Below are 182926 nucleotides of genomic sequence, written 5' to 3'. Positions count from 1 at the left end.
TCCCGCGCCCCGCGGCGCAGCAGATCGGTCAACGGGTCCTCTGGTCCGTTCGGGATGTCTGTCGTATCGTGAGCCATGGTGGCGTATCTCCTCGGGCTGGTTGGTTGGTGGTACTTCCATTCCAGCCGGATACGCCGCCTTCCTCAATCCCCCCGTACACCACTTTCGACAGTAACTCGGTACGCTGCGGCTCTGACCGGACAGGAAATGTCAGCATGGCGGATCACCATGACAACAGTTACAAGCTCCTGTTTTCGCATCCCGAGATGGTGCGGGACCTGCTGACCGGTTTTGTCCGGGAGGAGTGGGTGAGGGAGCTGGATTTCTCCACCCTCGAGAAGGTGAACGGATCCTACGTGACCGACGAACTGCGCGACCGCGAAGACGACATCGTCTGGCGCGTGCGCTGGGGTGGCGGCTGGCTTTACGTGTACCTGCTGCTGGAGTTCCAGTCGAGCGTGGACCGTTTCATGGCGGTGCGGATGATGACGTATGTCGGGCTGCTGTATCAGGACCTGATCCGGCAGAAGGCCCTGACGCCCGGCGGCCGCTTGCCCCCGGTGCTGCCGGTGGTGCTCTACAATGGAGAGACGCGCTGGACGGCCGCACAAAACGTGGGCGAGCTGGTCGAACGGGTACCGGGTGGCCTGGAGCATTATCGGCCCGATCTGAGCTATCTGCTGCTGGACGAGGGCGCGATCGTGGAGGCGCCCGACTGGTCGGACGAGACGCGCAACGTGGCGGCGGCGCTGTTCCGGCTGGAGCCCAACCGCAACGAGCAGGACCTGCTGGAAGTGCTGGGCCGTCTGGTGGAATGGCTGCGGTCCCCGGAGCAGACGGGGCTGCGGCGCTCGTTCGTGGTGTGGATGCGCCGGGTGATGCTCCCGCATCGAGCACCGGGGATGGAACTGCCGCCGTTCAACGACCTTCAGGACTTGCACGAGGTACACGACATGCTGGCCGAACGGATCAAGCACTGGCCCGACCGGTGGATCGAGGAAGGGCGCCAGGAAGGGCTTCAGGAAGGGCGCCGCGAAACCGCGCGCAATCTGATCCGGTCAACCGAGATGGACGACCGCGCGATCGCCGAGATTGTCGGGCTGACAATCGAGGAGGTGACCGGGCTGCGGGAAAACCCTCCGCAGTGATCCGCCCCGGTCCGGATTGTCCCGCCTGGATCGATGCCGAACCGAGATCGGTGCCTTGATCGCCGGGATGGCAACGAAACCACGGTTGTCGTGTGGATGCACCGGGCGTTGCTACCGTATCGAGCACCGGGGACGGATCGGCGACTGGCTTCGGCCACTGACGAGCAGTTGAACGAGTGGATCGTCGGGATCCTGGACGCGGACAGCCTCGAGTCCCTGCTGGGGCCGCCGGGGGCTGACACCTGAGCATGGTCGGGGAGATCGGCCAGAGGGCGGGCCTCCACGGGGGGTACGGGAACCGTCGCCCATCTTCGGGATCGATGATACATTGGTAAAACGAATTATCGATCGATCAGGGTGCTGAAAATGGAAGCCCTCACCATCTCTCCGAAATATCAGGTCGTCATCCCCAGGACGGTACGCGAGGCGCTGCATCTTCGTGCAGGCCAGAAGGTGCAGATTATTGCGTACGACGACCGTATCGAACTGATTCCCGAGCGGCGTATGAGCGAGATGCGGGGGTTCCTCAAGGGCATTGACCCTGACGTCCCGCGCGAGGGAGATCGCGTGTGAACGTGGTCGATTCGTCCGCGTGGCTGGAATATTTTGCCGACGGCCCCAATGCCGAAGTTTTTGCAGACGCCATCGAGACCACGCCAGAACTGATCGTCCCCACGATCAGCCTCTACGAAGTCTTCAAACGGGTACTCCAGCAACGAGGCGAGGCGGCAGCCTTGCAGGCGGCCGCATTGATGCAGCAGGGCGAACTCGTCGAACTCACGGGGCCTTTGGCCCTGTCCGCCGCGAGTCTCGGCAACCAGCATGGTCTCCCGCTCGCCGACAGCATCATCTACGCCACCGCGCGCGCCCATCAGGCCGACCTCTGGACCCAGGACGCCGATTTCGACGGGCTTCCAGCTGTTCACTACATCCCGAAGCCTTCCCCGTAGGAGGCCAGCCCTCTGGCCGATCGGGGCTGTCAAACACCCAAATCGGCGAGAGGGCTCGCCTCCTACGGGCCGGGGTCGCCTTGTGGGAGCACAGCCCCCTGCGCGATGGGTGGATGTCCGGCCGGCCCGCATAGTGCATGACCGCTTCGGCTTCGGAGTCAGGATTGCGAGCAGGCCTTGTTACGCTGCAGTGCCAGCCGGAAGCCGTGTTCCGACGCATGGGCCAAGCCACCAACTACTCGAACCAGTCGGTGACGTGCAGGTCGGGAATGCGTTGAAACTCACCGATGTTGTGGGTAACAAGCGTGGCGGCGCGTACGAGGGCCGTGGTGTCCAGCGCATATTTCACAGCTCTTCCCGCGCTGTCCGGCCCGGAGACCCGCAGCTCATCCAGGCTCGGAAAATCCGCCCACTGGCCCGGCAAAGCCCGAACGTTCTCGGGCCATTCGTTCCGGGTTTTATCTTCCACCAGCCGGGCCACATATCGGCTCACCGGGAGGCCCGCAGCCCGCGCCGCCTGCTTGAGGCGCTGTTCGTGTTCCTGATCAAGATAGATGGTGACCTGGCCCATAAGTCCTCCCGGCATCGGACATATAAGTACAAGTATAGGTAACCCCCGATATCTTCACCAGGTTTCCTCTCTGCCCCGCAACCAACCGCCGGTGCGCAAGCCCCTGCGCGATCCGGCGCGGGGATACATCCAATCGGCCAGGGAGCCGCCCCAGCGCGCAGGGAAGGCCTGCCGCTATCCTTCGGGCGGGAATAGCCCCGGCATCAATTCAGGGGCCAGCGCTGCGGGCAGCGCCAGGCGCAAAGGGGCTCGGCTGCTGTCGGAGGCCAGAACTCCCTGTTTGACGAGCGCCGAGGTCACCCGGCGGGCCTGGCGCTCGCTCACATCGAGCAGCCCGGGCACGTCCGCTCTGGGCACCTCTCCCCGGTACAATACCGCCTCGAGAAGGCGCCCCGACCTGCCCGGCAATTCATCCGCCCGCACCCTGTCTTCCGCCCAGCGCAGGATCCGCTCACGGAAGCGGCCGGGGTCCATCAGACGCTCCATGAACGCCACCTGGTCGATACAGACTTCCAGGAAAAACTCCACGAAATCCGCCAGGGCCGCTTCACTGAGCTGACCACGGCCATCACGGTCACCGCGGCGGGGTTCATCACATGCGGCAAGGAGCTGCTTGTAGCGGCCCTCGCTGCGGGCCAGGCCTCGCGCCACGGACCAGACCCCGCCGCTGTTCAGGTGCTCCACCAGGATGGCATGGGACATCAACCGCGCGACGCGACCGTTACCGTCCAGAAACGGGTGAATCCATAACAGCCGGTGATGGGCACAAGCCACGCCCAGCATTCGATCGGCCTGCCCGCCCCGCGAATAAGCCGCGTGAAACCGCTGCATGAACCGTTCCACAGCACCCGGACTGACCGGCACATGCCGCCCGATCCGGACATCGTGTGTTCGGTATGCACCGGGAAACACCCGGAGATGCTGGCCCGTGTCGGGATCCTCAACCCACAGAAGATCGTCCGGGAGCCGCTCGCAGAAGCACCGATGTAACTCGCACAGCCCCTCGGGCGCCGTCTCGCGCCCCTTCAGCCCCCCAGCGTCGATCCAGCTCTGAACGTGGATATGCGCCGCCGCCTCCAGTTGCAGGTCGCGCTGACGGGAATCCGGGCTGTATTCGCCGGCAAGCGCCCGCTCGATGGCCACGGGATGCGTGTAGTGGCCTTCGATCAGGTTGCTGTAATAGCAGTTCATGGAGCGCACCAGGCCGGCCAGGGCCGATTCCACCCCCACCGGAAGGCGGGCGCGAAAGGCAGCGGCCTGCGCAACCAGATCCAGCACCCGATCGGTAAGCCGCCCCCGATGGGCGGAGCCCTCCCCCACCACCAGGGGCTCCATCAGGGCAATGCGTTCACCTCGATCAATGACTGCGCTCATGGCCGGTTGGATGCCCTTTCACGCCATTTGCATGAGTCTCATCCTATCAGCAATTTAATCTCCGAATGGCGTCCGCATCGGGCATGCCATGACCGGACCGATGGCCGGATCCGTGGCCGGTTTGTGCTCGCCCGGGTCGAGGAAGTCGCGCCCCGCCGGCCAGCATCGCGGAGCAGTCCGGAAGCACGCCCCTGCGCGATGCAGCGCCGGGGACAACCCAATCGGCGAGAGGGCTCGCCTCCTGCGGGCCGGGGTTACCTTATGGGAGCGCAGCCCTCTGCGCGATGCGGCGCGATTTTGGGCGGATGCGACGGGATCGTATACTCGCCGGACGTATACGCAACCAGCGGTGTCGCATGCCCCCGAGCAATATCGTCGAAGGCCCTCGCGTAGCCACCTGGCACTGTCCCTCCTGCCGCGAATCGGTGCCGCGACTGCTGCCCAACGGCAGCGCCAACCGCGTGACCCTGCCGCCCGAACGCACCATGCTGCCGGATGACGACATCCGCGCGGCCTGCGAACGGGTACAGGGGCTGCGCGCCCCGGAGGTGTGCTACGCCTGCGACCAGGCGTTCCAGGAACTGCTGGGCACGCTGGTGCGCCCACCAGCCGAGGAAGGAGACGCCCGGGGCGAACCCGGGCTGAACGACACCGGCGTGATCGGTGCCCTGGTCCCGCTGGCCGAACGCGGGACCCAACTGCTCATCTTCAACGTGATCGCCGGCGAACTGCGCTGCACCGAGATCGAATACCTCACCGATTTCGACCCCGACCGCCTCACCTACCCCGGATCACGCGGGGCGATCGCTCCGCGGATCTGGGCACTGTACGAGCAGCACCTCGCCGAACTACACGGCACCCCGTCAGAGGGCGAGTGAATTGGAGCCGAGGGGCAGCTCTCCGTTCCGCGATGGCGAGACATCGCCCGGACCGACGAGACAATCAGTCTCGTCGGTCTGCGGCTACCAGCACTGGGATACGCTGCCGTCCTGCGTGGTGCGGTCTCCAGTATGGTCGAGCGAAAGGTTGCCACAGCCATCATTCGCCTGGCGCCCCTGCGCATTGGCCCGGATCAAAAAGCTAGTGTCATCCGATTGCGCATCAACCCGCTCAAAGGTGTAACGGCCTTCGTCTTCGATCTCACTGCGGCAGCCACGGTTCGGGAGCGATCCCGGATAACTCATGTCGCTGGTGCGCTCGCGCTCCATCGCCTGTGCCAGCTCCGCAAGACACCCCGTCGCCTTGGCCCGCCACGAGTTATCCACGTGGTTCAAATAAGCCGGGTAACCAATCGAGACGATGATCGCCAGAATCGCGATCACGATCATCAGTTCGATCAGAGTGAAACCTTCGTTTCTGCGTAGAAGCGTCATGGATCACCCCTGCGGCGAGCTGTACACAATGACGTCACGGACAGAAGGTCTGTCGGCCCGGTCGTCATCGACAACTCGATACTCGATCCACTGTCCCACTTCTACCCGGCCCAGGCTTGTGGAACCTCCATCCTCCGTGGCAAGCCTCACGGACGTGGGGACGCGGAACCAATGGTCGTCAATCTCGATGGCATGCTCGACCACATCCACGCCCGTCACCTGCCCCATGTAGCCCCCCTCCATTTCGGCGGCCGCCGGGAAAGCCAGCATAAAGACCAGCAACAACCCGACCAGGGCACTTCTTGAGATCCAGACTAGTGTTTTCATTGTTCCACCTCTCCTATCAGCGCAGCTGATACCAACTGCGCGGTCCCAGCCCGGCCGATCCAGGCGCCTCATCGATCGTCTCGCCTTCCGTCCCACTGATCAGGCGGAAGACCTGCCCGGTCTCGGGATCGCGAACGACCGTCGGGCGCCCGGCGATGCCAACCCCCGGATCCACGGCACTCGGGGGGATCTCCTCCCCATCGTGGTCGACGAGATCCTCTTCGCCGAAGCTGCCGGAACTGCCTCCGATGTCGAAAACCGGGTCATCAGGCCGCCCCCCACTGGCCGCATCCAGGGCAAAAAGGAACGAAGTTCCACCACCGCGACACGGATCATCGAACGGGATCAGAGTAACAAATTCGACCCGACCATCGATCAGGACCGGCTGGGTAACCACCCGCTCCCCTTCGGCGTCCTCAGCATCGAGCGCCAGCTTCCAGCCTTCGTGCTCATCGGGATCGAGCGTTTTCTCCGAGGTCACGCGCCAGCGAATCCCGTCGCCGGTCATGCCGTCCTCCTTGATTTCCTGTGTCAGCAGATCATCGTCCGCATCCACCGGGGCATCCGTATCCTCGTGGATCCGGATCCCGTAAAAGGCCTCCGTTTCCCCGGACACTTCATTGTCGCCCTCGGCGAAATACTGTCCGGTTCCGAACAGCACGATGGAGCCTCCTTCAGGGAAACTGCCCAGCGCCGGTTTGGCCGTAATCGGCCGCTCCGCCTCGAACAGCGGACGCGGGGTGTTTCCCTGCTTGAAGGTCACGTCCCAGTCATCTGCCGAGGGATCCTGCTGGCCCGGGTCAACATCAAATGCCCACATGTTGCCCTTCAGATCACCCGCAAACCCCGCCTCGAGGATATTCCCGGAACCCGCGCGGAACACCACCGGCGACAGTCCATTGTCACCGTCGGACTCCGTTTCGATCTCCTTCCGCACCGTTCCGTCTTCGAGGTTCAGGATCATCAGCACCGCATCGCCACTATCGCTGTCATATCCGTTCCCGAAGAGCACGCTCCATTCACCTGGGCCGGTCTGCGCGACAGTTGGCTCACCGTCAATCGTGTAACCCAGATGCTCCGAGTCGTCGGCAGTGAACTCCCAGAGAACGTCCTCATCCGGGTTCTGACCAAAGGTTTCCGGATCCGTAACGTCCAGTGCGTACAGCCCCTTACCCCCTGCGCCGAGGGTCCCGATCAGGATGGTTTTCCATTCCCCGTCCACCTGAGCGTGGGTAATGTGCTGGCTGCCGTCCACGTAGTACCGGTGCTGATAGTCCGGGTCCGCCAGATCGGGCAGATGTTCCAGCAGCATGGACGGTGCGTAGGCGAACAGCTCGTCGCCCGTTTCGGCATCGAACGCATGCAGCATGCCGGCGTTGGAGCCGACGTAGACGACTTCCGCCCGGTCTTCGTTGTCTTCCAGGAAGCCCGAGTATCCCGTCAGGCTGCTGTACCCCATGTTCAGGTTGGGCCCCTGGTAAGTGGGATCCGAATTGACGATGTCGCCCATCACCGAACCACGATTACGATAAGGGCCACCGTTGGCGATTTCGTTCGAGTCATCCCCTGCCAGATAGTCGACCAGACCGTCTTCTTCGGGGCCGAAGATCTGCTCGGCATCGGGAATCTCTCCCCATTCGAACGGGACAGCCTCGCCCGCATCCGAATCGAAGGTGAATACGTTACGGTCCGTAAAACCATTGCTCTCAACACGATCGTCCAGCAGAGTGGCCGCAGACCAGGCCTCCTCGAACGTCAATGCCTCGAAATCGGCTTCGAGCGCCACCAGATCACCCGACCAGTCCGCCGAATTGAAATGGGCCTGAAACACCCGCGCCCCTTCATCGACACTCACCTGGGTCGACTCGGTCGCCAATGACGTACGTGATGCCCCCGCGCGATCGGATATCTCCGCCAGAACGTCCGACAGCTCCTCTGCGAATACATCGGGGTCGAGTGCGGAGAAAAAGCCCCCGCGCGAGTTCACACCCGCATGCAGGAGGTCATCGATCTTGTCCGCATCAGAAAACTGAGTCCGAGGATTTGTCGCTTCCGGCCAGTCAATCTCTTCCCCGGTATGGATCGCCTCCATGGCCTCGTCCGGATCGATCGAACCGGTCACGCCCAGACCGACACCGTACGTGACCATGTGCTGCCAGAACGCCGGATTCAGAGAATCCGTCGGAACCCTGTTCTCCAGGTCCGGTCGCAAATCGTTTTTCCAGTAATGCATGGCCACGTCGGCCAGCGTATTGGAAGTCCCATCGGCAAAAGGCGGCCCTGGCGTATACTGAAAGGTCTCGCCATCGGGAGATTCGTGGGTCGGCCCGGGCGAGTCGTCGGCATTACCCACGCCCGGACTCAGTCGGTTCCAGAAGCCATCCGTCATCAGGATGGTGTAGCTCTGCCGGCACTCCAGATGCTCGCCCCGGGGGTCACCAGGTTCACCGGGCGTCTCGCTCCAGGGGCCCTGATTGTCGGTACGCGAGAAATACTCTCCAGCGTCTCTGAGAGAGCGACGCAAGGGCGTTCCACCCCAGGGGTGGAATTCGTAGAGCATCTCAAACCAATCCTCGCGGTGCTGCCCTTCAAACGGTGAGACATCCATCAGCACCGCTCCCGCATTGATGGCACCGAACCCGACCCGGAACTCACTCCCCTGGTTGGCAAAAGCGCGACCGATCCCGGCCGCGCCGGTCAACATGCGGCTGCGGTGATAGGTAAAGAAGTTGGCGAAGTTCTGGATCTCTTCGTCGTAGGTGCACACGCCCTGCGCTGCATTCTGACAGTCGGAGCGAGCCTCGCGACCGTGCCCCTCGAACGGGCCTTCACCGGGCAGGATCTCCACGCGTTCGTAATTGCTCAGATTGGACAACGACCCGCCGGTGTGGTGGTAATACAAAGGATATTCCTCTGATGGGTTCCACCAAGGCCCCATCGTATGCTCCGTCGTCAGGTCACGGGTGCCGGCCCCGGTGTGGATCGGATGATAATACGCCGCTTCCGGATCAGCCGGCTCCATCTCCTGCCCGTTATGGTCCACCCACGGTCGATATGTCCTCGACGGATCATAGTACTGGGGGTTACCTGCCACACTGCGATATCTCGCCGCCTGCAAGCTATGATTGAAATTGGAAACAGACCAAGACGAATAGAGGCTGTTCCCGGGCCCGAACATTCCACTCGCTGGCGTAAAGTTGTAGTAGGGTAGGATCATGTTGTCCGGAATGGACTCCCACTGCATCGACCCGGAATCGTCGAGGATAAACAGGACGTTCGGGTCCACCGGGCTGGTGAGGAAAAGAGGAACCTGCGCGGGAGTCTGCGCCTGCGCCGGCCCTGCAATGCCTACAAATGCGGTTGCCAGGGCCAGCGTCAGGGCACTCTTGCGAAAGGTTCGCCGGGCACCAGGAGTCCGTTCCATCCCTGCTTCTCTGGTTTTCATCGCAGTCACCTCTTTTCCCTTTCTATCGTTCAATTCGTCACGCGAATGACGGCCTGGAGCACAACCCGAGTCTGATCCGTCCCACCAACACCCACGGATGTAATGCGATACGCGCTGACGGACTCCGCAGGCCCGAATTCTTCATCACAGACCTGCCCGGGCGGGCAGGAGTCCTCACCGACCAGAGACAGAAGTTCCACATGCGTGGCATGCGCCTCGGTATCACCGGGATCCAGGTGATCGAGCCACTCCTCCACATCGAGCGGTGAAAAGCTGATCGAGCCATCCGGAGACCCCGGGACCTGGTTCCGCTCAGCCGCACGCAAACCGGCCTCGGCCTGCTGGAAGGCAAGGTTGCGATCGTGCATGTTGCCGGCCATGCGTTCCTGCAGCACGGTGTTCTGCATGCCGGCGACGGCCAGTAGCGTGATCACGACCAGGAGGATCAGGCCGACGACCAGCGCGGCCCCCTGCTGGTGCTGCTTCCCGCGGTTGGCACGGGCCGCATGGGATGGTTGGTTTCTCATGTCGTAACCTCGAGATCAATCAAGCAGGTTTCGGGCACCGACGGTGGTACTGAACGTCTGATACAGCCGCCGGTCCTGAGCATTGAACAGGTTGCCACCGGAGCCGGAGGTCGGGAAAAAGAGGTCCTGGCGAGGTTGATCGACGACGTTATCTTCCTGTCCGTTGTACACAAGGAGATGGATGCGGACCGCCACGGCGTCCTCCCAGTCACCGGAGCCCATGTTGCTCGCCCACTCGAAGCGGTTGACATGGCCATTGTCATCGGTGTCGAGACCATACTCCACACTCATGTCGTATACACCGGCGACAACCTCGACGGTTTCATGAACGGGATTTCCATCGCCGCCCGAAGTCGTCGTCCGGCGGTAAAGGCTGTAGGTCTCGCCGTCTGGAGATTGCCCGACATAATAGGTCCTGCTGGACAGCGCGAGGATATCAATCGGGCCATTAAAATCGACATAGTCCACCTCGATGTTGCCAGGATCGACATCCTCATCCTGTCCGGGGCCACGGTTGATCACACCCTGCTGATCCGGGACGTTCTGGAATTGTTCGCACACTCCCGTGGAAGGATCGGCGATGAGAAGAATCTGTCCCTGACTAACCTGCGTGGGATCCCCTTCACTGAGTTCAAATTCTTGCTGCGTACCACCCTCCGCTTCGAACGGACCACCGCCGACCGAACCCATGGACGAGACGGTCAGGATGTCTCCCCGCTCGGGGCTCGGGTTGTCCGGCTTATCGGCATTGATAAAGCCGGCCCCGGGCTCATGCAGATCGGGGTCATAATCGGCGCTAGCGGTATTGAGGAGGTTATTGACCGATCCGGGGCACCCACCGTACCCAGCCTCGCGCGCATCGCGCGCGATGATATCGAGGGCGAAGCGGCCGGTTTCCTGCACGCTGGACATCGCCTCCTGGGTGCGATTGGTCTGCTGCGTGCCGATGAACACGTTGATCACGCCGGCCATGAGCAGCAGGCCGAGGAGGATCGCGATCATCAGCTCAACCAGCGTGAGGCCGCGCAGCGACGAGATGCCAGCCGGTACAAGGTGCCCGTTCGCGCCTTTCATATCTCGGTCCTCGTGGTAAAGACTTCGGTGTAACCATCGGCCGGAGCGTCATCGTCATCGTCATCGTCGATGCGGTCTTCCTGCCAGCGAACGGTGATAGTGAACGTATCGCCATTTCGGAAAACACTGGCCTGACCGGCGGGGAGGGTACAGGCGATCGCGTTTTTCCATTGAGCAAGGTCCTGGTCAGCGAGATCGCCGGTCAGGCTCAGGTTAGGATTGCAGGCACCACCCGTCCCCTCATTATCTGTGAAGGCGGTATCGTAATCACCCGACAGAGCGGCCTGGCGGTTAGTCCGCATGCGGTCGGCGATGTCGTAGGCCAGGTTGGTGGCCTGGGAACGCATGTACGAACTGTGATTGGCCTGCAGCGCGTTGGCCTGCAGGGCCGCAAGGCCGATCAGGCCGATCGACAGGACGAGTACGGCAACGAGTACCTCGATGAGGGTGACGCCCCTGGACTTTCGGAGCGACGGGCGTTGCTGGAATCGTGATTGGGTCATTGCGGTTTTGCCTTGCATTCTTCGGTCCTCGCGGATCAGGGGCAATCGGAGCGGACGATGCCGACCTTGCCGCCAGGTCCAATGTTCAGATCCCGTGCCCGTTCGCCGGAGCAGTTCTCGGCGTGGATGTAGAACATAGGATCGTCCTCATCATCCCGCCCGGGGCTTTCACGCCCACCCAGCGGCCCGAAGGTGAGGTGGCTCTGGTCCTCGATGTTGTCATCGATGACGACCCGACCGGAGATGTCCTCCCAGCGACGCAAGGGATCGGCCATTTCGGGCGCGGCACAATCATTCCCCAGAACCACCCGCCAGCCGTCCGCGTGCCAGTCGCCGCCGGCGTCGTCGACCGGGCAGACGGAGACCTCCTCGCCGCGGGTGACCGCTTCGCTGCGAGCGAAGCTGAAAGCCGTGCTGAGTTCGTTTGCAGCGGCGGTGGCCCGGTTGTTCTGCACCAGACTCTGGAAACCGGGGACGGCGACCGTGAGCAGGATGGCCGCCACGGCGATGGTGACCATCAGCTCGATCAGGGTGAATCCGAGAGCGTTACGAGACATGCCGCGGGTCCTTGTGGAATCGGTCGATTTCACTATGGGCGCAAGCCATGTGACGAGCAAGGGTTTCAGTGCCGAACGGTCGGCAAAGGGTACCGAATGGTTATGGATCGAACGGGCATCCCTGATGGGCGACGCGAGGGCGACCGGCGCGGTTGATGACGACGGCCCGGCCTGCCGCTTCGTTGCAAATTCTCAGCGTACCCATCTGGAGCGCGCCGGAGAGGCGCCGGGTGGCGCCGAGCGCTCCGTAGGTGACGCGATGCCGCACCGGGAGATTGCCACGGATTTCCAGGCCCCCGTCGGGGTTCCCCTGCCGCCGGCGAAGGATGTCGTTCGCGCTGGCAGGCTGGGTTGCGAGACCGGGGTTGTGGAAAACCAGCCACCCGGACTCCCAACGGGCATCGCCGGAACAGTGAACGCCGTTGGCACTGGCACAGAGAGTAACCGGCGCAGCGGTCCGCACGGCCTCGCTGCGTGCATGATGGAGAGCGGTGACGAGTTCGTTGGTGGTGGCGATCAGCCGGAACCGGTCCACGAGTTGCGCAAACGACGGGATGCCCACGGTCACCAGCAGGACGAAGACCAGCAGGGCCACGAGCAGTTCGATGAGCGTGAGCCCGCGGGTCCGCGGGCGGTATGGGGTAGGGGTCACGTCGGCTCCTCCCTGAGTCCGGACATGGTTGCGGGCGTTTGTCTCGCCCTGGGTGGCAAGCTAGCGCGCGGGCGCCGTTGCTGCAAGAGCATTGTGGCGAGGCGCGGGCCCGGCGGGTGCGCGGGAACCCGGCACCCCGAGCGCTGCCTTATTGGGTAGAGCCGTGGAGTCACCCGGAGGGATGATGGCGAAGAACGTTCAGCAGATGGATCAGGCGCAGTTGCTGGAGCTGCAGCAGCAGGCCGCGCGGGAGGCGCGCCGGGACACGGTTTTCCGCGACGAGGCCCGGTCGGGCGTGCCCACGCCGGAGCTGGTGGTGATCCCGCCAGGAGAGCTCGAAATCGGTTCCGATGCGCGGGAGTTCGGCCGCCAGGAGCACGAGGGCCCGCGGCGGCTGGTGACGCTGGAGCGGCCGTTCGCGCTGGGGCGTTTTACGGTCACGCTGGAGGAGTGGCTGGCCTTCGAGGAGGCCACCGGGCACGAGCGCTGGGACTGGCTGGTGCGCCCGAAGACGCCGCGCACGCCGATGTTCAACATCAAGCCGGCGGGAGTGCGCAAGTATCTGGAGTGGCTGAGCGAGGAGACCGGGCAGCGTTACCGCCTGCCGACCGAGGCCGAGTGGGAACATGCCTGCCGCGCGGGGACGACCACGCCGTTCGCGTTCGGCGAGGTGGTGGGCTGCCGCGACGTGCATTTCAATTCGCTGTTCCCGTACGAGGAGCGGCGCCAGCGGCGCAAGTGGTATATCCCGGCGTGCTTTCCGCTGAACCGGCCGCTGGATGTGGGCAGTTTTCAGCCGAACCTGTGGGGGCTGTACGACATGCACGGGAACGTGCAGGAGTTCACCGCGACGCCCTGGCACGACGGCCACGCGAGCCTGCCACGCGACGGGGTCTACGGGCCGGAGCCGGACAACGAGTGGCTGGTGACCAAGGGCGGCTCGTGGTTCGACCCGGCGGTGCTCACGCGCAGCGCCGCCCGCCGGCGCCGCAACGTGGACGAGATGGACACCAACCTGGGATTTCGCGTGCTGCGGGAGCTGGAGAGCTAGCGCCCGTAACCGGCTGGAGTCTCTGTCGGGGAACCGGGCGGGGCAACACAGTATCCGGATCAACGCGCAGTGGCGGATCTGTTTTCGGTGGACGAACGAGGGTGTCGAAGATGTGGAGATCGTCGACTACCACTGAGCAAAAGGCTTCGGGAGGAGCGACGGCATGAGTTCAAACGGTATGCGGCCCGTCCATCCGGGCGAGATCCTGCGCGAGGAATATCTGGCACCGCTGGGCATGAGCGTGAACGCCCTTGCCGGTGCCCTGCATGTGCCGACAACGCGCATGAATGACATCGTGCGCGAGCAACGCGGCATCTCCGCCGACACGGCCATGAGGCTGGCACGCTATTTCGGAACGTCCGAACGTTTCTGGCTGAATCTCCAGCTGGAATTCGAACTCAGGCAGGCACAGCTCGAACTTGCCGAGCGGGTGCGCCGCGAGATCGAACCGCGAGCGGCCTGAGGCGATCGTTCGGGTCAGTAGTGGTAACGGAGCTGTGCGATGAGCACAGTGTCTTCATCGATCTTGTAGACGATCCGATGTTCGGTGGAGATTCGGCGGGACCAGTAGCCTGAAAGGCCGTACCTGAGCGGTTCGGGTTTGCCAATGCCTTCGAAGGGGTCGCGCTGAATGGCGCGAATGAGCTCATTGATGCGCTTGACGGTCTTCCGCTCGTGGCGCTGCCAGTAGAGATAGTCTTCCCACGCATGCTCGGAGAAGAGCAGCTTCATTCCTCGATGTCCTTCTCCAGACCTCCCCCGCGTTCCAGTTCGACCACGGATTCAAGAAGCCGGCGGGCGTTCTCGGGGGCACGGAGCAGGTACGAGGTCTCCTGCAGGGCTTCATAGTCTTCCAGCGACATCATCACCACGGATGGAGCCTTGCTCCGGGTAATGATGACGGCCGAATGGTCCTCGCAGACCTTCTCCATCGTCCTGGCCAGCTGACTCCGGGCCGCCGTGTAGCTAATGGCATCCATGGTATACCTCGCCGTCATTGAACCTGTACATGTACGCAATACTGTACGTATTCTCCAGCAATGACAAGCATCCCTCCCGGAGAACGCCTGGTAGCCAGCTGACACCGCGCGCCGGCGTCGCAACGTGGGCGAGATGGACACCAATGAGCACCGGATCGCGCAGGGGGCTGCGCTCCTACAAGGCACCCCCGGCCGCGGGGCCCGTCCTCTGGCCGAAGACGGCATGAGTGAGACCTTATTCCGGTCGGAACAGATGGATTTCGAGGCCTTCGATGTGGCGATAGTGGCGATCGTTGGCCGTGACCAGAGGCAGGCCAAGCTGGGTGGCCGTTGCGGCAACCAGGGCATCGGCCATTTGCATGTTGTGGCTGAGCGCATACGTCTCGACCAGGAAGGTGGCACGAGTCGAAATCGCTTCGCTGACGGGATGAATCGTGGCATCCCAGTAGCCCATGGCCTGCCGAAGCATCCGGAATTCGACCTGGTTCCGCAGGCCCTGGACCAGCTCCATGTACGTCACCGCAGACACCGCGAATCCGGGCGAACTGTCGAGCCAGTCCCCCGCTTTCCGGTTCCCGCGCAGGTTCCAGATCAGGACGTCCGTGTCCACCAGCATCAGTCGAACGCCCTCGGTTGGCGCATCCGCCGAACCTGGTCGTCTACCGATCCGGTCCGGTCACCCCAGAGTCCGAACAACGGATTGCGAGCCCCCTCTTCTTGCCCGTTTTCCTCGCGGAGGGTGAAGGGGACCAGACGCGCCCGCTTGCGGCCATGATAGGTGATCACGATCTCCTCTCCGCGATCGATCGCGGCGAGGAGTTCGCGGCTGTGGAGCCGCATGTCCTTGGTGGTGGCTTCCATCTTTGCCTCCCGGAGTTACACTTTTCAGTGTAACTCTTGGGCCTGTACTGCCCAAATCCCAAGGCCCGCGCCCCATGAGCTGCGGGTGGAACAGGCCGCCCGGGGCTGCACCATCAGAGCCAGCGGGCGAGCCAGAGGCGGAAGCGCAGTTCCAGCGGCGGGGCGTAGCCCTGCTTGCGGAAGACGACGTCGCCGTCGGTGTTGATGATGAAGCTGGCGGGGACGCCCTGGACGCCGTAGCGGGCGGCGAGCTGGCCCTGCGGGTCGTTGATGGTGGCCAGTTCGCGCTCGCGTTCGTTGAGGTGCGCGATGACTTCCTCTCGTTCACCGGACTGCATGGCGACGGTCAGTACCGGATGGCTGTCCGACAGGCGTACGATCTCGCCTTCCTCCAGCCGGCAGATGGCGCACCAGCTGGCCCAGAAATGCAGCAGCACGGGTTCGTCGCCCACGTAGTCGGCGAGTGCCACGGGCGAGCCGTCGAGCAGTTCGGCCTCGAACTCGGGGGCCGGGCCTTCCACCATGTCGCGGGCCATCCATGCGCGCACCAAAAGGAAGATGGCCAGCGCGATGGCGATCTGGATGCCCCAGCCGAGCGCACGGCGGCGCGCGGTGGGTTTCGGGCGTTCGGGTTTTTCGGGCTGGGTATCGGTCAACGGATCATCTCGGCCTGGCCGGGTCGGGCGCGGGTGCCGCGCTGCTTGGGGCCCTTGCGCACGGCAATGCGTACCAGTTCGTCCTCGTCGTCCATCAGTTGTTCCCGCTGGTCTTCGCTCAGCAGCGGGTTGCGGGCCACGAAGTAGCGCAGGTTGGGGTCGCGGTCGTTCACGCAGGCGGCCACCTGCTCCGGCGTGAGGTCGGGCCGCTTGGCGCAGTTCAGGCGCACGGTCTGGTTGGGGTCCGCCAGCAGCAGGGCCACTTCGTCGGGCTGCAGATCGAGACGGCGGGAGAAATACGCCTTGACCTGGGCATGCTGGTCGCGCACCAGAAACGGGCGCCAGCACGAGTCGAGGTCGGCGGCCAGCGCCATCTCCATGCGCTGGTCGAAAGAGAGTTGTCGATACTGTTGCTCAAGCTCGGTCATGACAGGGCCGGAACGACACCGGAAAGGGGGCTGTCGTATTATAAGCAGACTGTAATGACGGCGAGGATTCCCATGAACGCACCGGTGGCCGACCAACCGCTGTTCCACGTGCCGTCCACGGCGCACGTGACCGCCGGGCTGCATCACCTCGGCGAGGCCGAGCGCGCGGAGCTGGTGGAACGCATCAAGCGCCTGCTGCGCGAGCGCGATGCGGTGCTGGTGGCGCATTACTACGTGGACGAATCGCTGCAGCGCCTGGCCGACGAAACCGGCGGCTGCGTGGCGGATTCGCTGGAGATGGCGCGCTTCGGCAAGGACCATCCGGCGAGCACGCTGGTGGTGGCCGGGGTGCGTTTCATGGGCGAGACGGCCAAGATCCTCAGCCCGGAAAAGCGCGTGCTGATGCCCACGCTGGAGGCCGAGTGCTCGCTGGACCTGGGCTGCCCGGCCGACGAGTTCGCGAAGTTCCGCGCGCAGCACCCGGACCACACCGTGGTGGTGTATTCGAACACCTCGGTGGACGTGAAGGCGCAGGCCGACTACGTGGTCACCTCCAGCATCGCGGTGCCGCTGGCGGAACACCTGCGCGATCAGGGGAAGAAGGTCCTGTGGGCGCCCGACAAGCACCTGGGGGACTACATCCGCCGCACCACCGGCGCCGACATGGTGCTGTGGGACGGCTCCTGCGTGGTGCACGACGAGTTCCGCTCGTGGGCGCTGGAAGACCTGCGCAGCCGTCATCCGGACGCCGCCGTGCTGGTGCACCCGGAGTCGCCGCGCGAGGTGATCCATCAGGCCGATGTGGTGGGCTCCACCAGCCAGCTGATCGCCGCGGTGAAGGACCGCGACGAGCCGGAGTTCATCGTGGCGACCGACAAGGGCATCTTCTACAAGATGCGCGAGGCGGCCCCGGACAAGACCTTGATCGAGGCCCCCACCGGCGGCGAGAGCGCGACCTGCACCAGCTGCGCCCACTGTCCGTGGATGGCGATGAACGATCTGGTCTCGCTGGCCAATACGCTGGAAGACACCGCCGAACCGGCCACCAACGAGATCTTCATCGACGAGGACGCCCGCCTGAAGGCCCTGACCGCAACGCAGCGCATGCTCGACTTCGCCGCCGAGCACCGCAAGGCCACCGCCGGCGACGCCTGACCGGGAATCGGGATGATGCCGCCTCATGCGACCGGTACAACGCTTGCGGGACAGCCCCTCGCATCATCGCCACTTGAACGTGACCGGGTCCTGGCGACACTCCGGGCACATCGCGCCATACTGATCCGCGAGTTTGGCGTACGAGAGCTCGCGCTGTTTGGCTCGCTCGCCCGAAACGAAGCCGCCCATGAAAGCGACATCGACATCCTCGTCGATTTCCCCGACCCAGCCTCAGCACAACAGTATTTCGGGCTGCAGTTCTACCTCGAGGACCTGCTCGGACGCCCTGTAGACCTGGTAACCGAACGAGCCCTGCGCCCCGAACTACGGCCGTATGTGGAACGCGAGGCCATTCATGTCTGAATCGTCACCCTCTCGGGCATGGCATCCCGTGATTGGGCTTGAGTAGTTCCCCGTCAGCGATCGTTGAGCCAGGCGGCCCACTGGGAGTGGGTGGAGGCGTCCACGCCGTCGGCCTTCGCTGCCTGCTGGAGGTGGGCCTGCAGGTCTTCCATCAGTTTCGAGTCCATCAGCTCCGGCTGCAGGGTCAGCTGGGCATGCAGCGTGGTATACACCAGCTTCAGCTCGCTCAGGGCATACTGCGACCAGTCGAATTCGGCCATCAGAGGTTCTCCGCGATGAATGATGATCCCGGCATCCTGCGGCCCCGCGCGGGCCGTCGCCAAATGAACCCGCAGGGGAGCGGAGATGTTTAAGCGCCGGGCGCGGCTGCTGGTGGCCGCCGCCGGGGATGACGGCCGCGCCGATCGCGTGGCCGAACTGGCCGCGCAGGACAGGGACGTGGCCGAATGGCTGGAGGTGCGCCCGCGCCCGGCCATGGGCGAACTCGCGCGCGAGGACCTGGAGTGGGCGGACCTGCTGGTGGCGGTGGACGCCGAGGCCGCGGAGGCCATGCCGGCCGGTCGCCCGCCCGGCTGCCGCCCGAAGTACTGGAACCTTCCGCCGGCCGACGTGCTGCAGGACGCCCCGACCACATTCGACGACTCTGCCCGCTCGGCACTGACCTGCATGGCCGGCGGCATGCGCATGCTCGCCCGCATGGACTCCGAAGACTAGCCCGAACCGCAATAACACCTCAACATGGCGTGAGGCCCTAGCCGGTCTGGCCGTGGGGAGTGCCGCACTGCGGCAGCATATGCGTTCGGGCGGGCAACGCCTTGTGGCTGCGCCCCGGGCGTGACTGTCGTATCGTAGGAGGACAGGAGGCTCGGGCATGCATCCATTGATCCAGCAACATCGTAAAGCGCTCAAATCGGTATGCCGCGACTTCGGTGTATCGCGGCTGGAGGTTTTCGGGTCTGCAGCCCGTGGGGATGATTTCGACCCTCAATGTTCGGACGTGGATTTCCTGGTGGAATTCGGTCCGGACCAGACCGAATGCTCTCTGGAGCAATTCCTCGCCCTGCGCAGCGAGTTGAGCGATATCCTTGGGCGGCCCGTGGACCTGGTGATGCCGGAAAGCGTGACCAATCCGTACGTCCTCGCGGATATTGAAAAATCTCGGGAAGCGGTCCATGCGGCGTGATCCGCGGGCTTACCTGTGGGATGCGCGTGAAGCCGCCCGACGCGTGGCGGAATTCGTGAAGGACGCAAATGAAGAGGACTACGTTGCCAGCGATCTGATGCGTTCCGCCGTTGAGCGACAGCTGGAGATTCTGGGCGAGGCGCTGGGCCAGCTGGAAAAAGCCAATCCCGAAGTGGCTCGACAGATCCCGCAATTGAGGGCCGCCGTGGATCTGCGAAACCTGCTGATCCACGGTTATGCGAAGATCGACGACCGTATTATCTGGAATACCGCCACCACCGACGTCCCGGTCATGGCCCGGGAACTGGACAGCTTACTGCGGCAACTGGACGGATGAGACCTTCAATGGCGGCCGTCAGGTTCAACGGACGACATCGCCAACCTTCAAGTCCACACGTCGTCCTCGGCGGGCTCGCGCCATTCATGGATCATACTGGCGGAGTGCTCGGAGAAAGCCTGTACATCGGCATCCTTCGCGCCACCGTCGTCGACCAGCACGACCACCCGGGCATGCGTATTGTTCAGACGCGCATACTCATCCGGAATCCTGACGACCCCATCCCGAATATCAGCCTCGAACTCAATCGCATACATCCTGCACCTCCGTGCCAATATCGCGTACACGTCAAGGCTCGAGGTAGCACTCCGCCCCGGCGGGCGCCGGGGCGGGGACGGGCGTCAGGCGTTGGCGGCGGCGCGCGAGGCCTTTTTGCGCTCGTGCTCCAGCAGGAGCTTCTTGCGGATGCGGATGGCGCTCGGGGTCACCTCGACGAGTTCGTCGTCATCGATGAACTCGATCGCCTGCTCCAGCGTCATGCGCACCGGCGGGGTCAGCTGGATGTTCTCGTCGGTGCCGGCGGCGCGCACGTTGGTGAGCTGTTTGGCCTTGAGGGCGTTCACGACCAGGTCGTTCTCACGCGCGTGCAGGCCGATGACCATGCCCTCGTAGACCTCCTCGCCGGGGCCGATGAACAGCTTGCCGCGGTCCTGCAGGTTGAACAGGGCGAAGCCGATGGCCTTGCCGGGACCGTTGGCGATCAACACGCCGTTCTGGCGCGAGGCCACCGAACCGGTCGTGGACAACGGCCCGTAGTGGTCGAACACGTGGTGCAGGATGCCGGTGCCCGAGGTCGCGGTCATGAACTCGGTCTGGAAGCCGATCAGCCCGCGCGAGGGAATGGTGTAGTCCAGGCGCACCCGGCCCTTGCCGTCCGGCATCATGTTGGTGAGTTCGCCGCGGCGTTCGCCCAGCTTCTCCATCACCGTGCCCTGGTGCTCTTCCTCGATGTCCACGGTCACGGTCTCGTAGGGCTCCTGCTTGACCCCGTCGACCTCGCGGATGACCACCTCGGGGCGCGAGACGCCCAGCTCGTAGCCCTCGCGGCGCATGTTCTCGATGAGGATGCCCAGGTGCAGCTCGCCACGGCCGGAGACGCGGAACTTGTCGGGGTCCTCGGTATCTTCCACGCGCAGGGCGACGTTGTGCTTGAGCTCTTCTTCGAGGCGCTCGCGAATCACGCGGGAGGTGACGTACTTGCCATCCTTGCCGGCCAGCGGGGAGGTGTTCACCTGGAAGGTCATGCTCACCGTGGGCTCGTCCACGGTCAGGGCCGGCAGGGCCTCGACATGGCTCGGGTCGCACAGGGTGTCGGAGATGAACAGCTTGTCCATGCCGGTGAAGGTGATGATGTCGCCGGCGTTGGCCTCGCTGACATCCACCCGGTCCAGCCCGTGGAAGCCCATGATCTGCAGCATGCGGCCGTTGCGCACGCCGCCTTCGCGGTCGATCACCTTGACCTGGGTGTTCGGGGTGATGCGCCCGCGCTTCACCCGGCCGACGCCGATCAGGCCCTGATAGGAGTTGTAGTCCAGCGAGGAGACCTGCATCTGGAACGGGCCGTCGGCGTCCACGTCCGGCGGCGACACGTGCTCGACGATGGTCTCCAGCAGGCAGGTCATGTCGCCGTCGGTCACGTCCGAGTCCATGCCGGCGAAGCCGTTGAGCGCCGAGGCGTAGACGATCGGGAAGTCCAGCTGCTCGTCGCTGGCCCCGAGGCGATCGAACAGGTCGAAGACCTGATCCACGGCCCAGTCCGGACGCGCCCCCGGGCGGTCGACCTTGTTGACCACCACGATCGGCTTGAAGCCCATCGCGAAGGCCTTCTGGGTCACAAAGCGGGTCTGCGGCATGGGGCCGTCCACCGCGTCCACCAGCAGCAGCACGGAGTCGACCATCGACAGCACGCGTTCGACCTCGCCACCGAAGTCGGCGTGTCCGGGGGTGTCGACGATGTTGATGCGGTAGTCCTGCCACTTGATGGCGGTGTTCTTCGACAGGATGGTGATCCCGCGTTCCTGCTCCAGGGCGTTGGAATCCATGACCCGCTCGCCGTGGTCGCCACGTTCGTCGAGGGTGCCGGACTGGCGCAGGAGCTGGTCGACCAGCGTGGTCTTGCCATGGTCGACGTGGGCGATGATGGCGATGTTGCGAAGCTTCTCGGTCATGGAATACGAACTCTGGGTACTGGCAAAAGGGCCGTCACTATACAGATTTATTCGCGCCCGCGCTGCCACTCCCGCGTTTTGCACGCAGGCTCCTTCTCTCCCAGCCCACCCTGCTCCCGGAAGAGCATCCCTGCCCCGCAGCCCCGAACCGCCGCTCCCCGTCTGCAAGGCCAGCCAGCCCGGCGCACCGAGCCGATCGCCGGCACCACGTTGAGCTCCGTTGAAGACACGTAGATTTGGTGCTACACGTATTTACGTGACCCAAGGAGACTTCAGCATGAAGCAGAACATCACCCTGTCTCTCGACAAGCAGGTATTGACCGAACTGAAGGTTATCGCCGCTCGTCGTTCGACTTCGGTCAGCCGGCTGCTGACCGAGGAACTGGAACACATCGTGGAACGGTCCGACCGTTATGAGCGCTCCAGGCGCGAGGCCCTGGCCGCTCTCGACAGGGGGTACCGCTTCGGTGGCGGTCGCCCGGATCGGGACGCCCTGCATGAGCGATAAGGTCTTCGTCGATACCAACATCCTGCTCTACGCGCATGACCTGGATGCGGGCGATCGACACGACCGCGCCGAGCAAGTCATCCGTCAGCTCTGGGATACGGGCGGGGCGATCATCAGCATCCAGGTGCTGCAGGAGTTCTACGTCAACGTGACCCGCAAGGTCGCGGATCCTCTCCCGCCCGGGGAGGCACGCCGCATGATCGAGGCCTACCGAGCGTGGCAGGTGGAGTGCCCGGATACAAAGGCCGTGCTGCGGGCCTCCGAAATCCAGGAGCGGAATCGCCTGTCCTTCTGGGACTCGATGATTGTGGCGACCGCTTGCCAGGGCGGTGCGACGGTCCTGCTGTCGGAAGACCTGAACCATTCCCAGATCATCGAGGGCATCCGCGTGGAAAATCCCTTACTGCACCCTGATTATCAATGAGACTCCGCCAGGCTCACTGAGACAGCCTCCGGACGGACGCTGGAGGTCCACATCCTGCGGAGGACGGCATCATGGCGCAGAATCGGGTCCAGTTTCAGCAGGGTCTGTCGTTACCGACGTTCATGGCGCGTTACGGCACGGAGGCTCAGTGCGAGACGGCGCTGGAGCAGGTGCGCTGGCCGGACGGCTTTCTCAAGAAGCTGATCAAACGGGCACCGTTCCATGTCATGCACGTGGTCACGGACAACGGCAAGGAGTTCACGGACCGCTTTGCGGCCACCGGGGAACGCGAGCCCACCGGGGGCCACCCGTTCGACCGGCTGTGCGCTTCGACTCGGGGGCGCATCTGCAAGACACCTTCCGGGACTACCAGCGCCTGTACAACCATCAGATCGGGCAGAAGGCGCTGGGGCACCGAACGCCGGTGGAGACCCTCAAGGCCTGGCAACAGGAACGCCCCGATTTATTTCGAAAACGTGTCTACAACCAGCCGGAACCTGACATGTATCCAACCAGCCGGGACCCGACAGCAGTCCCTGGCGTTGCGTTGTCGTGACCGCCCCCCTCGCCTAGACTAACGAGATGACCAGGTCGCACAGGTGCCTTGATGACCACCACCGTGAACGTGCATGAAGCGAAAACTCATTTATCGCGTCTGCTGAAAAGGGCACACGACGGCGAGGAGATCATCCTGTCGCGCGCCGGGCGCCCCTATGCACGGCTGGTCCCGCTGGAGGGCACACCGCAGAAACGGCAGCCCGGCAGGGTTCAGGGCCGTGTGGAGGAATCCTTCTTCGAGCCCCTGCCCGAGGAAGAACTTCGGGCATGGGAAGAGTGATGCGAGTCCTGCTGGATACGCACGCCCTCTTGTGGTGGATGACCGACGACCCGAAACTCTCCACCACTGCCAGAAATACCATCCAGGACGAAACACACACGGTGCTGGTGAGTGCGGCCAGCGCCTGGGAGATCGCGACCAAGTGCCGTCTGGGCAAGCTCGCGATCGGGGCGAGGGTGCTCCGCGACTTCGATGAGCTGATCACCGCCGACGGGTTCTCGCATCTGGCCGTGAATTACCGACAGGCCATCCATGCCGGGTCCTACCCCCAGGAACACCGGGACCCGTTCGACCGGGTCCTCGCAGCTCAGGCCGAACTGGAACAGGTCCCGCTGGTCACCGCGGACCCGGCCCTGCAGACATTCCCGATCCGCTGCCTCTGGTAAGCGTCCGCTCCGATCAGCCCGACACCCCGCCCTGCCACGGGTCGAGCTTGTCGTCCGGCGGCGGGACCTGCAGGTGGAAGCCCTGGTCCTGCAGGTTGGCGAGGACCTTCTGCGGGTCTTCCTGCGCCAGGGTGCGGTCGGGGGTCAGCTCGAACTCCAGCGCGAATTCGAGGCTGCCCAGGGCCTTCATCAGGGTGTCGGGCAGATCGGAGAAATCGTCCTTCTCCGGCAGATAGACATAGGTGTCGGCGCGCCGCGTGGCGCGATAGACGTAGCACTGCATTTCAGTCCTCCAGATAGGTGTAGCCGGTCAGGCCGTGTTCCAGTTCCGCCAGCAGCCGCCCGGCCGCCTCGCCGCGCAGGCCGGCGGCGTCGATGCGGGCGCGGAACGCGCGGCGCAGGTCGTCGGGGGCGAAGTGCACGTAGGACAGCAGTTCGTCCACGGTGTCGCCGCGTTCGGGGTCGACCAGACGGTAGCCGCCGTCGGCGGTGAGCTCGACGTTGACCGTGTCGGTGTCGCCGAACAGGTTGTGCAGATCGCCCAGGATCTCCTGATAGGCCCCCACCAGGAAGATCCCCAGATAATACGGCCGTGCGGGCTCCCACTCGTGCAGGGCCAGCGTGGTGTGGGTGCCTTCGCGCTCCACGTAGTACTCCACGTGGCCGTCGGAGTCGCAGGTCAGGTCCTGCAGCACCGCACGGCGCGTGGGCGCCTGATCCAGCCGGTGCAGCGGCATGATGGGGAAGATCTGGTCGATCGCCCAGGTGTCGGGGATGGACTGGAACACGGAGAAGTTGCAGAAGACCTTGTCCGCCAGCTTGTCGGTCAGCTCGGCATGGATCTCGGCCGGCAGGGCATCCGGGTCCACCAGCAGTCGCTGGCACAGGGCGAAGTACAGCGCCTCGGCGCGGGCGCGGTCGGCCAGCGAAAGCAGGCCGCGGGCGAACTGCGCCTGCACCTCGGCCAGATGCCAGGCGGCGTCGTGGAAGACCTCGGACGGCGGACGCACGCTGTCCTCCAGCAGCGCCCGCAGGGTCGCGATCTCGGGCGGCTCGTCGGCGGCCGGCGGCGGCACGGGGCCGTCCCCGGGGGCCGGTTCGCAGTCGATCACGTTGGTGATCAGCACCGCGTGATGCGCGGTCAGGGCACGCCCGGACTCGCTGAACACCTCGGGCATCGGCAGGTCGTGCTCGTGGCAGATGCGGCTGAGCGGGCGCAGGATGTTGAGGGCGTATTCCTCCACCGAGTAGTTGATGGAGCACTCGTTGCGCGAGCGCGAGCCCTCGTAGTCGATGCCCAGGCCGCCGCCCACGTCGACCACGCGGATGCCGGCCCCGGCCTCGTGCAGCGCGGCGAAGTAGCTGGCCGCCTCGCCCATGCCGTTCTGGATGTCGCGGATATTGGCGATCTGCGACCCCATGTGGAAATGCAGCAGCTGCAGGCGGTCGAGCCAGTCGAGCCCGCGCAGGCGCTCGAGGATCGCCAGCACGTCCGCGGCGGACAGGCCGAACTTGGCCTTCTCGCCGCCGGTATTCTGCCACTTGCCCTTGCCGATGGACGCCAGGCGCACGCGCAGCCCCAGCAGCGGCGAAACGTCCATGGCTTCGGCCTGGCGGATCACCTCCTCGAGCTCCGAGGGCTTCTCGATCACGATGTACACCCGGTGGCCAAGCTGCCGCCCGATCAGGGCCAGGCGCACGTATTCGCGGTCCTTGTAGCCGTTGCAGATGATGACCGACCCGGGGCGCGACTGCGCCAGCACCGCGATCAGCTCCGGCTTGGAGCCGGCCTCCAGACCCACCTGCGGCCGGTGGCCTTCGGCATCCGCGTGATCGCCGGCGGCGAGGATGCGCTCGACCACCGAACGCTGCTGGTTGACCTTGATCGGATAGATCGCGGTGAAGTCGCCGTGGTAATCCAGCTCCTCGGCCGCCCGGGCGAAGGCGCGTGACAGGCGCCGCACGCGACCGTCGAGCACGTCCTGAAAGCGCACCAGCACCGGCGGGCCCACGTGCTCCTCGCGCAGGCGGCAGGCCAGCGCGTGCAGATCCACGCCGGGGTGTTCCGGCCAGTCCGGACGGCGCATGCAGACATGCCCGGACGTATTGACCTCGAAGAAGTCCCCGTTCCAGTGATCGATGCCGTAGGTACGGCGCGCATCATCCAGGGTCCAGGACGTGGCTGACATGGCGGTTCCGCGGTTGGGGAAGGTCGGAGTTGCCCGCAGGATACAGGGCACTATCATGGCGGCGCATCCTACCGTTCACCCATGCACAAGGGGAGCCCGCCCGATGGCACTCGACGACCACTGGTTCAGCGAACCCGACAAGGACATCGCGATGTCCCTGCGCATCACGAAAAAGCTCCACGAGGAGCAGACGCCCTATCAGAAGATCGAGATCTTCGAGACCACCGGCTTCGGCAACCTGATGGTGATCGACGGCTTCGTGATGCTCACCGGCCGCGACAACTTCATCTACCACGAAATGATGTCGCATCCGGTCCTGTATTCGCACAACGCACCGAGGAACGTGGTGATCATCGGCGGCGGCGACTGCGGCACCCTGCGCGAGGTACTCAAGCACGACGAGGTGGAAAAGGCCACGCAGGTGGATATCGACGAACGCGTGACCCGCCTGTCCGAGCAGTACTTCCCCGAGCTGTGCGACGCCAACGACGACCCGCGCGCCGAACTCCTGTTCGATGACGGCATCCAGTTCATCAAGGACGCGGACCCCGGCTCCATCGACGTGATCATCGTCGACTCCACCGACCCGGTCGGCCCGGCCGAAGGGCTGTTCTCCGCGGATTTCTACCGCGACTGCGTGAAGGCGCTGGGCTCCGATGGCCTGCTGGTGCAGCAGAGCGAATCCCCGCTGCTGCATACCGACAGCATCCTGCGGCCGATGCACGACAGTATGCGCATGGCGGGTTTCATCGACGCCCTGACCATGCACTTCCCGCAGCCCACCTACCCCTCCGGCTGGTGGACCTGCACCATCGCCTCCAAGGACGCCCCGGTCGCCTTCCTGCGCGAGGAAGCCGCCGAGGAGATCCCGTTCGTCACGCACTACTACAACGCGGCCATCCACCGCGCCGCCGGCGCCACCCCGGAATTCTTCCGCCGCAAGCTGTTCGCCTGATCCGGCCGCGCCGGTCCGCCACCCCGGCGCCGGGCCGGCGCGGGGTGGCGGCTTCAGCCGGGAGTAACGCCTCTGCACGCCTTCCGGCATCCGCCCGGCATCAGCAGACACCGCCTCGAAACCTCCCGCGCTCGCACACTTTCAGGGCAGCCTGATCCATCTTGATGCATGCCCCCCGAAACGGGCTGCACCACGACGAAACATTAGCTCCGCAGACCGGCGCTCCCTGGCCCGGCACCACGCTCCGCAACGCTTTCGGGGCGACCATGGCATGGCTCCTGCTTACTCGGATTACTGCCGGCGCATTCCTGCGCGCCGCACCGAGATTCAAGCGAGGAGAACCATGCTGCATCGACGCTGCATCGCATTCGTTGTTCTGTTTCTTGCGCCCGTGATGGCGCTGGCCCATCCCCACCACGGGCACCACGCCCACGAACATGCGGGCTTCGCTGCGGGATTTCTGCACCCGTTCACCGGCCTCGATCACCTGCTGGTCCTGCTCGGAATCGGGTTCTGGATGGCCCGCTCACAGCGACTCCCGGGCACCCTGACCGCCGGCGCGGCGGTACTTGCCACTCTGGCGCTCGCCTTCGCCCTGGGCGTGGCGCAAGGCCCGCTGCCGACCGTCGAATTCGGCATCCTCGCCTCGCTTTTGCTGACCGGCGTACTGGTCTTTCTGGGCACGCGTCTCCCGCTGGTGGTGACCGCCGCGATCGCGGCCGGCTTCGCCGCGCTGCACGGCTTCGCCCACGGTGCCGAAATGGCGGCCGACCTGTCCGCACTGAGATTCGCCGCCGGCTTCCTGCTGGCCAGCGCCCTGCTGCTGACCGCCGGTGCACTGGCCGCCTCCCGGATACGCGATACGGATCTCGAGCGTCCGGTGGGACAGGCGGCCGGAGGGGCCATGGTTGCCACCAGCGTCTATCTGTTGCTGGTGGTCTAGCGGCGTGGACATCACCCCCGTGGAACTGGCCGGCGCCACCGAGACCGTCCCGGAGACCCGGGACGGATGGCTCGGGCGCCTGGAGCTGGGCTTCGCCTCGCGTGGCGGACGGACCCGGCTGGCCCGCCGTCGTCACGAGGGCCCTCTGCTGGTGCAGCGAAGCTTCTTCCCCGAAGGCGACGTCTGCCACTGCTACGTGATCCATCCCCCGGGGGGCGTCGCCGGCGGCGATCGCCTGCAGCTGGAAGCGGAGCTGGACGCCGGCAGCCGGGCTCTGCTCACCACCCCTGCCGCGGCCAAGTTCTACCGGACGCGGGCGGACAGCGCCCGCCAGGAACAAAGCTTCACGGTGGGGCCCGACGCGAGTCTGGAGTTCCTGCCGACGGAAACCATCCTGCACGGTCGCTCCCGCGTGACGCTGCACAACCACTTCCGTCTGGGACCCGGCGCGTGCCTGTGCACCTGGGATGTCCTGTGCCTGGGACGCCCGGCGCACGGCGACCACTACGAGGGCGGAGCGTGCACCCAGGATCTGTGGATCGAGCGCGACGGCCGACCGCTGGTACATGACCGCCTCGACCTGGTCCACGGCGATCCGCTGCTGAGCCGTCCCTGGGGCCTCGACGGCTTCCCCGTGGTGGGCCAGCTGGTGGCCACCCCGGTTCCCGAGGGACTCGAACCGGCACTGCGCGAGCATCTCGGAACGCCCGACGCCCTGCGCCTGGGCATCTCACGAATCGGGGATGTCCTGTTCCTGCGTTGTCTGGGCCATGGCGCGGAGACCGTGCGCGCGCTGCTGCAGCGGGCCTGGGCCTTCCTGCGCGAGCCGGTCATCGGGCGGCCCCCGTGCACCCCCCGTATCTGGAACACCTGACCACCGGAAGATCCATGGAACTGACCCCACGCGAGAAAGACAAGCTGCTGCTGTTCACGGCCGCCCTGCTGGCGGAACGCCGCCAGGCGCGCGGGCTGAAGCTCAACTACCCGGAGGCCATGGCGCTGATCTCGGCCGCCATCCTCGAGGGGGCCCGCGACGGCCGTTCGGTCGCGGAGCTGATGAGCCTGGGCGGCGAGGTGCTGACCCGTGACGACGTACTCGAAGGCGTCCCGGAGATGATCCCGGAGGTACAGGTCGAGGCGACCTTCCCGGACGGGGTCAAGCTGGTCACCGTTCACGAACCCATCCGTTAAGAGGAAGTGCCCGATGATCCCCGGTGAACTCCTGCCCGCGGACGGCGACATCACCCTGAACGCCGGCCGCGAGACCGTCACCCTGGAGGTGGCCAACAGCGGCGACCGGCCCGTCCAGGTCGGTTCTCACTATCACTTCTTCGAGACCAACAACGCCCTGCGCTTCGACCGCGAGCGCGCGCGAGGCTTCCGCCTGGACATACCGGCGGGAACGGCCGTGCGTTTTGAACCGGGCCAGACCCGCAGCGTGCAGCTGGTGGCCTACGCCGGGGAGCGCCGGGTGTTCGGATTCCAGGGCCGCATCGGTGGCCCGCTGGACGGAGATGCGCAATGAGCCAGACCATTCCCCGCCGCGCCTATGCCGAGATGTTCGGCCCCACCACCGGTGACCGCCTGCGCCTCGGCGACACCGCGCTGCTGATCCAGGTGGAGCGCGACTGGACCGTCTACGGCGACGAGGTCAAGTTCGGCGGCGGCAAGGTGATCCGCGACGGCATGGGCCAGAGCCAGCGGCACGACGAAGCCGTGGTGGACACCGTGATCACCAACGCGGTCATCCTCGACTACTGGGGCGTGGTCAAAGCCGATGTCGGCCTGAAGCAGGGCCGGATCCACGCGGTGGGCAAGGCCGGCAACCCGGATACCCAGCCGGGCGTCGACATCGTGATCGGTCCGGGAACCGAGGTCATCGCCGGCGAGGGCCGGATCCTGACCGCCGGTGGCATCGATGCCCATATCCACTTCATCTGTCCGCAGCAGATCGAAGAGGCCCTGACCTCCGGCATCACCACCATGGTGGGTGGCGGGACCGGACCCGCCACCGGAACCAACGCCACCACCTGCACCCCCGGACCCTGGCACATCCAGCAGATGCTGAAGGCCGCCGAGGCATTCCCGATGAACCTGGGCTTTCTGGGCAAGGGGAACGCCAGCGAACCCGGCGCCCTGCACGCGCAGGTCGAGGCGGGGGCCCTGGGCCTGAAGCTGCACGAGGACTGGGGCACCACCCCGGCCTCGATCGACTGCGCCCTGTCCGTCGCCGACGCGCACGACATCCAGATCTGCATCCATACCGACACCCTGAACGAATCCGGCTTTGTCGAAGACACCCTGGCGGCGTTCAAGGGACGCACCATCCACACCTATCACACCGAGGGCGCCGGCGGCGGCCACGCCCCGGACATCATCAGGGCCTGCGGCGAAGCCCACGTCCTGCCGTCCAGCACCAATCCCACGCGGCCGTTCACGGTGAACACCATCGACGAACACCTGGACATGCTGATGGTGTGCCACCACCTGGATCCGCAGATCGCGGAAGACGTCGCGTTCGCCGAGAGCCGGATCCGGCGCGAGACCATTGCCGCGGAGGACATCCTGCATGACCTCGGTGCGTTCTCGGTGATCGCCTCGGACTCGCAGGCGATGGGACGCGTGGGCGAGGTCATCCTGCGGACCTGGCAGACCGCCCACAAGATGAAGAGCCAGCGCGGCTCGCTGGCCGGCGACCCGGCCGAGCACGACAACTTCCGCGCACGTCGCTATGTCGCCAAATACACCATCAATCCCGCTCTGGCGCACGGCATGGCCCACGAAGTGGGCTCCGTCGAACCCGGCAAACTGGCCGACCTGGTCCTGTGGGATCCGGCCTTTTTCGGCGTCAAGCCGGCGCTGATCATCAAGGGCGGGATGATCGCCTCGGCCCCGATGGGCGACCCCAACGCCTCCATCCCCACGCCACAGCCGGTGCATTACCGGCCGATGTTCGGCAGCTACGGCCCGGCCATGACCGGCACCTCCGTCAGCTTCGTCTCGCAGGCCGCCCTGACCGCCGGGATCGGCGACCAGCTGGGTCTGGAGCGAAGGCTGGTCGCGGTCCGCGGCTGCCGCGAGATCGGCAAGCAGGACATGCGGCTGAACGACTGGCTGCCGAAGATGGAGGTGGACCCGGAGACCTACGAGGTCCGTGCCGACGGCGAGCTTCTGACCTGCGAACCCGCCACCGAGCTGCCGCTGAGCCAGCGTTACTTCCTGTTCTGAGGTCCCCATGATTCGCCTGATCGAACGCGCCGAGAGCGCCCCGACCACCGTGACCGGAACCCTGCATCTGCCGGTCGAGACCCGGATGAAGAGCCGCTTCCGGGCCACCCTCGACACCGGCGACGAGGTCGGCGTATTCCTCGAGCGGGGCGGCATGCTGCGCGACGGGTCCGCCCTGCGCGCCGAAAGCGGCGAGTGGGTCACGGTGCGTGCCGCACCGGAACCGGTCAGCACCGTGTACTGCGAAGACCCCCTGCTGCTCGCGCGGGCGGCCTACCACCTCGGCAACCGCCATATTGCCCTGCAGATTGGTCCGGGCCGGCTGCGTTACCTGCACGACCACGTGCTGGACGACATGCTGCGGGGCATCGGACTCGATCCGATGTTCGAAAACGCCCCGTTCGAGCCGGAGGCGGGTGCCTACGGGCACGGCCATGCGCACGGTGGCCACGGCCATGGCCACTCGCACTGATCTAGGCCTGACGGACCCGGGCCTGACAGACCCCGGTCTGGCCCGGCGACGGCTCTGGCAACTCCTCAGCCCCGCGCTTCCGGTCGGTGCGTACAGCTACTCCGGCGGACTGGAATGGGCCATCGAGGCCGGCTGGGTACAAGACGAGGCCGCGGTCGCCGACTGGCTGCAAGGCCAGCTCGACCACACCCTGAGTCGGGTCGACATCCCCATGCTGCAACGCCTCCACCAAGCATGGCAGACCCAGGACCTCGACGCAGTCGCCCGGCTGAGCGCCTGGCTGAGCGCCAGTCGCGAGACCCGCGAACTGCGGGACGAGGATCGCCAGCTGGGTCAGGCGCTGGCGCGCCTGCTGACCGAACTGGAGCTGCCCGAAGCCGAGCCCTGGACCCGCGATCCCGAGGCGACCTGGGCCACGCTGCTGGCGCTGGCGCTCGCGCGCTGGGATATCGCCATCGGGGAGGGCGCCGAGGCCTGCCTCTGGACCTGGTGCGAGAACCAGGTGGCGGCCGCCATCAAGCTGGTCCCGCTGGGCCAAACCGCCGGGCAGCGGCTGCTCTACCAGCTGGCCTCGACGATCGGCACGGCGGCTCGTGCCGGGCTCGCCCGCGAGGACAACGCGATCGGCGGCACCGCCCCGGGTGTCGCGATTGCCAGCGCGCTACACGAAACCCAGTATTCACGCCTGTTCCGGAGTTAGGAACCCATCATCAGGAGAACCCCATGTCACTGAATCCCCGCGTACTGCGCGTTGGCATCGGCGGACCGGTCGGCTCCGGCAAGACCGCCCTGCTGCAGGCCCTGTGCCAGCGCCTGCGCGACACCTACAGCATCGCCGTGGTCACCAACGACATCTACACCCGCGAGGACGCGGAGTTTCTGACCCGCCACGACGCCCTGGAGGCCGAGCGCATCGTCGGCGTGGAAACGGGCGGCTGCCCACACACCGCAATCCGCGAGGATGCCTCGATGAACCTGTCTGCGCTCGCCGACCTGGGGATCCGTTTTCCTGATCTGGAGGTCGTATTCGTGGAGAGCGGCGGTGACAACCTTTCCGCGACCTTCAGCCCGGAACTGTCGGACCTGACGATCTACGTAATCGACGTCTGCGCCGGCGACAAGATCCCGCGCAAGGGCGGGCCGGGCGTGACCCGCTCCGATCTGCTGGTGATCAACAAAATCGACCTGGCCGACGGCGTCGGCGCATCGCTGGAGGTGATGGACCGCGACAGCCGGCGCATGCGCGGGGATCGCCCGTTCGTGTTCACCAACCTGAAGACCGGGGAGGGTCTGGAGGCGGTCACCGATTTCATTATCGAACACGGGATGCTGGAGCGCCCGGCCCGCGCCGGCTGAGGCGCGCCCCGCAGCGCCCAAACGAGACAGCTCCGCTTCGCCTGCGAGGCAGTCTCTATGGGGGGTTAGATCACGCAGCCCCCCAAGCGGCGAGGAGTTGGCAATGCCCGATCGGCGAGAGGGCTCGCCTCCTACGCGTTGGCGGGCGCGATGCCGAGGCGACGAAAGCTGACCGTGTCGCGGCCGGGCATCGCCTCCAGGACCCGTGGCTCTGAGTCAGGATTGGGCGTGATCAGCAGATATTCCGCTAGCGGGGCCTCGACGACATGGCGCATGGCGCGACGCATGGCCCGGGCCCCGAACTTGCGGTCGTATCCGGCCTCGCGCACCTGGCGATGCACCGACTCGGTCAGCCGCAGTTCCACCCGGTGTTTCTCCAGACGTCGATTCAGGCGCGCTAACTCGAGGTCCACCAGCTCGTTCAGGGTATCGCCATCCAGCCACTGAAACACCGAGATACTGTCGATGCGGTTGACGAACTCCGGCGCGAAGCGGCCCAGCAGTTCGCGCTCGACCAGCCGGTACTGGCGCTCCCGCAGTGGGCCGCGCGACCACCAGCGCCCGAGCCAGCCCTGGCGCCGCTCCGCGTCCTTCTGCAGACGGCGGGCACCGAGGTTGCTGGTCATGAACACCAGTGTATTGCGGAAGCTGTAGGTACGTTCTCCTGACGCCGTAGTCAGAAGCCCGTTGTCGAACACGTTGAGCAACGCCCCCACGACCTCGTCGGAGGCCTTCTCCAGCTCATCGAACAGGACGATGCCGGGCTTGCGCAGGCTGCCCTCGATGCGTTCCTGATCGAGCAGCGTCGTGCCCTCCTTGCTGCCGACGTAACCCGGCGGGGCCCCGGTCAGGGCCGCCGCATAGTGCTCCTGAGAAAGGGTGTTCATGTCGACCCGGCAGAAGGCCTCGGCATCACCGTGCAGAGCCCGCGCGAGCGCGCGCACGATTTCGGTCTTGCCGACCCCGGTCGGGCCCAGGAACAACGCGGTATGCAACGGCCGGTGCGGGTCGGAGATATCGGCCCGCACGATCCGGAGCATGCGTTCGACAGCCGCGACGGCATCGTCCTGGCCCAGGATCTCCCGGCGAATCGCAGACATGATCGCGTCCACGTCGAAGCGATAGCGGCTTTCGATCCCGCCGCCCTCTCCTGTGGCCACGGAGGCGCCGCTGCGATCCCTTCCCGCATCGATCCGGCGCTCTGTCTCCATCCGTCGGCGTTCGGTATCCGCAAGACGGTCGTTAATAAATGGCATTACCTCAGCCTTTCAGGCTATACAAAAGATTACCGGTCCTCCTCGGGGAGGACCGGCATCCATCACACCGCCTGTACAAGCGGGAAATCCTGCGACTACGATCCCGTCTCTTTGGTCTTTGCGGCGTAGGGAAGATCGCGCACTGGCGCACTGGCAACCCCGACCTGGTCGCGGGTGATCTTTTCGACGTCCTCGCGGGCCTTTTCGGCGTCGTTGACCCAGGTGCGGTAGAACTCGAACGGACAATCCGCGACACCCTTGTCGCCATCGCCCGAGTCGTGCATCCCGGTGTAACCACGATGCAGCAGCTTGAACAGGTGGTTCTGCGACTGATCGTTGGCGCGCGCATCCCGGATCTCGGGGATCGACAGCTGCGCATACTGGATGCCGTTCTCCTCGGTGCCGCACTCGCCCAGGGTACGCCCATCGAACCCGACGACCGCAGAGTGACCGAAATAGCTGTAGACGCCGTCGAACCCGGTCGCGTTGGCGACCGCCACATAGGTGTTATTAGCCCAGGCCATGCACTTGGACATATTCACCTGCTGTTCCTTGGCGGGGTACATGTAGCCCTGGCAGCGCACGATCAGTTCGGCGCCTTTCATCGCGCAGTCGCGCCAGATCTCGGGATAGTTGCCGTCGTCACAGATGATCAGGCTGAGCTTCAGCCCCTTCGGGCCCTCGGAGACGTAGGTGCGATCGCCTGGATACCAGCCCTCGATCGGGCACCAAGGGATGCACTTGCGGTACTTCTGGACGATTTCACCCTTGTTGTTCATCAGGATCAGGGTGTTGTAGGGCGCCTTGTTCGGGTGCTCCTCGTGCCGCTCGCCGGTCAGCGAGAACACCCCCCAGACATTGGCCTTGCGGCAGGCCGCCGCGAAGATCTCGGTCTCGTCGCCCGGGATGGTGGCAGCGGTCTCCATCATCTCGTCATGGTCGTACATGATCCCCATGGTGCTGTACTCGGGGAAGATGACCAGATCCATGCCGGGTAGACCCTGCTTCATGCCCAGGATCATGTCGGCAATCTTCTGCGCGTTGTCGAGGACTTCGCCTTTGGTGTGAAGGCGGGGCATCTTGTAGTTCACCACCGCCACGCCCACGGTATCGGGGCTGCTGGAAATATCGCCGTGTCGCATGGATGTTTGCTCCTCTAGCTAATAGGTGTACCGGCCCACGGGGCCGGATCAGATCGACAGGTACCCGCTGATGGTCTGTTCGTCGCAACTGGCGCGATCGGTTTCGTGCACGATCTCGCCGGACTCGATCACCAGCAGGCGGTCCGCAATCGCCATCGTGAAACTCAGGATCTGCTCGGAGACCACGATGGTGATCTCGCGCGAGCGGCTGATCTCGTTCAGGGTGCTGGCGATGTCCTTGATCACCGACGGCTGGATGCCTTCCGTGGGTTCGTCCAGCAGCAGCACCTTCGGGTTGGAGACCAGCGCCCGCGCGATCGCGAGCTGCTGCTGCTGCCCGCCGGAGAGGTTCCCACCCTTCCGGTGCCGCATTTCGTGCAGCACCGGAAACAGATCAAAGATGTCGGACGGAATACGCCGGCTCTTCGTGGTCTCCAGACCGGTCGCGATATTTTCCTGCACGGTCAGGCCCGGGAAGATCATCCGTCCCTGCGGGACATAAGCCAGACCAGCCGCGACCCGTTTGTGGGTCGGCATCCTGGAGAGATCCTGCCCATCCAGATTGACCTGCCCGTCTTTCGACTGGATCAGGCCCATCAAGGTCTTGAACAGGGTGGTCTTGCCCATGCCATTGCGACCCATGACGGCCAGGGTCTCGTTGTCCCCGACCGAGATGTCGAGCCCCTTGATGACCCCGACCTCCCCATAGCCGGAACGCAATCCTGTTACTTGAAACATGTCTTTTTGTCCTCTGCAGAATCTGCGTCAGTGGCCCAGGTAGACCTCGATCACCCGGGGATCGGACTGCACCGTTTCCATGTCACCTTCGGCCAGCACCTTGCCCTGGTGCATCACGGTGACTTTCCGAGCGATCTGCTTGACGAAGTTCATGTCGTGTTCGATGACGATCACCGAACGTCCCTCGGTGATCCGGTTGAGCAGGTCGGCGGTCAGCTCGCGTTCGCGCACGCTCATACCCGCCACTGGCTCGTCCAGCAGCAGGAGCTCCGGGTCCTGGATCAGCAACATCCCGATCTCCAGCCACTGCTTCTGCCCGTGACTCAACTCCGAGGCGGGGCGCTCCAGCATGTCGGTGAGGAAGATGGCCTCGGCCGTCTCGCGAATCTTGCGGTCGACCTTCGGGGTATTCTTGAAGAACAGCGCCCCGAACACGGTCTTGCCCTCCGGATACGACACCTCAAGGTTCTCGTAGACCGTCAGCCCCTCGTAGACCGACGGCGTCTGGAACTTGCGGCCCACTCCCTTCCAGACGATCTGGTGTTCGCGCAGGCGGGTCAGCTCGGTGTCCCGGAACTTGATCGAACCCTCGGTGGGCTTGGTCTTGCCGCAGATCAGATCCAGCAGCGTGGTCTTGCCGGCGCCGTTGGGGCCGATGACCACCCGCAACTCCCCGGCGTCGACATAGAAATTGAGGCCCTCGATCGCCTTGAACCCGTCAAACGAGACGGTCAGATCCTCGACGGCGAGCAACAAGGGGGTATGGGTCTTCATTTGCGGGCCTCCTGAGCAGCCTGAGGATCAATGGCATGGGGGGTGTCGGAAGGGGGCGTGTCCGGGCGCCAGCCCATGCGCACGAGGAAGGCCTCCACACGCGGGCGAACATGGGTGTTGTACAGCCCCGCCAGACCGTAGGGCGCGAACATCACCACCGCGATAAACACGGCACCGATCAGGAACAGCCACAACTGCGGAAAGGCCTCGGCGAAGGTCACTCGGGCGTAACCCACCAGCAGCGAGCCATACACCGCGCCCAGCAGCGACAGCCGCCCACCCACCGCGGCGAAGATCACAAACTCGATCGACGGGATGATCCCGATGATGCTCGGGGACATGAAGCCGACCTGCAGGGTGAACATCGCCCCGCCAATACCGGACATGAAGCCGGCCAGGGCGAAGATAAAGATCTTGAAGTAAGCGACGCTGTACCCCGAGTAGCGGATCCGATTCTCCTGGTCACGCGTAGCCATCAGGATCCGGCCATACTTGGTGGAGAGCACCCACATCCCGAGCGCGATCACCGCGAACAGCAACACGACCGTGGCGAAGTAGAAGACAACCAGCGCCTCGTCCGTATTGATATCCCAGCCCTTCAGCGTCCGCAGGTCGGTGATGCCATTGACACCCCCGGTGTAGCCCTGCTGACCGATCACCAGGATAGTGGCAATGGTCACGATGGCCTGGGTGATGATCGCGAAGAACACCCCGCTGACCCGTCGGGTGAACAGAGCGAAACCGATAAAGGCCGCAAAAAGCGCGGGCAGAGTCAGGATCGCCAGCACCGTGAAGGTCAGACTCTGGAAGGGTTCCCAGAACCAGGGCAGCGAGGTGATCTGGTTCCAGTCCATGAAATCCGGGATCCCCGGCGTGGTCTGGATAGCGGTGGCCTCCGGCGTTGAGGCCTCCAGCTTTAGGTACATCGCCATCGCGTACCCGCCGATCCCGAAGAACAGCCCCTGGCCCAGGCTCAGCAGGCCGCCGTACCCCCAGGCCAGGACCAGCCCGACCGCGACGAAGGCAAAGGCCAGGAAGCGCCCCGTGAGATTCAAGCCATCCACATCCATGGTCAGCGGGAACACGACCAGCAGGATGAAGGCCAGAATCAGCAGACCTGGCAGGCCCTTCTTGCCCAGTAACATCTGCAATACGTTATTCATTTCTCTGAGACTCCCGGAAGAGGCCCGCCTAACGGCGGACCTTGCTCTTGAACAAACCTTCGGGTCGCATCATCAGGATCGCGATGATGACGAGCAGCGTGGTCACCTTGGCCATGGAACTGCCCATGAAGAACTCGAGAATCGACTGACCCTGGGCAATAATGAAGGCGGAAACCACGGTTCCGGAGATGCTGCCGGCCCCGCCGAACACGACCACCAGGAAGGTGTCGACGATGTAGAGCGTGCCGCTCGTGGGCCCGGTGGAGGAGATCATCGTGAACGCCGCGCCGGCGATCCCTGCCACGCCGCAGCCGAGCGCAAACGTCAGGCGATCGACCCAGCGGGTGTTGATGCCCACCGCCGCACTCATCTCGCGGCTGGCCATGGTCGAGCGCACTCGCAGGCCCCAGCGCGAGCGATACATCAGCCAGACCACGCCGAGAGTGACGATCAAGGTCAGCACCATGATCGCCATGCCGTTGATCGGGATGTCGATCATCGGCGTCGGGCGCCAGGAGCCCTCCAGCCATGAAGGGGTGGAAGGACTCACCTCGCGCGCGCCGAAGATCGAGCGGAAACCCTGCTGCATGACCAGCGCCAGCCCCCACGTCGCCAGCAGCGTATCCAGAGGCCGGTGGTAGAGATGCCGGATCATCAGCACCTCGATCAGCATTCCGAACAGGAAGGCCGAGAGAAACGCCAGCGGGATCGCCAGCAGAATGTAGTATTCGGTCGCCCAGGGGCCCAGGCCGGAGGCCAGGGTAGACACCATGTAGGTGGTGTAGGCCCCGAGCACCATGAATTCGCCATGGGCCATGTTGATGACCCGCATCTGGCCGAAGATGATCGCCAGCCCCAGGGCCATCAGAAGCAGGACCGAGAAGAAGCTCAGCCCCGCGAAGCCCTGCATGGCGGTGATCGCCATCAGATCCTGCATTGAGTAATCCATGAACGGTATTCCCTGAAGCGGGAGCCGGGTGGCTCGTTACGGGATTCAGGAGGGGGCGCCGGACCGGCCAGCGGCCGACACCCCCGCGGTACGGCTTACTGATAGCCTTCGGGGAACGGATCCGGCTCGATCAGATCGGATTCCCACACCACATCGGCCTGACCGTCGCGGCGCCACTGGCCAATTCGAGTCTTGCTCCACAGGTGGTGGTTGTCGTGGACCTTCACGTAGCCTTCCGGTGCTTGGTTGAGCTCGATCCCCGGCGAGTGGGCAGTTACCTTGTCCACATCGAAACTTCCAGCCCGTTCGACCGCTTCCTTCCACAGCCACGGGCCGAGATAGGCAGCCTGGGTGACGTCGCCGATCACGCTGTCCTCGCCCCAGCGATCCTTGAATGCGCGCACGAACTCCTGGTTGTTCTCGTTATCCAGGCTCTGGAAGTACTTCATGCTGGAGTAGAAGCCCTCGACATTCTCGCCGCCGATGCCCAGCACCTCGTCCTCGGTCGTCGCCAGGTTCAGCAGGGTCTGGTTGCTGCCGTCCAGGCCGGCGGAAACGAGCTGGCGGAAGAACGCGACGTTGGAACCGCCGACCACCGCGCCGTAGATAGCATCCGGACGCCGCAGGCGAATGCGGTTGATCATGGAGCCGAACGAGGTATGGCCCAGCGGCGCATAGTCCTCGCCCACCACCGAGGCCCCGTCGAGGTGCTGTTCGATATGGATTCGCGCGATCTTCATGGTGGTGCGCGGCCAGATGTAGTCGGAGCCCACCAGATAGAAGGAGCGAACACCCTTCTCGTTGTACAGCCAGTTCAGGCTGGCCAGGACCTGCTGGGTGGCCTCCTGGCCGGTGTAGATCACGTTCGGGGACTGCTCGAGACCTTCATAGAAGGTCGGGTAGTACAGCAGGCCGTTCTCGCGCTCGAGAACCGGCAGCACCGCCTTGCGCGATGCGGAAGTCCAGCAACCCATGATCGAGGCGACCTTGTCCTCGCGCAGCAGCTTGCGCGCACGCTGGGCGAAGGTCGGCCAGTCACTGGCGCCGTCTTCGGTGATGATCTCGAGCTTGCGGCCGAGGATGCCGCCCATCTCGTTGATCTGCTCGATGGCCAGGGTCTCGGCCTCGACCGACCCGGTCTCGGAGATCGCCATGGTGCCGGTCAGCGAGTGCAGGATGCCGACCTTGACCGTGTCATCGGTCACGGCCAAGCCGGTGGTGTTGATCTCGGAGGTGGCCGGCTTGGCAAACAGGGACTTCGAGCCCGCGATGCCCGAAGCCATGATCGGCAGGGCGACCATCGACTTCAGCAGCTTGCGGCGGCTGAAGGTTTTCTTGATATCCGTCATTGTCATCTACCTTGGTTTGGTTGGATCTGGAGCACACGTTGAACGCGGCCTTCGAAACCGCAACGGAACGTCTGCAATGCCTGTGCCAACCACTGACAATGTTCACCAAGGGCATGTATCAGTGGGATTTCCCAGCCCCCCACACCATGCTCAGTACAACGGGAGGCTTGCTCTTTATCGGTGCACGCAACCCCCGATCCGCCCCGAAATGGCTCACACCCATGACACATGCCGGTGCAAACGCAGTGCCGAACCCGTGGCGACGAAACCCGCCAGAAGCGGCGCGAATCCTGCATGCGGCCACCTCGCCCCCTTCACCGGACATGTGTACAACAGGCCCATGAACAAGACGCAACGGGTAGTCGCAGGGGAGACACTGCGTCTGCAGCTCTCTATACAGCAGGAGATCGCCAAGTTGTTGGATCGCCCGCTGGACCCACCGCACACCGTGCGAGGGATTCTGCGGTTGCTTTCGCAGATTCTCGGGCTCAACTGCGGGAGAGTCCTGGCGCCCAACCAAAAAAATGAGGTTCTGGAGGTCCGCTATTCCTACGGCCTGACCCACGCTCGTCTACGCGAAGGGGCGTTCTCGGTTGGTTATGACGAGGGCGTTACCGGCTTCGTGATGCGTACTGGGTCCACGGGGCTGGTCCCGGACATCGACCGCGAGCCCTTGTATCTGCAGCGGATCACTGAACGCCCACATAACGACACAACCCGGATCGCATTCATCGCAGTGCCGATCCTGGAATCAGGGACCCCCGTAGGGGTACTTTCTGTACAGAAAGCAGGTGGCCAGGAAACCCCGTTCGAAGCGGATATTGCGACCCTGAAGGTCGCCGCATCGGCGATCGGTCAGGTCATGCGGATTGGCGAATTCATCCGCAAGGAGACCGAACATCTGATCAGAGAGAACCAGAGTCTTCGCAACTCGGTGACGATGGAGGGGATGCTTCAAAAGAGCCTGGCCCACGGGATTGTCGGCTCCAGCGAGGCCCTCCTGGACGCGGTCAAGCAATGCATACAGGTCGCACCCAGCGATGCGGCCGTCATGCTTCTGGGGGAGTCGGGGACCGGCAAAGAAAAGTTCGCGCGCATGATCCACCAGCAGAGCGAGCGAACCGACCGACCGTTCATCTGCATCAACTGCGCGGCGATACCTCCCGACTTGCTCGAATCCGAGCTATTCGGCCACGAGAAAGGCAGCTTCACAGGGGCTTCGGGGAATAAAAAGGGCAAAATCCTGCAGGCCGACGGCGGCACCTTGTTTCTGGATGAGATCGGCGACATGCCACTGCAGCTGCAGTCCAAGCTGTTGCGGGTGCTGCAGGAGCACCAGGTCGATCCAATTGGCGCCGCCAGCCCCGTCCCTGTCAATTTCCGGCTCATCACCGCAACCCACGAAGATATGCAGGAGCACGTCAATACCGGAGGTTTCCGGCTCGATCTGTTTTACCGTATCAATGTAGTGCCAGTGTACTTGCCCCCTCTGCGCGCTCGCCGAGGCGACATACGACCTCTGGCACTGCATTTCCTAAATGAGCTCAACCACCGCTACCAGCGCAATGTCGCCTTGCACCCCGAGGCTCTCGCGGCGCTGGAACGTTATGGCTGGCCCGGAAACATTCGCCAGATGCAGAACGTCGTCGAACGCGCCATCTTGATGGCGGAGAGCGACCACATCCAAAGAACGCAAATCCAGCAGATTCTCACCGAGCAGGGCAGCGTGCGCCTCCCCGAGGCGCCGACACCCCAGTCTTCCAGCCCACCGGCGTTCGACTACGGATCCACCACGAAAAACGAGGTCGGTCGTTACCAATGGGTGCGCCAGGAAGATGCAAAACAGATCCTCGACGCCCTAAATCAGTGCAGAGGGAACCAATCTTGTGCAGCCAGACGCCTCAATCTCTCCCTTCGCCAGTTGCGTTATCGCATCGAAAAACTTGGGCTTGAAGTGAGGCGACGTTAACCACCCGACGACACCCGAAATGACAAAGCTCGCCATTGCTCGCCATTGGCACACTTTGACCCTCCCTCGAAGTTCCGCCAAACCGAACCGAACCGCCTAAACGAGCCTTCGAACGAGGCCCCCGCCGAATTGGCACGCTTCTAGCATGCAACGTTATACCGTTTCATGTCCGCTAGGAACTCCTGGAATGAAACGGCTCGAAATGAATCCAACCCGTGAACGAATCGGGACCGTCGAAAAACCTTCAAGCCCGAAATTGAGGAGTCGTAAACAATGGCAAGCACAGGCAGCGTCAGCGCATGGGACGAAGCATTACTCACAGCCATGATTCAGTACCCGGTGCCAGTCATCAAGGGACCAGAAGATATTCAGACGCAGGTGGACCAGATCTGCAATGCAGTGAAGTCTACGAAAGCCGGGTACCCGGACCTGGACCTGATCGTTTTTCCGGAATATTCAACCCAAGGTCTTAACACCGCGATCTGGACCTACGATGAAATGCTGCTCACCATCGACAGCCCGGAGATTGGCCGATTCAAGGAAGCTTGCAAGTCAAACGACGTTTGGGGCGTTTTTTCCTTGATGGAAAAAAACGAGGATCCTCAAAAACCGCCCTACAATACCGCAATCATCATCGACAACAACGGAGAGATCGCTCTCCACTACCGTAAACTGCAGCCATGGGTTCCTATCGAACCGTGGTCTCCGGGCAACTTCGGCATGCCAGTCTGCGACGGCCCAAAGGGATCAAAACTGGCCGTTTGCATCTGCCACGACGGCATGTTCCCGGAACTCGCCCGGGAGGCGGCGTACAAGGGGGCAAACGTTTACATCCGGATTTCGGGGTATTCCACCCAGGTGAACGATCAGTGGATTTGGACGAACCGCACAAATGCATGGCAAAACCTGATGTACAGCATTTCGGTCAACCTCGCGGGCTACGACGGCGTTTTCTACTATTTCGGCGAGGGAACGGTATGCAACTACGACGGCAACGTGATCCAGCAGGGCCACCGGAATCCCTGGGAGATCGTCACGGCAGAGCTGTTCCCGCGACTCGTCGACAAGGCCCGCGAGCATTGGGCTCTAGAAAACAACATCTTCAACTTGGGCTGCCGGGGTTACGTTGCCGAGCCCGGCGGCGGTTCCCAGAACTATCTGACTTGGGTAAACGATCTCGCGAACGGGACCTACAAGTTGCCGTGGGATGAAAAAGTGAAGGTCCGAGACGGCTGGAAATACTACCCGGAGGGCGTCAAGCTCGGCCCGATGCCGAAGTAGCCCCGAAAGCATGAACAAGAGGCTTCACCTTGAATAGATAATTCTCCGGTTATTCAAGCCTTCCGGGCTCGCGCGCTGAGGCGGCCGGGTTGGCTGGATAAATCATAAACGCTGAGTAAAGAGTTTCCTCATCCATTGCTGAAGCTTTGCTGTGGAGAGTGCCTTCGATAGGCCTCTCCACGGCAACGGCTCTGTGGGCGCACCAGCGCCTCCACTGTCGGGTATTTTTGATATCTCTGTTTCCGACCGCAGCCGTTTTCGGCCCTGACGAGAAGGGTCGGAACACGGCGCTTCCGGGCGATTAGGCAGCCCCCCATGAAACGAATCAAATCCGACAGGCGGCGACCTCTTTAAACGCAAATGCGTTTCGGCTCCACAGGCCCGAGAGTAATCAAACATTTCACGCCGCGTTTTTCCACGAAAAACTGATCAGCGCTCGGACATAGCGATGAACCGATTGTCGCTGAGTAGAACTCAGAAACAGGAGTTTTCGTGCAGAGCGTTTGCTCGAGCCGCGAGCTCGGATAATGGTACAGGCATAGACACTTTTCTCCAGGGCGTCTTGTTCCGTTGACGCTACTGTCTCTCCGGGTTCCCGGCGGATTCGCGGACTCGCTCCGTCGAACGCAATCTTGTCCTGACAATGTCGCCGGCGATAACCGGCGCAGCAGGTTCGACAAAGGCTTGCTGAAGGTCACCGAACCGAGAGCCCCGTTCAACGCCGGTCGCTGTCCTCGATTGCGGGTCCCCGGTCCTGTCACCCGCCAGGGTTGGCACGGTTTTCGCTAGAAATCTCCTGCGCAAGCGAGCCACCGGCCGGCTGCGTAGCTGGCACCCCCCAGCATCTCGCTCCGGGCGTAAGGCGGATCCGGAGCGCGTTGGAACCCTGACATTGGAGAGACTCATGGCGGAAACCCTGATTTCCTACGACATCGACAAGGCCCCGGAAGAACAAGACATCAAACCGCACAACCGCTGGCATCCGGATATCCCGATGGCAGTGCACGTCAAGCCGGGCGATGAATTTCGCCTGGAGTGCTGTGATTGGACGGGCGGGCAGATTGGCAATAACGACTCCGCCAACGATATTCGCGATGTAGACCTGACGAAGGTGCACTACCTGACCGGTCCTGTGTCGGTCGAAGGTGCAGAACCCGGCGATCTGCTCGTCGTCGACATCCTGGACGTGGGGCCGCGCCCGGATCAGCTTTGGGGGTTCAACGGCTTGTTCGCGCGGGAAAATGGAGGCGGATTCCTCACCGAGCACTATCCGGATGCCCGCAAGGCAATCTGGGATTTTCATGGGATCTACACCAGCTCCCGCCATATCCCGAAGGTTCGCTTCCCCGGTACGATCCATCCCGGGTTGATCGGCACACTGCCCTCCCGGGAACTACTGGAGAAGTGGAACACGCGGGAGCAAGCCCTCGTGGACACCGACCCTGATCGAGTTCCCCCGCTGGCCACTTTGCCGTATGAAGACACTGCTCTGATGGGGGGCCTTCAAGGCGACGCAGCCAAACGCGCGGCTCGCGAAGGCGCGCGCACCGTCCCACCCCGTGAGCACGGGGGTAACTGCGACATCAAGAATCTGTCGCGCGGATCCCGCGTGTATTTCCCGGTCTACGTTAAAGGAGCAGGATTGTCGGTGGGTGACCTGCATTTCTCGCAGGGTGACGGGGAGATCACTTTCTGCGGCGCGATCGAGATGGCCGGCGTTATCGACTTGAAGGTGGGTTTGGTCAAGGGCGGCATGGAGAAATACAACATCAGCAGCCCGGTGTTCCAGCCGAGCCAGGTGGACCCCCATTTCCGCGACTACCTGATTTTTGAAGGAATTTCAGTGGACGAACAGGGCAAACAGCACTACCTGGACGCCCACATTGCTTATCGACAGGCCTGTCTCAACGCGATCGAATACCTGAAGAATTTTGGCTACTCCGGCGCACAGGCCTACTCGATCCTGGGTACCGCTCCTGTCGAGGGCCACATTAGCGGCATCGTGGACATTCCCAATGTATGCGCCACTCTCTGGTTGCCGTCCGAGATCTTCGAGTTCGATATCCATATTTCTGACTCCGGACCGACCGTCGAGATCGGCGACGACGTCGACACCTGCATCGCCACCTGACTGTCAATACCCGGCCCGTCTTACGGGCCGGGTATTCCTCACGGAGACTCCAATGCCCCTATACGACTACCAGTGTCCAAACTGCGGCGACTTTTCCGATTTCGGACGCATCGCCGAGTCATCCGCGCCGTGTGTCTGCCCGACCTGCGGGACCGACGCGCCCCGCGTCATCACCGCCCCACGGCTGTCACTAATGGACCCATCGAACCGTCAGCGCTGGGAACGCAACGAGCGCAGCCAGCACGCACCAAAGAAAGTCCGACGGAGCTCATGTGGCTGTAGCGGAACCCACACCTGTGGCACCCAGAAAACCAGCGCGGAAAAAAAGGCAGGCGAAACTACTACCCACCCGCCTCTGCAAAAGCAGACCAAGAAGACCGCCCGCCCCTGGATGCTCGGGCATTAGCCATCAGTCCGGAATCAGATACTCTTCTCCCTACTGCCGCCTACCGTCATGCCGGGGGCGGCAGCTTCTGTCTCGTTGCCTGATAAGCCGGAGCCGAGCGGCCTATTCCAGCCTTGCCCAGCGGGATACACCAGGCACGGCAAACCTTAAAATCGGCCGAGTTTGAGACGGTCTAGACGCAGGCGTTCGCGGGCGTCGAACAGGCGGCGGGAGGCGAACCAGACCGCGCCCAGGGTGCCGAAGCCGGTACCGGCGGCGATCAGGAACATGATCAGGATCTGGTACTTCACGGCCTCCACCGGCGGCGCGCCGGCCAGGATCTGACCGGTCATCATGCCCGGCAGGCTGACGATGCCGGCGGCCGCCATCGCGTTAATGGTCGGCATCAGGCCGGAGCGCGCGGCCTCGCGGCGCATGGTGGTGACCGCCTCGCTCCAGGAGGCGCCCATCGCCAGTCGGCCCTCGATCGTGCGCCGCTCACGCCAGACAGTCTGCGTCAGGCGGTCCAGCCCCAGAGCAATACCGGTCATGGTGTTGCCGAGCAGCATGCCCAGTAGCGGGATCGCGTACTGCGGCTCCCACCAGGGGGTCGGGCCGACCATGGTGGTCAGCGCCAGCACCGTGACGGCGAACGCCGAGATGAACATGGTCACGGCACCGATGCCATAGCCCCACAGCCCGGCGAAGCGGCGCTGCTGGCGTGCCATCACCTCGTAGCCGGCCACGGCGAGCATGATCACCGCCATCAAGGCCACCCAACCGAGCTGCGCATGGTCGAACAGCGTCTGCAGGATCAGCCCGACCAGGAGCAGCTGGATCACGGTACGCGCCCCGGCGATCAGCAGGCTGCGCCCCAGACCCATGCGTGCCCAGACGGTCAGCACTGCCAGCGCGACGACCAGCAAGGCCGCCAGCGACAAATCCAGCGCGGAAAGCGAGATCAGTTCCACGTGGTCACCTCCAGCTTGCCGTTGGCGATGGTCAGGATGCGGCCGCCCAGGCGCTGACGCTGCAGGGTGTCGTGACTGACCCAAAGCGCTGCCGCGTCTTCCTCGGCGAGATACCCACGTACCGCGCGTTCGATGCGTTTGGTGTTTTCCAGATCCAGATTGGCGGTGGGCTCGTCCAGCAACAGGACGCGCGGCTGGTTCAGCAGCGCGCGCACCAGCCCCAGGCGCTGCTTCTCGCCGCTGGAGAGGCGCTCGATCTCCCATTCCAGCGAGGCCTCCGGCAACGCCACCTCGTCCAAAAGGTGCAAGGCCGTGTCGCGCGAGAAGTCGGTCGGCAGGTGTTCGTCCACGCGCTCGCTCCACCACGCGGTTTCGGCCGGCACGTACGCGACGCGGCGGCGCCAGTCGACAGGCAGCATCGCGTCACGCGGCTCACCGTTCAGCGTCACCGCCCCCGTGTTGGGGTCGAGGTCGGCCAGGGCCCGTAACAACAGCGACTTGCCGGAACCCGACGCGCCCGTCACCTGGACCAGTTCACCAGGCTGCAACGCCAGGTCCAGCGGGCCGAGGTGTGCGGTTTTGAGTTGGCGAACGTCCAGCAGGCGATCCATGCGAAAGGGTTCCGGTGCGGCGAAATGGCGATCGTAACTGAAGCCGGGGCAGCGGGATGAATGGCCGGACGGGCAGGCGCTGCTTGCTGCGAGAAGAACGCTCCGCCGTGACGGATTGCCTCTGTAGATGTCGATCGCACTATTCGGCGCGGGCAGGGGCTTCGCGGGCGGGCCCGCTCCCACAGTTCTGGAACCAAAAAAAGGGCGCCCGGTGAGGGGCGCCCAAAGGCCAACATCCAAGTCCTGGGAGACTGTCTTGTCGGCGTCGGAGGAGACGATGTCGGGGCCGGGCCTGTGGCCCGACCCCAGTTTAGGTTAACGAGGGTTTATTGCTTCCCGGTGAACTCCGGGTAGGCCTCGAGACCGCACTCGGCGATGTCGGCGCCCACATCCTCGTCCTCTTCGTTCAGGCGGATACCCATCACCGCCTTGAGGATGGCCCAGACAATCAGGCTGGCCACGAAGACGAAGACGAAGATGGCAAGCAGACCCGCGATCTGCGCCACGAAGGTCGCATCCGGGTTGGACAGCAGGACCGCGAGCACGCCCCAGATGCCGGCCGTGCCGTGGGCCGAGATCGCCCCCACCGGGTCGTCGATCTTCAGCTTGTCCAGCGCGACGATCGAGAACACCACGATCACGCCACCGATGGCACCGATGATCATCGCCAGGAACGGGCTGGGCATCAGCGGCTCGGCGGTGATGGACACCAGGCCCGCGACCGCGCCGTTCAGCGCCATGGTTAGATCGGCCTTGCCGAACATCAGACGGGTGGTGATCAGCGCGGCAATCACGCCCCCGGCCGCGGCCAGGTTGGTGTTGGTGAACACGGCCGCCACGGCATTCGCGGATTCAACGTCGGACACCTTGAGCTCGGAACCGCCGTTGAAGCCGAACCAGCCCAGCCAGAGGATCAGCACGCCCAGCGTCGCCAGCGGCATGCTGGAGCCCGGGATCGCGTTGATCTGGCCGTCCTTGCCGTACTTGCCCTTGCGCGCCCCCAGCAGCAGGACGCCCGCCAGCGCGGCCACGGCACCGGTGAAGTGGACGATGCCCGAACCGGCGTAGTCGAGATAGCCGATCTGGTCCAGCATGCCGCCGCCCCAGCTCCAGAAGCCCTGGATCGGGTAGATCACGCCGGTGAGGACCACGGCGAAGGCGAGGAAGGCCCACAGCTTCATGCGTTCGGCGACCGCCCCGGAAACAATCGACATCGCGGTGGCCACGAACACCACCTGGAAGAAGAAGTCCGCGCGGTCGGAGTAGTAGATGTCGCCACCGCTGCCCAGCACCTCGGACACGGCGTTGTCACCGGTAATAAAGAAGCCCAGGCCCGGGATCAACGAGGTGAGCCCGTCGCTGTACATGATGTTGTAGCCGATCAGCATGTACATGATGCTGGCGATCGAATACAGGGCGATATTCTTGGTTGCAATTTCGGCCACACTCTTGGTGCGCACCATCCCGGCCTCGAGCATGGTAAAGCCCGCGGCCATCCACATGACCAGTGCGCCGGCCATCAGGAAGTAAAAGGTGTCAAGGGCGTAAGCCACCTCGACGACTTGCTGTTCGATATCCATTGTCGGATTACCTCATTCAGTAGGACCGAGGAAGGGCGCTCAGAGCGCCTCGGTTCCGGTTTCACCCGTGCGGATTCGCAGGACCTGCTCGACCGGCGATACGAAAATCTTTCCGTCACCGATCTTGCCGGTGCTCGCGGCCTTGGATACGGCCTCGATCACCTTGTCCACCAGGCTGTCGTCCACCGCGACTTCCAGCTTAACTTTGGGCAGAAAGTCCACGACGTATTCGGCACCGCGGTACAGTTCGGTGTGGCCGCGCTGGCGACCGAAACCCTTGACTTCGGTCATGGTGATGCCCTGCACCCCGATCTCGGACATCGCCTCGCGCACATCATCAAGCTTGAACGGCTTGATCACGGCAGTAATCATCTTCATGGTTCACTCCTTGGGGCGGACCCGCTCACCGCAAGCCCGCCATTGGGGTTTTGGATCAACGACCGGCTCAGAAACCGAGCGACCAGGCGACGTAGGCGCGAACGTCCTCGCCGTCTTCATCGGCATACGCCAGATTCATGCTGAAAGTGCCCATGCTATCTGTGTGACGACTCAGACCAGCGTGATAGTGGGTGTAGCTGTCCACAGCACTATCATCAAAAGTCTGATGGCCAACCATGAATCCAGCGCTGTACACATCGGCAAACGGGACATCCAGCCCGGCGTAGTAGTAAGCGCTACCGCTCTCAAACGGAGCAGCATCAGACTCTTCGTTAACAATGACTTTTACACCACCATAGAACATGTCGTAGGAGAGTTCGCCGTAGATCTCGGCAAAGCCAATATCGAGGTCTGAATCGGGATAGAAGTAGTAGACATAACCAACGTCATAACCCAAACCGTTGGCCAGTTCGTCAGCGAATCCGGCATAGAGATCAAGCTCGTAAGTTCCGCCCGCATAGAGGTCAGGGTCCAGATTGGAAGCCCAAGTGCCAACGTAGAACCCGGAGCCATGTTCATAATCAAAGCCACCCTGGATAGCGGCCCCGTTAGTCTGAGAAAAACCGCGCAGCTCATAGTCGGAGGCGATGGTGATGTTCCCGGAGAACTCGGCGGCGGCGGTCGAGGTGGCAAGCATCGCGCCAGTGCCGCTCATGGCCAGAACGGCGGAAGCCAGGATGGAACGCTTGAATTTCTTCATTGGATGGATCTCCCTCTGGTTGATCGAGTGTCGCGTAGTCGACACCCGGTCCTTGCATGGGCTGTGCCAAGTATCGAAAGGGAGCAAAAATCGGCTTTTCGCAACACCTGTTGCGGCCCAACCACGGGCTTTTGCCTTTATTTGGTGCGCACTAAAAGTGCACACGCACCAAAAACGTGCGGAGACCGAGGACTGTGAACCAGGTCTGGGATTCCAGACGGTTCACCCATCGGCAAGCGGCAGATCGGTAAGACGAATCGGGAGGCAGACACGGTCGCGGAAAGCGCACGTGCGGTAATGCGGGACGCACGGTGAAGATCGCCTTGCCCTGCAGATCGCCCCGTCGTCCGCGATTCGCGATGATCCAACAGGGTATGGGCGGAGCGGCGCAGCCCCAGGCCCAGGAGGTTCTACGAGGAGAGACTTCCGCGTTCGATCTCGATGCCGACCTCGCGCACGCCGGGCACGGCGCCGGGCTTGCCGAGTTTGATGCACACCCAGGGCGTGCCGAACTGGGCCATCAGGGCCTCGGCGATCTCTTCGGCCAGGGATTCCAGCAAGGCATGCGGTTCGCGCGTGACGATGGCACGCACGGCGTTGGCCACCGCCTCGTAGTCGACGGTGTCGCCGATTTCGCCGGAGTAGGCGGCGATGCGGGTATCGGCCGCCAGTTCGATATCGAATCGCAGGCGGCGCTGGATGCGCTGTTCCCAGTCGTAGACGCCAACAACGGCGTCAATCTCGAGGTCGCGCAGATAGATTCGATCCATGGGTTCGGCGGGCTCCTGTGGGTCGGCGCCTATCCTACTGCCCGGGCCGCACAAGGTACACCGAGCCGCTATCATGGTGCCTCCCGGTCACATCGAGACAGGCATGAGCAAGCCCTTTCACGAACTCCCCTGGCCCGCCAATCCGGAGGGCGAGTCCCGGCGCATCGGCGTGGAGATCGAGATGGCCGGGGTGTCGCTGGAGACGATGGCCAAAACCGTGAAAGACGAGTTCGGGGGGCACATCGAGTCGGACAACGCCTTCGTCTTCCAAGTGCGCGACACGGACGTCGGCGACTTCCAGCTGGAGCTGGACGCCCGGGTACTGAAGGACCGCGGCTACCGCGAACACCTCGCGCGCCTGGGCATCGAGCTGGACGACTCCGACGAGGCCGCGCTGGAACACTGGCTCGCGGACGCCGCAGGCCGCCTGGTCCCGCACGAGATCGTGGCGCCGCCGATCGCCGTCGCCGACCTGCCCCGCCTGGACCGAGTGCGCGCCGCCCTGCAACAGGCCGGCGCACTGGGGACCGAGCGCTCATTCCTCTATGCCTTCGGGCTGCAGATCAATATCGAGGTCCACCGCACCGATGCCGAGTGGCTGCTGGCGATCCTGCGCAGCTTCCTGCTGATGGTGGAAGTGCTCACAGCGGCGGGTGCCATCGACCTGGCGCGGCGCCTTTCTCCCTACATTCGGTCTTTCCCCGGCCCGTTTGTACGCTACGTGCTGGACCCGGACTTTCGCCCCGACCGGGCCGGACTGATCGACGCCTACCTGGCGCACAACCCGACCCGCAACCGCCCTCTGGACCTGCTCCCGCTGTTCGCCCACCTGGACTCCGACAGGATCGACGCGGCACCCGTGGAGCACGAGCTGATCAAGCCGCGGCCGGCCTTCCACTACCGCCTGCCGAACTGCGAGATCGACGACCCGGACTGGAGCCTCGCGCGGCCGTTCAACGGCTGGATCGAGGTCGAGCGCCTGGCGGCGGACCCGGAACGCCTGGAACGCCTGTCGCGGGAATATCTGGAACGCCCCGGCCAGGCCCTGGGCCGCTGGGCCGACGACTGGAGCCAGCGCCTCCGTGACTGGTTCTGAGCCCGGTCGCACGGCGACCGATACCGTGGCCGATACCGCGGCGCCGCGTCCACGCCGCCCGGTGATCGCCATCACCGGACCCGACCAGGGCGGCGGCCCCGCCTGGCTGTTTACAGCGCTCGCGGTGTGGCGCGCCGGCGGCCGCCCGCTGCGGCTGCGCCCGGGAAAACCCCGCAGTCACCGGCGCTTCGATGGCCTGGTGGTGGGCGGCGGGGCGGATGTGGATCCGGAGCTCTACGGCGAGACGCTCCCCGAGGGACCGGATGCGGCCGCCATCCGGCAGGCGGAGCGCCGCCTGTCGCAGCGCCTGATCGGCTATCTCTTCTACCCGGCCCTGTGGCTGCTGCGCCGGTTGTTCCAGTCCCACGGCGGCGTGCTGGACACCGACCGCGACCGGCTGGAGAAGGCCCTGATCCATCGCGCGCTGGACGAGCACCGCCCGATCCTCGGCATCTGTCGCGGGATGCAACTGGTCAACGTGGTACGCGGCGGCACCCTGCACCGCGACCTGGCCGAGTTCTACGTGGAAACCCCGCAGGCCCGCAGCCTGCTGCCGGTCAAGCGCGTACGGCTGGATCCGCATTCACGCCTGGCCGCCATCCTGGGCGACCCGCCGCTGCACGTGAATGCCCTGCACGACCAGGCCGTCGACCGGCTCGGCCAGGGCCTGAACGTGGCCGGACGCGAGCCCTCGCGGGTAGTCCAGGCCATCGAGACCGAACAGGACTTCTGTATCGGCGTGCAATGGCACCCCGAATACCTGCCGCAGAAGACCCGCCACCAGCGCCTGTTCCGCGCGCTGGTCACAGCGGCACGCCGCCCCCGGCCTCAGGCCGACGACGGATAGGCGACGCGCAGCCCGCCCAGGCCGCAGTAGCCATCCGGAACCTTCGCCAGATACTGCTGGTGGTAGTCCTCGGCGAAGTAATACGCCTCCGGCTCGCGGATCTCGGTGGTGACCGGACCCAACCCTGCCTGCTGCAGCGCGGCATTGAAGCGCTCGCGGCTGGCGAGCGCAGCCTCGTAATGGACCGGGCCCACGGTGTAGATACCGGAACGGTACTGGGTCCCGACGTCATTGCCCTGACGCATCCCCTGGGTCGGATCGTGCCCCTCCCAGAACGTACGGAACAGGGTCTCCAGTAACACCGCGCCCGGATCGAACACCACACGCACCAGTTCAGCGTGGCCGGTCTGGCCGCTGCAGACCTCGCGGTAGGTCGGGTTGGGGGTGTAACCGCCGCCATAACCCACGCTGGTGGAATACACCCCGTCGAGCTGCCAGAACAGTCGCTCGGCGCCCCAGAAGCAGCCCATGCCGAAGTGGATGATCTCCATGCCATCGGGGTACGGCGGCGCCAGCGGGGTCCCCAGCACCGCATGGCGTTCCGGCACCGGCATCGCCTCTGCCCGGCCGGGCAGAGCGCGCTCCGGGTCCACCATCTGCGGCTGCATCCAGTCACCGAACATCATTCGCTCCCGTTGTCGCCGGCCGGGCGCAGCCGCAGCAGCTCGCCCGGGTTGTGGTCGGTCAATACCCAGATCGCGCCGTCATGCACGCGCACGTCACGTACCCGCCGGTCCAGGCCCGGCAGCACTTCGTCCTCGTTGACCAGCTCGCGGTCCTCGAAGGTGAGCCGTAGCAGGGTCCGTCCGGCCAGACCACCGGTCAGCAGGTCGCCATCCCATTCGGCAAACGCCGGATCCCGGATCACCGCCAGCCCCGAAGGCGCGATCGCCGGCGTCCAGTGGTGCAGCGGCGAGACCATCCCTTCCTTCTCGGTCAGGCCATCGCCGACCGGACCGCCGCTGTATTCCTCGCCCTGGCTGATCACCGGCCAGCCGTAGTTGTTGCCCGCTTCGATGATGTTGATCTCGTCACCGCCCCGCGGTCCGTGCTGGTTCTCCCACAGGACGCCCGTGTCGGGGTCCATCACCATGCCCTGGGAGTTGCGCACCCCGTACGCCCAGATCTCGTCGCGCCGGGCATCGTCGCCGACGAACGGATTGTCGTCCGGAACCGAACCATCGTCGTGCACGCGCACGATCGTGCCGATGTGATTGGACGGATCCTGGGCCTGGTCACGATCCCCGCGGTCGCCCACGCTGACGAACACACGCCCCGTGTCGTCGAACACAATGCGGCTGCCGAAATGGCGCCCGCCGCGCACGCCCGGCTCGGCGGTGAACAGGGTCTCGACGTCGCTCAGGGCCCCGTCCTCGAAGCGCCCGCGCGCCAGTCGCGTGGTCAGCCCGCCGTCCACGCTGGCCGCATAGGTGAAGTACAGCCAGTGGTTGTCGGCGAAATCCGGATGCAGGGCCAGATCCAGCAACCCGCCCTGATTGCGCGCGCGCAGGTCATCGGGCAGACCCGACACCAGTTCCCCGCGACCCGAGAAGTCCGGCCCGTCGTCGCCGGCCGGGAAATGCCGCAGGGTGCCCGAGCGTTCGCTGATCAGGGCCCCGCCGTCCGGCAGGAAGGCGACGGCCCAGGGATGATCGAGAGCGTCGTGCGGAACCTCCACCGACAGCCCGTCGGCCGAGGCCTCCAGGGCATCGGGGGAAGGGGCGGAGGCGCCGGAGCAGCCGGCCAGGAGAAAACTCCCGGCCAGCAATCCGGCCAGGCCGCGACGCAGAGCAGGAGCCGAGTTAGCCGAGTTCGTCATGAGACTTCTCCCTTCGGATCAGGGGGGTGGCTGACAGGCCGGACACCACCAGGTCGGACGCGCATGTTCTCCCAGCAGGGCCCGCTGCAGCGGCGCGGCGCATTGCCGGCAGGCTTCACCCTCACGTCCGTAGACGTACAGGAAGGCGTCCGGTTCCGCCTGCGCCCGCGTGATCCGCGGGCCCGGTCGCAGATTGCGCCGCAACAGCCGCACCGCATCCGCGTAAATCGCCCGCAAACGGTCGTCGCTCACCGCACCTGCCGGGGTCAGCGGATGGCAGCCATGCAGAAACAGCAATTCCGATTTGTAGACGTTGCCGATCCCCGCCGCCAGCGACTGGTCGAGCAGCACGTCCGCCAGCGGACGGTCCGCAGCCGCGTCCCGACGAACCCGCGCCACCACCGCATCGACCTCCACGCCCGGATCCAGCAGGTCCGGCCCCACCCGGGCATCCAGACGTTCGATATCCGCCGCTTCCGCTCCCACTGCGGGCATCCGGCGCCAGACCAGTTCGCGCGGATGGAAACACACCAGCATCCGGTCCTCGAGGGTCAGCACCGCATGGGCCTGGTGTGCCGGCTTCGACCATTCGGCGCCGCGCGCGTATTCGTGCCAGGTGCCCCACATCCCGAGGTGGGTGCGCAGCAGCCACGGCGTATCGTCAGGCCCGGTCAGCTCCATCAGCAGGTGCTTGCCGCGGGCGCGCAGCGCATCGGCCCGCATCGGGCCGTGCTCGCGCAGGGGCTCGCCGCGTGCGGCGCGGGTCGCCACCGCCTCCAGCGCCGCCCCTTCCAGGCGCGGGCGGAGCATGGCCGCCAGCCGGTGGATGGTGTCGCCCTCGGGCATGGGTCAGTAAAGCGGAGGCTCGCCCTCGGGACGCGTGCGGAACAGGCGCAGGGTCCACAGATACTGTGCCGGGGCCTGTTCCACGCCCCGTTCGATGGCGGCGTTCATGGCCCGGGCATCCGCGGCGTCGTCCCCCGAGGGGAAGTCCTCCATTGGAGGCCACAGGCGCATCACGTATTCGTCGCGGGCGAGGTCGTACCAGGCGAAACTCGGCAGCACCACTGCCCGCGACATGCGTGCCAGCCGCCCCAGAGCGGTCAGCGTGGCCTTGGGTACGCCGAAGAAATCCACGAACACCGCACCGTCGGCGCCCAGGTCCTCGTCCGGCAGGTAATAGAAGAACCGCCCGCGGCGCAGCTGGCGGATCGCCGGACGCAGCCCCTGCTCGCGGGCGAAGATGTCGCCGGAGTAACGGGTGCGGCTGCGGTGATTGATCCACTCCAGCACGGGGTTCTTCATCGGCTTGGCGAAGGAGACCCCGTCATACATCTGGCTCATGCGCACCCCGCCGTAATCCAGCCCCAGCGAGTGCGGGGCGAGGATGATCACCGGCGTCCCGTCGGAGCGCGCGCGCTCGTAGTGCTCCACCCCGTCCACCCGGATGCGCGAGGCATGCTCGCCGGGCTTGCCGAACCACAGCAGGCCATAGTCCAGCACGGTCTGCGCCTGGTAGCGGTAGAAGGCGGCGAGCCGAGCCTCGCGTTCGGCCGCATCCAGCTGCGGGAAGCACAGCTCGAGGTTGCGTTCGGCGATCCGGCGGCTGCGCCCCGAGCGGCGGTACAGCAGGCGGCCGATACCCCGCGCCAGCGCCTGCACCGCCGGACGCGGGATCTGCTGCAGCACCCAGGCCAGCGCCACGCCGACCCAGGTGAGCCAGTAGCGGGGTGCGAAATGCCGCGCGGTCAGCGGCGCCCGGTAGGCACCGACGTCCGCCTCCTCCCCGGGGGCATCCTCACGGCTCATGTGTCCGCATCACCCCCGGCCTCCAGCAGGCGGCGGGCGCGCTTCGCGGAGACCTCCATTTCCTTGACCGCCTGCAGGTCGCCCTTCTCCTCGGCGATGGCCATGCCCCGCTCGCAGACCTCCAGCGCACGCTGCGGGCGCTCCAGTGCCACCAGGGTCTTTGCCAGCAGTTTCCACGCCGCGGAGTAGCCCTCGTCCAGCTCCAGCGCGCGCTCCAGGTGCTCCACCGCCGCCTCCTGCTGGCCATCGGTCACCAGGGCGTTGCCCAGCGAGAAGCGCAGCATCGCGGAGTCCTCGCCTCCGTCCAGCATGTTCTGGAAACGTTCGACCATCTGCGACATGGACGACCTCCTGTCCTTGAATTCGCTCCTACCCTAGCGCTGCCAGAACGCCGGGGACAGAAGCACCAGCACGGTGAAGATTTCCAGCCGCCCCATCAGCATGGCGAGGATCAGCACCCATTTGCTGAAGTCGTTGATGGACTGGAAGTTCGGCCCCACCTCGCCCAGGCCGGGGCCAAGGTTGTTGAGGGTGGCCGCCACCGCCGAGAACGCCGTCACCTGATCCAGGCCCGAGGCCATCACCGCCAGCATCATCACCACGAACACCATCACATAGGCCGCGAGAAAGCCCCACACCGCCTGCACCACGCGGTCCGGGGCCTCCTTGCCGTTGACCTTCACGGCGATGCGCGCATGCGGATGGATCAGGCGCTTCACCTCGCGCATGCCCTGCTTCATCAGCAGCAAAACGCGCACCACCTTGATCCCGCCACCGGTGGATCCGGTGCAGCCGCCGACGAACGACAGGAAGATCAACAGTACCGGCAGGAACCCCGGCCACAGGTAGAAGTCGTCAGTGGCGTAGCCGGTGGTGGTGCCGATGGACACCACGTGGAACGCGGCGCGGCGGAAGGCGTCCGCGCCGTCCGCCGCAAAGCCGGTCACCAGCATGTAGGCCACTACCACCGCCACCGCCGAGGCCATCAGGATCAGGTAGGTGCGCAGCTCCTCGTCGCGCCGGTAGGGCACGACCGACGCACGGTGCAGGGCGAGGAAATGCACCGCGAAGTTCATCCCGGCGATCAGCATGAAGACAATCGCCACGCCCTCGATGGCGGCGGAATCGAAGTGGCCGAGGCTGGCGTCGTAGGTGGAGAATCCGCCGATCGCCACGGTGGTGAAGGAGTGCGCGATCGCGTCGAAGACCTCCATCCCGGCGACCCAGTAGGCCACCGCACAGGCCACCGTCAGGCCGAGGTAGATGTACCACAGGTTGCGCGCGGTCTCGGCGATGCGCGGGGTCAGCTTGTTGTCGCGGATGGGTCCCGGGGTCTCGGCCTTGAACAGCTGCATGCCGCCCACGCCCAGCAGCGGCAGGATGGCCACCGCCAGCACGATGATGCCCATGCCGCCCATCCACTGCAGCTGCTGGCGATACCAAAGCAGCGCCTTCGGCATGTCGTCCAGGCCGGTCAGCACGGTGGCGCCGGTGGTCGTCAGGCCGGACATCGACTCGAACGCAGCATCGGTGAAGCTGACGTTCAGATGCGGGTCGAGCACCATCGGCGTCGCCCCGGCCAGACCCAGCCCGAGCCAGAACATCACCACCAGGATGAAGCCGTCGCGCGGCTGCAGCTCACGATGCGCGCGATACAGCGGGCCCCAGAGCATCCCGCCGATCAGCAGCAGCACGATGAACGCCTGCATGAACACGTACGCGGTGGACTCGTCGTAGATAAACCCGACCAGTGCGGGCGGCAGCATGCTCAGGCTGAACAGAGTGAGGAGGATCCCCAGCAGGCGCGCGGTGGAGGCGAGATGGAGCACGGCGGACGGCTCAGAAGAACAGCGGGCTGGGCTGGAACAGGCGCTGGACCTGCTTCACCTTGCCACGGTCGGTGAGGAACAGGATGACGTGATCCCCCGAATGGATCACCGTGTCGTGGTGCGGAATGATGACCTCGTCGTCGCGTACCACGGCACCGACACTGGCCCCCTCCGGCAGGTTGATCTCGTCGATCCGGCGGTCCACCACCTGCGAGGTGCGCGAATCGCCGCTGACGACCGTCTCGATCGCCTCGGCCGCGCCGCGGCGCAGGGTATGCACGGTGGCGGTCCCGCCCTCACGTACCCGGGCCAGCAGGGCGCTCACCGTGGCCTGCTGCGGCGACAGCGCCACGTCGATGGTGCCGCTCTGCAGCAGATCCACATAGCTCGGGCGGTTGATCAGCGACATCACCTTGCGCACGCCGTAGCGCTTGGCCAGCATCCCCGCGAAGATGTTGGCCTGATCGTCGTTGGTCACCGCGCAGAAGACGTCGCTGTGCTCGACGTTGATCGCCTCGAGGAAACGGTCGTCGGCGCTGTCGCCCTGCAGTACCAGCACGTTGCCGGGCAGTTCCCGGGCGAGCTGGTCCGCCCGCTCCGCATCGCGCTCGATCACCTTCACCCGGTAGCGCTTGCTCAGCGCTTCGGCGAGCCGCCGGCCGATGTTGCCGCCGCCGGCGATCATGATCCGCTTGTAGGGCTTCTCCAGCTTGCGCAGTTCGGAGGTCACCGCGCGAATGTTCTTCTTCGCCGCGACGAAGAACACCTCGTCGTCAGCTTCCACCACCGTGTTGCCGTCCGGCTGGATGGAACGGTCCTGACGGAAGATCGCCGCGACCCGGGTATGGACCCCCGGCATGTCGTAGCGCAGGTTCTTCAGCTCGTGGCCGACCAGGGGCCCGCCGTAGTAGGCGCGCACCCCCACCAGCGACACCCGCCCCTCGGCGAACTCCAGCACCTGCAATGAGCCGGGGTGTTCGATCAGGCGCTGGATGTGGCTGGTGACGATCGCCTCCGGCGAGATCAGCATGTCCACCGGCATCGCGTCCTGGGCGAACAGCTCCGGGGTCTCGTGATAATCGCGGGCCCGCACCCGGGCGATCTTGGTCTCGATGTTGAACAGCGTGGAGCCGACCTGACAGGCCAGCATGTTGACTTCGTCGGAGTCGGTCACCGCCACCAGCATGGACGCGTCGCGCGCCCCGGCCGCATCCAGTACCGACGGATGGGCGCCGAATCCGTGGACCGTCTTGATATCGAACTGGTCTTCCAGCTCGGCCAGGCGCTCGGCGCGGTTGTCGACGACGGTGATGTCGATCCCGTCGGCACTCAGGGCCTCGGCCAGGGAATGACCGACCTGACCGGCCCCCAGGATGATGATCTGTTTCATGCGTCAGCCGTCGGATTTCACGCGGCGCGGATCGATGCCCAGCGCCTTGAACTTGCGGTAGAGATGCGTGCGCTCCAGCCCGACCCGCTCGGCCAGACGCGTCATGTTGCCCTCGGAGCGTTCCAGCTGCTGCATCAGGTATTCCCGTTCGAACTGTTCGCGCGCCTCGCGCAGGGGCAGGTCGGGGATGGTCACCACCCCCTCGGCGCTCTCCTCTTCCGCCCGCCGCGGCTGCCCCGACAGGGTGCGGTCCACCTCGTCACGGGTGATCTCGTCGCCGGAGCCCAGGATCATCAGGCGCTGGACCAGGTTGCGCAGCTCGCGCACGTTCCCCGGCCACGGATACTGCTGCAGGCACTCCAGGGCCGGGCGCTGGAACGTGCGCTGCGGCAGGCCCTCCTGCTGATGCAGCTGGCGCATATGGTAATCCAGCAGTTCGGGGATGTCCTCGGCGTGCTCGCGCAACGGCGGCACGTTCAGCGGCAGGACGTTGAGGCGGTAATAGAGATCCTCGCGGAACAGCCCCTGCTCCACGGCCTCGCCCAGATCGTGCTGGGTGGCCGCCACCACGCGCACGTTCACGCTGATCGGCTGGTCCCCGCCGATGCGCGTGATGCGACCGGTGTCCAGGGCATGCAGCAGACGCGCCTGGGTCTGCAGGTCCATCTCCGCAACCTCGTCGAGGTACAGCACCCCGCCGGAGGCCTGTTCCAGCAGGCCATAGCGCACCCGCTCGCCCTGCTCGCTGCCGAACAGCTCGGCCACCGCCTCGTCGCCCGACATCGATCCCACCGAGACCACGATGAACGGGCTTTCGCGCCGCGCGCTGCGCGCATGCAGCATGCGCGCGAAGGTCTGCTTGCCGGCTCCGGGCTCGCCGGTGATCAGCACCCAGGTATCGTGCTGGGCCATGCGCTGCACCTGGTCGCGCAGGTTCACCATCACCGCGCTGCTGCCCACCGGGTCCGCCACCGGGGCCACCTGGCGCCGCAGGCCGGTGTTTTCCCGCTGCAGGCGCGCGGCCTCCAGCGCGTTGTTCAGGGTGATCAGCAGCTTGTCGATGGTCAGCGGCTTTTCGATGAAGTCGTAGGCGCCCAGGCGGGTCGCATCCACCGCGCTTTCGACATTGCCGTGGCCGGAGATCATCACCACCGGGCACATCGCCCCCTCGTCCTCCTGCCATTCCTTGAGCAGGGAAACCCCGTCGCCGTCGGGCATCCATACGTCCAGCAGGATGGCGTCCGGCCGCCGACTGCGCCGCTGTGCCTTGGCCTCGGCCACCGAGCCCGCGAGCGCCACCTGGTAGCCCTCGTCCTCCAGCACGTCGCGCAGCAGCATGCGGATGTCGGGCTCGTCGTCGACCACGAGAATGTAGGCGTCGCTCATTGCGGCTGTTCCTCCTCGGCAGCGGACGCCCCGGACGGGCCGCCCTCGTCCACCGGGATGCGGATCACGAAGACCGCGCCGCCCGCCCCGGAATCATCATTATGGCACTCGATGATACCCCCGTGCTCCTCGACGATCTTCTGCGCCACCGCCAGTCCAAGCCCGGTTCCACGCGGCTTGTGCGTCGTGTAGGGCTCGAAGATGCGCTCCAGCAGCTCCGGCCGGATCCCGGGACCGTTATCCCGGACACGCAGTTCGATCCAGTTTCCGGAGGCGCTTTCGACATGGTCGGTGGAGACGTACACCTCCAGGTCGTCGCCGCGCTCCTGCTCCTCGGCGGCCTCCATGGCGTTACGAACCAGGTTGTGCAGCAACTGACGCAGGCGACCGCCGTCGGCACGGATCAGCGGCATTCCCTCGCCCAGATCCAGATGCACCCGCGAGCTGCCGTCCGCGGCCAGGTACAGCTCGGAGACGTCGCGCACCAGCTGGTTCACGTCGGTGTGGCCGAGTTCCAGTTTGGGCGCCTGGGCGTAGTCGCGGAAGGCGTTGACCAGGGTCTTCATCGCCTCCACCTGCTGGATGATGGTGCCGGTCGCACGTTCCAGCACCTCGTGATCGGCCCCGTCCAGCACCCGGCCCAGCCGCCGCGAGAGCCGTTCGGCCGACAGCTGGATGGGCGTCAGCGGGTTCTTGATCTCGTGGGCCAGGCGCCGCGCCACCTCGCCCCAGGCCGCATCGCGCTGGGCCTTCAGGAATTCCGTCATGTCATCGAACACGATCGCGTGCAGCCCGCGCCCGGATCCCGGGGTCGGCAGCCAGACCGCACGCGTCATCAGCACCTTGCGCCCGCTGCGGGTGAACACCACCACCTGGCGCGACCATTCCGCCTCGTGCCCGGCCAGCGGATCGCGGATGGCCTCGAAGAACTGGTGCACCAGCGGGCACTCGCGGCCGACCTCGGCGATGTCCCGGGTGCGCGCGCCCGGCAGGTCGCATTCGAGGATCTGGCCGGCGGCGTCGTTGGCAGTGCGCAGGCGCAGGCTGCCGTCCAGCGCCAGCACGCCCGAACGCAGGTGCTTGAGCACGCTCTCGAGATAGGCCCGCTCGGCATCCAGCAGCCGGCGGTTGCGCTCGGCCTCGTTGCGCGCCTCGCTGAGGGTGCGGGTCATCGCGTTGAACGACTGCACCAGGAAACCCAGTTCGTCCGCCCGCCGCACCTCCAGCCGGGTATTGTAGTCGCCGGCGGCGACCATGCGCGTGCCCTGCACCAGATCGGACACCGGCTGCACCAGCCGCCGTGCGACCACCAGCCCGGCCCACAGCGCGGCCATCAGCGAGATCGCCAGCGCCAGCGACATGGTGAAGATGAAGCCCTGGGTGATCGGCCCGCGCAGATAGGCGAACTCGCGGTAATCGGCAAACGCGTCCTGCACCCGCAGGGACAGGGCGCTCATGCGCGGATCCACGGGGTACACGGCCTGCAGAATGCGGTTGTCGGTGCCGGGCCGGCGCGAGGCCGTGGTCGCCACCACGCGGATCACCAGCTGATCATCGGGGCGTGGCTCCAGACGCGAGTAGGGCTGCCCCGGCCGCACGCGCATCAGGATGTCGGAGCTGGGCGGTGACGGCAGCTGGCGGATGGGGCTGTCGGTGCTCGACGCGATGATGCGGTTGTTGGCGCCCACCAGGGTCAGCTCCTGCGCCCCCAGACTGCGCCGGTAATCGTTGAGGGTCAGCCCCATCAGGCCCTCGGAGACGCCTTCCAGGTCTTCCATGATCTCCTGGGTCTCTTCGGCCAGCTGGCGCACGCGCAGGTCCAGCGAGGAGCGCGACAGTTCCAGCGCGTCTTCCAGCGCCGAATCCACGCGCACGTCGAACCACGAATCCACGCCTTCGCTGAGAAACTCGTAAGAGAAGTAGTACACCACCGAGACCGGCAGCACCGCGACCAGCATGAACCCGCCGACCAGGCGCAGGGTCAGGCGGCTGCCCGGAACCCCGTGGCGGTACTGCCAGAACATGCGCACCACCTGATAGATGATCAGGCCGGCCAGCACGATCAGCACCGCGGCGTGGAACACCAGCAGCCAGATGAACAGCTGTTCGAAACGCGCCTGGTGCTGGGCCGCGTCCCCCATCACCAGCAGCGAGGCCAGCAGGAGGACGAACAGCAGGATCATCCCCAGCAGCCCCCAGGGCAAACCCTTCAGTCGAGCGACCATCCGTACCACTCCTGTCGGGCCGTGAGTTCGCCGCGCAGGCCGGCGTCCAGCTGCAACGGCAGCGGCAGCGCGGTGTAGTCCAGCGACAGCCGGGCGTTCAGGCGGTGGTCACCCGGGGCCTCGCGCAGCGCCTCGGGGACGTCCTCCAGCCGGATCCGCCCCAGACGGCGGGCGCTCTGCTCCAGGGCATCCACCAGCGTGGGGCGCAGCTCCATGCGCTCGCCATCCCGCGAGGTCACCAGATAATGTCGGTTGAGGGGGTAGTAGCGCAGTTGCACGCGGTTCTCCGCGCGTACCAGCGGTCTCCCCGGCAGCATGCGGTCGGGCTCCGCCTGCGCCTCCAGCCGGAACCCCAGGGTCACGCCGTTCTCCAGCGCGTCCACCAGCACCTCGGGCAGGGCCATGTTCAGATCCAGGCGCGCCAGCAGCGTGGTGTCATCCAGCCACAGATGACTGGCCTCGCGGATCTCGAGCGCCGGGGCCACCCCCGGCGCCAGCACCAGCACCAGCAGCCAGACGAACCGCCGCATCAGCCCGCGACCTTCTCCAGCAGGGCATAATAGAACCCGTCGCCACCGGCCAGCCCCGGCGGGATGGACACCCCGGAGGTACGGGACAACGCCCAGGGAATCGGGCCTTCCGCGCCCGTCTCCACGGCACGCGCGTCGCCGGTCGCCGCGACGAACGGGGTCACGACCTCCTGGTTTTCCGCGTCCAGCAGGGAACAGGTCGCATACAGCAGGCGTCCGCCCGGACGCAGCAGGTCCCAGGCCGCGCGCAGCAGACGAGCCTGTTCGGCGGCCAGACGCGGGATGTCGTCCGCGCGGCGCAGGGTCTTGATGTCCGGATGCCGGCGAATCACGCCGGTGGCGGAACAGGGCACGTCCAGCAGGATCGCGTCGAACGGCTCCCCGTTCCACCAGGTGTCGGTGTCGCCCAGGTCCGCCGCGGTCAACGTCGCATCCAGCTGCAGCCGGTCGAGGTTCTCGCGCACCTGTTCCAGGCGCGTGGCGTCGTTGTCCAGGGCCAGCAGGTCCAGCTCGCCGTCGGCGCGTTCCAGCAGATGCCCGGTCTTGCCGCCGGGGGCGGCACAGGCATCCAGCACCCGCTCGCCCGGGCGCGGCGCCAGCAGATGCGCGGCCCACTGCGCGGAGACATCCTGAACCGACAGCCGGCCGTCACTGAACCCCGGCAACGCGGTCACGTCGGTGGCCGCCTCGAGCGTCAGCGCGCCCTCGGGGGCGTCGTGCAGCCGCGCCTCGAAGCCCGCCTCGCGCAGCGCCGCCAGCGCATCGGCCGGGCTCCAGCGACGGGTATTGACCCGCAGGGTCAGCGGGGCCTCGCGCAGCAGCTCGCCCAGCACGGCCTCCGCGCGCTCGGGCCACGCGGCCTCGATCGCCTCGATCAGCCACGCCGGGCAGGCATGCCGCAACACCGGGTCCTCGGCGATGCGGGCCTCCAGCGCATCGGTCTCGCGCAACGCGCGACGCAGGATCGCGTTGATCAGCCCCACGGCCCCGGGCCGATGGATGCGACGCGCGGTCTCGGCGGTCTCGCGCACCGCCGCGTGATCGCGGGTGGAGAAATGCAGGATCTCCGCCAGGCCCTGGGCCAGCAGCACGCCGATCACGCCGTCCTTGCGCCGCAGTGGCCGGTCCAGGCTTTCACGCACCAGCGCCTCCAGCTGCGGATACCAGCGCAGGGTGGTGTACACCAGGGCGCGGGTCCAGGCGGCCTCGCGCACCGGGAGATCCGCCACCGCGGGTTCCAGCACGCTGTTGAGCGAAGCCCCGTGCAGCACCACCTGTTCCGTGGCTTCCACGGCGCACTGGCGGGGGGCAGGCTGGCGGGCCATCAGGTATCACCTCCGAGTCGCTGACCGGTCAGATCACCGGTATTGGCCCAGTCGGCGGCACTCACCGGTCGCCGGCCGGGCAGCTGCACGCGCTCCAGCCGCAGCAGGCCGTCGCCGGTCATCACGTCCACGCCCTCGCCGCCCGCGGCGACGATGGTGCCCGGCGCAGCATCGGCGGGCGTCACGGTCGTCGCTTGCTCCGCCTCAACGGGCCGGGCGGCATGGATGCGCAGGACCGCCTCGCCGTCCGGCAGCCGGGTCCAGGCGACCGGCCACGGGTCGAAGGCGCGCACGCGGCGGTCCAGCTCGCGGGTCGGCTGAGCCCAGTCCAGTCGCGCCTCGTCCTTCTCGAGCTTGGCGGCATAGGTCGCCCGGGCATCGTCCTGCGGCTCCGGCACCGACTCGCCACGCGTGATCGCCGGCAGGCGCTCCACCAGCAGTTCCGCCCCCATCCGCGCGAGGGCGTCGTGGACCTCGCCGGTGGTTGCACGCGGGCCCAGCGGCAGGCGCCGGCAGGCGTGGACCGGGCCGGTATCCAGCCCCGGGGCCATCTGCATCAGGCACACGCCGGTCTCGTCATCGCCGGCGAGGATCGCGCGATGGATGGGTGCCGCCCCGCGCCAGCGCGGCAGCAGCGAGGCGTGGATGTTCACCCCGCCCAGAGGCGGGATCTCCAGCACCGCGCGCGGCAGAATCAGCCCGTAGGCCGCGACCACGAGCAGGTCCGGCTGCCATTCGGCCAGCCGCGCCCGCGCCTGCGGATCCCGCAGCGATTCCGGCTGCTCCACCGGGATCCCGGCGGCCGTCGCGACCTGCTTCACCGGCCCCGGACGCAGCTTGCGGCCCCGGCCCGCCGGGCGGTCCGGCTGGGTGTAGACCGCGACCGGCGGGTGACCCGCCGCGATCAGGGCCTCCAGCGCGGGAACCGCGAAGTCGGGGGTTCCCGCGTACACGATGCGCGGCGCCGGGGCGTCCCTGTCGGCAGCCGCCATCAGACCGCGGGCGCCGCGGCCTTGCCGGAACCGCCGGCGCGCGCGCCCTGCTTCTCCAGTTTCTTGCGGATGCGACCGCGCTTGAGACTGGACAGGTAGTCCACGAACAGCTTGCCGTCGAGATGATCGATCTCGTGCTGGATGCACACCGCCAGCAGCCCGTCGGCCTCGGCCTCGAACGGCTGGCCGTCGCGGCCCAGCGCGCGGAAGCGGATCCAGTCCGCGCGCCGCACCTTCTCGTAGTAACCGGGCACCGACAGGCAGCCCTCGTCCATCTCTTCCTCGCCCCGGGTCTCGAGGATCTCCGGATTGATCAGGGCCCAGGGCTGGCTCTGGTCCTCGGAGACGTCGGCCACCAGGACACGCTTGTGGACGTTCACCTGCACCGCCGCCAGGCCGATGCCCGGTGCCGCGTACATGGTCTCGAACATGTCGTCCACCAGTGTGCGGATGGAGTCGTCCACCTCGGCGACCGGTTCGGCCTTCTGCCGCAACCGGGGATCGGGAAAGTGGAGAATTTCTCGCTTCGCCATGAAAAACCTCAATCTTTGTGCTGTACAGTCCCGTCAATTCTGCTAACGTTGGACCGCATCATCCGCCGAAGCGTCACCGAATTCGGACCGGGCCACAGGATGGCCCCGGGGAGTGCGGACCTGACAGGGGAAATCATGATGTTGAAAACCAGAGCGACCACGACCTCTTTCGTGCTGCCGGGCGTACTGTTCAGTGTAACGCTGTTTCTGGGGGGCTGCGCGGCCACCGGAGACACTGACACCGGCAGCGGCGCCGAAGATCCCGAGAACCGGACTGCCGAAACCGCCACCCCGGACAACGGGGAACGCCAGGAGACCAGCGACTCCGCCACCGAGGAAACTCCGGAGATCCGGGATTCCGCGCCGGAGCGCTACGTCGTCAAGAAGGGCGACACCCTCTGGGACATCTCCGCCATGTACCTTGACGAACCCTGGTACTGGCCGGAGATCTGGGCGGTGAATCCGGAGATCGAGAACCCGCACCTGATCTATCCGGGTGATGTCCTGAGCATCCACTATGTGGACGGCGAACCGCGCATCACGGTCGACGGCGGCCCGCGCGTGCGGCCGACCAAGCGCCTCTCGCCGGAGGTCCGCGTGGAGGAGCTCGACGACGACACCCCGCCGATCTCCACGCTGCAGTCGTTCATGTTCCAGCCGCAGGTCCTCGACGAGGAGACCCTGGAACAGGCGCCCTACATCGTGGCCGCGGACGACGATCGCGTGATCTACGGCCCGGGCGACCGGGTCTATGTCCGCAATGCCGAGGACACGGAAGAATACGAGATCTACCACATCGTCCGGCGCGACGAGATGCTGCTGGATCCGGACACCGGCGAGGAACTGGGCGTCGCCACCATCCCGGTGGGTGAAGCCGAGATCGTCGAACCCGGGCACGTGGCGCGTGCGAACATCCGCCGTGGCGAACGCGAGACCATCCGCGGCGACCGCCTGGTTCCGTTCGCGGAAGAACAGGACATGCTGTTCGAGATCGGCCGTCCGCCGGAAGACATCGACGGTCAGGTCATCAAGCTGTTCGATGCGATCAGTCAGATCGGGCGCTACCAGGCCGCGGTCATCAACCGTGGCGCGCGGGAAGGGGTCGAGAACGGTCAGGTGTTCGCCGCCTACACCGCCGGCCGCACGGTGCGCGACCCGATCGCCGGGACCAACGAGTCCGTGGACCTGCCCGAAGAACGGGTCGGCGAGGTGATGGTCTTCAAGACCTTCGAGAAGGTCTCCTACGTGCTGGTGACCGAATCCGAGCGCACGCTGCGCGAGGGGTACACCGTCCGCCACCCGTAAGCCATGACCTCCCGGGCGGATTCCGCGATGGAACGCGAGTCCCGCAACGACGCAGCCACGGCCGGGGTCGACCCCGGGCCGTGGCTGCGTCTTTTGCATACCCCCGGACTGGGGCCGCGGCGCATCCAGCGCCTGCTGGAGGCCTTCGGCTCGCCGCAGGCCGCGCTGACCGCGTCCGCCCACCAGTGGAAAACCGCCGATGTCGGCGTGGCCCCGCCGGAAAACCCCGACGATGAACACCCCGGCGTGGCGGCCGACCTGGCCTGGGAACGCGCGGACCAGCGTCACCGCATCCTGTGTCGCGACGACCCCGACTATCCGCCGCTGCTGACGCAACTGCCCGACCCCCCGCCGGTGCTGTTCCTCAACGGCGACCCGGCCCTGCTGACCGCACCGCAGGTGGCCATCATCGGCAGCCGCGACGCGACTCCGCAGGGACTCAAGCTGGCCCACGAGTTCGCTCGCGAGCTGGCGAGCGCCGGGGTCACCATTACCTCGGGTCTGGCGCGCGGGATCGACGGCGCCGCCCATCAGGGCGCACTGGACGCCCCGCAGGGGCGCACCACTGCCGTGGTCGCAACGGGCCCCGACCGCATCTATCCGGCCGCGCACCGGCGGCTGGGGCACCGCATCGCCGATCACGGCCTGATCGTGTCGCTGTGGCCGACCGGCACCCAGGCCCAGGCCGGACACTTCCCGCAGCGCAACCGCGTGATCAGTGGCCTGGCACTGGCCACCCTGGTGGTGGAAGCGGGCGACAACAGCGGCTCGCTGATTACCGCGCGACTCGCCGGAGAACAGGGCCGGCAGGTCTACGCCGTCCCGGGCTCGGTGTTCAGCCCGGTCAGCCGGGGCTGCCACCGCCTGATCCGTGAAGGCGCACAGCTGGTCGAGACCGCCGGCGAGATCCTCGACGACCTGGCCGACTGGCTGGGCGTTCCGCCCGCCCCGCAAGCCCCGGGGCCGGCGCCCGCCGAGCCGGTGGATCCGGAGCACGAAAAGGTCCTGCAGGCGATGGGTTTCGACCCGGTGGACATGGAAACCCTGCGCAGCCGGACTCAATTGACCATCGACACGCTTTCATCCATTCTCGTTTTACTGGAACTCAATGGCCGCGTGGCCGCCCTCGATCACGGGCGCTATCAGCGCCTCGACGCAGGATCCCCCGAATCATGAACGAAAGCGTGCTGGACGTGCTCATGTATCTGTTCGAGCACACCCTCGACGAAGAATCCGAGGCCGAACCCGATCGCGGCGAGCTGCAGCGGCAGCTGGTCGAAGCCGGTTTTGCGTCCGGCGAGATCGAGCGCGCCCTGGGCTGGCTGGACCGGCTGATGAGCGAGGCCCCGCTGGCCAGCCGCGGCGGTGACAGCGCGGCCTGCCGCGTGTTCGCCCCCGAAGAACGCCAGCGCCTGAACATGGAAAGCCGCGGCTTCCTCCTCAATCTGGAGCAGAACGGTCTGCTCAGTGCCGGCACCCGCGAACTGGTGATGGACCGCGTCATGGAACTGGACGCCGAGGAGATCGACCTCGACCAGCTGCGCTGGGTGGTACTGATGGTGCTGTTCAACCAGCCGGACGACGCCGTCGCCTACTCCCGGCTCGACGAGGTCATGCGCGACCATATCGGCCCCACCGAGATGGATTATCTGCACTGACCCCGGCGTCACCGCCTCCCACGGAACCCGCCGCCACCGAGACGGTCCCGAGTCCCCATGAGCAAGCACCTCGTCATTGTTGAGTCCCCCGCCAAGGGGAAGACCATCGAGAAGTACCTCGGCCCCGAGTATCAGGTCATGGCCTCCTACGGCCATGTGCGCGATCTGGTGCCCAAGGAGGGGGCAGTGGACCCGGAGGACGGGTTCCGCATGCGCTACGACGTGATCGAGCGCAGCGAAAAGCAGATCGACGCGATCGCGAAGGCCCTGAAGAAGTCCGACGACCTGATCCTCGCGACCGACCCCGACCGCGAAGGCGAGGCGATCTCCTGGCATCTCTACGAGGTCCTGCGCGAACGCGGCCTGCTGGAAGGCCGCAACGTCTACCGCGTGGTGTTCCACGAGATCACGAAGAAGGCCATCCAGGAGGCGATCGAACAGCCGCGTGAACTCGCCCAGCCGCTGATCGACGCCCAGCAGGCGCGCCGCGCGCTGGACTACCTGGTCGGCTTCAACCTCTCGCCGCTGCTGTGGCGCAAGATCAAGCGCGGACTGTCCGCCGGGCGCGTGCAGAGCCCGGCGCTGCGCATGATCTGCGAGCGCGAGGACGAGATCGAGGCGTTCGTCCCGCAGGAATACTGGACGCTCGACGCGAAGGCCGAACGCGATGGCCAGCCGTTCACCGCGCGGCTGACCCACCTGGACGGCAACAAGCTCAACCAGTTCGACCTCAACAGCGCCGAGCTCGCCCACGATGCACAACGCCGCCTGAACGAGGCCGCAGGCGGCGAACTGCGCGTGGCGAAGGTCGAAAAGAAACAGCGCCGTCGCAACCCGGCCGCGCCGTTCACCACCTCGACCCTGCAGCAGGAGGCGTCGCGCAAGCTGGGCTTCAATGCCAGCCGCACCATGCGTACCGCCCAGCAACTGTACGAGGGCATCGACCTGGGCTCCGGCGCGGAAGGCCTGATCACCTACATGCGAACCGACTCGGTCGCGCTGGCCGGCGAGGCGATCGGCGAGGCCCGCGGCCTGATCGAAGAGCGCTACGGGCCCGACAACCTCCCGGACAGCCCGCGCCAGTACAAGACCAAGTCGAAGAACGCACAGGAGGCCCACGAGGCGATCCGCCCGACCTCGGTGCGACGCATCCCGGACGAGATCCGCAACCGTCTGACCAGTGACCAGGCCCGGCTGTACGACCTGATCTGGAAGCGCACCGTCGCCTGCCAGATGATCCACGCGACCTTCGATACCGTGGCCGCCGATCTGGTCCCGGGCGACAACGAACACCGCTTCCGCGCCACCGGTTCCACTCTGCGCCACGCCGGGTTTATCGCGGTCTACCAGGAAGGCCGCGACGACAGCGCGGACGACGACGAGGACAAGCGCCTGCCGGAGATGGCCGAGGGCGACACCGTCGCGCTGCACGAGGTCACCGCCGATCAGCACTTCACCGAGCCACCGCCGCGCTACACCGAGGCCAGCCTGGTGAAGACCCTCGAGGAATACGGCATCGGCCGCCCGTCGACCTATGCCAGCATCATCTCGACCCTGCAGTCGCGCGAATACGTGGAGATGGACGGCAAGCGCTTCATCCCGACCGATACCGGCCGGATCGTGAACAGCTTCCTGACCCGGCATTTCGATCGCTACGTCGACTACGACTTCACCGCGAATCTGGAAGACGAGCTGGACGCGATCTCGCGCGGGGAAAAGGACTGGGTCCCGGTGCTGGAGGACTTCTGGTACGACTTCCGCGACCGGGTCAAGGAGAAGGAAGAGAACGTCACCCGCGCCGAGGCGGTACAGTCGCGCGAGCTGGGCACCGACCCCAAGAGCGGGCGGCCGGTCAGCGTGCGCCTGGGCCGTTTCGGGCCGATCGTGCAGATCGGCACCAAGGACGACGAGGAGAAGCCGCGCTTCGCCGGGCTGCTGCCCGGGCAGAAGATGGACAAGATCACCCTCGAAGAGGCGCTGGAGCTGTTCAAGCTGCCGCGCGAGCTGGGCGAGACCCCCGAGGGCGAACCGGTGATGGTGAACATCGGGCGCTTCGGACCATACGTGAAGTACGGTTCCAGGTACGTCTCCCTGGGCCCGGACGACGACGTCTGGACCATCGAGCTGCCGCGCGCCCTGGAACTGGTGGCGGAGAAGAAGAAAAAGGACGCCGAACGCTTCATCAAGAGCTTCGACGACGAAGGCATCCAGGTGCTGAACGGTCGCTACGGCCCCTATGTCACCGACGGCAACAAGAACGCCAAGGTGCCCAAGGAGACCGATCCCAAATCCCTGACCCTGGAGCAGTGCCAGGAACTGATCGCCAACGCCCCCGAACGCAAGGGGCGCGGTCGCAAGGGCGGCAAGGCCGCGGCCGGCAAGTCGGGTGGCGCGAAGAAGACCGCCTCGAGCGCGTCGAAGTCGACCGGGTCGAAGGCAAAGGCCACGGGGTCGAAATCCACGGGGTCGAAATCGTCGAGTTCCAAATCTGCGGGTTCGAAGGCATCGACGGCCAAAGGTTCGGGCACAAAGGCCACGGGCACGAAGTCCGCGAGTACAACATCGAGCAAGTCGAAAACGAGCTCGACGGGCAGCAAGTCCTCCGGCAAGGCCGCCACGAAAAAATCCGGTGGCAACTCGTCCGATGGCCAATCGGGGGGCAAATCCGGGGGCGACACCGGATCCGGGGAAACCCCGGCGACCAGCGATACCGTAACCGCCAGCGGCCGTGACTCCGGCTGACACCCCGGCCCCCGGGACCCGCACGAACTCCGTGGAAGCCGTGGCGCGCATCCTGCGCGCCGGCGGCGTGGTGGCCTACCCCACCGAAGGGGTGTTCGGTCTGGGCTGTCGCCCGGACGACCCGGCCGCCGTACGCCGCATCCTGGCCCTGAAAGGCCGTCCCGACGCCAAGGGCCTGATCCTGATCAGCGACCGCCTGGAGCGTCTTGGCGGATGGCTGGCCCCCCTGGAAGCCGATGCGCGTGCCCGGGTGGAGGCCAGCTGGCCGGGGCCGGTCACCTGGCTGTGGCCGGCCACCCCGGATTGCCCGGCCCTGCTGCGCGGCGAGCACGACACCCTGGCGGTACGCGTCACCGCGCATCCCCCGGCCCGAGAGCTGTGTGCGGCCGTGGAGAGCGCCCTGGTCTCCACCAGCGCCAATCCCGCCGGCGAGCCGCCGTGCACCGATGCCGCCTGCGTGGAACGCCGCTTCGGCGACGGGGTGGATGCCATCCTCCAGGCCGAATGTGGCGACCTGGCCGGGCCCACCGCCATCCGCGATGCCCGCACCGGCACCTGGCTGCGCGGCGGCGACACCGAACCCGAAACGGATCATTGAGAGGAGCCCACATGGCCCGCGAAGACGACGTCTCCATCGATCGCGTAACCGAATACCTGCGGGGGCTGCAGGACCGCATCTGTGCCGGCATCGAGGAACTCGACGGCGAGGCCGGTTTCCACGAGGACGCCTGGGACCGCCCGGCCGGCGGTGGCGGGCGCACTCGGGTACTGTCCGGCGGCGCGACCTTCGAACAGGCCGGGGTCAACTTCTCGCACGTGATGGGCGACACCCTGCCGGCCTCGGCCACCGCCCACCGCCCGGAACTCGCCGGGCGCTCGTTCCAGGCCGCCGGGGTCTCGCTGGTGATCCACCCGCACAATCCCTATGTGCCCACCTCGCACGCCAACGTGCGGATCTTCGTCGCAGAAAAACCGGGCGAGGATCCGGTGTGGTGGTTCGGTGGCGGCTTCGACCTGACGCCCTACTACGGCTTCGACGAGGACTGCTTCCACTGGCATCGCACCGCCGAGGCCGCCTGCCGGCCGTTCGGCGAGCACCTCTACCCCGAGCACAAGAAGTGGTGCGACGACTACTTCTTCCTCAAGCACCGCGGGGAACCGCGCGGCATCGGCGGGCTGTTCTTCGACGACTTCAACGAAGGCGGCTTCGAGCACGCCTTCGGCTACATGAAGAGCGTGGGCGACGCCTACCTCGAGGCCTATGCCCCCATCGTGCGCCGCCGCCGCGACATTGACTGGGGCGAGCGCGAACGCCAGTTCCAGCTCTACCGCCGCGGGCGCTACGTGGAGTTCAATCTGGTCTACGACCGGGGTACCCTGTTCGGACTGCAGTCCGGCGGGCGCACCGAGTCCATCCTGATGTCGCTGCCCCCGCTGGTGCGCTGGGAATACAACTACCGGCCGGAAGCCGGCACCCCGGAGGCCGAACTCTACGAGCGCTACCTGGTGCCCCGCGACTGGCTGACCGAGGCCGAGTGAGCAACCCCGATCGAGGACGCGCACATATGACCGCCCCCATCGCCCCCTATCCCGCCAGCCGTCCGCGCCGCATGCGCCGGGATGCCTTCTCCCGGCGGCTGATGCGCGAGCATCGCCTGAGCGCCGACGACCTGATCCTGCCGGTGTTCGTGACCGAAGGCGAAGGGGTCCGCGAACCGGTGCCCTCGATGCCCGGCGTGGAGCGGGTCTCCATTGACCAGCTGCTGGTCGACGCTGCCGCCGGCCACCGCCTGGGCATCCCGGCCCTGGCCCTGTTCCCGGTGGTCCCGGTGCAGAAGAAGAGCCTGGACGCCGCCGAGGCATGGAACCCGGAGGGCCTCGCCCAGCGCGCGGTTCGCGCGCTGAAGGCCGAGCTTCCGGATCTGGGCGTGATCACCGACGTGGCCCTGGACCCGTTCACCACCCACGGCCAGGACGGCATCATCGATGACGACGGCTATGTGGTGAACGACATCACCGTGGAGGCCCTGGTGCGCCAGGCGCGTTCGCATGCCGCGGCCGGCGCCGACGTGGTCGCGCCCTCGGACATGATGGACGGCCGCATCGGCGCCATCCGCAGCGCGCTGGAAGACGACGGCCAGGTCCACACGCGCATCCTCGCCTACTCGGCCAAGTACGCCTCGGCCTTCTACGGCCCGTTCCGCGACGCGGTGGGCTCGGCCGGCAACCTCGGCCGCGGCAGCAAGGAGACCTACCAGATGGATCCGGCCAACGGCGAGGAGGCGATCCACGAGGTGGCCGCCGATCTGGCGGAGGGTGCCGATATGGTGATGATCAAGCCGGGCATGCCGTATCTCGACGTGGTCCACCGCATCCGCGAGCGCTTTCAGCGCCCGACCTTCGTCTACCACGTGTCCGGGGAATACGCGATGCTCAAGGCCGCCGCCGAACGCGGCTGGCTGGACGAACGCGCCTGCGTGCTGGAGGCCCTGACCGGCATGAAGCGCGCCGGGGCCGACGGCATCCTCACCTACTACGCCCGCGCGGCGGCCGAATGGCTGGCGGAGGACGCCGCGTCATGAGCCGTCCCGATCGCTACGCGGTGGTGGGCAACCCGATCCATCATTCCCTGTCGCCGCGCATCCACACCCTGTTCGCCGAACAGACCGGGCAGGCGATGACCTACGAGGCACGCCGCGGCACCCCGGGGCAGTTCGCCGAAGAGGTTGGCGGCTGGCTGGCCGGGGAGCTGCGCGGCGTCAACGTGACCGTCCCGTTCAAGGAAGACGCCTGCCAGCTCGCGGCCGTCCTCTCCGACCGCGCCCGCCGCGCCGGGGCCGCCAACACCCTGTGGACCGGCGACGACGGCCGCATCCATGGCGACAACACCGACGGCGTCGGCCTGCTGCGCGATCTGGAAGACCGCCTCGGCTGCGAACTGACCGGTCGAAGCATCCTGATCCTGGGGGCCGGCGGCGCCACCCGCGGCATCCTGCAGCCGCTGCTGGAACGCCGACCCTCCAAGCTGATGATCGCCAACCGCACCCCGGCCCGGGCCGAGGGCCTCGCCCACGACTTCGCCGATCTCGCCGGCGACACCCGCCTGGAGGCCTGCGCCCTGGACGCCCTGCCGGACGGCCCGTTCGATCTGATCCTCAACGCCACCGCCGCCGGGCTGTCCGAGGATGCGCTGGAGCTGCCCGCGGGGCTGGTCGGTCCGCGGACCACGGCCTACGACCTGGTCTACGGCCCGGCCGCGCTGCGCTTTCTCGACTGGGCCGAGGCGAACGGCTGCGCACTCAGCAGCGACGGTCTGGGCATGCTGGTGGAACAGGCCGCCGAGGCCTTCGCAATCTGGCGCGGGGTGCACCCCGAAACCGGACCGGTACTGGCGACCCTGCGCCACGAAGCCGCCGACTGACCCGCCCCGGCCATGACCCCGCGCGAGCGCCTGTACGAGTACGCCCGCCTGACCCGGCTGGACCGGCCGGTGGGCATCTACCTGCTGCTGTGGCCGACGCTGTGGGCGTTGTGGATCGCCGCCGACGGCCTGCCACCCTGGCATCTGCTGTTCATCTTCGTCGCCGGGGTCACCCTGATGCGCTCGGCCGGCTGCGCGATCAACGACTATGCCGACCGCCATTTCGACGCCCATGTCACGCGCACCCGCGACCGCCCGCTGGCGATCGGCAGCATCACCCCGCGCGAGGCCCTGGCGGTGTTCGCGGCGCTGTGCCTGGCGGCCTTCGTGCTGGTGCTGTTCACCAACCCGCTGACCATCGCGTTCTCGGTGGTGGCGGTGCTGCTCGCGGGCACCTATCCGTTCTCCAAGCGTTTCCACCATTTCCCGCAGGTGCATCTGGGCGCGGCGTTCGCCTGGGCGGTGCCCATGGCCTTTACCGCGGTCAACAACGAACTGCCGCCGCCGGAGGCCTGGCTGCTGTTCGTGATCACCCTCGCATGGACCACGGTCTACGACACCTTCTACGGCATGGTCGACCGCGAGGACGACCTGAAGATCGGGGTGAAATCCACCGCCATCGCCTTCGGCGAGCTGGACCGCGCCATCACCGGGGCGCTCCAGGTGATGGTCTGGATCGGCCTGTCCCTGCTGGGACGCAATCTGGAGTTCGGCGGGGTCTACATGGCCGGGCTGGCGGTGGTCGCCGCGCTGATGTTCTACCAGCAGTTCCTGATCGCCGATCGCCAGCCGGTCGACTGCCTGCGGGCGTTCAGGAACAATCATTATCTCGGCGCGGTGGTGATGCTGGCGATGATCGGCGACCACCTGTGGCGAGCGGCCGCCTGAGCCGCAAATCGCGCCCCGCGAACGACGCACCTCAGGCCCGCGCGAGCGTCAGCGCCTCCACCCGCGCCGCCCCCGCCGCATACAGGGCCTCCGCCAGCGCATCCAGCGTGGCTCCGGTGGTCGCCACGTCATCCACCAGCAGCACACGGGCCGCCGGCGGCAGCTCCGCGCCGGGTCTCAGGGCAAAGGCGCGTGCCACGTTGCGACGGCGTTCGCGCCGCCCCAGCCCCTGCTGCGACTCGGTGGCACGCACCCGGACCACCAGCCGCGACGCCAGCGGCGCCTCCAGCACCCGCGCCACTTCGCGCGCCAGTTCCAGGGCCTGATTGAAGCCACGCTCGCGGTAACGCTCGGGATGCAGCGGCACCGGGACCACACAATCCGGCCCCGGGTCCGTGCCATGTTGTGCATCCGCCAGCTCGTCGGCCGCGCGCCGGGCCAGCTCCCGGAGCACGCGTGCCGCGGTCGCGTCATCGGCATGCTTGCGCGCGAGAATCAGGCGATCCAGCGGCCAGGTATAGCGCCACGGGGCATGCAGTGCCGCCAGCCGCGGGTCGCGATCCCGACACCGGGGACACGGACCCGCCACGGTGTCCGGCTCGCCACAGCGCGGACAGGGGGCCACCACCCGTTCCAGTTCCGCCAGACAGCCCGCGCACAGGGCATCGCCCGGACCAACGCCGGCCCCGCAAAGCCCGCAGGCCGACGGAAACGGCCCCTCCAGCCAGCGCCGTACCCGCATTCCCGCTTTCCCCGTCATCCATGAAGGGCCGCGTGCCATGATGCTAAACTCCGACCTTTTACCGGCAGGATAGCTCATGGAAACGAAGACCATCTCCGGACGCCGATCGCGGCGGGCGGCATCGCTGTTCGACATCGGGAACGTCATCGTCATCAGCGTGGCCGGTATCCCCCTGTTCCTCGTCGGCGGCGACGGGGTCGGCGTGGGCTTCATCATCGCGGCGATCGTGGGGATCGTCCCGCTGATCCTCTGGTTCGGGGGCTCCATGGTCGTCTATGCCCTGAACAAGCATCACCCCGACCCGCGCGTGGGGCACCACACCCAGTGGGCCGCCTACCGGCTGTACGCCCTGATGGGCGCGCTGATCGTAGTGGCAACCTTCTTCCCGCCCGACATCGACTACTATCGCGCGTACTGGGCCGTGGCCGCGGTGATCCTGCTGCCGTGGTCGCTGTATGCCCTCTACACCATCTATCGCGAGCCATGGTCGGACATCGAAGTCCCGGCCGAGGCCGACCAGGAGCACCACCTATGAGCGAGCTGCGCCACGACTGGACCACCGAGGAAGTCGAAACCCTGCTGGATCTGCCGCTGAACGACCTGATCTTCCGCGCACAGACCGCCCATCGGGAACATTTCGACCCCAATGCGGTGCAGGTCAGCACGCTGCTGTCGATCAAGACCGGGGCCTGCCCCGAGGACTGCGCCTACTGCCCGCAGAGCGCCCACCACGAGGTCGAACTGGAACGCGAACGCCTGCTGCCGGTGGAGGAGGTCGTCGAGGCGGCGCGTAACGCCCGCGCCCAGGGCGCGACCCGCTTCTGCATGGGGGCCGCCTGGCGCAACCCCACCGACAAGAACCTGGAACGCGTGATCGAGATGGTGCGCGCGGTCAAGGACGAGGGGCTGGAGACCTGCATGACCCTCGGCATGCTGAAGGCCGAGCAGGCCCGTCGCCTGTCCGAGGCGGGGCTGGACTACTACAACCACAACCTCGACACCTCGCCGGAGTTCTACGGCCACATCATCTCCACCCGCACCTATCAGGATCGGCTGGAGACCCTGGAGCACGTGCGCGAGGCCGGCATGAACGTCTGCTGCGGCGGCATCCTCGGCATGGGCGAGTCGCGCCGTGACCGCGCGCGCATGCTGCAGCAGATGGCCAACCTGCCGAAGCACCCGGAATCGGTACCGATCAATCAGCTGATCCAGGTCGAGGGCACCCCGCTGCAGGACGTGGAGAACATTGATCCGCTGGAGTTCGTGCGCACCATCGCGGTCGCCCGCATCGTGATGCCCGCCTCCTACGTGCGGCTGTCCGCCGGGCGCACCGAGATGTCCGACGAGATGCAGGCCCTGTGCTTCCTCGCCGGGGCCAACTCGCTGTTCTACGGCGACACCCTGCTGACCACCCCGAACCCCGGCGAGAACCACGACCTCGCCCTGTTCGAGCGCCTCGGCCTGCAGCCGGAGACCGCCGACGGTCATACTGGCGAGGACGCCGCCGAACCCGCCGCGCGCAGCGCATGAGGCCAGGCGTCCGCCCGGCACCCCGGGGCGGACGCCTCCCGCCTGCCAGCATCCCCGGCCGGGCATGAGCGACTCCCTGCACCGCTTCCTCCAGCAGCGCCTCGAGACCGTCCGCGAGGCCGGACTGTGGCGGCGCCTGCGCACGCTGGAGGGGCCGCAGCAGCCGGAGCAGATCATCGACGGCCGCCGCGTCGTCGCCTTCTGCTCCAACGACTACCTGGGCCTGGCCGCCGATCCGGCGGTCAGCGCGGCCGCCCGCGAGGCCCTGGACGCATACGCCACCGGCGCCGGGGCCGCCCACCTGATCAACGGCCACACGCGGGCCCATGCCGAGCTGGAACAGGCGCTGGCGCGTTTCACCGGGCGCGAGCGGGCACTGGTCTTCTCCACCGGCTACATGGCCAACCTCGCGCTGGTGCAGACGCTGGTCGGGCGCCACGACACGGTGTTCGAGGACCGCTGGAACCACGCCTCGCTGATCGACGCCGTGCGCCTGTCCGGCGCGCGCAGCCAGCGCTACCGCCACGCCGACCCCGAACATCTGCGCCAGCGTCTGGAGCGCGCGCCTGCCAACGGCCACCGGCTGATCGTCACCGACGGGGTCTTCTCCATGGACGGCGACATCGCGCCGCTGCCGCAGCTGGCCGCGCTGGCCCGCGAGTTCGACGCCTGGCTGATGGTGGACGACGCCCACGGCTTCACCGTGCTCGGCGAGACCGGGGGCGGCAGCTGCCAGCATTTCGGCCTGGATGCCGGCGACGTACCGATCCTGATGGGCACCCTGGGCAAGGGCTTCGGCACCGCCGGGGCCTTCGTCGCCGGCAGCGAGGCGCTGATCGAGACCCTGATCCAGACCGCACGCCCGTATATCTACACCACGGCGATGCCCGCCGCGCTGGCCGCCGCCACCCTGGCGTCCGTTCGCATCGCCGAGGCCGCCGGCGACCGCCGCGATCATCTGGGCGCCCTGATCCGGCGTCTGGGCGCCGGGCTGGATACCCTGGGCCTGCCTCACCCGCCACCGGACACGCCCATCCAGCCGGTGATCCTGGGCGATGCGGCGCGCGCCACGGCCATCGCCGAGCGCCTGCAGCAGGCCGGCTTCCTGGTTCCCGCCATTCGCCCGCCCACGGTCCCCGAGGGCCAGGCCCGCCTGCGCATCACCCTGTCCGCCGCTCACAGGGAAGCCCAGGTCGACGCCCTGCTGAACGCACTCGAGCGCGCCCTCCACGCCAGCCCCGAAGGTTGAGCCTCGTCAGGCGCCGCGGGCAATCCCCAGGTCGGCGGCCGCCCGATGCAGCCGTCGATCCCGGGTCCACAGACGCGTGCCCGGCGTCAGCAAACCGGAAGCAAGCAGATGGGCATCGGCATACCCGATACCGCGACCCATCAATTCGCGGGCCTCGATGCACGCGAGCACCTCCTCGTCCGTTGCCCGGGTCGCGTGCGGAAGATCCCCCAGCAGCCGCAGGATCTCGCTCCGGTTGCGCAGATTTCCGCACGCGAGCTCGCCGATCACGAAGGCATGCACCAGCACCCGCGATTCATGGAGCAGAACCTCCAGTTCCGGCTCCCCCTCGCGCAGATGATCGATCCATACCGAAGTATCGACGAGGATCATTCCGCCATCGGACGCCGGCGGGGAACCGCCTCCAGGTCGGGCTCGCTGCCGCCCAGTTGCGCGAGGCGACGGGCGCTCTCGCGTTCCACCAGCGCCCGCAGGCCTTCCCGGACGAGGACCGTCTTCTCGGTCACCCCCGTCATGCGACGCGCTTCTTCCAGCAACTCGTCGTCGATGTTGATCGTTGTCCGCATGGCTCCTCTCCCGCGACTCCGGCCGGACCGGCCGCGTTCGTCGATGCACCGATAATACACCACTCGATGACGATCGATACATACACATCTTCTCGGGCCCGCTCACAGCTCGCCGCGTTCGGCCAGCGACACGGCGGTATCGCCGATGATCAGGTGATCCAGCAGGCGCACGTCGATCAGCGACAGGGCCTCGCTCAGCCGCCGGGTGATCAGCGCATCCGAGCGCGAGGGCTCGGCCACGCCGGAAGGATGGTTGTGGGCGAGGATGACCGCGGCGGCGTTGTGGTGCAGTACCCGCCGCACCACCTCGCGCGGGTGCACGCTGGCACCGTCGATGGTGCCGCGGAACAGCTCCTCGAACGCCAGCACCCGGTGCCGGTTGTCGAGGAACAGGGCGCCGAAGACTTCAAACGGGTAGTCGCGCAGGCGGGCGCTCAGGAACCGGCGGGTCGCACTCGGCGAGGTCAGCGCCTCGCCGCGCTCCAGATCCGCCTCCAGATGCCGACGGCCCATCTCCAGCACGGCCTGCAGCTGGGCGTACTTGGCCTGCCCCAGCCCCGGTGCCGCGCAGAACCCGGCCTCGTCGGCCTGCAGCAGCGGGCGCAGCCCCCCGAAGCGGGACAGCAGGTCGCGCGCGACATCCACCGCGCTCTTGCCGGTCACGCCGGTGCGCAGGAAGATCGCCAGCAGTTCGGCATCCGACAGCGCGGCGGCACCGCGTTCCAGCAGTTTCTCGCGCGGGCGCTCGCCCGCCGGCCAGTCCGTGATGGCCATGTCCACCTCCCTGTGGTCCGTATCCGGTTCGATCCTGCCCCGCCCGGCCAGCGCGCGCAAGCCGCGACGGCGGACCCGCTGTTAGAATCTACCGAATGAACGAAACGACCTGCAGCGACGGGGACTCCGGCGTGCCACGCATCCTGGTGGGGGTCAGCGGCGGCATCGCGGCGTACAAGGCCTGCGAGCTGGTGCGCGAGCTGCGCCGCCGCGGCTGCGCGGTGCGCGTGGTGATGACGGCGGGGGCGCAGGCCTTCGTCACCCCGCTGACCTTCCAGGCGCTGTCCGGCGAGCCGGTGCGCACCCATCTGCTGGACGCCGAAGCGGAGTCGGGGATGGACCACATCGCCCTGGCGCGCTGGGCCGACCACGTCGTGGTCGCCCCCGCCAGCGCCGACCTGATGGCGCGCATGGCCCAGGGGCTGGCGGACGACCTGCTGACCACCCTGCTGCTGGCCACCACCGCCCCGGTCACCCTGGCCCCGGCGATGAACCACCGCATGTGGGAACACCCGGCCACGCGTGCCAACCACGCCACCCTGCGCGAGCGCGGCGTGCGGTTCGTCGGGCCGGACAGCGGCGAGCAGGCCTGTGGCGAGCAGGGCGCCGGACGCATGGCGGAACCCGCGACCATCACTTCCGCCCTGCTGGATACAACCCCCGGCCCGCTGCAGGGCCGGCGTGTCCTGATCACCGCCGGGCCGACCCGCGAACCGGTGGACCCGGTACGCTACCTCGGCAACCGCAGCTCCGGACGCATGGGGTTTGCCGTGGCCGCCGCCGCGCACGATGCCGGCGCCCGGGTCACCCTGGTGCACGGTCCCTGCGAGCTGGCGGTACCGCCCGGCGTACAGGCCCACGCGGTGGAGACGGCGGCGGAGATGCATGCGGCGGTGCTGGAGGCGCTGGAGGGCACGGAGGTGTTCATCGCCACCGCCGCGGTGGCCGACTACCGGCCCGCCACCCCGGCCGCGCAGAAGCTGAAAAAGACCCGCGAAGACCTGACGCTGGAACTGGAACGCACCCCGGACATCCTCGCCGACGTCGCCCGGCGGGTCGACGGACTTGCAGCGCGGCCGCTGCTGGTCGGATTCGCCGCCGAGACCGGCAATCTGCGGGAATACGCCCGCGACAAGCTCGTCGCCAAGGGCCTGGATCTGGTCGCCGCCAACCGCGTGGACGGCGGCCGGGGCTTCGGCCACGGCGACAACAGCCTGCTGTGCCTGTGGCCCGACGGCGAACGCGAACTGCCACGCCAGCCCAAGGACCGCCTGGCCCGCGAACTGATCACCCTGATCGCCGAGCGCCTGCAGACGCACCCGGCCAACCCCTCTCCGACCCAAGGAAACTGACGCATGCCCGCCCCGGAAATCGATCTGAAGGTCCTTGATCCGCGCATGGGCACGGACTTCCCGCTGCCCGCACCCGCCACCGAGGGCTCCGCCGGCGTGGATCTGCGCGCCATGCTGGAAGAACCGCTGAACCTGGCCCCGGGCGAAGCCGAGCTGCTGCCCACCGGGCTGGCGGTGCACATCGCCGACCCGGGCTACGCCGGCATGATCCTCCCGCGCTCGGGCCTGGGCCACAAGAAGGGCCTGGTGCTGGGCAACCTGGTGGGACTGATCGACGCCGACTACCAGGGCCCGCTGATGGTCTCCGCCTGGAACCGCAGTAATGCACCGATCTCCATCGACGTCGGCGACCGCATCGCGCAGCTGGTCATCGTGCCGGTACTGCAGCCGCGGTTCCGCGTGGTCGATGACTTCGAGCAAAGCGAGCGCGGCGCCGGCGGCTTCGGTTCATCCGGCCAGCGCTGATCGACACCAGCCCGCAACGCCGGGTGATAAACTCCGCCCCCGAACGTCAACCGGACCCCCAGCCATGGACACCGACACCGCCCATTCCGTCGCCCATGTCCTGATCGAGGCGCTGCCCTACATCCAGCGTTTCGCAGGCAAGACCATCGTCATCAAGTACGGCGGCAACGCCATGACCGAAGACCACCTGAAGGCGAGCTTCGCGCGCGACATCGTGCTGCTCAAGCAGGTGGGCGTGAACCCGGTGGTGGTCCACGGCGGCGGCCCGCAGATCGGTGATCTGCTGGACCGCCTCGGCAAGAAATCGGAGTTCGTCGACGGCCTGCGGGTGACCGACCGCGAGACCATGGACGTGGTGCAGATGGTCCTGGGCGGGATCGTCAACCAGGAGATCGTTTCACTGATCAACCGCTACGGCGGTCGCGCGGTGGGCCTGACCGGCAAGGACGGGCAGATGATCCGCGCCACGCCGCTGCGCGGCGAGGACCCCGACGTGGATCTGGGCCATGTCGGTCAGGTGGAAGGCGTCGATCCGGCCATCGTGCATACCCTCGACCACAGCAGCTTCATCCCGGTGATCGCCCCCATCGGCTTCGACCGCGAGGGGCGCGCCTACAACATCAACGCCGATACCGCGGCGGAAAAGCTCGCGGTGGTACTGGATGCGGAGAAGCTGTTCCTGCTGACCAACACCCCCGGGGTGCTGGACGGTACCGGCACGCTGCTGCCGAAGCTCGCCGCGCCGCAGGTGGACGAGATGATCCGTGACGGGACCATCCATGGCGGCATGATCCCCAAGATCCGCTGTGCCCTGGATGCGGTGCGCAGCGGCGTCAACGCCACCCACATCGTCGACGGCCGGGTGGAACACGCAGTCCTGCTGGAGCTGCTGACCGACGAGGGCGTGGGCACCCTGATCAGCCGCTGACCCGCTCCGCGCCCGGGCACGGCACGGTGCGGCGCGCTCAGTCCTCCTCTTCCAGGACCAGTTCGCGGTAGTCTTCGGCGTCCGCGTCGAACTGCGCGTTCATCTCGTCGATACGGGCCTGCTGGCGTTCCTGGTAGGCCCGTTCGCGATCCAGCCGCCCCTGCACGTCCTCCAGCTCGTCGGCGTAGCGCGCCCGCAGCGCGGCGCTGTCCGGATTGCGGGCCTGCTGGCGTTCGATGCGGTCGCGTTCGCGCTCCAGAATCCGGGCCTGACGTTCGCTCACGCGGATATTGTTCTCCAGCGCGGCGATGCGCCGCTCACGCAGGGACTCGATCTCGGCAAGCGAATCGTAGGCGCGCTCCAGCTGACGCTTGCGGGCCGCCTGGTCGCGGGCGGCACCCTCACCCGACTCCTGCGCCTGCTCGGCGCGCCGGCGTTCCTCGGCCGCGGCCTCGCGTTCCTCGGCGGTGGGCGGGGCCGGCACCACCTCGCGCACGAAGCCCTGGCGGTCGTACACTTGCCGCTCGCGGTCGCTGGATTCCGGCCTCGGCTTGTCCGAAAAACGTACCGTGCCGTCATCATCCACCCAGCGATGGATGTCGCCGGCCACCGCCGGTGCCACCGACATGGCCAGCAGCATGGCCAGCGCGCCGAGCAGCACCCCGACAGCCATCCCGTTCCCGTACATTGGTCCGCTTACTCTCATGTCCATCCTCGAGCATCTCGGGCTCGCGCTCGTGGCCCTCATCGCCAACGGCTTCTCCGCGCTGGCGGGCGGCGGCGCGGGGCTCTTGCAGCTCCCGGCCCTGATCTTCCTCGGCCTGCCCTACCCGGTGGCCCTGGCGACTCACAAGTTCGCCACGGTGGCCCTGGGGGCGGGCGCCGGCCTGCGACATGTGAAGGAAAGCACATTTTCCCCGGCTCGACTAGGGGTCATCTTGGGGGCCGGCGTACCGGGCGTACTGCTGGGGGCCTGGCTGGTGCTGGAGATCCCGCCACGCGCCGGGGAGATCGCCCTGGGCCTGCTGACCGTCGCCCTGGGGTGGTATTCCTGGCGGCGCCCGCAGCTGGGACAGAAGCGCCGGGTCACCTCCGACAGCCTCAACCACGCCCTGATCGGTGCCGCCGGGCTGTTCGTGATCGGCGCACTCAACGGCTCGCTGGCCTCCGGCACCGGGCTGATGGTCACGCTGTGGCTGGTGCGCTGGTACGGCATGAGCTACACCGAGGCCGTCGGCTACACCATGGTGCTGGTGGGGCTGGTGTGGAATGGCGCCGGCGCCCTGATGCTGGGCACCTTCGGCACGGTGCAGTGGGACTGGCTGCCGGCGCTGCTCCTCGGCAGCTTCATCGGCGGTTATCTGGGCGCCACGCTGGCGATCCGCTACGGCAACCGCCTGGTCAAACGGGCGTTCGAGGTGGTGACGGTCCTCACCGGCATCGCGCTGCTGCTGCCGGTCCCGTAACTTCAGCAGGTCTGGCCGTTGCCGGGCACGTCGCAGCGGTTGAGCAGATCGAAGTGCTCGATCCCCTCGAGGATGCCGCGGGCATGCGTGGCACGGGCGAAAAAGATCCGCTTGAAGCCACGCAGGGACTGCAGCTCGGGCTGATGATTGCCCACCACCACCCCCAGCAGGCGCCCGCGCAGCATGTCCTCGTCGTTGCCCGAATCACCGGCGACCAGTACATGCTCCAGCGGGATGCCCCACTTGTCGGCGAAGTAGCGCACCGCCAGCCCCTTGGATGCCCGCACCGGGAGCAGGTCCAGGAAGCGTTCGTGGGAATAGATCACGTGGGCATGCAGATCGGCCCGGTACAGCCGGGTCTCGATCGCCTCCACGTCGATGCTGCCGGGCGGTTCGACGAAATAGCTGACCTTGTGCGAGCGCTGGTCGATGTCCGGCTGGCGCACCAGCCCGGGCTCGCCGTCCAGTTCCTCGCGCAGGCGATCGGGTTCCCAGCGATGGCTGATATGCCGGGCCCAGCCACGATCCGGGGTCTGTTCGGACCCGTAGTGGATCTCGCTGCCCACCGAGGTGATCCAGACGTCCGGCATCGGCACGCCGTGTTCCTCCAGCACCGCGGCGGCGGAATCGATGCGGCGCCCGGTAGCCACGCCGAAGGCCACCCGCTTGCGGTTGCGCCGCAGCCAGGCGACAAACGCCCGGGTCGCCTTCGTGTCGCCCAGCAGGGTGTTGTCGATGTCGGTGATCACCGCGCGGTCCACGTTCGCCAGGCGACCGGAGACCTGGCGCTGTTCGTGCCGCACCTGACGCACCTCGCGCGACAGCGAGCGCAGCAGGCGCACGTATTTCTCCGCGTGCCCGTCCCAGGAATAGTGCTTGCGCACGCCCTTGAGCCCGTCGCGCGAATAACGCTGCCAGCGCGGGCGATCGGCGAGGATCGCCTGGATGGCGTCGGCGATCCCCTCGGGATCCAGCGGGTCGATCAGCAGGCCATTGTGGCAGCGCGAGACGATCTCGTCGGGGCCGCCGTCGTTGGTGGCGACGATGGGGGCGCCGCTGGCCGCCGCCTCGATCAGAGTCAGGCCGAACGGCTCGGTCAGGGCGGGATTCACGAATACCCCGCGGGTGGCCGCCACCAGGCGGTAGAGATCGGGAACATCGTCCGAGCCGTGGTGCTTGGGGTAGGCCACCTTGCCATACAGGTCGTGGCGGTCGATGCGCAGCAGCAGATCCGTGAGCACCTCGCGCGCGCCCTTTTCCAGATCGCGGATGTCGTCGCGGTTGCCGGCCACGATCAGCAGGTTGGCGTTCTCGCGCAGCCATTCGTTGCCGGCATAGGCATCCACCAGACTGCGGATATTCTTGCGCTCGTCGGCGCGCGACAGCGCCATGATCAGCGGCCGGTCGGGCTTTTGCAGGAAACGCCGGATCTCGGCCCAGATCGGCGGTTTGCGTTCACCACGTTTCGGCGGGTGGAAGCGTTCGAGGTCGGTCCCCGGCGGGATCACCTCCATGCGCTCGGGCTGGTAGTTGTCGTAGGTGGCGTACTGCTCGTCCACCTCCTGACGGGTGCTGGCGATCACCCGGTGGGCGTGCGCCAGCGCCTCTTCCTCGGCATGGATGCGGGTGGAGATGTTGTAGCGCGCTTCGATGTCGGCATCCGACAGCCCGCCCTCGCGCAGGCGCTCCCGCTTGACCCGCCCCAGGGAATGCCCGGTCTGCAGCATGGGCACGCCCAGCAGATTGGACAGCCGCACCGCGACTTGCCCGGCATCGGCGTAATGGCCGTGGACCACGTCCGGGCGCAGACCCACCCGGCGAATATGCGCCAGGGCGTTGTCGGCGAAGCAGTCGAGATACGGCCAGAGCTTTTCCTTGCGCAGGTAGCGCTTCGGGCCGCTGTCCAGGCGCACGATATGGGCACCATCGTCCAGATCCTCCACCGGTTCGGCATAGTCGTCGTCGACCCGGCTGTCGACCACGCGCCGGGTCAGCAGGTCCACCCGTCCGACCTGCGGATTTCGCGCCAGGGCACGCGCCAGCTCGACCACGTAAAGGGTCTGGCCGCCGGTATCGGCGTCGCGTCCGAGTTCCAGGTTTTCGCCCCGGATGAGGCCATGCACGCTGATCAGAACAAGATAAAGGCCTTCGCCCTGACGGGCCTTGCTCTGAGTCTTTTTCATGGGGTCTCCGGCTCCGGACTGTCGAACAGTGACAGGGTTTCGGGGTTATCGATCATCGCCTGGGACAGCAGCACCGCGGTCGCCGACCAGGTCTGGCGATAGTTCGCCCGGCGCCCGATCAGGCGGCCATGGCGCCCGTCATAGTATTCCGGCCAGTCATCCCGGTGGAGCCGCTCGGCCGCCACCGCATGCACGCTGCGGGCGAGATCCGGCCGCCCGACGCGCATCGCCGCCCCGGTAAAGGCCCACAGCAGCGCCGGCCAGTTGCCGCCGTTGTGATACGACCAGGGGGTATTCTTCGGGTCGGACCCGGTGAGCAGGCGCCATTCCTCGCCCATCATCGCGGGGTAGCAGATCTTGACCGGCATGGTACCGATCAGGTCCTCGAACCGCTGCTCGAAGGTCTGCATGATCAGGCGTGACTCGTGTTCGTCCGCCAGCCCGAACAGCACCGCCAGCAGATTGCCGAAACTGAAGAAACGGAAATCCATGCGCCCCGGCCCCAGGTTGCCGACCAGATAACCACTCTCCGAGGGGATCCAGTCCACCAGCCAGTCGGGGATGCTCTCGGGATAGATGTTGAGCGCGTTCTCGGATTCGTGGCCGAAATGCTCGGTGCGATAGCGATGGATGGCGTTCAGCCGCTCCAGGTCCAGCCAGTAGTAGTGGCGGATATAGTCGGCCAGCTGGCGGGCACGGATCGCGGACTGTTCACACAGCTGCTCGGAGTCCGTATCGCAGGGCTCGAGCATCGCCAGCGCGGCCTTGAGCATGCCGTAGAACAGCGCCTGGATCTCCAGCGGATGCCCGTACACCCCCATGCGCCGGTCGATCATGAAACTGCCGTCCGGCACCAGCAGGGTCGGGAAGACCTCGAAGCGGTCCTGCAGGCAGATGCTGAGGATCAACCGGATGCCGCGCTGCACGTCCGGCGACTTGATGAACTCGTGGTCACCGGTCCGGTTCTGGTAGGCCCGCGCCAGCAGCACCCACCACATCATCGAGTCTACCGGAGCCACGCGGCCGATCGCGCGGTCACCGAAATCGGCGGCCAGGGTCTCGCGCCCCTTCGGGTCGGTCACCACGCGGAAGCTGGCCGGCATCACCCGGGGCAGGCGACGGTGACCCTCGATCTCCTCCTGGGTATCGCGGATGCGCAGGATCAGGCCGAGGAAATCGCGCACCACCTCGGGTTCGTCGTGCAGCAGATAGACCAGCCCCGAGGGCACGAAGTCACGGATGAAGCAGTCGGCATAGTTTTCCGCCGGGGCGCGGCTGTCGAGGCTGGCCACCGTGCCGACGGTGCGCCCCTGATAGCGCACCTCGGCGTCGCGCAGCAGCTGGGCGGCCGCTTCCAGCGTGGGATTGCGGGCATCATGCGGCAGAGTCGTCATGGTCCTCAGTTTAGTGAAGCCCGGTCCGATGTGCACATCGGCGCCTGCACAATCCGCAGGAGGCCGACCCCCTGCCGACCATGCACCAACCGCCCCGCCGTAGGCGGCGAGCCCTCTCGCCGATCAGGCCCGTTCCGTGCCCCGACGGCCGGAGCCAACCTCCCGCCGACATCGGCCGGAGGGCCGGCCTCCTACGGCGCCCCGGGATCGGGATGTACCGGCGCCGGCGGTTCGGCCGCCGGGCGGGCGAACAGGAACCCCTGGCAGTAGTCGACCCGGTCCTTCAGCCAGCGCCACTCCTCCGGGGTCTCGATGCCCTCGGCCACGATACGAATGTCCAGCTCGCGCGCCAGCTCGATGATCTTGCCGAGGATCTTCTGCTGATATTCGTCGGCGTCGATGCCGCGGACCAGTTCGCGGTCGATCTTCACGAAATCCGGTCGCAGCTGCGACAGCAGGTTGAGCGACGCATAGCCCGCACCGAGATCGTCCAGGGCGACCCGGAAACCGGCGTTGCGATAGCGATCGATGATGCGCCGCAGGTGTTCGGTGTCGGTGATCTGGTCGCTCTCGATCACTTCGAACACGAAGCCCGCGGGAGCGGGGACATCGGGCGCGATGCCGCGGATCTCGCGCACCGTTGTTTCGAGACAGAACGCCGGGTCATAGATCGCGGTGGGATTGAAGTTGATGAACAGCTGGTCGCGGATGCCGCGCTCGGTCGCACGGCGGATCGCATTGATGCGCGCCGCGCGATCGAGGTGGAACATCATCTCCGCCGCCCGTGCCTGATCGAACAGGATGTTCGGCGGGATCAACTCCCCCGCCGGCGAGCTGGCCCGCACCAGCGCCTCCCAGGCGAACACCTGATCCGGCCGGGCCGCGTGCACGATGGGCTGGAAATGAAAGTCCAGGGCATCACTGGCGAGGATGGCCGCCAGATCGCGCGCGTTGTGCCGGGCGATCAGCGTGGACAGCAGACGCGTGTCCTGCAGGTGCTCCACGCCGAATCGTTCGCCCTCGGGCACGAAGGTCGCGCGGCACCCGTTCTGCTCCGAATGGCTCAGGGCCTCGTCGAGACGCGACAGGGTCACCCCCAGATCGTGCTCCGGATCCACCGCCACCGCCAGGATCCCCGAAGCCGGTTCGCTGCAGGGAAAGCGCTCCTCGATCAGCCGCTGGCGCAGAGTGGCACGGGTATGCGCCAGCACCGGCGCGAGGTAGAGAGTCCCCGCACCGGTCGGAAGGACGTTGATGCGTTCACAGTCCGGACAGCTCAATATGATTTCCTCGCCCGTGGCCATTCGCTGGTGGACCCGACTCGCAAGATAACACGAATTACCGCAGAGGCAGTGACATGAGCAACCGCCCGCATCCCGACACCCCTGTCGACGAAGACGAACTGCGCCGGCGCCTCACCCCGGAGCAGTACCGCATCGCCCGCCAGGCGGGCACCGAGCCGCCGTTCACCGGCGAATACCATGACCACAAGGCCTCCGGGCGTTATCACTGCGCGGTGTGCGGCGCGACGCTGTTCGACAGCACGGCGAAATTCGATTCCGGCAGCGGGTGGCCCAGCTACACCGCGCCGGTCACCACCGAAGCCGTTTCCGAACACCGCGACGCCTCGCTGGGCATGGAGCGGACCGAAGTACGCTGCGCCGCCTGCGACTCGCACCTGGGGCATGTCTTTCCGGACGGTCCGCCGCCCACGGGACTGCGCTACTGCATCAATTCCGCGGTCCTGGCATTCCGGCCACACGAAGGAAACGGCCCGGAGTAGAAACCACACGCTGAAGGGTCTAGAGTGGGAACAGTCGACCTTTCATGGAGCAGTTCGCCATGTTTTTCAAGCCCTCTCGCCTTACTCTCGCCCTGTTCTCCGCCGGCCTGCTGGCACTCTCCGGTCAGGCTGCCGCCAGCACCGGAGACACCGCAGAGCCCGGTGACATGGAACTCGATCCCGAGGCCGAGGGGTATGAACCGCCGGGACGCTCCATCTATTTCTACGTGGACGCCCTGGATCTCGAGGAGCTGGCGGCGAAATACGCCCGCGACGAGGTCCACGTCATCGACGTGCGCACGCGCTACGAATACGACACCCTGCGTATCGACGGCGCACGGCACGTGAGCATCGACGACGAGGACTTCGTCGACAAGGTGCTCGAGATCCACGAAGAGGACCCGGACAAGCCGGTCGCCTTCTATTGCCGGGGCCATACCTGCTTCATGAGCTATCAGGCCGTGGAACGCATGAAGGCCGCCGGCTTCGACGACGCCATGGCCATGGATTACGGCATCTTCGACTGGGCCGAGCATTACCCCGAGGACACCGCCCTGTTCGGGGAGGCGCCGATCGAACGGGCCGATCTGATCGACTTCAACGAATTCCGCGAGCGCCTGTTGCCGCCGATGGAGTTCTCCGAGCGCGCGCAGCGCGACAATGCCCGGGTGCTGGACATCCGGCGCCCGTTCGAACAGGACCAGGTCGGCCTGTTCCTCAATTCCGAGACCAACATCCCGGCGGGGGACACCGAAGCCCTGGAGGATTACCTGGAACAGGCCCGCGACTCCGACGCCCCGCTGCTCGTGTATGACATCACCGGACACGAAATCAAGGCGTTCCAGTACACCCTGGAAGAATACGGGATCGAGGATTACTACTTCATGGAAGGCGGCTTCAAGGGCTTCCAGGAGGAAGTGCTGCAATAGCCCCGCTTCCGGGTAGCGCACCGATCAGGCCATCCGGTGTCCCGACGACCGGGGCCGGTCCACCGCCGACATCGGCCGGAGGGCCGGCCTCCTACCCAACGGGCACCCATCGACACCCCCCCTTGTAGGAGGCGAGCCCCCTCGCCGAGCAGGCCCATCCGATGCCCCGACGACCGGGGCTGGCTTACCGCCGACATCGGCCAGGGGGCTGGCCTCCTACCGATCAGGCTCCATCCGGTGCCCCGACGGCCGGGGCCGACCCGTCGCCGCCATCGGCCGGGGGGCCGGCCTCCTACCGGCGGGTTTCGCCGTCGACGTCCCGGACCTCCTCATCCAGTGACTCCAGCCGCCGTGTGGTGGCCAGTGGGGAGGTCGTGCCGCGGGCGATCAGGTAGTAGGTGGCCGGAATGACGAACAGGGTGAACACGGTGGCGAACAGCACGCCGGAGAACACCGCGACCCCGATCACGAAACGGGTCTCCTCGCCCGGGCCGGAGGCCAGGATCAGCGGGATGGAGCCGGCCACGGTGGTCAGCGCGGTCATCAGCACGGGGCGCAAGCGCAGGCGTCCGGCCTCGATCACGGCATCGCGGAACTCGCGGCCACGATCGCGCAGCTGGTTGGCGAACTCCACGATCAGGATGCCGTTCTTCGCCGCCAGCCCGATCAGCATCACGATCCCGATCTGGCTGTAGATGTTCAGCGTCTGCCCGGTCAGGCTGAGCCCCAGCAAGGCGCCCACCACCGCCAGGGGCACGGTCAGCATGATCACGAACGGGTGCACGAAACTCTCGAACTGCGCGGCGAGCACCAGGAACACCACCAGCAGCGCCAGCGCGAACACGAACAGGATCGCCTCCGAGCCCTCGCGCAGATCCAGCGACTGGCCCTTGTAGTCGATGCGGGCCTCCTCCGGCAGCACCCGTTCGGCCGCCGCATCCAGGACCTCCAGCGCCTCGCCCAGCGTCAGCTCGCCGCCCACGCCGCCCTGCAGGGTCACTGCCCGGCCGCGGTTGTAGCGCGACAGCGACGCCGGCCCGGCACGCTCCTCGTAGCGCACCACGCTGGACAGCGGCACCAGCTCGCCGGACTCGGCACGCAGATGGATGTTGTCGATGGCCTCGGTGGTGCGCCGCTGATCGGTCAACCCCTCCAGAATCACGTCGTATTCCTCACCGCGGTCCTGCCAGCGGGTCACCGCCCGGCCACCCAGCAGGATGTCCAGCGTGCGGCCGATGTCGCGCATGGAGATGCCCAGGTCCCCGGCGCGGTCGCGGTCCACCGACACGCTCAGCTGCGGCTGGGTCGGCTCGTAGTCCAGACGCAGGTTGCGCAGGCCGTCCACGTCACGCACCTCGTCCAGCACCGCGTTGCCCCATTCTTCCAGGGTCTCGAAGTCGGGCCCGGAGATCACGAACTGTACGGGTGGCCCGGGCGCACCGGTGCTGAGCCCCTGGCGCATCACCGCGCGCGCCTGCACGCCCGGCATCTCGCCGATGCTGTCCTCGATCCAGTTCATCACCTCGCGCCCGGAAGGTTCGCGGTCCTCCCAGTGCTCGAGGATCGCGATGACGAAGCCGTCGTTGACCGTCTCCACCCCGCCGAACCCGCGCGGGGTACGCACCAGCGCGCGCCGGATCGGCCCGCCTTCCTCGCTCATCAGCGGCTGCAGACGCTCTTCCACCTCGGCCATTTGCCGGCTCATGTAGTCGAAGCTCGCTCCCTCGGGCCCGTCCACCATCACGAAGAACGCGCCGCGATCTTCCTCCGGCGCGAATTCTTCGGGGAGGCTGTCGAACAGGTACCAGGCCCCGGCCAGCACCCCGCCCAGCAGCGGGACCACCAGCCAGGACACGCGCAGCCCGCCGGAGAGCAGCTTCCCGTAGCCGGCCTCGATAGCGCCAAATACCCGGCCCACCATGCGCGCCGCGCCGGTCTCGTCGTCGCCCTTGTGCATCAGGCGCCCGGAGAGCACCGGCGCCAGGGTCAGCGCCACGATGCTGGAAAACACCACGGCGATCGCCATCGCGATCGCGAACTCGGCGAACAGCCGCCCGACCATGCCGTCGAGGAAGGCCAGCGGCACGAACACCGCCACCAGCACCGAGGTGGTGGCGACGATCGCGAAACCGACCTGACGTGCCCCGCGCCAGGCGGCCAGCAGCCCGGGCTCGCCGCGCTCGATGCGCCGATGGATGTTCTCCAGCATCACGATGGCGTCGTCCACCACCAGGCCCACCGCCAGCACCAGCGCGAGCAGGGTCAGCAGGTTCACCGAGAAGCCGAACAGGTTGATGCCGATGAAGGCCGCGGTCAGGGCCACCGGCACGGTCACCGCCGGGATCAGCGTGGCGCGCCAGCTGCCGAGGAACAGGTAGATCACCGCGACCACCGCCAGGGTCGCGACGCCCAGGGTCACGTAGACCTCCTGCAACGCCCCCTCGATGAACACCGATTCGTCGTAGGTGGGGACCAGCGAGGTCCCCTCCGGCAGGCTGCCTTCCAGGTCGGCGGCCAGTGCCTTCACCGCACTGGCGACCTCCAGCACGTTGGCGTTGGACTGGCGGATAATGCCCAGCCCGATCATGTCCTCGCCGTTGCCGCGGAACTCGGTGCGCTCGGTGTCCGCGCCGATGTTGACCGCCGCCACGTCGCCGAGGCGTACCAGCTGACCGTCCGCGCCGCGGCGCAGAACCAGGTTCTCGAAGTCTCCGGGCGTGCGGTAGCTGCGGTCGATGCGCACACGGAACTCGCGCTCGTCGGAATCCAGCCGCCCGGCCGGCAGTTCCACGTTCTCGCGCTCCAGCGCGTCCTGGATCTCGAGCACGGTCAGGTCGCGCGCTGCCAGCGCCTCGCGGTCGATCCAGATGCGCATCGCGTAGCTGCGCGCCCCGCCCAGCCGCACCAGAGCCACGCCGTCCACCACCGACAGTCGATCGACCAGATTGCGGTCGGCATAGTCCGCCAGCTCCAGCGCGTTCATGCGATCGCTGGAGAGGTTGAGCCAGAGTATGGGGGAGGAATCCGAATCCGCCTTGGTGATGCGCGGCGGTTCGACCTCGTCGGGCAGATTGCGCTGCGCCCGGCTGACCGCCTCGCGCACGTCGTTGGCGGCGGCGTCGATGTCGCGGTCCAGACCGAATTCGATGGTGATGCGCGAGCGCCCGTCGTCGCTGGAGGACTCCATGTAGCGGATACCCTCCACGCCGGCGATGCGGTCCTCCAGGCGCTGGGTCACCTCGCGCTCGATGATCTCCGCGCTGCCGCCGGGATAGTTGGTGTCCACCGTGACCACCGGCGGGTCGACGTCGGGGTATTCGCGCAGCGGCAGCTGATCCCAGGCAATCAGGCCGAAGGTCACCAGCAGCAGGTTGAAGACGATCGCCAGGACCGGCCGGCGATTGGCGACATCCGAGAGGATCATCCGTCGTCTCCGGACTCCAGCACGCGCACGGTCATGCCGTCACGCACCCGCGAAACGCCCTCGGAGACCACCGTGTCGCCGGTTTCGACGCCGTCCAGCACCTCCACCCATCCGGGCGCGCGGCGACCGATGCGGATGCGGTCGCGACTGACCGTTTCATCCTCCTGCAGGCGGAACACGAAGTGCTGGTCGGCGGTCTGCACCACCGCGCCCTCGGGCACCGCCGGCGCCTGCTGCGGGTCCAGCGCCAGGCGCACCGTGGCGAGCATGCCCGGACGCAGGCGTTCATCCGGGTTGTCGGCCACCGCGCGCACGTTCAGGGTGCGCGTGGCCGCGTCGATGCGGTTGCTCAGTGCGGTCACGTCGGCCGCGAAATCGCCGACCGCGCTGTGCCCGGTGACCGGCATGCCCAGTTCGACGGCCCCGGCAAAGCGCTCCGGCACCGGGAAGTCCAGGCGTACCGTGCGGATATCGTCCAGTTCCACCAGCGCGGTGTCCGGCGTGACCATGGCCCCGGGGCTCACCTCGCGCAGGCCCAGGGTGCCGGTGAAGGGCGCGCGGATGGTGCGGTCCTCCACCTGCGCCGTGGCCGCGGCCAGCGCGGCCCGGGCCTCGGCCAGGCGCGAGGCCTGCTGGTCGACCTCCTGGCGGGTCACGATGCCGTCTTCCACCCGGTCGCGCACCCGCGCCAGCTCGCGGCTGGCCTCCTCGACCCTCACGCGGGCCTCGTCACGGCGCGCGCGCTCCTCCTCCGCGCGCAGCTCCACCAGGACATCACCCGCTTCGACGCGGTCGCCGTCCTCGAACTCCAGTGATTCCACCCGCGCGGTCACCGGCGCACGCACCGTGACCGACTCGCGCGCGGCGACCGTGCCCAGCGCCTCGATCACGGTCTCGAACTCGCGCGGCGCCACCTCGCTGACGCGCACCGGCGTGCGTTCGTCACGCTCGCCGGAGGCCGGCAGGGTCGCGCGCGCGGCCCCGGCATCGTCCTGCTGCTGCAGCCACCACGCCCCGCCCGCCGCCAGGGCGAGGACGAGGATGCCGCCGATGATCCCGCTTGCCTTCACCAATGGACTCCTTTCATCACGCCACCCGCGGGGCAGGGCCGCCCGGCAGGCGGGTGCCTGTACATGACCAACCGACCCGGTTCATTCGCCCGGGTTCCGCAGGGTCCCGGGGAGGGCGCCCAACGGGCGCCCGTGCGCGGCGTCGAGATCGATGACCGGTCCCTTCGGCACGATCCCCGACGGGTTCAGCATCGGATGCGAACCGTAATAGTGCGCCTTGATGTGGTCCATGCGCACGGTGTCGGCCACGCCCGGGCGCTGGTAGAGCATGCGCAGATAGGCGGACAGGTTCGGGAAATCCGTCAGCCGCTGGCGATTGCACTTGAAGTGGCTGTAGTACACCGGATCGAAACGCACCAGCGTGGTAAACAGTCGCCAGTCGGCCTCGGTGAGACGGTCACCGACCAGGAAGGGCTCACGCGCCAGGCGCTGCTCCAGCCAGTCCAGGGTCTCGAACAGGCGGTCGAAGGCGGCATCGTAGGCCTGCTGCGTGGTCGCGAAGCCACAGCGATAGACGCCATTGTTCACGTTCTCGTAGACCCGGTCGTTGACCGCATGGATCTCCTCGCGCAGGTCCTCCGGATAGAAATCCAGGGTGTTGCCGGTGATGTGATCGAAGGCGCTGTTGAACATGCGCACCAGATCCAGCGACTCGTTGTTCGCGATGCGGTCGCGTTCGGTATCGAACAGCACCGGCACGGTGACGATGCCGGTGTAGTTCGGATCGGTACGGGTGTAGAGCTCGTGCATGTAACGCGAGCCGTGCACCCGGTCCCCGGTGCAGCCATCGCAGTCATCGAACGACCAGCCGGCATCGCCCATGTAGTGGTGCACCACCGACAGCCCGATATGCGGCTCCAGCCCCTTGAGCCGGCGCAGGATCAGCGCGCGATGGGCCCACGGGCAGGCATACGACACGTACAGGTGGTAGCGGCCGGATTCGGCCGGGTAGCCGTCCTCGCCCAGCGGGCCGGGGCTGCCGTCGGGGGTGACGTAGTTGCGGTACTGCTGATCCTGGCGCACGAACTCGCCGTTTTCGTCGGATTCCTCCTCCAGCCAGCCTTCGCGCAGCTCGCCGTTGATCAGCAGACTCATGGCCATTCCTCCGGATGATTCGTCCGGATGATGATCCCATCGATGCAATCGAATGAAAATCGCGGATTTTCGCGAAAACCCGACGACAAAAACGAACGGTATCGACCCTCCTCGCCGAAATCACTCGCCGCTCCGGCCGGCGGCCTCCAGCAGGGCGCCGGAGAAGTCCGGCATGCCGAGATCGGGCATCCATCCCAGCGCCTCCAGCAGAGTCCACAGGCCGATCAGCAGGAACAGCGCCGCGGCGAACCAGCGCAGCGTGCGCACCGGCATGCGCTCGGCAAAGCGCCGCCCCAGCAGCAGCCCGGGCACGGTGATCAGCAGGATCCCCAGGGTCGCACCCAGCACCACCGGCACCAGACTGCCCGAGGCACCGGCCAGGGCGACTACCGCCAGCTGGGTCTTGTCCGCCATCTCGAACAGGAAGAAGGTGGTCGCAGCGGTGAAGAACAGACTGCGGGCGCAGGGGTTCTCCGGCACCCCGTCCTCGTCGTCCTCCGGGATCAGCACCCAGACCGCCATGGCCAGGAACGCGATCGCGACCAGCCACAGGTGCCAGTCGGCGTCGATCACCGAGAACAGCCACACCCCGGCCACGGCCGACACCAGCTGATTGGCGAACAGCCCGGCAGCCATGCCCCAGAACACCGGCCACAGGCGGTTGCAGCGCAGGCCGAACAGCGCGGCGAGGAACATCGACCGGTCGCCGATCTCGGCCACGGCCACGGCGAAGACGGAAAGGAGAAAGAGTTCCATGACGGGCGATCCGGGCCGGGCGGGCGATGACCGGTGGCATCGACCCCCGCCGCCCGGCCACGAGCACGCCCGCCGCCGTTACGGCGGGCCGGAGGTCCATGCCACAGGTCTCGTCGGGCCGGATGCGGCTGCCTGCGCCACGGCCCGTGCGGGCCAATGATGTTGACGCAGGCCCCCGTCACGCGCGGACGGGGTGACTACTCCCCTGAGCAGGTGCAGAGTCTATTCACGGCCTCGCGCCCTGTCCAGAAACCGCGCTGCCCGGTTCAACGGTAGAGGCGGACCTCCTGACGCCGGCCTTCCACGCCACGGTTGGCGCAGAACGCCTGCTCCTCGCCGTCGGCGTAGCGCACCTCCATGTTGAAGCCGGCCGCCGGGGGATGGTTGAGCGCCACGTCGCGGCGCTCGCCCGGCCGGATACGACCTTCGCGCATCTCCGTCAGGCTCTGACCGTGGCTGAAACTGAAATGGATCGCCTCGATCATCTCGTCAGTGTCGTTGTGGACCGTGACCAGCAACATGCCCTCCGGGACCTCCGGCTCGGTGAACAGGTGCATCGCCACCCCCCCGACGACCAGGCCGACCAGGAACAGCAGGGTGGCCGGGGCGCGCAGGAAATCGATCACGCGGTCACTCAGCTCGCGCGGATCCTCCTCCTCCGGGTTCTTGCTCATGCCGGCCTCCCTCTCTAATATCAGCCAGCTCTAATATACCGGCAGAGGCGAAAGAAGAGAACCGGCACCCCCGGCCCGGTGACCGGAGCGGCACATTCCGGTATTTTTCGCCCCTTCATCCAGCAAGTTCGATCCAGCAAGGCGGTCCGCACGTGGGAAGCGACGAACGCAATCTGCAGGCTCTGGTGGCGCGACTGGCGGAACGGCTCCCCGCCGGCAGCCTGCATGGCCGCATCGGCCTGGAGAAGGAAACCCTGCGTGTCGGCGCGGACGGCGCGCCGGCGCGCACGCCGCATCCTCCGGCACTGGGTTCGGCGCTGACCCATCCGTACATCACCACCGACTACTCCGAGGCCCTGCTGGAGTTCGTGACCCCGCCGTTCGACGACGTGCGCGAGACCCTCGGCTTCCTCCACGACCTGCAGGCGTTCGCCGCGGCCAGCGTGGGCGACGAGATCCTGTGGTCCACCTCCATGCCCTGCGTAACCGCCGACGACTCGGCGATCCCGGTGGCCGACTACGGACCCTCCAACGCCGGCCGCATGAAGACCGTCTATCGCCTGGGGCTGGGCCATCGCTACGGGCGCAAGATGCAGGTGATCGCCGGGGTGCATTTCAACTACTCCCCGCGCGAGGAGTTCTGGCCGGCGCTGGCCGAGGTGCTGGGCGAGACCGACACCCGCGAGTTCCGCGACGCGCGCATGATGGGGATGATCCGCAACCTGCTGCGCTTTGGCTGGATGGTGCCGTATCTGTTCGGCGCCTCGCCGGCCGTGTGCAACTCGTTTCTCGAAGGCCATGGCACCACGCTGGAGGACTTCGACGACGACACCAGCTACCTGCCGCATGCCACCAGCCTGCGCATGGGCGACATCGGCTACACCAACCGCAAGGAAGCGGACACCGGCATCAAGGCGGACTACAACTCGCTGGCCGGCTACGTCAATTCGCTGCGCTGCGCGATCAACACCCCCAGCCCGGAGTGGGAGGCGCTGGGGGTCAAGGTCGACGGCGAATACCGCCAGCTCAACGCCAACATCCTGCAGATCGAGAACGAGTACTACTCCACCGTGCGGCCCAAACAACCGCTGGAGCGCTTCGAAAAGCCCACCGACGCGCTGGAGGCCCGCGGGATCGAGTACGTGGAACTGCGCTCGGTGGACATCAACGCACAGCACCCGCTCGGCGTGGACGAGACCCAGCTGCGCTTTCTCGAGACGTTTGCCCTCGCCTGCCTGCTGCAGCCCAGCCCCGCGTTCGGCCCGGGCGAGCTGGACGCAATCGACGCCAATCTGCTGCAGGTGGCGCACTATGGCCGGCGCCCCGGACTGGAACTCCAGCGTCCGCAGGGCGACACTCCACTGGCGGACTGGGCGCGCGAACTGCTGGCGCTAATGCGCCCGGTGGCCGCCGTACTCGACCAGGACCGCCCGGGCGACCCGTATCGCCGCGCTCTCAGCGAGCAGTGGGGCAAGGTCGAGCAGGCCGACCTGACCCCGTCGGCGCGCATGCTGGAAGACATGATGGCGCGCGAGGAGGGGTTCCACGTGCACGCCCGGCGCCTGTCGGCCCAGCACCGCGAGGCGTTCCGCTCCAACGGACCGCTGCCGCGCGCCGACATGCTGGAGGCCCTGGCGCGCCAGAGCCTGGCCGAGCAGGCGGAGATCGAAGCGGCCGACACCCTGGACTTCGACACCTTCCTGCAGCGTTACTTCGACGGCACCCTGCGCCACGCCTGACCGGCGGTTAGAATGCCCCGGCGCGGCCAGGCGTGCCTGAGCCGAACACACCCCTCGCGACCGGGAGCCCGCCGATGGCCGAATCCGACGATCGACGCCTGTCCACCCGCTGCATCCACGCCGGCGAGATCGGCGATGCCCATGGCAGCGCACTGACGCCGATCTACCCGACAACCACCTTCAAGTACCGCTCCACCGCGGCAATCCTCGACGTGGTGGAAGGACGTACCGGCGGGAGCCTGTACACCCGCTACGGCATGAATCCGACCATCCGCAGCGTGGAGTCCAAGCTCGCCAGTCTCGAGGGGGCCGAGGCCGCGCTGGTATTCAGCTCGGGCATGGCGGCGGAGACCGCGCTGTTCCTGGCCCTGGGCCGCGAGGGGGTCGTCTGCATCGGCGATGCCTACGGCGGGACCATGGAACTGCTCTCGGAGCAGCTGCCGCAACTCGGCATCCGCACGCAGTTCCTGCTGGGCGACGAGCTCGACCGTCTGGACGCCTGCCTGGAACAGGGTGCCGGACTGGTGTTCCTGGAGACCCCGACCAATCCGGCGCTGGAGGTGTTTCCGATCGGCAAGATCGCCGAGCGGGCGCACGCCCATGGCGCGCTGCTCGCGGTCGACAACACCTTTGCCTCACCGGTGAACCAGAACCCGCTGGCACTGGGGGCGGACCTGGTCAGTCACAGCGCCACCAAGTACCTGGGCGGGCATTCCGACCTGACCGCCGGGGCCCTGATGGGCTCGACGGAGCACATCGGGACCGTGGCTGGCTGGCGCAAGAACCTGGGCTCCACGCCCTCCCCGGAGACCTGCGCGCAGCTGGCCCGCAGCCTGCACACGCTGGTGGTGCGGGTCCGCCACCAGAACGCCTCGGCACGGGCCATCGCCGAGGCGATGCAGGGCCATCCGAAGGTCACGCGCGTGCGCTACCCGGGCCTGCCGGAGGATCCCGGCCATGCGCTCGCGTGCGAGCAGATGCACGGCTTCGGCGGCATGCTGACCCTGGAGCTGGATGCCGACACTGACGGTACCAGCGCGGTGGTCGACCGCCTGCGCCTGTTCGCCATCGCGCCCAGTCTGGGCGGCACCGAAAGCCTGGTGACCCAGCCGGTCACCACCACCCATCACGGCGTGTCACCGGAGGAACGCGAACGCCGCGGGATCACCGGTTCGATGGTGCGCCTGTCGGTCGGCCTGGAAGACCCGCAGGATTTGATCGACGACCTCTGCCAGGCCCTGGGGTAACCGCAGGCCGAACCCCGCGCTTTCCCGTGCACTTCCCGGGGTGCGCTTTGCAGCGCGCCCGGGTTCTGGCAGTTTGGTCATTCATCCCTTCGGATCCGCATCCATCGTGAACCTGCCCCTGCCCCGACGCCTGGGAGACTGGCTGCGCAGCCTGGGCCGCCCGCCCCGGGCGGGCGACGGGCGGCGCGTGACCCTGGCGGACACCGAATGGACCGACCTGCGCCGACGGGTCCCGTTTATCCGCACCCTGAACTCGGCGGAGGCCGAACGCCTGCGTGAACGCATCGAGGGCCTGCTGGGCAGCAAGGAGTTCGTCGGGATCGACCACGAACCGGAACCCTGGCAATGCCACGTGATCGCCGCCTACGCCGCCCTGCCGGTGCTGGAACTGGGGCTCGAACCCTACCGCGACTGGCATACCGTGCTGATCTACCCCGACACCTTCGTGCCCGATCACGAATGGGTGGACGAGGACGGCATCGTGCACCGAGGGGCAATGCCCCAGGCCGGCGAGGCCTGGGAGCGGGGACCGGTGATCCTGTCGTGGAATGACGTCCTCGAGCACGGCGCGGTGGTGGTGCACGAGGTGACACATATCCTGGACGGCGGCAACGGCGACGTGAACGGCTTCCCGCCGCTGCCGCGCGACCGCGACCCGGCCGCCTGGACCGCCGCCTTCAGCGAGGCCTGGGAATGGTTCAACGCCCGGGTCGACGCCCCGGGCGTGTCCGAGGACGACCTGCCGCTGGATCCCTATGCCGCCACCGCGCCCGAGGAATTCCTCGCGGTGGCCGCCGAGGCCTTCTTCTTCGAGCCTGACCGCCTGCGGCGGGACCTGCCCGCGGTCTACGAGGAAATGGCGGGTTATTTCCGCCAGCAGCCCCATCGCCGCGCGGCGGCGGTCGCGACATCCATCCCCGAACCGAGACCGACATAATGCCCCGATCCATGAAACACCCCGTCCCCCGCACCGGACTCCCGGCCCTGATGCTGCTCGTATTGCTGGCGCTCGCGACCGGCCCGGCCACCGCGGAAGACGGCGATTCGCGCTACGTAACCCTGGACAGCCTGGTGGTCAACCTCGAGGACCCCGGCGCGGCCCGTTACCTGCAGACGAACATCCAGCTGGAGACCGCCTCACAGGAAGACGCGGACCGGGTGCGCGACCACATGCCCGCGGTCCGCGACCGGCTGATCCACGTCATGGGCGGACGCGGCCCTGCTGAGGTACGCCGCAGTGACGGCCGCGAGGCGCTGCGCGACGAAGCCGTAGAGGAGCTGCGGGTGATCCTGGAGGAGCTCACCGGCGAACCACGCATCGATGCCCTGTACTTCTCCAACTTCATCATCCAGTAGGAGGCCAGCCCTCTGGCCGATCAGGCCCAACCGCTGCACCAACGGCCGGGGACCGGCCCACCGCCGCCATCGGCCGGAGGGCCGGCCTCCTACGACATAATCCGCCCCACCGCGTAGGAGGCCAGCCCCCTGGCCGATCCGGCACCAGCCCCCAAGACCCCAACGGCCGGAGGGCCGGCCTCCTGCGGCCATGATCCACCCCGCCATGCAGGAGGCCAGCCCCCTGGCCGATCCGGCGCCGGACAACCCCGGCCTCGTTCAATGCGGGCGATGCAGAAACGGCATGTCGCCGCGGTCGGTCATGTGCCGGATCAGCGACACGCGACCCGGATCTTCCTTTTCCAGCTCGTCCGCGCACTGCGACGGCTGATGCGTGACCTCGGACAGCAGGACCTCGAGTTCGCGCAGATCCACCTTCGGCTGCTGCAGGTCCTCGGGTTTCGGGTTCTCGACCTGATTCGTCTCCCAGAACATCCGCGGATGCCACATGTGGTTCTGCGCGTCCGGATGATGGAAGAGTTCGACACAACGACGATTCAGCTCTTGTGCGTTCATCGCATGACTCCTCGTTTCGTTGCACTCACCCGATTATATAGACCCGAAAATTTCCGAGTGCAAGGGTCGGCCTTTCACTTCCCCGCCGGGGAGCCTCCGGCATCGGGGCGTGCCGCTTCCAGGGCCTCCATGGCCTCCATCCATTCCCCTTCGTGATCCTCCAGCCGGCGACGCAGCTCGCCCTGCTCGCGCGTCAGCGCCGCCAGGCGGTCCGCGGCCTCGGCATCGCCGGTGTACAGCTCGCTGTCGGCCAGCTCGGCCTCGATCGCGTCCAGCCGCTCCTGCAGGCGCGCGCACTCCGCCTCGGCGCGATCGGCGCGCTGCTGCAGGGGCTTGAGGGCCTCGCGGGCCCGCGCCGCCTCGCGCCGGCGATCCTTCTGCGACACCACCGGGCCGGCCCCGGCATCCTCTCCGGAAGCCGCCGCCGCACCCCCCGGCCCGGCCGGTTCCGGTCCCGCTTCGTCCCCGCTCCGACGCTCCTGGAGTTCACGCGCATAGTCGTCGAGATCGCCGTCGAATTCGCTCAGATGACCGTCCTCCACCCGCCAGAAGCGGTCGCAGACCCGGGCCAGGAGCTCGCGGTCATGCGCCACCACCACCAGTCCCCCGGCGTAGGCCTCCAGCGCCTCGCCCAGCGCCTCGCGCATGTCCAGGTCCAGGTGGTTGGTGGGTTCGTCGAGCAGCAGCAGCGATGGCGCCTGCCACATCAGCTGTGCCAGCACCAGGCGTACGCGCTCGCCCCCGGAGCACTCGCCCACCGGACGGTCGGCCCGCTCCCCGCCGAACCCCAGCCCACCGAGGAAATTGCGCAGGTCCTGTTCCGCAGCGCGCGGATCCTGCCGCTGCAGATGCGCCAGCGGCGAGGCCGCCAGGTCCAGCTGCTCGCGCTGATGCTGGGCGAAATAGCCGATGCGCAGGTCCGGGGCCGGCTGCCGTTCGCCGGTATCCGGCTCCAGCTCGCCGGCCAGCAGGGCCAGCAGCGTCGATTTTCCGGCACCGTTGGGACCGAGGATCCCGACCCGGTCCTCCGGGCGCAGCCGCAGGCTGGCCGGATGCAGACGCCGCGACTCGCCATGGCCAACGGTCGCGTGGTCCAGGGCCAGCAGGGGGTCGGGCAGCCGCTGGGGCGACGGGATGTGCAGGTGCACCGGGCGCGCCGCCCGGATCACCGCGACGTCCTCCAGCGCCTCCAGCCGCTTGAGCCGGCTCTGGGCCTGGCGCGCCTTGCTCGCCTTGGCACGGAAACGCCGCACGAACTGCTCCAGATGGGCGCGTTCCGCGGCCACCTTCGCCGCGGCCGCCTCGCTCTGCGCCATGGCCTCGGCGCGCCGGGCCTCGGCCTGGGTGTAGCCGCCGCTGTACAGGGTCAGGGCGCCGCGTTCGATATGGGCGATATGCGTGACCACGGCGTCGAGGAAACGCCGGTCGTGGGCGATCACGATCACGGTGCCGGGATAGCGGGCCAGCCAGCCTTCCAGCCAGACGATGGTCTCCACGTCCAGGTGGTTGGTGGGTTCGTCCAGCAGCAGCAGGTCGGAGCGAGTCATCAGGGTGCGCGCCAGCCCCAGGCGCATGCGCCAGCCGCCGGAGAAATCCGACATCGGCCGGTCGCCGTCCGCGTCGGAAAACCCGAGCCCGGCCAGCAGGCGCCGGGCGCGGGCCTCGGCGGTCCAGCCGTCGATCGCATCCAGGCGCGCGTACAGCCGCGCCTGTTCCGCCCCGTCCCCGTCGTGTTCTTCCTCGAGGCGCCGCTGCAGTTCGCGCAGTTCGGCGTCACCGTCCAGCACGTACTCCACCGCCGGGCGCGCGCTGCCCGGAACCTCCTGCGGCAGATGCGCGACCACCCAGTCGTCCGGCTGCTCGATGGATCCGGCATCCAGTGACAGTTCGCCCTGCAGCGCGGCCAGCAGACTGGACTTGCCGGAACCGTTCGCGCCGGTCAGGCCGACCCGCCAGCCGGGGTGCACGGTGAGTTCCGCCCCCTGCAGCAGGATCTGGCGTCCACGTCGCAGTTCAACGTTGTGCATGCGGATCATGGCGGCGCTTCTCCCACGGTGGCCTGTACGCTGCGGCAGCATAGGGAAACGCCGTTCGATGTGCACGTGGCGTGCTGCCACCCTGGATGGCGTCGAAATCCTGCCGCTTTTTGCCGGTCGAACCGGCGGATTTTTTCCGTCCCGACCGGAGAATGTGCCGACAACCCGACACTCCGCCCTCCTCGACTGGCAAAAATCCCTTCGGAAACAGCATTTTGCAAACATGGCACGGTTCTCGCTTCTGCTTCGGCCAGGAATCATCGATCACCGCGAGGCAGCCATGAACAGCGACAACAACGCCACCAATCTGCGTCTGGTCTCCAGTAACGGCGGGGGACCGCAGCGCAGCGCACCGCTGGACGCCCTGGGGTTCGTCCAGACGGTGACCGCCACCCTGGAGCTGGGCGCGGTGATCGACCGTATCAACGAGCATCTGGCCGGCCACCTGGAGCACAGCGGCTGGATCTATACCACGGACGACGGCGAGATCCGTGAAGGCGGCGAACCCGACCGTCATCGGATCGAATACGCCCTCAGCTACAACGGCACCGACCTCGGCTCCCTGGTGCTGATGCGCGGCCGGCGCTTCGACGACCAGGAGCAGGCCCTGGTGGAATCCATCCTCGGCCTGGCCGCTCCGGCCCTGCACAACGCCTGGCGCTTCCGGCGGCTGCGGGCCAACCTGGAACGCGACGAGCTGACCGGCCTGGGCAACCGGCGGGCCTTCGAGATCCAGGGCGAGCAGTGGCTGGCCGACTGTCTGCGCCAGGACCGCCCGCTGTCGCTGCTGGCGGTGGATCTGGACCACTTCAAGCAGCTCAACGACCGCTTCGGCCACACCGTGGGCGACGAGATCCTGCGCGAAGTGGCCCGCGCGCTGCGCGAATCCAGCCGTCAGTCGGACCTGTGCGTGCGCATGGGGGGCGAGGAGTTCCTCGTGATCCTGCCCGGAGCGGACCTGCGCGCCGGCATGGACTGCGCCGAACGGATCCGGCAGGCGATCGGCGGCGTGCGGGTTTGCGCGCGTGGCGAAGAGGACGCCGCCGTCGAAAGCGACGGGGTAGCCGCCGTCACCGCCTCCATCGGCGTGGCCGCGCTGGGCCGCCACACGACCCTGCAAGGCCTCTATCAGACGGCTGACGAGGCCCTTTACGCGGCCAAGACCTCGGGACGCGACCGGGTGCTGGCCCGACACTGACGGACCGGCAGCGGGTCAGCCGTCGCCGTCTCCCGGCCGGATGAAGTCCACGCAGGTCAGCGGGGTCTGCAGGATCGCCTGACGCAGGGCCTCCACCGCCTCCGGTCGCGGGAACCGGCTGCGCCAGGCCAGCGCCACGCGGCGCGACGGCACGGGCTCTTCGAAACGCCGGACCGCCAGCAGCCGCTGGGCGTAGCGGTCGGCCCCGGCGGCGGTGCACGGCAGGATGGTCACGCCCATCCCGGAGGCCACCATGTGGCGGATGGTCTCCAGCGAGGACCCCTCCAGGTTGCTCGGGGTGCTGCCGTCCGCGGTGACGGTTTTTTGACACTCCGGGCAGCGTTCCAGCACCTGATCGCGGAAGCAGTGTCCCGCACCCAGCAGCAGCAGGGTTTCCTGCGCCATCGCCTGCAGTTCGACCGTCTCCCGCTCCGCCAGCGGGTGGCTCCCCGGCAGAACGCCGACGAACGGCTCGTCGTACAGCGGCAGGGTCACGATCCCCGGTTCCTCGAACGGCAGCGACACGATGATGACGTCCAGATCGCCCTGCTTGAGGCGTTCACGCAGCCGGCTGGTGTAGTTTTCCTCGATCACCAGCGGCATCTGCGGCGCGCGTTCGTGCAGCACCGGGATCAGCTCCGGCAGCAGGTACGGCGCGATAGTGTAGATCGCCCCGAGCCGCAGCGGCCCCACCATCGGGTCCTGACTCTGCGCCGCCACGTTGCGCAGCTGCTCCGCCTCGGAAAGCACCTGCCGTGCCTGGGCGATCACGCGCTCCCCGGCCGGCGTCACGCTGATCTCGCCGTGGCCGCGTTCGAACAGCATAACGCCCAGCTCGTCCTCCAGCTTGCGCACCGCCACCGACAGCGACGGCTGCGACACGTGACAGGCCTCCGCCGCCCGGCCGAAATGCCGCGCATCGGCCACGGCCACCGCGTAGCGCAACTCACTCAGGGTCATGACTGCCGCCTCCGACTTCATCCACCGTTCGCCCGCCTTCGGGCCAGTCCAGGGTGATACGCTCCAGCACCGCCCCGCGCAGGATCAGCCAGCCCCGCCGCCGTTCCACGCCGTCGCCGGCAAACTCGAACACGTATTCGCGCCGCAGCACGGGATTGCCCCGATGACGCACCGGCCGCAGCCGTCGCCGCACCACGCTGCTGTCGAGAAACTGTACGCCGGCGCGGTCGCATGCCTGCCGCGCGATATGCCGCGCGCGCTCGTGCGCCCGCCAGTTGGCGTTCAGGTAGGCCACCAGCGCGGCCAGGGCTAACAGGATCAACACACCGGTCATGGATCGGTATGATACGCATACTGACACCGCAAACGCCCGCCGATCCGCCGGATGTGCCGCCATCCCCGGGTCCCGGCGCCGCACAGACGAGGCCCGGCCCCGTCCAGGAAACCGCATGAACGGCAACAGCATCCCTTTCTCCGCCCTTCTGGAAGGCCTGCGGACCATCGGTCGGGAAGAGCTCCTGCCGCGTTTCGCCAGCGGCACACGGGTGGACTACAAGGCGGACGGATCGGTGATCACCCCGGCCGACCATGCCGCGGATGCCGCGGTGCGCCGTCTGTTGCGGGACTGCGACATCGACGAACCGGTGCTCAGCGAGGAACAGGACGAACCGGAACAGCAGCGCGTGCTCGACGAAGCCCCGGCGTTCTGGCTGCTGGACCCCCTGGACGGCACCAGCAATTTCGCCACCGGGCTGCCGTTTTTCGCCATCTCCCTGGCACGCATCGAGGGCCAGCGGGTAACCCACGGGGCCACCCTCGACCCGGTGCGCGGCGAACTGTTTTCCGTCACCGAAGACGGCCCGCTGCTGCTGGACGGCAGCGAGCCGGACACCGCCGCCACCGCTCCCCCCGAAATCCGGCGCTGCATCGCCCTGGTCGACTACAAGCGCGTTCCCCACACCCTGGGACGGGCGCTGCTGGACGCGGCCCCGTTCGCTTCGCAGCGCAACCTCGGCGCCTGCGCCCTGGAATGGGCATGGCTGGCGGCCGGGCGTGCGGATCTGTACCTGCACGGCGGCCAGGCGCTGTGGGACAGTACCGCCGGCACCCTGATGCTGGAACGGGCGGGCGGCGCGATGGCGGACCTGTCCGGCGCACCGGTATTCCGCCGCGATCTGGCCCGGCGCCCGGCGATCGCGGCCCGCGCCCCGCAGCTGCAGGCCGTCTGGCATGCCTGGATCACCGAACAACTGGACCCGCCCGGCTCCGGAGCGTCGGCATGATGCGGCTGTTCCGTCGCGGGGGGCCACCGGAACAGCGGCGCGCCGCGGATTTCACGCCCCGCTATCTGCCGATCGCCTGGAAGATCGTCGCGGTGATCGCCGGGCTCACCCTGACCGGGATCGGCGTGCTGGCGTGGGTGATCCTCAGCCAGGTCAGCACGGTGCTGAACAACCAGATCCAGGCCCAGGCCGAACTGACCGTCGCCCCGGTGGCCCGCACCTCGGGTGAACTGATCCTCGCCGAAGATCACCTCACGCTGGAGACCCTTCTCAACTCGCTGGTCGAGGACGGTCGGGTCGAGCACATCGCCGCCTACGCCATCGACCGCGGCCGGGTCGCCGAGGCCGGGTCTCCGCCGGCCGACGACGCCGACGGGGTCTGGCCGCTGACGGCCGGGGCCGAACCCTACCGGCAGGAAGTGCGATTCCAGGACGTCCAGGTCGGCTACATCGAGGCCCGGATCGACTCGGCACCGATGCAGGAACTGATGCGCAACACCATCAATGCGGGCGTCATCACCGCCGCGATCGTGTTCCTGCTGAGCCTGATCCTCGCCATCGACATCTCCAAGCGCCTGGTGCGCCCGCTGGAACGCCTGGCGGAATCCATGCGCGAACGCATGCAGCCCGGACCGGACGACCAGGACGACCCGCGGGTGGTGCTGCGGCGCGACGAGATCACCCAGCTGACCGAGGCGTTCAACACCATGGCCCACGACCTGCTGCGCAAGGATCAGGTCGAGGCCGCGCTGCGACGCTATGTCTCCACCGGAGTGGCCGAGGACATCCTCGACAACCTGGACCGCGTGGAGCTGGGCGGCCGCGCGGTCGAGGGCTCGGTGCTGTTCGCCGACATCACCGGCTACACCGCGCTGTCCCAGCAGTGCACCCCGGAGGCACTCGGACGCATGCTCAACGAGTTCTTCGGCCCCATGACCGAGTGCATCGCGGAGCACGGCGGCACGGTGGACAAGTACATGGGAGACTGCACAATGGCGGTCTTCGGCGCGGCCCGGCCCGACCCCGACCACCGCATCACCGCCCTGCGTACCGGCCTGGCGCTGCTGGACACCATCGCCGGCATCAATGCGGAGCGCGAAGCACGCGGCGAACGGCGGGTGGAATTCCGCATCGGCCTGTATGCCGGCGAGATGCTGGCAGGCAACATGGGGGCCCGGGAACGCATGCAGTTCACGGTGGTGGGCGAGACGGTCAATCTGGCCGCCCGCCTGGTGACCATCGCGCCCCCCGGGGGCCTCGTCACCTCTCGCGATTTCATGGAGCATCCTCACATGAGCCAGCACAACACCGGGAAGCTGGTGCAGGAAGACCTCGGCCAGCATGCCCTCCACGGCCTGAGCGAGCCGGTCGACGTGGTGCGGGTGCACCCCTCGCGGACCACGGCATGATTCGACGCCGGATCCGTTACACCCTGCTCGCGGTGCTGCTGGCGCTCGCCACGCTGCACGGCTGCGCCCTGCTGGAACCGCTCCAGGACCCCGACACGCGCGTCGATCGGCTGGTGGCCGAAGGCGAATATCGCGCGGCACTGGAAACCCTCGACGCGCTGCCCGACGAGGAGCGGGCAGCGCGCAAAGACCGTCGCGAGACCATCGAGGCCCGCGCGGCCGAGGCCGCCGAGAACGCCCTGCGCGAGGCCGGGAACCAGGCGGCCGAAGGTGCCGTGGGGCGGGCCCTGGACATCCTTGAGGAGGCCGATGCCCGACTGCCGGCCAGCGAGGAACGCCAGCGCCGCATCGCCGAGCTGGAACGTGACCGCCGCACCGGTCTCAGCGCCCTGGAGCGCCGCCACCGAGTGATGGAGGCGCAGGCCCTGGCCGAACGCCTGCGACTGCTGGACATCATGCAGCCGCTGGCGCGTGACGACGACACCCTGCCCGAAAACATCGACGATCTGCGCCGCCGTGGCGCCCGCCTCGCCGCCGAGCTCGACCGCGATGCCCGCGACGCCGCCCCCGAGACCGCACTGGAGCGTCTGCGACTGGCGCGCGAACTCGAACCCGACCCGGAACGCGACCGGCGCATCGCCGAGCTGGAAGCCGAGCTCCGGCCGGACCCCGAACCAGTGAATCAGGAAGACAGCACGGCGCTGCTGGATGCACTGGAACGCGCGCTGGGAAGAACAACGCGACGCACACGCGGCCGAGCTGCTGGAACAGGGCAGCGCGCATTACGCCGCCGGCCGCATTCACGACGCCCTGGACACCTGGGAACGCGCCCTGGAACTCGATCCCGAACACGCCGGGCTGCGCAGCGCCCGTGAACGCGGCCGGCGCGTGCTGGAGCGTCTGGACTCCCTGCGCGGCCCGGCGGACGGGCCGGAGACCCCGGGTGAGCCGTTGCGGCCCGCCCCGTGAACCGGCAGGCGGCGAACGAGCCTGATAGGATTCGATCACCCGAAAACAGCCCACCGGCCCGAACATGACTCCGAACGTCGAGGACCTGATCGCCAGCGAACCCCATCGCGTACTGCAGCTGGGGGACACCGAGGTCGTGCTGCTGGGCACCGCCCATGTCTCGCGGGCCAGCGCGGACCGGGTACGCAGCCTGATCGACACCGAAAGTTTCGACGCGGTCGCCATCGAGCTGTGCGAAAGCCGCCAACGGGCCATGCTGGACCCGGATGCGCTGGGCCGGATGGATCTGTTCAGCGTGATCCGCCAGGGCCAGGCACCGATGATCGCCGCCAGCCTCGCCCTCGGGGCCTATCAGCAGCGTCTGGCCGAGCAGTACGGGATCGAGCCGGGCGCGGAGATGCGCGCGGCCATGGACGGCGCCCTCGACCAGGGCGTGCCGCTGGCACTGATCGACCGCGATCTGGGCCTGACCCTGCGGCGCACCTACCGGGCCGTGCCGTGGTGGCAGCGCATGGGCCTGGTCGGCGGCCTGCTGGGCAGCGTGCTCAGCCGCGAAAAGATCGACGAGAGCGAGATCGAGCGTCTGAAGGAAGGCGACATGCTGGAAAACACCTTCAGCGAGTTCGCCGAGCAGTCCGAGGCCCTGTACGGCACGCTGATCCACGAACGCGACCTGTACATGGCCGCACATCTGCGGCGCATGGCGGCCAGCGGCGAACACCGGCGCATCCTCGCGGTGGTCGGCGCCGGGCATCTGGCCGGCATCGCCGAACAGATCGGCCAGCAGCAACAGCCGCCGGACGAGATCCTGGACGACCTCGACCAGGCCCCGCCGAAGGCCCGCTGGCCGAAGATCATCCCGTGGGTGGTGGTCGGGGTGATCCTGACCGGCTTCGTGATCGGATTCCTGCGCAACCCCGACATCGGGATTCAGATGATCATCGACTGGGTGGTCATCAATGGCGGACTGGCCGCGGTGGGAGCGGCGATCGCCCTGGCTCATCCGCTGACCCTGCTGACCGCGGCGCTGGCCGCGCCGCTGACCTCCCTGAACCCCACCATCGGGGTCGGCTTCGTGGCTGCCGCCGCGGAGATCTTCCTGCGCAAGCCCCGGGTCTCGGATTTCGCCCGCCTGCGCCAGGACACCACCCACGCCCGGGGCTGGTGGCACAACCGGGTCTCGCGCGTGCTGCTGGTGTTCCTGCTGACGACCCTGGGCTCGGCGGCCGGAACGTACATCGGCGGCGCGCGGGTATTCAGCCACCTGTTTGGCGGCTGAATACCCGGTTCCTCAGTCGCGCCCGCCTCAATCGGGGATACGCAGCACCAGCTTGCCGCGACGCCCGCCGGCCTCGATCCGCCGGTGCGCCTCCGCGGTCTGTGCCAGCGGCAGCACGTCCTCGACGTTGACCTCCAGGCTGCCGGCCTCCAGGCGTGCCAGCCCGTCGGCCACAATCTTCGCCTGCCGCGCCAGCCCCGTCCGGCTGCGCTGCAGCATCGGGGTCAGCATCAGTTCCAGATGGATGGCCGCGTTCTGCAGCCGCGCCGGGTTCCAGTCCATGCCGTCGGGCGGTGCCAGCAGGGTCACCAGGCGCCCGGCAAAGCGGATTTGCCCCAGTCCCTCGACGAAGGTGTCGCCACCGACGGTATCCAGCACCAGGTCGAAATACCGTCCGTCGGTGAAGGCGGCGATATCCGTCGCGGCACGGTCACTGCGGATGTCGACGTGATCCGCCCCCAGGGCACGCATCACCTCCACACCGGCATCGCTGCGCACCAGCCCGAGCACCCGGGCATTGGCCGCCCGCGCCAGCTGAACCGCCATCTGCCCGACTCCTCCGCTGGCCGCATGCACCAGGACATAGTCGCCCTTCTGCAGGCCGCCGCGGTCGACCAGCGCCTCCCAGGCCGTGATCCACGCCAGCGGCAGCGCCGCCGCCTCGGCGTCAGAGACCGCATCGGGCACCGGCACCAGGGCGGCCTCGGGCACCACCGCCTGTTCGGCACAGGTCCCCGGGTCGGCGCCGGTGCCACCGAAACAGAACGCCACGCGCTGCCCCGGGCGAACGTGCTGCACCGCGTCGCCGCAGGCCTCGACGACCCCTACGCCGTCACAGCCGGGGGTGTTGTGCGGCGCGCCCTCGACCAGCATGCCGCCCGCACGGACCTTGGTGTCGACCGGGTTCACGCCGGCCGCCAGCAGGCGCACGCGCACCTCGTCGGGCTCGCGGATCACCGGGTCGGGGCATTCGCCCAGGTATAAAACGTCGGCAGAGCCGGGCTCGTTGAACTGGATGGCTTGCATGTCACTCCCTGATTGAAACGGTTGAACGGGTCACAGTCCGATCCCGATACCGATGCCGAAGTTCACCCGTCCGGGCGCGGCGGGAGTGCCCGACGGCCACAGATGCAGCTGCCGGGCTTCCAGTACCGGGAAGCGGTATTCCGCCTCGCCGATCCGGCCAGTCTCCACCGCGGTGACCGGCCCGGTGGCCGTCACGCGGCGCCCGGGGCGATAATCCACCGGATCGAGGAAGCCGTCCACCACGACCCGGAAACGCCCCTGACTGGCCGCCCCGGTGCGTGGCTCCTGCCCCCGTAATGGATAGGCCAGAACCTCGAGCACGGTGGTTTCGGGGCCGTGGTCGACCTCGGCGATGACGCCGCCCCACATCTGGTCGGTCTGCGGCAGCCGCTCGGCGGTAACCGCGCGCGGCTCCACCGGTTCGGCGGGACGCGGCGCCTCCAGCGGCGTGGCCGCGCAACCCGCGAGGACCAGCGCCAGCAGGGCCGCCAGCAGAGCCCGCGCAACGCCCGACACGCGACGGGACAAACAACGGTTACCGGATCTGTGTTCGTGCATCGGATTCACCGGAAGTGCCCGTCGTGATACGGATCGTGATGCAGCGGACGGGGGTGACGCCAGCCGGGCCCGTAGTAACCGCGGGGCATGCCCGAGTGGTACCACGGGTCATACCACGGGTCGTACCAGGGATCGTACCGTCGATCCTGCGGCGGCGGGCGTCGTTCCCAGAGATGCACGGCCTCGGCCTCCACCTGCACGAACTCGTAGACATGCTCGCCAATACGGCCTTCTTCGCTGCCCGCAATCCGTCCGCGCACGGTCACCTCGCGCCCCGGGGCATGGTCCCGCGGTTCGAGGAAGTCATCCACCCACACGCGAAACCGCCCGGGAGAGACATCGGTTTCCCGCGGCCGCGCATCGCGTCCGAGAGGGCGCGCGACGATCTCCAGACGGGTCCCGTCGTCGGTATTATCGACCCCCGCGACCACCCCGCCCCAGACCACGAGCGCACCTTCGGCGGCAGCCACATCGGCACGCACCGTAGCCAGATCCAGGCGCTGGTCGGGAAGCGGCCCCAGCCGCTCGGGCACCGAGGCGCAACCGACCACGCCGAGGCCGACGATCAGCAGCAGTGCCAACCGGAGCACACGGCCGGAACACGGTATTCCGGGAACAGAGCGAGCGCGGGAGCAACGGGTCATGGCAAGTTCCTCACAGTCATTCCGATGAACTACTCCCGCCAAGCCATTCAGGCTATGGCGTGAGTTTCGCGCTTCACGGGGCGTGCCGGATCATCCGGGGATGATCCGGTCTTACCGCCCTCCACGCGTCGGCCCGGTTCCCGACCGAATCACTTGCTGCTCGGCCCAGGCAATCAGGACCCGGGCGGCGTTTTCGTCCCGTGAACAGGACGCGCCACAGGCACACGCATGGTGCCGCTGGCCGAGCGGCTTCTTCTCCTGACGCCCGCAGGCGTGACAGGTCTGCGAGGGCTTGAGCTGCCGCGTCGGGGCCTCCATCGCCCAGGCACCAGCCTCCTCCGCTTTGTACCCGAGCCGTTGATGGAAGGCCGCGCCGGCGGCATCGAGGATGCTGCGGTTCAGGCCCTTTTTGTACGGACCGCCCGAGGCGGTCATGTTGCGGATGTTCAGCGCCTCCAGCCCCAGGACGGCGAATTGTCCAACAAGCCGCGCCGTCGTCTGGTGCAGAAAATCGTTTCTCTGATTCGCCACCTTGCGGTGAAGGCGGCGCAGGCGCTCATATTGCCGCTGGAGCCGGTTGGAGACCGGGAAGCGGCGCGTCCTGCCGGACGCCTTCTTCGCCGCCTCCTCCTTGCGGGAGATGTCCCGCTGGACGCGGCGGATTTCGTCCAGGGTGAGAACCAGATGGCGCGGGTTGTCGATGGTTTCGGTCCCCTCGGGGGTTGCCATGGTGGCAAAGGTCTCAACGCCCCAGTCCAGTCCGCCGAGTTGCTCGCCACGCTCCCGCTCCGGCTGGCAGTCCAGCGTCACCGACGCGTACCAACGCCCGCCGAGCCGGATGATCTCGCAGGTCTTCGGGGTGCCCGGTGTGCGGGGTTTACCCCGGATGGCCACCTTGCCGATGCCGGACAGGCGCAGGGTGCCGTGCTTCATCCGCTCGTTGGTGATCAGGCTCCAGCCGTCACCGTGGTTTTTGTACCCCCAGCCCTTGAAGCGATGCAGCGGCTTGAAGCGGGGAAACCCGGGCGTCTCGCCGTTTTGCACCCGGCGAAAGAAATGCTTGAACGCCAGGTCCAGGCGTTTGAGCGTGACCTGTTCGGACTGGGCATTGAGACCGCGAAGCAATTTCGACTGATGGCGCCACTTCGTCAGAATCTTGCACTGATCCGAGAACTTCAGTGATTCCCGACGCTCGCCCCAGGCCCACCGCCGTTCGGCCAGCGCCTCGTTCCACAACAGGCAATGGACCCAACGCTGGTGCTCCAGTGCTCTACGCTGATCTGGCGTGGGGTAAAGCCGATAGGTGACTTTGCGCTGGACCATCGTGGCTCCAATATACGCCGAGCATCCATTGATGCAATTTTTCTGGCGGGACCGCCATGCGCCGCTTCACCACCCCCTAAGCCGCTGAGCGGCTATAGGCGGAGCACTGCGGCGCGGATTGGTAGACCGCCGCCGCCCCGCCCGGGTTCTCGCATGGCCATCAGCCGGCCGGCGTACCCACCTCCGGATCGGACAGGGCCTGCACCGCCAGGACCTCGTGCTGGGCGTCTTCCACCGCCTGCAGCAGCATTTCCGGCGAGACCCCGGCGATCGACCAGGCCTGCTCCTCCAGCGGCGGCGCGTCGGCCCAGTCGCGCGAATCGATCTCGGCGAGATGGGCGCCGGTGTTGGCCAGATGCACCAGGGCCACCGAGGGTCGATGGCGATCGCTGGCGGAAAGCGGATCGTGGTGCCAGGCAATGCCCTCCACCAGGGCCTCGGGCAGCCCCCAGCGCTCGGCCAGTGCCCCGCCCAGACGGGCGTGGTCGAAGCCCATCTGTTCGCGCTCGGCGGCCTGCGGCGACGGGCCCTGCGCGGTATCCAGGCTCGCCAGGAAGGCGCGGTGCGCCGCTTCGGGCGACTGCGAGAACAGCAGCAGCTTGCCCAGGTCGTGCAGCAAGCCCGCCAGAAAGACCACGCCGGCCGCACGCGGGGCCACCGCCTGCGCCAGCTGCCGGGCGATGACGGCGCAGTAGGCCGAATGACGCCAGAAGGTCTCCAGCGGCAGACGCTCCTGCTCGGGGAGGGTGTTCATGGAGCGCGTCACGGCACTCGCCACCACCAGACGCTGCAGGACGTCGCGCCCCAGCATCGCCACCGCCCGCTCGATCGAATCCACCGCGCGCGACGGCGCGTAGGCCGGGCTGTTGGCCAGACGCAGCACATGAGCCACCAGACCGGGATCACGCCCGAGGGCCGCAGCGATCTGCGGCTGGGTACTTTCGTCGTCGTCCAGCAGCCGCGAGACCTCGAACACCACCTGCGGCATGGCCAGCAGCCGGTCGGCCGCCTCCACCCGGGCCTCGAGGCTCGCAAAGCCCGTCTCGTCGCTCATCGGATCTCCTCCCGTGCGGCATTACCCTTCCGCGCCGCATTTCCAGCTTAGCCCCTGCGCGGCCCCGACGCATCCCGGAACGGGCGCTCTTGTTCGCATTCCGGAGCGGGACCATACTCGAATGGCCGATTCGGCGATTCGACAAGGAGACACCCATGCAACCACTGCGAAGCCTGAGTGCCGCCGTGGCGCTGGCCGCACTGTTCCCCGGCCTGGCGCTGGCCGACCTGCACACCGAATCCGTGACCTACGAGCACGACGGGCAGACCTTCGAGGGCTTCATCGCCTGGGATCCGTCGGTCGACGGTCCGCGTCCGGGCGTGCTGGTGGTCCACGAATGGTGGGGGCACAACGACTACGCCCGCAGCCGCGCCGAGCAGCTGGCCGCGGAAGGCTACACCGCCTTCTCGCTGGACATGTACGGCGACGGCCGCACCGCGGACCATCCGTCCGAGGCCGGCGAATTCGCCGGGCAGGTGCGCGAAAACCGGGACATGATGCTGGAGCGCTTCGGCGCCGCGCACGACTACCTGCGCGGCCACGATCAGACCGCGGACCAGCCGGTGGCGGCCGTGGGCTACTGCTTTGGCGGCACGGTGGCGCTGGAAGCGGCACGCGCCGGAGCCGATCTGGCCCTGGTGGCAAGCTTCCACGGCGCACTGGCCACCGAGCACCCGGCGTCGGCCGACACCCTGAAGCCCGAGGTCCTGGTCTTCAATGGTGCGGCCGACCCGATGGTGCCGAAAGAACAGGTGGATGCCTTCCGCGAGGAGATGGACAACGCCGACGCGGACTGGACCCTGGTGGATTTCGGTGGCGTGCTGCACAGCTTCACCAACCCCGACGCCGACAGCATCGCCGAGCGCTTCGACATGCCGGTGGGCTATGACGAACGCGCCGACCGGGATTCCTGGCAGCACCTGCTGGGGGCCCTGGAGCGTCGTCTGAAATAGGCCCGACGCGGGCGCTGCACGAACCTCCGGGGGCTCAGAACCCCCGGAGGTAGATCAGCACGCCCAGGAAGATCACGGCCAGCACCGCGGCCACCAGCACCCCGCGGAACCATGGCCGCGACCACAGGCGATCGCTGGGGGGATCAAAGCTGGCTTTCCCGGAGCCGGTCGCGGCCGGGGCCTCCCCACCCTGCTCCGAGGCAGGCCCCTCGGCCTCCGGCGCGGCCTTCGGCCCCCCGTTGAGCTCCAGCTCCAGATCACGGATGCGCGCGCGCAGGGACTTGTTCTTGTGCATCGCCTCCGACAGCTCGCGTTCACGCTGTTCAAGGCTGTCGCGCAGCTGGGCCAGCGTACGCTCCTGATCGGAGCACTGCGTCTCCAGCTCGTGCTGCGCGGCCTCCGCCGCCGACGCGCGTTCGGTCTGCTGATTGCGTTCCCCGCGCAGGCGCTCGGCGGTCTTGTTCGCCGCATCGCGTTCCTCACGGGCCTTGTCGCGCTCGCGCTCCAGCTCGACCAGCTCGTGCTCCAGCCGGATCACCTCGCCTTCCAGCTCGGTCACCCGCTGCTGGCGGTCGTCGTCGGACGCGGCCCCGGCCTCCTCCGCCGATTGTTCCTGCGCCTGCTCCAGGGTCTCGCTGGCCTCGCTCAGGCGCTGGCGCGCCTCTTCCAGCTCCTGCTCGAGCGAACGGCTCTTTTCCTCGTATTCGTCGGCGCGCTGATAGGCAGCGGTGGCATCGTCGCGGGACTCGGCGAGGGCCTGGCGCAGCCGGTCCAGTTCGTTGTGCAGCTCGCGATCCCCGGAGGAACTCTGGCGCAGCATCAGTTCGCGCCGCAGCCGCTCGACTTCGTCACGCAGGTGGCGCAGCTCGGCCTCGGTCTCCTCGTCGGCCACGGGATGCTCTGGCAGGAGCTCGGCCACCACCTGGCGGACCCGTCCCGGCACGAACGGTTTCTTGAGCACGGCGTTCGCGCCCATGGAACGCCAGTCTTCCTCGGACTGTTCGTCGTTCTCCTGCCCCGTAACGATCCCCACGGGGAGATCCGCGGGAACGCCATCGGCGCCGTCCCGGATGCGCATCAGGAGGTCCTGCCCGTCGAGCCTGGGCATGGAGAGATCGGTCAGCACCAGACCGATGTCGGACTGTTCCTGCAGGCGGGCCCACGCCTCTTCACCGTCCGTGGCTTCGTAGACGGTATGGGTATCCCGGAGGATGCGCTGCAGGGCCACGCGGATGACCTTGGAATCGTCCACGACCAGAACGGCCGTACGCGGCCCGCCGGCAGACGCCCCGGGCGTTTCGCTCGTCACTGCTTCCGCCATGGTTACCCCCTGAAAACCTCGATGCCTTTCCGTGGCCTCCTGCGCCCACGGCAGCGGACGACACGTCCGTAGTTCAGATTACGGCTGATGATCGAACAATACCACCCCGCCCCGGCGGGGATCCGCGGAAGATCTTCACGTTTTGGCTCCGGACGTCTCTATACGGGGCTGGATTTCCAGTCGATTGCGTAGAGATCCCGCCGGCGATCCCGCAGGTTGCGCACCGAGCCGTGGTTGCGCAGTTCCTTCAGGTTGTCGAGGTCGAGATCCACGATCAGGGTCATCTCGGTGTTCGGGGTCGCCTCGGCGGCCACCGCGTCGTGCGGGAACGCAAAGTCGGAAGGGGTGAACACCGCGGCCTGCGAGTACTGCATGTCCATGTTCTCCACCCGCGGGAGGTTGCCCACCGAACCGGACATGACCACGTAGCACTCGTTCTCGATCGCCCGGGCCTGGGCGCAGCGGCGTACCCGCAGATAGGCGTTCTTGGTGTCCGTCCAGTACGGCACGAACAGGATCTGCAGACCGTGATCGGCCATCACCCGCGGCAGCTCGGGGAACTCGACGTCGTAGCAGATCAGGATGCCGATCTTGCCGAAGTCGGTATCGAAGACATGCACCTCGTCGCCGCCCTGCAGCCCCCAGTAGCCGATCTCGTCGGGGGTCACGTGCAGCTTGTACTGGCGATCCCAGGTCCCGTCGCGGCGGCACAGGTAGGACACGTTGCGCAGCACGTCGTCGTGGTATTCGGGCATCGAACCGGCGACGATGTTGATGTTGTAGGACAGCGCCAGGCGCACCATCTCCTCGCGGATGTCCTCGGTGTATTCCGCCAGGCGGCGCACGGCCTCGGCCGGATAGTCCTGGTTGAACGCGCCCATCAGCGGACCGTTGAAGAACTCCGGGAACAGCACGCAGTCGGCGCGGTAACCCGACACCGCGTCCACGAAGTACTCCACCTGCTGGAACAGGGCATCGAGATCGGCGGTCGGCCGCATCTGCCACTGGACCACGCCGATGCGCACGTCCGAACGGCTGCCGCCGATCAGCTTTTCCTTTTCCTCGTAATAGATGTTGAGCCACTCGATCAGCGTGGCATACGCCCCGGACTTCTCATCGTCCGGGAGGTAGTCCGTGATGATCTTGCGCACGTGAAAGTCGTTCGCCAGCTGGAAGGTCAGGATCGGATCGGTGATCTCGTGGTTCTTGACCTTTTCCACGTACTGCTGCGGCGTCATCTCGTCGCGATGGGCCTCGTATCCGGGGATGCGCCCGCCAGCCACGATCGCGCGCAGGTTCAGCTTCTCGCACAGTTCCTTGCGCGCATCGTACAGCCGCCGCCCCAGACGCAGGCCGCGGTAATCCGGGTGCACGAAGATGTCCACGCCGTACAGCGTGTCCCCGTCCGGGTCATGGGTGGTCAGAAAGCCGTTGCCGGTGATCTGCCAGTAGTTGTGGTGATCACCGAAGCGCTTGTACTCGACGATCAGGCTGATGGCGGCGGCCACCACCTTGCCGTTGTCCTCGATGCAGATCTGCCCTTCGGGAAAGCGCGTCACCTGGGAGCGGAACTGCGCCTCGCTCCAGGCCCCGTCCAGATCCTGATACACCCGCTCCATGATCTCGCGGATGTCGTCGTAGTCCTCCAGCCGGGTCTGACGCAGGGTAAGAAGATGCTGACTGGAATCGCTTTCCTGACCTGAGGTCATGCGGGGCTCCGTTGGTAGGGGGCAACAGGCGCGGGCACCTGCCGGGACATGCCTGCAGGATACAAACATCCGGCGACGCGCGGAAACCGGGGCAGGTCCTCCACGGGAATCCCCCACGAAAAAGGCCCCGCACGGGGCGGGGCCTGATTCGGATCGCAGGGCGGACCCTGCGGTTACGCGCTGCGCGCTTCGCGCTCGGCCGCGGCTTCCGCCTTGGCCTCGTCGCTGTCGTCATAGCCGATGTTCGGCGCGAGCCAGCGCTCGGCTTCCTCGAACGACATGCCCTTGCGCTTCGCGTAGTCCTCGACCTGGTCGCGGTTGACCTTGCCGAGACCGAAGTAGCGCGACTCGGGATGCGCGAAGTACCAGCCGGACACGGCCGACACCGGCAGCATGGCGTAGCTCTCGGTGAGCGTCATGTCGGCGTTTTCCTCCGCCTGCAGCAGCTCCCACAGCGTGGCCTTCTCGGTGTGCTCGGGGCAGGCCGGGTAACCGGGTGCCGGACGGATGCCCTGATACTTCTCGTCGATCAGGTCCTCGTTGGCCAGCTGCTCGTCTGCGACGTAGCCCCAGTAGTACTTGCGCACGTATTCGTGCATGCACTCGGCGAAGGCCTCGGCCAGGCGGTCGGCCAGGCTCTTCACGAGGATGGCGTGGTAGTCGTCGTTGGCCTTCTCGTATTCCTCGGCCTTCGCATCCACGTCACCGCCGGCACTGACGGCGAACGCACCGATGTAGTCCGGGCCACCGGCCTCCTTCGGCATCACGAAGTCCGCCAGCGAGTGGCTGGGCTGACCGCGACGCTTCTCGGTCTGCTGGCGCAGGTGGTGCAGCTTCTTCAGCACCTGGCTGCGGTTCTCGTCGGCATAGACCTCGATGTCGTCGTCATCGACGCTGTTCGCCGGGAAGAAGCCGACCACGCCGCGGCAGGTCACCCACTTCTCGTCGATCATGCGCTGCAGCATCTCCTGGCCATCCTTGAACAGCTTGCGTGCCTCTTCCCCGACCTTCTCGTCTTCGAGAATGCGCGGGTAGGCCGCATGCAGCTGCCAGGAATGGAAGAACGGCGTCCAGTCGATGTACTCCTTGACCTTGTTCAGGTCGAAGTCATCGAAGCGCAGCAGCACCGAGCCATCGCCGTGCGGATGCAGCACGGTCGGCTCGCCCGGCAGGTCGTCGGTCTCCAGCGCCTTCGGCCTGGTCGGGGCGTAGGCGGACCAGTCGATCTCCGGCTTGTTGGAGCGGGCCTTCTCCAGCGACAGCCACTGGACCTTCTTCTTGCGCCCGGCGTTCTGCACGCGCAGCTTCTCGTATTCCTCGCGGATCTCGGCGGCGTAGTTCTCGCGCAGTTCGGGGCTGATCAGGCTCTGGGCCACGCCCACCGCACGCGAGGCGTCCTTCACCCAGACCACCGGGCCGGAGTAGTTCGGCTCGATCTTGACTGCGGTGTGGGCGCGCGAGGTGGTCGCGCCACCGATCATCAGCGGCGTGGTCATGCCTTCGCGCTCGAGATCGGCGGCGAAGTTGGCCATCTCTTCCAGCGAGGGCGTGATCAGGCCGGACAGACCGATGACGTCGACGTCATGCTCCTTGGCGGCCTTCAGGATCTCGGCACCCGGCTGCATCACGCCGATGTCGATGACCTCGAAGTTGTTGCACTGCAGGACCACGCCGACGATGTTCTTGCCGATGTCGTGCACGTCGCCCTTCACGGTGGCCATCAGGATCTTGCCGTTGTTCTCGGTGCCGGTCTTCTCGGCCTCGATGTACGGGATCAGGTGCGCCACGGCCTTCTTCATAACGCGCGCGGACTTGACCACCTGCGGCAGGAACATCTTGCCCTCGCCGAACAGGTCGCCGACCACGTTCATGCCGTCCATCAGCGGGCCTTCGATCACCTGGATCGGGCGGTCGTAGGCCTGACGGGCCTCTTCGGTGTCGTCCACCACGTAGGTGTCGATACCCTTGACCAGGGAGTGCTCGAGGCGCTTGCTGACTTCCCACTCGCGCCACTCGAGGTTCTCTTCCTTCTTGCCACCGCCCTGGCCCTTGTACTCCTCGGCCAGCTCGAGCAGGCGATCGGTCGCGTCATCGCGGCGGTTCAGGACCACGTCCTCGACCGCTTCCTTAAGCTTCGCGTCGATATCGTCGTACACCGCCAGCTGGCCGGCGTTGACGATGCCCATGTCCATGCCCGCCTTGATGGCGTGGTACAGGAACACCGCGTGGATCGCCTCGCGCACCGGCTCGTTGCCGCGGAACGAGAACGACACGTTGGACACGCCGCCGGAGACCAGGGCGTGCGGCAGGTCCTTCTTGATGCGGCGCACCGCTTCGATGAAGTCGACGCCGTAGTTGTTGTGCTCTTCGATGCCGGTCGCGATCGCGAAGATGTTCGGGTCGAAGATGATGTCCTCGGCCGGGAAGCCGACCTTCTCGGTCAGCAGCTTGTAGGCGCGGGTACAGATCTCGACGCGGCGGTCCTCGTTGTCGGCCTGGCCATCCTCGTCGAAGGCCATGACCACGATCGCGGCGCCGTAGCGGCGGCACAGTTCGGCCTGCCGGATGAAGTTCTCCTCGCCCTCCTTCATGGAGATCGAGTTGACCACCGGCTTGCCCTGCACGCATTTCAGGCCGGCCTCGACGATCTCGAACTTGGAGGAGTCGATCATCACCGGCACGCGGGCGATGTCCGGCTCGCCGGCCAGCAGATTGAGGAAGCGGACCATCGCATCCTGCGACTCCAGCATGCCCTCGTCCATGTTGATGTCGATGATCTGGGCGCCGCCCTCGACCTGGTTCAGCGCGACTTCCAGCGCGACGTCGTATTCCTCGTTCTGGATCAGGCGCAGGAACTTGCGCGAGCCGGTCACGTTGGTGCGCTCGCCGACGTTCACGAACAGCGAGTTATCGTCGATGTTGCACGGCTCCAGACCGGACAGGCGGCAGGCCGGAGAGACCTCCGGCACCTTGCGCGGCGGGAACTTCTCGACCGCCTCGCGGATCGCGCGGATATGCTCCGGCAGGGTGCCGCAGCAGCCGCCGATGATATTCAGCAGGCCTTCTTCGGCCCACGGGCCGACGTCCGCGGCCATCTGCTCCGGGGTCTCGTCGTAGTCACCGAACTCGTTGGGCAGACCGGCGTTGGGGTGCGCGGACACGTGGGTGTCGGCAATGCGCGACATCTCGGCCACGTACTGGCGCATCTCCTTGGCCCCCAGCGCGCAGTTCAGACCGATGGAGATCGGGTTCGCATGGCGCACGGAATTCCAGAAGGCCTCGGTGGTCTGGCCCGAAAGGGTACGACCGGAGGCGTCGGTGATGGTGCCGGAGATCATCACCGGGAGGTCCTTCCCGAGCTCGTCTTCCAGGGTCTTGACCGCGAAGATCGCGGCCTTGGCGTTCAGGGTGTCGAACACCGTCTCGATCAGCAGCAGGTCCACCCCGCCCTCGACCAGCGCCTCGGCGGCCTCCTTGTAGGCCTCGACCAGGGTGTCGAAATCGACGTTACGCGCGCCCGGATCGTTCACGTCCGGCGAGATGGAAGCGGTGCGGTTGGTCGGGCCGAGGATGCCGGCCACGTAGCGCGGACGATCCGGGGTCTTCTCGGTCCAGGCATCGGCGGCCTTGCGCGCGAGCTTCGCGGATTCGCGGTTCAGCTCGGGGACAAGATCCTCCATGTGGTAGTCCGCCATCGCGATGCGGGTACCGTTGAAGGTGTTCGCCTCGATGATGTCGGCGCCGGCCTCGAGGTAATCGTTGTGGATCTGCTCGATGATGTCCGGGCGGGTCAGGGAGAGCAGGTCGTTGTTGCCCTTGAGGTCGCCTTCCCAGTCCTTGAAGCGCTCGCCGCGATAGTCCGCCTCCTGCAGATCGTACAGCTGGATGGTCGTGCCCATGCCGCCATCCAGAATCAGGATGCGTTCCTTCAGGGCGTTCTCGAGATCTTGTCGCGTTGCCGTCATGTGCCGTACACCATTGGTTTCAAATGTCATTACTTTAGCATGCCGGGCATCGAACCCCGGTCATGTCCCGCCGGTGGCGGGGGCACGGCCCGGTATGCGTTGGCGCCCCGGGCCGGAGCTGTCAGGATAGCGGAATGCAGGAATCCCCGATCCGCTGGTATCTGACTGCCCCGCAGCCCTGTCCGTACATCACGGACGGGCGCGAGATGCAGTCCCTGCTGGTCGACCCCGAGGCCCGGCTGGATGCCGCCGGCTTCGGGGCCCTGCTGGCCGAGGGCTTTCGCCGCAGCGGCCGTTTTGTCTATCGCCACCACTGCCCCGCCTGCGATGCCTGCGTGCCGGTGCGCATACCGGTGGCCGCCTTCCGCCCGAACCGCAGCCAGCGCCGCTGCCTGCGCGCCAACGCCGACCTCGATATCGAATATCGCGCCCCGCCGGGGGCGGGCGACGGTCGCACCGAGGCCGACCTGGACGAACACATGCCGCTGTTCCTGCGCTATCTGCGCAACCGCCACGCGGGTGGCGGCATGGAGCAGATGAATCGCGAGGAATACGCCGGCATGCTGACGGAACGCAGCGCCCCGGTGGAGCTGCTGGAGTTCCGCCGCGCCGGACAACTGCTCGGCGTCGCCATCACCGATCGTACGCCGCAGGGGCTGTCGGCCATGTATACCTTCTACGAGCCGGACCTTCCGGCCCGTGCGCTGGGCACGTTCGGCATCCTGTGCCAGATCGAGCATGCGCGGAACCTGGGGTTGCCGCATGTCTATCTCGGGTACTGGATCCCGAACGCACCCCGCATGGACTACAAGATACGATTCCGCCCCGCCGAGGGTCGACGGGGCGGAGCCTGGCGGGCCCCGGACGACGCACGCCCGCAGGACCCGCGATAACGGGCCTTCTTATTCCGGCTTGCGGAAGCGGAAGATGCCCCAGGTCAGGTACCCGGAGTTGCCCCCGTCGACCCAGTGCTGCAGGCCCTGCTTCATGCGGTCGATGTAGTCCTGCGAGATGAAGCGCTTGAGCTCCTCCTCGCGCGACTCCAGTTCCTGCTTCACCCGACCGTAGTGCGTCGAGATCTGCCCGGAATGCTCCTCGAAACCGATCTCGCGCAGCCCGGCCTTCTGCGCCGCATCGCGGTACAGGGACGGGGAGGCCAGCGAATCGAGGTGGATGCGTGCAAGGATCGGATCCAGCACGCCCTCGGGGCAGTCATCCGTCTGCATCGGATCGGTGAAGATCAGCCAGCCACCCGGCTTGAGCAGCCGCGCTGCCTCCTGGATGACCTTGTACTTGTCCTCGTTCGGGCTGTGCAGGAACGAATCCTCGGACCACACCACGTCGTAGGACTCGTCCGGCTCGTCCACCTTCTCGAAGGAGCCGTCGACCACGGTGATCTTGTGGTCCAGCTGACGCGCCCGGTTGATCTCGCGATCGCGCTCGTTTTCCTTCTCGGAGAGGTTGAGCGCGGTCACGTCACAGCGGTAGTTCTCCACCAGGTAGCGGGCCACGCCACCGTAGCCCGCGCCCATGTCGAGCACGCGCCAGTGCGGCTCCGGCTCGCCCAGCATGTCGGCCATGTGAGCCACGGTGCGCCGGCTGGCGTCACCGATCGGCTCGTCCTGGTACTCGTACAGGCCGATGTGCAGGTCTTCACCGCCCCACACCATCTTGTAGAAGGTGTCGGCATCCTCGCTGTTGTAGTAGTCGCGCGCCGTTTCAACGACGTCGGAATAGTCCTGGCTCATCGATTCTCGCCCTCGAGATAGGTCTTGTCGGCGACGTGAATGAAGAAATCCGGATCGGCTTCGCGGTAGGTCTCCTGGAAGTCCCCGTAGGTCTCGATCTGCTGGAAACCGACCTCGCGCATCAGACGGCGGACATAGGCCTTGCGCAGCGGGAACATGTTCAGGAAGTACTCGGACCCGTCGGGGAAGCGGTACTGGAAGCGGGCCAGGCCTTCGTCGACGTGGGCCGGTTCCACCTGCACGTCGTCGCCACAGTAGTAGTACGTGTGCTTGGACGAGTAACCGTGATCCAGGATGGTGTCGTAGTTGCGCTGGTCCAGGATCAGCACGCCGTCATGGTTCAGGGCGGAGTAGAACTCGGCCAGGGCCTTGCGGCGGTCGTGCTCGTTGAACAGATGGGTGAAGGAGTTGCCCAGGCAGACCACGGCGTCGTAGCGGCCGTAGATGTCGCGGTTGAGCATGCGCCAGTCGGCCTGCACCGTGCGCAGGATGTGGCCGCGCGAACGGCCGTTCTCGAAGGCCTTCACGAGCATCTCGTGGGCGCCGTCGGCGGTCACCACGTCGAAGCCGGCCTCAAGCAGCTGCACGGAATGGAAACCGGTGCCGGCGGCGACGTCGAGCACGCGCTTGGCGCCACGCTTCTTCAGTTCCTCGATGAAGAACGTGCCCTCGCTCTTGGCGCGGCTGTCCCAGTCGATCAGGTCGTCCCACTTGTCGACAAAACCGGTGGTGTATTCCTGGTGGTAGTTGTCGGTATCGCGGCGTTCAATCGGCTCGTCGCCGAAATCCTGATCGTTCTTCACGTTCGCTGACATGCTGATTCCTCTTGGCTTTGCTGCAATGAAGTGCGTCCGGCCCTCGTGGCCACGGATGCACCGGGTTACAACGCCTGTACGACCGAAGACGATCCCGCACCCCGGGTCGCTGGCATGAAACTTCTCCTGCGAGGACCGGGTACGGGCGGCCCGTCATCGCGGGCTCCCGATACGGATGCGTTGTTTCCAGCATCCGGCGCCGGCCTGGCCGGCGGTTCCTGACACCCGGAAGGATTCGGTGGTTGCCCGGGTGCCGAGCCGTGGTCTGGCGGCTTTCGCGCGCCTGGCTCGGGGATCGCAAACGGTGCCATGCGTTGCGTCGGAACGCAGGCGTTGTGTCCGAAAGTGTTTTTATACGCTAAAGGTTTTGCGCCCAAATTACAAATCGGCCACCGGCCGCACCGTCCGGCACTGCACCCGCCCGCACGGCCGCGACATCCCCGACACCTTCGCTATAATGGCCGTTTTGACGCGATTTCGAGGTCCCATGACTACCCAGGCTCCCGTGCGCCGCGCGCTGCTGTCCGTTTCCGAAAAAACCGGCGTGGTGGAACTCGCCCGCCACCTCCACGAACGCGGGACCGAACTGCTGTCCACCGGCGGCACCGCGCGTCTGCTGGGCGAGCACGGGATCCCGGTGACCGAGGTCTCGGAACACACCGGTTTCCCCGAGATCATGGACGGCCGGGTGAAGACCCTGCACCCGCGGATCCACGGCGGGCTGCTGGGCCGGCGCGACACCGACGCCGGGGCGATGGAGACCCACGACATCCCGCCGATCGACCTGCTGGTGGTGAACCTGTACCCGTTCGAGAACACCGTGGCGCGCCCCGACGCCACACTGGAAGAGGCGATCGAGAACATCGACATCGGCGGTCCGGCCATGCTGCGCGCCGCCGCCAAGAACTACCGCGACGTGACCGTGGCCACCGATCCCGGCCAGTACCGTGCGATCGTCGAGGCTCTGGATGAACACGGCGGTATCCCCGCCGCGCTGCGCTTCCGCTTCGCGGTGGCGGCGTTCGACCACGTCGCCCGCTACGACGCGGCCATCAGCAACTACCTTTCGGCACTGGATGACGAAGGTAACCGGGAGGCATTCCCCGGCCAGCTCAACGCGACCTTCCAGCGGGTGGAGGCCCTGCGCTACGGCGAGAACCCGCACCAGAACGCCGCGTTCTACCGCGATCCGCAGCCGGCACCCGGCTCCCTCGCCAGTTTCCGCCAGCACCAGGGCAAGTCGCTGTCGTACAACAATCTGGCGGATGCCGACGCCGCTTGGGAGTGCGTGCGCCAGTTCGACGAGGCGGCCTGCGTGATCGTCAAGCATGCCAACCCCTGCGGGGTCGCGGTCGCTCCGTCCCAGCTGATGAGCTACGAGCGCGCGTTCCAGACCGACCCGACCTCGGCCTTCGGCGGCATCATCGCGTTCAACCGCCCGCTGGAGGGGGACACCGCACAGGCCATCGTCAGCCGGCAGTTCGTGGAGGTGGTGATGGCGCCGGAGATCACCTCCGGCGCCCTGCGCGCGCTGTCCGCGAAGAAGAACGTACGCGTGCTGGAGATCCCCGACGCCCCCGCGGCCCCGGGGCTGGACTACAAACGCATCGGTGGCGGGCTGCTGGTGCAGGATACCGATCGCGGCTCGCTGGCCGACACGGACCTGAAGATCGTCACCGCGCGCACCCCCACCGAGCAGGAGAACCGCGACCTGGCCTTCGCCTGGCAGGTGGGCAAGTACGTGAAATCCAACGCCATCGTGTATGCCCGCGACCAGCAGACCGTCGGCGTGGGCGCCGGCCAGATGAGCCGGGTGTACTCCGCGCGCATCGCCGGGATCAAGGCCGCCGACGAGGGCCTGCAGGTGGCCGGTTCGGTGATGGCCTCGGACGCCTTCTTCCCGTTCCGCGACGGCATCGATGCCGCCGCCGGCGCCGGCATCACCGCGGTGATCCAGCCGGGCGGCTCGATGCGCGACGAGGAGGTCATCGCCGCGGCCGACGAGCACGGCATCGCGATGGTCTTCACCGGCATGCGCCACTTCCGCCACTGATCGCGGCCGCAGGAGAACGCTCATGAACGAAACGGCCATCAACGTCCTGGTGATCGGCGGCGGCGGGCGTGAACACGCCCTCGCCTGGAAACTGGCGCAGTCCGCGCGGGTCGCGCGGGTGCTGGTCGCGCCGGGCAATGCCGGCACCGCCGGCGAACCCGGCTGCGAGAACGTCGACTGCGCCGCCACCGACATCGACGGCCTGCTAGCCGTGGCCCGGAACGAGGATGTCGCCTTCACCGTGGTCGGGCCCGAGGCACCGCTGGTTGCGGGCGTGGTGGATGCCTTCCGCGCCGCCGGCCAGCCGATCTTCGGTCCCACCGCCGACGCCGCACGCCTGGAGGGATCGAAATCCTTCGCCAAGGATTTCATGCAGCGCCACGGCATCCCCACGGCGGCGTACGGCAGCTTCGAGGACGAGGACGCCGCGCTGGCGTTCATTGACACCCACGGCGCGCCCATCGTGGTGAAGGCCGACGGCCTGGCCGCCGGCAAGGGCGTGATCCTCGCGCAGACCACCGACGAGGCGCGCGCCGCGGTACGCGACATGCTGGCCGGCAATGCCTTCGGCGAGGCCGGGCACCGGGTGGTTGTCGAGGAATTCCTGCAGGGCGAGGAGGCCAGCTTCATCTGCATGGTGGACGGCGAGCACGTGCTGCCGCTGGCCTCCTCGCAGGACCACAAGGCGCGCGATGACGGCGACCGTGGCCCCAACACCGGGGGCATGGGTGCCTATTCGCCGGCCCCGGTGGTCACCGACACCCTGCACGACCGCATCCTGCACGAGGTCATCGAACCCGTGGTGCGCGACATGGCCGCCGACGGCGAGGCCTATACCGGGTTCCTGTATGCCGGGATCATGGTCGATGCCGACGGCAACCCGAAGGTGCTGGAATTCAACTGCCGTTTTGGCGACCCGGAGACCCAGCCGATCCTGATGCGCCTGGAAAGCGACCTGGCGGGTCTGGTCGAGGCCGCGCTGGACGGCCGGCTCGACCAGGTGGAGGCCCGCTGGGACCCGCGCGTGGCGCTGGGCGTGGTCGCCGCCGCCGAGGGCTACCCGGACGCATACCGCAAGGGCGATGTGATCGAGGGCCTGGAGGCGGTGGAGCCGCTTCCCGACGCCCGCGTGTTCCATGCCGGCACCACCATCGACGACCATGGGCAGGTCATCACCGCCGGAGGCCGCGTGCTGTGCGTGGTTGGTCTGGGGACCGATTATGCCGACGCGCAGAAAAAGACCTACACCGCCCTCGGGGAAATCCGCTTCGAGGGTATATACTTCCGTACCGATATTGGACACCGCGCCATCGACCGCCCCGCCTGAACGGCGCCGGGGTCGATGGCGGGCGTGTCCGGCCGCAACCCCCCGGAGAAAAAAGATGTCCACCAGCGCCGACACGACGGCCCCCCCGCTCAGCCCGCTCCCGCACGATACCGAGGGCCTGAAACAGTCCATCCGTGATGCCATGGTCCGCTTCGTCGGAAAGGATCCGAAACAGGCCACCCAGCGCGACTGGCTCGATGCCACCTCGTTCGCGGTGCGCGAACGCATGATCGAACGCCGGCTGCTGACCCGCCGCCAGTTCGACGCGGAAGACGTCAAGCGGGTCTATTACCTGTCGATGGAATACCTGATCGGGCGCATGCTGGAGGCCAACCTGCGCAACACCGGCATCCTCGACGAGACCCGCGAGGCCCTCGCTCAGCTGGGACAGGACTACGACGAGATCGTTGCCTGGGAGGATGACGCCGCGCTGGGCAACGGCGGCCTCGGGCGTCTGGCCGCCTGCATCCTCGAATCGCTGGCAACCCAGGGCTATCCCGGCTTCGGCTACGGTATCCGCTATGAATACGGCATGTTCCGCCAGCAGTTCGAACCCTACCGTCAGGTCGAGCACCCGGACAACTGGCTGCGCTACGGCAACCCCTGGGAGTTCCCGCGCGCCGAGCGCAAGTACCCGATCCGCTTCTACGGCGAGGTGGTGGAACACCACCGGAACGACGGCTCGGTGCACTACTCCTGGGAAGACGGCGAACAGATCCTGGCCATGGCCTATGACTACCCCACCGCGGGCTACGGCCGGCGCAACGTGAACAACCTGCGCCTGTGGGGCGCCAAGGCGACCCGCGACTTCGACCTGCGCTACTTCAACGAGGGCGACTACATCCGCGCGGTCGCCGACAAGAGCCAGTCGGAGAGCATCTCCATGGTGCTCTACCCCAACGACGCCACCGCCATCGGCAAGGAACTGCGGCTGAAGCAGGAATACTTCTTTGTCGCCGCCTCGCTGCACGACATCCTCGATCGCCACCTGGAGCTGGGCTATACCCTGGACGACCTGCCCCACCAGGTCGCGATCCAGCTGAACGACACCCACCCGGCGATCGCGGTGGCGGAGATGATGCGCCTGCTGATGGACCGCCACGAGCTGCACTGGGCCCGTGCCTGGGAGCTGTGCCGCAAGGTATTCGCCTACACCAACCACACCCTGATGCCCGAGGCCCTGGAAACCTGGTCGGTGGACCTCATGACCCGCGTGCTGCCACGGCACATGCAGATCATCTACCGCATCAACCACGAATTCCTCGAGATGGTGCGCCGGCGTTTCCCCGGCGACGAGGAGCGCCTCAAGCGGCTGTCGCTGATCGACGAGGAAGGCGGTCGCAACGTCCGCATGGCTCATCTGGCGGTGGTCGGTTCGCATCAGATCAACGGTGTCGCCGCGCTGCATACCGAGCTGCTGAAACAGACCCTGTTCGCCGATTTCTACCAGCTGTGGCCGGAACGCTTCGTCAATGTCACCAACGGCGTGACCCCCCGGCTGTGGATGATCCAGGCCAATCCGGAGCTGACCGAGTTCCTCGGCGAAAAGATCGGCCACGACTGGCAGTACGACCTTGAACGCCTGCGCGCGCTGGAGCCCTGGGTCGCGGATCCGGAGCTTCAACAGAAGTTTCAGCAGGTCAAGCGCAAGAACAAGGAGCGCCTGGCCGCGCTGGTGCGCGAACGCACCGGCATCCGCATCCGCACCGACGTATTGTTCGACGTACAGATCAAGCGCATCCACGAATACAAGCGCCAGCTGCTCAAGCTGCTGCACGTGATCGAGCTGTACAACCGCATCCGCGACGGCGAGGACGTGCCCCCGCGGGTGGTGATCTTCGGCGGCAAGGCGGCCCCCGGCTACCAGCGCGCCAAGGACATCATCCAGGTCATCAACGAGGTCGCGGACGTCATCAACCACGACCCGCAGGTGGGGGACCGCCTGAAGTGCGTGTTCATCCCCAACTACGAGGTCAGCGCCGCGACCGTGATCATCCCCGCGGCGGACCTCTCGGAGCAGATCTCCACCGCGGGCTTCGAGGCGTCGGGCACCGGCAACATGAGGCTGGCCCTGAACGGCGCGCTGACCATCGGCACGCTGGACGGTGCCAACATCGAGATCCGCGACGCGGTGGGCGAAGAAAACATCTTCATCTTCGGCATGACCGAGTCCGAGGTGGTCGCCCACCGCGCCCGCGGCGAGCCCCCCGAGGCGATGCTCGCCGGGCGCCCGGCCCTGACGCGTACGGTGGAGATGATCGAGCAGGGCTATTTCACCTGCGACGACAACGCCACCCATGCGGAACTGGGACGCTACCTGCGCCAGGACGACCCGTTCTTCGTGCTCGCCGACTACCCCGCCTACCGCGAGGCCTGCGAACGGGCCGACACGCTGTATGCGCAGCCGGAATGCTGGAATGCCGCGGCGCTCACCAACATCGCGCGCATGGGCTATTTCTCCATCGACCGCACGGTGCGTGACTACGCGGAGAAGATCTGGGACGCCACGCCGGAACCGGTGGCCCCGAAGCGCAACGGCGGCTGAGCACGGCCGCCGAGCGAGGCCGCCCCGGTCACTCGTCCGGGTCGGCGACCTCGGCGATCAGGTCGTGCTCGCGGGCAGCGGTGATCCGCACCTCGATGAAGTCCCCCGCCTCCACCGAGTCGGGATCGGCATCCGGCACGCGGATCACCCCGTCGATCTCCGGCGCCTCTGCGGCCGAACGCGCGACCACGACGCCGTGTTCGTCGGTGCCGTCGACCAGCACAACCGGCTGCGTGCCCACCCGACGGCGCAGGCGCTCGGCACTGATCTGTGCCTGCACCTCCATGAAACGCGCCAGGCGTTCCTGGCGCACGGGCTCGGGCACCGGGTCCGGAAGGGCATTGGCCTCGGCCCCGTCCACCGGCGAATAGGCAAAGGCCCCGACGCGGTCCAGCTGCGCCTCGCGCAGGAAGTCCAGCAGGGTCTCGAACTCGGCCTCGGTCTCGCCGGGGAAGCCCACGATGAACGTCGAGCGCAGGGTCAGGTCCGGCACCTGCGCGCGCCAGTCGGCGATCCGCTCCAGCACCTTCTCCGCCGCGGCCGGACGGCGCATCGCCTTGAGCACCCGCGGGTGGCCATGCTGCAGCGGCATGTCGAGATAGGGCAGCAGCCCGCCCTCCTCGCCGGAGCCCATCAGCGGGATCAGGCGATCCACATGCGGATACGGATAGACGTAGTGCAGGCGCACCCAGATGCCCAGCTGCCCCAGGGCCTCGGCGAGGTGCGCGATGTCCGAACGGATCGGGCGCCCGCCGTGGAAGCCGGTACGGTATTTCACGTCGACCCCGAAGGCCGAGGTGTCCTGCGAGATCACCAGGATCTCGCGCACCCCGGCCTCGGCCAGGCGCTCGGCCTCCGCCAGTACCTCGCCGATCGGGCGGCTGACCAGATCGCCGCGCAGGCCGGGGATGATGCAGAAGCTGCAGCGGTGGTTGCAGCCCTCGGAGATCTTCAGATAGGCGTAGTGGCGCGGGGTCAGACGAATGCCCTCCGGCGGCACCAGGGTCTCGAAGGTGCCCGCCGGCGGCGGCAGGTGCTCGTGCACCGCCGTGACCACATCCTCGTAGGCATGCGGCCCGGTCACCGCCAGCACGTCCGGGTGGCGCTCGTGGATGGTCTCGGCATCCTTGCCCAGGCAGCCGGTCACGATCACCTGCCCGTTCTCCGCCAGGGCCTCGCCGATCGCCCCCAGCGATTCTTCCACCGCCTCGTCGATGAACCCGCAGGTATTGACCACCACCAGGTCCGCCCCGGTGTAGTCCCCGACGATCCCGTAGCCCTCGGCGCGCAGCCGGGTCAGGATGCGCTCGGAATCCACCAGCGCCTTGGGACAGCCAAGACTGACAAAGCCGACCTGCGGCACTGCGCTTGACAATACGGACATGTTATTCACAACGCGACTCCCGTCCTTTCACGCCGGCCCCGACCCCGGGCAGCACCGGGCCCGGGCCCATTGACATACAAGGAACACTTTATTTTCAGTAATATAAAAACCCTGGGCAAAAACTGACCAATCCAGAGTCCTGCGCCGCAGCAAGCCGCTGGCGCCATCCAGTGACAGTTCGTCCACAAAGTTTTCCACAGGTTTCGGGGAAAACTCGCGCGCCCCGGCACAACGCCCCGCAAGACGACGACTTGCCCGTACCGCCCGGAGAGCAGCCCGCCGGCCCTGTTCGCCTGCGGGCAGGCTCCCGCCATCGCGAGTCGCAGCCCCCTCGCCCCGTCATTGCGAGGAGCCGAAGGCGACGTGGCAATCGGCCGAAGCGGGCTGCATGCAGGAACAGGTGGCTTCGGATGGAGATCGCCACATCGCTTCGCGACTCGCGATGACGGGAACGTGCTCGGACGCGAACCGACCGGTTTCGGGCAAAACGCACGCCCCGCCGGAACGCCCCGCAAGACAACGAGTTGTTCGCACCGCCCGACAGCACGTCCGGATCCCGGCCGCCCCCCGCGAAGACCGCCGTCGACTTGCGCCCGGCCACAGGAGGCAGCTATGCTAGCGCACTTTTCGCCCGAACACGCGTGAGTCGACCATGAAAGCCGAGATCCATCCCCAATACCGCGAAGTCAACGTGATCTGCACCTGTGGCACGAAGTTCACGACCCGTTCCACCCTGGGTCAGGACGAGATGCACCTGGACGTCTGCTCGCAGTGCCATCCGTTCTACACCGGCAAGCAGAAGATCGTCGACACCGCCGGCCAGGTGGACAAGTTCAAGCGCCGCTTCGCGTTCTGAAGTCCCGCGCGAGGTCGCATCACGCGGCCCCGCAGGCAGGCGGCGGCCCATCGGCCCCGCCGGCGTGGCCGATCCGGCGAGGGCATCCTTCGGGGTGCCCTCGTTTGCGTGCGGGCTCCGCAGGGCGGTCCGCAGGGTGTATGCTGAAGAGGTGTCATCATCCCGCATCCCCGCGGGACCTGCAGGCAGAAACCGCATGAACTGGTCACGCATGAACTCGCTGTTCCGTCCGCTGCGCCGGCGCCTGCCGGTGCTGGCCCTGATCGCCGTACTGGGCATGGCCCTGGGCCTGCCCGCCTGCACCACCAATCCGGTGACGGGACGTTCCCAGCTGATGCTGGTCTCGGAGAACCAGGCGATCGACGCCTCGCGCGAGGCGTACGTGGAGATGCTCTCCGGCGCACGCGACGAAGGCCGGATCAACGCCGACCCCGAGATGACCGAACGGGTCCACGGCATCACCGGCCGGGTCGTGGCACAGGCCATCGAGTACCGCCCCGAAACCGCGGACTGGGACTGGGAGATCGCGGTCATCGAGGCGCCGGACACCCTCAACGCGTTCGCCATGGCCGGCGGCAAGATGGCGATCTACTCGGGCATCATCGAACAGCTGGAACTGACCGACGACGAACTGGCGCAGATCATCGGCCACGAGATCGGCCATGCCCTGTCCGCCCACAGCGCCGAGAAGATGTCGGTGGCGATGGCCTCCAATCTGGCGGTCACCGGCTTCGCCATCACCGGCGACCGCTCCGAGCTGGCGCTGACCGGCGCCGCGCTGGGCGCGGTGCTGGCGGTGCAGCTGCCCCACAGCCGGCGCATGGAAACCGAAGCCGACGAGATCGGCATCGAACTGGCGGCCCGCGCCGGCTACGACCCCGACGCCGCCCCGGCGCTGTGGCGCAAGATGGCGGAACAGTCCAATGGCAGCCGCCATCCGGTGTTCCTCAGCACCCATCCGGCGCCGGAAGGGCGCCAGCGCGAGCTCGCCCGGCTGGCCGACGAGGTACGACCGCTGTACGAGGCGGCCCGCGACCGCAATGATCTGCCGACCCACCCGGTCAACTGAACCCACCGCCCGCACAAGGCCCGTTCGCAATCATGTCCGACGATTTCAATCAGCGCGCCCTCGACTACCACGCCCGCGAACCGGCCGGGAAACTGGCCATCCACGTCACCAAGCCCACCGCCACGCAGGACGACCTGTCGCTGGCGTATTCGCCCGGCGTGGCGGCCCCGGTGCGCGCCATCGCCGACAACCCCGACGAGGTCTACCGCTATACCGGCAAGGGCAACCTGGTGGCCGTGATCACCGACGGCACCGCGGTTCTCGGCCTGGGCAACACCGGCGCGCTGGCTTCCAAACCAGTGATGGAGGGCAAGGGCGTGCTGTTCAAGACCTTCGCCGGGGTCGACGTGTTCGACATCGAGGTCGACGCCGCCCAGCCCGAGGACTTCATCAATACCGTGGCGCGCATCGCCGGCGGCTTCGGCGGCATCAACCTCGAGGACATCGCGGCGCCCCACTGCTTCGAGATCGAACGCCGCCTGAGTGATCGCCTGGACATCCCGGTGTTCCACGACGACCAGCACGGCACGGCCATCATCACCGCGGCCGGGCTGCTCAACGCCCTGGCCATCCAGGGCAAGGACCTGGCCGACGCCCGGATCGTCTGCGTGGGCGCGGGCGCAGCCGGCATCGCCTCCATGCAGCTGCTGGTGCGTCTGGGCGCGAGCAAGCATCTCATCCACATGGTCGACCGCAATGGCGTGATCCACAGCCACCGTGAAGACCTCAATGAATACAAGCAGATCTTCGCGGTGGACACCGAGGACCGCACGCTGGAGGATGCCTGCCGCGACGCCGACGTGTTCATCGGGCTGTCCGGGCCGGACATCCTGACCCCCGAGATGCTGCAAAGCATGGCACCGAATCCGGTGATCTTCGCGCTGTCCAATCCGGACCCGGAGATCCGGCCGGACCTGGCCCGCGAGACCCGGGACGACCTGATCATGGCGACCGGCCGCTCCGACTACCCCAACCAGGTCAACAACGTGCTCGGGTTCCCGTTCATCTTCCGCGGGGCGCTGGACGTGCGCGCCCGGCGCATCAACGACGCCATGCTGGTCGCGGCCACCCACGCGATCGCCGACCTGGCGCGCGAACCGGTGCCGCAGAGCGTGCTGGACGCCTACGGCCGCGACCACCTGGAGTTCGGACCGGACTACATCCTCCCCACGCCGTTCGATCCGCGCCTGATCGAGACCATCCCGGAGGCGGTGGCCCGGGCAGCCCGCGACAGCGGCGTGGCCCGAACCTGAACACACAGCCCGAGGAGCGCTGGCCATGCAGAAGATCGCCATTGTCGGAGCCGGGCGAGTGGGGGAATCCACCGCGCAGTTCCTCGCCCGCCGTGACCTCGCCCGCGAGATCGCGCTGCTGGATGTCCATGAAGGGATCGCCGCCGGGGCCGCGCTGGACATCCAGGAGACCGCGCCGCTGCTGGGCTTCGACACCCGCCTGACCGGTTCCCACGAGGCGGACGTCATCGCCGGTGCGGAACTGGTGATCATCACCGCCGGACTGCCGCGCAAGCCGGGCATGTCGCGCTCCGATGTCCTCGACAAGAACGTCGCGATCCTCGACGCGATCCTCGATCAGGTGCAGCAACACGCCCCGGACAGCCGCCTGCTGGTGGTCTCCAACCCGGTGGACGTGCTGACCTGGCGTGCGGCGCAGAAGACCGGCTGGAGCCGCGACCGGATCATGGGGCAGGCGGGCGTGCTCGACACCTCGCGCATGGCGGCCTTCATCGCGCTGGAGACCGGCCTGTCGGTGCACGACATCCAGGCCCTGGTGCTGGGTGGGCACGGCGACGCCATGGTCCCGCTGCTGCGCTACTCGCACGTCAACGGGATCCCGCTGGACCGATTCCTCGATCGCGAGACCCTCGACTCCATCGTCGAGCGCACCCGCCACGGCGGCGCCGAGATCCTCGCCCTCAAGCAGACCTCCAGCGCCTACGCGGCCCCGGCCGCGGCGATCGCCGAGATGGTCGAGGCGATCGCGCTCGACCGGCGTCGGGTGCTGCCCACGGTCGCGCTGCTGGACGGCGAATACGGCCAGCGCGATGTCGCCACCGGCGTCCCCTGCATCCTCGGCCAGGGGGGCATGGAACGGATCGTCGAACTGGACCTGAAACCCGAAGAACAGGCGGATCTCGAACGCTCCATCGGCGGCATCCGGAAGGATCTTGAACGCCTGCAGTGAACCCGCCCCGTGTCCGACCTGCACGGTCGTGGACACCAGCATCTTCGTGTTCCGCGCCTGGTTCGCGCGCGGCCTCGACCCCGACCCGCAGGGGCGTCCGGGTGGTGCGCTGCACGGCTTCGTCCATTCCCTGTGCCAGTGGCTGCCGCAGCGTGCCCCGGGGCCGCTGGGCTTCTGTTTCGACACCTCGCTGCGGTGCGGTTTCCGCCACCGCCTCGACCCCGGGTACAAGGCCCATCGCCCGCCGGCGCCACCCGAGCTGCGGGCACAGTTCGAGCGGATCGGCGAGCTGCTGGACGCCCTCGGGCTGGCCCGCTTCTCACGCCCCGAATACGAGGCCGACGATCTGATCGCCACCCTGGCCCGCAACGCGCGCACGGCAGGGCTGCCGGTCGCGGTGATGAGCGCCGACAAGGATCTGGCACAGACCATCCTCGGCGACCGGGACCACCTGCACGACCCGGAACGCGGCCGACCCATGGATCGCCGGGCCCTGGAGAAGCGCCTGCGCGTGCGCCCCGACCAGGTGGCCGACCTGCTGGCGCTGGCCGGTGACCGCAGCGACAACATCCCGGGGATCCACGGCCTGGGCCCACGCGGAGCGGCCCGCATCCTGCGCCGCCTGGGTGACCTGGAAAGCGTGCTTGCCGATCCCGACGCGGTTCGCCGCTGCAACCTGCGCCGCGCCACCGCCCTCGCGCAGGCGATCGCCGCCGACCCCGAACGCCTGCGTCTGTCGCGCCGGCTGACCGGTCTGGTGGATCACGTCCCGGGACTCCCCCGGGGTTCCGATCTGCTCGCCGAACTGCAGCCGCGCGGACCGGTCAGGGACATATACGTCCGGCTGCATGACCTTGGCGTGCACCCCGACTACCACGAGCGGCTGCTGCATGCCGCCGCCCCGACCCCGGAGGCCATCCCGGCATGAACCCGGTCCGCATTCAAACGCGCCTGGCGACGCGCCTTGCCGCATTCCTGCTGCTGGCCGCGACGGCCGGCCTGCCCGGCACCGCAGCCGCCCATCCGCACGCCTGGATCGATCTCGAGGTCGACTTCGAGCGCGACGCCACCGGCCAGCTGGTACGCATGCATCACCTGTGGCAATTCGACCCGATGTACTCCGAATACCTCCACGAAGACGCCCTGGCCCACCAGGAGGGCGACAGCGACGCCGAGCGCCTGAACGCGCTGGCGCGCGAGATCCTCGACAACCTGGAGGAATACGACTGGTACACGCACTTCGAGGCCGAAGGCCACGCGATCGAAGTGCGGCCGGAGGGCGAGGCGCGGATGGAAAAGGACGGAGACACCCTGGAATACCGGTTCACCCTGGCGCTCGAGGGTGCGCCCGACCCGGCGCGGACGCCGGTGGATTACCGCGTCTTTGATCCCACCTATTTCATCGAGATCCTGCACCCCGATGAACGCCCTCCGCGGGTGCGCGGGGCACCGGAATGCGAGGCCGAGGTCGACCGGCCACGGCCCGATCCGGCGATGGTCGCGCGCGCCATGGCGCTCGACTACGGTGCCGAACCCGAAGAAAACCTCGGCCGCCACTTTGCCGACCGTGTGACCCTGCGCTGCGACTGAGGGCATGAGCCGGATTCTTCTGTTCCACAAGCCCTGGGGTGTGCTCAGCCAGTTCACCGACCGCGAGGGCCGTCCCACCCTGGCCGATTACATCGACCTGCCCGGCGTGCACCCGGCCGGACGTCTGGACCGCGATTCCGAGGGCCTTCTGGTGCTCACTGACGATGGCGCCCTGAACGCCCGCATCACCCGCCCCGGCCCCGACTCCGCGGGCAAGACCTACTGGGTGCAGGTGGAAGGCGAACCCGACGAGGCCGCACTGGACGCCCTGCGCACCGGGGTCGAACTGCGCGACGGACTCACCCTGCCGGCGAAGGTCGACCGTATGGACCCGCCGGACCTGCCGGAACGCGACCCGCCGGTGCGCTTTCGCCGCCACATCCCCACCCGCTGGCTCGCGATCACCCTGTACGAAGGGCGCAACCGCCAGGTCCGGCGCATGACCGCCGCGGTCGGCCATCCGACCCTGCGCCTGGTGCGCTACCGCGTCGCCTCCTGGACCATCGACGGGCTGGCCCGCGGCGAGACCCTGCTGCTTTCCGGCTGATCGGGCGGCATTGCGCGTCATGCCGCGCAAAACGCGGGCGCGGGGATTGCCAGCCCGCCGGACCTGACGGATGATGTTCGAATACGCGGAGGCTCAGGAGACACAGGCATGCGCATTCGTCAGCGGCTGATCGCCGGCGGCCCCGGCACGATCTTGGCCATGGTCCTGACCCTGCTGGTCGGCGGCCCCTCTGCCGCGGACTCCGGTTCCGGCGCGGAAGAAACTCGCTACGCCTTCGAGCGCGGCCTGTTCATCACCGCCGAACGGGCCCTCAACCGGGGCAACACCGAGGCGTTCGAGCGCGCCCGCGAGACCCTGGCCGATTACCCCCTGGCCCCGTATCTCGACTACCGCCGCCTTGCCCGCAACCTCGGGCGTGCGGAGCCCGAAGCGGTGCGCGAATTCCTCGAGCATCACGGCGACACCCCGCTGGCCGACCGCCTGTACGCCAACTACCTGCGCCATCTCGGCGAGGAATCCGAATGGGATACCCTGCTCGCGATGGTCGACGACCAGCGTTCTTCGGGGGTAACCCAGGACTGCTATCGCCGCCAGGCCCTGCTGGAGCGAGGCGAGAACGACGCCGCCCTGGAAGACATCGAATCGATCTGGCTGCACGGCCATTCGCGGCCGTCGGCCTGCGACCCGGCCCTGGATGCCTGGCGCGCGGCCGACGGCCTGACCAGTGAACTGGCCATGCAGCGCTTCGCCCTCGCCATGGACGCCGGCCAGACCGGGCTGGCCCGCTACCTGCGCCGCTACCTCGACCGTGACGACGAAGCCTGGGCCGAACGCTGGCTCGAACTCCGGGAACGGCCGGCCCGGGTCGCGGAGGCCGACTTCGACGCCGACGACCACCCGCAGGCCGGCCCCATGGCCGAAGACGCCTGGAAGCGCTGGATCCGCTCCGATCTGGACGCCGCCCTGGACGCCTGGCAGGAGCGGCCCGCGAACGGCCCGGCGACCCTGGATAGCGAGGGCCGCAACGCGGTGGCCCACGCCCTGGGCCTGCGCCTGGCGGTGCGCTACCGCGACGAGGCCCCCGAGTTCCTCGCCGGACTGGACGAAGAGGTCTTCGACGCCCAGCTGCGCCAGTGGCAGGTACGCGTGGCCCTGCGGGCGGGGGACTGGGAAACCGTGCGCGACGCGGTCCGCGCCATGCCGCGCGAGACCCGCGAAGAGGCCCAGTGGCGCTACTGGTTCGCGCGCGCCGAAGAGGCCCTGGGCAATGCGGACAGCGCCCGCGATCACTACGAGCGGGCCGCCACCGAACGCAATTTCCACGGTTTTCTCGCCGCCGACCGGATCGGGCAGCCTTACCGTATCGGACATCGGCGCGCGGATCTGGACAACGGCCTGCGGGTGCGCGTGCGCAACCAGCCCGCGATGCTGCGGATGCGCGAACTGCTGCGCCTGGATCGCCACGCCGAGGCGCGGCGCGAATGGCAGCACGCGGTCGCGCGTATGGACAACGACGAGCGGGTGGCGGCGGCACACGAGTTCGCCGAATGGGGCTGGCACGACCGGGCGATCTTCACCGTGGCCCGCGCGCGCCAGTGGGACGATGTCGAACTGCGCTTTCCGCTGGCCTTCGACGATCTGATCGTTGCCGGCGCCCGCGATCAGGGCATTGATCCGGCCTGGGCCATGGCGGTCGCGCGCCAGGAGAGCGCTTTCCTGCATGACGTACGTTCACACGCGGGCGCGCTGGGCATCATGCAGATCATGCCGGCCACCGGGCGCAACATCGCCTCGGCCGCCGGCGTGCAGGTGAATTCCGACTGGGACATCCTCGAGCCCGCGAACAATGCCCGCCTGGGCACCTACTATCTCGGGCGCAATCAGGAGCGCTTCGGCGGCCACGGGCTGCTGTCCACCGCCGCCTACAACGCCGGGGCCCACCGGGTCCGGCAATGGCTGCCGGAAGACGGCGAGACCCTGGATGCGGACATCTGGGCGGAACTGATCCCGTTCTCCGAGACCCGCAAGTACATCCGCCGGGTGTACGCCTACCGCATCCTGTACGCCGTGCGTCTCGGTCAGGAACCGCCGTCGATGGCCAGCCTGCTGTACCCGGTCACGGCGGAACCGCGCCTGGCCGAGGCCCGTCAGGCCCATCTGCGCGAGGTGCACGGCGGGGACGACATCGCCCTGAATCGCGGCTACTGCGGCTTTCCCGGCGGCGGCGCGGACCCCTGCTGACGCCGCCTCAGCCGGTCAGGATGTCCTGACGCATGCGGCTGGCGATACCCTCGGCCAGCTGCTGCCATTCCTTCGCGTGCGCCGGATCCAGCATCTCGTCGGTGGTCGCGCGGAAGTGCTCCATCCACGCCTGAAGGTCGTCTTCGGTCAGCTTCAGCGGCGCGTGCTTGCCCACCATGTCGATGGTCGGTGGCTGTTCCAGGCGCCCGCCCAGGTTCTGGTACCAGAAATCGCTGATCCGGCGCACGTGATCCTCGAAATCCTCGATGCGCTCGAAGTGGTGCCCGATCCGCGGATCGGCCGACACGCGGCGATAAAACTCGTCGATCACGGCGCGGATCTGCTCCGCCCCGATCTTGTCGCATAGTGGTTCCAGTTTGCGGAAGGCCATCTCGGGACTCCTGACGTTCGGGGTGTGTAGTGGTTAACCTGTCAGCCACATCCGCCACGGGAGACAGACACATGACGCGAAGCAGCGCACGGGACGACGACCTGACCGGCGCCCTGGCCCGGTGCATCACGGACCATACCGGAGTGCCGTTCGAGGCGACAGGCCGCAGCGCGCGCTCCGGCGGCTCCATCAACCAGGCCCTGCGTCTGGAGGGCACCGACGGCCGCCGCTTCTTCGTCAAGCTCAACCGCGGCGACCACGCCGGCATGTTCGCCGCCGAGGCCCGTGGCCTGACCGAACTGCAGCGCTGCGAGGTACTGAAGATCCCCGCGGTGATCGGCACCGGCGAGGCCGCCGGCGCCCGTTTCCTGATCATCGAGGACCTGGACCTGGGCGGCCCGCGCGACGCGGTGGCGCTGGCGCACGGCATCGCCGACATGCATTCGCACACCGCCAGCCGCTTCGGCCTCGACGAGGACAATTTCATCGGATCCACGCCACAGTCCAATCGGCCGCATGCGGACTGGGTGGATTTCTATCGCGAGGAGCGCCTGGGGTTCCAGCGCCGCCTGGCCCGCGACCGCGGGGCCCCGCGCGGGCGTCTGGACACCCTGGCCGAGCTGGAGGAGCGCCTGGACGGCTTCTTTACGGACTACCGCCCGCAGCCATCCCTGCTGCACGGCGACCTGTGGAGCGGCAACTGGGACTTCCTCGGCGACGGCCGGCCGACGCTGTTCGACCCGGCCACCTATTACGGCGACCCGGAGGCCGACCTGGCGATGATGGAACTGTTCGGCCACCCCGGGCGGGACTTCTTCGCGGCCTACGGCGAACAGCGGCCGCTGGATCCGGGCTATGCCACCCGCCGGACGCTGTACAACCTGTACCACATCCTCAACCACGACCACCTGTTCGGCGGCGGCTACGGCTCGCAGGCCGAGCGCATGGCACAGCAGCTGCTCGCCGAAGTGCGCTGACGCGGGTCAGTCGCGGTTGCCGGCCTCCGGCACGATGGACGAATAGATGGCCGAGTAGTCGGCATCGCCCAGCCCCCGATCGGCGGCCTGCTCGAGCAGATCCGCCAGCAATGGCAACCAGGGGTCGGACAGTCCCGCGTCGGCGGCTGCCTGATGGGTCAGGCGCACGTCCTTGAGCAGATGCTTGACCGGGAAGTTAGCGGTCCCGAATTCCCCGGAGCACATCTTGTCCAGCTTCTTGTCGAAGGTGGGTGCGTAGAGGGCGCTCTCGCGCAGGATCTCCATGAAGGTGTCGACCTCCACACCCTCGCGCCGCACCAGTCCCAGGCTCAGGGAGAATGCCGCCGTAAGGCTGGCGATCAGCTGGTTGAAGGCCAGCTTGAGCGCGGCGCCCTGCCCCGGGCCGCCCACATGCCGGACCGTGCTGCCCAGGGCCTCCAGCACCGGGGCGACCCGCTCCACGTCCACCTCATGCTCGGCACCGGCCATGATCAGCAGCCGCCCGTCGCGCGCCTCGGGGATGGACCCCAGCACCGGGGCCTCGACATAGCACCCTCCGGCCGTCCGCACGCGCTCGCCCAGGGCCCGGCTCTCGGCCGGCAGGATGGTGCCCATCTGGATGAAACAGCGCCCGTCGAGCGTTCCCGGGGACAGATCGGCGAGCACGGACTCGATGGCAAGGGCATCGCTGAGCATCAGAATCACCCAGTCCGCGCCCTGTACCGCGGCGTCCGGGGTGGAATACACGGTTGCCCCGGCGCGGGCCAGATCCTCGGCCCGCGCCGGGGTGCGGTTGTATGCCTGCAGCGGGAACCCCGCGTCCAGCAGCCGCAGGCCCATGGGGGTCCCCATCAGCCCGCAGCCCAGCAGTGCCACCTGTGACATCGATGCCTCCTAGCGGATCTTCTCGTCGAGGTCTTCGGTGTAGCCGAACAGCGTATGCGGCGGCGGTGCCTCGCGCTGATAACGGCTGGGCGTGACGGCCTCGGTCTGCTGCAGCGAGCGGTACAGCCCCACCATCATGATCAGCATCACGATGGAGAACGGCAGGCCGACACTGATGGCCGCCGCCTGCAGCGCGCCCAGCCCCCCGGCCACCAGCAGCACCGAAGCCACTATCCCTTCAGCCACGGCCCAGTACACGCGCTGGGTCACGGTGGGATTGCGCACGTCACCCGAGGCCAGGGTGTCGATCACCAGCGAACCGGAGTCCGAGGAGGTGACGAAGAAGGTGACGATCAGCAGGGTTGCCGCGCTCATCACCGCGATCGCCATCCAGTCCAGCATCGGCAGGGCCTCGATGGTCAGGAACAGCGCGGTCTCCATCTGTTCGGACACCTGCCCGGCCACGTCGGCCACACCTTCCAGCTGGAAACCCATGGCCGTGCCGCCGAACACCGACAGCCAGACGAACCCGGCCGCGGTCGGCGCCAGCAGCACGCCGGTCACGAATTCGCGGATGGTGCGCCCGCGCGAGACCCGCGCGATGAACATGCCGACGTACGGCGCCCAGGAGATCCACCAGCCCCAGTAGAAGATGGTCCAGGTCGTGGCCCAGCCGGAATCCTCGATGGTATCGGCCCACAGGCTCATCGCGGGCAGGTTCTGGACATAGACCCCGGTGGATTCGACCAGGGTCCGCAGGATGAACAGTGTGGGCCCGAGCACCAGCAGCAGCGCGATCAGCACCACGCTCAGGCCGATGTTGAAGTTGGACAGCCGCTTGATCCCGCGGTCCACGCCCAAGGCCACGGAGCCCACCGCGATCAGGGTGATGATCGCGACCAGCACGACCTGGTTCAGGGTGGTTTCCTCGATGCCGAAGACGAAGTTGAGGCCCGAGTTGATCTGCATGACCCCCAGACCCAGCGAGGTCGCGACCCCGAACATGGTCCCGAACAGTGCAAGGATGTCGACCAGGTGCCCCCACGGGCCGTAGATGCGGTCGCCGATGAACGGGTACAGCGAGGAGCGGATCAGCAGCGGCAGGTTGTGTCGGTAGGCGTAGTAGGCCAGCGACAGACCCACGATGATGTAGATCGCCCAGGCGTGCAGTCCCCAGTGGAAGAAGGTGTAGCGCATCGCCTCCATCGCCGCCGCGCTGGATTCACCCTCGGCATGCGGCGGCGACATGTAGTGGTACATCGGCTCGGCGATGGAGAAGAACAGCAGCCCGATGCCCATGCCGGCGGAGAACAGCATCGCGAACCAGGACGCATAGCTGAAACGCGGGGGTTCGAACTGATCGCCCAGACGCACCCCGCCGTAACGGCTGAACATCAGGTACAGGGCAAAGATCAGGAAGATCGTCACCACCAGCATGTAGTACCAGCCGAGGTAACGGGAGATGCCGTCGCGCGTCTGCACGAACAGGCCTTCGGCCGTCTCGGAAAACGCCGCCCCGAAAAGCACGAAGGCCACGATGATGATGCTGGCGATGATGAAGACCGGACTGCAGATGACCCCGAAGCCGCGCACGCGCGTCTGGGACAGACCGGGGGTGGATGATTCATCCATGGATGACTCCCCTTGTGCATGGGTAGCGTGGCGGCCGGGTCGTGGGACGCTGACGCCGGCCCCGCACGCGGATGGAAATGCCTTGAACGGATGATCCTACGGTAGCGAATGCCCCGGGGTACTGCAAAAAAGCGGCTCCGCCGGCTCCAGCAGCAGCCCCCGGGCCTGCCCTGCGGTGCGCTCGCGCAGGATGTGCCACTGCGCCCCCGTCACCTCCGCCGGGTCGCGATGGGCTTCCAGCTCGACATACACGCGCCCCCCGGGCGCCAGCCAGCCCTCACCCGCCAGGGTGCGCAGAGCCGGGGCGAGCAGGTCGCGCTCGAACGGCGGGTCGAGGAACACCACGTGGAACGGGGCGGCGACGTCCGGGCCCGCCTCCAGCAGGCGCGCCGCATCGGCGCAGCGCACCTCCACGCCGCTGGCGCCCAGCTCTTCGACGGCCTGCTGCAGCCGCGCGACGGCACGCCGGTCGCGCTCCACCATCAGCACCGACTGCGCCCCGCGCGACGCGGCCTCGAACCCCAGGGCCCCGGTACCGGCGTACAGGTCCAGCACCCGCGCACCGGGCAGATGCGGCTGCAGCCAGTTGAACAGGGTCTCGCGCAGGGCGTCGGCGGTAGGACGCAGGCCCTGTACGTCGGCCACCGGCAGCCAGCGCCGGCGCCACGCGCCGCCGATGATGCGGACCCGGGACTCGTGGCCGCGGCGCCCCGCGGAACCCGCCCCGCGCCTACGGTTCTTCGCCACCAACGATCACCGTGACCAGGGCCTGCGGATCGACCCGTTCCCGTATGGCCCGCTGCACGTCGTCCGGCGTCACCGCTTCCATCCGTGCGGGGTAGTGCGTCAGATAATCCGCGCCGAGATCGTAGAAACCGATCAGGGCCAGATGCGACACGATCCCCGAGCTGGACGCCAGGCGCAGCGGGAAACCGTTGACCACGTTGGCGCGCGAGGCCTCCAGCTCGGCCGGCTCCACGCCCTCGGCATGCCAGCGCCGGATCTGCTCGTGCAGGGCTTCCACCGCCTCGCCGGTCTGCTCGGTGCCGGTCTGCATCGAGACGCTGAACGGTCCCTCCGCGGCGCGCGACCCGAACCCGCTGCTGACGGAATAGGCCAGTCCGCGCTCGCTGCGCAGCTCGCGGAACAGACGCGAGGTGAAGCCACCTCCGCCCAGGACGTGGTTGCCCAGGGTCAGCGGGTAATAGGCATCGTCACCACGCCGCAGGGCCGGTGCGCCGATGCGGATGTGCGCCTGCTCCGAGGGGAACGGGACATGCTCCGTCACCGCACCCTCCAGCGGCGGCACCGGCGGCAGCGGTTCGGCCGGTTCACCGGGGCGCAGGGCCTGCGAGACACGCGCCGCCAGAGCTTCGGCCTGCCGGCGATCCACGCCGCCGGTGATCGCCAGCACGCCGTTGCGCGCCGTGTAATACCGCTCGAAGAAGCCGCGCGCGTCCTCGGGGCTCAGCGCCTCCAGACTCTCGCGATCCCCCGCCGGCCAGTTGGCGTACGGATGATCGGCGTAAACCAGCTCGTGGAAACGCCGCGCGGCCACGCTGCCCGGCTCCTGACGCTCCCGCTGCAGTCCCAGCAGGGCCTGGCGCCGCGCCCGGTCGAAGTCGTCCTCGGGGAAGGCGGGTTCCGCGAGCACCGTGGTCAGGGTTTCCATCGCGGTGTCGAGCCAGTCCGTCTCGGTGAGACTGCGCAGCGAGACCACGGCCATGTCCCGCTGCGAGCTGGTACTGAAACGGGCACCCACGGACTCGAAGCGCTCGGCCAGCGCATCGGCATCCATCTCCGTCGTGCCGTGACGCAGGCTCCGGCTGGTCATGCGCGCCAGCCCCGGCAATTCGCCGTCCCTCGCCGCACCGGCATCAAAGGTCAGGCGCAGGTCCACCATGGGCAGTTCGGGCGCCTCGAAGTACAGCACCCGCAGGCCCTCGTCGGTCTCCCAGCGTTCGATCTCCATCGCCGCCGCCGGCGCGGCGAACAGCACCGCCAGCAACACTCCCGTCCAGCGCATCACAGGGCACCTCCATACTCGGCGGCCGGTTCCTCCGACTCGCGCTCGTCCAGCGGCAGCGGATCCAGGATCCCCACCGTCAGGGTCTCCGGCACCAGGTATTCCTGCGCGACGCGGCGCACATCCTCCGCGGTGACCGCGCGCACCCGCTCGACGAAGGCACCCAGCTCCTGCCAGCCGATGCCGACCGTCTCCAGCATCGCCAGCTGCGACGCCTGCGCATGCACCGAGTCGCGGCCGTAGACCTCGGACGCCACGACCCGCGCCTGCACGCGTTCCAGTTCATCTTCGCCCACCGGCTCCTCGCGCAGGCGCTCGATCTGCTCGCGCAGGGCGGCCTCCAGTTCCCCGGGATCGGTGTCCGCCGCCGGCACCCCGCCCAGCATGAACAGCCCGTCACGGCGGGTGAACGGGCTGTAGCTGGCCGAGGCGGAGCCGGCGATCTCGCGCCCGCGCTCCAGCTCGCGGGCGAGCCGCGAGGCCTCGCCGGAGGACAGCACCCCCTCCAGCACCAGCAGGGCATAGGCATCATCCGGCTCTTCCAGCGAATTCAGCGACGGCGCCTTCCAGCCCATCATCACGTAGGGCAGTTCGGCCGGCACCTGCACGGTGATGCGGCGCTCACCGGTCTGCGGGGGTTCGCTGCGTGCCGGACGTTCCACGCCGGGGCCGGCGGGGATATCGCCGAAATGGCGTTCGGCGGCGGCCACCACCGCCTCGGCGTCGACGTCACCCACCACCGCGACCACCGCATTGTCCGGGGTGTACCAGGTGTCGTACCAGTCCTGCAGAGCCTCCACACTGTACTCGTCGATGTCGCTCATCCAGCCGATCACCGGCTGGCCGTAGGGATCGGCATGGAAGGCCGTGGCCATGAACGCCTCGCGCAGGCGCGCGTTGGGCCGGTCCTCGACGCGCTGGCGCCGTTCTTCGCGCACCACCTCGCGCTCGGGCAGGAATTCCTCCTCGGTCAGGCGCAGGTGCTGCATGCGCTCGGCCTCCATCTCCAGCAGGGTCTCCCAGTGGTCGCTGCCCAGCAGCTGGTGATAGCCGGTGTAGTCGCGCCCGACGAACGCGTTCTCGCGGCCGCCCAGGCGCGACACGACGCGCGAAAACTCGCCGGGCTCGAAGGCCTCGGAGCCGCGGAACATCATGTGCTCCAGCATGTGCGAGATGCCGGTGACCCCGCCGTATTCGTCGGCCGAGCCCACGCGATACCAGATCTGGGTGGAAACCACCGGCGCCCGCCGGTCCTCCAGCACCAGGACGGTCAGACCGTTGTCCAGACGGGTCTCGACAACATTGTCGGTGATGGAACCGGATGCCGCGGCGGGAGCCGCGAACAGGGCGGTCAGGCAAAACAGCAACGGGGCCAACCCCGGGACGTGAACACGCATTTTGCGCTCCTGCCTCGTGCTAGGATTGTGAATCTCTCAACAGACCTCTCCCGGCATGTTCGGTTTCCGCAAAAAGAAAAAGTCCGAAGACTCCGCGAACGACGCCACGCCGGCCGCCGAGGAAAAACCGGCGCGCGGCGGGTGGTTCCGGCGCCTGCGCCAGGGCCTGTCCAAAACCGGCCAGGTGCTCAACGCCGATCTCGGCAGCCTGTTCCGCCGGCGCATCGACGACGAGCTCTTCGAGGAACTGGAAGAGCGCCTGCTGATGGCGGATGTCGGCCTGGAAGCCACGCAGAAGATCATGGACCGAATCACCGGCGAGGTGAAGCGGCGCGAGCTCGACAACGCCGAAGCGCTGATGGACGCGCTGGAAAACGCGATGATCGAGGTGCTGGAACCGGTCTCCGAACCGCTGACCCTGCCCGATGATCCGGGGCGGCCGTTCTCCATCCTGGTGGTGGGCATCAACGGCGCGGGCAAGACCACCACCATCGGCAAGCTGGCCCATCACTTCCGCGCCGACGACTTCTCCGTGATGCTGGCCGCCGGCGACACCTTCCGCGCCGCGGCGGTGGAACAGCTGCAGAACTGGGGCGAACGCAACGAGGTGCCGGTGATCGCCCAGGGGACCGGCGCCGACTCCGCCTCGGTCGTCTACGACGGCCTTCAGGCCGCCACCTCGCGCGGCATCGACGTGATGATCGCCGACACCGCCGGGCGCCTGCACACCCAGACCAACCTCATGGACGAAGTACGCAAGGTCAAGCGGGTGATGGGCCGGCTGGACGCGCAGGCCCCGGACGAGGTCCTGCTGGTGGTGGACGGCGGCACCGGGCAGAACGCCCTGAGCCAGGCGCAGCAGTTCCACGAGGCGCTGGGCCTGACCGGCATCGTCGTCACCAAGCTGGACGGTACCGCCAAGGGCGGGATGATATTCGCCCTGGCGGAACAGCTGGGCGTCCCGGTGCGTTTCATTGGCGTGGGCGAGAAGCCCGAGGACCTGCAGCCCTTCGACGCCCGCCGCTTCGTACGGGCCCTGCTCGGCCGGGACGACGACTGACCCGTCGATGATCTTCCTGCAGCGCGTCACCAAGCGGTTCGGCTCCCACTCCGAGGCCCTCAGTCAGGTCAGCCTGAAGATCGACCCCGGGGTGATGGCGTTCATCACCGGCCCGTCCGGTGCGGGCAAGAGTACGCTTCTGCGCCTGATTGCCGGGCTGGAACGTCCGACCCGTGGCCGCCTGCGGGTCAACGGCTTTGATCTCGATCAGCTCTCCGCGCGCGACATCCCGCAGTTTCGCCGCAGCATCGGACTGGTCTTCCAGGATCACCGCCTGCTGTATGACCGCCCGGTGTACGACAACATCGCCCTGCCGCTGGAGATCATGGGGTACCGGCGACCCGAGATCCGCCGCCGGGTGCGTGCGGCGCTGGACAAGGTGGGCCTGCTGCAGCGCGAGGGGGCACGGCCGCAGACCCTGTCGGCCGGGGAACAGCAGCGGGTCGGGATCGCCCGCGCGATCGTCCATCGCCCGTCCCTGCTGCTGGCGGACGAGCCCACCGGCAACCTCGACCCGGCACTGTCACGCGAGATCCTGGCCCTGTTCGCCGATTTCAACCGGATCGGCATGACCGCGCTGGTGGCCTCGCACGACCAGGAGCTGGTGGAACGCATGCCGCACCCGGTGCTGCATCTGGAGGACGGGCGCATCGAGGCCCGCGCACGCCAGGAGGCCGGCGCATGAACCGCGCCCGGGCCCTGCGCGACCGCCTGGGCGCCTGGCGCGAGGCCCACGCGGACGCCGCCCGGCGCAGCCTCGCACGGCGGCTGCAGGCCCCGATCATGTCCCTGATCAGCATCGCGGTGCTGGGGTTCATCCTGGCGCTTCCCGCATTCCTGTGGGTCCTGCTGGACAATGCGCGGGCACTCTCCGCGCACGTCGACCATGAACCGCGCATCGCGGTCTATCTGGAAGCCGGCGAATCCGGCGCACTGCAGCAGCACGCGCGGGAGCTGGAGCGGCTCGCGGATGTCGGCCGCGTGACGGCCGTCCCGGCCGAACGCGCCCTGGAGGACTATCGCGCCGACCTGGCCGACCCGGCCCTGCTCGACTGGATGGACGGCAACCCCCTGCCGGACACCCTGGACGTGGTGCCGCAGCGCAGTGATCCGGAAACGGTCACGCGCCTCGAGACGGCCCTGGCGGAGCGTTTCCCCGACGCTACGCTGGTCAGCGATGACGAGTGGGTGCGCCAGCTCAACGCGCTGTACCAGCTCGGTACGCGGGTCCTCACGATCGTCGCCGGCCTGCTGGGCCTGGGTGCCCTGCTGGTGCTGGCGCTGGCCAGCGCGTCGGAACTGCGCGAGCGGCGCGAGGAGATCACCATCGCGCGGATCAGTGGCGCAACCCACCGCTTCCTGCGCCGTCCGTCGCTCTATGGGGGCATCTATGGCGGGCTGGGCGGCGGGCTGTTCGCCGTGCTCCTGCTCTACCTCGGCACCTGGCAGGCGCGCGAACCGCTGGAGTCGGCCGCCGGGGCATTCGACATCGACTACGCGCTGCGACTGCCGGGACCGGAAGTCGCGCTGGGCATCATCACGGCGGCGGTGCTGCTCGGCTGGGCCGGAGCGCGGCTGGGCAGCGGCCATGCCCTGCGCGATGCCCCCTGAATCTCCGCAGGTGAATCCCCGCGCAGCCGGCTGGCTTGAAATACGGGCCGGACACCCCATATTCCGGAACTCCTGCGGGGCTTAGCACTCCAAGGAATCGAGTGCTAAGGTTGAAACGGTTACGAACGGAGGGATGCGAATCCATGAGTCAGGCACTGATGCCCCATCGCGCGGACATGCCCGTCCCGGTGGGCGATCTCAATCATTACATGCAGGCGGTATCGCAGATCGAGGTGCTGGACGCCGAGCAGGAGCGCGAACTGGCGCTGGAACTGCACGAGCGCAACAACCTCGAGGCCGCCCGCAGCCTGATTCTGCACAACCTGCGGTTCGTGGTGCACGTGGCCCGCGGCTACAGGGGCTACGGCCTGCCGCTGGGCGATCTGATCCAGGAAGGCAACGTGGGCCTGATGAAGGCCGTGCGGCGTTTCGATCCGCACCAGGGCGTGCGCCTGGTCTCCTTCGCCGTACACTGGATCCGGGCCGAGATCCACGAGTACATCCTGCGCAACTGGCGCATCGTGAAGGTCGCGACGACCAAGGCGCAGCGCAAGCTGTTCTTCAACCTGCGCAGTGCCAAGCAGCGCCTGGGCTGGATGAACCGCGAGGAGGTGTCGGCCGTGGCCGAAGACCTCGGCGTCAGCGAGGCGGAAGTCTGGGAGATGGAAAACCGCCTGGCCAGCCAGGACACCAGCTTCGACCCGCTGCCCGAAAGCGATGACGAGGAGCGCGCAGCCCTGGCGCCGGCACAGCGCCTGAGCCTGGAGGACATGAGCGACGATCCCGCCCGGGTGGCCGAGGAGGCCGACTGGGAGGCGCATTATCGCTCGCGCCTGGGCGAGACCCTGGAAGGCCTGGACGAGCGGTCGCGCGACATCCTGATGCGCCGCTACATGGGCGAGCAGAAGGCCACGCTCCACGAGCTGGCGGCGGAACATGGCGTCTCGGCCGAACGCATCCGGCAGATCGAGAATGCCGCAATCCGCAAGATCCGCACGGCCTTCGCCGACTGATTCGCGGATTTGCGCCCTTTCGCAGGGGCCGTGATCGAAAAAGCCCCCGGCGATTGGCGTCGCCGGGGGCTTTTGCGTTCGCGGTCTTCCGGTAGCCCCTCAGCCGAAGAGGATCACCGAGAAAAAGCTGAACCAGGAGAAAATGATCAGCGCCGCCGTGAAGGTCAGCGGGAAATTCTCGAAGGTAAACCAGTTACGCATGACGGCACCTCAACATCCATTACGTTTTCGGGGGCAAGATTAAGCCGGTTCGGCGACGGGCGCAAGGGGGTCAGCCGTCGCGCGCGCCCGAACCGGCCTCCTCCGGACGCCGGGACGCCCGAGACTGCCCGTCGTCCTCATGCCGCTCCTTCTCCGCCCGGCGCCCGCCGGACCCGCTGGCCGGAGGCTGCGTGGGAATCCTGGGGTCATCGTCGTCCATCAGGATACGGTGGGCCGGCCCCTCGAGGTCATCGTACTGTCCGGAGCGGATCGCCCACAGCAACAGCAGTCCGACCACCAGGGCGAACAGCATGGCCAGCGGAATGAGCAGGTACAGGATGTTCATGCCTCCAGTGTACGGAGGCATCCGCGGGCGTCAAAACCCCGCGCGGGTACCGCTCAGGTCGAGTCACGCGGGCGCGGCGGCCGCAGGCGCAGGGCGTTGCCCACCACCAGCAGCGAACTGAGCGACATCCCCAGCGCGGCCAGCCACGGGGTCAGGATGCCGGAAGCGGCCACGGGCAGGGCCACGACGTTGTAGCCGATGGCCCAGATGATGTTCTGCCGAATCACGTGCCGCGTCGCCCCGGCCCGCTCGAACACGCCGGGCAGACGGTCGAGGCGATCCGACAGCAGCACCAGGTCCGCGCGGGTGCGCGCGAGGCTGCTGCCGCCGCCCATCGCCAGGGATACGTCGGCCCCGGCCAGCACGGGAGCATCGTTGACCCCCTCGCCCGCCATCAGCACGCACTCGCCACGTGCCTGACGTTCGCGCACATGGGCCAGCTTGTCGTCCGGCGACAAGCCCCCGTGGGCTTCCGCGATCCCGAGCCGCTCGGCGAAACTCGCTGCCGCCTCGGGCCGGTCGCCGGTCAGCAGGACCACCCGCAGGCCGCGGTCCTGCAGGGCCCGGACCGTGTCCGCGGCCTCGGCGCGCGGGGTATCCGCCAGCCAGAAGGTCGCCACCACCCGGCCGTCCACCGCCAGCCACACCGGCGAGGCCAGCGGGTCGGGCGAGGTATTCGGGCCGGTTGGCGGGACGGCGGGCATCAGCGACGCGCCGCCGACAGCGACCGGATGCCCGTCGATCGTGCCGGTCAGACCCTCGCCGGGGTGATTCTCGACCCCGGCCGCGACCGGCTGCGCGCCCGCCTCGGCGACCAGCGCGCGTGCCAGCGGGTGTTCGGAATGCCGCTCCAGAGCCGCGGCCCAGGCCAGCGCGCGCCCGGGATCGAATGCCGGGTCATGGACCTCGGTCGCCACCCGCCGGGGCCGGCCGTCGGTGAGCGTGCCCGTCTTGTCCAGACACACGGTGGTGACGCGTGGCAGGACCTCCAGCGCAGAGCCCCGGGTCAGCAGAACGCCGTCGCGCGTCAGCGTCCCCGTGGTCGCGGTGAGCGCCACCGGCGTCGCCAGGGCGAGGGCACACGGGCAGGTCGCGACCAGCATGGCGACCATCACCCACAGGGCCCGGGCCGGGTCGATCAGGAAATACCAGACAAGCCCGGCCAGCAGCGTGAGCACCAGCACCGCGGCGACGAACCACCCGGTACCCGCCTCGGCCATGCGCGCGACCCGGGGCTTTTCGGTCTGCGCGCGATCCAGCAGCCGCTGGATCGCCGCCAGGGTGGTCTCCGCTCCGACCCGGCGGACCTCCACCACCAGCGGGCTCTCGACGTTCACCGTGCCTCCGACCACGTCGGTACCGGCACTCGCCGGACGCGGCTCGGGTTCCCCGGTCAGCAGGGCCCGGTTCACCGTCGATCGCCCGTCCACCACCACGCCATCCGCAGGCACGGATTCACCCGGGCGTACCTGCACCCGATCGCCGGGCTCGAGCTCCGCCACGGGCACCGACTCGGTTTCGCCATTGTCGGTGACCCGGCGTGCGATCGCCGGGACCAGACGGTCCATGCGATCCACCGCTTCGCTCGCATGCTGGCGCGCCATCAGCTCGAGGTAACGCGAGGTCAGCAGGAAAAAGACGAACATCACCACCGACTCGAAATAGACATGCTCGCCGGTGCCGGAGAACACCGCCCACAGGCTGGCCAGGTAGGTCGCGATGATCGCGATGCTGACCGGTACGTCCATACCCAGTTGTCGGTGCCGCAGGTCCCGCCACGCGCTCTGATAGAACGGAATCGCGGAGTACAGCACCACCGGTGTGGCGAATATCGCGGCCACCAGGCGCATGAAATCGATGATCGACTCGTGCTGCGGATCTCCCTCCCCCAGCCACAGGGCCACGGCGAGCATCATGACCTGCATCATGCCGAGGGCAGCAACCCCCAGGCGACGCAGGGCGAGCCCGCGCTCGCGGGCCAGCGCCTGCTCGCGTGTGCCGGGGTCGTAGGGATGGGCTCGATAACCGATGTCCCGGATCGCACGCAGGATATCGGACAGCGCCAGACGCTCGGGGTCCCAGGTCACCCGGGCCCGATGCGTGGAGTAGTTGACGCGGAATTCCTCGACGCCGTCCAGTGCCTGGACGTGGCGCTCGTTCAGCCAGACGCAGGCCGCACAGGTGATGCCCTCGAGGATCAGCGACGCCTCGCGACGTTCACCCGAGGCGGCCTCGCGCGCCGTCACGAACTGGCGCTGAACCGCCGGGGCGTCAAACAGTTCGAGTTCGCGCAGCTCGTCGGGGACGATGCTGTCGCCCGATGCGGCCGGCGGCGCGGTGCGATGATGATAATACGACCCCAGGCCGCGCTCGATGATCGCGCCCGCAACGGCCTGGCAGCCGGGGCAGCAGGTGGGGCGACAGGTGCCCTCGAACTCCACCGGGTAGTCGGCACCGGGAGGCACCTCGAGACCGCAGTGAAAACAGTGCTCCTCCGGCGCCGCCTCCGACGGGGCCGGTTCGTTCACCGCATGCTGGCTCACGACAGGGTCAGACGCATGGCCTCATCGGGACCCGCGCCGTCAGCCCGAGTGACCGTGAACGCGCGTGTTCGCCTGCTGTTCGACCTGCGCCCCGTCGCGTTCGACGAAGAAGCGCAGATCCCAGCGCCCGGCCTCGGGAAGTGCCACGTCGACCTCGTAGAATCCGTCACCGCGTTCGCGCATGGCGAAGGGCTGATCCTTGCGATGGTCGGCGAGCCAGAGGAAGGTACCCGTGACCTCTGCCCCTTCCAGAGGCCGGCCCTCGGCGTCGCGGACCTCGACCCGCAGGGTCTCGGTCTCCCCCTTGCGGGGCTCTCCCAGCCACCCCTGCCGGATCTCCCAGCCACGCGAGGCCTGTTCCTCCAGTTCGCTCATGCGATGCACCGCCAGCGCCTGGTCGCGGTCCTCGAAGCCGTCGACCAGCCCCGGGAACGCCGAGGTCACACGCTCCACGGGGGCGTCCGGCTCGGGCAGCAGGGTACCGATGAAACGGTCCGGCATGCCGTTGTGGGCGAGGGTAATCAGCACGGCCTGAACCGTCGCGATGATGGTAAAGAACCCGACGATCACCATCGGGGCCCAGTGCAAACGACCCACGTGGGCCTTGCCGGCGGCTGCCTCGGCCTCCTTCTGGCTGAACACGATCCCGAGCCCGTAAGGCACGATCACATACAGCGCCAGATGGATGGCGAAGACATCGGCCCCCTGCCAGGTAAGGATGGAAGCCGGGATGAACACGAACAGCATGACCGCCACCACGACGGCAGCCGCATGATAGGCGCGCAGGCGCGTGAAGCGGTAGATCAGGAAGAACAGCAGCGCCAGGGCGGCACTGCCCAGGCCAAGGGTGATAACCAGGTTGCTCATGATGCCTTCAACGTCCACGGGGACGGGGTTGCGTCCGGTGTTTGCGAACCCCGGCGCATCCGTTTGCCGGGGTAGAGGTCCGCCCTCCGGTCAGCGCGCGTAGCTGAACTGGGAGCCGATGGTGTAAGGGTCGATCCGACCCTCACGATCCGTAATCACGAAGTCGAACGGGATCCGGGATCCGGAGGCATCCGGCGGAACATCGTAGCGCACTCGGGCCAGCACCGTCAGGCGTTCGCCCGGCTCCAGGCGGATGTCCGACACCTGCCCCAGATCCAGCGTGGCTCCGTCCAGGCCATCGATCCCCAGTTCAAAGTCGAGCACTTCCTGACTCGTATTGTTCAGGCGGATCTCGTAGGAGTTCTGGATCTGGCCGTCCGACATCTGTACGTACAGGGGCTGGCGGACCTGATTCACGTTGGCATCCATCGGCGGACGATCCAGGATGCTCGCCACCAGGGCCCCCAGGATGACCAGCATCACCGCCCCGTAACCCACGGTCTTCAGGCGGATCGGGTGCGTCTTGCCACCTTCCAGCTCGCGTTCCGAGGTGTAGCGGATCAGGCCGCGGGGCCAGCCCTGCTTGTCCATGATCGTGTCGCAGGCGTCCACGCACAGCGCGCAGTGGATGCACTGATACTGGAGACCGTCCCGGATGTCGATCCCGGTGGGACACACCTGCACGCAATAGCCGCAATCAATGCAGTCGCCGACGCCCGCCGCCTGGCGCTCCTCGCGCGTCTGAAGCCCCTTGACCGGTTTCGCCCGCCCTGCCGAACCTTCGCCGCGGTCCTCGTCGTAGGACACGATCATGGTGTCCTTGTCGAACATCACGCTCTGGAACCGCGCGTACGGGCAGATAAAGGTGCAGACCTGCTCGCGTGCCAGCCCCGCGGCCGTGTAGGTGGTGGCCGTGAGGATGCCCGCTGTCACATAGGCCGCGAAGACGGCCTCGCCGACGAAGAACTGCTGCACGATGGTGGGCGCATCCCCCCAGTAGAGGACAAACCCCAGCCCGGTCGCGAACGCAACCAGCAGCCAGGAGGCATGCGTCGCGGCATATTTCAGGATCTTTTCGCCATTCCATGGCTGCTTCGACAGCCGGATCCGCGCCGGCCGCTCGCCCTGGATCTTCCGCTCCAGGTACATGTACACGTCGGTCCACAGGGTCTGGAAACAGAAATAGCCGCAGAACACGCGACCGGCCAGGCCGGTCACGAAGAACAGCGTGACGGCCGCCAGCATCAGGAAGCCGGCCAGCCAGAAGATATCCTGGGGATACACCACGAGATCGAACAGGAAGAACTGGCGACCCGGGATGTCGAAGAGGATGGCCTGATTCGGGCCGAACTCGCGCTCCCAGCGGATCCACGGAAGCAGGAAATAGACGCTGTAGGCGACGACCAGGATACCGGTCTTGAGGTTGCGGAACCGCCCTTTAACCGAACGCGGATGGATCGGGATACGGGCTTCGTACATCGGCTGCTGTTCCGCCATCAATGCCTCCCGGGGAACGGCCCCGGATCAGGGACGCCGCGGGTCCGGTGTCCCATGGGATTTCGATCATTAACAGCTAATGAGGGTGCGAGGTCAAGAACCTCGCACCCTTGCGGTCGGATATCGACGCGGTAGAGGCAGCGGGCTTACGGCTGCCCGCCACCGAGGGAGTGCACGTAGGCCGTCAGGATCTTGATCTCTTCATCCGACAGCCGATCCGCGAAGGCCGGCATCTCGCGCTGGGCCCCGTTGCGGATGAAACGCGCGACCTGACGCTGACGCTCGCCATCGTCGGCGGCACCGTGGACGTCCACCAGACCCCAGATGTCATTGGTCAGGTTGGGCGCGCCCTGGGATTCGAGCCCCTCGCCCCCGGTACCGTGGCACTGGAAGCAGCCGCCGTCATAGCCGGTGAAGACCCGCTCGCCCGCCTCGACCGCGGCCGGATCCATGTCGTAGCCGTTCATCGACAGGACGAACGCGGAGACGTCATCCAGCTGCTGGTCCGAAAGCCTGCCCCGATAACCGGGCATGTAGCCCAGGCGCCCCTGAACCAGGGTTTCTTCGATCTGCTCCACCGTGCCGCCCCACTTCCAGTGGTCGTTCCGCAGGTTGGGATACTGGCCGATCACGCCGGCACCGCCCACCTGATGGCAGGCCGCACACCAGGTCCCGAAGGAACCCTGGGCGTAGGCGTTCACGAAGCTCATGGCATCCGCGTCCTGCAGGATTTCGGCGTACTCCATGCCCGCCACCTGTTCCAGCATGTTGCGCTGGCGCACGGCATATTCACCGGTCTGCATGTCCCGGTAGAACAGCGCCCGGGTGTTCCAGTGCGTGGTGACCTCCTCGCCGTCCTGCTCGTAGGTCACCGAGGCCAGCCCCTTGGTAAAAGTGTCGCCGATCGGCCAGGCCGGGTAGAGGACCCAGTAGACCAGGGCGAACACGACCGTGGCGTAAAAGCCCCACAGCCACCAGCGCGGCAGCGGATTGTTGTATTCGGCGAGGTCCTGGTCCCAGACGTGACCGGTGGTTTCCACCTCACCCTGACCCGGTTTGCGATTGTCCTGTGTGCTCATTGCTCGTCACTCTCGGTTTTGTCACGCCGGGACGTCGTCGGCTCCCGATGTGAATCATCATCATCCAGAGGAATGTAGCGATACGTCTCGAATTTCCGTGCACGCCGGGGGCTGGCGAACAGATAGATCACCACCCCGACGAACGTGCTCATGAACAGGATCAGGGCCAGGGTCTTGCTGTTGCCCATGTCCTGGATCCATTCCCACAAACTCAGCATGACGGAATCGAGCTCCCTGACGGCTTACCGGAATTCGGCAAAGTGGCCGTCATCGTATTCACTGAAATCGACCATGGTTCCCAGAACCTGCATGTAGGCAACGATGGCGTCCATTTCGGTAATGGTTGCGCTGTTGCCGTCAAAATTCTCGGCCTGGGCCTGCTCGATCAGGTTTTCCTCCGCCCGGTTGATGTCGAACATGCGGGCGTGTTCTTCGCCGTACTTCTCGACGTTACGCTCGTACTCCTCTTCCGTAAGGGAGTAAGGAACGCCCACGCGCTTCAGGGCAATCATCCGGTCCTCGAGGTCGGACATGTCCAGAGGCGTCTCCGCCAGCCACGGGTAACCCGGCATGATGGATTCCGGCACCAGCGACTGCGGGTCGATCAGGTGCTGGACCTGCCACTCGTTGGAGTACTTTCCGCCCACCCGGGCAAGGTCCGGGCCGGTCCGCTTGGACCCCCACTGGAACGGATAGTCGTACTGCGACTCGGCCGCCAGCGAGTAATTGCCGTAACGCAGCATCTCGTCACGGAAGGGCCGCACCATCTGCGAATGGCAGGCGTAGCAACCTTCCCGGATGTAGATGTCGCGCCCCCGCTGCTCCAGCGGGGTATAGGGCCGGACGCCATCCACCTCTTCGACGGTGTCGTCGATGTAGAACAGCGGGACGATCTCGACCAGGCCGCCGACACTGATGACGGCCAGAGTCAGGACGATCAGGAGTCCGGCGTTAGTCTCTACGCTTTCGTGCTTCATGATTCCTCTTCTCCCCTGATCAGGCCGTGCGGGCTTCGGCTTCGATGGCTTCCTGACGGGCACGGGCTTCCGCCTTGATGCCCGTGCGAACCGTCATGAAGATGTTGAACGCCATGATCACCATGCCCAGGAGGAACAGACCGCCGCCGATGGCACGCACCACGTACGGCTGATGCAGGAACACCACGGACTCGGTGAAGGTGTAGGCCAGGTTCCCGTACTGGTCGAAGGCGCGCAGCATCAGGCCCTGACCGATACCGGCCACCCACATCGCAGTGATGTAAAGCACGATGCCGACGGTGGCGAGGAAGAAGTGCACGTACACCAGCTTCAGGCTGAAGAGGTTCACGTTCCACAGCCGCGGGATCAGGTGATAGAGCGAGCCGAAGCTGATCATCGCCACCCAGCCCAGGGCACCGGAGTGCACGTGGCCCACCGTCCAGTCGGTGTAGTGGGACAGCGCGTTCACGCTCTTCAGCGACATCATCGGACCCTCGAAGGTCGACATGCCGTAGAACGCCAGCGCGGTGATCAGGAACAGCATGATCGGGTCGGTGCGCAGTTTGTCCCAGGCACCGGACAGGGTCATGATCCCGTTGATCATGCCGCCCCAGGACGGCAGCAGCAGCAGGATGGAGAAGGTCGCCGCCAGGGTGGAGACCCAGTCCGGCAGGGCCGTCCAGTGCAGGTGGTGCGCACCCACCCACATGTACAGGAAGATCAGCGCCCAGAAGTGGATGATCGACAGCTTGTACGAGTAGATCGGACGGCCGGCCTGCTTCGGCACGAAGTAGTACATCATCCCGAGGAACGCGGCCGTCAGGAAGAAGCCCACCGCGTTATGGCCATACCACCACTGACGCATCGCGTCCTGCACACCGGAGAACATCGGGTAGGACTGCGGGTTGAACAGGCCCACCGGCACTTCGATGTTGTTGAAGATGTGCAGCAGCGCGGTCGCAAGGATGAACGACATGAAGAACCAGTTCGCCACGTAGATGTGCGGCTGGTTGCGGCGCAGCAGCGTCATGGTGAAGACCAGGAAGTACACCACCCAGGTCACCAGGATGATCAGGTCGATCTGCCAGTTGAACTCGGCGTATTCGCGACCCTGCGTGATCCCGGCCATGTAGCTGATCACGCCCAGGATGAGCGCGAGGTTCCAGCCATAGAACGTGAAACTGGCCAGGGAGTCGTTCCACAGTCGCGCGTGACAGGTGCGCTGAACGACGTAATAGGACGTGGCGAACAGGGCGTTACCCCCGAAGCCGAAGATCACCGCCGTGGTGTGCACCGGGCGGAAGCGCCCGAAGGTGATCTGCGCGATGTCGAAGTTCAGGAACGGCCACGCGAGCTGCGAGGCAATCCAGACCCCGGCGGCCATGCCGAACACGCCCCAGAGGACGGCGGCAACCGCGAACTTCTTGACGATCGCGTAATTGTACTGCTCGGTTGAAGCGACTGACGCTGCGGGTGCGGCACCCGCGGTAGTGGCTGCTTGTGACATGACTTTTCCACCTTGCTGCGGGGAACACGAAGGTCCCGATGGATCGGGGGCTCAGAACTCTACCCCATTACCGGTCGACAAAAAAAACCAAGACCACCCCCTGCAGTCGGACATTCGTTCGAGAGCAGGGGAACTTTCTGGCCGCTGAAGGATACACCGGCGGATACCCCTGACGCGAGAGTGCACCGAGTGATTCCGCTCGGTGTTGAGGCAAATCACGCACCCGCGATTTTGTCGCGGGATTTTCGAGGGAGTGCGAGCGGCGGGCTTCAGGAGACCGGCCGAATCGGGATGGTGCGCCCTTCCGGCGCGCGCGGCGGGGGCGCATCCGGCACCCAGGCGTGCCCGTACACGACCTCCCAGGTCGCCGGCAGGCGGCCTTCCACGCCGAATCGCTCGGCGTAGGCCTCGGCCACGGCCACCAGGCGCCGGGGTCCGGTAAGCCCGCGGCCACGCCCGGCCAGGGCGTTGCGCACCCCCACACCCCGCAGATCGCGCATCAGTCGGGTGAGATCGGGATAGGTCAGGGTCAGGGTTTCCTGATCCATCACCGGGTCGGCGAAGCCTGCGCGCACCAGGGCATCGCCGATGTCGTGCATGTCGATGAAGGCATTCACGTGGGCGGCCGCACCGCCGTCCACCGCGGCGAACGCCTCGCGCAGCTCGCTCAGGGTGGCCGGGCCGAAGGTGGTGAACATCCACAGGCCACCGGGCGCCAGGATCCGGCGGACCTCGGCAAACGCGCGATCCAGACTGCTGCACCACTGCAGCGCGGCGCTGGAGATCGCCAGATCCTGCGAGGCGTCGGCCAGCGGCAGGGCCTCCATGTCGGCACACAGCACCCGCGGGCGCCGCAGCCAGCGCCCGCGCCGGCGGGCCCGCTGCAGCATGGGCGGCGCGAAGTCGACCCCGGTCAGACGGGCGCTGCGATAACGGCGGGCCAGGTCGTCGAACGATTCGCCGATCCCGCAGCCCAGATCGATCACGCGTTCCGGCTGCATCCGGATCAGGTCCAGGCGTTCGAGCAGGCGCCCCTGAACCTCGCGCTGCACTGCGGCGTGAGTTTCGTAGTCGGCAGCGGCGCGGCCAAAGCCTTCACGCACCCGTGCCTTGTCGAGTTCGAAGCCGGAAGGGTCGATGTCGCTCATGCGGGGATCTCCGCCAGCGTTGCATGGATGAATTCGGCGACCGTATCGGGCGCCGCCAGCGGCAGGGCGTGCGGACCGGGCACCCGCCGAATGCGCGCCCCGGGCACCCGGGTCGCCAGATGCCGTTCCAGACCCGGCGGGATCAGGGCGTCGTCCTGGGCCAGCAGCGCGGCCAGCGGCGACCCGGCGCCCAGATCGCCACGCCGGTCCGCATCACGCAGCGCGGCGAGCCCCGCCACCAGGGCCTCGGGTCGCGCCGCCGCCGCTTCCAGCCCGCCGCGCAGGGAACGCGCGAGCGCGGCGGGCTCCTGCGCGCCCCGCGCGCACAGCGCAGCAAACTGGCGGCGCAGGCGTCCGGTGTCGCCGCCGAGCAGACGGGCAAAACCGTCCAGCTCGCGGGGATCCATTGCCTCCGGCCAGTCCGCCGCGCGCACGAAGCGCGGACTTCCCGCCACCAGGATGCGTCCCCGCGCATGCGCGCCCCGGACGGCCAGCGCGGGCAGTGCGCCCAGCGACCAGCCGGCCCACACGGGACTCTCGAGGTCGTCGGGCAACCCCGCCACCAGCTGCGCGGCGACGGCATCCGGATCGGCCAGCTCGTCACCGCCGCCGGCGGCGCCATGGCCGGGCAGGTCCGGGGCATGGATCCTCCCCGCGTACCCCCGCGCCCGCAGCGCGCGGATCACGGGCTCCCAGACCGCGCCGGAGAAACCCCAGCCATGCAGCAGAATCAGCGCGGGGGCGCTCCCGTCCCTCACGAGCGCCCCCTGCCCCGGCCACGTCCCGTTGCGTATGATGGGCCCGCATTCGCCAACCGGAACCGCCCCACCATGCTCAGCGCCATTGCCATCGTCCTCGCCTATCTGCTCGGGTCCGTATCCAGCGCGATCCTGGTCAGCCATGCGCTGCGGCTGCCCGACCCGCGCACCAGCGGCTCGCGCAACCCCGGCGCCACCAACGTGCTGCGCACCGGCGGACGCACGGCGGCCCTGATCACCCTGCTGGGCGACGTGGCCAAGGGCTGGCTGCCGGTCTTCATCGTCCTGCAGTGGACGGACCTGCCGGGCTGGGCCGCGGGCGCCGTGGGCCTGGCGGCCTTTCTCGGCCACGTCCTGCCAGTGTACTACCGCTTTCAGGGCGGCAAGGGTGTCGCCACCGCGCTGGGCGTCCTGCTGGCGCTGAACCCGCTGGTCGCCCTGCTGAGCGCGCTGACCTGGCTGGCGGTCGCGGCGATCTGGCGCTATTCCTCGCTGGCGGCGCTGGTGGCCGCCGGCGCGGCGCCGCTGTACCTGGCCTTCGCCCCGGGCGAGCCGGATTTCTGGATCGTCACGCTGGTCGCGGTGATGGCCCTGATCCTGTTCATCCGCCATGACGAAAACATCCGGCGGCTGATGCGCGGCGAGGAATCCCGCATCGGCGAGAAGAAAAAGCCCGCCTCCGGGGAAGACGACGCCGAAGAAGACGGCTCCGCGTAGGGCGGCTGCGGCCCGGCTTCAGCCGGTCAGCTCCGCCAGCGGCCAGCGCGCCCGGGCATGGATGACCGGAGCGCCGGCGTCGTCCACCGCCTCGGCAGCGCGCCCGGTCTGCAGCCGGCGCAGGCCGGCCAGCGCGATCATCGCTCCGTTGTCGGTGCAGAATTCCGCCCGCGGAAAATGCACCGGCACGCCGCTCTCGCGCGCCATGCGCTCCAGACCCGCGCGCAGGGTCGCGTTCGCGGCCACCCCGCCGGCCACCACCAGCGCCGGCGCACGGCTCTGCTTCAGCGCACGCCGGGTCTTCTCCACCAGGGTCTCGCTGACCGCCTCCTCGAACGCCCGCGCGACATCCGCCGGGGCGTGTCCGCCCTTGCGCACGGCCGTCAGCACCGCGGTCTTCAGCCCGGAGAAGCTCATGTCCAGACCGGGCCGGTCGAGCATCGGCCGCGGCAGGCGCAGCGCATCCGCCTGTCCGTCGGCCGCCAGCCGCGCCAGCGCCGGCCCGCCCGGATAGCCCAGCCCCAGGAGCTTCGCGGTCTTGTCGAAGGCCTCGCCGGCGGCATCGTCGATGCTCTCGCCCAGCAGCTCGTAATCGCCGAGCGCACGGGCATGGATCAGCTGGGTGTGCCCGCCGGACACCAGCAGCACCAGAAACGGGAATTCGAACTCGCCCTCCAGCATCGGCGCCAGCAGATGTCCCTCGAGGTGATGCACCGGCAGGGCCGGCACACCCCAGCCCCAGGCGAGCGAACGCGCCACGGCGGCGCCGGTGAGCAGCGCCCCCAGCAGCCCCGGACCGCCGGTGTAGGCGATGGCATCCAGCTCTTCCCCGCGCATGCCGGCCTCGTCCAGCACTGCGCGCACCAGCGGCAGCAGGCGCCGCACGTGGTCACGCGAGGCCAGCTCGGGCACCACGCCGCCGTAGACCGCGTGCAGATCGGTCTGGCTGTAGAGCCGGTGCGCGAGCAGACCCTCGCGGTCGCTGATCAGCGCCACGCCGGTCTCGTCGCAGGAGGTTTCGATGCCGAGTACGTTCATCCGGGAATCATGCCCCGCGGCGCCCCGGCGGGAAAGTGCCCGCACCGGCCCCGTGTCTCCGTCACAGCCGCCCCCGGCGGTCGGGAAGGCCGGCCCGCGGCAGCGACGGGCAGTCGCGGGTCAGGGCCATCACCTGAAATCGCTCGCCCATCTCTCCCGGCAGCGTCAGCATGCGCACCGCCTGCGCCGCACGCAGGGTGGTCTCGGCGTCACTGGCGTCGCCTACCCGCGCATCGAAGCGCGCGGGCAATCCGGCCGCCAGCAGGAACTCGCCCTGCGCGGCGTACACCGCGACCTCCAGCCCGGCGGCATCCGCCGCCTCGGCCACGGCGGTAAAATCCACGCTGGCGGTCAGATCCATCAGCCCCGGCTGCGCCAGTGGATCCAGCACCATCTGCTGACGGTGGTAGCCCACCAGCGTCCCCTGATGCCGCTCCGGGGCGTAGAAGGCGTCGCGCGGGAAGCCGTAGTCGACGATCACCACCGCGCCGCGCTCCAGATGCTCCACCGCGGCCGCGACCCAGGCGTTCTGGGCCGGACGCCACTCCGAGGTGTAACCCTCGGGCCACGGCCCGCAGCGCGCGTGCAGCTCGTACACTGCGCTGCGCAGCGGCTCCGGGGCCAGGCGTTCGGCCAGCACCAGACCGCCCTCGTCCGCGGACACGCCCATCTGCCCCACCGCCCCGTCGCGCCAGCGGAACAGCTCCACCGGCAGGGCATCCAGCACCTCGTTGGCCAGCACCACGCCGCGCCAGGCCTCCCGCGGCAGGGCATCCAGCCAGGTCACCCGCGCGAAGTCTTCCGCCGGCAGCACGCCCTGCAGATACTCGCGCTGACGCTCGCGCAGGTCCGGACTGACCTCCAGGATCCAGTACCCCGCCCACGGCACGCCCGCCTCGCGCAGGGTGTCCAGCACGTCGCCCGCCAGCCTCCCGGTGCCTCCGCCGAATTCCAGGATCACGCCCTCGCCGCCGAGGTCCTGCTGCAGCACCGGCGCCAGCCATGCCGCCAGGGTCTCGCCGAACAACGGCGAGATCTCCGGCGCGGTCACGAAATCCCCGCCCGCGCCCAGCTTGTGCGCCCCGTTGACGTAATATCCCAGACCCGGTGCGTAAAGCGCCCGGTCCATGTATTCGACGAAGGGCAGGAACCCTCCGGCCTCGCGGATGCTCTGTTGCAGGGAGTCCACCAGCCGCGCGGAAAGGTCCGCGGCCGGGTCCCCGGGGCCTGTGCTAGATTCTGCCGGCGGCATTGGTCATTCGTTCCATGCAGGGAGTTGGCAGTGGCAGAGAGTGCCCCAGGCAAGGATTCACCGAAACCCCCGGAGGACGCCGGCGAACGCCGCGTGGTCCTGATCACCGGCGGCGCGCGGCGCATCGGCGCGGCCATCGCGCGCGAACTGCACGCCGCCGGACTGGACGTCATCGTGCACTGTCGGCGCTCGCGCGCCGAAGCCGAAGCGCTGACCGACGAACTGAACGCCCGGCGTCCCGACAGTGCCCGGCCGCTGCAGGCCGACCTGCTCGACCCGCAGGCCCCGGAGGCCCTGGCCCGGGAAGCGCATGCCTGGCGCGGCCGGCTGGACTTCCTGGTCAACAACGCCTCCACCTTCTACCCCACGCCAGTGGGCGAGATCACCATGGCGCAATGGGACGATCTGATGGGCTCCAACGTGCGCGCCCCGCTGTTCCTGACCCAGGCCTGCACCCCCGCCCTGCGGGCGAGTGGCGGTGCGGTGGTGAACATCGTCGACATCCACGCCCTGCGACCGCTGAGCGGCTACCCGGTGTATTCCGCGGCCAAGGCCGGGCTGCATGCCCTGACCCAGTCGCTGGCACGCGAGCTGGGCCCGGAGGTGCGCGTCAACGGCGTGGCACCGGGGGCGATCCTCAGTCCCGAGGACCCGGCCAACGTCGCCCCCCACGAGGCAATGGTGGAGCGCACGGCCCTCAAGCGGCCCGGCGACCCGGCGGATATCGCCCGCACCGTGCGCTTCCTGCTGCTGGAGTCCCCCTACATCACCGGCCAGGTGATCCCGGTGGATGGCGGCCGCTCGGCCTCGCAATGACACCGGAACGCGTTAGACTGGAAGAACCGAAACCCGGAGACCGCAGGCATGCTTGACCCGAAACATTTCGATGACCTCGCCCGACGCATTACCGAAAGCCTGCCGGAATCGGTGCGCAGCGTGCAGGAAGACGTCCACCGCCAGGTGCGCAGCTCGCTGCAGGCCGGTCTGGAGCGCATGGACGTGGTGACCCGCGAGGACTTCGACGTCCAGGTTGCCCTGCTGGAGCGCACCCGCGAGCGCCTCGCCGAACTGGAGGCCCGGGTGGAAGCCCTCGAGCAGGCCGCCCGACCGCAGGACACCGATTCCGACAACTGATCGCCGCATGTGGCGCCGCCCGCGGCCGCGCCATCACCAACCAGTTGCCGCCGGGCCCGGAACGCCCGGCCCGAACAGGGAGAGGCAGGGATGCCCATCGCCATTGTCACCGCGCGCGCGACCGACGGGATCCGCGCACCGGCCGTCACCATCGAGACCCACCTGGCCAACGGCCTGCCGGCGTTCCAGATCGTCGGCCTGCCCGAGGCCGCGGTGCGCGAAAGCCGCGACCGCGTGCGCGCGGCCATTCAGACCGCAGGCTTCGAATTTCCGCGTCGGCGCATCACCGTCAACCTGGCGCCCGCCGACCTGCCCAAGGAGGGCGGGCGCTTCGATCTGGGGATTGCACTGGGGATCCTGGCGGCCAGTGAACAGGTCCCGCAGAGCGCCCTGGATACCCGCGAATTCCTCGGCGAACTGAGCCTCGACGGGCACATCCGTCCGGTGGGCGGCGCCCTGCCGGCCGGACTGGCCGCCGGCGAGGCGGGGCACCAGCTGGTCCTGAGCCCCGATGACGGTCGCGAGGCCGCCCTGACCGGACGTGCCGACATCGTAACCGCGCGCCACCTGGGCGAGGTCTGCACGGCCCTCAACGGTGGCCCCGCCCTGCCCGCCGCCGAACCTCCGGCAGCGTGTCCACCGGCCTACCCCGATCTGGCCGACGTACGCGGCCAGCATCGCGCACGCCGCGCGCTGGAGATCGCCGCCGCCGGCGGGCATCACCTGCTGATGGTCGGACCGCCGGGCAGCGGCAAGTCCATGCTGGCCGCCCGCATGCCCGGGCTCCTGCCGCCCATGGATGACGCTGAAGCCCTGGAAACCGCCGCGATCCACAGCCTGCGCGGCACCCGGCACCTGCACGAGGACTGGCGCAGCCGCCCGTTCCGCCAGCCGCACCACACGGCCTCGGGCGTGGCCCTGGTGGGGGGCGGCGGGACGCCCCGCCCGGGAGAGATCTCGCTGGCCCACAACGGGGTACTGTTCCTGGACGAGCTGACCGAGTTCGACCGGCGGGTGCTGGACGTGCTGCGCGAGCCCCTGGAGACCGGCATCATCCACATCTCGCGCGCCGCCCACCAGGCCGAATTCCCGGCGCATTTCCAGCTGGTCGGCGCCATGAATCCCTGCCCGCAGGGATTCGACTGTGACCTGGGCAACGCGTGCCAGTGCACCCCGGAGCAGCGCGGGCGCCATCGCAAGCGGCTGTCGGCGCCGCTGCTGGACCGGATCGACCTCGCAATCGACGTACCGCGCATCCCGCCGGCGGAACTCGGCCGCGACACCCCCGATCCGGACGCCGAGGACAGCACCACGGTCGCCCGCCGCGTGGCCGCGGCGCGCCGGCTCCAGCTGGAACGCCAGGGCTGTCTGAACCGGATGCTGGAAGGCCGCGCCCTGCAGCAGCACGCCCGCCTGCCCGAGGAAGAACGGGCGCTGCTGGATGCCGCCGCGGAACGTTTTCGCCTGTCGGCCCGGGCCTACCACCGGATCCTGCGCGTCGCCCGCAGCCTCGCCGACCTGGCCGGGGCACCGACGATCGGCCGCGCCCAGCTGACCGAGGCCCTCAGCTTCCGCGCCCTGGACCACTGGCGCGTGGAGTAGACACAAAAAAGCCCCGCCACGACGCGTTCGTGGCGGGGCTTTGCGGGGCTTTTCGCAGCCCGGCTTCAGGACTCGTCGAACGTCGCGATATAGGCAGACAGGTCGGCAATGTCCTGATCCGACAGATTGCGCGCGTTCGGCGCCATCAGGTGGGTGTCATCCCCCACGGTCTCGCCGGCGCGGTACGCCACCAGGCGTCCGGCAATGAACTCCGCCGTATTCCCGGCGATGGCCGGGAAGATGCCCACGCCCTGGCCCCGGGCGCCGTGGCAGGCGACGCACGTGCCGTACAGCTGGTTTTCGGCGCGCGTGGCGTCACCCGCAGCCAGATCGATGCCGTTGACGGTTTCACCATTGCCATTCGTGGCGGTTTCCTCCGCAGCGGCCTCCTCCTCGGCGGCGGCCTCTTCTTCCTCGCTCGCGGCTTCCTCACCGTTGCCGTTCTCCGCGGCACCGTTGTCCGGCGACCAGCCGTGATCCACGTCCGCCTGATCCAGCATATAGGCGACCGCCCGACGAACCTCGTCGTCGCTCAGGCTCGGATCCCCGCCCTTTGCCGGCATCGCATTGAAGCCGTTGATGGAGTGATCAAAGAGGGTATCCATGCCCTTGTCACTGAAGCGCGAGGACCATTCGTCGGTGTCGTCCACGATGGGCGCACCCGAAGCCCCCGTGTCGTGACACGCCGCGCAGACATTCTGGTAGATATCCCCGGGACTCAGATCGGCCGGCTCCTCTTCCGCCACGTCCACCGGACCGGCCTCGACCCGTCCCGCCGGAGTCAGGCGCTCCGTCAGCTGTTCCTCGGTGATGGTGGTGCGTTCCGCCGTGCCCATCTGGCCGAGCCAGTTCACCAGCTGGGCCACCAGGAAAACGACCGCGCCCGCCAGCGCGATTGCCGAGATGAACAACAGCACCTTGTTCCCGGCATCCATCTTGATCGGTTGATTCGCCACTTCTCTCCCTCCGAGATCCGGCCGAATGCGGCCTTGATTTTGGTTTCCCCTGGAATCCGGGCGCGGCCCCGAAAGCTGCGGCGCACGGGCGCGCACGAGGGGCGAGAGTATAGGGCATCCGGCGCAACCAGACCACAAACCAAGTACAGCACTCAAAAATCACTGGACGAAAAAGGCCGCGCGGCGTACCATTTCGCTCCGTAGCGCCCGTAGCTCAGCTGGATAGAGCGCCACCCTCCGGAGGTTGCACTCACCCCCAAACGGGCGCAGCGGCTGACAATCAAAATCTGGTACGATCCCCCATCGTGCGCCCGTAGCTCAGCTGGATAGAGCGCTGCCCTCCGGAGGCAGAGGCCAGAGGTTCGAATCCTCTCGGGCGCGCCATACTCTGCCGGATCAATGCCTTACCCACCCCTTCACCGCACCTTGAACACCGCCTTCATCGGCTAGCGCTCCCTTTCGCGGCTATCACTCAGCGAACGTTAGCCGCGTGCCCGCAATACCCCCGATTTTTGCCCTGTGCCCAAGATGTGCCCATCTGGTGCCCACGGCCTCCAGCGCGCCGATTGAATCGCGCTCAAAATGAATGCGAGCTGCCGTGCCTCGCTGCCCGTCGCTTGGCTGCCCCCATCCGGGAGCGAGGCCTCTCCGTTTACACACCAGGAGATGTCCGAGCGGGCATCGTGAATGCCCACCCATCGGGCGCCTGTACCCAGGCCCTAATGCGGCGCAGCGTGTCGCCGGCTTCCTCGTCTTTCAAAGGCAAACCCTCGAACATCGGCCGAGTATTCCCACCGTACGCTCTACGGCACCCCACCTCGACCCGGATACCTGCCGACACGCTGGAACGAGCAGGTGCGCCCCGCATTCAGTGTTGCTTAGGAACGCCAACAAGAAGGAAGTTGCAAGAGTCGCGCGGTGGCGGGACACCTTCCGCACGAGGTCCAAGAGGCTATGCATCGACGCCAGTCACGCGCAGCGAGCAGGCGCCACCTTTGATGTGCTACCCGTCAGGCTGATCCTCGTCTTTCGCAACCTGATCCGCCGGCTGCTTCAGGTACCACTCCAGAGCTAGGCGGATAACGTCCGAACGCGTGGGTATCTCCCCCCTGGTCTCTCTCAGTTCCACCCGACGCTCGTCGATCTGGTCGACCAATTCTTTCTCGACTCGAACGTTGATCTGTAACCGCGACATCCTGGGCCGTCCTCCAGCTGTTTCGGCGAAAGTGTACCGGAACGCAGGGATACAAGATACGTGTCTACCAATTTTACTTGCGCACGCCATTCAGATGTGTATTAATGTCTATGTGTCTACCAATAAGACAGGAGGAAAGAGATGGACACGACGTATCTCACGACGGCCGAACTGGCCGAACGCATCAAATACGACGAACGCACCATCCGGGAGCGGCTGAAGGACTCCGTCCTGCTCGAAGGCGTGCACTACGTCCGCCCCTTTGGCGGTCGCAAGACGCTCTACCTGTGGGAGGCCATCGAGCGGGACATGGCGAAACACTCCAAAAACGGGTCGTTTTCGCTGCCAATGGCGAACGGGGAGGTGTGCCATGGGTAGCGTCCGCGTACGAAACCAGACCGGGAAGCTGTTCCTGGACTTTCGTTTCCGGGGAAAGCGCTGCCGGGAACAGACCGCCCTCGACGACACTCCGGCCAACCGCAAAAAGGCGAAGAAGGTGCTCGAACGGATCGAGGCCGAGATCAGCCTTGGCACGTTCGATTACGCTCGGCACTTCCCGGGCAGCACCAACGCCATCGCCTTCGCCGCCGAAGACCGTCACGGGACACCGGACCAGGCCACGCCCCTGTTCTCCGAATTCGCGGAGACCTGGTTCGACGAAATGCGGATCCAGTGGCGTCAGACGCACAGTGACAACGTGCGGCTCACCCTGGAGAAGTACCTGAAACCCGAATTCGGGGAGATGGAAGTTGGCCGCATCAAGAAGGCAGACATCCTCAGTTTCCGGTCGACACTCGCCAAAGTCTCCGGCCGGAAAGAAGAACGTCTGTCAGCGACTCGCATCAACCACATCATGACGCCATTGCGGATGATCCTTAATGAGGCGGCCAACCGGTACGAGTTTACGTCACCGTACCACGGGATCAAGTCACTCAAGGTCGGGCGCACCGACGTGGAACCGTTCACGCTCGATGAGGTGAAGGCGATCATCGACACCGTGCGGCCCGACTTTCGCCCCTACTTCATCGTCCGATTCTTCACCGGCCTGCGGACGAGTGAGGTCCACGGACTGCAGTGGCAGTTCGTGGATTTCGAACGGCGCCAACTGCTGGTCCGGAACGCACTGGTCAAAGGCCAGCTCGTTTACACCAAGAACGACGGATCGTTCCGCACCGTGGACCTCTCCGAGATGGTGTGCCACGCCCTGCGGGAGCAATACAAGGTCACCGGACAGCATGCGTTCGTCTTCTGCAACCGCGACGGCGCGCCCCTCAACGCCAACAACGTCACCAATCGCGTTTGGCACCCCCTTCTCCGGCACCTGGGTCTGCGGCGGCGCCGTCCGTACCAGACCCGTCATACGGCCGCGACGCTCTGGCTGGCGGCGGGCGAAAGTCCAGAATGGATTGCACGGCAAATGGGCCATACCACGACCGAGATGCTGTTCCGGGTGTATTCGCGCTACGTGCCCAACCTCACTCGTCAGGACGGATCCGCGATGGAGCGACTGCTGCGTTCCAACTTCGGACCGGGGAACAACGAGGAAGCCTCCTCCCAAGAGGAGGGGGCCAATGAATCCACGGATACAGAGCGGGAGGTGTCTCATGACGGGTAACCCGCACCTCCAGCAAGCCGTTTTCCGAATGGCCGAAGAACGGTCCTGCCGGCGGCGGATCGAACGCCTGGCGTCGGCCTTAGAGGCTGCATTCCAGATTCCGCCGGGGACCCATCTCATTTGGGTCCTGGGCGACGGCACCGAGCGCAACAACCGCGAGGCCCTGGAAACCTGGGCGAAACACGAGGTCCGTCGTATCCAGTCCGAGGCCGTTGAGCAATGCATGCCCCAGCTCTCGGCGCGGCTGCATCGCACCCTGACGCAATGGGAAAACGACCGGGGAATCGCACCGTGATGGGCTGGCCCGCTGTGTCCCACCCAAGAAGGTCTCTGTCTCTCCGAGTCCCGGACCCGTGTCCCTGGATGTCCAAGGACTGGGAGGGACATGGCGGGACTCATGTCCGACTTCGCCGGAGCGTCTCCCATCTGCCTGCGCCATGCCCGGGACACTCGTTCTCGGGCATTCAGACCCGGTCATGGGACAGCCTCGCGTCAATCACAGACAAGGAGTCTGATCATGTCCGTCAATGACCCAACGTGGCTGACCCTGCAGCAGGCCGCGAATCGAGCCGGCTGTAGTGTGAAGACCTTGTACCGGCTGATGCACCGGGGCCGACTCGGATACCGCCGGGGCGGCGACAACCGTCGCTACGTATCCGCGGATCAGGTTCATGACTTGTTTCCTGACGCATCCACCGCGGGCCATACCGGGATCCAGACGGAACTGGAGGCAATGAAACAGCAGCTGCAGAAACTGGAGAACCAGCTGGAAATCCAAACCGCGCTGATCGAACACGCGATCGCGCTCTATCAACCCCGGGACGTGAACGCGCTGCTGGCCAAACATTGGCCGGAAGACTATGGGGCATCGCGATAGTCGGCGGGCACACCAGACACCCGTCGCCCCCGGGCTCGGAACAAGCAAGAGGCACGACATGGAAGGGGAAGCACTGGAAATAACGAGCGGAGCCCACCACGCCACGGCTCAGTTGGTGGCCGTGCGAACCTGGGACAACAACCCGGCACCAACGACCATCCCCACAGCATTCCGGCTCTGCAACCTGTCGGAGGATCATGACGGTGCCAAGCACCATTACACTGCCGACCTACACCACGACCTCGTGACTGTACCGGTGTGCTGGTCCTCTGCACGCGAGAACAACGCGCTGCGGAAATATACCCTCGTCCGGCCGTTCAGCGTTACTCGGGAACGGGCAGACTCACAAATCCGAATCGGTGGAGTCTCGGTACTTCAACGTCCCGAGCCCCAACTCGACCTGTTCCGCACCATTCCACCGTCGTGGAATATCCACGAAGGCTGGCTGGCTCGCTTCGCCCGTCTCGTCGATGAACTCCCCGCAACTTACCGTTCGTTAATCAATGCGATATTCTGGAACTCGGACCGCTTGTACAGGTTCTGTCTCGCTCCAGCGTCAATAGCGAACCACCATGCGTACCGGCAAGGTCTTCTGCAACACACGGTCGAAGTCGCGGAAAACACACTCAGGCTATGTGCCGGCACACCGGACGCCGACCGCAATCTCGCCTTACTGGCCGCGTTACTTCATGATGCCGGCAAGGCGGATGAATACGAACTCGATAGTCACCGCAAGTCATGGCGCCTGACCGACCGCGGCAAACTGATCGGCCACGACAACACCCTCGTCGAATGGATCTCTGCGGCAGTGGCCATTCCCAACGTCGACTTGCCGGAAGAAGTGTACGTCGCGCTACTCAACCTACTGACGGCTCGCCGCGGCGCACCCGACTGGGTGGGCCTACGCCAGCCCGCCATGATCGAGGCGGACATTGTTTCCAAGGCGGACAGCCTGTCCGGACAGGCAGAATTGCACGCTCGTCACCGCAATCCTGCCGGTGGATGGGGGCGGAAACATCCGCACATGCGATCCAGCCCATATTCTCTGCGAGTTAAGGCCAAGTCTGGTGAATGAGCGATTACGGCTTCAGGCGGCGCTGCGATGCGTGAGTAGGCGGTCATTCCAGACCGTCTTGACCATCTAGAAGATCAGGAGGGATATCGCTACTCGGATCAGTGGTCGTCCGGTCGCACGACGGTGGTTCCGCTCCCCACGTCCTGGATGGGTGAGAGCATCTCCGGCGGGACGCGCCACTGGCGCTGGTCATCGGTGAGCACCGTGACGGTCTTGCGATTGAACTTCACCAGCGTTCCCGTCAGCCGGCCGTCCCGGCTCGACTCGAAACTCACCCGCGCTCCCAGGTTGAAGTCCATCATCGCCCGATGGGCCTGTTTCGCCTCGAGGAACTTCAGCTGCTCCACGATCCGATGGTTCAGGGCCACGAGCCCCTCATAGGTGAGGGCGTCGAAATCAACCGGCATACCGTGTGCTGCAACGGCATCGCCCCCCTGCGGAGTTCCGGAAACGCTGCCTCGCCCCGCTTAAAGTATCCCTCGCCGGTAAGCATCCCCAGCCAAAGCGCATGTCCCGTAGGACCGGCGGGAGTGGTCACGAAATTAGGGGGGGCAAATCGCCGCCAGTCCATCCAGCGCGGTGCTCGAAATTACTTGACCCACACCCCCACATGAGTTAACCACGCTAAGTGCGGCTACTCTGTCAAGCCTAGGCATACAATGCGCGAGCGGTGTCCCAGTGAGCAAAGGCAGGCACGTTGGGCGCTGTCACTGCACCGCAAGCGATGATGCCAGCGACGGCCTAGTCGGCAAAAGAACCTCTCGGCCGATGTTGCGAAAGCGGATTCAGAGCAAGCGCGACAGAACCCGTCGGCCCTCTCAATTAGCTGGCTCCAAATTCTATTCACAAGACACGATCTTGACTTACACGAGAAACGGACCCCCCCTTATGTTCTGCGGTATAGATTTCGGCACGTCGAACACAGCCCTTGCCGTCTGGCGGGCCGGGCGCCCCGAGTTGGTTCCATTAGAAGACGGGGCCACCTCAATACCCTCCTTAATGTACACGCCCAAGAGCGTCCGCGACACTATAGATATCGACGAGAGGGAATTAGATCGGAGGGTCGCCGTAGCAAAAGCCGCGCAGACTAGGGACGCAAACGAAGCCAAAAAGCAAGGAAAGTCGTTCCGGATACTGAGCGACGCGCAAATTCGATCGCGCGAACAGGGCCTCATGCGCCGTGAAGCGATCGAAGAGCAGCGGGACGCGAGCAATAATCAGACACTTTCAGAGGCAATCGCGTCGTCGGAGGGGGACCGCTTCGGCAAAGACGCCACTCTTCATTACATTAATAACCCCGATTCAGGGTTCTACTTCAAGTCTCCCAAGACCTTCCTTGGCTCAAAACTGACCAACGCCCAGCTTCACACTTTTAGTGAGATCGTCACCAGAATTCTTGCCCACGTCAAATCCGTGGCGGAAAAAAAGCTGGGACGCGAACTTTCGCACGTCGCAATGGGAAGGCCGATTCATTTCCACGGGGGACAGGGGGAAGCGGGAGATGCTCAAGCGTTATCGATTCTGGAGCGCGCGGCGGTCTCGTGCGGATTCGAGGAAATCGAATTTCTCTACGAACCTTTGGCGGCCGCGATCGAGTACGAGAGCAAGCTGAACCGAGATCAAGTGGTTCTCGTCGTCGACATAGGCGGGGGCACGTCCGACTGCTCAATGGTCGCTGTCGGCCCTAGTCACCGCACTAGGGCTAACCACGAAGAGACTGTGTTGGGGTATTCCGGAGGACGAATAGGAGGCGATGACCTCGACATAAAATTTGCTTATCATGAGTTTATGAAAAAATTCGGCCGTTTAACGAAGTACAAGGATGGCGGGGAGCTTCCAGCGAGTGTCTTCTGGAACGCAGTCATGGTAAACAACCTGCCAGCCCAAAAGGAGTTTCAAAGAAGCGGACCACTAATCGACTCCATCATCCAAAAAGCGGCCGACCCAAAACTATTGCGACGTCTAGAAACTATGCATTCTCAAAAACTGAGTCATAGAGTAGTGCGTAGTGCAGAACTCACGAAGATCCATCTCAGTGAAAATCAAGTAGCCAATGTTCCGATGGACTATATTGAAGAAGGCTGGATTCCACGATTTTCGAGAAGCGATTTTGAGCGCTCTGTCGATGGAGAGCTCCACAAATTCGGTGCGCTCATGCATGAGTGCGTTACGCAGGCACAACGCAAACCGGATGCCGTTTTTGTCACGGGTGGAACGGCCAAGTCGCCCGTGATTGTGGAGTTCATAGAAGCAGCCCACCAAGGTGTCCCCATCGTAGTAGGTGATCACTTCGGAAGCGCTACGTTGGGCCTTGCTACCTGGGGCAACAGTCGATTTGGCGGTCGCATTTAGTTGTCAGGTCTCGGGTGCTTGAACACACGCTTACGAAACAAATCGGCGCCCTGCTTTTTTCCAGGCCTTGATGGCTTCAAGCGGTGCTCGGTGTCCTCAGCGCCTTCTGCCAATCTGATGATTCTACGGACGCCGGTAGTCCCGGAGGGTGTCCTTAAAATGCCCCCCCCCCCAAATCGGCGCACCGGGGACGCAGCAGTTCGGCGCTCGGCCGTTGAAGCGCTCGACCATCCCGCGGGGGCTGGGGCCGCTTCGGTCGCATCAGACGATGCTCGACCCCTTGTTCGGCGCACAGCCGGTCGAACGGGCGGCATCCGGTGGCCCCGCGTTCCCCGGTGCCGCAAAGCGGTCCTAACTTCCTCGCCCTTGGCGTTGACCATGTGCATCATCTGGAACCGCGCCCACCAGATCCGCTTCTTCAGAAAGCCGTGCGCGATCTCCGCCATCTTCTAGTTCCGCACTGTTAATGGCCACGTAAACTGACCCTCTACTGGCCAACAATTTTGACCCACCTACGGGTGGCCACTGGCCACGTCTGACCATACCGTCCGCCGTTCAGAGAGGCGGCCGGGACGGGAACATGAAGGAGTGGGTCATGATTCATCGGATCAAAGCACTGCACGACGAGGGCCAGGGGCTGTCCGTACGGGCGATCAGCCGCGAGCTCGGTATCTCGCGTAACACGGTGCGCAAGTATCTGCGCCAGAGCGCCGAGGCGATCGTCGCCGAGCGTGCGGATTCGGGCCGGTGCAAGCGGCTCGATGCCCATCGCCCCTACCTCGAGTACCTGCTGCGCCGCTACCCGAAGCTCAGTGCCGTGAAGGTGGCTCGCAAGATCCGTGACGAGGTCGGAGACCTGGAGGTCTCGGATCGCAGTCTGCGCCGGTATCTGCAGCGCCTGCGGGAGTCCGTCCCCGTTGCGCAGCCGCGCTACTACGAGCCCGTCCTCGACGACGTGCCCGGCGTGCAGTGCCAGGTGGATCCCGGCGAGCTGCGGGGTGTGGAGATCGCAGGCGAGTCGCGTACGGTGTACTTCGTCGTCTTTGTTCTCTCGTACTCCCGGCTGATGCACGTGTGCGTGTCGTTCCGCCCGATCGACACCGAGACGTTCATCGCCATGCACGACGAGGCCCTGCGCGCCTTCGGCGGCGTGCCCGAGGAGTGCGTCTACGACCAGACGAAGATGGTGGTCATCGCTGAGCGCTTCCGGGAGCTGACGGTCAATGAGCGCTTCCACCAGTACGCCACGGCGGCGGGATTCCGCATCCACGCCTGCCGGGGCTACGACCCGGAGAGCAAGGGCAAGGTCGAGGCCGGCGTAAAGTACGTCAAGCGCGACTGCCTGTACGGCGAGCGTTTCTCCAGCGAGGAGGCGGTCAAGGCTCATGTCCGGGACTGGCTCGAGGAAGTGGCCAATGTCCGCTGCCACGGCACGACCCGATGTCAGCCACGGGAGCGCTTCGAGGCGCAGGAACGCTCGCACCTGCGAGCGTATCTCACGCCGCCGTGCGTGAGCCATGCAGGCCCGGAGGTGGCCGTGCGCAAGGTGGACAAGACGGGTCTGATTTCGTGGTCGGCCAACAAGTACACCGTGCCGATGGCCTACCAGCGCGGCCGGGTCGGGGTCCAGGAGAGCGCCGGATCGCTCGAGATCGTCGACCTGGATTCCGGGGAAGTGGTGGCCACGCATCCACTGGCCACCGGCAAGGGGGAGCGGGTGCGGAACACCCACCACTACCGCGATCGTGCACAGCACGTCGAGGACATCGAGCGGGCCATTGCCGAGCGCCTCGGTGCCGATCTCGGCGGGCGGCTGTGCGCGCAGCTGCGCGCCAGTGATCCAAAGATCTACCGCGATCAGGTCGCGGCCGTACGCCGGATCCTCGAGGACACGGCCTCGCTGGACACGGAGCTGCTCGAGCGCCTTGCCGGGCGTGAGGGGCTGACGGCCACGCGCATCCGGGACTTCCTCGAGGCCAACCAGCGTGCGCAGTGGCGCGGCCGGGACATGGAGGCCGACGCAGACACCTCCGGCGAGGCATCGGGGCCGGTCTCGCTGTCGGCCTACGCCCACCTTGGCCAGCCGGCTGGCCATCGGGAGGTGACCCATGAGCCGTCTTGATCAGGCCGTGGGCCGGTTCCGGAATCTGCGCTGCACGGCGATCGCCGACGAGCTGCCGCAGCTGCTCTCGGAGGCGGAGGACAACGCCGTCTCCTACCTGGCTTTTGCCGAGCGCCTCGCCGAACACGAGCAACGGGTCCGCGAGAGCAAGCGCCTGGACGGCAACCGCCGGCGGGCCCGCCTGCCCTCGGACAAACGCCTGGAGGCCTTCGATTACCGCCACCAGACGACCATCACCAAGCGCCAGATCAACGCCCTGCTGGACTTCGGCTTTATCGACAACCGGCAGAACCTGGTCTTCATCGGCCCGCCGGGGGTCGGCAAGACCCATCTTGCCATCGGGATCGCCCGCAAGGCACTCGATGCCGGCTACAAGGTGCTCTTCCGAAACGCCCTGGAGCTGGTCGAGGAGCTGGAAATGGCGGAGATGAAGGGCGAGCTCAAGAAGAAGATCGCGCAGCTGACACGCTTCGACCTGCTGGTCATCGACGAGCTTGGCTACCTGCCGATGAGCCGCCAGGCGCGTTACAACCTCTTCCAGCTGGTTCACGCGTTCTACGAGTACCGCTCGCTGATCCTGACGACCAACAAGGACTTCACGGACTGGGGCGAGTTCTTCCACCACGACAACGTGGCCGTCCCGATCATCGACCGGGTCATCCACCACTCATCGATCTACGTACTGGGAGGAGACAGCTACCGACTACGTGAGAAAACCGCCGGCTGAACGCCGGCTCCCTGGGTCAATTTTGTTGGCCAGAGGTGGGTCAAAAGCGATGGCCATTGACAC

General features: G+C 66.9%; 181 protein-coding genes, 2 tRNA genes, 4 pseudogenes and 1 riboswitch. Of the genes and pseudogenes, 92 read left to right on the top strand and 95 right to left on the bottom strand.

Translation table 11 applies throughout. The features are described 5' to 3' along the window. Positions 1-215: 215 nt before the first annotated feature. The 3 genes from F620_RS0108780 to F620_RS0108765 all read left to right on the top strand — a co-directional run bounded on the left by F620_RS0108780 (position 216) and on the right by F620_RS0108765 (position 2098). Positions 216-1148, top strand: coding sequence for an Rpn family recombination-promoting nuclease/putative transposase (locus F620_RS0108780; protein ID WP_019570271.1), 933 nt, complete (start codon positions 216-218; stop codon positions 1146-1148). Between the two features lie 366 nt (positions 1149-1514). Continuing rightward, positions 1515-1721, top strand: coding sequence for an AbrB/MazE/SpoVT family DNA-binding domain-containing protein (locus F620_RS0108770; protein ID WP_019570269.1), 207 nt, complete (start codon positions 1515-1517; stop codon positions 1719-1721). Continuing rightward, positions 1718-2098, top strand: coding sequence for a type II toxin-antitoxin system VapC family toxin (locus F620_RS0108765; protein WP_019570268.1), 381 nt, complete (start codon positions 1718-1720; stop codon positions 2096-2098). Before F620_RS0108770 ends, F620_RS0108765 begins: the two co-directional genes overlap by 4 nt. A gap of 235 nt (positions 2099-2333) precedes the next feature. Here F620_RS0108765 and F620_RS14305 read toward each other — a convergent pair whose 3' ends face one another. Together F620_RS14305 and F620_RS0108755 are read right to left on the bottom strand one after the other, a co-directional pair. Beyond that, positions 2334-2669 (bottom strand): hypothetical protein, encoded by a 336-nt coding sequence (locus tag F620_RS14305; RefSeq protein ID WP_019570267.1) that lies wholly within the window; start codon positions 2667-2669, stop codon positions 2334-2336. 174 nt (positions 2670-2843) lie between these two features. After that, complete coding sequence (locus F620_RS0108755; protein ID WP_019570266.1) at positions 2844-4004, bottom strand: Fic family protein; 1161 nt, start codon at positions 4002-4004, stop codon at positions 2844-2846. A 395-nt stretch (positions 4005-4399) separates the two neighbouring features. Here F620_RS0108755 and F620_RS0108750 point away from each other — a divergent pair, with 395 nt between their 5' ends. After that, positions 4400-4921, top strand: coding sequence for a hypothetical protein (locus F620_RS0108750; protein ID WP_018869240.1), 522 nt, complete (start codon positions 4400-4402; stop codon positions 4919-4921). An 84-nt stretch (positions 4922-5005) separates the two neighbouring features. On the opposite strand, the gene F620_RS0108745 is transcribed toward F620_RS0108750, so the two are convergent. The 8 genes from F620_RS0108745 to F620_RS0108710 form a co-directional block, all read right to left on the bottom strand. Continuing rightward, positions 5006-5416, bottom strand: coding sequence for a type IV pilin protein (locus F620_RS0108745; RefSeq protein WP_019570264.1), 411 nt, complete (start codon positions 5414-5416; stop codon positions 5006-5008). A 3-nt stretch (positions 5417-5419) separates the two neighbouring features. Next, entirely contained in the window at positions 5420-5743 is a 324-nt protein-coding gene (locus tag F620_RS0108740; RefSeq protein ID WP_019570263.1) for a hypothetical protein, read from the bottom strand. A 16-nt stretch (positions 5744-5759) separates the two neighbouring features. After that, the gene (locus F620_RS0108735) at positions 5760-9188 is read right to left on the bottom strand and encodes a pilus assembly protein (RefSeq protein WP_231373883.1); all 3429 of its coding nucleotides are present in this window, start codon (positions 9186-9188) and stop codon (positions 5760-5762) included. Positions 9189-9217: 29 nt separating this feature from the next. After that, the gene (locus F620_RS0108730) at positions 9218-9715 is read right to left on the bottom strand and encodes a PilX N-terminal domain-containing pilus assembly protein (protein ID WP_019570261.1); all 498 of its coding nucleotides are present in this window, start codon (positions 9713-9715) and stop codon (positions 9218-9220) included. A gap of 15 nt (positions 9716-9730) precedes the next feature. Then, complete coding sequence (locus F620_RS0108725; RefSeq protein ID WP_019570260.1) at positions 9731-10789, bottom strand: PilW family protein; 1059 nt, start codon at positions 10787-10789, stop codon at positions 9731-9733. Then, positions 10786-11292: a type IV pilus modification protein PilV gene (pilV, locus tag F620_RS0108720; RefSeq protein ID WP_026331383.1), complete on the bottom strand. Its 507-nt coding sequence runs from the start codon at positions 11290-11292 to the stop codon at positions 10786-10788. The genes F620_RS0108725 and pilV overlap by 4 nt, the downstream gene beginning before the upstream one ends. Before the next feature lie 35 nt (positions 11293-11327). After that, complete coding sequence (locus tag F620_RS0108715; RefSeq protein ID WP_019570258.1) at positions 11328-11849, bottom strand: GspH/FimT family pseudopilin; 522 nt, start codon at positions 11847-11849, stop codon at positions 11328-11330. Positions 11850-11949: 100 nt separating this feature from the next. Beyond that, the gene (locus F620_RS0108710; protein ID WP_019570257.1) at positions 11950-12501 is read right to left on the bottom strand and encodes a GspH/FimT family pseudopilin; all 552 of its coding nucleotides are present in this window, start codon (positions 12499-12501) and stop codon (positions 11950-11952) included. Positions 12502-12685: 184 nt separating this feature from the next. On the opposite strand from F620_RS0108710, the gene F620_RS0108705 reads away from it, so the two are divergent. The 3 genes and pseudogenes from F620_RS0108705 to F620_RS0108700 all read left to right on the top strand — a co-directional run bounded on the left by F620_RS0108705 (position 12686) and on the right by F620_RS0108700 (position 14015). Beyond that, the gene (locus F620_RS0108705) at positions 12686-13552 is read left to right on the top strand and encodes a formylglycine-generating enzyme family protein (RefSeq protein WP_026331382.1); all 867 of its coding nucleotides are present in this window, start codon (positions 12686-12688) and stop codon (positions 13550-13552) included. A 7-nt stretch (positions 13553-13559) separates the two neighbouring features. Next, positions 13560-13688 (top strand): annotated as a pseudogene (locus F620_RS14815) (type II toxin-antitoxin system RelE/ParE family toxin); the annotation flags it as partial. A 27-nt stretch (positions 13689-13715) separates the two neighbouring features. Further along, entirely contained in the window at positions 13716-14015 is a 300-nt protein-coding gene (locus F620_RS0108700; protein ID WP_026300803.1) for a HigA family addiction module antitoxin, read from the top strand. Between the two features lie 14 nt (positions 14016-14029). Here the strand turns inward: F620_RS0108700 and F620_RS0108695 are convergent, their stop codons facing one another. The 6 genes from F620_RS0108695 to F620_RS0108670 all read right to left on the bottom strand — a co-directional run bounded on the left by F620_RS0108695 (position 14030) and on the right by F620_RS0108670 (position 16477). Continuing rightward, the gene (locus tag F620_RS0108695; protein ID WP_019570255.1) at positions 14030-14284 is read right to left on the bottom strand and encodes a Txe/YoeB family addiction module toxin; all 255 of its coding nucleotides are present in this window, start codon (positions 14282-14284) and stop codon (positions 14030-14032) included. After that, on the bottom strand, positions 14281-14532 hold the full coding sequence (locus F620_RS0108690) for a type II toxin-antitoxin system Phd/YefM family antitoxin (protein WP_026279434.1): 252 nt from the start codon (positions 14530-14532) through the stop codon (positions 14281-14283). Before F620_RS0108690 ends, F620_RS0108695 begins: the two co-directional genes overlap by 4 nt. A 235-nt stretch (positions 14533-14767) precedes the next feature. Next, a complete protein-coding gene (locus F620_RS0108685; protein ID WP_019570254.1) occupies positions 14768-15148 on the bottom strand; it encodes a type II toxin-antitoxin system VapC family toxin in 381 nt (126 codons plus the stop codon). Then, a complete protein-coding gene (locus tag F620_RS0108680; RefSeq protein WP_018869225.1) occupies positions 15148-15393 on the bottom strand; it encodes a type II toxin-antitoxin system Phd/YefM family antitoxin in 246 nt (81 codons plus the stop codon). Before F620_RS0108680 ends, F620_RS0108685 begins: the two co-directional genes overlap by 1 nt. Positions 15394-15506: 113 nt before the next feature. Further along, positions 15507-16049 (bottom strand): redoxin domain-containing protein, encoded by a 543-nt coding sequence (locus tag F620_RS0108675; RefSeq protein ID WP_018869224.1) that lies wholly within the window; start codon positions 16047-16049, stop codon positions 15507-15509. Then, the gene (locus tag F620_RS0108670) at positions 16046-16477 is read right to left on the bottom strand and encodes a hypothetical protein (protein ID WP_026331381.1); all 432 of its coding nucleotides are present in this window, start codon (positions 16475-16477) and stop codon (positions 16046-16048) included. The genes F620_RS0108675 and F620_RS0108670 overlap by 4 nt, the downstream gene beginning before the upstream one ends. A gap of 72 nt (positions 16478-16549) precedes the next feature. On the opposite strand from F620_RS0108670, the gene nadA reads away from it, so the two are divergent. Further along, a complete protein-coding gene (nadA, locus tag F620_RS0108665; protein ID WP_019570252.1) occupies positions 16550-17632 on the top strand; it encodes a quinolinate synthase NadA in 1083 nt (360 codons plus the stop codon). Between the two features lie 12 nt (positions 17633-17644). Further along, positions 17645-17995 (top strand): nucleotidyltransferase family protein, encoded by a 351-nt coding sequence (locus F620_RS0108660; RefSeq protein WP_019570251.1) that lies wholly within the window; start codon positions 17645-17647, stop codon positions 17993-17995. Positions 17996-18048: 53 nt separating this feature from the next. Here F620_RS0108660 and F620_RS0108655 read toward each other — a convergent pair whose 3' ends face one another. After that, positions 18049-18255, bottom strand: coding sequence for a hypothetical protein (locus tag F620_RS0108655; RefSeq protein ID WP_018869220.1), 207 nt, complete (start codon positions 18253-18255; stop codon positions 18049-18051). An 85-nt stretch (positions 18256-18340) separates the two neighbouring features. Between F620_RS0108655 and F620_RS0108650 the strand changes: the two genes are divergently transcribed. From F620_RS0108650 to F620_RS0108640, 3 genes are all read left to right on the top strand, one after another. Beyond that, positions 18341-18709, top strand: coding sequence for a hypothetical protein (locus tag F620_RS0108650; RefSeq protein WP_019570250.1), 369 nt, complete (start codon positions 18341-18343; stop codon positions 18707-18709). Positions 18710-18866: 157 nt separating this feature from the next. Continuing rightward, a complete protein-coding gene (locus F620_RS0108645; protein WP_026331380.1) occupies positions 18867-19178 on the top strand; it encodes a nucleotidyltransferase family protein in 312 nt (103 codons plus the stop codon). After that, a complete protein-coding gene (locus tag F620_RS0108640; protein ID WP_019570248.1) occupies positions 19168-19515 on the top strand; it encodes a DUF86 domain-containing protein in 348 nt (115 codons plus the stop codon). Before F620_RS0108645 ends, F620_RS0108640 begins: the two co-directional genes overlap by 11 nt. A gap of 47 nt (positions 19516-19562) precedes the next feature. Here F620_RS0108640 and F620_RS0108635 read toward each other — a convergent pair whose 3' ends face one another. Further along, positions 19563-19772: a hypothetical protein gene (locus F620_RS0108635; RefSeq protein WP_019570247.1), complete on the bottom strand. Its 210-nt coding sequence runs from the start codon at positions 19770-19772 to the stop codon at positions 19563-19565. Positions 19773-19856: 84 nt separating this feature from the next. After that, positions 19857-21683 carry a translational GTPase TypA gene (gene typA, locus F620_RS0108630; RefSeq protein ID WP_019570246.1) on the bottom strand — a complete coding sequence of 609 codons (1827 nt, stop codon included), beginning with the start codon at positions 21681-21683 and terminating at the stop codon, positions 19857-19859. Between the two features lie 277 nt (positions 21684-21960). Here typA and F620_RS0108625 point away from each other — a divergent pair, with 277 nt between their 5' ends. The 6 genes and pseudogenes from F620_RS0108625 (at position 21961) to F620_RS0108605 (ending at position 23839) form a co-directional block, all read left to right on the top strand. Continuing rightward, a complete protein-coding gene (locus F620_RS0108625) occupies positions 21961-22191 on the top strand; it encodes a CopG family ribbon-helix-helix protein (RefSeq protein WP_019570245.1) in 231 nt (76 codons plus the stop codon). Then, complete coding sequence (locus F620_RS0108620) at positions 22181-22615, top strand: PIN domain-containing protein (protein ID WP_019570244.1); 435 nt, start codon at positions 22181-22183, stop codon at positions 22613-22615. The genes F620_RS0108625 and F620_RS0108620 overlap by 11 nt, the downstream gene beginning before the upstream one ends. Positions 22616-22686: 71 nt before the next feature. Continuing rightward, positions 22687-22806: pseudogene (locus F620_RS15120) on the top strand (IS1595 family transposase); the annotation flags it as partial. After that, positions 22801-23171: pseudogene (locus F620_RS15485) on the top strand (IS481 family transposase); the annotation flags it as partial. The pseudogenes F620_RS15120 and F620_RS15485, both read left to right, overlap by 6 nt. A gap of 51 nt (positions 23172-23222) precedes the next feature. Then, on the top strand, positions 23223-23453 hold the full coding sequence (locus F620_RS0108610) for a type II toxin-antitoxin system Phd/YefM family antitoxin (protein ID WP_018946710.1): 231 nt from the start codon (positions 23223-23225) through the stop codon (positions 23451-23453). Further along, a complete protein-coding gene (locus F620_RS0108605; RefSeq protein ID WP_019570243.1) occupies positions 23453-23839 on the top strand; it encodes a type II toxin-antitoxin system VapC family toxin in 387 nt (128 codons plus the stop codon). Before F620_RS0108610 ends, F620_RS0108605 begins: the two co-directional genes overlap by 1 nt. A gap of 13 nt (positions 23840-23852) precedes the next feature. On the opposite strand, the gene F620_RS0108600 is transcribed toward F620_RS0108605, so the two are convergent. Both F620_RS0108600 and speA read right to left on the bottom strand, forming a co-directional pair. Continuing rightward, complete coding sequence (locus F620_RS0108600) at positions 23853-24122, bottom strand: YcgL domain-containing protein (protein WP_019021675.1); 270 nt, start codon at positions 24120-24122, stop codon at positions 23853-23855. Position 24123: 1 nt separating this feature from the next. Beyond that, positions 24124-26028 (bottom strand): biosynthetic arginine decarboxylase, encoded by a 1905-nt coding sequence (gene speA / locus F620_RS0108595; protein ID WP_019570242.1) that lies wholly within the window; start codon positions 26026-26028, stop codon positions 24124-24126. Positions 26029-26131: 103 nt separating this feature from the next. Here speA and speE point away from each other — a divergent pair, with 103 nt between their 5' ends. From speE to ureG, 9 genes are all read left to right on the top strand, one after another. Then, on the top strand, positions 26132-26983 hold the full coding sequence (gene speE / locus F620_RS0108590) for a polyamine aminopropyltransferase (protein ID WP_019570241.1): 852 nt from the start codon (positions 26132-26134) through the stop codon (positions 26981-26983). A gap of 343 nt (positions 26984-27326) precedes the next feature. Beyond that, positions 27327-27926: a HupE/UreJ family protein gene (locus F620_RS0108585; protein WP_019570240.1), complete on the top strand. Its 600-nt coding sequence runs from the start codon at positions 27327-27329 to the stop codon at positions 27924-27926. Positions 27927-27936: 10 nt separating this feature from the next. Next, the gene (locus tag F620_RS0108580) at positions 27937-28800 is read left to right on the top strand and encodes an urease accessory protein UreD (protein ID WP_026331378.1); all 864 of its coding nucleotides are present in this window, start codon (positions 27937-27939) and stop codon (positions 28798-28800) included. Between the two features lie 14 nt (positions 28801-28814). Beyond that, positions 28815-29117, top strand: coding sequence for an urease subunit gamma (ureA, locus tag F620_RS0108575; protein WP_018869210.1), 303 nt, complete (start codon positions 28815-28817; stop codon positions 29115-29117). A 13-nt stretch (positions 29118-29130) separates the two neighbouring features. After that, positions 29131-29451 carry an urease subunit beta gene (locus tag F620_RS0108570; protein WP_019570238.1) on the top strand — a complete coding sequence of 107 codons (321 nt, stop codon included), beginning with the start codon at positions 29131-29133 and terminating at the stop codon, positions 29449-29451. After that, entirely contained in the window at positions 29448-31154 is a 1707-nt protein-coding gene (gene ureC / locus F620_RS0108565; RefSeq protein ID WP_019570237.1) for an urease subunit alpha, read from the top strand. Before F620_RS0108570 ends, ureC begins: the two co-directional genes overlap by 4 nt. 7 nt (positions 31155-31161) lie before the next feature. Next, entirely contained in the window at positions 31162-31626 is a 465-nt protein-coding gene (gene ureE / locus F620_RS0108560) for an urease accessory protein UreE (RefSeq protein WP_019570236.1), read from the top strand. Further along, positions 31610-32326, top strand: coding sequence for an urease accessory protein UreF (locus F620_RS0108555; RefSeq protein WP_026331377.1), 717 nt, complete (start codon positions 31610-31612; stop codon positions 32324-32326). Before ureE ends, F620_RS0108555 begins: the two co-directional genes overlap by 17 nt. A gap of 23 nt (positions 32327-32349) precedes the next feature. Continuing rightward, on the top strand, positions 32350-32982 hold the full coding sequence (ureG, locus tag F620_RS0108550; protein ID WP_019570234.1) for an urease accessory protein UreG: 633 nt from the start codon (positions 32350-32352) through the stop codon (positions 32980-32982). 131 nt (positions 32983-33113) lie between these two features. Here ureG and F620_RS0108545 read toward each other — a convergent pair whose 3' ends face one another. The 7 genes from F620_RS0108545 to urtA form a co-directional block, all read right to left on the bottom strand. Further along, positions 33114-34238, bottom strand: coding sequence for an AAA family ATPase (locus tag F620_RS0108545; protein WP_026331376.1), 1125 nt, complete (start codon positions 34236-34238; stop codon positions 33114-33116). Between the two features lie 95 nt (positions 34239-34333). Then, a complete protein-coding gene (locus F620_RS0108540) occupies positions 34334-35380 on the bottom strand; it encodes an aliphatic amidase (protein ID WP_018876588.1) in 1047 nt (348 codons plus the stop codon). 48 nt (positions 35381-35428) lie between these two features. After that, positions 35429-36118 (bottom strand): urea ABC transporter ATP-binding subunit UrtE, encoded by a 690-nt coding sequence (gene urtE / locus F620_RS0108535; RefSeq protein ID WP_026331375.1) that lies wholly within the window; start codon positions 36116-36118, stop codon positions 35429-35431. 27 nt (positions 36119-36145) lie between these two features. Continuing rightward, the gene (gene urtD / locus F620_RS0108530) at positions 36146-36892 is read right to left on the bottom strand and encodes an urea ABC transporter ATP-binding protein UrtD (protein ID WP_019570231.1); all 747 of its coding nucleotides are present in this window, start codon (positions 36890-36892) and stop codon (positions 36146-36148) included. Beyond that, positions 36889-38055, bottom strand: coding sequence for an urea ABC transporter permease subunit UrtC (gene urtC, locus F620_RS0108525; protein ID WP_026331374.1), 1167 nt, complete (start codon positions 38053-38055; stop codon positions 36889-36891). The genes urtD and urtC overlap by 4 nt, the downstream gene beginning before the upstream one ends. A 28-nt stretch (positions 38056-38083) precedes the next feature. Beyond that, complete coding sequence (gene urtB, locus F620_RS0108520) at positions 38084-39004, bottom strand: urea ABC transporter permease subunit UrtB (protein ID WP_038030795.1); 921 nt, start codon at positions 39002-39004, stop codon at positions 38084-38086. Positions 39005-39099: 95 nt separating this feature from the next. Continuing rightward, positions 39100-40353, bottom strand: coding sequence for an urea ABC transporter substrate-binding protein (urtA, locus tag F620_RS0108515; protein ID WP_019570228.1), 1254 nt, complete (start codon positions 40351-40353; stop codon positions 39100-39102). Between the two features lie 340 nt (positions 40354-40693). Between urtA and F620_RS0108510 the strand changes: the two genes are divergently transcribed. The 4 genes from F620_RS0108510 to F620_RS14810 all read left to right on the top strand — a co-directional run bounded on the left by F620_RS0108510 (position 40694) and on the right by F620_RS14810 (position 46140). Further along, entirely contained in the window at positions 40694-42322 is a 1629-nt protein-coding gene (locus F620_RS0108510; protein ID WP_019570227.1) for a sigma-54-dependent Fis family transcriptional regulator, read from the top strand. Between the two features lie 273 nt (positions 42323-42595). Continuing rightward, positions 42596-43603, top strand: a complete 1008-nt coding sequence (locus tag F620_RS0108505) for a formamidase (RefSeq protein WP_019570226.1) — start codon at positions 42596-42598, stop codon at positions 43601-43603. Positions 43604-44507: 904 nt separating this feature from the next. After that, positions 44508-45734, top strand: coding sequence for a formamidase (fmdA, locus tag F620_RS0108500; RefSeq protein ID WP_019570225.1), 1227 nt, complete (start codon positions 44508-44510; stop codon positions 45732-45734). After that, positions 45619-46140 carry a zinc ribbon domain-containing protein gene (locus F620_RS14810; protein WP_369773817.1) on the top strand — a complete coding sequence of 174 codons (522 nt, stop codon included), beginning with the start codon at positions 45619-45621 and terminating at the stop codon, positions 46138-46140. Before fmdA ends, F620_RS14810 begins: the two co-directional genes overlap by 116 nt. 146 nt (positions 46141-46286) lie before the next feature. Here F620_RS14810 and fetB read toward each other — a convergent pair whose 3' ends face one another. The 6 genes from fetB to folB form a co-directional block, all read right to left on the bottom strand. Beyond that, on the bottom strand, positions 46287-47090 hold the full coding sequence (fetB, locus tag F620_RS0108490; RefSeq protein WP_019570224.1) for an iron export ABC transporter permease subunit FetB: 804 nt from the start codon (positions 47088-47090) through the stop codon (positions 46287-46289). Beyond that, positions 47081-47701 carry an ATP-binding cassette domain-containing protein gene (locus tag F620_RS0108485; protein ID WP_019570223.1) on the bottom strand — a complete coding sequence of 207 codons (621 nt, stop codon included), beginning with the start codon at positions 47699-47701 and terminating at the stop codon, positions 47081-47083. The genes fetB and F620_RS0108485 overlap by 10 nt, the downstream gene beginning before the upstream one ends. 326 nt (positions 47702-48027) lie before the next feature. Continuing rightward, positions 48028-49281: an ammonium transporter gene (locus F620_RS0108480; protein WP_019570222.1), complete on the bottom strand. Its 1254-nt coding sequence runs from the start codon at positions 49279-49281 to the stop codon at positions 48028-48030. 39 nt (positions 49282-49320) lie between these two features. Next, positions 49321-49659, bottom strand: a complete 339-nt coding sequence (gene glnK, locus F620_RS0108475) for a P-II family nitrogen regulator (RefSeq protein ID WP_018935925.1) — start codon at positions 49657-49659, stop codon at positions 49321-49323. Between the two features lie 67 nt (positions 49660-49726). Next, complete coding sequence (locus tag F620_RS0108470; RefSeq protein ID WP_019570221.1) at positions 49727-50419, bottom strand: TorF family putative porin; 693 nt, start codon at positions 50417-50419, stop codon at positions 49727-49729. A 410-nt stretch (positions 50420-50829) separates the two neighbouring features. Then, positions 50830-51189: a dihydroneopterin aldolase gene (gene folB / locus F620_RS0108465; protein WP_019570220.1), complete on the bottom strand. Its 360-nt coding sequence runs from the start codon at positions 51187-51189 to the stop codon at positions 50830-50832. 73 nt (positions 51190-51262) lie between these two features. On the opposite strand from folB, the gene F620_RS0108460 reads away from it, so the two are divergent. Continuing rightward, complete coding sequence (locus F620_RS0108460; RefSeq protein ID WP_026331372.1) at positions 51263-52285, top strand: amidoligase family protein; 1023 nt, start codon at positions 51263-51265, stop codon at positions 52283-52285. Beyond that, entirely contained in the window at positions 52272-53132 is an 861-nt protein-coding gene (locus tag F620_RS0108455; protein WP_026331371.1) for a gamma-glutamyl-gamma-aminobutyrate hydrolase family protein, read from the top strand. Before F620_RS0108460 ends, F620_RS0108455 begins: the two co-directional genes overlap by 14 nt. Here the strand turns inward: F620_RS0108455 and msrA are convergent. From msrA to def, 13 genes are read right to left on the bottom strand one after another with little or no spacing between them, the layout of a single operon-like run. After that, entirely contained in the window at positions 53114-53755 is a 642-nt protein-coding gene (msrA, locus tag F620_RS0108450) for a peptide-methionine (S)-S-oxide reductase MsrA (protein ID WP_019570217.1), read from the bottom strand. The two genes, F620_RS0108455 and msrA, sit on opposite strands and share 19 nt — an antisense overlap. Then, complete coding sequence (locus F620_RS0108445; protein WP_019570216.1) at positions 53755-54951, bottom strand: PQQ-dependent sugar dehydrogenase; 1197 nt, start codon at positions 54949-54951, stop codon at positions 53755-53757. Before F620_RS0108445 ends, msrA begins: the two co-directional genes overlap by 1 nt. A gap of 18 nt (positions 54952-54969) precedes the next feature. Beyond that, positions 54970-55797 carry an Fpg/Nei family DNA glycosylase gene (locus tag F620_RS0108440; RefSeq protein WP_019570215.1) on the bottom strand — a complete coding sequence of 276 codons (828 nt, stop codon included), beginning with the start codon at positions 55795-55797 and terminating at the stop codon, positions 54970-54972. Between the two features lie 3 nt (positions 55798-55800). Continuing rightward, positions 55801-56760 carry a lysophospholipid acyltransferase family protein gene (locus tag F620_RS0108435; protein WP_019570214.1) on the bottom strand — a complete coding sequence of 320 codons (960 nt, stop codon included), beginning with the start codon at positions 56758-56760 and terminating at the stop codon, positions 55801-55803. After that, complete coding sequence (locus F620_RS0108430; RefSeq protein ID WP_018869187.1) at positions 56757-57101, bottom strand: tetratricopeptide repeat protein; 345 nt, start codon at positions 57099-57101, stop codon at positions 56757-56759. Before F620_RS0108430 ends, F620_RS0108435 begins: the two co-directional genes overlap by 4 nt. A 33-nt stretch (positions 57102-57134) precedes the next feature. Next, complete coding sequence (locus tag F620_RS0108425; protein ID WP_019570213.1) at positions 57135-58589, bottom strand: TrkH family potassium uptake protein; 1455 nt, start codon at positions 58587-58589, stop codon at positions 57135-57137. Between the two features lie 10 nt (positions 58590-58599). Next, complete coding sequence (trkA, locus tag F620_RS0108420) at positions 58600-59979, bottom strand: Trk system potassium transporter TrkA (RefSeq protein WP_019570212.1); 1380 nt, start codon at positions 59977-59979, stop codon at positions 58600-58602. Between the two features lie 3 nt (positions 59980-59982). Next, entirely contained in the window at positions 59983-61365 is a 1383-nt protein-coding gene (locus F620_RS0108415; protein ID WP_018946680.1) for a sigma-54 dependent transcriptional regulator, read from the bottom strand. Next, entirely contained in the window at positions 61362-63590 is a 2229-nt protein-coding gene (locus F620_RS0108410) for an ATP-binding protein (RefSeq protein WP_019570211.1), read from the bottom strand. The genes F620_RS0108415 and F620_RS0108410 overlap by 4 nt, the downstream gene beginning before the upstream one ends. Then, the gene (locus F620_RS0108405) at positions 63575-64120 is read right to left on the bottom strand and encodes a DUF4390 domain-containing protein (RefSeq protein WP_019570210.1); all 546 of its coding nucleotides are present in this window, start codon (positions 64118-64120) and stop codon (positions 63575-63577) included. The genes F620_RS0108410 and F620_RS0108405 overlap by 16 nt, the downstream gene beginning before the upstream one ends. Next, positions 64120-65445, bottom strand: a complete 1326-nt coding sequence (gene rsmB / locus F620_RS0108400) for a 16S rRNA (cytosine(967)-C(5))-methyltransferase RsmB (protein ID WP_019570209.1) — start codon at positions 65443-65445, stop codon at positions 64120-64122. The genes F620_RS0108405 and rsmB overlap by 1 nt, the downstream gene beginning before the upstream one ends. Next, a complete protein-coding gene (gene fmt / locus F620_RS0108395) occupies positions 65445-66437 on the bottom strand; it encodes a methionyl-tRNA formyltransferase (RefSeq protein ID WP_019570208.1) in 993 nt (330 codons plus the stop codon). The genes rsmB and fmt overlap by 1 nt, the downstream gene beginning before the upstream one ends. Continuing rightward, the gene (def, locus tag F620_RS0108390; RefSeq protein ID WP_026279430.1) at positions 66437-66970 is read right to left on the bottom strand and encodes a peptide deformylase; all 534 of its coding nucleotides are present in this window, start codon (positions 66968-66970) and stop codon (positions 66437-66439) included. Before def ends, fmt begins: the two co-directional genes overlap by 1 nt. A gap of 138 nt (positions 66971-67108) precedes the next feature. On the opposite strand from def, the gene F620_RS0108385 reads away from it, so the two are divergent. The 9 genes from F620_RS0108385 to ubiA are packed head-to-tail and all read left to right on the top strand — an operon-like array spanning position 67109 to position 76984. Then, positions 67109-68275, top strand: coding sequence for a LysM peptidoglycan-binding domain-containing protein (locus F620_RS0108385; protein ID WP_026331370.1), 1167 nt, complete (start codon positions 67109-67111; stop codon positions 68273-68275). Between the two features lie 27 nt (positions 68276-68302). Further along, positions 68303-69451: a DNA-processing protein DprA gene (dprA, locus tag F620_RS0108380; protein WP_019570206.1), complete on the top strand. Its 1149-nt coding sequence runs from the start codon at positions 68303-68305 to the stop codon at positions 69449-69451. Continuing rightward, positions 69448-69933 (top strand): DUF494 family protein, encoded by a 486-nt coding sequence (locus F620_RS0108375; RefSeq protein ID WP_018869176.1) that lies wholly within the window; start codon positions 69448-69450, stop codon positions 69931-69933. Before dprA ends, F620_RS0108375 begins: the two co-directional genes overlap by 4 nt. 57 nt (positions 69934-69990) lie before the next feature. Then, positions 69991-72675, top strand: coding sequence for a DNA topoisomerase I (locus tag F620_RS0108370; RefSeq protein WP_019570205.1), 2685 nt, complete (start codon positions 69991-69993; stop codon positions 72673-72675). A 31-nt stretch (positions 72676-72706) separates the two neighbouring features. Next, entirely contained in the window at positions 72707-73273 is a 567-nt protein-coding gene (locus F620_RS0108365; protein WP_019570204.1) for an L-threonylcarbamoyladenylate synthase, read from the top strand. Positions 73274-73284: 11 nt separating this feature from the next. Beyond that, on the top strand, positions 73285-74214 hold the full coding sequence (gene hemF, locus F620_RS0108360) for an oxygen-dependent coproporphyrinogen oxidase (RefSeq protein WP_019570203.1): 930 nt from the start codon (positions 73285-73287) through the stop codon (positions 74212-74214). A gap of 26 nt (positions 74215-74240) precedes the next feature. Beyond that, entirely contained in the window at positions 74241-75257 is a 1017-nt protein-coding gene (hemB, locus tag F620_RS0108355) for a porphobilinogen synthase (protein ID WP_019570202.1), read from the top strand. Then, on the top strand, positions 75254-76096 hold the full coding sequence (gene aroE / locus F620_RS0108350; RefSeq protein ID WP_019570201.1) for a shikimate dehydrogenase: 843 nt from the start codon (positions 75254-75256) through the stop codon (positions 76094-76096). The genes hemB and aroE overlap by 4 nt, the downstream gene beginning before the upstream one ends. 12 nt (positions 76097-76108) lie before the next feature. Continuing rightward, positions 76109-76984, top strand: coding sequence for a 4-hydroxybenzoate octaprenyltransferase (gene ubiA / locus F620_RS0108345; protein ID WP_019570200.1), 876 nt, complete (start codon positions 76109-76111; stop codon positions 76982-76984). A gap of 31 nt (positions 76985-77015) precedes the next feature. Here the strand turns inward: ubiA and F620_RS0108340 are convergent, their stop codons facing one another. Continuing rightward, complete coding sequence (locus F620_RS0108340) at positions 77016-77726, bottom strand: ComF family protein (RefSeq protein WP_018869169.1); 711 nt, start codon at positions 77724-77726, stop codon at positions 77016-77018. Positions 77727-77802: 76 nt separating this feature from the next. Between F620_RS0108340 and F620_RS0108335 the strand changes: the two genes are divergently transcribed. The 3 genes from F620_RS0108335 (at position 77803) to bioF (ending at position 80505) form a co-directional block, all read left to right on the top strand. Then, the gene (locus F620_RS0108335) at positions 77803-78261 is read left to right on the top strand and encodes a hypothetical protein (protein WP_019570199.1); all 459 of its coding nucleotides are present in this window, start codon (positions 77803-77805) and stop codon (positions 78259-78261) included. Continuing rightward, positions 78258-79256: a biotin synthase BioB gene (gene bioB, locus F620_RS0108330; RefSeq protein WP_019570198.1), complete on the top strand. Its 999-nt coding sequence runs from the start codon at positions 78258-78260 to the stop codon at positions 79254-79256. Before F620_RS0108335 ends, bioB begins: the two co-directional genes overlap by 4 nt. A gap of 64 nt (positions 79257-79320) precedes the next feature. Beyond that, positions 79321-80505, top strand: coding sequence for an 8-amino-7-oxononanoate synthase (bioF, locus tag F620_RS0108325; RefSeq protein ID WP_019570197.1), 1185 nt, complete (start codon positions 79321-79323; stop codon positions 80503-80505). Between the two features lie 6 nt (positions 80506-80511). Here the strand turns inward: bioF and F620_RS0108320 are convergent, their stop codons facing one another. The 3 genes from F620_RS0108320 to radC form a co-directional block, all read right to left on the bottom strand. Continuing rightward, complete coding sequence (locus F620_RS0108320) at positions 80512-80877, bottom strand: type II toxin-antitoxin system VapC family toxin (RefSeq protein WP_019570196.1); 366 nt, start codon at positions 80875-80877, stop codon at positions 80512-80514. After that, positions 80874-81071 carry a type II toxin-antitoxin system VapB family antitoxin gene (locus tag F620_RS0108315; RefSeq protein WP_019570195.1) on the bottom strand — a complete coding sequence of 66 codons (198 nt, stop codon included), beginning with the start codon at positions 81069-81071 and terminating at the stop codon, positions 80874-80876. Before F620_RS0108315 ends, F620_RS0108320 begins: the two co-directional genes overlap by 4 nt. A gap of 102 nt (positions 81072-81173) precedes the next feature. Next, positions 81174-81845: a DNA repair protein RadC gene (gene radC, locus F620_RS0108310; protein ID WP_019570194.1), complete on the bottom strand. Its 672-nt coding sequence runs from the start codon at positions 81843-81845 to the stop codon at positions 81174-81176. A 95-nt stretch (positions 81846-81940) separates the two neighbouring features. On the opposite strand from radC, the gene coaBC reads away from it, so the two are divergent. The 3 genes from coaBC to argB all read left to right on the top strand — a co-directional run bounded on the left by coaBC (position 81941) and on the right by argB (position 84590). Next, a complete protein-coding gene (gene coaBC / locus F620_RS0108305; protein WP_019570193.1) occupies positions 81941-83197 on the top strand; it encodes a bifunctional phosphopantothenoylcysteine decarboxylase/phosphopantothenate--cysteine ligase CoaBC in 1257 nt (418 codons plus the stop codon). Positions 83198-83200: 3 nt separating this feature from the next. Further along, complete coding sequence (gene dut / locus F620_RS0108300; RefSeq protein ID WP_019570192.1) at positions 83201-83662, top strand: dUTP diphosphatase; 462 nt, start codon at positions 83201-83203, stop codon at positions 83660-83662. Between the two features lie 64 nt (positions 83663-83726). Further along, on the top strand, positions 83727-84590 hold the full coding sequence (argB, locus tag F620_RS0108295) for an acetylglutamate kinase (protein WP_019570191.1): 864 nt from the start codon (positions 83727-83729) through the stop codon (positions 84588-84590). A 37-nt stretch (positions 84591-84627) separates the two neighbouring features. On the opposite strand, the gene F620_RS0108290 is transcribed toward argB, so the two are convergent. Beyond that, complete coding sequence (locus F620_RS0108290; RefSeq protein WP_019570190.1) at positions 84628-85278, bottom strand: DUF4124 domain-containing protein; 651 nt, start codon at positions 85276-85278, stop codon at positions 84628-84630. A 16-nt stretch (positions 85279-85294) separates the two neighbouring features. Here F620_RS0108290 and F620_RS0108285 point away from each other — a divergent pair, with 16 nt between their 5' ends. Then, on the top strand, positions 85295-86056 hold the full coding sequence (locus F620_RS0108285; protein ID WP_019570189.1) for a sulfite exporter TauE/SafE family protein: 762 nt from the start codon (positions 85295-85297) through the stop codon (positions 86054-86056). A gap of 2 nt (positions 86057-86058) precedes the next feature. On the opposite strand, the gene F620_RS0108280 is transcribed toward F620_RS0108285, so the two are convergent. The 3 genes from F620_RS0108280 to F620_RS0108270 form a co-directional block, all read right to left on the bottom strand. After that, complete coding sequence (locus F620_RS0108280; RefSeq protein ID WP_019570188.1) at positions 86059-88239, bottom strand: HAD-IIB family hydrolase; 2181 nt, start codon at positions 88237-88239, stop codon at positions 86059-86061. Beyond that, positions 88236-89633, bottom strand: coding sequence for a glycoside hydrolase 100 family protein (locus F620_RS0108275; RefSeq protein WP_018946654.1), 1398 nt, complete (start codon positions 89631-89633; stop codon positions 88236-88238). The genes F620_RS0108280 and F620_RS0108275 overlap by 4 nt, the downstream gene beginning before the upstream one ends. A gap of 191 nt (positions 89634-89824) precedes the next feature. Continuing rightward, a complete protein-coding gene (locus F620_RS0108270; RefSeq protein WP_026331369.1) occupies positions 89825-90913 on the bottom strand; it encodes an EAL domain-containing protein in 1089 nt (362 codons plus the stop codon). A 77-nt stretch (positions 90914-90990) separates the two neighbouring features. Here F620_RS0108270 and msrB point away from each other — a divergent pair, with 77 nt between their 5' ends. Together msrB and F620_RS0108260 are read left to right on the top strand one after the other, a co-directional pair. After that, complete coding sequence (msrB, locus tag F620_RS0108265) at positions 90991-91416, top strand: peptide-methionine (R)-S-oxide reductase MsrB (RefSeq protein WP_019570186.1); 426 nt, start codon at positions 90991-90993, stop codon at positions 91414-91416. A gap of 44 nt (positions 91417-91460) precedes the next feature. Next, positions 91461-92345, top strand: a complete 885-nt coding sequence (locus tag F620_RS0108260; protein ID WP_018869153.1) for a rhodanese-like domain-containing protein — start codon at positions 91461-91463, stop codon at positions 92343-92345. Positions 92346-92637: 292 nt separating this feature from the next. Here F620_RS0108260 and F620_RS0108255 read toward each other — a convergent pair whose 3' ends face one another. The 5 genes from F620_RS0108255 to F620_RS0108235 all read right to left on the bottom strand — a co-directional run bounded on the left by F620_RS0108255 (position 92638) and on the right by F620_RS0108235 (position 99364). Further along, positions 92638-95769 (bottom strand): efflux RND transporter permease subunit, encoded by a 3132-nt coding sequence (locus F620_RS0108255; protein WP_019570185.1) that lies wholly within the window; start codon positions 95767-95769, stop codon positions 92638-92640. Then, a complete protein-coding gene (locus F620_RS0108250) occupies positions 95766-96839 on the bottom strand; it encodes an efflux RND transporter periplasmic adaptor subunit (protein WP_019570184.1) in 1074 nt (357 codons plus the stop codon). Before F620_RS0108250 ends, F620_RS0108255 begins: the two co-directional genes overlap by 4 nt. 81 nt (positions 96840-96920) lie before the next feature. Next, positions 96921-97934, bottom strand: coding sequence for a glutathione S-transferase family protein (locus tag F620_RS0108245; RefSeq protein ID WP_019570183.1), 1014 nt, complete (start codon positions 97932-97934; stop codon positions 96921-96923). A gap of 120 nt (positions 97935-98054) precedes the next feature. Continuing rightward, on the bottom strand, positions 98055-98690 hold the full coding sequence (locus F620_RS0108240; RefSeq protein ID WP_018869137.1) for a TMEM165/GDT1 family protein: 636 nt from the start codon (positions 98688-98690) through the stop codon (positions 98055-98057). Between the two features lie 116 nt (positions 98691-98806). Then, positions 98807-98906, bottom strand: a riboswitch (yybP-ykoY riboswitch). A gap of 50 nt (positions 98907-98956) precedes the next feature. Continuing rightward, on the bottom strand, positions 98957-99364 hold the full coding sequence (locus F620_RS0108235) for a hypothetical protein (protein ID WP_019570182.1): 408 nt from the start codon (positions 99362-99364) through the stop codon (positions 98957-98959). A gap of 152 nt (positions 99365-99516) precedes the next feature. Between F620_RS0108235 and gshA the strand changes: the two genes are divergently transcribed. From gshA to fliL, 4 genes are all read left to right on the top strand, one after another. Further along, the gene (gene gshA, locus F620_RS0108230; RefSeq protein ID WP_019570181.1) at positions 99517-101103 is read left to right on the top strand and encodes a glutamate--cysteine ligase; all 1587 of its coding nucleotides are present in this window, start codon (positions 99517-99519) and stop codon (positions 101101-101103) included. 74 nt (positions 101104-101177) lie between these two features. Next, on the top strand, positions 101178-102350 hold the full coding sequence (locus tag F620_RS0108225) for a PLP-dependent aspartate aminotransferase family protein (protein WP_019570180.1): 1173 nt from the start codon (positions 101178-101180) through the stop codon (positions 102348-102350). A 106-nt stretch (positions 102351-102456) separates the two neighbouring features. After that, on the top strand, positions 102457-103287 hold the full coding sequence (locus F620_RS0108220; RefSeq protein WP_019570179.1) for a zinc-dependent peptidase: 831 nt from the start codon (positions 102457-102459) through the stop codon (positions 103285-103287). 50 nt (positions 103288-103337) lie between these two features. Continuing rightward, a complete protein-coding gene (fliL, locus tag F620_RS0108215; protein ID WP_369773818.1) occupies positions 103338-103706 on the top strand; it encodes a flagellar basal body-associated protein FliL in 369 nt (122 codons plus the stop codon). A 258-nt stretch (positions 103707-103964) separates the two neighbouring features. On the opposite strand, the gene F620_RS0108210 is transcribed toward fliL, so the two are convergent. Together F620_RS0108210 and F620_RS0108205 are read right to left on the bottom strand one after the other, a co-directional pair. Beyond that, a complete protein-coding gene (locus F620_RS0108210) occupies positions 103965-104261 on the bottom strand; it encodes a hypothetical protein (RefSeq protein WP_019570177.1) in 297 nt (98 codons plus the stop codon). 74 nt (positions 104262-104335) lie between these two features. Then, complete coding sequence (locus F620_RS0108205; protein ID WP_019570176.1) at positions 104336-106297, bottom strand: ABC-F family ATP-binding cassette domain-containing protein; 1962 nt, start codon at positions 106295-106297, stop codon at positions 104336-104338. A gap of 280 nt (positions 106298-106577) precedes the next feature. Between F620_RS0108205 and F620_RS0108200 the strand changes: the two genes are divergently transcribed. Further along, positions 106578-107495, top strand: a complete 918-nt coding sequence (locus tag F620_RS0108200) for a GGDEF domain-containing protein (RefSeq protein ID WP_019570175.1) — start codon at positions 106578-106580, stop codon at positions 107493-107495. Between the two features lie 15 nt (positions 107496-107510). Here F620_RS0108200 and F620_RS0108195 read toward each other — a convergent pair whose 3' ends face one another. Both F620_RS0108195 and F620_RS0108190 read right to left on the bottom strand, forming a co-directional pair. After that, complete coding sequence (locus F620_RS0108195) at positions 107511-108455, bottom strand: hydrogen peroxide-inducible genes activator (RefSeq protein WP_019570174.1); 945 nt, start codon at positions 108453-108455, stop codon at positions 107511-107513. Beyond that, entirely contained in the window at positions 108442-108789 is a 348-nt protein-coding gene (locus F620_RS0108190) for a DUF3301 domain-containing protein (protein ID WP_019570173.1), read from the bottom strand. Before F620_RS0108190 ends, F620_RS0108195 begins: the two co-directional genes overlap by 14 nt. 115 nt (positions 108790-108904) lie before the next feature. Between F620_RS0108190 and F620_RS0108185 the strand changes: the two genes are divergently transcribed. The 4 genes and pseudogenes from F620_RS0108185 to F620_RS0108170 all read left to right on the top strand — a co-directional run bounded on the left by F620_RS0108185 (position 108905) and on the right by F620_RS0108170 (position 113395). Next, positions 108905-109738, top strand: coding sequence for an inositol monophosphatase family protein (locus tag F620_RS0108185; RefSeq protein ID WP_019570172.1), 834 nt, complete (start codon positions 108905-108907; stop codon positions 109736-109738). Beyond that, positions 109735-111147, top strand: a complete 1413-nt coding sequence (locus F620_RS0108180; protein ID WP_019570171.1) for an adenylate/guanylate cyclase domain-containing protein — start codon at positions 109735-109737, stop codon at positions 111145-111147. Before F620_RS0108185 ends, F620_RS0108180 begins: the two co-directional genes overlap by 4 nt. Beyond that, positions 111144-112116 (top strand): annotated as a pseudogene (locus F620_RS14300) (hypothetical protein). The gene F620_RS0108180 and the pseudogene F620_RS14300 overlap by 4 nt, the downstream one beginning before the upstream one ends. 64 nt (positions 112117-112180) lie before the next feature. Beyond that, positions 112181-113395 (top strand): TraB/GumN family protein, encoded by a 1215-nt coding sequence (locus tag F620_RS0108170; RefSeq protein ID WP_019570169.1) that lies wholly within the window; start codon positions 112181-112183, stop codon positions 113393-113395. 27 nt (positions 113396-113422) lie between these two features. Here F620_RS0108170 and F620_RS0108165 read toward each other — a convergent pair whose 3' ends face one another. From F620_RS0108165 to F620_RS0108145, 5 genes are all read right to left on the bottom strand, one after another. After that, on the bottom strand, positions 113423-114421 hold the full coding sequence (locus F620_RS0108165) for a zinc-binding dehydrogenase (protein ID WP_019570168.1): 999 nt from the start codon (positions 114419-114421) through the stop codon (positions 113423-113425). 30 nt (positions 114422-114451) lie between these two features. Further along, on the bottom strand, positions 114452-114937 hold the full coding sequence (locus F620_RS0108160) for a Slp family lipoprotein (protein ID WP_019570167.1): 486 nt from the start codon (positions 114935-114937) through the stop codon (positions 114452-114454). A gap of 47 nt (positions 114938-114984) precedes the next feature. Continuing rightward, the gene (locus F620_RS0108155) at positions 114985-115623 is read right to left on the bottom strand and encodes a Slp family lipoprotein (RefSeq protein WP_304412446.1); all 639 of its coding nucleotides are present in this window, start codon (positions 115621-115623) and stop codon (positions 114985-114987) included. 111 nt (positions 115624-115734) lie between these two features. Beyond that, the gene (locus F620_RS0108150) at positions 115735-116946 is read right to left on the bottom strand and encodes an RNA-guided endonuclease TnpB family protein (protein WP_081621753.1); all 1212 of its coding nucleotides are present in this window, start codon (positions 116944-116946) and stop codon (positions 115735-115737) included. Positions 116947-117106: 160 nt separating this feature from the next. Next, on the bottom strand, positions 117107-118000 hold the full coding sequence (locus F620_RS0108145) for an HDOD domain-containing protein (RefSeq protein WP_018869119.1): 894 nt from the start codon (positions 117998-118000) through the stop codon (positions 117107-117109). Positions 118001-118155: 155 nt separating this feature from the next. Between F620_RS0108145 and F620_RS0108140 the strand changes: the two genes are divergently transcribed. Further along, positions 118156-118953 (top strand): dienelactone hydrolase family protein, encoded by a 798-nt coding sequence (locus F620_RS0108140; protein ID WP_019570164.1) that lies wholly within the window; start codon positions 118156-118158, stop codon positions 118951-118953. A 34-nt stretch (positions 118954-118987) separates the two neighbouring features. Here the strand turns inward: F620_RS0108140 and F620_RS0108135 are convergent, their stop codons facing one another. The 3 genes from F620_RS0108135 to metH all read right to left on the bottom strand — a co-directional run bounded on the left by F620_RS0108135 (position 118988) and on the right by metH (position 125948). Continuing rightward, on the bottom strand, positions 118988-120274 hold the full coding sequence (locus F620_RS0108135; RefSeq protein WP_019570163.1) for a response regulator: 1287 nt from the start codon (positions 120272-120274) through the stop codon (positions 118988-118990). Between the two features lie 158 nt (positions 120275-120432). Next, on the bottom strand, positions 120433-121983 hold the full coding sequence (locus tag F620_RS0108130; protein ID WP_019570162.1) for a bifunctional GNAT family N-acetyltransferase/carbon-nitrogen hydrolase family protein: 1551 nt from the start codon (positions 121981-121983) through the stop codon (positions 120433-120435). Between the two features lie 173 nt (positions 121984-122156). Continuing rightward, a complete protein-coding gene (metH, locus tag F620_RS0108125) occupies positions 122157-125948 on the bottom strand; it encodes a methionine synthase (RefSeq protein WP_019570161.1) in 3792 nt (1263 codons plus the stop codon). A gap of 134 nt (positions 125949-126082) precedes the next feature. Between metH and F620_RS0108120 the strand changes: the two genes are divergently transcribed. Further along, positions 126083-126841: an arginyltransferase gene (locus tag F620_RS0108120; RefSeq protein WP_018869114.1), complete on the top strand. Its 759-nt coding sequence runs from the start codon at positions 126083-126085 to the stop codon at positions 126839-126841. A 9-nt stretch (positions 126842-126850) separates the two neighbouring features. On the opposite strand, the gene F620_RS0108115 is transcribed toward F620_RS0108120, so the two are convergent. Beyond that, positions 126851-127696, bottom strand: coding sequence for a methyltransferase domain-containing protein (locus F620_RS0108115; protein WP_018869113.1), 846 nt, complete (start codon positions 127694-127696; stop codon positions 126851-126853). Further along, the gene (locus F620_RS0108110; protein ID WP_019570160.1) at positions 127693-128511 is read right to left on the bottom strand and encodes a class I SAM-dependent methyltransferase; all 819 of its coding nucleotides are present in this window, start codon (positions 128509-128511) and stop codon (positions 127693-127695) included. The genes F620_RS0108115 and F620_RS0108110 overlap by 4 nt, the downstream gene beginning before the upstream one ends. Positions 128512-128998: 487 nt before the next feature. On the opposite strand from F620_RS0108110, the gene purH reads away from it, so the two are divergent. Genes purH through F620_RS0108095 form a run of 3 tightly spaced genes read left to right on the top strand, consistent with a single transcriptional unit; the run spans position 128999 to position 134436 of the window. Beyond that, positions 128999-130564, top strand: coding sequence for a bifunctional phosphoribosylaminoimidazolecarboxamide formyltransferase/IMP cyclohydrolase (purH, locus tag F620_RS0108105; protein WP_019570159.1), 1566 nt, complete (start codon positions 128999-129001; stop codon positions 130562-130564). Between the two features lie 37 nt (positions 130565-130601). Continuing rightward, on the top strand, positions 130602-131891 hold the full coding sequence (purD, locus tag F620_RS0108100; protein WP_026331364.1) for a phosphoribosylamine--glycine ligase: 1290 nt from the start codon (positions 130602-130604) through the stop codon (positions 131889-131891). Positions 131892-131946: 55 nt separating this feature from the next. Then, positions 131947-134436: a glycogen/starch/alpha-glucan phosphorylase gene (locus F620_RS0108095; protein ID WP_019570157.1), complete on the top strand. Its 2490-nt coding sequence runs from the start codon at positions 131947-131949 to the stop codon at positions 134434-134436. Positions 134437-134464: 28 nt separating this feature from the next. On the opposite strand, the gene rimO is transcribed toward F620_RS0108095, so the two are convergent. Then, the gene (gene rimO, locus F620_RS0108090) at positions 134465-135820 is read right to left on the bottom strand and encodes a 30S ribosomal protein S12 methylthiotransferase RimO (protein WP_196802042.1); all 1356 of its coding nucleotides are present in this window, start codon (positions 135818-135820) and stop codon (positions 134465-134467) included. Between the two features lie 652 nt (positions 135821-136472). Between rimO and rpmE the strand changes: the two genes are divergently transcribed. The 8 genes from rpmE to F620_RS0108050 all read left to right on the top strand — a co-directional run bounded on the left by rpmE (position 136473) and on the right by F620_RS0108050 (position 144286). Further along, entirely contained in the window at positions 136473-136676 is a 204-nt protein-coding gene (gene rpmE / locus F620_RS0108085; RefSeq protein ID WP_018869107.1) for a 50S ribosomal protein L31, read from the top strand. 211 nt (positions 136677-136887) lie between these two features. Then, positions 136888-137745 (top strand): M48 family metallopeptidase, encoded by an 858-nt coding sequence (locus F620_RS0108080; protein ID WP_026331363.1) that lies wholly within the window; start codon positions 136888-136890, stop codon positions 137743-137745. Between the two features lie 32 nt (positions 137746-137777). Beyond that, a complete protein-coding gene (locus tag F620_RS0108075; RefSeq protein WP_019570154.1) occupies positions 137778-138998 on the top strand; it encodes a malic enzyme-like NAD(P)-binding protein in 1221 nt (406 codons plus the stop codon). A gap of 25 nt (positions 138999-139023) precedes the next feature. Further along, entirely contained in the window at positions 139024-139947 is a 924-nt protein-coding gene (gene mdh / locus F620_RS0108070; protein WP_019021607.1) for a malate dehydrogenase, read from the top strand. Beyond that, the gene (locus F620_RS0108065) at positions 139931-140875 is read left to right on the top strand and encodes a 5'-3' exonuclease H3TH domain-containing protein (RefSeq protein ID WP_026331362.1); all 945 of its coding nucleotides are present in this window, start codon (positions 139931-139933) and stop codon (positions 140873-140875) included. Before mdh ends, F620_RS0108065 begins: the two co-directional genes overlap by 17 nt. Next, a complete protein-coding gene (locus F620_RS0108060) occupies positions 140872-141537 on the top strand; it encodes a DUF1007 family protein (RefSeq protein WP_019570152.1) in 666 nt (221 codons plus the stop codon). Before F620_RS0108065 ends, F620_RS0108060 begins: the two co-directional genes overlap by 4 nt. 4 nt (positions 141538-141541) lie before the next feature. Beyond that, on the top strand, positions 141542-142084 hold the full coding sequence (locus tag F620_RS0108055) for a pseudouridine synthase (RefSeq protein WP_019570151.1): 543 nt from the start codon (positions 141542-141544) through the stop codon (positions 142082-142084). Between the two features lie 108 nt (positions 142085-142192). Next, on the top strand, positions 142193-144286 hold the full coding sequence (locus tag F620_RS0108050; protein WP_019570150.1) for a transglycosylase SLT domain-containing protein: 2094 nt from the start codon (positions 142193-142195) through the stop codon (positions 144284-144286). Between the two features lie 7 nt (positions 144287-144293). Here F620_RS0108050 and F620_RS0108045 read toward each other — a convergent pair whose 3' ends face one another. Beyond that, entirely contained in the window at positions 144294-144677 is a 384-nt protein-coding gene (locus tag F620_RS0108045) for a group III truncated hemoglobin (protein ID WP_018869099.1), read from the bottom strand. 71 nt (positions 144678-144748) lie between these two features. On the opposite strand from F620_RS0108045, the gene F620_RS0108040 reads away from it, so the two are divergent. After that, a complete protein-coding gene (locus tag F620_RS0108040; protein WP_019570149.1) occupies positions 144749-145654 on the top strand; it encodes a fructosamine kinase family protein in 906 nt (301 codons plus the stop codon). Positions 145655-145660: 6 nt separating this feature from the next. Here F620_RS0108040 and F620_RS0108035 read toward each other — a convergent pair whose 3' ends face one another. From F620_RS0108035 to F620_RS0108015, 5 genes are all read right to left on the bottom strand, one after another. Next, the gene (locus F620_RS0108035) at positions 145661-146539 is read right to left on the bottom strand and encodes an NAD(P)-dependent oxidoreductase (RefSeq protein WP_019570148.1); all 879 of its coding nucleotides are present in this window, start codon (positions 146537-146539) and stop codon (positions 145661-145663) included. A 9-nt stretch (positions 146540-146548) separates the two neighbouring features. Then, a complete protein-coding gene (locus tag F620_RS0108030; protein WP_019570147.1) occupies positions 146549-148171 on the bottom strand; it encodes a BCCT family transporter in 1623 nt (540 codons plus the stop codon). 96 nt (positions 148172-148267) lie between these two features. Further along, a complete protein-coding gene (gene rsmD, locus F620_RS0108025; RefSeq protein ID WP_019570146.1) occupies positions 148268-148918 on the bottom strand; it encodes a 16S rRNA (guanine(966)-N(2))-methyltransferase RsmD in 651 nt (216 codons plus the stop codon). Beyond that, a complete protein-coding gene (locus F620_RS0108020; protein ID WP_019570145.1) occupies positions 148902-150197 on the bottom strand; it encodes a pitrilysin family protein in 1296 nt (431 codons plus the stop codon). The genes rsmD and F620_RS0108020 overlap by 17 nt, the downstream gene beginning before the upstream one ends. After that, positions 150197-151594 (bottom strand): pitrilysin family protein, encoded by a 1398-nt coding sequence (locus tag F620_RS0108015; protein WP_051081242.1) that lies wholly within the window; start codon positions 151592-151594, stop codon positions 150197-150199. The genes F620_RS0108020 and F620_RS0108015 overlap by 1 nt, the downstream gene beginning before the upstream one ends. Before the next feature lie 55 nt (positions 151595-151649). Between F620_RS0108015 and ftsY the strand changes: the two genes are divergently transcribed. From ftsY to rpoH, 4 genes are all read left to right on the top strand, one after another. Then, on the top strand, positions 151650-152654 hold the full coding sequence (ftsY, locus tag F620_RS0108010) for a signal recognition particle-docking protein FtsY (RefSeq protein WP_019570143.1): 1005 nt from the start codon (positions 151650-151652) through the stop codon (positions 152652-152654). Between the two features lie 7 nt (positions 152655-152661). Beyond that, a complete protein-coding gene (gene ftsE / locus F620_RS0108005) occupies positions 152662-153339 on the top strand; it encodes a cell division ATP-binding protein FtsE (protein WP_019570142.1) in 678 nt (225 codons plus the stop codon). Next, complete coding sequence (locus F620_RS0108000; protein WP_019570141.1) at positions 153336-154265, top strand: ABC transporter permease; 930 nt, start codon at positions 153336-153338, stop codon at positions 154263-154265. The genes ftsE and F620_RS0108000 overlap by 4 nt, the downstream gene beginning before the upstream one ends. 143 nt (positions 154266-154408) lie before the next feature. Further along, the gene (rpoH, locus tag F620_RS0107995) at positions 154409-155278 is read left to right on the top strand and encodes an RNA polymerase sigma factor RpoH (protein ID WP_019570140.1); all 870 of its coding nucleotides are present in this window, start codon (positions 154409-154411) and stop codon (positions 155276-155278) included. A gap of 271 nt (positions 155279-155549) precedes the next feature. Here the strand turns inward: rpoH and ccoS are convergent, their stop codons facing one another. From ccoS to F620_RS0107940, 10 genes are all read right to left on the bottom strand, one after another. After that, complete coding sequence (ccoS, locus tag F620_RS0107985; protein WP_018869087.1) at positions 155550-155825, bottom strand: cbb3-type cytochrome oxidase assembly protein CcoS; 276 nt, start codon at positions 155823-155825, stop codon at positions 155550-155552. 53 nt (positions 155826-155878) lie between these two features. Then, on the bottom strand, positions 155879-158368 hold the full coding sequence (locus F620_RS0107980; protein ID WP_019570139.1) for a heavy metal translocating P-type ATPase: 2490 nt from the start codon (positions 158366-158368) through the stop codon (positions 155879-155881). Between the two features lie 39 nt (positions 158369-158407). Beyond that, positions 158408-159235, bottom strand: coding sequence for a FixH family protein (locus F620_RS0107975; RefSeq protein WP_019570138.1), 828 nt, complete (start codon positions 159233-159235; stop codon positions 158408-158410). Positions 159236-159325: 90 nt separating this feature from the next. Continuing rightward, positions 159326-160732 carry a cytochrome c oxidase accessory protein CcoG gene (gene ccoG / locus F620_RS0107970; RefSeq protein WP_019570137.1) on the bottom strand — a complete coding sequence of 469 codons (1407 nt, stop codon included), beginning with the start codon at positions 160730-160732 and terminating at the stop codon, positions 159326-159328. A gap of 146 nt (positions 160733-160878) precedes the next feature. Continuing rightward, positions 160879-161811 (bottom strand): cytochrome-c oxidase, cbb3-type subunit III, encoded by a 933-nt coding sequence (gene ccoP, locus F620_RS0107965; RefSeq protein WP_019570136.1) that lies wholly within the window; start codon positions 161809-161811, stop codon positions 160879-160881. After that, a complete protein-coding gene (locus F620_RS0107960; RefSeq protein ID WP_019570135.1) occupies positions 161808-162029 on the bottom strand; it encodes a cbb3-type cytochrome c oxidase subunit 3 in 222 nt (73 codons plus the stop codon). The genes ccoP and F620_RS0107960 overlap by 4 nt, the downstream gene beginning before the upstream one ends. 24 nt (positions 162030-162053) lie before the next feature. Further along, entirely contained in the window at positions 162054-162788 is a 735-nt protein-coding gene (gene ccoO / locus F620_RS0107955) for a cytochrome-c oxidase, cbb3-type subunit II (RefSeq protein ID WP_018947084.1), read from the bottom strand. Positions 162789-162807: 19 nt separating this feature from the next. Beyond that, positions 162808-164295 carry a cytochrome-c oxidase, cbb3-type subunit I gene (gene ccoN, locus F620_RS0107950; RefSeq protein WP_019570134.1) on the bottom strand — a complete coding sequence of 496 codons (1488 nt, stop codon included), beginning with the start codon at positions 164293-164295 and terminating at the stop codon, positions 162808-162810. A gap of 269 nt (positions 164296-164564) precedes the next feature. Then, complete coding sequence (gene bioC, locus F620_RS0107945; protein ID WP_019570133.1) at positions 164565-165443, bottom strand: malonyl-ACP O-methyltransferase BioC; 879 nt, start codon at positions 165441-165443, stop codon at positions 164565-164567. Beyond that, entirely contained in the window at positions 165440-166201 is a 762-nt protein-coding gene (locus F620_RS0107940) for an alpha/beta fold hydrolase (protein WP_019570132.1), read from the bottom strand. The genes bioC and F620_RS0107940 overlap by 4 nt, the downstream gene beginning before the upstream one ends. Before the next feature lie 72 nt (positions 166202-166273). Here F620_RS0107940 and plsY point away from each other — a divergent pair, with 72 nt between their 5' ends. Then, on the top strand, positions 166274-166918 hold the full coding sequence (plsY, locus tag F620_RS0107935) for a glycerol-3-phosphate 1-O-acyltransferase PlsY (protein WP_019570131.1): 645 nt from the start codon (positions 166274-166276) through the stop codon (positions 166916-166918). 18 nt (positions 166919-166936) lie between these two features. Here plsY and tsaD read toward each other — a convergent pair whose 3' ends face one another. Further along, positions 166937-167956, bottom strand: a complete 1020-nt coding sequence (gene tsaD, locus F620_RS0107930; RefSeq protein WP_019570130.1) for a tRNA (adenosine(37)-N6)-threonylcarbamoyltransferase complex transferase subunit TsaD — start codon at positions 167954-167956, stop codon at positions 166937-166939. A 61-nt stretch (positions 167957-168017) separates the two neighbouring features. Next, positions 168018-169208, bottom strand: coding sequence for a class I SAM-dependent methyltransferase (locus tag F620_RS0107925; RefSeq protein WP_019570129.1), 1191 nt, complete (start codon positions 169206-169208; stop codon positions 168018-168020). Positions 169209-169301: 93 nt separating this feature from the next. Here F620_RS0107925 and F620_RS0107920 point away from each other — a divergent pair, with 93 nt between their 5' ends. The 3 genes from F620_RS0107920 (at position 169302) to F620_RS0107910 (ending at position 171944) form a co-directional block, all read left to right on the top strand. Continuing rightward, positions 169302-170024, top strand: a complete 723-nt coding sequence (locus F620_RS0107920) for a pteridine reductase (protein WP_038030804.1) — start codon at positions 169302-169304, stop codon at positions 170022-170024. Between the two features lie 48 nt (positions 170025-170072). Next, complete coding sequence (locus F620_RS0107915; protein ID WP_018869073.1) at positions 170073-170342, top strand: accessory factor UbiK family protein; 270 nt, start codon at positions 170073-170075, stop codon at positions 170340-170342. Between the two features lie 90 nt (positions 170343-170432). After that, positions 170433-171944: a YifB family Mg chelatase-like AAA ATPase gene (locus F620_RS0107910; protein ID WP_019570128.1), complete on the top strand. Its 1512-nt coding sequence runs from the start codon at positions 170433-170435 to the stop codon at positions 171942-171944. Between the two features lie 65 nt (positions 171945-172009). On the opposite strand, the gene F620_RS0107905 is transcribed toward F620_RS0107910, so the two are convergent. Further along, a complete protein-coding gene (locus tag F620_RS0107905) occupies positions 172010-172900 on the bottom strand; it encodes a c-type cytochrome (protein ID WP_019570127.1) in 891 nt (296 codons plus the stop codon). Between the two features lie 203 nt (positions 172901-173103). Between F620_RS0107905 and F620_RS0107900 the strand changes: the two genes are divergently transcribed. The 7 genes from F620_RS0107900 to F620_RS14805 all read left to right on the top strand — a co-directional run bounded on the left by F620_RS0107900 (position 173104) and on the right by F620_RS14805 (position 177662). Then, positions 173104-173169 (top strand) — tRNA-Arg (locus F620_RS0107900). 38 nt (positions 173170-173207) lie between these two features. After that, a tRNA-Arg gene (locus tag F620_RS0107895) sits at positions 173208-173284 on the top strand. 952 nt (positions 173285-174236) lie between these two features. Then, positions 174237-174473, top strand: a complete 237-nt coding sequence (locus F620_RS0107885) for a hypothetical protein (protein ID WP_019570125.1) — start codon at positions 174237-174239, stop codon at positions 174471-174473. After that, on the top strand, positions 174466-175710 hold the full coding sequence (locus F620_RS0107880; RefSeq protein ID WP_019570124.1) for an Arm DNA-binding domain-containing protein: 1245 nt from the start codon (positions 174466-174468) through the stop codon (positions 175708-175710). Before F620_RS0107885 ends, F620_RS0107880 begins: the two co-directional genes overlap by 8 nt. Continuing rightward, on the top strand, positions 175700-176005 hold the full coding sequence (locus tag F620_RS0107875) for a hypothetical protein (RefSeq protein WP_038030772.1): 306 nt from the start codon (positions 175700-175702) through the stop codon (positions 176003-176005). The genes F620_RS0107880 and F620_RS0107875 overlap by 11 nt, the downstream gene beginning before the upstream one ends. Before the next feature lie 222 nt (positions 176006-176227). After that, positions 176228-176587 carry an AlpA family transcriptional regulator gene (locus F620_RS0107870; protein ID WP_019570122.1) on the top strand — a complete coding sequence of 120 codons (360 nt, stop codon included), beginning with the start codon at positions 176228-176230 and terminating at the stop codon, positions 176585-176587. Between the two features lie 58 nt (positions 176588-176645). After that, the gene (locus tag F620_RS14805) at positions 176646-177662 is read left to right on the top strand and encodes an HD domain-containing protein (RefSeq protein WP_196802041.1); all 1017 of its coding nucleotides are present in this window, start codon (positions 176646-176648) and stop codon (positions 177660-177662) included. 98 nt (positions 177663-177760) lie between these two features. On the opposite strand, the gene F620_RS0107865 is transcribed toward F620_RS14805, so the two are convergent. Beyond that, a complete protein-coding gene (locus F620_RS0107865; RefSeq protein ID WP_019570121.1) occupies positions 177761-178069 on the bottom strand; it encodes a hypothetical protein in 309 nt (102 codons plus the stop codon). Positions 178070-178661: 592 nt separating this feature from the next. Between F620_RS0107865 and yegD the strand changes: the two genes are divergently transcribed. The 3 genes from yegD to istB all read left to right on the top strand — a co-directional run bounded on the left by yegD (position 178662) and on the right by istB (position 182863). Further along, a complete protein-coding gene (yegD, locus tag F620_RS0107860) occupies positions 178662-180014 on the top strand; it encodes a molecular chaperone (protein WP_196802040.1) in 1353 nt (450 codons plus the stop codon). A gap of 580 nt (positions 180015-180594) precedes the next feature. After that, positions 180595-182136 (top strand): IS21 family transposase, encoded by a 1542-nt coding sequence (gene istA / locus F620_RS0107855; protein WP_026331303.1) that lies wholly within the window; start codon positions 180595-180597, stop codon positions 182134-182136. Beyond that, the gene (gene istB / locus F620_RS0107850) at positions 182123-182863 is read left to right on the top strand and encodes an IS21-like element helper ATPase IstB (protein ID WP_019569550.1); all 741 of its coding nucleotides are present in this window, start codon (positions 182123-182125) and stop codon (positions 182861-182863) included. Before istA ends, istB begins: the two co-directional genes overlap by 14 nt. Positions 182864-182926: the final 63 nt, after the last annotated feature.

The sequence above is a fragment of the Thioalkalivibrio sp. ALE11 genome, assembly GCF_000381205.1.
In the GTDB taxonomy this organism is placed as follows: Bacteria; Pseudomonadota; Gammaproteobacteria; order Ectothiorhodospirales; family Ectothiorhodospiraceae; genus Thioalkalivibrio.
Note: the sequence above shows the minus strand (reverse complement) of the source record. Positions and strands in the feature narration are given on the sequence as shown.

Coding starts and splice junctions, on each gene's coding strand:
- F620_RS0108000 (WP_019570141.1), top strand. CDS start 153,336: ATGAACCGCGCCCGGGCCCTGCGCGACCGCCTGGGCGCCTGGCGCGAG.
- ccoP (WP_019570136.1), bottom strand. CDS start 161,811: ATGAGCACACAGGACAATCGCAAACCGGGTCAGGGTGAGGTGGAAACC.
- F620_RS0108040 (WP_019570149.1), top strand. CDS start 144,749: ATGACGCGAAGCAGCGCACGGGACGACGACCTGACCGGCGCCCTGGCC.
- ccoN (WP_019570134.1), bottom strand. CDS start 164,295: ATGTCACAAGCAGCCACTACCGCGGGTGCCGCACCCGCAGCGTCAGTC.
- F620_RS0108555 (WP_026331377.1), top strand. CDS start 31,610: ATGGCCACTCGCACTGATCTAGGCCTGACGGACCCGGGCCTGACAGAC.
- F620_RS0108625 (WP_019570245.1), top strand. CDS start 21,961: ATGAAGCAGAACATCACCCTGTCTCTCGACAAGCAGGTATTGACCGAA.
- F620_RS0108030 (WP_019570147.1), bottom strand. CDS start 148,171: ATGGATGAATCATCCACCCCCGGTCTGTCCCAGACGCGCGTGCGCGGC.
- F620_RS0108155 (WP_304412446.1), bottom strand. CDS start 115,623: ATGACCCGTTGCTCCCGCGCTCGCTCTGTTCCCGGAATACCGTGTTCC.
- F620_RS0108035 (WP_019570148.1), bottom strand. CDS start 146,539: ATGTCACAGGTGGCACTGCTGGGCTGCGGGCTGATGGGGACCCCCATG.
- bioB (WP_019570198.1), top strand. CDS start 78,258: ATGAGCGAGCTGCGCCACGACTGGACCACCGAGGAAGTCGAAACCCTG.
- F620_RS0108405 (WP_019570210.1), bottom strand. CDS start 64,120: ATGCGGCGGTTCGTCTGGCTGCTGGTGCTGGTGCTGGCGCCGGGGGTG.
- speE (WP_019570241.1), top strand. CDS start 26,132: ATGGCACTCGACGACCACTGGTTCAGCGAACCCGACAAGGACATCGCG.
- F620_RS0108235 (WP_019570182.1), bottom strand. CDS start 99,364: ATGAGCAAGAACCCGGAGGAGGAGGATCCGCGCGAGCTGAGTGACCGC.
- purH (WP_019570159.1), top strand. CDS start 128,999: ATGACTACCCAGGCTCCCGTGCGCCGCGCGCTGCTGTCCGTTTCCGAA.
- F620_RS0108680 (WP_018869225.1), bottom strand. CDS start 15,393: ATGGAAGCCACCACCAAGGACATGCGGCTCCACAGCCGCGAACTCCTC.
- F620_RS0107915 (WP_018869073.1), top strand. CDS start 170,073: ATGCTTGACCCGAAACATTTCGATGACCTCGCCCGACGCATTACCGAA.
- F620_RS14810 (WP_369773817.1), top strand. CDS start 45,619: ATGTATGCGCCACTCTCTGGTTGCCGTCCGAGATCTTCGAGTTCGATA.
- ureA (WP_018869210.1), top strand. CDS start 28,815: ATGGAACTGACCCCACGCGAGAAAGACAAGCTGCTGCTGTTCACGGCC.
- ureC (WP_019570237.1), top strand. CDS start 29,448: ATGAGCCAGACCATTCCCCGCCGCGCCTATGCCGAGATGTTCGGCCCC.
- F620_RS0107885 (WP_019570125.1), top strand. CDS start 174,237: ATGGACACGACGTATCTCACGACGGCCGAACTGGCCGAACGCATCAAA.
- F620_RS0108460 (WP_026331372.1), top strand. CDS start 51,263: ATGGTGCCTCCCGGTCACATCGAGACAGGCATGAGCAAGCCCTTTCAC.
- F620_RS0108170 (WP_019570169.1), top strand. CDS start 112,181: ATGACTCCGAACGTCGAGGACCTGATCGCCAGCGAACCCCATCGCGTA.
- F620_RS0108415 (WP_018946680.1), bottom strand. CDS start 61,365: ATGAGCGACGCCTACATTCTCGTGGTCGACGACGAGCCCGACATCCGC.
- F620_RS14305 (WP_019570267.1), bottom strand. CDS start 2,669: ATGGGCCAGGTCACCATCTATCTTGATCAGGAACACGAACAGCGCCTC.
- bioF (WP_019570197.1), top strand. CDS start 79,321: ATGAGCGACTCCCTGCACCGCTTCCTCCAGCAGCGCCTCGAGACCGTC.
- F620_RS0108645 (WP_026331380.1), top strand. CDS start 18,867: ATGCATCCATTGATCCAGCAACATCGTAAAGCGCTCAAATCGGTATGC.
- F620_RS0108190 (WP_019570173.1), bottom strand. CDS start 108,789: ATGACCGGTGTGTTGATCCTGTTAGCCCTGGCCGCGCTGGTGGCCTAC.
- msrB (WP_019570186.1), top strand. CDS start 90,991: ATGAGCAACCGCCCGCATCCCGACACCCCTGTCGACGAAGACGAACTG.
- urtE (WP_026331375.1), bottom strand. CDS start 36,118: ATGTTTCAAGTAACAGGATTGCGTTCCGGCTATGGGGAGGTCGGGGTC.
- hemB (WP_019570202.1), top strand. CDS start 74,241: ATGACCGCCCCCATCGCCCCCTATCCCGCCAGCCGTCCGCGCCGCATG.
- F620_RS0108130 (WP_019570162.1), bottom strand. CDS start 121,983: ATGACCTCAGGTCAGGAAAGCGATTCCAGTCAGCATCTTCTTACCCTG.
- F620_RS0108080 (WP_026331363.1), top strand. CDS start 136,888: ATGAACTCGCTGTTCCGTCCGCTGCGCCGGCGCCTGCCGGTGCTGGCC.
- F620_RS0108055 (WP_019570151.1), top strand. CDS start 141,542: ATGAGCCGGATTCTTCTGTTCCACAAGCCCTGGGGTGTGCTCAGCCAG.
- istA (WP_026331303.1), top strand. CDS start 180,595: ATGAAGGAGTGGGTCATGATTCATCGGATCAAAGCACTGCACGACGAG.
- F620_RS0108470 (WP_019570221.1), bottom strand. CDS start 50,419: ATGAAGAAATTCAAGCGTTCCATCCTGGCTTCCGCCGTTCTGGCCATG.
- F620_RS0108740 (WP_019570263.1), bottom strand. CDS start 5,743: ATGAAAACACTAGTCTGGATCTCAAGAAGTGCCCTGGTCGGGTTGTTG.
- F620_RS0108715 (WP_019570258.1), bottom strand. CDS start 11,849: ATGTCTCGTAACGCTCTCGGATTCACCCTGATCGAGCTGATGGTCACC.
- radC (WP_019570194.1), bottom strand. CDS start 81,845: ATGGCCATCACGGACTGGCCGGCGGGCGAGCGCCCGCGCGAGAAACTG.
- F620_RS0108540 (WP_018876588.1), bottom strand. CDS start 35,380: ATGCGACACGGCGATATTTCCAGCAGCCCCGATACCGTGGGCGTGGCG.
- ureG (WP_019570234.1), top strand. CDS start 32,350: ATGTCACTGAATCCCCGCGTACTGCGCGTTGGCATCGGCGGACCGGTC.
- ftsE (WP_019570142.1), top strand. CDS start 152,662: ATGATCTTCCTGCAGCGCGTCACCAAGCGGTTCGGCTCCCACTCCGAG.
- F620_RS0108440 (WP_019570215.1), bottom strand. CDS start 55,797: ATGCCCGAGGGCGACACCATCCACCGGCTGGCGGCCATGCTCCGCCCG.
- folB (WP_019570220.1), bottom strand. CDS start 51,189: ATGGATCGAATCTATCTGCGCGACCTCGAGATTGACGCCGTTGTTGGC.
- F620_RS0108370 (WP_019570205.1), top strand. CDS start 69,991: ATGAGCAAGCACCTCGTCATTGTTGAGTCCCCCGCCAAGGGGAAGACC.
- F620_RS0108605 (WP_019570243.1), top strand. CDS start 23,453: ATGCGAGTCCTGCTGGATACGCACGCCCTCTTGTGGTGGATGACCGAC.
- ureE (WP_019570236.1), top strand. CDS start 31,162: ATGATTCGCCTGATCGAACGCGCCGAGAGCGCCCCGACCACCGTGACC.
- F620_RS0108260 (WP_018869153.1), top strand. CDS start 91,461: ATGGAGCAGTTCGCCATGTTTTTCAAGCCCTCTCGCCTTACTCTCGCC.
- F620_RS0108745 (WP_019570264.1), bottom strand. CDS start 5,416: ATGACGCTTCTACGCAGAAACGAAGGTTTCACTCTGATCGAACTGATG.
- F620_RS0108600 (WP_019021675.1), bottom strand. CDS start 24,122: ATGCAGTGCTACGTCTATCGCGCCACGCGGCGCGCCGACACCTATGTC.
- F620_RS0108290 (WP_019570190.1), bottom strand. CDS start 85,278: ATGTACGGGAACGGGATGGCTGTCGGGGTGCTGCTCGGCGCGCTGGCC.
- F620_RS0108095 (WP_019570157.1), top strand. CDS start 131,947: ATGTCCACCAGCGCCGACACGACGGCCCCCCCGCTCAGCCCGCTCCCG.
- F620_RS0108145 (WP_018869119.1), bottom strand. CDS start 118,000: ATGAGCGACGAGACGGGCTTTGCGAGCCTCGAGGCCCGGGTGGAGGCG.
- F620_RS0108375 (WP_018869176.1), top strand. CDS start 69,448: ATGAACGAAAGCGTGCTGGACGTGCTCATGTATCTGTTCGAGCACACC.
- F620_RS0108750 (WP_018869240.1), top strand. CDS start 4,400: ATGCCCCCGAGCAATATCGTCGAAGGCCCTCGCGTAGCCACCTGGCAC.
- nadA (WP_019570252.1), top strand. CDS start 16,550: ATGAACGCACCGGTGGCCGACCAACCGCTGTTCCACGTGCCGTCCACG.
- tsaD (WP_019570130.1), bottom strand. CDS start 167,956: ATGAACGTACTCGGCATCGAAACCTCCTGCGACGAGACCGGCGTGGCG.
- F620_RS0108115 (WP_018869113.1), bottom strand. CDS start 127,696: ATGAGCCAGGACTATTCCGACGTCGTTGAAACGGCGCGCGACTACTAC.
- F620_RS0107925 (WP_019570129.1), bottom strand. CDS start 169,208: ATGCCGCCGGCAGAATCTAGCACAGGCCCCGGGGACCCGGCCGCGGAC.
- aroE (WP_019570201.1), top strand. CDS start 75,254: ATGAGCCGTCCCGATCGCTACGCGGTGGTGGGCAACCCGATCCATCAT.
- F620_RS0108285 (WP_019570189.1), top strand. CDS start 85,295: ATGTCCATCCTCGAGCATCTCGGGCTCGCGCTCGTGGCCCTCATCGCC.
- F620_RS0107975 (WP_019570138.1), bottom strand. CDS start 159,235: ATGAGCAACCTGGTTATCACCCTTGGCCTGGGCAGTGCCGCCCTGGCG.
- ubiA (WP_019570200.1), top strand. CDS start 76,109: ATGACCCCGCGCGAGCGCCTGTACGAGTACGCCCGCCTGACCCGGCTG.
- F620_RS0108185 (WP_019570172.1), top strand. CDS start 108,905: ATGAACGGCAACAGCATCCCTTTCTCCGCCCTTCTGGAAGGCCTGCGG.
- F620_RS0108320 (WP_019570196.1), bottom strand. CDS start 80,877: ATGATCCTCGTCGATACTTCGGTATGGATCGATCATCTGCGCGAGGGG.
- F620_RS0108610 (WP_018946710.1), top strand. CDS start 23,223: ATGACCACCACCGTGAACGTGCATGAAGCGAAAACTCATTTATCGCGT.
- F620_RS0108770 (WP_019570269.1), top strand. CDS start 1,515: ATGGAAGCCCTCACCATCTCTCCGAAATATCAGGTCGTCATCCCCAGG.
- yegD (WP_196802040.1), top strand. CDS start 178,662: ATGTACACGCCCAAGAGCGTCCGCGACACTATAGATATCGACGAGAGG.
- bioC (WP_019570133.1), bottom strand. CDS start 165,443: ATGAGCGACATCGACCCTTCCGGCTTCGAACTCGACAAGGCACGGGTG.
- F620_RS0108140 (WP_019570164.1), top strand. CDS start 118,156: ATGCAACCACTGCGAAGCCTGAGTGCCGCCGTGGCGCTGGCCGCACTG.
- F620_RS0108210 (WP_019570177.1), bottom strand. CDS start 104,261: ATGAACGCACAAGAGCTGAATCGTCGTTGTGTCGAACTCTTCCATCAT.
- F620_RS0108700 (WP_026300803.1), top strand. CDS start 13,716: ATGAGTTCAAACGGTATGCGGCCCGTCCATCCGGGCGAGATCCTGCGC.
- rimO (WP_196802042.1), bottom strand. CDS start 135,820: ATGTCCGTATTGTCAAGCGCAGTGCCGCAGGTCGGCTTTGTCAGTCTT.
- F620_RS0108690 (WP_026279434.1), bottom strand. CDS start 14,532: ATGGATGCCATTAGCTACACGGCGGCCCGGAGTCAGCTGGCCAGGACG.
- urtD (WP_019570231.1), bottom strand. CDS start 36,892: ATGAAGACCCATACCCCCTTGTTGCTCGCCGTCGAGGATCTGACCGTC.
- F620_RS0107875 (WP_038030772.1), top strand. CDS start 175,700: ATGACGGGTAACCCGCACCTCCAGCAAGCCGTTTTCCGAATGGCCGAA.
- F620_RS0108480 (WP_019570222.1), bottom strand. CDS start 49,281: ATGGATATCGAACAGCAAGTCGTCGAGGTGGCTTACGCCCTTGACACC.
- F620_RS0108135 (WP_019570163.1), bottom strand. CDS start 120,274: ATGGCGGAAGCAGTGACGAGCGAAACGCCCGGGGCGTCTGCCGGCGGG.
- F620_RS0108245 (WP_019570183.1), bottom strand. CDS start 97,934: ATGAGTCTGCTGATCAACGGCGAGCTGCGCGAAGGCTGGCTGGAGGAG.
- trkA (WP_019570212.1), bottom strand. CDS start 59,979: ATGAAACAGATCATCATCCTGGGGGCCGGTCAGGTCGGTCATTCCCTG.
- F620_RS0108780 (WP_019570271.1), top strand. CDS start 216: ATGGCGGATCACCATGACAACAGTTACAAGCTCCTGTTTTCGCATCCC.
- def (WP_026279430.1), bottom strand. CDS start 66,970: ATGGCGAAGCGAGAAATTCTCCACTTTCCCGATCCCCGGTTGCGGCAG.
- F620_RS0108695 (WP_019570255.1), bottom strand. CDS start 14,284: ATGAAGCTGCTCTTCTCCGAGCATGCGTGGGAAGACTATCTCTACTGG.
- fmt (WP_019570208.1), bottom strand. CDS start 66,437: ATGGCGGCTGCCGACAGGGACGCCCCGGCGCCGCGCATCGTGTACGCG.
- ccoS (WP_018869087.1), bottom strand. CDS start 155,825: ATGAACATCCTGTACCTGCTCATTCCGCTGGCCATGCTGTTCGCCCTG.
- F620_RS0108180 (WP_019570171.1), top strand. CDS start 109,735: ATGATGCGGCTGTTCCGTCGCGGGGGGCCACCGGAACAGCGGCGCGCC.
- glnK (WP_018935925.1), bottom strand. CDS start 49,659: ATGAAGATGATTACTGCCGTGATCAAGCCGTTCAAGCTTGATGATGTG.
- F620_RS0108075 (WP_019570154.1), top strand. CDS start 137,778: ATGTCCGACGATTTCAATCAGCGCGCCCTCGACTACCACGCCCGCGAA.
- F620_RS0108435 (WP_019570214.1), bottom strand. CDS start 56,760: ATGAGCCGTGAGGATGCCCCCGGGGAGGAGGCGGACGTCGGTGCCTAC.
- F620_RS0107870 (WP_019570122.1), top strand. CDS start 176,228: ATGTCCGTCAATGACCCAACGTGGCTGACCCTGCAGCAGGCCGCGAAT.
- F620_RS0108340 (WP_018869169.1), bottom strand. CDS start 77,726: ATGCGGGTACGGCGCTGGCTGGAGGGGCCGTTTCCGTCGGCCTGCGGG.
- F620_RS0108635 (WP_019570247.1), bottom strand. CDS start 19,772: ATGTATGCGATTGAGTTCGAGGCTGATATTCGGGATGGGGTCGTCAGG.
- F620_RS0108060 (WP_019570152.1), top strand. CDS start 140,872: ATGAACCCGGTCCGCATTCAAACGCGCCTGGCGACGCGCCTTGCCGCA.
- ccoG (WP_019570137.1), bottom strand. CDS start 160,732: ATGGCGGAACAGCAGCCGATGTACGAAGCCCGTATCCCGATCCATCCG.
- F620_RS0108705 (WP_026331382.1), top strand. CDS start 12,686: ATGGCGAAGAACGTTCAGCAGATGGATCAGGCGCAGTTGCTGGAGCTG.
- F620_RS0107960 (WP_019570135.1), bottom strand. CDS start 162,029: ATGCTGAGTTTGTGGGAATGGATCCAGGACATGGGCAACAGCAAGACC.
- F620_RS0107910 (WP_019570128.1), top strand. CDS start 170,433: ATGCCCATCGCCATTGTCACCGCGCGCGCGACCGACGGGATCCGCGCA.
- F620_RS0108650 (WP_019570250.1), top strand. CDS start 18,341: ATGTTTAAGCGCCGGGCGCGGCTGCTGGTGGCCGCCGCCGGGGATGAC.
- F620_RS0108505 (WP_019570226.1), top strand. CDS start 42,596: ATGGCAAGCACAGGCAGCGTCAGCGCATGGGACGAAGCATTACTCACA.
- F620_RS0108195 (WP_019570174.1), bottom strand. CDS start 108,455: ATGACCCTGAGTGAGTTGCGCTACGCGGTGGCCGTGGCCGATGCGCGG.
- F620_RS0108620 (WP_019570244.1), top strand. CDS start 22,181: ATGAGCGATAAGGTCTTCGTCGATACCAACATCCTGCTCTACGCGCAT.
- F620_RS0108755 (WP_019570266.1), bottom strand. CDS start 4,004: ATGGAGCCCCTGGTGGTGGGGGAGGGCTCCGCCCATCGGGGGCGGCTT.
- F620_RS0108445 (WP_019570216.1), bottom strand. CDS start 54,951: ATGACGAACTCGGCTAACTCGGCTCCTGCTCTGCGTCGCGGCCTGGCC.
- coaBC (WP_019570193.1), top strand. CDS start 81,941: ATGAACGAAACGACCTGCAGCGACGGGGACTCCGGCGTGCCACGCATC.
- F620_RS0107880 (WP_019570124.1), top strand. CDS start 174,466: ATGGGTAGCGTCCGCGTACGAAACCAGACCGGGAAGCTGTTCCTGGAC.
- pilV (WP_026331383.1), bottom strand. CDS start 11,292: ATGACCCAATCACGATTCCAGCAACGCCCGTCGCTCCGAAAGTCCAGG.
- rpoH (WP_019570140.1), top strand. CDS start 154,409: ATGAGTCAGGCACTGATGCCCCATCGCGCGGACATGCCCGTCCCGGTG.
- msrA (WP_019570217.1), bottom strand. CDS start 53,755: ATGTTCGGTGACTGGATGCAGCCGCAGATGGTGGACCCGGAGCGCGCT.
- dut (WP_019570192.1), top strand. CDS start 83,201: ATGCCCGCCCCGGAAATCGATCTGAAGGTCCTTGATCCGCGCATGGGC.
- F620_RS0108020 (WP_019570145.1), bottom strand. CDS start 150,197: ATGCGCTGGACGGGAGTGTTGCTGGCGGTGCTGTTCGCCGCGCCGGCG.
- F620_RS0108045 (WP_018869099.1), bottom strand. CDS start 144,677: ATGGCCTTCCGCAAACTGGAACCACTATGCGACAAGATCGGGGCGGAG.
- F620_RS0108335 (WP_019570199.1), top strand. CDS start 77,803: ATGGAAACGAAGACCATCTCCGGACGCCGATCGCGGCGGGCGGCATCG.
- F620_RS0108015 (WP_051081242.1), bottom strand. CDS start 151,594: ATGCGTGTTCACGTCCCGGGGTTGGCCCCGTTGCTGTTTTGCCTGACC.
- F620_RS0108050 (WP_019570150.1), top strand. CDS start 142,193: ATGCGCATTCGTCAGCGGCTGATCGCCGGCGGCCCCGGCACGATCTTG.
- F620_RS0108510 (WP_019570227.1), top strand. CDS start 40,694: ATGAACAAGACGCAACGGGTAGTCGCAGGGGAGACACTGCGTCTGCAG.
- F620_RS0108255 (WP_019570185.1), bottom strand. CDS start 95,769: ATGATCCTCTCGGATGTCGCCAATCGCCGGCCGGTCCTGGCGATCGTC.
- mdh (WP_019021607.1), top strand. CDS start 139,024: ATGCAGAAGATCGCCATTGTCGGAGCCGGGCGAGTGGGGGAATCCACC.
- F620_RS0108240 (WP_018869137.1), bottom strand. CDS start 98,690: ATGGAACTCTTTCTCCTTTCCGTCTTCGCCGTGGCCGTGGCCGAGATC.
- rsmB (WP_019570209.1), bottom strand. CDS start 65,445: ATGGCCCGCCAGCCTGCCCCCCGCCAGTGCGCCGTGGAAGCCACGGAA.
- F620_RS14805 (WP_196802041.1), top strand. CDS start 176,646: ATGGAAGGGGAAGCACTGGAAATAACGAGCGGAGCCCACCACGCCACG.
- F620_RS0108430 (WP_018869187.1), bottom strand. CDS start 57,101: ATGTCGCAGATGGTCGAACGTTTCCAGAACATGCTGGACGGAGGCGAG.
- urtB (WP_038030795.1), bottom strand. CDS start 39,004: ATGGATTACTCAATGCAGGATCTGATGGCGATCACCGCCATGCAGGGC.
- hemF (WP_019570203.1), top strand. CDS start 73,285: ATGGCCCGCGAAGACGACGTCTCCATCGATCGCGTAACCGAATACCTG.
- F620_RS0108225 (WP_019570180.1), top strand. CDS start 101,178: ATGGCCGAATCCGACGATCGACGCCTGTCCACCCGCTGCATCCACGCC.
- F620_RS0108110 (WP_019570160.1), bottom strand. CDS start 128,511: ATGTCAGCGAACGTGAAGAACGATCAGGATTTCGGCGACGAGCCGATT.
- dprA (WP_019570206.1), top strand. CDS start 68,303: ATGGAACGCGAGTCCCGCAACGACGCAGCCACGGCCGGGGTCGACCCC.
- F620_RS0108485 (WP_019570223.1), bottom strand. CDS start 47,701: ATGGATCGCCTGCTGGACGTTCGCCAACTCAAAACCGCACACCTCGGC.
- urtC (WP_026331374.1), bottom strand. CDS start 38,055: ATGAATAACGTATTGCAGATGTTACTGGGCAAGAAGGGCCTGCCAGGT.
- ftsY (WP_019570143.1), top strand. CDS start 151,650: ATGTTCGGTTTCCGCAAAAAGAAAAAGTCCGAAGACTCCGCGAACGAC.
- F620_RS0108385 (WP_026331370.1), top strand. CDS start 67,109: ATGTTGAAAACCAGAGCGACCACGACCTCTTTCGTGCTGCCGGGCGTA.
- F620_RS0108585 (WP_019570240.1), top strand. CDS start 27,327: ATGCTGCATCGACGCTGCATCGCATTCGTTGTTCTGTTTCTTGCGCCC.
- F620_RS0108640 (WP_019570248.1), top strand. CDS start 19,168: ATGCGGCGTGATCCGCGGGCTTACCTGTGGGATGCGCGTGAAGCCGCC.
- urtA (WP_019570228.1), bottom strand. CDS start 40,353: ATGACGGATATCAAGAAAACCTTCAGCCGCCGCAAGCTGCTGAAGTCG.
- speA (WP_019570242.1), bottom strand. CDS start 26,028: ATGTCAGCCACGTCCTGGACCCTGGATGATGCGCGCCGTACCTACGGC.
- plsY (WP_019570131.1), top strand. CDS start 166,274: ATGCTCAGCGCCATTGCCATCGTCCTCGCCTATCTGCTCGGGTCCGTA.
- F620_RS0108200 (WP_019570175.1), top strand. CDS start 106,578: ATGAACAGCGACAACAACGCCACCAATCTGCGTCTGGTCTCCAGTAAC.
- F620_RS0108410 (WP_019570211.1), bottom strand. CDS start 63,590: ATGGTCGCTCGACTGAAGGGTTTGCCCTGGGGGCTGCTGGGGATGATC.
- F620_RS0108660 (WP_019570251.1), top strand. CDS start 17,645: ATGATGCCGCCTCATGCGACCGGTACAACGCTTGCGGGACAGCCCCTC.
- ccoO (WP_018947084.1), bottom strand. CDS start 162,788: ATGAAGCACGAAAGCGTAGAGACTAACGCCGGACTCCTGATCGTCCTG.
- F620_RS0108150 (WP_081621753.1), bottom strand. CDS start 116,946: ATGGTCCAGCGCAAAGTCACCTATCGGCTTTACCCCACGCCAGATCAG.
- F620_RS0108205 (WP_019570176.1), bottom strand. CDS start 106,297: ATGATCCGCATGCACAACGTTGAACTGCGACGTGGACGCCAGATCCTG.
- F620_RS0108730 (WP_019570261.1), bottom strand. CDS start 9,715: ATGAGAAACCAACCATCCCATGCGGCCCGTGCCAACCGCGGGAAGCAG.
- F620_RS0108655 (WP_018869220.1), bottom strand. CDS start 18,255: ATGGCCGAATTCGACTGGTCGCAGTATGCCCTGAGCGAGCTGAAGCTG.
- F620_RS0108670 (WP_026331381.1), bottom strand. CDS start 16,477: ATGACCGAGCTTGAGCAACAGTATCGACAACTCTCTTTCGACCAGCGC.
- F620_RS0108685 (WP_019570254.1), bottom strand. CDS start 15,148: ATGCTGGTGGACACGGACGTCCTGATCTGGAACCTGCGCGGGAACCGG.
- istB (WP_019569550.1), top strand. CDS start 182,123: ATGAGCCGTCTTGATCAGGCCGTGGGCCGGTTCCGGAATCTGCGCTGC.
- F620_RS0108725 (WP_019570260.1), bottom strand. CDS start 10,789: ATGAAAGGCGCGAACGGGCACCTTGTACCGGCTGGCATCTCGTCGCTG.
- fliL (WP_369773818.1), top strand. CDS start 103,338: ATGCTGCTCGTATTGCTGGCGCTCGCGACCGGCCCGGCCACCGCGGAA.
- F620_RS0107865 (WP_019570121.1), bottom strand. CDS start 178,069: ATGCCGGTTGATTTCGACGCCCTCACCTATGAGGGGCTCGTGGCCCTG.
- F620_RS0108315 (WP_019570195.1), bottom strand. CDS start 81,071: ATGCGGACAACGATCAACATCGACGACGAGTTGCTGGAAGAAGCGCGT.
- F620_RS0108570 (WP_019570238.1), top strand. CDS start 29,131: ATGATCCCCGGTGAACTCCTGCCCGCGGACGGCGACATCACCCTGAAC.
- F620_RS0108275 (WP_018946654.1), bottom strand. CDS start 89,633: ATGACGACTCTGCCGCATGATGCCCGCAATCCCACGCTGGAAGCGGCC.
- F620_RS0108280 (WP_019570188.1), bottom strand. CDS start 88,239: ATGAAAAAGACTCAGAGCAAGGCCCGTCAGGGCGAAGGCCTTTATCTT.
- F620_RS0108120 (WP_018869114.1), top strand. CDS start 126,083: ATGCAGGAATCCCCGATCCGCTGGTATCTGACTGCCCCGCAGCCCTGT.
- metH (WP_019570161.1), bottom strand. CDS start 125,948: ATGACGGCAACGCGACAAGATCTCGAGAACGCCCTGAAGGAACGCATC.
- argB (WP_019570191.1), top strand. CDS start 83,727: ATGGACACCGACACCGCCCATTCCGTCGCCCATGTCCTGATCGAGGCG.
- F620_RS0108545 (WP_026331376.1), bottom strand. CDS start 34,238: ATGCCATTTATTAACGACCGTCTTGCGGATACCGAACGCCGACGGATG.
- fmdA (WP_019570225.1), top strand. CDS start 44,508: ATGGCGGAAACCCTGATTTCCTACGACATCGACAAGGCCCCGGAAGAA.
- typA (WP_019570246.1), bottom strand. CDS start 21,683: ATGACCGAGAAGCTTCGCAACATCGCCATCATCGCCCACGTCGACCAT.
- F620_RS0108735 (WP_231373883.1), bottom strand. CDS start 9,188: ATGAAAACCAGAGAAGCAGGGATGGAACGGACTCCTGGTGCCCGGCGA.
- F620_RS0108165 (WP_019570168.1), bottom strand. CDS start 114,421: ATGCAAGCCATCCAGTTCAACGAGCCCGGCTCTGCCGACGTTTTATAC.
- rpmE (WP_018869107.1), top strand. CDS start 136,473: ATGAAAGCCGAGATCCATCCCCAATACCGCGAAGTCAACGTGATCTGC.